Below are 230686 nucleotides of genomic sequence, written 5' to 3'. Positions count from 1 at the left end.
AAAATTTCTGATCGTCCCCCCGGCTCCCGTCCCCCGGCTGGTACCCTGTCGGATTCACCACGACAGCGGACAAGCAGCGATGAACAAGGGATTCGTAACCCTGGGCGAAGTGGCAGCACGCGCGACCCACATCGAATTGGCCTGCACGCGTTGCGAGCGTCGCGGACGCTATCGGCCAGCGAAGCTGGTTGCTTCGCTTGGTGAAGACTTCCCGATGACGGATCTCGGACCGGAGATAACCGATTGCACACGAAGAAATGCCACCTCTGCGCAGGTCCGTTGTGACGTGTACTTTCCCGATCTGCCGAAGATCATGAACGGAGACGCGTCGGCCAGGCCACGGCCAGACGAAACCGACGACGACTGATCTAGCGCGCGGCCCACGGATGCGCGGGATCGTTCGGCATGCCCGAGAGGTCGCAACCGCCCGAGTGACGTTCGATGTCCTCGCGTGTCTTCTCAACATGGCAGGGCTCGCACAGGCTTTGCAGGTTCTGCCATGCGTCCGTGCCGCCCTTGAACAGCGGAACGATGTGATCGACCTCTGTCGCCTCGGTAACGAAGCCCTTCGTGAGGCAGCGCGCGCAGAGCAGATGCAGTCGCAGCTGTCGTGCGCGGATGCGTTGCCACTTGCGGCCGCGCGTGCGCGGAGTAGCAGTCACGGTTCACGTCTGCGGGATCGTCCGCAAGGCATCGAGGGCGATCAGCGTGCGGGCCTGCCGGTCGTCATGACCGACCGGCATCGACGTGCTGCGTGCATGCCCGAGGTTCACGGTACGCGAAACCGCGAGCCAGTCGCCAGCATCGGCGAGCGGGTTCACGCGGTTTGTTGACCACCACCACGCCGACGCGAGTGCAGCCAGCGCAGGTTCTTCAAGCTGGGCCGGTTCTGCTTCCAGATCGATAGACAGCGCCTGCGACGCAGCGCGATAGTTAGCCCTGCCTGTCAACTGGATCAGACCACGGCCACGGAAGCGCCAGCCGTCACCGCTTGCCTCGTTGCCATTGCCGAGCCGGTCTGCGTAGACATGGTTCGCGATGGCCTGCGGCTGGCGTTCAAGCTGCCGCGCAAGGGCATTCGGCGAGCCGCCACGTCGCCCGCTCGTGCTGAAGCGGTCCCATGTGTTCGCGAGCCCCTGCGCCGAGTAGTTCACGTTTTCAACGAGGCGCGTGAAGTTCGCGGACTCGTGGCCGCACTGCGCGAGGAAGGCCGCGAGGCGGTTCGCGGTGTTGATGTCGAAGGCTGTACAGGCATTGCGCACGGGCACATGCCACCGCGCCACATCGACATGCGGCAGGGCGCGTTCAAGTTGCGCTGCGCTCAGGTCCATCGCGTCACGAGCCCATGCGCGCGATCAGCTGCGCGAGTTCCCAGATCGCCATGCCTGCGGCCATCAGGTTGACCTTCGGCACGTTCGTGATCAGTGCAGCTGCGGCCAGCAGCAGGAAGGCCACCACGAGCAGCACAAGCGAGAGCGTCACCATACGACCTCCTGTCGGGTCATGTACCGAGCGACATGCCGACCGCGTGACAGACAACCGTCCCGGCCTGCTGCTGCTGTTCGGTCAGCAGGGTTGAAAGGATGTCGGCGCGGTGCAGCGCGCAGAAGACACGCAGGGCGTGCTGTGCTGTCTCGCCCGCAGGCGGGAAGTTCTCGCAGCCCACCACGAGCACGGGCAGCACGAGCAGCACGATCAGCAACCGTCTAGCCATCACACACCTCCTACCGTTTGCCCGTCTTGGTCATGTCGATAGACGGCCAGCGCCGATGCACTGCGCGCTGGACCTTGATCTGCTCTGCGCGCGTGCCGTGCTGCGCAACACGGGCCAACGCGTTACGTGCGCGCCTTAGCGTGTTGATCGGGTAGCGCCGTCCCGGCAGCGCGAAATTGGCGGGCTTGATCCGCGCCCACTTCTGGCTGTCAGTGTCATGACCTGCCCTCCTATGGCGTGGCTTGGGCCTGACTTCGGTAAACATTTCGGTTTACACTGTACACACTTTTGTGTACTATTTAGGTGAAGGCGAAGCAACCCTGCAACGCCCCTAAACCCTGAAGGAGCCCGAAATGAACGTCGCTGAAGTCGCCCTGCCTGTGGCCCTCGTGCTGCTCTACTTCCTGCCCGGTCTCATCGCCCGTTTCCGCCATCACCGGAACATGAACGCCATCGCGATCACGAACCTGCTGTTCGGCAGGACCGTCCTCGGCTGGGGCATTGCCCTGATCTGGGCCGCGAAGAACGACTGACCACTTACCTGAGGAACCCGAAATGAAAGTTGCCCAACTGCTGGAACTGCTCGAAGGACTGCCCGAGGACGCCGAGGTGCGTATCGCCCAGCAGCCGAACTGGCCCTTCGAGTACGCGATTGCCGATGCCGTACTGATCGGCCCCGATGGTCACCCGCCCGGCTACGAGCCTGACGAGGAACAGGACGAGATACCGGACGAGAACGTCGTGTACCTGGTCGAAGGCCGTCAGCTTGGCTACCTGCCAGGCATCGCGGCCCGCGAGATTGGCTGGCGCTAACCTGAGGACCCCACATGTACGCCTACCTGATTGACCCCTTTTCCCGCACCGTGACACAGGTCGGGCGCATCAAGACGCAGAGCGGCGAGAAGCGGCTCCGCGAGATTTACACGCTGATCGACTGCGAGTGCATAACCGCCGTTGGTCCCGAGAATGCGGAAGGCGATATTTTCTACGTCGATGACGAAGGCCAGTTCCGCGAGGATCAAGCTTGGTTCTTCTGCCGCCTGTTCCCGCATCAGCCGCTTGCCGGTAAAGCCCTCTGGGTCGGCACGACCGACCACGGCAACGACCGCGACCCGCGCAGCACGCTCGACTATGTGCGCGCGCATGTGATCTGGCTGGCCGGCAATGACCGCGGCGAGCTCTACCCCGTCACCGCTGACGGCTTTCCGCTCTAACCTGCCCTTACGAGGACCATCATGAACGACAAACCCACCACGATGACCGCCGAGATTATTTCGGAATCCCGACGACTTGACTTCATGCCTGACATGTTCGGCCCGCGCCACTTCATACCGGGCGAGAGCATGCTGTACGGCTTCGCTAACGGCCTGCTGCCGGACTACGACGGTGGTCTGTGGACCTTCCACCGCGTCAGCAACGGCGCGCGCTTTGCAGCGCCGCCCGAGCGCGAGCGGTGGCGGGTCGTGGTCGCGGGGAACTACACCGACCGCGAGGTTTCGACCGAGGCGGCTGGTATCATCCTGTCGCTGTTCGCGCTGGGCGTGATGGCCGAGCGGGCATCGGCGAGGGATGACGGTGCGGCGACCGACTTCCTCTGTGACCGCTACTACGAGCTACGGGCCTATGCCTGCGAACACCCTGAGTACCGCGCGATCCTCGCGGCGATTGACTGACCGGAAACGACGACCATGCAGACCCGAGAAACCCCTGTCGATGAAACCCTGCCAAGCACGGTGGCGAAGGCCCTGCTGCTCGCCGAGATGAACGCGCAGGGCGTGCGCCCGATCGATCTGGCGGAACGTCTCGGGGCCACGAGGCAGGGCGTGAACCGCCTGCTGGACCTGCGCCACCCAACGAAAATCGACGCGATAGACGAAGCCCTGCGCCTGCTCGGCAAACGACTTGTCCTGACGCTCGCCGACGCCTGAGCTTCTCAGGTTCCGGCCAACAAAAAAGCCCGCTTCTGCGGGCTTTTTTTCGTCTGGGCGTACTTCGGGAGCCTAGTGATTTGACTGCGAAAATACGCCGGTCTGTCCCACGCTGTCAATACCGGCCTTGCCAGATTGCCGGGAAGTGCGGCGGGACCAGCCAGAATCGCGCTGGCGGGCTTCACCGCACTTCGCGCCTGCGCTTCCCTCGGGCACACGCCAGCGGGGCCGCCCTGCGCGATCCTACGGCTTCGGCCCTGCACCGGCTGCCGGTTCCTGCCGGTCTGCGGGGGTACGCAGCCGGTGATCGGGCGGCGTCGCGCCTGCCAGTGCTGCACGCGCCAGCCGCGCGACGTGGCCGAGTACTTCCGCAGGGGGCTGCGGTGCGGGCCGGTTCTCGGCCATTCTCGCGATCATGTCGAGCGCTTCCGTCATGCGCGCAACGTCTGCTTCGAGGCGGTGCGCCTTGTGGTGGGAGTGCAGCATCAGGCGGGTCCGGGTAGCGGGGTTCATGACTGCATCGGCATGGCTTCGCAGACGCCATGCGGAACGAACGTTTCTTCGAGGTGGCGCAGCGCCTGAAGCTCAAGCCCTGAGAATTCACCTTCAAGCCACTGCGCGACACGTCCGAGCGTGGACTTGCTCGAACCTGTCGCCTTGGCAATCGCGCGCAGCGAGTAGCCATCGCGATACTTCTTCGGCACGTAGCGCCGCCAGATCAGCGAGGTCAGCGCCGCATGATTGCTGATCGGCGAGAGCGGCGACAGCCACAGCATCAACCCATCGACACCGACCGCCTTCAGGTTCTCAGTCGGCGCAAAGCGCGCAAGCATCGCGCAGAATTCCGGGCGCGGCAGACGACGCTGCACGGCATCGACAATCATCGAACACTGCGCATGGATCTCGGGCGTGGTCAGCCCGGTGAAGTCCACCGTGAGGGAACGCGTGCCGATCAGCCGCGCCAGCGTCGCGGACTGCTGGTACGTGTGGACAGGCATGCATTCGAGCATGCGGATCAGCGCGCGGCGCAGTGCGGAAGGTTCACGCACCGGCAGCGCGAGGATCAGGAACGACACGTGTAGCGCTGTCGGTGTGTCGGCAAAGATCGTGTTCATGTTCCGCCTCACGCGCCGCGCTGCTTCCATTCGCGGTTCTGGGTCGAGCGTTCGAGCATGCGGTACTTGCCCACGTTCGCACCGTCCATGAACCGCACGCCGATCCTGTACGCATCGACCAGCACGACCTCGGCGAGGACCCAGCAGGACTGCGGCGGGTCCTGATCGATTTCAAGCACGCCGACCAGATCACCTGGCTTCGGTTCGGCAACGATATTCATGACCGGCCCCTCTCGCGCTGCTCGATCCACGCGAGCGCAGCAGCATGCGCTTCGCGCCATGACCGCGACGGATGATCACCGCGTTCGATGCCCTGCCGGTACGCGCGGCCGATCCACGCACGCAGATCATTCGGCAGCGCGTACCAGTGCGCGCGACAGCCCCGCATCGAGCGGCAGACGGGCACATCACAGCCGGGCCACAAACAGCGGTGCATCGCTAGGTCCTGTTTTCGAGTTCGTCCAGCCGCCCGACCAGCTTCGCGACGATCATCGGCAGTTCCTGCACAAGGTCGGTCCCTGCATGGGCGCGCACGATATGCCCGATGCGCTGTAATGCGTCGGTGCGCTCGGCCAGTGCGAGTTCGTCGCGTTCGAAGTGCTGCGCGAGCAGCGCGCGATCATCTGCATCGAGCGGCATATCCACGGCGCGCAGCAATGCGATGAAGCGGGCGGTCCATTCGTTCACGTTGCACCTGTCGCCGTCAATGGCGGGGTTTCGCTATCACCCTTGCCCGGTTCTCCAGCCCCGCGAAGCTCCCCGGCGCAGTCAGTCACGGGGCTATCGGTGCGACTGGCTGACAGGCCGCGCCGGTTATCGCCCTCTGGCGGTGTTTCGAAGGCGTCGTACGGCACTGCATCGAAGTCGAGCATGGCCTGCTGCGCCTGCAACGGTTCAACGCGAATCTCGGCACGCGGGTTCGAGCGGTCAATGCCGTGCATGATGAATTTCTGCCGCACCTGCCGGTCGTTGATGTACACCCCACGGTAGGTGCATTCGCGGACTTCCTTTCCGCTTCTGGTCACGTTGTGAAACTTGGATTGCAGTACATCGAGAATGACCGACTCATCGAGGTCAGGCCGCTCGCTCGCGTAAAAAATCCGCATCGTCACTCGTACCGGGCCGGTGAGTGCCACGCGTGCCGACTTCGGAATCTGCCTTTTCGCCGAGCGTTCGTAGTCGCGTGCCTTTTCGCTCTTGATCGACATGGGCCGGGTTTTCATTCCGCCCCAGGCATCACGCATCTTGCGTGCGACAATCTCGCGCGAGTTGGCCTTACTCGCGGGTTCACCGAGGATCGTGAATTCGATGTTCATCGCTGCGCCCTCACTCGTCGTCGCTGCCGGGTTCACGCTGGTGGCCGTTCACGTGCTGCCCATGCGTACGGTTGTAGCTCTCGATGGCTTCCCGTGCAAAGCCGATCTGATGCACCGTGACGTGCTCGCCGTTCTCGGCACGTTGCAGCAGCCGGAACGCCCAGCGGATGCCGCCGCCTGCCGGTGCGCCATGCTCGCGCAGGAGTGCGCCCGCGACGTTACGGATGCGGGCCAGTTGCTCGCGAGCCTGTTCGGGCGGCGTACGCCGGTCGTCGGTCAGTGCTGCCGCGTTCGGCGTGTACATCGTCGGCTGCGGTCGGCAAAGCTCGAGAAAGCGCGGCAGCGTCGGCGGGTTCTTTTCGTGGAACAGCGCAGCGACGCCACGGCGCAGCGCGTCGTCGTTCTGCCCCGCGAGCCCTTCGCGCCATGCCGCCTTGATTTCGTCGATATCGCCGTCGCGCCACATATCCGCGAAGCGCGAGCCATAGAGCGACGACATACGGCTGAACAGCCGTTCGATGCAATGCTCAGGAATGCTTCGCAGCATGACCGATCTCCCTGGCGGGCACGTCGATAACCTCGCCCGCATCGCGTGACTTGCGCGAGCGGCCCGTCAATCCCTCGACGGTGCGCCTGCGATCCTTCGCGCGTTCATCGAATGCTGACGATGCCGATGGATGTCCGTTCGCGTGATGCGGTTCACGCAGCCAGCGTTCGAGGATCGTGCAGACGTAAGCAACGGGGATCGCTTCAGTCGGGTGCGCGCGGTGCGCTTCGTCGCACGCATCGGTCACGACATCGGGCGTCACGCCTGCATCGGCCAGCGCGACGATGCGCGGGTTCGACGGCTGCGCGCCGGTGATGTTCGCCTTGCGCATGGCGAGCGTGATCGAGGCGGGGCCGGTCGGCGTGTGTGGATTGCGGCCGTGCTCGTCGCGCGCGCGCGCGAATGTACCACTATCCTCACTACTACCACTGGGTTTACTCCTTCCTTTCCCTTCCCTTCCCTTCCCTTCCCCACGTGCATGCACGTGCGTGCATGTAGCGGGTGGCGGCGGCAGCACCGATTTCGCCTCGCGAACGTTGATGGCCTGATGTTTCGTGAAGGCCGGGATCACGCCGTACGACTCACCTGCTGTGTCGTATCGATAAACAAATCCGGCCGCGCTCAGGGCATCGAGCACCGCACCGAATTCGCACGGATCGTTCGGCAGGATGTCCGGTTTGAGTTCTTCAGGCCGCCACTTGAAACGGCCTTCGCGGTCGGCACAACAGAACAGGCCAACATAGGCGATACGAAGCGGCAATCCACTTTCCTGTTCGGCCTGATACAGATGCCAGTGCTTGAACAGTTCGGGCTTGACCGTGCGGATGCGCTGCATTTCCAGCCCCGCTAGATCAGTCTTCACGGTTCATGAAGGGTAACGGCGCGACCCGCATCAGTGCCTGTGCGCGCTGCTCCTGATCGCGCATCTGTTGCAGGCTCATGTCCAACGTGAGACGGACCCGCTCGGTATCACGCAGGAACGTATTGAAGGCGCGTTCATAGTCCGCCAGCGTGCGCGGCTGGTTGCGACGCGGATAGAGTGTGCTCTTACTGTTCATCACGGTTCTCCCTGTCCTGATCACGAAGAACCTGCACCGCCGCGTCCTCGTATGACATACCCGTTGCGGTGTAGGCACGAACCCGGATACGAAAAGCGGAGTTCTTCTCGTGTTTCATTGCCGCCCGATTGATATTGCGAATTTCACGTTCCTCTGCTTTTGCGAGGTCATCGTCGGTCATGGAACTCTGGTGAATGACCGTTCCATCACCGCATTCGAACGTGGTCAAACGCAGGTGCTCGCGCAGGCTTTCTTCCGAAAACAGTCGTAGCTGATCAAGCGTAAGCGCGGCATCGTCCGATGTCCTGGCGATAAACGAGTCCACAATGTCCGTCGCGACAATCGACTTCGCATAGGTCGCGGTGATCTCGTCGCGCCCGAGGAAAACTGCCAGTTCCGCCGCAAGGCTGTCGCGCGGAACACGCTCGCCTCTTGCAGCATCAATCAGTTCGTGAAGTTTCGGAGTACACCGATCGACAAGCTCACGCAGTACCGCCTTTGCCTGATTCGGATGGCGCTTGCTCATGCCTGTTCTCCTCGGGTCAGTTTCGCTTTCAGGTTGACAAGCACCGCAATCCACTGATCGATATCATCGACAAGGTTCGCAGACTTGAACGCTTGTGGCTGATCGCGATAAACCTGCGCCAGCAGATCACCTTGCGCCTTGTCGATCAGACCAATACGGGTAGCGAGTTCGCTGATGGTGGAGACTTTCGAACGGACCAGGTTATCCCGCTTCTCTTTGCGGTCACGCGCTTCGGATTCCGCCGATGCCAGTGACAGGGTCTGCTCGCGTACCAGCTGGGCAAGATCGGGATGTGCGGCATCGAGGGCATTGAAGCGTTCCTCGTTACTCTCGCCCGCCCGCTTGCGCTGCTGGGCTTCTGTATATGCGTCATCGAGACTGAGCTTGCCGTCGATGACCGGCGGGACCATCTCGGGGCAAAATTCTTTGACGAGTCGGGCTTGTGACACGCGGGCGTCCGAAACTTCTTTAGTTTCTAAAGAAGTTGATTTTTTGCCCTGCTGCTTCGCCTTGCGCACAGCGACTAGCATCGCCTTCTGCCCCTTGGTGAGGTCGCGACGTTCGAGATTCGCGTCGGCGATAAAGGCGTCCTGATCTTCGCCATTGAGGATGATCGTGTGTGGCTTCACGCCCGCGATCCTGCATGCGGCGATGCGGTTGCGTCCGTCGATCACGCACAGCGTCGGTGCTCCGCCTTCCTCGATCACGCTCTCGCCGAGTACGACCGGCATGCGCAGCCCGTGGGCCTTGATGCTTTCGGCCATTGCCGCGAGGTCATCATCTGAGCGCATGGGGAACATCGCCGCCCACGGATGCACGGGCAAAGAGAAGACATCGACATCGGTCTGTTCGGGTATGGCATTCATGGTTGATTCCCTGAGTTGTCGGCGTACGTCGAGCACGGTGTCGCGCGATGTACCCAGCCGCTTTGCGATTGCGGTATTCGTTTCGCTCGGATCGGCTTCAATGGCCGCCCGGATCGCTTCGCGGTTCTTCGCGCGGTTCGTCGGGTACGTCTTGCCGTCCGAGCCGGGTACGCGTGCAACGTGACCGGCACTCATTGCGGCTCACCTTCGAGCGCGGCGGGTTCACGCTCGGCATCAGCTTCGCGCGGCGCACCGCGCAGCTGACGGGCTAGTAGCGCCCAGCCCTGCATGTAGTCGGGCCGCAAGGTCATCGGCGTAACGTCCGGGTGATTGGCGGCGGCGCAGATCAATGGCACAAATTCGAGGGGCACCTTGCGGGTCTGGTGTAGCCATGCACTGAGCTTGGCATTGCGGATGCCGATAGCCTGCGCAAGCAGCAGCTGTGAGCCGCACAGTTCAATCGCGCGGATCAGCGCAGACATGCCGGGATAGGCACGTGCAATCGCCAGTGCTTCGACGGGTCGGGTCATGTTGTCGGCCCCCTGCAATGTTGTTCAGGTGTGCTGAAACATAGCCCCGCGAATCACGCGCTTCAAGGCCACCCACGGCGAATTGCCACCTTACAGCCTTTCGATGCTGCGCTGCGTATTGACAAAATCCGGCGCTCACAGCGACGCGGGTTTGCGGGCCAACCGATACAGAAACCGATACAGGAACCGATACAAGAACAGATACAACAACCGATACAAGAACAGATACACAACGCTTACAAAGCAGCCTTTGAAAAAATAATCAAAAAATTCCTGCCTTGCTTCAGTGCGCATTGCCGTCCTATCTTTTCCTTCACGTTTTCGCCGTGACCGTGACCGGGAATCTGCACCGTGACCGCCTTCGATTTTTCGCGCCGCTCGCCATTCAGTTACCGGCGCACGTTGCGCACAGTCCCCCGTTCGTTGCGTCGGCGCTGGGTTTCGATGCGTATGCACTTCAGTGCGCCGCGCGTTGCCATTTCCTCGGCATGGCTGCCGCCATCCATGCAGTGCGACCGGAGATATACCGATGAACATGCGTGAGCATTGGTTAGAACAGCGAAGGAAAGGGGTCGGCGGCTCGGATGCCGCCGCCGCGCTCGGGCAGAGTCCGCATATGACCGCGCTCGAACTCTATTACGACAAGATCGGCGAGCGCGTACCGCGCGACATTGACGCAGACGGGCAGGAGCGCACAGACTTCGGGCGCGCACTTGAAGGCGTAGTCGCCAGCCAGTATGCCAACCGGTACGGCGTCAAGCTGCGTCGTCGCAATGCAATCATCTGGCATCCCAAGTATGCGTACATGATTGCGAACGTGGACCGCACTATCGACGGCATGAAGGCGGGCCTTGAAATCAAGACCGTTGACCAGTTCGCATTCCGGCAGAGCGGGCTGTGGGGAGAACCCGGTAGCGATCAGGTGCCGCCGCATTACCTGCTGCAATGCGTGCATTACATGGCGTGTCTCGGCTATCCGGTCTGGTATCTCGCCGCGCTGGTCGGCGGTCATCGCATGGTGCGCTATGTGATCGAGCGGGATCGCGAACTGGAACAGATGGTGATCGATGGCGAATGCCGGTTCTGGACGCACGTCGAAACACGCGAGCCACCTGAACTCGACTATCAGCACCCGCATGCTATCGATCTGCTGAAACGTCTTTATACCGGCACCGATGGCGGGACCATCAATCTCGATGAAAACGTCTGGTACTGGCACCGCGTGCGCATCGAGGCCGATGAACGCGTCAAGTCCTATCAGGCCGTCAGCGATGGGGCACGTGCGCACATCCTGCACGTCATGGGTGAGGCCGCCATCGGCCGTCTGCCGAACGGCGGGGCCTACAAGCGCAAGACGGTTCACCGCCCTGCGTATCAGGTCGAGGATTGCGACTACACCACGCTGACCTACAGCAAGCCGAAGGCCGACGCCAACCGGAGGAACGACGAATGAGTACCGAGATTCAGGAAGTCCAGACCGAGCGCTTTACGCTCACGCCGGGACTGTTGCAGCAGGTCGATCATCTTGCCGACATGATGGCGAACGGCGGCGTGGCCGTGCCGGACCATCTGCGCGGCAAGAAGGGCACCTGTTTTGCGGTGACGATGCAGGCGCTGCGCTGGGAGATGGACCCGTTCGCCGTGGCGCAGAAAACGCATGTGACCAAGAGCGGGCAGCTTGGATACGAAGGGCAACTGGTCGCGGCAGTCGTGATTGCACGCGCGCCGATCCGCAACCGGCCCAACTACGAATTCATCGGCGACTGGTCGAAGGTACTCGGCAAGTGCGAGGAACGCTCCTCGGATAAGACGGGGGGCAAGTACTACGTGGCGACCTACACGAAGAAGGACGAGGAAGGGCTCGGCGTGATCGTCAGTGCCACCTTCCGCGACGAGACAGAACCGCGCACCGTACAGGTGATGATGTCGCAGGCATACCCCCGTTTCTCGACGCAGTGGGCCAACGACCCGCAGCAGCAGATCTGCCTGCTGGCAATCCGCAAGTGGGCACGCCGCTACACACCTGATGTCCTGCTCGGCGTCTACACGCCTGAGGAACTGGACTTCGAGCCGCCGCGCTCGCGTGACATGGGACCGGCCGAGGAAGTCCCGCGCGGGAACGCCGCGGGCACGTCGCGCACCGACGCAATGAAGGCGAACCTGAAGAAGAACGCACGCGAGGCCGTGCCCACGCTCGATGACGTACTGAAGGATATCGCCGAGGCCGCAACGCCGGATGAACTTGCCGCCGCAGGCGAGCGGGCCATGAGACTGCGGACGGCCCGCGAAAAAGAGATTGCCCGCACGGCATGGGCCGACAAGCTGAACGCCGAAAAGGCCGCTACGCACGCTGCGAAAAAGGGCGAAGGGAAAGACACAGGCGAAGCATCGCGAGCGGCACCACGCGAGGATACGGCAGCGCCCATGACCTTTGCTGAAGTGATGGACGCGCTCGAAAAGGCCGACGCAACCGATGCACTTGACCTTGCGGCCGACCTGATCCGCAACGTACCGGCCGAGGGTCAGCGCGACGAACTCGAAGAATTCTATGTCGCGAAGCGCCAGAAACTCGAAGGGGCATGAAGTGCGCAGTCTTTCCATTGCTGACGCATGGACGGACTTTTCTGCTCACGTGATTCCGCTCGATGCCTCGCCCGGACAGTACTCGGACATGCGCATGGCGTTCTATGCGGGCGCGTGCGCGATTCTCGAGTTCACGGCAGCCATCGCCGAGGAATCCGATATGGATAAGGGCGTGCGTATGCTCGACCGGCTGCATGGCGAGAAGCGCGCCTTCCTCAACGAAATGGAACTGCGTAACCGGAAGGACTAGCGATGATGAACTTTACCGACCATGAGGTCATGCTTGAGCACATCAATACGCGTACGGAAAACCACGGCGATGATGAGGTACCCGTGCCACGCTCGAAGCCTCAGAACAAGCCCTTGAAGGCGACGGCAATGGCAACGGCAGTGATGACGAATAGGGGGACGCGCCATGTCATCGCGTATCAGGAAGGCGCACGCGAAGCCCCTGCCGCCTGTCACCGGCGAAGACGTGCGAGAGATTGATTCGTTCGAACCTGACTACGGTGTGACGTGCGAGGTCTACGGCGAGTCGCCGTGCGTGACGGGCATCAGGGACGGCTGCTTGGTCTACCGGTCGCACATGTGTGGCCCGCATACGTTCGGCACGGCCTACGCGCTCGACCCGGCGTTCTGGTGAGAGAATGCGGGAAGGTTCACGCAGGGACGTGCCGTGAATACATGCGAACTTTGCGGCAAGCCGTTAGCTGATATCTGGTCGAGTGAAGCCCTCGCGTGGGACTGGTTCACTGGCTATCTAACCCGCACGGTCTACTTCTGCCCTGGCTGCAAGTCCAGCCCGCAGTGCATCGAGCTTTTCAGGCGCTCGCGTGAGGAACCACAGGCTCGCGACGGGAAAATGTCAGGAAAGGTGAACGAGCTATGACAGACGTAACCAGCCCGATTGATGATCCGAAGTCGGAAAGCCGCGCCGTGCTCCAACACTCGTGTATCAGCGCCGTTATCTGGGAATGCTATACGATCACGGACACCAACGGCCGTCTCGCTACGCTCGCGGTCGTCGATCAGCAAGGCAACATTCTCGACCTCGGGCCGCAGGTCCAGCAGGAAGTCTGGGATCTGGCAATTCTCGCCTATCGAAAATATTTGGTTGGCGAAGGCTATCTGCGGATTCACTCTACGCCCGAGGGTCTGTTTCAGGACAAGGATTGGTAAAAAAGATCATCGAGGATTTCCGTGGAGAATAGGCCGGCCATGCGCGGCCATCACGATCAATCTCCAAGGGGCAGCTCGGCGCGCTAATTCGGACGTCGCATGTCCATGACTCACTCGGCGAGCCTTCTGATCATTGGGAAGGGCCGCTGAGCATCAACCGATAGCCCTCGCCCTTCCAAAACCATGTCTAGGCGTGTGCGTTAAAAGGCGTGCTGCTTGATACCAGGACGGCTTGAGCAAGAAACTGGATCAGCTCGATGTCGTCAGAAAGCTGCTCCGATTCATGCGTAAATGGAAGAAGAAGATCTATGTTTTCGTCCCTCGAGTCAGCTTTCGTGTGAACAATCTTACAACGAATGTCGTATATTCTGTCAGCAACATCGTTCCTAAGATCTGCAGATTTGTTCGCTAACGGGATCTTGTGGTAAGGGAGTGACTTGGACTTTGTGAGAAAAAAGTTCTTCGTTATCTCATCTTCCTCGAAATACCGACGCAATGCATCCGGGTCAATGCACTCGTTTAGTGTTGCACGAAGCTGCGATCTTTCATCGCCGTATGCCCCGCTTCGACTGACGTAAATCGCCGCGAGCAGTCTTGCAATGTCAGCATCGCGATCAGATCGAAACGTCGGGTCCTTAAGTATCCCTTTTAGTTTGCGTTGCGCCTCTGATCTCGAATAGATCGGAAAGTAAAATTCGACTACTTGATAAAACGCCAAAAACTGTAATAAAGGCATGCTGTCAGCGCTTCGCGCATACCAGTAAAGCGACATCGGCGCACTATCGAACTGCGTTTTAGGGTATTGAAGCTCGACCTGGTCAGTAGTTCGTGGGATGGCTCTTTGCCGCGAACGTATGCGCTTTCTCTCGCGTTCCAGTACTAATGGAGTGTCGGTGAGCAGATCTAACTGAAACAAGACTGCCCCCGCGACCTTGTTCAGCAGTGACAAGGCGTCGTCGTGATTCGACAGATGACAACCAGAAAGCTTCAAGGTCGGTTTGAAACGATTATGTACGCGGCAAAGCTCGAGATAGGCATTCGTAGCCAGGCTAATCTCGATGTGGGGCATACCTGGCCTGTCTGGCGGCACGGTTATCGCCTTGGTGCCTTCTGAGCCAGGCTTCCAATCACCACCAAAGATGCGGCGATATGTGTAAGTCGAAGGTAGAAAATTTTGCACCGCGGGCTTGATCCCTGCCTCGACGGTCCCATCAGCATAGGAGCAAATAGCCTCCAAGCCGGATAGAAAGACGTATTTTTCAAACGGAATCGAAAGCAGACCAGAGATATTATGAGTCGCTACGACGATGGGGCGTTTCCATCGCGCACAATTCATTTCCATCTTCAATCTTGGCGACCCGTTGAACGGTTCGATAGATTCAATTGGGATATTTGCGGTTTTGCACCGTGCTTCTAGTTTGACTTTAGCTTCTGCGAAATCTTCACGCGCCGGATTTGACTGGCCTGGCTCGTCATCAAATTCTGTGTCTACATCGGACATTACAGCTCTCCCCGGAAGTCTCGCCAAAATTAAGGAATTGCCCGCTGAAGACGGGTATTGTAGTTTGCGATTGTCCGCACCGAAGCTTACGGACGACGCAATTCTATCCGCGACAACTGGTTGGGACAACCTGTGTGGCGATACTTTGCGCGCTAGTGCGGATCGCCGCCTCTCTCAAAGCTGCTGATGCAGACAAGGATAGACGCAGGACGGATACTTAACCGCGGAGAAAATAGAGCGACTATCAGCAGCCAAACGCCTCGAAGTGAACGATCCGATCAGCGCCACCGAACGCTTTTTTTGGCGTTCGCAACAGACAGGATTAGTGCTTATTCAATTTCTTCTTTGCCGAAAAAATCGCTCTTTTCTCTATCGCAGTTGTCACAACCGCCCTTGCTGTTTTCAGAAACAACTCACCATTCCCTCCATCCATCCCCTCCCTCTTTAACATTCCGGCAATTTTGTAAGGAACGCTGGACTGGATATCATCGACACGGCGCAACCGGCTCAAGAGAATTTTGAGGTGGTCCCAAAATTCAATTGTGGAGAACATTGCGTCTACCTTCTTTATGTTACCCTCAACCTCATAAAATTCTGGTATAACCCTTTTTCCGCGTATTTTGTGCCACTCAACTAGTTTATCGAAATTCCCATCATTAGGTTCCCAAAACCGTTGATTTTTCTGCCTGACCTGCGAAGGAGATGCGAATGGGCGTGTTTGTATGGGGGGAGATGCTGAAGTCTGTTCCAAACGTGGTTTGGTCGGGCATCGTCGGATCGCTGATTACTGTTATCGGGGTGCTGGCAACGAATGTTGGGTTGTCCCGTCGGCACGCGCAACAGCTGAAACATACGGCCGACGAAAATGCCCTTAAACGTCTGCATGACGCGTCGGAGAGTGCGCTAGACCGAAGAATGAAGCTCAAGCGCGACGTCTATATTCCCGCGATCGAAGCTTTGTATACGGCATCGAGTTCCATAGGAGCGATGGCCGATCCGACTGTTCCTCGATCGGAACTTCAGGCAAAGTTCGTCGACGCTGTTGGATTAATTTCAAAAGTGAATGCCGTCGCCAGCCTGACGACGGTTGCAGCTGCCGGCGCTCTATTGCAACAGGTCATGGCCCTCAATATTGAGCTATCAGCCAAACGCAGCGCTATCGAATTAGCTCACGATCAGCTGCAGGTAAATGGACAGATAGTGACGCGATCTGTTGAAGACCATGCGCGGTGGGTCCAAGTTCAAACGTCGATGTTGTTTGAAGGCCCCCCACAAGCCGAAAAATGGAATTTTGTAGTAAATCAGATCGCCTTTCATCAGCGGCAAATCGATCAGTGGACGGCGAAGCGATCGGCTAGCTCCCGTGAACTTCAGATGGCTCAACTAGATTTTCTGCGGACTATGGCCCTTTCGCAGCCGAAACTGACTGACGTCTCTATCACGGCGAGTATCGCCTTGCGGAGCGAACTAGGTATGTTAGACGATAATCAAGATCAGCTAAGACGCACGTTAGCCGAGAACGGCGAACAGGCACGAAGAGCGCTCGAAGAAGTTATTCGCCGCGTGGAGCACGAATTGAGCATCAGCAAATAGACTCCGTTGTAGCCATCCTGTCATCTACAATTAGAAGCTGCGCATCGCCTACCGGACGCGCGGCTTGCGCGACGGTCCACGCGCTTTGTGCAGGGTCTCCGTGCGATCCTTGCTGGCCCCGATCAGTTCACCGGTCGAGCGGTCAATATCGAGACCTACCACCACGCCGCGCTTCGACGTCAGTTGCAGGTGGATGTGATCGCCCTTCAGGTCAAGCCCCTTCGTGAACAGCTCGATGCGCTCGAAAGTGTCCTGCATCAGTCTCCGTGCCTTCATGCGCGCATCGTCATCGAGTTCGATTACCGCATCAATCAACCCGGCCCACTCGTCCGCCCGCGACGGGTGCGCCTGCGTATTGACAGCCAGCTCGCGCTCCAGATCGCCCACCGCGCGTTCGGCTTCCCTCTTCTGTTTTTCCGTCTCGCGCATAAGCTTGATATAGCTGGCGGGCGCCGCCTCGTCATCTTCGAGTAGCGCGTCGGTAAATCCCTTCAGCTTGACTTCGAGCTTCGTCACGACCTTGCGCTTCACGACGAGTTGCGCCATCAGCGGGCTAACGATGTCGGTGCCTTGCTGAAGGTGCGTGAGCTTCAGCGGGTCGGCGCAATATCGCATGATCGCGCGCTCGACCGCTTCCGCCGAACAGCTTGTCACTACAGCCGTGCAGTGCTTACCTTTTTGCTGAAATTGAGCGCATCGCAGATAGCGCGTATACGTATGCTGCTTACTGGCGTCGCGCTTTTTCCTATTCTGGTGCTGTGAAACAACGACTGAGCCGCAATAACCACATAGCGTGATGCCCCACCCGGTCACGATAGGCGATACGACGCTCTTGCCCTTCCGAAAGCCACGTTTGGCAGCCAGCGCCTGCAATTCATTAAACTCGGATTCCGTGATCAGTGGGGGATAGTATCCGCGCAGAGTGTACGTTTGACCGCACGTGGTAATCACCTTTTCGCCTATCAGCGTACGAGACGTAACCTTTCGATTAATGGCTGTAACCGGATAACGCTCACTCACGGTAAGCCCCTCTTCCGCCAGCCGTTGCGCAGTCTGGATACCACCGTATCCCGCACGATAGAGAGACAGAGCCCGCCTCCACGCCTCGGCCTTCTCCGGTATGAATTCAAATTGGGCAAGCTTGCCGGGATTCTCTAGGTAACGCAACCATGACGGACACGAGCACGGTCCGCCAACCAGTCCGCGAAACGTCCCATTAATCCACTGCTCACACCGCTTGCGGAAAGCGTCCGAGACAAGTTGACTTTTGCGCTCACTTTCTTCGTGCGCGCGGATCATCGAGAGCACGCTGTAGATGAGACTCATCGGGTCGGCGCGCAAACTATCGACGTTATATTCGCGATTGTCCGTCGCGGTCACGACGGTGATTCCGGCATTGACGATGCTGGCCAGCTGCGCCTGAGCATCCAGCGCGCTTGCGCGTGAAAGCCGGTCGAAATTTTCGACGATAAGGACCGAGCCCCACGGGATGCGACCCTGCTCAACGGCTTTGAGGAATGCGCCGAGCGCGCCCTTTTTGACATGCTTCTGGTGATACGCGCTCAGACCTTCGTCGCGCATGGTTAGCGACTCGTCCAGTTCGAGGCCATGCGAGGCCGCCCACTTCGCGGCGTACTCTGCCTGACGCTCGGCGCTGGTCCCTGCCGCCTGCTTTAGCGAACTGAACCGGGTGTAGCTGTAGACCCTACCGGGGGGATGGGAAGGCGCGATTTTGCGCGCGGCTTGACGTGCGGTTGCCATCTGGATTCGACCAACAAAGAGTGGGAATCCTGAGTATATATTCAATAACCGCGAGCTTCGCCGCGGTATACCAAAGCAGCGACCACGTGAATACCGCGCGCCGCCCGAAGCGATCCGCGAGGAAACCGCACGCAATCGTGCCGATAAACAGGCCGCTGAACAGCGCGGCGATGAAACTCGCGACGCCGGTCGAGCCGAACAGGCCGCGCGTGGTCGCGGTCAGCAGACCGCTTTTCACGAGGCCCGGCGCGACATAGCCGGAATACAGCAGATCGTAGAGTTCGAAGAAGAAGCCGAGGCTCAGCAGCACCACGAGCTTCCAGATGGAGCGCGTGGCGGGCAAGCGGTCGAGGCGTGCCGAAATGCTGCCGGCGTCGAGCGCTGCATGGCCCGCCGCCTGAGCGGCGGTGCTGCGGGCGCTGCCGGCCGCGTCGGTGGAATGCGCCGCGTTGCCGCCGCTGCGCGCGACGGACTCCGCGTGATCGGGGGATGCCATGTTGTCTGTCTCCTTCTGTTGCGACTGCTTTTACGGCGGCGCTGATCGCTCGCCGCGGCCAGTCCGATGCCGGCCTTGCGTTTGGTCGCGCGTCGCACGCGCCACGTTGCCCCGGCCGGAGTTCGGCCAGCATTCTAGCCGTGCGCGCGCTGCAATTGTTCGAACGTGGTGATTTTCCCGGCCAGCGCGCTCGCCGCGACCGTGTACGGGCTCGCGAGCCACACGTCGCCCGGCCCCGAACGGCCAGGGAAATTGCGGTTGATCGCGCTGATCGTCACCTCGTCCGGGTTGGCCGATTGTCCCGGTCCGCAGTTCGCACACGAGCCGCAGCCAGGCATCACGAGCGTCACGCCCGCGCGCTCGAACACCGGCAGATAGCCCTGCTCCTCGCAATACGCGCGCACCGCCATCGTGCCGAATTGCAGATACAGACGCGTGCGCTCGGGCACGCGCAAGCCGTGCTCGACGCCCCAGCGCAGCACCTCATGATAGAAATCGAAGTCCTCGCGCTTGCCCGCGGTGCACGAACCGCCGTACGCGATATCGATCGCGACGTCCTGTTCGAGCCGCGGCGCCGCCACGCCGTTGCCGGGATCGCCCGGCCGCGCGAGCATCGGTTCGATCGCGTTCGCATCGATATGAATCGTGTCGCGATAGGTCGCGCCCGCATCGCTTTTCATCCAGCCTTCCAGCACGAAATCGACGCCGCGCCGCTCCTTCAGGAACGCGACCGTACGCTCGTCCGGCTCGACGATGCCGGTGAAACCGCCGAGCTCCGCGACCATGTTGGTCAGCGTCGCGCGTTCGTCGATCGACATCGCGCGGACCGCCGCGCCGCCGTATTCGAACACGAGGCCGATCGCGCCGCCCGAGCGGATCGCTTCCATCCGCAACAGATGCAGCACGACGTCTTTCGCGGTCACGCCATCGCGCAACCGGCCGTCGATCTCGATGCGCAGCGTCTCCGGCACCTTGCAGCGCACGTAGCCCGTGACCCAGCTATTGGCGATTTCGGTCGCGCCCGCACCGAACGCGAGGCAGCCGAGCGCGCCCGAATGCGGCGTATGCGAATCGGTGCCGCACGCAACCTGCCCCGGCAGCGCGTATTGCTCGGCCATCAACGCATGACAGATGCCCTCGGAGCCGGGCACGCCATCGAGCGCGCCGTGCGAGCGCACCGGGTAGTCGCGCGAAAACGATGTATGGCCTTCCATCAGATTCGCGACGCCCAGCAGCAGACCGTCGCGCACGTGCGGGATGCTTTGGGGCGCGAGCACCAGATGGTCCTGGAAAGCGATGATGTGATCGGGCGCATGCAGCGGCGCAGGCTTGCCGAACGCGCGATGCATCAGATGCGCGCACATGCCGGTGAAATAGTCGTGGCCGAAGCGCCAGTCGGCGGCGATGAACACGCCGTCGCCGCGCTGCGCGCTCGCGGTGCCGGGATGCAGATGACGGTCGATGATTTTCTCGACCAGCGTTTTCGGCTCGGCGCCCGGCGCGTCGTTCGGGGCAACGCTCGTGCGCTCTCGCGGCGCGGGCCAGTCCGCGAACTTGCTATACGCGAGCAAGCCGCCGCTGCGGATGATCTGCTGGGTGAGCGCGTCGCGGCCTTTCAGGAACTCGTCGATCGGCACCGCTTCGCCCGCTAGCAGGCGATCGAGCACGGAAAAATCCGTCGTGGTCAGAATGCCGATGTTGTCGCAGTTCTGCTGATAGATGCGCTCGAAGCTCTCTGCAACGATCAGCCGGATGCCCGCCGACAATTCCGCGAGCGGGCTCGATTCTCGCGATGAGCCCTTGCCGTAGCGCTTGCCCGCCACGGTCACGCGAAAGCCGCCGTCCTTCACCGCATTGCGGCCGATCGGCAGACATTCGCCCGCCTTGAAGCCGACGTACGGATACTGGCCGAGGCGCTCGTCGTAGGTGAGCATCACGGTGACCGGCGTGATCTCGTCGGTCGACACGTTGTCGCGCAACAGCCCCGCCGTCTCGCGCGTGAAGTTTTCGCCGGCCAGTTGCGCCTCGACCACGGCCGGGTCTTGCGACAGGTACAGCACGCGGCCGTCCGAACGAATCGTATCGCTCATCACTGCGTTCTCCTTGCGCCCACTATACGGCGCGCAAGGCCGATGCCGAAGTGCCGGTGCGGCAACTCTGCCGTCTCGTTTCGCGAATGCTCGATTTCGGAGCCGCGTCGCGGCGTGCGTGTGACGGACTGTCTAAGGCTGATTGCCGAGGAACGACACCAGCGCGGCCGCGCTCGCGCTCAACTGCTCGCGCGCCTTGAAGATGATGATCAGATGGCGCTCCGCCCACGCATCGGCAAGCGGCAGCAGCCGCACGTCGAGCGTGTTCACGTAGAGCAGGCCGACTGGCTCGGGCACGATCGCGATGCCCAGCCCCGCATGCACCATCCGGCACAGTGCATCGAGACTGCTCACGCGCATCCGCACGTCGAGTTGCCGGCCCGCGCTCGCCGCCTGCTGCGCGAGCAGACGCGTGAGCGCGCTTTCGCTGCGCAGGCCGACGAAGCTGTCGTGCAACAGATCGTCGAAGCTCACCCGTGCCGCGCTGGCGAGCCGATGCCCGCCCGGCACCAGCACCGCGAGCCGGTCCTGCCGGTACGGCACCTGCTCGAACGCCTCGCTTCCCGCGACCGGATTGCAGATGCCGAAGTCCGCGCCGTGTTCGTCGACGATACGCAGCACGTCCGCGCTGTTTTCTTCTTCAAGCTCGATCGATACATCCGGGAACGCGCGGCCGAACGCGGCCACGTCTTCAGGCAGAAACTGCACGATCGACGACAGATTCGCGACCACCCGCACGCGCCCTTTGACGCCCGTCGAAAAGCGCGACAACTCCGCGCTCATCTGCTCGATATTGCCGATGATCGCGAGCGCGTAGCGCAGCACGGTCTCGCCGACCGGCGTCACGGTAATGCCGCGCGACTGCCGCTGAATCACCGGCAGGCCGATCATCGCCTCGATCTCGGCGATGCGCCGGCTCACCGCCGACGACGCGATGAACTCGCGCTCCGCCGCGCGCGCGATATTGCGCTCCTGGCAAACGGCGACGAACAGACGCAGCGAAGTGAGATCGAGTTTCTTGAGCAGGTTTTCCATGGGACGAGGCGGCGGGTCTGACGACAATGGCGGCGGATCGCTGGAATCGTGGCCGTTATCGTCTCACGGCACGCAGGGTTGCGCCATGGTACCGACCGCGGACCTCACAACGCATCATGAAAGATGATGCCGACCGTATGCCGATGCCCCGAACGCAGACGGCTCACGCCATGCCGCAGATTCACGCGATACGGTCCACGCGTGCCCTGCACCGGCCGGCTGTTCACGGTGAACACGACCGCGTCGCCCTTCGCGAGCGGCACGACTTCGGCGCGCGATTGCATGCGCGGACGCTGTTCGGTCATCACGAACTCGCCGCCGGTGAAGTCGCGCCCCGGTTCCGACAGCAGCACCGCGACCTGCAGCGGGAATACGTGTTCGCCGTACAGATCCTGATGCAGGCAGTTGTAATCGCCTTCGCCGTATTGAAGGATCAGTGGCGTCGGCCGCACCTGGCCGGCGTCATGGCAGCGCCGAATGAATTCCGCGTGCTTCGACGGATAGCGCACGTCGATGCCCATCGCCCTGTTCCAGCGGTTCGCGACCGGCACGAGGTGCGGATACAGCGCGCCGCGCAAGCCGTCGACGAGCGGCGGCAGCGGATACGCGAAGTACTTGTATTCGCCGCGGCCGAAGCCGTGGCGCGCCATTACGATGCGGCTGCGATACAGCGCATCGCGTGGATAGAGCGCGCTCAGCGCGTCGCATTCGCGCGGCGTCAACAGTTGCGGCACGGCGGCGCAGCCGTATTGATCCAGATCGTGTTCGATGCGCGGCCAGTCGAGGGCGTCGACGCGTTGGTCGATGGTTTGGGTAGGAGCGATTGCGTTCATCGTCGATGAGTGGGCGGCCGGGCTCATTGCCCGCGCCATGAAAATAGACAGTCGATGAGCTTAGTGTACGAGCGTGGCGGCGGGAAAACACTCCGGGTCTTGCGGTCAAATTCGGCAGCACTGCACGGGCGGACGATTCACGCTACGCTGTCGGTATCGTTGCGGCCGCATTTGCCGGTCGCGTCGCACTTCATTTCGCCAGGGACAACCATGAAACAGCAGCTCACCATCGATTTTGTTTCCGACATCGCCTGCCCGTGGTGCGCGATCGGCCTGTCGTCGCTGCAGCTCGCGCTCGCGCGGCTGCAGGACAAGATCGATGCGCGCATCGTCGTGCATCCGTTCGAACTGAATCCGCAGATGGGACCGGACGGCGAAGACATCGTCGAGTATCTCGGCAAGAAATACGGCCGCACGGCCGCGCAGATCGCCGAAACGCAAGCGATGATCCGCGAACGCGGCGCGAGCGTCGGCTTCGATTTCGGTCCGCGCACCCGCACCTACAACACGTTCGACGCGCACCGCCTGCTCCATTGGGCCGGCCTGAAGGGCCAACAGTTGCCGCTGAAGCTCGCGCTATTGCGCGCGTATCACGCCGACGGCAAGAATCCGAGCAATCATGACGTGCTGGTCGAGGCGGCACAGTCGGTCGGACTGGACGCCAGTGAAGCGCGCGAAGTGCTGACGAGCGACGCGTATGCCAGCGAAGTTCGCGAAGCGGAAAAGAACAATCAGGAAATGGGCATTCAATCGGTGCCATCGATCATTTTCAACCGCCGCTATCTGGTGACGGGCGGCCAGCCGGTCGAGCAATTCGTGCAGGTGATCGAGGAGATTCTGGCAAAAGAGACGGCCTGAGATCCTGCCAATTGCGAACGGAGCCCACATTGCTCGCGCTGACGGTTTTAACAAAAAGAAGCTGGAACGAGGTGCCCCGATGGGGGCTGATAATCGGCGGCGCCGCAATCATGTTTTTCGGGCAGATCGCGCTGGTATTCGCTCAATACGCGCTGTGGGGACCGCCGGCGCCGCATAAAATCCCGCTCGCCGATAAGCCGATCCCGGTCCAGCTGTTCTTTATCGTGATCCTGATGCCGTTGCTTGAGACGATCGTCGGACAATGGCTGCCCATACGGCTCATTAACGGCGTTTTTCGTTTGTCGTGGCGGGTTGCCGCGGTGGGGTCGATTGCGTTGTTCACGCTGATGCACGGTTACGTCGATCGTGCGGTCGTGTCGATTCTGTTGGGCGCGGTGGTACTGGCGGCGGTATTCATCGTCGAAGCGAAGCGTAAGGGACGACCCGTTCTGAGCACCTGGCTCACGCATGCGCTCGCGAATGCTTGCGTGTTGTCGCTTCAACACATTTGAGCAAGGATGGCTCAGGCCCATTGGCCAAGCCATCGCACTCAACTTAAAACCGCTTACAGATAGCTGCAAACGTAGTCGAGCGTTTCGACCACATCGATATCGAAGCGGCTCTTGCCCGGCACCGAAAACGATTCGCCCGCGCCATAGGTCTTCCACTCGTCGCTGCCGTCGAGACGGATACGGCATTTGCCCGCCTGCACTTCCATCAGCTCCGGCGCGTCGGTGCCGAAGTTCAGCGTGCCGGGCAGGATCACGCCGAGCGTCTTGCGCGTGCCGTCGGCGAACAGCACGGTGTGCGACACGCACTTGCCGTCGAAGTACACATTGGCTCGTTTGACAACAGAAACCTGGTCGAATTGCGTTGCAGCCGTCATGGCGGTCTTCCTCTGGGTCATCGTGAATGGATGCGTTGCGGCCCGATGGGCGCGGCAGACGGCGCGCGATCCGCGCAAGCCGCCCGCGCGGCGTTCCGGTCCGGGCGCGAGCCCGCCATCATACAGGCTATTGACGGCGCCAATACGGTAAAGTCTGCCTCAAGCATATCGACACAGAGCCGGGGACGTCCATGCGATATCGCTGGCGAATCTCGAGTACTGCACGGTCATCACCACGACCGCATTAGCCGGAACCCATCTACGGCCAATTCCCGGTACAGGAGGGCATGTGAGTAAAGTCAGCGTGAACAGCATAGTGGGCGCAATTGCCGCGGTAACGATTGCGCTCGGCACTGCGACCTGTGCGAATGCACAGACTAGTGGCGGCATGCCGAACGATGCTTCCGCGCAAAGCCAGTCCATCGCGGCGTCGCCGGCTCGCAACAGACCCGATAGCGAGCTCGCGCGCGACGTGCGGCGCGCCCTCGCACGCACACCGAACCTGCATTCAACGGCGATTCACGTGCAGGCGCGCCGTGGTGTCGTCACGCTGACCGGTTGGGTGCCGCAGCGCGCCCAGGTGCAACGCGCGGGCAGTGTCGCGAGATCGGTGCGCGGAGTCCGGCAGGTGACTAACCATCTGAACGTGCGCACGAGAGGAGCGAGCGGCCATTAGCGCAAAGCGAATAAAAGAAAGTACTCAGCCCGGCACGAATGCGCCGGGATGAGTACTTTCAATCGATGCGCGAGAGTTCGCCGCAATCCCTCAACGCCACATACGGTAGCCATACACCGGCGGCGCGCGATACGCATAAACGCGCGGCTGCGCCCAATAGACCGGCGGATGATAAACCTGATAAGCGACAGGCGCGACCGGTTGAATCACCGTTTCCACGACCTGCGGCATTTCTTCGTATTGCGCTTGCGGATAAACCGGCACGTACTGCACGGGTGGCTGCGGATAGTCCTGACGCACGTACACCGGCTGGTTGTCGTAGACCGGTTGCATCTGCGCGTAGGCCGGCGCCTGCTGGTATTGCATTGGCGGCGGCGCGTATTGCGGCTGCTGGTACATCTGCTGATATTGCTGTTGCGGCGGCGGCGCTTGCGGCATCTGACGCTGCGCGTACTGCACCGGCTGCGGCTTTTGAGGCTGCGGCGGAATGCTCGTGTACTTCGAGTTGTCGCCTTCGGGGACGCCCGGCGGCAGCGGCGGCACGTCGACCCGCGCGACGTCGGTCTTCGCGGGTTGCCGCTGACCGTGATTGTGCGAGTCGATCATTGCCTGGTAATCGGCCTGATCCTGCTTGCCGCGATTGATATAGCCGTTGCGGTATGCGCGGGCCACGTCCGACATCTTCGCGTTCGGATCTTCTTTCATGCCGTCCGCATTGACCTTGTACTCGTTCGGACTAAGCGAGCCGGCCGGCACTTCGTCGCCGGACGCATACGCCGCTTCGGGTCCGTCGGCCCACGCTGGATAACACAGCAGCGTTAGCACCGAAGCGACCGTCGTCACCCCGAGCCCCCAAAGCGCACTTGTTCTCATGATCCACCTCGCGGCCGATTAAGAGTGTATTGAAAGCCGAATTTTTTACTTGCAGGCGTGGCTATTTCTCTGCGCGTGCAATTGTTATTTTCTAGCACATTCCTTTGACGCCGGCATTTTTTTTCTTTGCAAATGAGCGGTGTAGCGCACGACTGACACGGCGGGTCGCAATGCGAGGCAGGAGAAACCCTGAGAGTCAAAGTTGCCGAAATGGACCGCCTGCTACGGCGACTCCGCACGCCGCAGCGAAGCAATTCTTTTTGCCATGAATGACGTGGCACCTACACGGCCTCTTAGCGCGCCGGCCCGCATCGGACACTGTGCGACAACTCGGCTTTCCCTATTGCGCGACATGCCGTTCTCTGCTCGCGCGAAATTCAAACAATATGCATAAAGGACGATCAGCAAATTCAAGTTGAATACCTTCCGAAAGATTCGCGGATTACGATCTACTTTATCGTTGCACGCGGCATTCGCTTTGCTGAGTACGGACATTTCCACTCTGCCCCGGAGGCAGCCCATGAAAGACTCCGTCACGCCACCCGCCGCGGATCGGGTTCCGCTGACCGCCGCGCCTGCATCGAGCGCCGGTGAAGACGGCTCGCGGCTGCATCTGCGCGAGATCGCATCGTTCGCGCATCAGGTGACCGGCGTAGCCGTCGCCGCGGACGGACGCATTTTCGTCAACTTCCCGCGCTGGACAGAAGACGCGCCGATCTCCGTCGGCGTACTCACGCCTGATGGCGACGTTCGTCCTTACCCCGACGATCGCTGGAACGGCTGGCGCAACGCCAGGCGTGACGAGTTGAACCCGCAGGATCGCTGGGTCTGCGTGCAGGCCATGCTGTGCGATTCGCAAAACAACCTGTGGGTACTCGACCCGGGCGCGCCGGCCCAGTCCTTCGTCGTGCCGGGCGCCCCCAAACTGGTCCGCATCGATCTTGCGACCGATAGCGTCGTCGGCTGCATTGCGTTCACGCTCGAGATCGCGCCGCAGGGCAGTTATCTGAATGACCTGCGCATCAGTCCCGACGGCCGGTTCGCCTATATCACGGACTCGGGAACACGCGGCGCGATCGTGGTGGTCGATCTCGGCACCGGTCAAGCGCGCCGCGTGCTCGACGGGCATCCAACGACGCAGATGGACCCGAGCGTCACCGTGCATGCAGGCGGCGCACCATTGCGGCGTCCCGATGGACGCGGCGTCGAATTCTCGGCCGACGGCATCGCGCTGACTCGCGATGGACTGTATCTGTACTGGCAGGCCTTGAAGGGCAAAACGCTTTATCGCGTGCCCACCGAAGCGCTTCGTGATACCGCGCTCTCGGCCGACGAAGTCGGCAACCTCGTCGAGAAAGTGCTCGAACATCACCCCGCCGACGGGCTGCATATCGACCGCGCGGGACGCCTGCTGATCACCGCGGTGGAAGAACACGCGGTGAAGGTATGGGACGGCACGAGCTTGACGACGCTGCTGCACGAGCGCGGCCTGCGCTGGCCGGATACGTTCGCCGAAGGGCCGGACGGCACGATCTACCTGACCGATTCGCGCATTCCCGAGATGAACTGGTTCAAGCCGGGCCATCCGGACGCGCTGCCTTCGAGATTGCTGATCATCGCCGACGCCGCTCCCTCAGCGTAGCCGGACGCCAAACCGGGCACGCGCAATGCTAGTGGAGGAAATGGAGCTGGCGCGTGCCAGCGCGCCTGCCGTGCATTCACGCGCCAACTGGCGCCGGGGGTCGAGGGATGATCGGCGAAACCTCATACGCAACGCACTGCCCGCCTGAACACGGACAGCCGATGGAGAACGTCGCATGACGATCGGCTGCCCCGAATGCGGCGCGCTCGAAGACATCCCGCCGCTCGCCGCAGATACCTACGCGCGTTGCCGCGCCTGCCACTTTCCGCTCGAGCGGCGTAACGGCCGAAGCCAGGCCGCGGCGCTCGCCTGCGCGAGCGCAACCTTCGTGCTGCTGTTTCCGGCCAATCTCGCGCCGCTGATGTACGTGCACATGCTCGGCGTCGAGCACTCGTCAGTGCTGTCGTCGGGCATCGTGCAGATGTGGAACGACGGCTGGTTCATTCTCGCGGTACTGCTCGGCACCTTCGGCATCGTGCTGCCCTTCGTCCGCTTTGGCGGCCTCGTGGCAGTTCTCGTCGCGCTACGGCTCGGCTGGCGTACCAGCGCAATCGGCGCGCTGTTTCGCTGGACCACCTCGCTCGATATCTGGGCCATGCCGGACGTCTATCTGGTCGGCTGCTTCGTCGGCTACGCGCGCGTGACGCAGAATCTGACCGGCACGATCGCCCCGGGCGGCTACTGTTTCATCGCCGCGGCGCTGCTGTCGATGCTCACGCGCGCATCGCTCGACCGCAGAACCGTGTGGCGCGCGATCGCCACGGACAACGAGCTGCCTGAACACGAAGCGCCGCTGTCCTGCACGGTTTGCGATCTGGTCGTGCCGATGTCGCAGGAGGGCCGTCCATGCCCTCGCTGCGGGCTAAGATTGCGCGCTCGCAAGACCGACGCCGTCGTGCGCGCGGCTGCGCTGTCGCTCGCCGCGCTCGTACTGACGATCCCGGCCAACGTCTTTCCGATGACCAGTTCGATGCAACTCGGACAGATCCAGTCAACCAGGGTCATCGACGGCGTCTACGAGCTGTTCCACGTGGGCCTGTGGCCGCTCGGCATCCTGATCATCTGCACGAGCATCGTCATTCCGGTGGCGAAGATCGTCGGCATGGGCTGGTTCATCGTCTCCGTGCGGCGCCGTTCGCGTCGGCATCTGCGGGTCAAGGCGCATCTGTATCGCCTGATCGACGAACTCGGACGATGGTCGTTCGTCGACGTCTTCACGATCGCCGCGTTCGTGCCGCTGATCCAGTTCGACGGCATCGCGTCGGCCAGACCCGCGATCGGCGCCACCGCGTTCGCGCTGGTCGTGTTCCTGACGATGGCCGCTTCGCGCGCATTCGACCCGCGCCTGATGTGGGACGTCCACCCGCGGAGCAAGCGATGAGCGGCACGCGTCCCCGTCGTTCGCAAGCTCAGGTGCGGCGCAGCCCATGGCCCGGCTGGATCTGGGCGGTGCCGATCGCCGCCTTCGCGATGGCCGGATGGCTCGGCGTTCGCGCGCTGACGCATCAGGGCGAGACGGTCACGGTCATCTTCGACAACGCGTACGGCATGAAGCCCGACGATACGATCGTCACGCTGCGCGGCGTGAAGGTCGGCGCGGTCTCGGAGATCACGCTCGCGCCCGATGGCCAGCACGTGCAAGCCGAGCTCAAGATAGATCGCGCCGAGAAAAAGTATCTGCGCAGCGAGACGAAGTTTTTTCTGCGCGGAGCCCACGTGGACCTCAACGACCCAGCGTCGCTCAAAGGCATGTTGTCCGGCCCCGAGATCGTGATGGAGCCCGGACCCGGCAAACCGGCTTCGCGTTTCGACGGAGTCGATCGCCGCCCCGCGCTCGCACCGGGGCACGGCCCGGTCGTCACTTATCTGGTGCGCTTCGACGGTGCGGTCGGCGACCTGAAAAGCGGTGCAGATGTGCAATTGCGCGGTTTCGATGTGGGCACTGTCACCAGCGTGCGGCTGAACTACGACGCACGCACGGGCGCGCTAAGCACCCCGGTGCAGATCGCGCTGAACCCGTCGCAGCTCGGCATCGTCGGCGCGCCGCCGCCGGCCAACGGCGACTGGCGCCCGCTCGTCGACGGCATGCTCGCCCGCCTCGTCGCCACGGGCTTGCGCGCGCGCTTGTCGCAAGATCCGCCGGTCGTCGGCGCGGACAAGATCACCCTCGACTTCGTGCAAGGCGCGCCGGTCGCGACGCTCGCCAGCGAGGGCGACCTGCCCGTCATTCCGAGTGTCGCCGCCGCGAATCTCGACACGACGATGGCCAAGGCCAACGAGGTGATCCAGAAAATCGACGATCTTCCGATCCGGCAAACCGGCGAACAGGTGCGCAGTATCGCCGCGCATATCAACGCGCTCAGTTCCTCGCCGCAAATCAAGGACAGCCTGACGCACATCGACCACTCCGTCGCGCAGATCGATCACACGTTGCAGCAGGTGTCGCCGCAAATCGGTCCGCTCGTCGCGCAACTGCGCGACACGGCGAGCGCGGCCGATCGCACCGTTGCCGCGGCGAACCGTACGTTAGGCGGCGATGCGTCGAGCCAGAGTGATCTGCCTGCCGCGATGCAGGAGCTGACCGACACCGCGCGCTCGATTCGGGCACTGGCCGACTATCTGGACCGCCATCCCGAGGCGCTGATCCATGGCAGGCAGCAGGAGACTCAATGATGACGAGGTCCACGCTTCGCATCGGACGCGCCGGCGAGGCATCGCTCACGACGCGCGTTTGGACGGCGGCGTTTGTCGTCTGCGTCGCGGCGATGACGCTCACCGGATGCGGGCACAGCATACCGACGCGCTATGTGACGTTGAACCCGATGCCCGCCGACGCGCCGCCAGCCACGGCGCCGATGCAACCGATTCAGCTGACCGCCGTGCATATTCCGGCGGTGCTCGATCGGCTGGAAGTCGTCACGCTGGCTTCGCAAAACCGCCTGACGATCGACGACAGCGACCGGTGGGGCGCACCGCTCGCTCAGATGATGCGCAAAACGCTTGCCCAGGACTTGCTCACGCGGCTGCCCGCCGGGTCGTTCGTCGTGCCGGACGCGCCCGCGCCACCCGGCACGCGCAGGCTGGTCGTCACCGTGCTGAACGCGGCGGCCAACGCGAGCGGCACGCTGACCTTGCAGGCGGAATGGACCCTGTTGAACGGGCATTCGGATCAGGTGCCACTGCGGCAGCAGGTGACGCTCGACTCCGCGATGGACGGACACGATGCGTTCGCGCAGGCGGCCGCGTTGAGCCGCATTCTCGCCGACCTGGCCGACCGGATCGCGGCATCGGTCGTCGCGCATTGACCGAAGGGTTCGAGCTCGCCGCTGCGCCGATCACGCGATGCCGCTACCGCCCTTCTTTGCGGAAGGCCGGTCGAAACGCTGCTCGACGACGCGTGTTCCCCATTGCTCCCCTTCCGATTCTTCGCTCAGCCGAAAACCGAATGACTCGTACAGATGACGCGCCGCGTCGAGCCCCTGGAAAGTCCATAGATAGGTTTCGTCAAAGCGCTCGTCGACGAAACGCATCGCATGCGCCAGCAATTGCCGTCCGATCCCGGAGCCGCGCAACGAATCGTCGACGATGAACCAGCGCAAATGCGCGACACCGGTGTCGTTATCCCCATCGATCACGACAGACGCGAGCGTGCGGCCGTTTTCGACGTAAAGCCAAAGCCCTTTCCCTTCGGCCGGCAATGCGCCCGCGAACTCCGCCAGTTCCGTCGCGACCTTCTTCTCGAAGAAGGCGCCGAAACCCCAGTGCTGCGCGTAATAGCGCCCGTGCAGACTCGCGATATCGCCAATGCAGCCGGGTTGGTAGCCTTCCACGATGCCTGCGGACCCCGCTTCCGTTGCAGGAAGCTTGCTGACCTCACCATGCGCAAGAGCGTCCGCATAAAGCGCGAGAGAACGGACCAGCGCCTGCTGGTCGGCGGGAACCATGCGCCGCAGCGCGCCGGACACGCGATCGGTCGCGAACCGGTCGATCTTCTTGCGCAGCTTCTGACCTTCGGCCGTCAGGTACAACTCGGAAGAACGGGCATCGTCGGCGCAGACCGTACGCTCGACCAGTCCGCTCGCTTCGAGCTTTGCGATCTGCCGGCTCGTGTTCGATTTGTCGAGCCGCAGGATGGTCGCCAGATCCTTGGCGCTGATGCCCGGCGACATGCCGATCTCGATCACCGCATGCACAGCCGAGGGCGCCAGATCGCTATCGGCGAGCGTCGTGCGCATGAAACCAAGCTCGCGAACCAGGCGGCGGGAAAACTCCCGCAGTTCGAGAATCGTCGTATCGCGAGGCTTGGCGGGGGCTTCGATCAGATCCATGATGACGCTCGCATATCCGTTGCGCTGCGCAATCAATATAGTTGCGCCCCGCAACTTAAGCAAACGCCAAATTGCAGTCGGGATCGTTGCAACGCGGCATCCAGATGAAAAAGCCGGGTTCGAACGAACCCGGCTTGCTTCTTCGTTGCGCGCCTTCGATGCCTGGCCTTTAAACGGCGTCGGGTACCTGGCGGGTCTTCAGAAACTCTTCGAGCGTCTCACCGCGCATGCTCGCGTACACGCCGAGATTGGTGATCTTCACCACGCGCGCGAACTTCTCGAGCACGAAGAAAGACACCCCATAACGGATCAGACCGATCCAGTCGGTGTTGTCGACCAGTGCGCGCTCTTCCGGCGTCAGGCCGGCCGCATCGTAAGCGGCGGTGCGATTTTCGAGCCACAGCGCCCGCGCCGACGCTTCGCGCATCTGCCAGAAAAAGCGGTTCAGGCGCATCGCCTTCATGCTCTGGCGGATATCGAACGGATACGTGCCGGTCAATTCTTCGACGCCAACCAGTTGCGGATTCATTACGCCACCTCTCCTTCGTAGATCGTCACGGCCATCGCGGTGCTGGTCGCAAGGTAGTAGCTGCGATGCAACTCGCGGACCTTCTGGCCGAGCGCGCCGCGCATCGCGAGCCACATGATCGTCTCGACGCTTTCCGCGCCGCCCAGGCGCACGTAGTCGACGTGCTTCATCCTGGCAAGACGCTCCGGATCGTTGACGATCAGGTCGAGGAACTCCATGTCCCATTCGGTGTTGTTGAAGCCGCTGCGCTCGCCATGCACCTGGTGCGACAGCCCGCCCGTGCCGACCACCACGACCTTAAGATCCTGTTCGAACGATTCGATCGCACGACGCAGCGCCTGGCCGAGCCGGTAGCAGCGATTCGCGGTGGGCAGCGGATACTGCAGCACGTTGACTTCGAGCGGCACCAGTGACAGCGGCCAGCCGCCCTGATGCGGCAGCATCAGCGACAGCGGCGAATTGACGCCGTGATCGAGCGGCCGCTCCTGGAAGACGGTCAGATCGAACTCGTCGGCGACCAGTTGCTCGACGATATGGATCGCCAGATCCGGGTGGCCGGCGATGTCCGGCAGCGGACGCTTGCCCGCGCCTTCATCGGCGAATTCGTGGTTGGGCGACACACCCAGCGCGAAAGTCGGATAGCAATCGAAGAAGAAGCTGTTCGCGTGGTCGTTGTAGAACATCACCATCACGTCGGGCTTCTGCTCGGCCAGCCACTGCGCCACCGGTTCATAACCCTTGAACATCGGCGCCCATGCCGGTTCATTCTGCTTGCCCTTGTCGTACGCCAACCCGATCGTGGGTACATGGGACGTGCCGATACCACCAATGATCCTTGCCATATTCGTTCTCTTCCGTCACTTCGTGCTGCTGCCAATCGGATAGGTCGCCTGGCGTACCGCGCTAGTCACCGCGACCGTCTTGGGATACAAAGATAGAAATTGTGCCTCGATACGTGAAGCACGGGTATACCTCAGGCTGCACTGGGATGATGGGTAAAAACCCGGTATTCTGGCGCCCGGCGAGCCGATGAACCCCGCCGCGACCCACGCCGCGCAGGGGCTCCCTCGGTATCCCAAGCCCGTGTGGCGAGCCTTTCGCGGCCTCCTCGCGCCTCGGCACGCGATAAATAAAACAGATGACCCGGAAAACAACTCGCAACGCACTTTTTCAACGCTTGGAGCGGTGCTGCGCGCGTGGCTATACTGCGGTGCTTCCGACGACCGACGAAACGATGAACGAGACGACCCAGCAAGCGATTGTGCAGACCCTACGCGAGAAGATCCTGTCGGGCGAATTGTCGCCTGGGCAGCGGCTCGTCGAAGCACAGCTCGCGCAATGGCTCGGCGTGTCGCGCACGCCGCTGCGTTATGCGTTGAGCGTGCTGTCGTCCGAAGGCCTGCTCGATCGTTCGGGCTCGCGCGGCTATGTGGTGCGCCGCTTCAGCGTACGTGACGTCCTCGATGCGATCGACGTGCGCGGCGTGCTCGAAGGACTCGCCGCGCGCTCGGTGGCCGAAAACGGCATGAGCGCGGCGCTCGCCGCCGCGCTCGACGAATGCCTGCGCGAAGGCGACGAAATCTTCGAGCAAAAGCACCTGAAGCCAGGAGACGACGTGCGCTACGCACAGATGAACGGCCGCTTTCATGCGCTGATCGTCGAAGCGGCGCAGAACCAGGCGATCACGGCCGCGCTCAGCCTGAACGACAAAGTGCCGTTCGTGTCGCCGTTCACGATCGCGTTCGACGAAGCCGCACGCGAGCGTCAGTTCATGATGCTGATGTACGCGCATCGCCAGCATCACGCGATCGTCGACGCGCTGAAGCAACGCGAAGGCGCGCGCGTCGATGCGTTGATGAAGGAGCACACGCACATCTCGAAGGAGAGTCTGAATCTGTCGCTGCCATCGTTGCATCTGATCGCGGGCGCAGCATGAGCAACGACGCACTTTCCGCCGAAACCAGCCAGGCGGCCGCCAAAGCGCCGCTGTCGGTCAGCAGCAGGGACCTGCTCAATCTCGCGCAATTGCGCGCCTTCCGGCTCGTCGCTGACATGGGTAGCGCAACGCGTGCGGCGGCTGCGCTGTTTCGCGCGCAGTCGGCGGTCACGCGCTCCGTGCAGGAGCTCGAGTCGGCGCTCGGCGTGCCCCTGTTCGATCGCGGTCCTTCGGGCATGCTGCCCACGCCGGTCGGCCGCGCGGTGCTGCATCGCTGCGAGCGGATCTTCGCTGAACTCGAAGAGCTCGCGCAATGGTGCGCCGCGCGACAGACGCGCCGCCGGTCCGTATCGGAGGGCGCATTGCCCGCGTACCTGCTCAACACGCGGCGCCTGCAACTGTTCGCCGCGCTCGCGCGGCATCGGCATATGCCGAGCGCGGCAAAAACCTTCGGAATCAGCCAGCCCGCGGTGAGCGCCGCGATCCGCGTACTCGAAAGCGGCTCGGGACTGAGCCTGTTCCATCGCAGCCCGCGCGGCATCCTGCTGACGGCCGAAGGCGAAACGTTCCTGCTGCACGTACGCCGCGCATTGAACGAACTGCGACACATCCCCGACGATATCGCCGCATTGCACGGCAAGATTCAGGGCTCGGTGACGGTCGGCGCGTTGCCGCTCGGACGCACGCTGATCCTGCCGAAGGCGATCGCGCGAATGACCTCGGAGAATCCGGGCGTGCGCGTGGTCACCGACGAGAGCGCGTACGAGACGCTGGTGGCCGGTCTGCGCGCGGGCGACATCGACTTCATTCTCGGCGCACTGCGCGAGAACGACGCGACGAGCGGCCTGAAAAACGAGCGGCTGATGTCGGAAAACATGGTGGTGCTGGTGCGCCGCGGTCATCCGCTGACTCAAGCGCACAATCTGACCATCATGGGTCTGCGCGACGCGCAATGGATTCTGCCGCGCAGCAACGCGCCGGCGCGTGCGCTGTTCGAAACGCAATTCAAGCGGATGAAGGTAAAGCCGCCTCTGCCGACCGTCGAGACCGCCGACCTCGCGGTGATTCGCGGGCTGCTGCTCGGCACCGACATGGCGGCGGCGTTGTCGGCGCAGCAGCTGCATCACGAGATTCAATCCGGCCAACTGGTGGCGCTCGACGTACCGCTGCACAACACGCGGCGCGAGATCGGCCTGACGATGCGCGCGGCGGGTACGCCGTCGCCGGCCGCGCGCGCTTTGATCGACGCGATCCGGCTGTCGGTCGTCGATGTGACGCGCACGGTCAGTATCGACGCGACCTGAGCGTTTCCATCGATCTCGCAGGCTGTCGGAAAACGCGCGCCAGTCGAACGGCGCCGGCAGCGTGCCGTAGTCCCGCGTCACGCAGCGTCCGCGAAAAGCGTGCCAGTTCCGCGGTGAATCGCATGCGGAAATAGCATAGCGAATGACGCGCAAATGAAGCATCGCCGTATCATCTTCGGCGGCAATTCTCCGACAATAGAAGAGCGCGCACATCACCACGCGAAGCCTCATCGACAGCCGGAGAAAACGTAATGAACAAACGCCAGTTCCTGACCAGCGCCACGGTGTTGGGCGCGGCGGTCGCGCCCGCATTCGGCGCAAAGCGTGAGCATGCCGAATGCGCGCCGTCTCCAGTTCTCCTGACGATCTCCGGTGCGATCAGGAACAGCAATCGCGGCGCGCTCAATCCGGCTTTCGATCAACTGCTGGCGAAGCACCAGGTGAAGTTTTCGCAAGCGTATGGGGTCGATCTGCCGTTGCTCGCGAGCATGAAGTCCGTGACGATCCATCCGACGATCGAATACGATGCGCACCTGCATACGTTCAGCGGCCCGCTGCTGACCGACGTGCTCGCGCATATCGGCGCGCCGGATGCAGGCAGCACGCAAATCGTCATGCACGCGGTCGACGGCTACGCGGTGCAGACGACGCTCGACAAGGTGCGCGAGTATCACTTCATCGTCGCGACGCAAATGGACGGCAAGCCGCTCGCGCTCGGTGGCGTGGGGCCGTTATGGGCGATCTACGACGCGGATCAGATTCCCGAACTCGCGGCCAGGCCGCTGAAGGACCGCTTCGAATTGTCGCCGTGGGGCCTGTATCACATGCAGCTCACCGAGGCGTCATAGCGCGCCGCCGAATCGCTCGACGCACGCCTGCCGCACGCGCTCGACCGAGCTAGCCCAGTCTTCCCCTGGCGCGCGCCGGAACAGACCCAGCGTGTGCGGATACCACGGCGAATCGTCGCGCTCATGCATCCAGCGCCAGTCCACATCTCTTTCGGGCAACATCACCCAGCACGGTTTGCCGAGCGATGCGACCAGATGCGCGATCGACGTATCGACGTATCGACGCAGATCACCAGATCGAGTTGCGCGACGACCGCCGCGCTGTCCGCGAAGTCCGTCACGCGCGCGCCGAGATCGAGCAGCGGCTGCGCGAGCGGCGGGGTGCGCGCTTCGTCCTCGCCCTGCCCCTTCTGCAAGCTCACGAAGTTCAGGCCCGGCACGCTCCACAGCGGCGCGAGCGTGGCGAGCGACGGCAGCGAGCGATTTGCGTCGTTATGATGCTTCGCGTTGCCCTTCCAGACCAGACCGACCCGGTGGCCGGGCGGCAGCGCGTCGAGCGTGGAGCGTGGAGCGTGGAGCGCCAGTGTTCGATAAGCGCGGGTTCCGCGCTCAGTCGCGTGGGGCGCGGAAGCGTATCCAGCGTCGTGCGTAGATGCAGCGGCACGCTCAGCGGACTGGTCCAGCAATCGTAGGTCGCGACGCGCGTGAGCGCTCCGTGGTGGTCGAGCACCGCATCGACGCCATCCACCTTCGCGATCAGCCGATGCAACGCCGGCGCACACGCAAACGCGATATGCGCGGCCCCCAGCGCCTTCAACAGCGGAACATAGCGGCTGAATTGCAGCATGTCGCCGAGGCCGTCTTCCTGCCACAGCAGCACCGAAGTCGCGCAGCACGATGCCGTGGTTGTAGTGCCCCTCGGCGTGGTCGGGGTGAATCGTGGCCGCCTGCCGAAACGCCGCCTCCGCTTCGGCACGATAACCGAGCCCGTAAAGCACGTTGCCGAGTTGATAATGCGCGTTCGCGTCGAGCGGGCGCAGCGCCACCAATCGCTGATATGTCGATTTAGCGGCCGACAGGCGGCCGAGCGAACCGAATAGCGAGCCGGTCTAATCCCCCGCTATACCTGACATTACGAATGAAAGGATCGTGCGGTGATGCTAGAATCGCCCCCGTCTTTTCCTTGACGCTCATGACTCGACGCTCCCGCAACCACCTGACCGCATGGCTTGGCCTCGTCGCCATGTGGCTCGTCGTGTTCGCGCCGCTCATCAGTCAGTTGCTCGAATCGGGCCGCACTCACGAGCCGATTGCCGCGCTGTGTTCGGCGCTTCATCCGAGCGGCGCGAGCGATATCAGCAATGCGAGCGTCGTCGCTCAAGCCAGTTCCGCCACCGTGCATCTAAGCCACGACGATGCATTCGGCGCGTGCGGCTACTGTCATCTGCTCGAACATCACGTCGCGATGCCGACGCTCGCTGCCGCCGAGCCGCCGGCAGCGCTACCGCTGGCCGGCACCGCGCCGCCCACGCTGTCCACCCGCTTCACGCCACTGGGCGCGTTCCCGTCGGGACGTCCGCGCGCGCCACCTGTCGTTTCCTGATCGCTGCCGGTTCTGATCGCGCCTTCGTCGTTCACGTCGACGAAGCCTGCGATTGCCTGTTCAATGCATCGAGGAAACGTTCATGTTCAACTTCGCGCTGCGAAGGCTGTCTTTTTGCGTCCGTCGTGACGCTGTCTGTTCCGCTCATCGCGCGGTTCGTCGTTCCGTTCATTGGCCCGCGCTCGTGCCTGCTTTCGTGCCTGCTTTGGTCGCAACACCCGCGCATGCCGCCGACGCCGATGCGACGTTGCCCGCCGTCAGCGTCAATGCGAGCGCAAGTGCAAGCGCTACACCACGCGCCGTCGACCCGAACCTGCCCGCCACCGTCGAAACCGTCACGCGCGATCAGTTCGCGAACTGGAACGTCGTCAACACCGAGGACGTGCTCAAGTACATGCCGAACCTCGCGGTACGCAAGCGCTTCATCGGCGATATGAATTCGATCATCGCGGTGCGCGGCACCAGCAATACGCAGAGCGCGCGCGGCCTCGTCTATGCGGACGGTTTGCTGCTCAGCAACCTGCTCGGCAATAGCTATTCGTTTCCGCCGCGCTGGTCGATGGTGTATCCCGACCAGATCCAGCAGGTCGACGTAATCTACGGGCCGTTTTCCGCGCTGTACCCCGGCAACTCTTTAGGCGCGACCGTGCTGATCAGCACGCGCATGCCGAAGCAGTTCGACGCCAGCGCCGACGTCAAGGCATTCACGCAGCACTTCAGCCTGTTCGGCGTGAACCAGAGTTTCAACGGCAGCGAAGCGAGCGCGTCGCTCGGCGATCGGATCGGCAAGTTCTCATACCTGCTCGGCGTCAATCATCTCGAGAACACGAGTCAGCCGCTGCAATTCGCGACGCTCGCGCAATCGACCACGCCCGCGAAGGCCGGCGACACGCCCGTCACCGGCGCCCATTTCTACGACAACCAGACCGATACGCCGACGGCCGTGCTCGGCGTGAACGGCGAAGGCATCGAGCACACGGTGCAGGACCAGTTCAAGCTGAAGATGCAGTACGACTTCACGCCGACGCTGCAGGGCGGCTTCACGCTCGGCTACTGGCACCAGACGTACAACAGCGAAACCTCGACCTTCCTGCGCGACCCGGACGGCAACCCGGTCTACAGCGGCAACGTGTCGATCAACGGCTACCACTACACGATTCCGGCGGCCGCGTTTGCACCGAGTCTCGGGCACAGCGAGAACTGGCTCTACGGCGTGTCGCTGAAAACGCGCAACGCGACCGGTTGGAACGGCGAGGCGATCGCGTCGTATTACGACATCGGCAATAGCGTCGCACGGACCGCGAATGCCGGCGGCCCGGGCAATGGGCCCGGCACTGTGCAGTTCGGCGACGGCACCGGCTGGAAGACGCTGGACCTGCGCGGCACCTACACGCCCGCGACGAACCAGCCGGGGCTAGCCAATCACGCACTGAGCTTCGGCTACCACTACGACAACTACTTCGTCGACAACCAGACCTACCACACGCTGGCTTGGCGCGACGGCGACGCGGCCTCGTTCGCCAACGCATTCACCGGCAAGACGCAGACGCAAGCTCTTTACGCGCAGGACGCATGGCGCTTTCTGCCGCGCTGGAAGCTCGTCTACGGCGTGCGCTATGAAGACTGGCAAGCCTACGACGGCGCACAGTCGCTGCCCGGCACGACGATTCCGTACAGCGACGCCAGCCAGCGTCACTTTTCGCCGAAGGCGTCGCTGTCGTTCGATGTCAGCGACGATCTGACTTTGCGCGCGTCGATCGGGCGCGCCTATCGCTTTCCGACCGCGAGCGAACTGTTCCAGGGGCAATTCAATGGCTCTGCGATCGTCAACAACAATCCGCATCTGCAGCCTGAAGACGATCTGTCGACAGAATTGAGCGCCGAATGGGCGCACTGGAATGGCGTGTTCCGCTTGTCGCTGTTTCAGGACGACGTAAAGAACACGATCTTCAGTCAGACCGACACCACCGTGATCCCGAACGTGACGAACTTCCAGAACATCGGCAAGGTTCGCTCGCGCGGCGTCGAAACGAGCTATTCGGGCGAGGACGTATTCGCGCGCGCACTCGATCTGCTCGCGAGCGTCGCGTACACGCAGTCGAAGATCCTCGAGAACGCTCAGAATCCGGCCTCGGTCGGCAAGTACTTTTACCGCATTCCGCTGTGGCGCGCGAATCTCGCCGCGACGTATCACTTCGACGCGCGCGCGGCGCTGACGCTCGCCGCGCGCTACTCGGGCCGTCAGTACAACACGCTGACGAATACCGACACGAACCCCAACGTGTTCGGCGGCACCAGCACCTACACGGTCGCCGACGCGAAGTTCACGTTCAAGCCGACGAAGCTCAGCGAACTCGGCATCGGCGTCGACAACCTGTTCGACGCGCGCTACTTCGTCTACCACCCGTATCCGGGCCGCACGCTCTATGTCGAAGCGAAGCTGCGTCTCTAAGTAACCCATCGCCCCATTGCCCGACGAGGATTTCATGTCCACGACTCCAACCGCCGAACCCGGACGTGCGCAGAACGGTACGACCGCTGCCGCCACCAGCGGCCCCGCACATCCAGGCTATAGAACACTGTGGCGCTGGCATTTTTACGCGGGCCTCTTCGTGATGCCGTTTCTGCTCGTGCTCGCCATCACCGGCACGCTGTATTGCTTCCAGCCACAGATCGAGCCGCTGCTGTATCGGCAGCAGATGGTCGTCGCACCGCAAGCGGTGCCGAGACTGCCCGACAACGTGCTGCTCGCGCGAGCGCGCGCGGCGATGCCGCCCAGTTCGGTCGCGACGACCGCAGCGATCACACGCGATCCGCAACGCAGCGCCGAATTCGTGTTTCGGCTCGCGGACGGCACGCAGCAGAGCGTCTACCTGAATCCGTACAACGGCGAGGTGCTGGGCACACTGAGCGTCGAGCGTCGCGTGATGCAGGTGGATCGCATGATTCATCGCAAGCTGCTGCTCGGCAAGCCCGGCGAGCTACTGATGGAACTGGCCGCATGCTGGACGCTCGTGATGATCGGCACCGGCATCGCGCTATGGTGGCCGCGCGGCAGAACGACCGCGCGCGCTGTGCTGCTGCCGCGGCTCGCGCTGAAGGGACGTCCGCTATGGAAAAGTCTTCACGCGGTGATGGGCATCTGGCTCGCGCTGGGCGCGCTGGCGTTCGTGTTGACCGGTCTGCCGTGGACCGGCTCGTGGGGCAAGCAGTTCAAGGCGTTTGCGACCGCGACGAAGCTGGGCGCGCCGCCGGGTGCGTGGGGCGGGTTGCCATTGCGCTCCAGCGTGCCGGGAGCGCAGCCGGATCACGCCGACCACGCGAGACGTATGAGCGAGCATGCCACGCATACCGACATGGACTCGATGCCCGGCATGGTAATGGATGACCTGCCGTTGCCGCTCACGCCGTGGGCCGCAGGCAACTCCAGCGTGCCCTCTTCCTCGGCCAGCGACGCGGCACAGCCTCTGTCGCTCGGCCATATCGTCGCGCTCGCCGCATCGCTCGGCATCACGGACGGCTACAGCATCGTGCTGCCGAACTCCGCAACCGGCGTCTACACGCTTTCCTGGTTCCCCGCGAATCCGCGAGACGAACGCACGCTATACGTCGATCAATACAGCGGCGCGATCCTGAAGGACATCCGCTACAGCGATTACGGCGCGATCGCGAAGGCCGTGTCGTACGGCACGTCGTTGCATATGGGTCGCTACTTCGGCGTCGCGAATCAGCTACTGTGCGCGGCCATTTCGCTCGGCCTTGCCGCGCTCGCGGTGACCGGCTGCGTGATGTGGTGGAAACGCCGGCCGCAACGCTCGCTCGGCGCGCCGTCGCGCGAGCGCGCCGCACCGCCGATGCGGGGCTGGAAAACCGGCCTGGTGCTGCTCGGCGTCGTGTTCCCGCTGATGGGCGCAACGCTCGTCGCGGTGTGGCTGCTCGACCGGCTGGTTTTCGGCCGCGACTCGCGACCGGAATTGACCGGAGTCGCCTGAGACCACGGCAGCCGCGCTCGCCCCCGCTTGCACTTCACGAGCGTTTGCGCTACATTTTGCTCGTTTATGATCGGTTTGCGCCGAAACGGAGACGAGACCTATGCAGCGAACCCGGGAAGAAGCGATCAACGGGCTACTGCCCGAGCAGCGCGAAGCGCTGATTCTGGAGCGGTTGCGCACGCATGGTCGCGTGCTCGCGTCCGAGCTTGCCGCTGAGCTGCAGATCTCCGAGCACACGGTGCGCCGCCATCTGCGCGATCTCGCGGATCAGGGCTACTGCAAGCGGGTGTATGGCGGTGCGCTGCTGATGTCGCCCGCCGACAAACCCGCGGCGCTCCGGATGCACGAGGCCGTCGATCGCAAGGCACGCCTTGCCGCGGCGGCCGTATCGATCGTTCGTCCGAAGCAGATCGTGCTGCTCGACGCGGGCTCGACGAACGTCGCGATCGCGGCGTCGCTGCCCGACAACGCCGGCCTGACCGTCGTCACGAATTCGCCCGAGGCCTGCGCGCGGCTGCTGAACCGGCCGGGGATCGACGTGATATTGATCGGCGGCCGCATCGCCGGGGGCGCGGCGGGCTCACTCGGCGCGACCGCGCTGCTGCAGGTCCAGCAGATCCGCGCGGACCTGTGTTTTCTCGGCGCCTGCGCGTTCGATCCCGACGAAGGCGTCGCCGCATTCGACGCAGAGGATGCAGAACTAAAACGCGCAATGGTCAAAGCGAGCGGCCAGATCGCCATCGCGCTGACCTCGGAAAAGCTGATCACGGCGGCGCCGTTCGCGGTAGCGCCTGCCTCGTTGGTCGATCATCTGTTCGTCGAAGCGGACGTACCGGGCGCGCGTATCGCGAGCCTCGAGGCCGTCTGCGATAACGTGATGGTGGCACGCCCATGAACTCACTCGTCAGGGAACGCATCGCGACGCTCGCCGTCTTTCTCGCCAACGGTTTCGGCATCGGCGCATGGGCGGTCGAGGTGCCGCGCATCAAGGAAAGCCTCGCGCTCAGCGACACCTCGCTCGGCATTGCGCTGTTCTGCTTCGCGCTCGGCGCCATCGTCGCGATGCCGCTCGCGGGACAACTCGCGCCGCGCGTCGGCAGCGGCCGCGCCACCGCGCTGCTCGGCGCGGCATTCGCGATCGCGCTGCCGTTGCCCGCGATCGCGCCCGGCATGCTGACGTTGGGCGTGGTGCTGTTTGCGCTCGGCGCGTCGAACGGCGCGCTCGACGTGTCGATGAACGGACATGCGAGCGCGATCGAAACACGCTGGCGCGCGCCGATCATGTCGTCGTTTCATGCCGCGTGGAGCGCGGGCGGCCTGCTTGGCGCGGCGAGCGGCGCGATGCTGCAGAAAGGCGGCGTCGGCGTCATGGGCGGGCTGCTCGTTCCCGATCTGTTCATCGCCGCCCTGATCATTTTTGCTGCATGGTTTGCGTTGCGCGATATCGGTCCGCGCGCGGCCGCCGCGTCGAGCGGATTCGCATGGCCCGACAGCGCCGTGATGAAACTGGCGCTGCTGGCGTTCATGTGCATGCTCGTGGAAGGCGCGGTGGCCGACTGGAGCGCGGTGTACCTGCGCTCCACGTTGAACCAGGAAGCGAGCATTGCCGCGATCGGCTACTCCGCGTTCGCGTTTTCGATGGCGGCCTGCCGCATCGCAGGCGATGCGTCGGTGCGACGCTTCGGCTCGAGCAAGGTCGTCGCGCTTGGCGGTCTGATCGCGTTCGCCGGACTCGCGCTTGTGCTGAGCCTGCCGACGGTGCTGACCGCGTGCGTCGGCTTCGCGATGGTCGGCATCGGTCTCGCGAATATCGTTCCGGTGATTTTCAGCGCGGCGGGCCGTTCGAGCGCGACGCCGGCGATCGGTGTGTCGATGGCGGCCACCTTCGGCTATGCGGGCTTTCTGGTCGGGCCGCCGCTGATCGGTTTCGGCGCCGGCGTGCTCGGCTTGCGCGCGGCGTTGGGTGTGCTGGTGATGGCCACGCTAATCGTGTCGCTGCTGGGCGGCAAGGCGGTGCGCGGCGCGCAACCCGCTTAGCCAGCGCTATTTCGTTTTCTTGTCGAGCACGGCAAGCGGCTTGCGAACGGGTAACGCATCGCGCCCCGCATGCTGACCCAATGGCCAGCCGAACGCGCCGAGCAGAGAGCTCGGCTGCGTGCCATCGTCGAGACCGGTGGCGGGCCACTCGTGTTTCGCGGGCACCCAGCGCGTGCCGAACACGTGATCCCACATCGGCAATAGCTGCGCGAAGTTGTGGTTGAGATGCTCGGCGCGAATCGAGTGATGCAAGCGGTGATATTGCGGATTGTTGACCCACGCGACGTAGCGGCCAAGGTCCACGCGCAAGTTCAGATGCGCGAAGTAGTTGCCGAACATGAACACGATCGACGTCGCACCGACGATCCACGGCTCGACCTTGAACAATACGCCGACGAGCGGATAGAGCAGGCAGCCCTTGATGAGCACTTCGATCCAGTGATGCCGCAACGTGATCGTCACGTTGAAATCCACCGCGCTATGGTGCAGCGAATGCAGCTTCCACAGGATGGGCCAGTTGTGCTGCAAGCGATGAAACGCGTATTCGAGGCAATCGATCGTCAGCAGTACGATCACGAACGAAGCGAGCGCGCCCCACCCGCGCGACACCAGCACCACCATGCCGCCGCCGAGCGCATTCACGATCGCGACGCTTGCGGCCGCGGTCAGCGGCTTCGTGGCTTCCACCAACGCCAGATACAGGCCCGCATACGCCATGTTCAGACGCTGCCCCGCGCGCGATTGCAGCAATGCGGCTGGCCAGCGGCGCTCGAGCAACGCGCCGAGTCCCATCATGACCAGCGCGAGCGCGTAGCCTTGCAGCCACAGGCTCGCGTGGTGCAGCAATGCCGGAAACGGGCTCGACGCTAGCATGGCATCCCCTGATGCAGCGGCTGCATACCGTGTAGATGAGCGTTAGTATGATCTTCGCAGTCCGCCGGTCTGCGCGCAAGCGCCCCCTTCGCCCGGGGCCGCCGCGAATTCGGCTGCGCCCGCAAGCACGGAAAAAATGGCGGGGTCATCGCTTCACGCCGTCACGATCGCGAGCGGACGATAGACACTGCCGTATCGTCCGCTCGCGTCGTCGTTGTTTGTCGACATCCGTTTGGTGGTGGCCCCGCCGTACTTCGCGTGTTGCGCCAAGCTCCCCGAGCGCGAATCGCGAAGACGTTTGCTGCCGTCGGCATTTATTCACTGCGTGAAATTCCGGCTGCAACATGTGTAGTTCTTGTGCCGGACTTATTGCAACGGCTATGCCATGCTGGGACGAAGCGTTGCCACGTATGGACGGATGCGTGCCGATGCACTTCGAAGCAGGCCTGATCGCACGCGATGCATCGGAAATGAGACGCTGCGTGAATGCTCCGACGAGTTCGTGCTGGTTCGGACACATCGTTCGACGCGCGCGGGAATACCCGAATGCGGATTGACACGCCGAGGTTTGCGACACGTACCGGGCGGAATCGCCGGCGCGCGATGCGCCGAACGAGTGCCCGGGTCATGCGGACCGACGTGTCGCAAAGTTGAGACGACAAATGGCTTACAGCAGCGCGGTCAATTGCGCGACCCGCAGTTCGAACTGCCGCAATTCATCGGCGGCAAGCGACTTCTTCTGCGGCAGATCGACCTTGAGCGGATCCTGCGGCACATCGTTGACGTGAACCTCGAAGTGCAGATGCGGCCCGGTCGTCCAACCGGTCTTGCCGACATAGCCGATCACCTGATCGCGCATCACACGGCTGCCGGCGCGCAGTCCTTCCGCGAAGTGCGACAGATGCGCGAACGTCGTCGAAAACGATGCGGGGTTCTGAATCACGACCACGTTGCCATAACCGGCCTGACGGCCGATAAAGCGGATCACGCCGCGCGCGGTCGCACGCACGGGTGTGCCGGCCGGCGCAGCAAGGTCGACACCGTCATGACTTTGCCAACGATGCACTACCGGATCGAAGCGGCGCAACGAGAAAGCCGACGACACGCGCGTGAAGTCGAGCGGATAGCGCTCGAACGTAGGCCCCGTGCTGACGCCGTCTTTCGAGTAGTAATGCGGTTGACCTTGCGGATTCTTGTGAAGGAACAGGTCGTGTGCGGTCGAGCCTCGTACGATGCGCACCGCTAACGGTTCATGCGCTGCGTCTTTGCCGTTGTCGCTACTGGTTTCGAATATGGCGCTCACGCGGTCGCCGGCTTGCAGATCGCGCGACAGATCGATCTCGTCGCGAAACGCGCTTGACAGAATCGCTGTGGTGCCCGCATCGATGCCAAGGTTCTGCGCGGCCGACGCGAAGGTGCGCTCGACCGGCGCTTCCCTCACGGTGAATGTAGGGGCTTGCGCAGCCGGCAGCGCCGGTGCGGATGCCGACGCCGATCTCGGCGCGCGGGCAACGGCCGCCGTCGAGTCCTTGCTCAGAAGCGACACATCCAGTTCGTCGTTGCGCCCGGCGCGTTCATGAGTGACGAGATAGGCAGCGCATACCGAGCTCATTGCACATACGACAATGATTTTGCTGGCGCGCCCCGGCAAAAGACGAGCTACAGATAGAGGCATGTTCAGGAACGACTGTCGACCGTCGCATGCGCAAAAGGCACGCACGACGAGGTGGTTTCGTTGAATCAGCGTCTGCTGGCACTGCGTAAGACGCTGCATGAGGCTCGGGGCAGCCTAGGGTCGCTTTCTTAGGCCAGCCTTAAGCTGCCCCCAAATGAGCCTGCGATGCGGCGAGAGAACGAGCCGGAATATTCGGCCCGGTCGTGCGGAGGTCGGCCGGGTCAAGACAACGACGCAAGCATGTTCGACAGACGCCGGACATGGGCCTTGAATGCATCGCTCGTTTCGCGGTTCGTGGTGGGATTCAGATGCGAGCTTTCGGCGAGTTGCGCCTGCTCGTGAAAGTCGTTGGCGATTCTGCGCTTGATGTCGTCAGGCAGCGACCGCACGATGGAGACCAGCAAAGCCTCTTCGGCATGCAGCATGCCGAGAATCGAATGTGTGTCCATACGAGAACCTCCTGAGGAACATCGTCGGTGCCGGCCGGCAGTGGCGCCGGCGCTCCTCATGTTACCCCGTTGATTCCGCGTCGTTGGACGTGCGGGTTACTCGGCGATCGAATAGCGTGACCGACGGGCGCGCGGCTCTCCTACCTGACGCTCGACGCGCGGACTCGCGCCGCGGATGAACAGGACCGCGCAAAACGCGACCATGGCCCAGATGCAAAGAAAGACGGTCAACGCGCTCATGTCAGCTTTCGGAAAGTCGGGACTACGGGTTAGTACGGTTTGCTGCCGCGTTCGCGGTCAATGCAGCGTGGAGCGCTCGGGCGCACCGAACAGCAATTCATCGATCAGGGCGGTGGTGAACGTCAGCTGCGTTTCGAGCGATTGGCGTGCGGCTTGCGCGCCCGCTTCGTCGCTTCGGGCGACGGCCGCGTGTGCCTGGGTGGCGAGACGCAGGATGGCTTCGGAGCCGCGTTGCAATTCGCGCATTGCGATGTCGTCAGGACGCTGCGCCGGTTGATCCCATTCCGAGGTGGTGAGTTCCGGCAGGTCGGCGTCGAACCGGCGGGGTTTGTTGTGACGGGAAGACATCCGGGGCTCCTGACGGAAAAGCGCGATATACGCGACGGGACGAACTCAGTGTGCGCCGGCCCCCGGCGTTTCAATTCGCCGAACAGAAGCCGAATCCGAAGCTAATCCGGGGGCTTCGAGAAAAACGAGGGTTTTACCGAGCAATCAGCGCTGGCGGGCCGCAAATCCCATCGCCGGGGCGTCGGAATTTGCGGTAGCGGTAGGAAAACGTTTAACTTGTGGACGCGGAAAAGACTCGAGCGGCCTTAAGCTGCCGGAACAACGTCGATGCGCAATGCCTCGCCGCCGGCGGCAATCGCCAGCAGGTGATCGACGTTCGGATGGGCGCCCGGACGGTTGCGCGCGTCGGCCGTATGCTCGGCGAACAGCGCGAGGCCGTGTTCGGCCGCCTTCGCGTCGAGCGCGCCGTACGCGCCGCGCAGGTAGTTGTACACCGCGAGCGAGCCCTGCTTGCCCGGTTTGTTCTCGATGCTGGCGACCACGGCACCGCTGCCGTTGACCAGATCGATGCGCGCGATGCCGTCGATTGCCGGCATTCTGGCGAGATTTTCCTTGAAAACGTTGCTCGGTTCGATCATTGAAACCACTCCTTCCGTTCTAAAAATGCATGGCGGGCCGTATCTTATCCGATGGGCGGCGAGCGGGTGAATCGGCGGTCGCGGCCTGGTTTTCCGAGCAAATGTTTCGGGATGTTGACCGGCAATCTCGCAGAGGAAACGGTTGAAGGGTGGCGCCAGCTCGTACGCTGTCGTGGATCCTGAACTACGCTGATCCGGCGCAGCAATGCGTTTGCTCATCCGTGGATGGCTCGGGCCGCGGACCTCGCGAGCCAGGCGAGCGAAGACAAGCGGCCCCTCGATAGTGCGCGCGCGGCATTGAATACCGTTATGCGGCGGCTCAACCAGGCGTCAGTTGAAAGGCGTTGATTGATAAGCCGGCACGCGAGCAGCAATCGAGCACGCCGAAAAAAAGCCCGCTTACGCGGGCAACCCTTCTCTACGCAGCATCGCCACGCGCCAACATCTTCATCCCTTCGTCGCGCCAAACGTCAAGCCCGCGACAAAATGCTTCTGCATCGCAAAGAACATCATCACCGATGGCAGCGCCGCCAGAATCGATCCTGCCGAAACGAGATTCCACGCGGTCGTCCACTGCCCTTTCAGCGCGGCTACACCGACCGTAATCGGCGCGGCGTCATCGCCTTGCGTCAGACACAGGGCCCAGAAATAGTCGTTCCACACGAACGTGAACACGAGGATCGCCAACGCAGCGAGCGCGGGTCGAATCAGCGGCAGCACGATCCTGAAGAACACGGTCCACTCGTTCGCCCCTTCGATACGCGCCGCCTCGACCAGTTCGAACGGCAGCTGCTTGATGAAGTTGCGCAGAAACAGCGCGCAAAAGCCAGTCTGGAACGACACATGAAACAGAATCAGCGCGCTCACGGTATTGAACAGCCCGAGTTGCAACGACAGATCGCGCACCGGGATCATCAACACCTGGATCGGCACGAAGTTGCCCGCGACGAACGTCGCAAACAACGTCGAATTACCGCGAAAGCGATAGATCGCCAACGCAAAGCCCGCCATCGCCGCGAGTGCGATCGAGCCCACGACCGAAGGCACCGTGATCAGCACGCTGTTCCAGAAGTAATGCAGCATCGGCGACGTCGTCAACGCCTCGCGATAGTTGTCGAACATCGCGAAGTGCTTCGGCCATCCCCAGTAGTTGCCCTCGCTCAGTTCTTCGGTCGAACGCACGGACGTGATCAGCACCGCGATCATCGGCAGCAGCCAGATCACGAGTGCAATCGGCAACGTCAGTTTGTATGCGCGGCGCGTGGCCGGCTTCCATTTGTCGATCGGAATCGGAAACATCAGCGGCTCCTTATTGCTCGGCGCGCAGCATCCGCCGCAGGTGATAGACGATGTACACGAGCATGATGCCGAACAGCACCACCGCGATCGCCGCCGAATAGCCGATGCGGTAATACTTGATTGCCTGGTCGTACATGAAATAGGCGAGCACCGTCGAGCTTTCGAACGGACCGCCGCCCGTCATCACCGAAATCAGATCGAAGCTGCGCAGCGCGCCGATGATCGTCACGACGATCGCCATGAACGTGGTGGGCCGCAACTGCGGCAGGATCACGTGCCACAGCATCGACCAGCCCTGCGCGCCTTCCATTCGCGCGGCTTCGATCTGCTCGGCGTTCAACGTGGTCAAGCCGGTCAGATAAAGAATCATGCAGTACGCGGTTTGCGGCCACAGTGCGGCGAACACGATGCCGAACGTCGCGTAGCGCGGATCGCCGAGCACCGGTACGCCGTGGCCGAGCATCATCGCGAGCAGGCCGAAGGTCGGATCGTAGAACCATGAAAAGATCAGTCCGACCACGACGCCCGACAACACGAACGGCGCGAAAAATAGCGACTTGACGATCCGGATGCCGGCCACCGCCTGGTTCAGATACAGCGCGACGGCGAGCCCCATTGGCGGTGCGAGCAGGAACAGCACGAGCCAGATCAGGTTGTTCCTCAGCGCCGTATAGAACGTCGGCGTATGGACCAGCTCGATATAGTTCGCGAGGCCGATGAAGGTCGGCTCGGTCATCCCGTCCCAGTTGAAGAAGCTCAGGCGGATCGTCGAGAGAATCGGCCACACCACGTACACGGCCACCATGAAGCAGGCCGGCGCGAGAAACAGGAACGCGGCGCGCCGCTGCCGCCGCGCGGTCGGCGTCGGGCCGCGCCGGCGCGACGCGACTGGTGCGCCGCCCAGCGCACCGCCCGGTGCCGGCAAGCTCGGCCCACCGGGTTCAACAGAACCGTCGACGCTATGACGGCTGACGGAATGCGACACGATCAATCTCCCGATCCGATCTGATACAACGCGATGCATCGGACAGCGGCCTTGCGGCCGCCGCCGCTCACTTCTTGTAGATACGCTGACGCGTCTGCTCGAGCTGCGCGAGGATGTCGTCGAGTTTCGACGGATCGGAGACGAACTGCTGCATCCCCTTCATCCCTTCGTCGGCCATTTCCTTTGTCATGTCACGATCGTAGAACTGCGCAATACCGCCCTTCGTATTCGACAGGATCTGGAAGCCGATCTTCGAAATCGGATCTTCCGGCTCCGGCGACTTGCTGTTCGCCGACAACGAGCCGAGTCCCTTTGCGAGTTGCGCGCCGATTTCGGGCGTCTCGACGAATGCAAGGAACGTGTGCGCATCGGCCTTGTTCTTCGCTTTCGACGGAATATGCAACGATTCGACTGGTCCATCCTCGGCGGTCGGCACCTTGGAGTCGATGATCGGGAACTGGAAGTACCCCATTTGCGGCTTCACGTTGTCCGGGAAACCCGCCGCAATGAACGTCCCCATCAGCATCATGGCGGCCTTGCCCTGGAACAGGAACGGCTGCACCGAATCGAGATCGTAGGAGAGTGAATTGTTGATGAAGTAGCCGTCGTCGATCAGCTGCTTCCACGTCGTATAGACCTTCTTCACGCGCGGATCGGTGTACGGAATCTCGCCGGCCATCAGCTTCTGATGAAACGCATTGCCGTTCAGACGCAGATCGAGGTAATCGAACCAGCCGGCCAGCGTCCACGCATCGCGGCCCGCCACTGCGATCGGCGTAATGCCGGCAGCCTTCAGCTTTTTCGCGGCGTCGAGAAACTCGTCCCAAGTTTTCGGCTCGCCCTTGATGCCGGCCTTGTCGAACAGGTCCTTGCGATAGAACATCCCCCACGAGTAGTACACGGTCGGCGCGGCATACTGCTTGCCCTTGTACGACGATGCTTCCTTCGTCGACGCATACATGTCGTTCCAGCCGTTCTTCTGCCAGTCGCCGGTCAGATCCTCGAACAGGCCGCGCTGCGCGTAATACGCCATACGCTCGCCGTCGTGCCAGTTGACGATATCGGGCGCGACAGTCGAAAGCCAACCCGGCAACTGGACCTTGTAAGCCTCTTCGTCGATGAACGACACCTTCACGTCGATGCCGGGATGCGCCTTCTTGAACTCGTCGACCACCTGCTGCCACACCGCGCGCTGGCTCGCGCCCTTGAACGCGATGTTCATCGCGAGCGTGCTCGCCTGAGCGGTGCTGACGACCGTGGTCCCCGCGGCAACCGCGGCCAGCGCGAGCGCCACCAGAATCTTGCGTGGTTTCAGTTTCATCCTGACTGTCTCCTTCATTCCATGGTTTTTACGTCGTTGTCGCTTCTGTTTCGAATGACTGCGTGGAATTGCCTGGGCCAGACTTCAATTACGAGCGGTAGACCGCTACCCCTTGCGGCGCCACCTCCCGGGAGCCGATCACGAATGCGTCGTCGGAAATATCGTCGAGCGTGTGGGTTCGATCGCCATAGTTGAACACATAGGTCAGTGCGCCGCGACGGCTGAAGCGCACGCTGTCGCCGAGCGCCTGGGTTTCGAGGCCCGCTTCCTGCGCGATCCGCGCGAACAGGCGCACGGTCAACGCGTCGTCGAACAGGCTCGCGAGGTAGTGGAACGCGCCGCTTCGCACGTACGCGGGATGACCGTCCGCGAAACGCGCGCGCACGTCGAATGAGGATGATGCATCGCTGTCGATGAAATCGCGCCAGTGTCGCGCGAAGCCATCGGCCGTACTGCCCTGCTGGTCCAGCACCACCGCTTCGGTCACGTTCGGCCGCATCGATTCGACGCGCCATACGCGCAGCGGCAACACCGACGTCAATGCGCCCGGCGGCAGATTCGATGGAATCCGCAGGTCGCGCGTCTTCGAGCCGGTGCGTGGGCCGAGCACGACTTGCGCGCCCGAGCGTGCGAGACGTTCGGCGAAATCGTCGGGCACGACCGGCAGCGGCGGCACGACGACGAGGCTATAGCCATCGAACGATGCATCGGCCGGCACGACATCGACGTCGAACCCGAGCGCGCGCAAAGCCGAGTAGTACTCGAACGCGAAGCGCGGATAGTGAAAATCCGCGCCCTGCGGATGAATCTCGAACAGCCACTTCGCTTCGTAGTCGTAGACAAGCGCGACTTTCGAGCGGATCGACGCATTCGCATCGGCAGTCGCGGCGAGCACCGTCTGGATTTCCGACGCCACCTGCGAGGCTTCATTGCCGCCGACGTCGAGCCGGTTATCGGGCGTATTGAGCCCCGCATGCATCTGCTCCTGCGCGAACGGCGCCTGCCGCCAGCGGAAATACGACACGCAGCCCGCGCCGTGCGCGAAAGCTTCCCAGCTCCACAGCCGCACCATGCCCGGCAGCGGCGCCGGATTCCACTGCGCCCAGTTCACCGGTCCCGGCTGCTGCTCCATCACCCACAGCGGCAGCTTCGACATGCCGCGATACACGTCGTGATTGAACGACGCGAAATCCGGATGACCGGTGCGCAACCAGCGCGCCTTGATCTCCGGCGCGAACCACTGCTCTTCGAGCGCGCCGAGCGGATAGCTGTCCCACGTCGCGACGTCGAGATCGGCCGCGACCTTGTAGTGATCGAACTCGGTGAAAAGCTGCATGAAGTTGTGCGCGACCGGCCGCCCCGGCGAATGCGAGCGAATGATCTCGACCTGCATGCGGTTGTAGCGCGCCACTTCGTCGGATGCGAAGCGCCGGTAGTCGAGCCGATGCGAAGGATGCGCCTCGGTCACGGTGCCGACCGGTGCGTCGATTTCCTCGAAGCTGCGGTACTCCATGCTCCAGAACACCGTGCCCCATGCTTCGTTCAACGCCTGGATCGTGCGATAACGCGCCTTCAGCCACTCGCGAAAGCGCGTGACCGCGGCCGGCGAATAGCTGACCACCGTGTAATGACAGCCGAATTCGTTATCGGTCTGCCAGAAAGCGACCGCCGGATGCTTGCCGTAGCGCTCGGCCACCGCCGTGCAGATACGGCGCGACGCGTCGAAATACACGGGTGACGAGAAGTCGTAATGACGCCGCGAGCCAAACGCGCGTGGGCGTCCATCGGCGCCGACCGGCAGGATATCCGGATGACGATCGATCAGCCACTTCGGCGGCGTCGCCGTCGGCGTACACATGACGACCTTCAGGCCAGCCGCGCCGAGCACGTCGACGGCGCGATCGAGCCAGCCCCAATCGTATTCGCCGGGCGCCGGCTCGATCCGGCTCCACGCGAATTCGGCAATTCGCACCTGCTCGATGCCGAGCGCTTTCATCCGGCGCGCGTCGTCTTTCCACATCGACTCGGGCCAGTGCTCCGGGTAATAACAGACTCCTAAACGCATCCCTGTGTCCCCAATGTTCTTCAAGCGTAGTGTTCGACGGATTCGAGCGACGCGGCCGCGAAGCCGTCCTCGGTAAACAGATGAGAGGCGGTACGCGGCACCCGCAGGTTCGCGCGATCGCCCGGAGCGAGGCGCGTGTTGCCCGGCGCCTTGGCGATCAGCACGGCCCCGCCGGGTTGATCGAGGTGCACGTAGCTGTGTTCGCCAAGCTGCTCGACGAGCGATACGGTGCGCGCGAGCACGCCGTCTTGCGACGCGGCCGATGCATCGACGAACTCCAGATGCTCGGGACGCACGCCAAGCGTGACCGGCTGCGCTGACTGCAAGCCCGCGCTGCTGACCGGCACGCGCACGTTCTCGCCGGTGTGATCGAGCGTGACGAGCACGCCTTGCGCATCGAGCGAGGCCACCCTGCCCGGCAGGAAATTCATTCGCGGGGAGCCGATAAAGCCGGCCACGAAGCGGCTTTTCGGGCGGTGATACAACTCGAGCGGCGCGCCGATCTGCGCGATGCTGCCGTAGCGCTCGGTGTCTTTGCCCGAATGCAGCAGCACGATCTTGTCGGCGAGCGTCATCGCTTCGATCTGATCGTGCGTCACGTAGACCACGCTCGCCTTCGCGAACTGCTTATGCAGGCGTGCGATCTCGACGCGCGTTTGTCCGCGCAAGGTTGCATCGAGATTGGACAGCGGTTCGTCGAACAGAAACACGCCGGGCTCGCGCACGATCGCGCGGCCGATCGCGACGCGCTGCCGCTGCCCGCCCGACAGCGCCTTCGGCTTGCGTTCGAGCAGTGCCTCGAGTTGCAGGATGCGCGCAGCTTCACGCACCTTGCGCTCGATTTCATCCTTCGGGGTCTTCGCTAGTTTCAGGCCGAACGCCATGTTCTCGAACACGCTCATGTGCGGAAACAGCGCATAGCTCTGGAACACCATCGCGACGCCGCGTTGCGCGGCCGGCACGTCGTTGACGATCTTCCCGCCGATCGACAGGTCGCCGTCGGTTACATCCTCCAGTCCGGCGATCATGCGCAGCAGCGTGGACTTGCCGCAGCCCGACGGGCCGAGAAACACGCAGAACTCGTTTTCGCCGATGTCCAGATCGACGTTGCGAATCACTGGCGCACCGTCGCCATACGCCTTCTGCACGCCTCGTAACGAAATGCTCGCCATTGCATCGACTCCGTGATTTAATCGGCGCGAAGTCGGAGATTAAGCGCTTAATCAGCGCGACCGAAAAATCGATCGCAAGGCGATCGTTGGGTCTGTCTCCGATATCGTTTTGTACTTGGTTCGAGGGCAGATGTTGCCGCGCCTCGCGGCGCGATGCAAATGCCGGACAGCCATCCCAAATACTGACCTTACCATGCCTACACTCAGCGAAGTCGCGCGTCATGCCGGCGTTACGCCAGCCACGGTGTCCAACGTGCTGCGCAATCGCGGCCGCGTCGGCGAAACGACCCGGCAACGCGTGCTCGATGCAGTCGCGACGCTCGGCTATCGCCCGCATCTTGCCGCCCGCGCGCTTGCCGAAGGCCGCGCGCCGACGCTTGCGCTGATGGTGTCGAGCATCGCGAATCCGTTCTATCCGGAGTTCGCGCTCGCGGTCGAACGCGCCGCGCGCGCGAGCGGCCACTTCGTGATCATCTGCAATACGAACGAGGATCCGCTGACTGGCCGCGCGTATCTCGACCAGATCGCCGGCACCTTGTCCGAAGGTGTGCTCGTGACCAACGCGAACCTCGATTTCGCCGATCTGCACAAGACCGAAGCGCGCGGCACGCCGGTCGTGCTGTGCATGTGGGAGCGGCCCAGCGAGCCGCCCGGGTTGCCGTGCGTCGCGGTCGATTTCCGGCTGGCCGGCAAACTGGCCGCCGAGCACCTGCTCGAACTCGGGCATCGGCGCATTGGTGCGATCGTCGGCAGCAAGGCCTCGGGTATTCACGCGACGCGCTACGAAGGTTTCGTCGACGCATTGCGCGCAGCCGGCGTGACGAAGAACCGCGTGCGGCACGGCCTCGACACGATCCACGGCGGCTACATTGCGGCGCGCGCGCTGCTCGAAGCCGATCCGCAACTAAGCGCGATCTTCGTGACCAACGACCTGCCCGCGCTCGGCGCAATGCACGCGGCGGCGGACCTCGGCCTGCGCGTGCCGCACGATCTGTCGGTGATCGGCATCACCGACATCCAGCTCGCGCGCGAGTCGCGTCCCGCGCTGACGACGGTGGCGGTACCGACGGTCGAGGTCGCAGGACTTGCAGTGGAACTGCTGCGCGAACTGATCGAGACGTCGTACGGACAAGCCGGACGCGCCGTCGGGGATGTGCCGGTGCACGTGCCGATGCGGATTTCGTCCGAGCCCAAACTGGTCGTGCGCGCATCGACGGCCGCGCCCCGCTCGCGTTGATGTGGCAGTAGCCGCCGCGACGCAACGTTGCGGCCGACGAGGTTCGGCCATCAACTCGCGTGACGCGGCACGCGCGCACCGACCGCCAACGCAATGCAGGCCAATACCGCGGACACCGCCGCGAACGCGACGTTCGCCCACAAATGCCCGACCCGGGTCGACAGCAGCGCTATGCCGACCGCCGGCAACGAGTTGCCGGTGTAACAGCACAGCAGATACGCCGATAGCAATTCGGCGCGTTGGTCCGCGGGCGCGATCCGGTTGACCTCCTGCAGACTGCCGCGAAACCCGAGCGCGGCTGCGATGCCACACAACGCCGTCGCCGCGCTCAGCACTACGATCGACGCGGCGACCTGCGCCCACAGCAGCAACGCCAGACTCGGCGGCAACAGCCACAGACCGGCGAACATCGCGGTGCGGGCGGCGAGTTTCGAGGTGACCATTACCGTGATCGTGCTCGCGGCGAACAGTTCGGCGACGAGCGCCCCGCTCAGCGCGGGACTGTGCAGATGCATGCTGTTCGCGATCAGATTGGGCAACAGCGCCGCGAAAAAGCCGAGCAGCGCGAAGGTCGCGAATGCGGTGACGGCAGGCACGACGAATGCCACGCGCAATCGCGCGGGTACGCCGATGCGTGGCGCGAACGACACCTGTGCAAACGTCCGGGCACGCTCCTGCACGGTTTCGCATGCGAGCGCCGCCAACGCCGCGGTGACCAGAAGCGCCAACAGATAAACAACGAACACCGTGTGCAACGGCCAGGGCGCGAATTGCGCGAGCAGTCCGGTCAGCAGCGGCCCGACTCCGAGCCCGGCCAGATTGACCGCCGCGGCAAGACGGCTGGCGGGCGCCTTATCGGCGCCGGCGTGCAATTCCGCGATCCACGCGGTCGCCGTGGCGGCACCCACGCCGATCGCAAGTCCGCTTGCCGCTCGGGCGACGAACAGCCACGTCGCATGCGTGGCGAATAGAAAGCACATCGTGCTCACGATCGCGGCTGCCAGCACCAGCAGAGTGACCGATCGACGGCCGGCCTGGTCGGATACGCGGCCGAATAAAAACAACGCGCCGAGATTGCCGATCACGTAGGTCGCGTACACGAGCGTGATCGTCAGCTCGGATAAGCCGAACCGGCGTTGATAGAGCGGATAAAGCGGCGTGACCATCGTGCTGCCCGCGTACAGAACGCCGATCACGAGCGCGGCGGCGATCAACGATTCGCGGGAGCCGAGTCGTCGCTGCCACCAATGCGAAGGCATGGGTCTCTCCGACAGGTTCACGTCCTGTCGACGCGAGCAAGTGCTGTTCCGCCGCGACCTCGCCTCTCGATTCAGCGAACACCGAAAAAGCGCCTTACGCGCCGCGAAAAGTGTTTAAAGGCCATCGTTCAGGCTTCAAATAGCTTTCAGTCGATCCAGGACTTTCCCGAAGCCCAGACGCGCTACTCCGCACCGCAACACTCGCTCAAAGCCTTACCACGCAAGGCTCACAGCCTGCACGCGGTGCGCCGCGCGGCAATTTTCCGCTTTCGCATCTCCTTGACGATCGGCTGCGCGCCTGCTGTACTAAATCAACCAAAGTGATTTAGGCGATCTCCTTCGGATCACATCGAATCGAAGCGTCATCGCCGAACGTCGAGCCCGCAGCTTTGCAGTTTCGATCTATCAGCAGTCTCACACGTCGTTGCCAATAACCGGAGGAGCGTCTCATGAATCTGAATCCCCACAGGCGTCCTGTCGCCAGGACAATCGTGTCGATGTGCGCCGCCGCAGCAGCGCTATGGTGCGCGAGCGCGAGTCAGGCCGCCGACCAGCCCGTCATCGGCCTGATCACGAAAACCGATACGAACCCGTTCTTCGTCAAGATGCGCCAGGGCGCGGACGCGGCCGCGTCGAAAGACGGCGCCAGACTGATCACGGCCGCCGGCAAGTTCGACGGCGACAACGCGAGCCAGGTCACCGCGATCGAAAACATGATGACGGCCGGCGCGAAAGCGATCCTGATCACGCCGAGCGACACCAAGGCGATCGTGCCGAGCATCAAGAAAGCGCGCGCGGCCGGCGTGATGGTCGTCGCGCTCGATACGCCGACCGACCCGCAGGACGCGACCGACGCCCTCTTCGCGACCGACAACTTCAAGGCAGGCGTGCTGATCGGCAAATATGCGAAGGCCGCGCTGAACGGCAAGCCCGCGAAGATCGCGACGCTCGACCTCGCGCCGGGCGTGTCGGTCGGCGTGCTGCGTCACAATGGCTTCCTCGAAGGCTTCGGCGTCAAGGAAGGCGATGCGTCGATCGTCTGCAGCCAGGACACGCGCGGCGATCAGGCGAAAGGCCAGACCGCGATGGAAAACTGCCTGCAGAAGGCACCCGATATCAACGTGGTCTACACGATCAACGAACCGGCCGCGGCCGGCGCGTATCGCGCGCTGAAGGCAGCGGGCAAGGACAAGGGCGTGATGATCGTGTCGATCGACGGCGGTTGCGAAGGCGTGCGCAACGTGAAGGCCGGCGCGATCGCGGCGACCTCGCAGCAGTATCCGCTGAAGATGGCCTCGCTCGGCGTCACCGCCGGCGTCGATTACGCGAAGACCGGCAAGAAAGTCTCCGGGTATCAGGACACCGGCGTCACGCTGATCACCGATAAACCGATGTCCGGTGTCGATAGCAAGGACACGAAGTTCGGCCTCGAGAACTGCTGGGGCAAGTAACACGCATGCACAGCGGCCCGTTGCGCGTCGTAGCGGGCCGCCATCTGATTCGCCGCGTGACCTTCAGGTCACGCTCATGTACCGAGGACTGCCATCATGTCGACCCCTTCCGCGCCCGCCGGCCGCCCGCGCCCGTCTTTCTCCGAGCACCTGCCGTCGCTGTCCGAAATCGGACCGCTGATCGCGCTGGTGCTGGCCTGCGGGTTCTTTATTTCGCAGAGCAGCCGCTTTCTATCGTTTCAGAACCTGTCGCTGATCCTGCAACAGACGATGGTCGTCGCGGTCATCGCGATCGGCCAGACGCTGATCGTGCTGACCGGTGGCATCGACCTGTCCTGCGGCATGGTGATGGCCTTCGGCTCGATCATCATGACCAAGTTCGCGGTCGTGCTCGGCGTGCCGCCCATTCTCGCCATCCTGTGCGGGATCGGCGCCAGCACATTGTTCGGCTTACTGAACGGTCTGTTGATCACGCGCATCAAGTTGCCGGCGTTCATCGTCACGCTCGGTACGCTGAACATCGCGTTTGCGCTCACGCAGATCTACTCGAACGCGGAAAGCGTGTCGAACCTGCCCGACGCGATCATGTTCTTCGGCAGCACGTTCAGGCTCGGACCGGCGGAAGTCACGTACGGCACCGTGCTGACGCTGCTGATGTATCTGGCCACGTGGTTCGTGCTGCGCGACACGGTGCCCGGCCGGCATCTGTACGCGCTCGGCAACAACGCCGAGGCCGCGCGGCTGATGGGCCTGTCGTCGCAGCGGATTCTGCTGATCGTCTACACGCTCGCCGGCGCGATTTATGGCATCGCCGCGCTGCTGTCGGTAGCGCGCACCGGCGTCGGCGATCCGCAGGCCGGGCAAACCGAGAACCTCGACAGCATCACCGCGGTCGTGCTCGGCGGCACGAGTCTGTTCGGCGGACGCGGGTCGATCGTCGGCACCTTGCTCGGAGCGCTGATCGTCGGCGTGTTCCGTAACGGCCTGACGCTGATCGGCGTGTCCTCGGTCTACCAGGTCTTGATCACCGGCATCCTCGTGATTCTCGCGGTCGCCGCCGATAAACTCTCGCACCGCGGCCGTTGATCCCGCACAGGAGCCTTGTCATGCTGACCTCCACCTCCCCTTCCACGTCCGCTGCGATGCCGGTTCTGCAAGCACGCGGGCTCGTCAAACGTTATGGCAACGTGACCGCGCTCGACGGTTGCGATTTCGAAGTGCTGCCCGGCGAGATCCTCGCGGTGATCGGCGACAACGGCGCCGGCAAATCGTCGCTGATCAAGGCGCTTTCCGGTGCGACGGTGCCCGACGAAGGCGAGATTCTGCTCGACGGCAAACCAGTCAAGTTCCGCAGTCCGCTCGATGCACGCGCGCAAGGCATCGAGACCGTGTACCAGGAACTCGCGGTCGCGCCGGCGATGAGCATCGCCGAAAATCTGTTTCTCGCCCGCGAATTGCTGAAGCCAGGCTGGCGCGGCTCGCTGTTCAAGATGATCGACAAGCGCCGCATGCTCGACGAAGCGACCGCGGCCATGAAAGATCTGCAAATCGGCATCCGCTCGATGCGCCAGGCGGTCGAAACGCTGTCCGGCGGCCAGCGCCAGGGCGTCGCGGTGGCACGCAGCGCGGCGTTCGCGCGCCACGTCGTGATTCTCGACGAGCCCACCGCCGCGCTCGGCGTGAAGGAAGGCAACATGGTGCTGGAACTGATCCGGCGCGTGCGCGATCGTGGTTTGCCGGTGATCCTGATCAGCCACAACATGCCGCACGTGTTCGAGATCGCCGACCGCATCCATATTCAGCGGCTCGGCCGGCGCGCGGCGCTCGTCAATACGAAGGACGTGCACATGTCGGAAGCGGTCGCGATCATGACCGGCGCGAAGGAAGCCGACGTGAAGGCAATCGCGTGACGCGCCGCTCAACCCGCTGAGCCACGAGGCCGATACACGACGATGGATACCTCCAGCCCGCGTTCGCCGGTCAAACGCACGGTCGGCTCGAATCAGGTCGGCATGCGGCAATTCAACGAGCGGATCGTGCTGCAAACGATCCGCTTGCATGGCCCCCTGCCGAAGGCCGAGGTCGGCCGGCTCACGCGTCTTTCGATGCAGACGGTGTCGATGATCGCCGATCGGTTGATCGCCGACGGCCTGCTCGAAAAACAGGCGCGCGTGCGCGGCAAGATCGGCCAGCCGTCGGTGCCGATCGCGTTGTGCGCGGACGGCGCGTACACGATCGGCATCAAGGTCGGACGCCGCAGTCTCGACGTGCTCGCGATGGACTTCGCCGGGCGCATCGTGTGCCGCGACGTGTTCGAGTATGCGTATCCCGACCCGCGAACGCTGTTCCCCGCGCTCGAGAGCAAACTCGCGCGCGTGAACCAGACGCTCGGTGCGAAGGCCGGCAAAGTGGTCGGCGTCGGCGTCGCGGCGCCGTTGTGGCTCGGCGGCTGGCGTGACTTTCTCGGCGCGCCGCCCGGCGCGCTCGAAGCCTGGAACGACATCGATCTGCGCGCACGCATCGCGGCGATAACCGGCCTGCCCGTCGAGTTCGCCAAAGACACCACGGCCGCGTGCGCGGCCGAACTCGTGATGGGCCAGGGCCGCGGCATCCACAACTTCCTGTATCTGTTCGTCGGCACGTTCATCGGCGGCGGACTCGTGATCGACGGCCGTCTGCATGGCGGTCCGCACGACAACGCGGGCGCGGTCGGTTCGATCCCGCTGCGCGAAGGCAGCGCACGCAAACCCGCGCGGCAGTTGCTGCACGCGGCATCGGGCTTCGTGCTCGAACAACTGTTCAGCGACGCGGGCGCGCCGGCCGCCGCGGCGCACGATCATCGCGCACTGTCGCCCGAGTTGTGGCGGCATACCGAGCAATGGCTCGATAGCGCGTGCCCGGCGATCGCAAACGCGCTAACCAACGCGGCCGCGCTGCTCGATCTCGAAGCCGTCGTGATCGACGGCGAGTTCGACCGGCTATTGCTGCGCGAGATCATTCGACGCACCGAGCGCGTGCTCGATCGCTTCGAATGGGAAGGGATGGTGCGGCCGCAATTGCTGGAAGGCGCGATCGGCGCCGACGCCCGCGCGATGGGCGGTGCGATTCTGCCGCTATATGCGCATTTCGCACCGGTCCATGAGCTGTTTCTGAAGCCCGCGGCATCGGAGGCGGGTTTTGATGAGCGGTAAGCGGTTCAGTGCGCGGCAACCTTCGTCGCTGCTGGCGTAGATTCCGCCGGCACCGCCGTCACGGTTTTCTGAACCGGCTTATCGAGCAACGGCTGCAACGCCGGTGCCATCGACTTCAGCAACTGCACCGCCAGCGCACTCGTGAAGTCGTAACGTGCGGCATAGGGCTCGTGCACCCACGCGGTCAGCGTGCCGTAGAAGCGGTCGCCGAGCGCGAACACGAAGGTCGCGCTGCGATTCACCTTGCGCGACTCGATCAAGCGCGCGCCCTTTGCATACACGTTCAAGCGCTGATCGCCGGTGCCGGTCTTGCCATAGACTTCGAGCGTTTCGCCGTTCGGGAACGTCATGCCTTGCGCGAGGCGCCTCGCGGTACCGCCCGTCACGACATCACGCAACAGCATCCGCACCTCGCTCGCGATCTCCGGCGACACCTGCTGCTGCGGCGCGACCACCGCGCGCCTGAAATGCGTTTCGTACGGCGTATCCTTCGCGAAGTCGATTTGCGTCAGCGTTTCGGTCGGCACCTTGTTGCCGCCGTTCGCGATCACGCCGATCAGTTGCGCGAGCGCCGCCGGACGATCGCCCGACGCGCCGATCGCCGCCGCATACGACGGCGTCAGCGACGCGAACGGATAGCCGAGCGCCTGCCACGATTTGCCGATCGCGTCGAACGCGCGCAGTTCGACCATGCGCTTGATGCGGCGATCCTGAGTTGCGTGATAGCGCGTCTTGAAGAGCCACGAGTAAGTGGACAGGCGCACGTCCTGGCTCGCGGTTTCGATCTGCGCGAGCGTCGCATCGGGATGCTTGCGCAGATAATTCAGCGTCCACAGTTCGAGCGGATGCACGCTGGAGATATACCCGCGGTCGTTCAGGTTGAAACGGTTGATGCCGTACTTGTCGTACAGATTCGCGAGGTCTTCGTCGTCGAGCATCGAAGCCGACGGCGTGTTCTTCAGCGCCGCGTACATCATCTTGTTGAACCACGCGTTCGACTGATCCGGCGCGACGCTGCGCAAAGCGGTCGCCACTTTCGGCGGCGATTTGCGCACGCCGAGCAGCAACAGCGTGATCTGCTGATCGGGCGTCTTGCCGTGGTACTTCGTGTAGAAACGCTTCATGTACACGCGGCTTTCCTGATCGGCGAAACGCGTCAGATACATCTTGCGGGTCGCCGTGTCGCCGAGCCATTCCGACGACGGCCCGGTGGTCTGCACCATTTCATAGTGAACGATATCGCGCATCAGACGCACGAACACGAGGTTCACCGAATGCTGGAACGCACGATGCACGGTCAGGATGCGGCTGTTGTCGTCGGACTCGAAGTTCGTGAAGGTCTGCGCGCCACCGCCCGTATAGAACGTTTCGCCGGGGCTCGCCGAGTATTTACGCTCGACGGCGGCGTCGAGCATCGGCCGCAGCGAATGGTCGCGCGCGTGCAGCAGATAGTCGATCGCCCAGCGCGTCAGCCGATCGTTCGGATCGGGCGTGATCGCTTTCAGCTCGACATTGCTCAGCGAGGCGTAGCGGGTGTGCAGATCGGTGACGATCTGCAGATACGTGATGACGGTGCGTAGTTTTGCGGTCGAGCCGAGGTTCAGGCGCGCGCCCGAATTGATGTCGAACGGCTGGTTCACGCTATCGGTCTGCACGCGCACGAGGTTCGCATCGCCGTGCCGCTCGAACAGTGTGAAGCTGTAGGCGATATGCGACGGGTCGTCCGACCCGCGCAGCATTTCGTAGCCGACGAGACCCGCGGCCTTCGCGCCGTCTTTGGTCGCGGCGGCGGCGAGGCGCTCGGCAACGGCCTGTTGCACGTCGTTGTTCAGCGTGCCTGTCGCCTGCACGTCGAGGCGGTCCAGTTCATAGAAACTGCGCACGCCGAGCGCGGCGAGCAGATGCGAGCGCATCGACGTCACGGCCTTGCGCGATACGAACGAGCCGAGATCCGGTGTGGTGCGCGGTGCGCGATGCAGTTCGACGTGCGCCGCGAGCGCCGCGTCGCGCAACTGCGCGGTGATCACGCCGCCACTCGCGAGCAGCCGCAGATAGCTGTCGGTCAGCCGTTCGAGTTCCGGATAGCCGCGCTGCAGGAAAAACGACGGCGCGCGCTGCGCGATCATCAGCGACAGCACTTCGCGAAACGCCAAGCCCTGGTCGGGCAGATTCGCGTCGGTCGACGGCGCCTTCAGCAGACGGTTGGTCTCGCGGAAATCGCGCCCATACCAGGCGGCGAGACCATCGCCGATCCCGTTGATTTCGCCGACGCCGGGCTGCGCGGCGAGCGGCACCGAGTTCAGATAGTGCACGACGATCTGTTCGCGCGCGGGCAGCGTTTGCGGTCCGTTCAGATAGGCGCGCACCGACGCCGACGCGATTTGCCGCAGCTTTTCTGGCGGCGTCGCGGTGCGGCCGCCCGCCGAATGACGGAATTTCTCGATCTGCGTCGCGAGCGTGCTGCCGCCCGGCGTCTGTTGATGACGATTGAAAACGCGTGCGCCCTGGTCGGCGAGCGCGCGGCTGAAGCGCCCCCAGTCGATCGCAGGATTGCGGTTCGGCTGATTCGGATCGAGCAGATAGCGGTCTTCGATGAACAGCAGCGAGTTCACGACGAGCGGCGGAATCGCGTCGAAGCTGTCGTACACGCGGCCCGGAAACTGAGCGCTGTAGAGCGGCACGCCAGTGCCGTCGAACAATTGCAGACCCGCCGTGTCTTTTTCGTCGTAAGGCAGGAACAGGCCGTCATCGGCCAGCGACAGCATGCGTTCTGAATCGCGCGCCTGCGAGCTGATTTCGAAGCCATGCTGCAACAGGCGCTGCTGAATGGCAGGCAACAGCGCGTAGCCGAGGCGCGCGTCGTACGGGCCTTTATCGGCTTGCGGAAAGCGGATGGAATGACTGGGACCGTCGGCGACCGAAAAACCGACGTCGCGGGTCAGCTCGGAAAGGTAGCGCGCCTGCAGCCGCGAGGTCTCGATCTCGATCTGCACGAGCCGCGCAATCAGCGCCATCGCGAGCAGGAAAAACGCTGCGAGGCCCCATTTGAGCCAACGCCAACCCCGCACGGTCACGGTGCTGGTCGCGCGAAGCGGAAACCGAAGCGGTGGCCGATTCATGGCTGCTCTCCCCGAGCGATGGCCAGGATGTCCAGCCTGGCTCAGTTCATATAAACCAGTGTAGCTCGGAACGAGAAACCGTCATCGGCTCAGATTGACGCGACAGTGTCGCGGCTACAACACCCGCTGGCGTCGAATGACAAAACGCGAACCGGCATGAGATATTGAAGGTCTTTCACACGAATACCAAACCGCCTTTTCGGGCGGTTTTGCCGTTCCTGGCGGCCGTCGCCGAAAGAAAGTCGCTTTTTGGCTGGCATTCTTACCGGCAACCACACGGGCGGCTGAGTGATCCGGTTGCGCCGCGGCTAAGTTCGCGTTTTCGTCTGCGCCCGTTGTATCTGCGCGCGCAACAGCGCGATGAACCGTTCCGCCGGCGGCGACAGCACGCCGCCCTTGCGCGTGACGATGCCGAAAGTCTGCGATGGCGATTTGAGCCTGACCGGCACGACGCGCAGCATCTTGTGCCGCACGAACGGCCCGGCAATCGCGCTCGGCAGCAGCGAAACGAGTTCGGCGCTGCTTTGCAGCAGCGCCACTGTCACGAAAGTGGAAGCCGTCGAAATCGGATTGTCGGGCATGTCGAGGCCGGCGAGATCCATCTCGCGTTCAAGCAGCGCATGCAGCGGCATATGTGACGGATACATGACCCAGCGATGCCCGGCGAGATCGCTCAACGTCATCTCGCGACGCGGCAACGGCGCATGCTGATACCCGACCACCACCGCCAACGGCTCGTCGCCGAGCGGGCGATACTGGTACTTCGACGGATCGGCCGCGACCGCCGCGCGGCCGACCACCAGATCGAGCCTGCCGTCGTCGAGCTGCGCGAGCATCCGCGCGCTGGTGTCCTCGACCACTTCGATCGACAGACCCGGTTGCGCCGCATGCAACTGGTTCAGCGCGGGCACTACGCAGTCGGGAATCGCGCCCATGATCGCGCCAAGCGCGAGCCGCCCGCCACGCCCCGAACGTATTTCGGCGACGTCCTGACAGAGCGCGGTGAGGTCCGACGTCACGACCCGCGCATAGCGGATCACGCAATGGCCGAGCTGGTTCGGAATCATGCCGCTTTTCGAGCGCTCGAAAAGCGGCGCGTCGAGCATCGATTCGAGCTCCTGCAGCGCCTTGCTCGCCGCCGATTGCGTCATGGACATTGCGCCGGCCGCCTTGTGCAGCGATTTGTGATCGTCGAGCGCGATCAGCAGATGCAGCTGCTTCATGCGCAGCTTCGACAGCAGGACGTTGAGCGTGTCTTTCATCGGGCAGGTGAGTCGCAAAAGCGATCACGATATGGAAACAATTCAATATACCTGCGAGGCCCGGCGCCGTATAGTCGCCGCAGGAGACATTCATCCAGTTGCGCCGCTCGTTTGCGGGCTCGAGCGCAATCCTTCCATCCCAACACGGACCACATCGCCATGAGCCAAGCGTCACACTCCCCCGCCCTGCGCGGCGTCTTCCCCGTCGTACCGACGATCTTCGACGACGCCGGCCGCCTCGACCTCGAAGGCCAGAAGCGCTGCCTCGATTTCATGATCGATGCCGGCTCGAACGGCCTGTGCATTCTCGCGAACTTCTCCGAGCAGTTCGCGCTGTCCGACGACGAGCGCAGCACACTGATGCATGTCGCGCTCGAACACGTCGCGGGCCGTGTGCCGGTGATCGTCACGACCACGCACTTCAGCTCGTACCAGTGCGCGGAGCGCAGCCGCGCCGCGCAGGCCGCGGGCGCCGCGATGGTGATGGTGATGCCGCCGTATCACGGCGCGACGATCCGCATCGGCGAGCGCGGCATCCACGAGTTCTATCGCACGGTGTCCGATGCGATCCAGATTCCGATCATGATCCAGGATGCGCCGGTCAGCGGCACGCCGCTGTCCGCGCCGTTCCTCGCCCGCATGGCGCGCGAGATCGACAACGTGTCGTACTTCAAGATCGAAACGCCGCAGGCCGCCAACAAGCTGCGCGAGCTGATCGAACTGGGCGGCGACGCGATCGTCGGTCCGTGGGACGGCGAGGAAGCAATCACGCTGATGGCCGATCTCGATGCTGGCGCGACCGGCTCGATGACGGGCGGCGGTTATGCCGATGGCATCCGCCTGATCGTCGATGCCTATGCGGCCGGCGATACCGAGGCCGCCGCCGCGCACTATCAGCAGTGGCTGCCGCTGATCAACTACGAGAACCGCCAGGGCGGCCTCGCATCGTGCAAGGCGCTGATGAAGGAAGGCGGCGTGATCGGTTCGGACGCGGTGCGTCATCCGCTGCCGCAGATGCATCCGGCGACGCGCGAAGGGCTGTTGAAGATCGCGCGCCGGCTCGATCCGCTGGTGTTGCGCTGGGGTCGATAACACGCGTTGAAATGCAGCGGGGCGCCCGCCGACGTGCGGGCTTGCGCGGGCTGGACGGCGACACGCGATTGCCGCTAACCTAGGGCGTGTCCACGCGCTCGCGCCCCATGCAAAGTTTCTACGAAGCCACCGTCACTCGCTCCTCCGCCTATGCGCCGCTCAACGGTCGACGCAGTGCGCACGTCTGCATCATCGGCGGCGGACTCGCGGGACTCTCCACCGCGTTGGGACTCGCCGAGCGCGGCGTCGAAGACGTCGTCGTACTCGAAGCGCAGCAGGTCGGCTACGGCGCATCGGGACGCAATGGCGGCTTCGTGTTCGGCGGCTATAGCCTCGATTGCGCCGACCTGCTGAAGACGCTTGGGCCCGCACGCGCGCGCGAACTCTACGCGCTGACCACCGACGCGGTCGAGCTGATGCGCAAGCGCATTGCGCGCTACCGGATCGATTGCGATGCAACCGATGCCGGCGTGATCCTCGCAAACTGGTTCGACGAACCGGCACGTCTCGAAGCGCAACGGCGTCTGATGCGCGATTCGTTCGGTGTCGACTGGGAACCGATCCCTGCCGACCAACTCGCCGCGCAACTGAAAACGAGCCGCTATCACGGCGGACTGTTCGAGCGCAACGCGTTCCATTTTCATCCGCTCAAATACGTCCTCGGCGTCGCCGCGGCGGCCGCGCAAGCGGGCGTGACGATCCACGAGCGCTCGCCGGTCGTCGGCTTGCGGCGCGACGGCGCGGGCTTCGTCGTCGAGACTCAGCAAGGTGCGCTCGACGCCCGTCATGTCGTGATGGCGGGCGGCGGCTATGCGCGCAACGTGTACGCGCGCGTCGAGCGCGCGGTGCTGCCGATCGCCACCTACGTGATGGCGACCGAGCCGCTCGGCGAACGCTTGCACGATGCGATCGCGACGCGCGCCGCGGTCTACGACACCCGCTTCGCATTCGACTACTACCGGCCGCTGCCCGACACGCGCATCCTGTGGGGCGGCCGCATCTCGGTGCGTGATCGCGAGCCCGAGGCAATCGCGCGTCTGTTGCGGCAGGACTTGCTGAAGGTCTATCCGCAGCTGCGCGACGTACGCATCGAGCATGCGTGGGGCGGACTGATGAGCTACGCGCGGCACAAGATGCCGCAGATCGGCCAGAGCACGGATGGCGTCTGGTACGCGGTCGGTTTCGGCGGACACGGCATGGCGCCGACCACGGTGTCGGGCGAACTGCTGGCGGCGGCGATCTCCGGTGAACGGCCGGTGCCCGATGCATTCGCGAGCTTCGGCCTCACGCGCACGTACGGCGCGCTCGGTCTCGCGGCCGCGCAGCTCACGTACACCGCGATGCAAACACGCGACGCCCTCGCCGCGCGCCGCCGGCCCGCGCGACCGGTCGCGTAAGCGCCACCCGGGCTCCTTCGAAATACCTGCACCGATGCCCGAGACCCGCGCCAGAGGCCCATTTCGCCATGCTAGAATGCGCCGTCACTGCCGCTCGAAACCACAATGAAAAAGGGAAGCAAGGCCGCCGAGCCTGATACCAACGGCATCGTGTCCGGCGCACCACACGCCGACGCGCGACGTACCGACACCAAGCGAGCCGACGCCCGGCGTGTTGAAGGCCGGCGTGCGGACGCCCCACGCAAATACGATCCCGAGCAGACGAAGCGCAACATCCTCGACGTCGCGACCCAGGAGTTCTCCGCGATGGGACTGACGGGCGCGCGCGTCGATGCGATCGCGGAGCGCACGAACACCACCAAGCGCATGCTGTACTACTACTTCGGCAGCAAGGAAGGGTTGTACCAGGCGGTGCTGGAAAAGGTGTATGGAGACATTCGCGCGCTCGAACAGGATCTGCACATCAGCGAACTCGATCCGGTCGAAGGCATGCGCGCGCTGGTCGAATTCACGTTCGACTACCACGACCGGCAACGCGACTTCGTGCGCCTCGTGACCATCGAAAACATTCACGGCGCGAAGTACGTCGAGCAGGTCAAGACGTTCAAAGGACGCAACGTCACCGTGATTCACACGATCGAAGATCTGCTCGCGCGCGGCATCGCGGCCGGCCAGTTCCGCAGCGACATCGATCCGATCGATCTGCATCTGATGATCAGCTCGCTGTGCTTTCATCGCGTGGGCAACCGGCATACGTTCGGCACCGCGTTCGGGCGCGATCCGTCGCATCCTCGATTGCGCGCGCGGCATCGGGCGATGATCGTCGATGCGATCTTGCGGTTCGTGAAGAAGGACGACTGACGCCGGTTGCTTAGCGACCGGCTGAAAAGGAAACGGGATGTGGTGAAAGCCACATCCCGTTTTTTTTGTCGCTTCGACACCCGTCACCTGAAGCGACGTCTCAACAGGAAGCCTTAATCCGCCAGCACGATCCGCTTGATATCGCCGACGATGAAGATATACGACAGCGCGCCGATCAACGCGATGACACCGATGAACACCAGCGCACCGACGAACGAACCGGTCGCCGCGACGATCAGACCCACCACCAGCGGCGTCACGATACCCGCCAGATTCGCGGCGAAGTTGAAGATGCCGCCGGTCACGCCGAGCAGGCCCTCGGGCGCGATATCCGACACCAGCGTCCAGCCGAGCGCGGCCATACCCTGCGCGAAGAACGCCACCGACAGAATCGCGATCACGACGACGTTGCTCTCTACGTAGTTAGCGAGAATGATCGTCGACGCGAGCAGCAGACCGGCGATGATCGGCAGTTTGCGCGCGACGTTCGGCGATTTGCCGCGACGCAGCAGCCAGTCGGAGAACACACCGCCGAACATCACGCCGATCGACGCCGCAATGAACGGCATGATCGCGAAGAAGCCGATCTTCAGCCACGCCATGTGACGCTCGGTGGCGAGATACGTCGGGAACCACGTGAGGAAGAACACCAGCGTCGAATTGCCCGCGAACTGGCCGAGACAGATGCCGGTCAGCTGACGATGCTTGAGCAGCTGGCCAATCGTGCGCCATTGGAAGCCGCTCGTCTTCGATGCGGCCGTATCGGCTGCACCCGCGACATCCTTGTGGCGTTGCGTGAGACCGCCGCCCGCCTCGATATAGTCGAGTTCTTCCTGATTCGCCGACGGATGATCGCGCGGCTCGCGATACATCAGCCACCACACCACGCCAAACGCGATACCGACGCCGCCAACCACGAGGAACAGCGAGCGCCACCCGAACGCGCCCATCAGCATGAACAGGAACGGGCTGAAAAACGCGAGGCCGATATATTCGCCGACCGTGTAGGTGCCGGTCGCCATCGCACGTTCGCTTTGCGGAAACCACGTAGCGACCACGCGGCTATTGGTCGGGAAGCACGGCGCTTCCGAAACGCCAAGGCCGAGACGGAACGCGAACAGGCCGGCGATGCCACCCACGAGCCCTTGCGCGAGCGTGCACAGCGACCAGAACGTCATCGACAGGAAGTACGTGAGCTTGCTGCCGAAGCGGTCGAGAAACAGGCCGCCCGGAATCTGCGAAGCCACGTAGCTCCACGAAAACACAGAGAACAGCAGGCCCATCAGCGCGGCGTTGATGCCGAGCTCCTTCGTCAACTGCGGCGCCGCGATGCCCAGAATGGTGCGGTCGAGATAGTTGATCATCGTGCCGACTGCGAGCAGTCCGAGGATCTGATAACGGGCTCTCGAACGGCGCGCGGGGCTTGCCGTCTTGCTCTGCGCGGGCGATCCCGCGGAACTGGATTGGAACGATTGCGTCATGTCGTACTGGTCTCCTCGATCAGCTTGGATGCCGGTCTCTACGCGGCCGGTTAGCGTTGCAACAGCGATTGAAAATGGGTGTAGACGCGCTCGGCGTCCGGCTCGAGGCCCGTAAAAATGCGCATCGCGTCGACCGCCTGGTAGACCGCCATGCCGCCGCCGCTCAGCGTGCGGCAGCCGAGCGCCTCGGCCGCCTGCAGCAGCGCTGTGCGAATCGGGAAATAGACGATGTCGGCAACCCACAGGTCGCGGTGCAGCAACTCGGCCGGCAGCGGCAGGCCGGGCATTTTGGCCATGCCGGTCGGCGTCGCGTGAATCAGTCCTTGCGCGGCGGCGAGCGATTCTTCGAGCGAGGTGCCCGCGCTGACCTTGGCTTTCGGGAAACGCGCCTGCAATTCGTCGGCGAGCGATTGCGCGCGGGCGGCATCGACGTCGAACAGCGTCAGCGACTGCGCGCCCATGTTCAGCGCCGCGTGCGCGACCGCCGCGCCGGCTCCGCCGGCGCCCAGCTGCACGACGCGCTCCAGCGACACGTCCGGCAGGCCGCGCTGGAACGCGCGCGCGAAGCCGGACCAGTCGGTGTTGTGACCGATACGCTTGCCGTCCTTGAACAGCACGGTGTTGACCGCGCCGAGCGCGCGGGCGTCATCGGACAGTTCATCGAGCAGCGGAATTACCGCCTGCTTGCAGGGATAGGTAATGTTCAGGCCGTTGTAACCCATCCGTTCGGCCGCGGTCAGCAGCTCCGGCAGCGCGGCGGAATCGAGCTTCTGCGCATCGAGATCGATGCGTCGATACACGTAATGCAGACCGAGTTTGCTGCCCTCTTCCTCGTGCATTGCGGGCGTGAGCGAACCGCTGATGCCCGAGCCGATCAGTCCGACCAGAAAGGACTGGGGCGTGGCCCGCAAACTCGCCTGCGCATTGGCCAACGCGGTGATCTGCGCGTCGGTCCGGGGATTTTCCTGTGTGTTCGCTTGAGTGTTCATTTCGCCGCCCTATTCTTAAGAATCGTCGCCATCCGTTCCAGCGCGAGCACATAACCCTGCGTGCCGCAGCCAACGATGATCGCGTCCGCCACCGCCGACACGTACGAGTGATGCCGGAACGCTTCGCGCCTATGCACGTTCGAGATATGCACCTCGATGACGGGCTTTTCGATCGCCGTCAGCGCGTCGGCGATTGCAACCGACGTATGTGTGTACGCGGCCGGATTGATCACGATGCCGTCGACCTTGGTGCGCGCCGCGTGCAGCCAGTCGATCAGTTGATGCTCGGCGTTCGACTGGCAGAAGTCGATCGCGAGGTCGAGGCGCTCGCCCGCGTCGCGGCACAGCTTCGCGACGTCGTCGAGCGTTTCCGAGCCGTAGATGGCCGGCTCGCGCGTGCCCAGCAGATTGAGGTTCGGTCCGTTCAGGACCAGTACGGAGGCAAAGCTCATGACAACGACTCCCACAAAATGAAGCGCGACTCGAACCGCTGCTCTCGCGACGGTTCTTCGACGCATGACGAAGTGTGCGCTCATCGGCCGTCGCCGTCATTCGGGGTTTCTACGAATTTGTACCATCTAGTTAGTTTGTATAGACTGGCGAAACTCCCGGCTAATGTGGGGTATTCTGGTCTGCGTCTTGCTGCAGTGCGTAACGAAATAGCTCATTTGCGCATTGCAGCAAGCCCGGCAGGCCGCGCCCAAAGGCGCGCCGCAGCGGTTTGTCTGCTTGTTTCCCTTTCGTTTGTCCGTCTTTGCAGGAGCCGTTCATGCAACGTTCGATAGCCACCGTGTCGATAAGCGGCACCCTCGTCGAGAAGCTGAGCGCGATCCGCGCGGCAGGCTTCGAAGGTGTCGAAATCTTTGAGAACGACCTGCTGTATTTCGACGGCTCGCCGGCCGACGTGCGCCGCATCGCCGACGACCTCGGCCTGAAGATCATGCTGTTCCAGCCGTTTCGCGATTTCGACGGCGTCAGTCCCGAGCGGCTCGAGCGCAACCTCGATCGCGCGAAGCGCAAGTTCGACGTGATGCACGAGCTGGGCACGGACCGGATCCTCGTGTGCAGCAACGTGTCGCCCGAGACGATCTGCGACGACTCACTGATGATCGACCAGTTGGGCGCGCTGGCGCGCGCGGCCGAAGCGGCCGGCGTAATCGCCGGTTACGAGGCGCTCGCCTGGGGCAAGCACGTGAAGACGTACCGCCACGCGTGGAAACTCGTCGACGCCGTGAACCATCCGAGCCTCGGGCTCGTACTCGACAGCTTTCATACGCTGTCGCTGAACGACACGCTCGACGCGATCGCCGAGATTCCGGGCGAGCGCATCGCGTTCGTGCAGATCGCAGACGCGCCGAAGCTCGCGATGGACGTGCTCGAATGGAGCCGCCACTACCGCTGCTTCCCCGGCCAGGGCGACTTCGATCTCGCGAACTTCACCGCGCAGGTCGTCAAGGCCGGCTATAAGGGCCCGCTCTCGCTGGAAATCTTCAACGACGGCTTTCGCGCCGCCCCCACCACGATCACGGCCGCCGATGGCCATCGCTCGCTGTTGTTCCTCGAAGAGCAAACTCGCGCGCTGCTCGAAGGGCAGCAGCCGCAGAAGACATCGGGCGACCTGTACCGCTCGCCCGCCGCACCCGCGCACGTCGGCTATCAGTTCCTCGAATTCGCGGTCGATCACACCACCCGCGCGCAGCTCGCCGACTGGCTCGGCAAGCTGCGCTTTCGCCAGGCCGGCCAGCATCGTTCGAAGGACGTGACGCTGTATCAGCACGGCGCGGCATCCATCGTGCTGAACGCCGAGCCCGATTCGTTCGCGAACGCGTTTTTCCAGCAGCATGGCTTGTCGCTGTGCGCATCGGCGTTTCGTGTCGACGACGCGAGCCAGGCATTCGAGCGCGCCGCCGGCTTCGGCTACACGCCGTTCTCCGGCCAAATCGGGCCGAATGAGCGCGTGCTGCCGGCCGTGCAGGCACCGGATGGGAGCCTGAACTATTTCGTCGACGAAACGCCGGATCAGCCCACGCTGTTCGAGGCCGATTTCGTGCTGACTGACATCAACGGGCCGACCGAGGTGGGACCGCTCGAGCGCATCGACCACGTGTGCCTGTCGGTGCCGGCGAGTGCGCTCGATACGTGGGTGCTGTTTCTGCGCACCGCGTTCGGCTTCCAGGCCGAGCCGGGCGTGCTCGTGCCCGATCCGTACGGCCTCGTGCGCAGCCGCGCGCTGCGCAGCGCCGACGGCTCGGTGCGGATCGCACTGAATGCATCGGTGGATCGCCATACCGCGGTAGCCGAGGCGCTGCACATGTATCACGGTTCCGGACTGAACCACGTCGCTTTCAGTACCGGCGACATCTTCAGCGCGATCCCCGAGTTCGTCGCCGACGGCGTGCCGATCCTGCGCATTCCGCGCAATTACTACGACGACCTCGCGGCCCGCTACGCGCTGTCCGACACGCTGCTCGAAGCGATGCGCGCGAACAATATCCTGTACGACCGCGACGAACGCGGCGGCGAGTTTTTCCACGCTTATACGGAGCAACTCGACCAGCGCTTCTTCCTCGAAATCGTCGAGCGGCGCGGTGGTTATGACGGCTATGGCGCGGCCAATGCGGCGGTGCGGCTCGCGGCTCAGGCACAGCGCCGCAAGTAGCGGGCAGGCAGACACCCGAGGCGGCGGCTTCGTCATTGAAAAGTTGCCGCGTCGATACGGATTTCGTCTTCTCAGGCACGCGATTTGCGCCCCCAACGGGCAGATTCGCCGTCTCGATATAATGGCGGCTGTTTTGCGGTCCAGCCCGCGCGACGCGTGGACCCTCGGCCGAATCGCCGAATCAACGCCAGGAGAGATATGAAGAAGTTCGCTGCAGTCCTGTCCCTTTCGCTGCTTCTCAACGCTTGCGCGTATTTCCAGAAAGACCCCGATTCCGGCGAACCCGTCACGGACACGACGACGCAGCGTTCGGTCGACGACGTCGTCGCCTGTCTGACGCAGTTGGCCAATCACCACAACGCCGCGTTCAAGTCGACCGGGATCCCGCAAGGCCAGATGCTCGACTTTGGCGACTCGAACATCATCAAGGTACGCAGTGACAATGGCGCGACAACTTACCGTTTCTATGCGGGCAAGCGTCATGTAAGCAACCTGTGGATCGAATCGGCAGCCAAAACCTGCGCGCCATAAGGCTTTATGGCGCAAAAAACCGAAGTTGCGGGCGCCGGAATTTGATCCATTGCAACGTTCATGTCACGGTGTTACAGGACAATGGAGTCTTAAGAATCGTTTAAGACTTCGTCCGCAACATCCCCGGACATGTCCCCGCACGAGGTGCGCTCCATGAACCAGCCCGAACCGAATACCAACGAAACGCCGGCCAAGCGGCCCACTATCCTGCGCCGTCTGTTGAGCCATCACGAACTCGCGACGCTGCTGCTGTTGTTGCACGCACCGATCGATGCATCCGCAAAACCCGAAATTCCGCAGCTTTACGAAGCAGGTCTCGTCGAGACCGTTTCGAACGACGCGGGCAGCTCGCATATCCGCCTCACGTCCGAGGGTAATGCGGTGTTGCGGGGGCTTGGGGTGAAGTAAAGGACGACCATCGTAAAGATTTGAGGCCGCGGCAACGGTCGACGTTGCCGCGGCCTTTTTTCATTCAAGCCTCTCAAGCCTGCCACACCCCATACCCCGCCTCGCGCAACCCGATCGCCAGCTCCACTTCCATATCCTGCGCGCCGCGGTAAGGCATCGGGTTGAACACTTCGTACAGTTCGGGCATCAGACGCAAACCATAGTCGCGCACATATCGGTTGGCTTGAATGCCTGCCTTGTGCCGATCGAAGCGCAAGTCCGGGTCGAGCCCGGTCATGCCGACGTACACGCACGGCTTGTCGAAACGGTAATCGGGATTCGCGCGACGAAAGCGCGCCTCATTCCACACCTGGTCGTCGAGCGCGACGACGTACACGTAATAGTGATGCCCGCGAGCCGCCATCACACGCCCGATGCCGCTCAGCCGCGCAGCGTGCCGTGCAGCAACATCCGGTATTCGGTCGGTGTGACGCCGACGGTCGCCTTGAATTGCCGCGTGAACGCGCTGTGATCGGTGTAGCCGCAACGCGCGGCGACGTCGGTGACCTTGTCATGCGAAACCAGCAGCGCGGTCGCCGCATCGAGCCGCGTTTTCAGCAGCACCTGGCGCGGCGTCAGATGAAACACCTTGTGAAAGTAGCGCTCCAACTGCGCGACCGACATGTCCGCCATCGCCGCAAGCTGCTTCAGGTTCAGCGGCTGCACGTAATTCTCCTGGATCGACTGCACGACGGCGGCGAGCCGGCTGTAGGCCGGGTGGCTGCTTTCGTCGGCTTTCAGATCGCGGGAGATGCCGGCGAGGCCGACCACCTTGCCGCTCGCATCGCGCAACGGCTGTTTGCAGGTCAGGCACCAGCCCGGTTGACGGCCCGGATACAGATGCAATTCGAGCTGATCGAGCATCTGGTTGCCGACGCCGATGATCGCCTTGTCCTGCGCGGTATAGATGCGCCCGAAGCGGCGCGGAAACACGTCTTCCGCGGTCTTGCCGAGCAGCGCCGCCTTTTCCTTGAAGCCGCAACGCGAGGCCAGCGTGCGGTTCACGAGCGCGTAACGCGCGTCCGCGTCCTTCACGAAGAACACGACGTCCGGCATTGCATCGAATACCGGCTCGAGCAACCTGAAATGCGACAGCATGCCGGACAGCGTCGTATCGTCCGGTTCGAGCGGATGAGCCAGCGTGTTCATCGTGCGGTTCCGTTGGTGCGGCCTGGTTGATTGCGTTGGGTTGCGTTCGCGGATCGCTGCGCGGTGCGGCCGGGCAGCCTGCTCGTGCAGTTGATAGCGATCGATTATAGAGCCGCGCGCCGCGCGCCAATATCCGCCGAGGGTAAGCGCGGAGCCGTCATGGCGCCGCTGTCGGCGGCTCAGCGGCGCTCATCAGCGTGCCAATTTGCGCCGGGCTAAATGGCGGACGTGCCGCAGCGGCCGGCCAGCCGAAGTACAGGCTCGCGGCCGCGCCGCAGATGCGCCCCTGGCAAGGGCCCATGCCGCAGCGCGTCTGCAGCTTCGCGTCACGCCAGTCGGCGCAGCGGCGCACCTCGCCGACGCTCACGTCCTCGCAACGGCACAGCAGCGTCGCGTCGGCGGGCGGCGTGCGAGCCGCCTCGCCCAATGCGAACGACGCCGCGACGCGCGCGCCAAAGCCCCGCCAGCGCGCGCGCTGCAGAACGAGCGCCGTCAGCGCGGCGCGCTGGGCCGCCGCCGCGCCGCTCGCCACGAGCCCGGCGATCTCGCCTTCCGCGCAAGCGAGTTCCGCGCCGCCGACGCCTGTGCACTCGCCCGCCGCATAAACGCGCTCGAGCGAGGTGCGCTGCCCAGCGTCGACGACGATTTCACCCGCGTCGTTAATCGCGCAGCCGAGCGCCTGGGCAAGCGTGACGTTGGGCAGCAGTCCGTAGCCGCACGCGAGGCGGTCGCAGTCGAGCGTCTCGTCGCGCTCGCCGCGCCGGATCGTCACCTGCTGCACGCGCTCGGCACCGCGGGCTTCGCGCACGATGCTGCCGGTCCAGTAGCGCAGTCCCGCGAAACCGCGCGTGAGGCTGATCGCCTGACGCAGCTTCGCAGGCTCGCGCAGCAGCGACACGCCGAAACGCGCGACCTCGGCCGCCGATGCCTGTTCGACCACCGCGATCACATGCGCGCCGGCCTCTCGCGCGGTGGCCAGCGCGGCCATCAGCAGCGGGCCGCTGCCGGCGATCACGATGCGTTCGCCGCGCACCGGCATGCCGCCTTTGATCAGCGCCTGCAATGCGCCCGCGCCGGTTACGCCGGGCAAGGTCCAGCCGGGAAACGGCAGAAGACGCTCGCGCGCGCCGGTCGCGAGAATCAGTCTGTCGTAGGTGATCGACACGCCGCCGTGTTCGGCGGATTCGAGCAGCAAAGCTTGCGCGCCGAGCGGCGCGACCACGCGCGTCGATGGCCAGTAAGTGAAGTTTTGCTGCGATTGCAACGCTGCGAGTAACGCATGCAGCGGCGCTTGCGGCGGATAGGTGGGCCCCTGGCGCCAGATCTGGCCGCCGGCGCGCGGGTTGTCATCGATCTGCGCGACCGTCGCGCCTGCCTGCGCCGCCGCTCGCGCGGCATTCAGCCCGGCCGGACCACCGCCGATCACCACGATGTCGAAGTGCTGCGTCATGCGTCTACGGTCCCGTTTCGTGTCTGCACGCGCTGGCCGTCGCGGCACAGCGTCTGGCACGCGAGCACGTACGCGAGTCCGTCGATCGTCACGCGGCACTCCTGACACACGCCCATCCCGCACAACGCGTCGCGCGGCTCGCCTGTGACCGAAAGACGCGAGCCGCGGATACCCGCCATAGCGAGCGCCGCGGCCACGGTCGTACCGGGTTTCACTTCGATGCAGCAACCATCGACCGTCAAACGGATGCTAGCCGCGTCAGTGTCAGTCATGGGACACCTGTTCAGCAAAACGGACCGGCAGATAAGGTTCGAACGGAATCGGCGCGGCGTGGCCCGCGATCTGCGCCGCGAGGAGTTTCGCGGTCGCAAGTGAGGTCGTTACGCCCAGTCCTTCGTGACCGACCGCAAGCCATACGCGGGACGTGGAACCAGCGCCAAATTCGGGTGCAAACTCGCCGGCCGGTCCGATTAGCGGCAGGCCGTCCGGAGACGCGGCACGAAAGCCCGTCCACGCTCGGACGCCGCTGAGCGTCGGCAACGCCGGCAGATATTGCGCTGCACGTTGTAGCATCTGCGCGAGCACGGGCATCTCGACGGCGGGATCGGTCGTTTCGAACTGGCGCGACGAGCCGATCAGCAATTGCCCGGTCGGACGCGGCTGCGCGTTGAACGCGACCGACGTGCCGGTCGCGTGATGTGCGCTCTTGACGTAGCCGAGCTCCAGCAGTTGATGACGGATGAGCCCCGGGTAGCGGTCGGTGATCAGCAGATGGCCTTTCTTCGGCTGCATCGGCAGCGACGGCAGCAATTGCGCCGCGCCGATGCCGTTCGCGACGATCACCTGCGCCGCGCTGATGCGCTCGCCGCTCGCCAGCGTCACACCACCCGCATCGATCGACGTGACCTGCGCACCGAGCCGCACGCCGATGTTCGCCGCGTGCGGCGATCGGGCGAGCAGCCATTCGGCGGCGGTCGGCGCATACACGATGCTGTCGTGCTCGATGCGCAAGCCGCCGGCCATCGATGGCGCGAGCGCCGGTTCGCAGGCGCGCAACCCGGCTGCGTCGATCAGTTGCGCGGCAACGCCTTGGCTCTCAAACGCCGCATGCATTGTGCGCGCGGCTTGCCATTCTTCGTCGTCGGCTGCGACCCACAGTGTGCCGCAGCGCGCGAACGCGTCGCGCGCGCGAAGCTGCGGCGCGAGTTCGAGCCACAGCTCGCGCGAATAACGGCTCAGTGCGAATTCCGCGGGCGAGTCGTTCATCACGACGATATGGCCCATGCCGGCCGCCGTCGCGCCGCCGCCGATGCGCTGCGCGTCGAGCACGTCGACACGCAGGCCGAGCGCGGCCAGTTCCGCCGCGCACGCGGCACCGACGATACCCGCTCCGATGATCAGCGCGTCCCGGCTCATGCGGTCCGGATACCCCACGCAAACGGATCGCGCTCATCGAAACACAGACGCCCCTCGGCCATGATGTGCGCGTGACCGGTGATGGTCGGAATCACGCGGACGCCGTCGTGAACGCCATCGCCCGCGGCGCGATAGCTCGCCTCGAACACGCTGCCGATGATGCTCTCCTGGCGCCACACCGCGCCTTCGGCGAGCTTGCCGTCGGCCGCGAGGCACGCAACCTTCGCGCTGGTGCCGGTGCCACACGGCGAGCGGTCGTACGCATTGCCCGGACACAGCACGAAGCTGCGGCTGTCGAGGCCCTCGCGCGAGCCCGGTCCGAACAGCTCGATATGGTCGATCAGCGCGCCGTTCGCGCCGGTGATGTTCTGTGCGATCAGCGCGTCGCGAATCGCCGAGCTGAAAGCCGTCAGGCTCGCGATGTTCGCGGCTTCGAGCTCGTGCCCATGCTCGGCCACGAGGAAAAACCAGTTGCCGCCCCAGCCGATGTCGCCGGTCAGCACGCCATAGCCAGGCACGTCGACCTGCACGGCCTTGCGGTGGCGATACGCGGGCACGTTGCGCACCGCGACGCCGCCGTCTTCGTTCAGCGTCGCCTCCACCACGCCGACCGGCGTTTCGATCCGGTGCCGTCCCGGCCCGATCCGCCCCATGTGCGCGAGCGACACGACGAGCCCGATCGTGCCGTGACCGCACATGCCGAGATAGCCGACGTTGTTGAAGAAGATCACGCCGGCCGCGCAGCTAGGATCGTCGGGCTCGCAGAGCAGCGCGCCGACCACCACGTCCGAACCCCGTGGTTCGGTGACGATGCCGGCGCGCCAGTCGTCGAAGCGGGTGCGGAAAACGTCGAGCCGTTGCGCGAGCGTGCCGCCGCCCAGATCCGGGCCACCCGACACCACGAGGCGGGTAGGCTCACCGCCGGTGTGCGAGTCGATGATGTTGAGGGTTTTCATGTCGCCCATGGTAGGAATCGCGGGCAGGTGGGTCTTGGTGCGCGTGCGCGCGGATTGAGACGATTTCGGCATACCGGGACGATGTGTGATCCGCCGCGCGCGCGGCGTGCGGAACGTCCCGCTATTCGGTATCGGCGTCGACAAACATCACTCCGAACCCGGCACCGAACGCCGCTGGCCAGCCCGACAGCCTATAACGCGGATTTCAGCATATACCCGGCCGACTGCAAATCTTCATTCGCTGAGCACGTGGTCACCGACCCGCAGCAACCGGTAGCCGCTCCTGTATACAGGCTGCAGCCGGAAACCGTTACGCGGCTCGATCGCGAGCAACAGACGCAGCCGCGACACGTGACTGTCGATGGTCCGCGTGTATTCGCGCAACTCGCGGCCCCACACCGTCGCGAAGATATGGTCGCGCGACATCACGCGATCGATATTGGAAAAGAGCAGCACCGCGATCCGGTACTGCGTGGGCGACAACGGTACCGGCTCGCCATGCAGCGCGACCGCCCGGCGATGCGTGTCAAAGCGATAAGGGCCGATCTCGAAGCACGTCGCGGCGCTGAAGCTCACCGGGTAAGCGCGCCGCAGCAGCGCCGCGACTCGCGCGCGAAACTCGGCGTCCCGCAACGGCAACGCGAGGTATTCGTCGGCGCCGCCAGTGAGCGCGCGCACCATGCTTTCCTCCGACCTGTCGTTCGACACGAACATGATCGGCACATGCTCGCCCGCCACGACGCGCATCGAGCGCAACAGGTCCGCTCCGGCGGGCCGCGTATCCTGCCAGTCGAGCACCAGCAGATCCATGGTGGAGTGCACGAGCGATTTCGACATCGCGCGGCCGTCGTCATACGCGGCGCAGAAATGGCCGGCTCTCACCAGCATTGATTTAATGGACTGACGCATGACCGGGTCACGCTGAAGGACAGCAACGCGCATGGAATGACTCTCGAAAAGGACTCGCGGGCCATTCTCCGGGGCGCACCCCGGTCCCTCCCTTCGGAGCATTCCGAATTTCGGCGCTTTCTTCGCCCAACTGGGCGCTTCCGCGGCACTTCCGCTTTCATCCTGTAAAATTCGCGCCGGCCTCCGTCGTCAGCGCGCCCGCCCTATCCGGACGGCGCGCCCGTGTCCCGTGCTCTACCCAGCGCCTGCCACACTTCTCGCCCGACGACCGCCGTATGTCCACGCGTGACCCGCGTGGCTCCCAATTCAACAAAAGACATGGCAATGCAAGCAACAAATCTGGGTGGAGCACAGGCTGTCACCCCACGCCCGCTTGGGCACAGCGATTACAAGACACTCGGTCTCGCCGCGCTCGGCGGAGCGCTCGAGTTCTACGACTTCATCATCTTCGTTTTCTTCGCGCCCGCGATCGGCCAGCTGTTCTTCCCGGCGGCGATGCCGGACTGGCTGCGCCAGGTACAGACTTTCGGCATTTTCGCGGCCGGTTATCTGGCGCGGCCGCTCGGCGGCATCATCATGGCGCACTTCGGCGACCTGTTCGGCCGCAAGCGCATGTTCACGCTGAGCGTGCTGCTGATGTCGGTGCCGACGCTGCTGATGGGCCTGATGCCCACCTACGCGAGCATCGGCGTGCTCGCGCCGGTGCTGCTGCTGCTGTTCCGCGTGATGCAGGGCGCGGCGGTCGGCGGCGAAGTGCCGGGCGCATGGGTGTTCGTGTCCGAGCATGTGCCCGGGCGGCACGTCGGCTACGCGTGCGGCACGCTGACGGCCGGCCTCACCGCCGGCATTCTGCTCGGCTCGCTGATCGCGTCGGCGGTCAATCGCCATTTCACGCCGGCCGATATTTCCGAGTTTGCGTGGCGTATTCCGTTCCTCATCGGCGGCGTGTTCGGCATGTTCTCGGTCTACCTGCGCCGCTGGCTGCACGAGACGCCGGTGTTCGCCGAGCTGAAGCAGCGCAAGGCGATCGCCGCGGAAGTGCCGCTGAAGGCCGTACTGCGCGATCACGGCCGCGCGGTGATCGTGTCGATGCTGCTCACGTGGATGCTGTCGGCGGCGATCGTCGTCGTGATCCTGATGACGCCGACGCTGCTGCAAAAGCAATTCCACATCGAGCCGGCTACCGCGCTGCTCGCGAACTGTGTCGCGACGCTGTGCCTGACGATCGGCTGCGTGATGGCGGGTTCGATCGCCGGACGGTTTGGCGCGGGTCGCACGATTTTCGTCGGCGGCGTAGCGCTTGCGATTACGTACTACGTGATGTTTCGCCAGTTGACCGTCGACACGTCCCTGCTCGTGCCGCTGTACGCACTCGCCGGGCTGTTCGTCGGCGTGATCGGCGCGATTCCGCTCGTGATGGTCCGCGGATTCCCGCCGGTCGTGCGCTTCTCGGGCATCTCGTTCTCGTACAATGTCGCGTACGCGGTGTTCGGCGGTCTGACGCCGATCGCCGTTTCGCTGATGATGAAGTCGAACCCGCTGGCCGCGCCGCTGTACGTCGCGGCCATCTGCGTGCTGGGCGCACTGACCACGCTGTTCATCAAGGACGCGCCGCAGGGGCGTTAAGCCGACGCCGCATCTCGCTTCGTCGATCCGCATCCAGCGTGTCGACGAAGCGCCCCGCGACGGCGCGGTTTTCGACGCGCCGTCACTCGTACGGGCGACATCCATACTTCACGCCGCGCCGAAACGTGGCACGCTGCATCGGGCATACGATGCAGTCATGAACTCATCCAAATCCTCCTTTTCGCCCACCCTCGGCCGCGTTCTCGCGACCGTCAGCGTCGGCTTCGTGGTCACTCAACTCGACGTGACCATCGTCAATATCGCGCTGCCGCGAATCGGCGCGGATCTGCACGCGAACGTCGCGGGACTGCAATGGGTCGTCGATGCGTACACGCTCGCGTTCGCCGTGCTGATGCTGTCGGCCGGCGCGCTCGGCGACCGCTTCGGCGCGCGGCGCATGTACGCGTGCGGAATCGTGCTGTTCGCGCTGGCGTCGCTGGCCTGCGGACTCGCGCTCGACGCGCCGATGCTGGTCGCCGCGCGCGCGGTGCAAGGCATCGGCGCGGCCGCGATGCTGCCGAATTCGCTCGCGCTGCTCAATCAATCGTTCGGCCACGACCCGAAGCTGCGCGCACGCGCGGTCGGCCTGTGGACCGCGTCCGGCGCGATTTCGATCGCGGCGGGGCCGGTGGCCGGCGGTCTGCTGATCGCCGCGTTCGGCTGGCGCAGCATCTTCCTCGTCAATCTGCCGATCTGCGCGGCCGGCCTGCTCGCGACGCTGCTGTGGATTCCGCGTCCGCAAACCGCGCAGCGCCGCGCGCCCGCCGCCGCTCGCGGCAACACCGGCGCGACGCCGCGCGGCATCGATCTCGGCGGCCAGGGTCTCGCGATCGTCGCGCTGACCGCGTTCGTCGGCGCGGTGATCGAATGGCGGCCGCTCGGGCTCGCGCATCCGCTGGTCGCCGGCGGCTTCGTGCTGGCGCTGCTGGCGGCGGTCGCGTTCGTGTTCGTCGAAGCGCGCGTCGCGAGCCCGATGCTGCCGCTGTCGCTGTTCGGCACGCGCACGTTCAGCGCCGCGGTGCTGTTCGGTATCTGCGTGAACCTGACGTATTACGGCATGGTATTCGTGCTGAGCCTTTACCTGCAGCGCGTGCGTGGCTACACGCCGCTGCAGGCGGGCCTCGCGTTCCTGCCGCTGACGGGCGGCTTCCTGGTCTCGAACGTCGCGAGCGGCTGGGTGATCGGCCGCCTCGGGGTGCGCGTGCCGATGATCCTCGGCGCGATCACGGCCGGTCTCGGCTACGGCCTGCTGCATCTCGTCGATGCCGACACGCCGCTGATCGGCCTGCTGCTGCCGTTTTTGCTGATTCCGTCAGGCATGGGGCTCGCGGTGCCGGCGATGACGACGGCGGTGCTCGCCTCGACCGAAGCGCGGCGCGCGGGCACGGCGTCGGCGGTATTGAACACGGCGCGCCAGGCCGGCGGCGCGGTGGGCGTGGCGGCGTTCGGGGCGCTCGCGGGCGGCGCGGCCGCGACCCAGATCGTGCCGGGGATGCAGGCGGCGACGGCTATTTCGGTGGGATTGCTGGTGCTGGGTCTCGTGCTTGCGTGCTTCGTGCATCCGGAGCCGCACGCGACGGCGTCGTCTGCGCGCGGGGCGAGAGCCGCGAGTAAGTAAGCGGTGTGGGTAACGCAGGCGCCTACAGCGACGCCTCCTGAATCGTGCCGGTATCGATTGCGCGCTCGATCAGGCCTTCGTCGCGCGCCTTGGCGATCGCATCGGCGACCAGTTTCTCCGGGTCCTCGATCTCCGCCTTCAGCGTGCCGATGAATCCGGACGCATCCAGAACCACCAGCGTCTTCGCAGAATCGGCGAGGCTGATGATTACGCGATGCGGCGTCGCCCCTTCGCCGAGACTCGCGCACAGTTGCGTGAGCTTGCCGCCGATCATTTGCTCGAAGTTCTGAATCATCATCTGCTCCCTTGAATGGCGCGGATTGGAACCCTGCTGGTAGCAGGATCCGGGCCGCGCCCTACAGGCCGCCGAGTCCGCTGCGCGGCGCGCGCGCGTTGTCGACGCTCAGACGCCCCGCGCCGGTGACGAACAGCAGCAGGAAACCGCCCGCGATTCCGATGTTCTTCCAGAAATGAATCACCATGTCGTGCTGCAGCGCAGGGTCGGTGATATTCCAGAAGTCGTGGCCGAGCACCGCGGTCGCGACCGTATACACCGCCATGATCAGCGCGAGCGGTCGCACCTTGAAGCCGATCACGAGCAGCAGGCCACCGAGCACCTCGACCGCGGTTGCGATCGGCGCGGCGATCTGCACGAACGGCACGCCCTTCGAATGCAGGTAGCCGACGAAGCCCGCATAGCCCAGCAGCTTCATCACCCCGCTCCACAGGAACAGCACGGAAAGCGCAAGACGGGCGATGAAAATAATGCCGAAATCGACGGGACGCGACATGGGGGACTCCTGTAATGAATAAGCAGCAGACCCGAATAGACGGGCTCAGTTCCCCGCCTCGCCCCTGAGCATATGTGCAATGGCGACGATTTCCAAGCCCGCTCAGGCTGGTGGATAGGTGGCGACCTCGATCAGGTTGCCGTCCGGATCGCGGCAATACACCGAGGTCATCTTGCCGCGCGCGCCGTCGCGCTCCACCGGCCCCGCCTCGATCGCGACGCCTTGCGCGAGCCAGTGCGCCTTGACTTCGTCCGGGCTCGCGGTGGTCACGAAGCACAGGTCGGCCGTGCCCGGCACCACCTCGCGCGACGTGAACCAGACGACGGTATCGGCCGACGCGGGACGCAGATTGATCTTCTGATTGCCGTAGGTCATCGCCACGCGCATGCCGCTGCGCGACATGAACTCGGTGCGTTGCATGCCGAGCATCCGCGCGTACCAGGCCGCGCTCGCTTCGACGTCAGCGACGTTCAGAACGAGATGATCGAGACCGTCTAGCTGGAAGCTCATGGTTTTGTCCCGATGAAGCGGGGAAGGTGGCCGCGACTATGCGCGCGGTGCGTCCGGCGCGAGCAACACGCCCTTCGTGAACACGAAGCAACCGTAGCCGCGCTCTTCGCCGGTCGCGATCACGCAGTATGCGCGGCGCGCACGCTCGTAAAACGCGAATCGCTCGATCGACACGAAGGGCACCTCGCGCCCCTCTCCCTCATTGACCTCGGCTTGCGCTTCGCGCTGCACGGCGGGAATCGTCTGCGGCTCGCCCACCACTTCCATGCGCGACGCGGGATGCTCGATGAAGGTGTCGAGCGGCAGCACCGACAGCACCGCGCGGATCGCGCGCGGCGAACTGACGCCGTCGAGCCGCAGCGGCCTGCCGAGCACGGTATCGCGCGCGACCGCGTCGGCCGGGAAGTTGGCGTCGCAGATCACGAGCTCGTCGCCGTGGCCCATCGAGCGCAGTGCGTGGAGGATATCGGCGTTCAGTAGCGGGTCCAGATTTTTCAGCACGGGGTCTCCTGGTCGTTCGGTTGGGAACATGCCGCGGCGGTGAGGTCGTGCGTGTCACGCGTCATCAGCACGACGATCGATTGTAGCAAGCGCGTCGCGGGTCTTGCGGCGCTGCGCTCGCACCGCATTGCCAGCGCAGCCATCCGACCAGAGCGAGCAGCACGAGCCCCGCGCCGCCGAGCACCGGCTCGCGCCAGCCGAACAGTGCGATGAACATGAACGCCCGCGCGCCGCCGAGCAGCGCAAAACCGGCGATCGCGCTCGATAACGCATCGAACGCGGCCGCGACGCGCAGCAACGCGAGATGGACTTGGGCGGGCCTGGCAGCGGCGGGGTCGTGCATGATCGTCTCCGTGAAAAGCGCCTCAGGCGGCGCCAGGGGTTTCGTCGAGGAAACCGGTGACCGCTTGCAAGCGTCCATGCGCGTCCACCACGCCGAAGTCCGAGCCCTTCACGATCGCCTCGCCAGCGGGCGTCGTCAGCGCCCACGAGAAGCGCAGACGATTCGCGAACCCGTCGACGTCGGTCGTACGGCGAAACGTGTGATGCGGAAAGCGCTCGTGCACCGCGCGGATCATCGCGTCGATGCCATCGTGGCCCGCCCCCGCCAGCAGCGGGTCGCGATAGTCGGCGTCGGCGCTCCACGTGGCCGCGATCAACTCGCGACGACGCGCGCCATCGGTCTCGTTCCAGGTGTCGAAATAACGGTCGATCAGATCGGTATGTGCATTCATCTCAAACTCCTCAATTGGCAGGACTGAGCGCTTCGCGCGTCATACGCATCGCATGCGGCGGGCTCGGAGTGAAGATTGACGGTTCGCGTGCACTGCGTCGATTACGTGGGAGGTAATCAAGCGGATGCAGCGTCGCTGTCACGCAGCGTCTTTCACTGTCCTTCACGCCAAATAGGCCATCCGGCCGAGTCGTCAAGAAACCTTTGCATCGCTAACCTCACGAAGCCTGCCGATGACTTCGCGAGGCGGGCAATGCAATGAACGGGAGGACGGCTTGGACCGCTTTATCGAGACACTTTTTTCGCTTGCACGACCGTATCCTCAAGGATACAATCATCCGCAGTTCGAAACACCGCGCGCGTACACGATCAACTGCACCGAGGAGTTCGATCGTTGGCTTCACGGCCTCACCGACCTCAAGGCCAAGGCGCAAATTCTCGTGCGAATCCGGCGCGCGGAACGCGGACTTTTCGGCGACGCGAAGTTGCTGGAAAACGGCGTGTTCGAGATGCGCATCGATTGCGGCCCGGGTTACCGGGTCTACTACGCGCGCGAGGGGCGCATGATGTATCTGCTGCTGTGCGGGGGTATCAAGTCCACGCAGCAGGCCGATATCAGGCATGCCGGAACAATGTGGGCAACCATCAGAAAGGAACGGTCATGAGCAAAATCAAAACGGCGCGCTTCGACGCATCGAAGTACCTCGACAACGACGAGATGGTCGCGGCCTATCTGAACGCCGCGCTCGACCAGGGCGACTCCGACCTGCTGCTCGCCGCCATTGCGGACATCGCCAAGGCACGCGGCATCACGAAGATCGCCGCGGCAGCGGGCCTGGGCCGCGAAAGCCTGTACAAGACACTCGCGCCCGGCTCCAAGCCACGCATGGACACGGTCCTCAAGCTGGCGGGTGCGATCGGCGTCAAATTCACCGCCGTGCCGCTGCGCATGGCCGCCGCCTGAGCCGGGCGCGGCGCTGGCCAGTGCGTCGCGCGAATTCACGCGTGGCGGCCGGGGCCGGCGCAATCGTTGGTGTGAAGCGACGGTATCGGCCGCACGTCGCGTTGGTTGAAATTGGCGGGGCATTACCTCTCAGGTAATCGATTGCCTGCACGCTTTGACTATCATCGGTGGCATGAACACACTCTCTATCGCACAAACGGCTTCGTCATCCCCGTCGAGAGGCACTCGGGCGGTCGGCGAACTTCTCCGCGAATGGCGGCAACGGCGGCGCATGAGTCAGCTGCTGCTCGCCACGGAGGCCGACATTTCGACGCGCCATCTGAGCTTTGTCGAATCGGGGCGCGCACTACCGAGCCGGGAAATGGTCATGCATCTCGCCGAGCGTCTCGACGTGCCATTGCGCGCGCGCAATGCCCTGCTCGTCGCGGCCGGTTACGCGCCGCTGTTCCGCGAACGTCCGCTCTCCGACCCGCAGCTCTCCGCCGCGCGCGAAGCCGTCGAACTGGTCCTCAAGGGACACGAGCCCTACCCGGCCCTCGCGATCGACCGGCATTGGACCATCGTCGCGACCAACAATGCGCTTGCGCCGTTGTTGAGCGGCGCGAGCCCCGAACTGCTCAAGCCGCCGGTCAACGCGCTGCGCCTGAGCCTGCATCCGCAAGGCATCGCGGCGTCGATCATCAACTGGCATGCATGGCGCGAGCATGTGCTGGCCCGGCTGCAACGGCAGATCGACGTCAGCGGCGACGACACGCTGAGCGCGCTGCGCGACGAACTGGCCGGCTATCCCGCGCCGCCGGGTGCCGACGCCTCGATGCCGGACGATGCCGTCCTCAACCAGATCGCCGTGCCATTGCGGCTGCGCACACCGCTTGGCGTGCTGTCGTTTTTCAGCACTACCACGGTGTTCGGCACGCCGGTGGACGTTACGCTGTCGGAACTCGCTATCGAGGCGTTCTTTCCAGCGGATCAGCAAACCGCGGCGGCGCTGCGCGAGTTTGCCGAACACCAGCGCGGCTAGTCTCTCGCGCACCCCGTCCGCCCGACCCAGCACGAACCAAGTGATATGTCCGTCAACGCCGACACCCTGCTCATCCGCCAACTCGGACCCGCCGACCGGGACGCCTATTTCCAGCTTCGTCTGCGCGGGCTGAAGGCGCATCCCGCTTCGTTCGGACAAAGCTACGATGAAGCGCTCGCGAAAGGCCCCGCGCAGCATGACGCGACGTTGCTGGGCTCGGAGGCGGAAGGCTCGTTCCTGCTTGGCGCGTATGCATCGGCGGATGCTCCGTTGATCGGCGTCGTCGGTCTGCGGCGCAACCAGGCTCACAAGGAACGTCACAAGGCGAACGTGGTCGGCATGTATGTCGCACAGGAAGCGGCTGGTCGTGGGGTCGGGCGTGCGCTGCTCAGCGAGTTGTTGACGCGCGCGGCGCGCGTCGACGGTTTGCGGCAGGTGCAACTGACCGTGGGTAGCCGCAACGACGCGGCGCGCAAACTGTATGAATCGCTCGGCTTTCGCAAATATGGGTGCGAAGTCGGCGCGTTGGACGTCAACGGCGTATTCCACGACGAGGATCTGATGGCGAGATTCCTCGCATAGCGCTCACCTGCGGCCGATTCCGGTGCCTCGGCAAGGTTGTAAATATCAGCGCTCAATGCAGCAACATCTGTCAGGCATCCTGCACGGCTCTGGCTCGTCGCCGTCTTCGTCGGCAACGTAATCTGCACACGTTTGCGACCGCTTTTCGATCTCGGGGCCGAATGCATCCGCCGGTCCGCCTGCCCATCAGCAATCGAGCCGTTACAAATCCCGCCCCAGTTTGCATAGTTGTAACTGGGGGCGCATCAACCCGTTACACCCCTCATCCGTCCCTCACACGCCATGAAAGACGAGTATTTATTACCGTCTTTTCCATCGCTTTCCATTTCCTTTCCAATTCAAAACGAATTTACCGATGGCCTCGCGGCCCGAATGCGCGGCCGGGACAAGCGCGCTAGATTCCCGCGCAGCAAGGGTTTTCATGGATTAGAGGCGACTCTCGGAAGGCTAAAAACCCAGTTGGCATCATTCATTACAACGACGTGAAAAACTTACCGAAAAATGGTGTGGCTTTTTGAGATATTTTTTTGTGAAGGGATTGATTTCTGGTTTTACCCTTCATACAATTCGTCCCGAGCTGTTACGAAATGTAACGTCTTGTATCAAATGTTCGCTGCCTGTAGCAGGTAGCAACATGTAGCCGGAGGCAGCGTTTCCGGCGAGGCAGAAAAGACATAACGGCGCAAAGCCGACATAGAAATTCGGGGCTTCGGAAACAGAGAAAATGGACCGTAGCAGCGAGACGCTGGATTCAATCCGCGAGATCAATTTGTCTTACATCATGCTCGCGCAACGTATGTTGCGCGAGGACAAACCGGTCGGAATGTTCCGGCTGGGACTGTCGTCGGAACTGGCTGATTTGCTTGCCGGGCTGTCGCTCGCGCAAATCGTCAAGCTGGCCTCTTCCGACCAGCTTTTGTGCTTCTTCCGCTTCAACGACCACGCGATGCTGTCGGCGTTGACGCAAACGACGAAGCACGCCGCAGTTGCACCGACCCACACGGCGATTCTGCTTGCGGGCCAGCCCGCCGAGCAATTTGCCTGATCGAGATGACTGCAATGCTCAAGCGAAGCCTGACCGAAGATGCACAGGAAGTATTTCGCGCGATCGCACTGATCGAGCTCGGCGCCCGCATGCAGGTGCTAGAGAGCGAGCTCACGCTGTCGCGCGACCGTATGATCCGCCTGTATCGTGAGGTCAAGGGCGTATCGCCGCCCAAGGGCATGCTGCCGTTTTCGGCGGACTGGTATATGACGTGGCTCGCGAACATTCACGCGTCGCTGTTCTACAACACGTACCTGTTCCTGAAGAACGAAGCGCGCTGCTCGCATCTGGATGCGCTGACCAAGGGATATCGGTTGTATCTCGAGCACTGTCAGCACAGCGAAACCGAGCCGGTGCTCGATCTGACGCGCGCGTGGACGCTCGTGCGTTTCTTCGACGCGGACATCCTGCAGCTGACCAAGTGCTGCCGCTGTACCGGCAAGTTCGTCGCGCATAAGCACGACCTGCAGCACAACGTCGTGTGCGGCGCGTGCCAGCCGCCGTCGCGTGCCGGCAAGACGAAGAAGGCAGCCGCCGCGCGCCGGGAAGCGCTCGGTGCGGCACAGGCCGCGCAGGCCGCCTGACCGCTCGAGGCGCCCGTCGCGAGACGCGGCCAACCCGTTTCAAACCGAAGCTCACGTGGATCCGCGCAGTGATTGAACTGCGCGGATTTTTTTTCGCCTTCGCGCCGGGCCAACCGGCGTTCAAATGAATCTTCGCCGCCGGTCAGCTCAACCGGCCAGCCCCACCGTCTGGACGACGAGCCACAGATTCGCGGCACTGATCACAACAAATAGCGTCCACACGAGCAGGCGCGTCGGCAGCGTGTTGGCGAATTCGCCCATCAGCGAACGGTCGCTCGTCATGCGGATCAGCGGATAAAGTGCGAACGGCAGTTGCAGGCTCAGCACGACCTGACTCGCGACGAGCAGTTGACCGACCGCGCCATTGCCGAGCATTCGCACGCCGATCAGCGCCGGAATCAGCGCGAGCGCTCGCGTGATGAAGCGCCGCTGCCAGCACGGAATCTTCATCTTCAGGAAGCCTTCCATGATGACCTGCCCCGCCACGGTGCCGGTGAACGTCGAGCTTTGTCCCGACGCGAGCAGCGTGATCGCGAACAGGAACGCGGCGAAGCCGGTGCCGACGATTGGCGCTAGCAGCCGGTAGGCGTCCTCGATCTGCGTGACCTGGTTGTGGCCCGTCGCATGAAACGCGGCGGCCGCGAGAATCAGGATCGCCATGTTGATCAGCGCCGCGAGCACGAGCGATGCGATCGTGTCGATACGCGACATGCCGATCGCCGAGCGGATGCTGGCCGAATCGCGCTTCACCGCGCGCGTCTGTACGATGGACGAGTGCAGATACAGGTTGTGCGGCATCACCGTCGCGCCGAGAATGCCGATCGCGAGATACATCGGCTCGCGCGAATTCAACGCCTGCCACGACGGAATCAGCCCTTGCGCGACCGACGGCCAATGCGGCCTGACGAGCGCAAGCTCGATGATGTAGCCGACGCCGATCGTCGCGATCAGGCCGAGCATGATCGCTTCGAGATCGCGAAAATTCTTGCCCTTCAGGCCGAGCACGATCAGCGTGTCGAACGCGGTGAGCAACACGCCGGTGGTCAGCGAGCAGTTGAACAGCAGATGAAACGCAAGCGCGCCGCCGAGCACTTCGGCGAGATCGCAGGCGATGATCGACAGCTCCGCGAGCAGCCAGTGCGCACGCGCGACGCCCGGCGAATAGCGCGTGCTCGACAGTTGCGCGAGGTCGCGCCCGGTCGCGATACCGAGCCGCATGCTCAGGCATTGCAGCGCCATCGCCGCGAGGCTCGACAGCAGCACGACGAATAGCAGACTGTAGCCGAAGCGCGAACCGGCTTCGATCGCGGTGGCCCAGTTGCCCGGGTCCATATAGCCGATCGATATCAGCAGGCCGGGCCCCGCGAATTGCAGAATCTTCTTCCAGAACGGCGCGCCCGCGGAGACGGCGACCGAGCCCTGGACCTCGGACGGACAGAACGGCGCTGTGGCGGTTGTAGGTAGTTTGAACAGCAAGCCGGAAATCTCTCGAGAGGAATCGACGCGACGCCTCGGGCGGGCGTCGCAAACGGCCTCAAGTGTACAGAGAAACCTCCGGCAATGTCCCGCTCAGCGCGTAGCGGCCGACGTCGCGCACGCGGTAGTCGAGCGGATCGTGCAGCGTGTGCACGCGCGCGTTGCGCCAGAAACGATCGAGCGCGAGCGGCGCATGAGTCGCGCGTGCGCCGCAGGCGTCGAAAAGCTTTTCGCCGATGTCGAGCGCCGCCCGATGCGCGACGATCTTCGCTTCCGATGTTGCGAGCGCGACCCGCGCACGGCTCTCGGCATCGAGCGTTGCGCGTTGCTGCCACGCTTCGTCGAGCGCGTTTGCGGCGCGCTCGGCCAGCGCCGCGGCGCTGACCGTCTGGATATGCATTTCGCCGAAGCGCTGGATCAGGTAGGGGTCGTCGGTCGCTTTGGCGACGCCGGACGCGATCCACGGCCGGCCATGTTCGTGCACGTACGCTCGCGCTTCTTCGAGCGCGCCCTGCGCGATCCCGACGAACAGATTGGTCAGCACCTGTTGCGAGATCAGCGTGCGCAGGCTCGCGTGCGGCGTGTCGGGTCGTTCGAGCACCTCTTGCGGCTCGACCCTGACCCGCGCGAACGACACGCTGCCGCTGTCGGTCTGCCGCTGGCCGATCGGGTCCCAGTCATCGTGAACGGTGATGCCTTCGCGCGTGGTCGGCACCGCCGCGAATACGGGTTTGCCGGTCGATGGATCGTGCGCGGACACGGTCATCATCTGCGAGCCGCGCGTACCGGAACAGAAGCCTTTCTCGCCGTCGAGCAGGTAGCCGCCATCGTGCGTCGATGTAGCAACGAGACGCGCATCCAGTGGATTCACCGCATTGCCCCACCACCAGCGATGCTCGACGGTGCCGCGCAGATATTTCTCGCGCTGCCGTGAATTGCCCCACAGGTCGATGCTGACCACCTGCAGACAGGTGAAGCCGACCAGATGCGCGAGCGCGCTATCGACGCGCGCAAGCTCACGCACCACGTCGTAGATCGCGGACCAGCGCGCGCCCGCGCCGCCGAATTCGCGCGGCACGGCGAGCGTCAGCAGGCCCGCGTCGGCGATCCACTGCTTCTGCTGCGCGGCGTGACCGCCTTCGCGATCGCGCTGCGCGGCGCTCGCGCGCAACGCGGCGAGCAGTGTGGTGAGGTCGCGCGCGCAATCCTGATGCTGCTGCTCGCGAAACTGCTCGATGCCGTCATGCACGAAAGTCACTGGCTTGCCCTAGGTTCGTCGTTGGCTGGATCGGACGATGATAGGGAGCCGCGCGCACGTGGTCTACGAAGCGATTTGCACAAGGAAAGCGCGAAAAACGATTTGCATGAAAAACGCCGGGCGGCGCTTGCGCGCGGCCCGGCGTGATTGATGAGCTTGATGAAGCGCTTGCTACAGGTTAGTAATTCAGCGCTTCGCCACTTGCTGTGGCGCCGAAACGGCTGCAGCTTCAGCCGCGGAACCGGAGGCACCGACCGGCACCGGCACCGCCCCCACCGCCGTACTCCCCGCCGTCACATCGCCCCAACCGCCACCGAGCGCGCGAATCAGATTCACGGTTGCAACAGCCTGCGTGCCCGCCAGATGGCTCGCCTGCAATTGCGACTGCAGCACCTGCCGCTCACCATCGATCACGTCGAGATAGCTGACAGCGCCCTCCGTGTACTGCGTGCGCGACAGATGCGCGGCGCGCTGCGATGCCTCGACCGCGTCGTTCTGCTCGCGCATCTGATCGTCGAGCAAACGCAGATCGGCGAGATTGTCTTCGACTTCACGGAACGCCACGAGCACCTGCTGGCGATATTGAGCGACGTCCTCGTCGTACTTCGAACGCGCCTGAGCGAGATTGGCCTTGCGACGGCCGCCGTCGAAGATCGGCATCGTCAGCGCGGTACCTACGGCCGGACCGAGGATGAACGCGCGGCTAGACCACATGAACAGATCGCCGAGCGTCGCGGATTCAAAGCCGAACGCACCGGTGATGTCGAGCTTCGGGAAGAACGCCGACTTCGCGAGCCCGACGCGGGCATTCGCTGCCTGCATCGCGCGTTCGGCCGCTGCGATGTCAGGCCTGCGTTCGAGCAGCGCCGACGGCAAACCGGCCGGCACGCGCACCGTCACCAGCGCGAGCGGTTGTTCCGCGAACGTGAAATCCGCGGGCGGCTTGCCGAGCAGAATCGCGAGGCTATGCTCGGAGGCCGCCCGCTGCCGCGCGACGCCGACCGCATCGGCACGCGCGCTGGCGAGCTCGTTACGCGAACGCGACAGATCCAGCTCGCTGATATCGCCTTCCTTGAAGCGCCGCTGGACGAGCTTCAGCGTCTCCTCGCGCAACGCGACGGTGCGGCGGTACAGCTCCTGGTCCGTGTCGAGCTCGCGCAACTGGAAGTAGTTCTGCGCGACGTCGGCCTGCAACGACAGCTGCACCGAACGGAACAGCGCTTCGCTCTGCTGCTCGTCCGAACGCGCCGCGTTCACGTTCGAGCTGACGCGCCCGAACAGATCCGCTTCATACGATGCGCCGACCTGCGCGCGCCAGATCGTGCCGGTCGTGCCGCCCGCACTGTCCGGCTGGAATTGCGATGCCGCCGACGCGCGTTCGCGCGTCGGGCCGAAGCCCGCGTCGAGCTTCGGGAACCAGTCGGACTTCGCGGCCTGCGTGACCGCGCGTGCCTGCTGCACGCGCGCGGCCGCGGCCTTCAGGTCCTGGTTCGCCGCGGCAGCTTGTTCTTCGAGCGCGTCGAGTTGCGGGTCGCCGAACACCTTCCACCATTCGCCGCGCAGCGCATTGTCGGCGGGTTCGGCCGGCTTCCACGTGCCGTTGTTTTGTGCCGCCCCGGCCGAACCAGGCGCCGCGCCCGACGCCGCCGCAGCCGACGTCTTCACCGCGGGCGCTTCCTTGAACGCCGCCGGCGTATCGACGTCGGGACGCTTGTACGTCGGCTCGACCGAGCAAGCGGCCAGCAGCGCAATCAGCAAACCGCTCGCGGCCGCGCGGCCCCATCCGCGCAAGGATGCAAAGCGAGATTCAAAGCGTTTCATTGTTGTTTTCTCCTCAGGCGTCCGTAACGGGCGCGCCATAGCGCGGCGCATCCTTCTGCGCGACGTGTATCGTCCCGCCCGCGAGCGAACGCAGCACCACATAGAACACCGGCGTCAGCATCAGGCCGAACAGCGTGACGCCGAGCATGCCGAAGAACACCGCGACGCCCATCGCGTGACGCATCTCCGAGCCCGCGCCGCTCGACAGCACCAGCGGCACCACGCCCATGATGAAAGCGATCGACGTCATCAGAATCGGCCGCAGACGCAGACGGCTCGCTTCGATCGCGGCCTGCAGCGGACTGCGTCCATCGTGTTCGAGCTCACGCGCGAACTCGACGATCAGAATCGCGTTCTTCGCCGACAAGCCCACCAGCACCATCAAACCGATCTGCGTGAAGATGTTGTTGTCGCCGCCGGTGAGCCACACGCCGGTCAGCGCGGACAGCACGCTCATCGGCACGATCAGGATCACCGCGAGCGGCAGCGTCAGGCTTTCGTACAACGCCGCGAGCACGAGGAACACGAGCAGCACGCTGATCGGGAACACCCACAGGCCCGCGTTGCCGGCGAGGATCTGCTGATACGTGAGGTCGGTCCATTCGAGCTTCACGCCGCGCGGCAGCACTTCGGCGGCCACGCGCTCGGCCGCGGCCTGCGCCTGTCCCGACGAGAAGCCGGGCGCCGGGCCGCCGTTGATGTCGGCCGCCGTGTAGCCGTTGTAGCGCACCACCATCTCCGGCCCGTAGGTCGGTGTCACCGTGACGAGCGACGACAACGGCACCATCTCGCCCGCCGCGTTGCGCGTCTTCAGTTGCAGGATGTCGTCGGCGCGTTGACGGAACGGCGCATCCGCCTGCACACGCACCTGATACACGCGGCCGAAACGGTTGAAGTCGTTCACGTACAGCGAGCCCAGGTAAATCTGCATCGTGTCGAACACGTCCGTGACCGGCACGCCGAGCTGCTTCGCCTTCACGCGATCGAGATCGACGTTCAGTTGCGGCACGTTGATCTGATAGCTGGAGAATGTCGGCCCAAGTTCGGGCGTTTGCGCCGCGCGCTTCACGAATGCTTCGGCAGCTTTGTTCAGTTCGGCGTAGCCGACCGCGCCGTGATCCTCGAGCTGCATCTTGAAGCCACCGAGCGTGCCGAGCCCGAGCACCGGCGGTGGCGGAAACACCGCGACGAACGAGTCCTTGATCGCGCCGTACTGCTGGTTCAATGCACCGGCAATCGCGCCCGCCGACAGCTTCTTGTCGCCGCGATCCTTGAACGGCTTCAGCGTGACGAACACGATGCCCGCGCTCGAACTATTCGTGAAGCCATTCACCGACAGACCCGGGAACGCCACCGCGCTTTCGACGCCCTGCTGCTTCAGCGCGATCGAACTCATATCGCGGATCACCTTCTCCGTGCGATCGAGCGACGCACCGTTCGGCAACTGCGCGAATGCGATCAGATACTCCTTGTCCTGCGCGGGCACGAAGCCGCCCGGCACGATCCGCGCCATCAATACGGTTGCACCGACGAGGATCGCGTACACCGCGAGCATCGCGCCCTTGCGGCGCAGCACACCGGTCACGCCGCGGCCATAGGCTTCCGAACCACGATGAAAGACCTTGTTGAAACGCTTGAAGAAGCCGCCGAGCACACGGTTCATCACACGCGTCAGCCAGTCCTCCTTCTCGCCGTGGCTGCGCAACAGCAGCGCGGACAACGCCGGCGACAGCGTCAGCGAATTGAACGCCGAGATCACCGTCGAGATCGCGATGGTCATCGCGAACTGCTTGTAGAACTGGCCCGTGAGACCCGTCATGAACGCGAGCGGCACGAACACGGCGACGAGCGTCAGCGCAATCGCGATGATCGGCCCGCTCACTTCGCGCATCGCCTTGTAGGTCGCATCGCGCGCACTGAGCCCGCTTTCGATGTTGCGCTCGACGTTCTCCACCACGACGATCGCATCGTCGACGACGATACCGATCGCGAGCACCATGCCGAACAACGACAACGCGTTGATCGAGAAACCGAACGCCAGCAGCAGCGAGAACGTGCCGACGATCGACACCGGCACCGCGATCAACGGGATGATCGACGCGCGCCACGTCTGCAGGAACACGATCACGACGATCACGACCAGCGCGATCGCTTCGAGCAGCGTGTGGATCACCGCCTCGATACTCGAACGCACGAACTGCGTCGGGTCGTAGACGATCCGGTATTCGACGCCGGCCGGCATGTCTACCGCGAGCTCCTTCATAGCCGCGCGCACCTGCTCCGAAATCGCGAGCGAGTTCGCGCCCGGCGCCTGATTGATCGCGAGCGCAACCGCGGGCTTGTTGTCGAGCAACGAACGCAGGCCGTATTCCGACGCCGCGAGCTCAATCCGCGCGATATCACGCAGATAGGTCACGCCGCCATCGGGCGCGGTCTTCACGATGATGTCGCCGAACTCGCTCTCGGTCTTCAAACGGCCGCGCGCATTCACCGACAACTGCAGTTGCGTGCCGGGCACCGACGGCGATGCACCGATCACACCGGCCGCCACCTGGATGTTCTGCTCGCGAATCGAGTTGACGACTTCAGTTGCGGTGAGACCGCGTTGCGCGACTTTCTGCGGATCGAGCCAGATACGCATCGCGTAGTCGCCCGAGCCCCACAACTGCACTTCGCCGACGCCCTGAATCCGCGCGAGCCGATCCTTCACGTTCAGCAGCGCGTAATTGCGCAGATACGTCATGTCGTAGCGATCGTTCGGCGAGATCAGGTGCACGACCATCGTCAGCGTCGGCGAACTCTTGATCGTCGTCACACCGAGCCGCTGCACATCTTCCGGCAGACGCGGCAGCGCCTGATTGACGCGGTTCTGCACGAGCTGCGTCGCGAGGTCGGGATTGGTGCCGAGCTTGAAGGTGACCGTCAGCGTCAGATTGCCGTCGCTATTCGCCTGCGACTGCATGTACAGCATGTTCTCGACACCATTGATCTGCTCTTCGAGCGGAGCTGCGACCGCCTCCGCGATGACCTTCGGATTCGCGCCCGGATACTGCGCGTGCACCACCACCGAAGGCGGCACGACTTCCGGGTACTCGGAGATGGGCAGCTTGAACAGCGAGATGATGCCCCCAAGCAGGATCAATACCGATAGCACGCCTGCAAAGATCGGGCGATCGATGAAGAATTTGGATATGTTCATTGGAAGCTCTTAACTTTGGAACATGCGCGTTGGAACACGCGGCTCACGAATTGCCCTTCGCGCCGGTGTCCGCCGCCGCCTTGCCGTGCGATTGTGCGAGCGCTGCGCTGTTCGGGTCGTCGTCGGTCGTCATCGGCACCATGTGCGCGCGCACCGCATCGCCGGGGCGCACACGCTGAACGCCGTTGACGACGATGCGGTCGCCCGCCTTCAAACCGTCCTTGACGACACGCAGATTGCCCTGCATCGAACCGGTCGTGATCTCGCGATAAACCACGTGGTTGCCTTGATCGACGACCAGCACGAACTTCTTGTCCTGGTCGGTGCCGACCGCGGCATCGTCGATCAACAGCGCCGGATGCGGGGCGCTGCCGCCCACCTTGACGCGTGCGTAGAGGCCCGGAATCAGCGCACCGTCCGCGTTGTCGAACTTCGCGCGCACGCGGATCGTGCCCGACGACGTATCGAGGCGGTTGTCGACCGACTCGATCGTGCCGCTGCGCGAGTAGCCGGATTCATCGGCGAGACCGAGTTCGACCGGCACCTTGCCGCCGTCCTTCGCGCGGCTCAGGTATTGCAGATAGGTCTGCTCGTCCGCGTCGAACGATGCGTAGATCGGCGACACCGACACGAGCGTGGTCAGCGGCGCCGAGCTGGCGCCGGCCGACACGACGTTGCCGACCGTGATCTCCGCGCGCGACACGCGGCCCGATACCGGCGCGACGATCTTCGTGTAGCCGAGATTGATCCGCGCGGTTTCGAGCGCGGCTTGCGCGGCCTTCAGGTTCGCGCTCGCCTCGCGCGCGGCGTTCTGCTTCTCGTCGTAGTCGCGCTTGGCGATCGCGTTGTCGACGATCAGCCGTTGCGCGCGTTCCCAGTCGCTTTGCGTGTAGCCGGTGCGCGCCTGCGCGGCCGCGAGCTGCGCTTCCGCGCGATCGACTTCGGCCGCGTAGGGACGCGGATCGATGACGAACAGCGTGTCACCCTGCTTCACCAGCGCGCCGTCCTTGAAGTTGACCGACACGATCGTGCCTGGCACCTGCGAACGCACGTCCACTTTCTGAACGGCTTCGAGACGGCCCGAATACGACTGCCAGTCGGTGATGGTCTTCTGCACGACGGTCGCCACGTCGACTTCCGGCACGATGGTCGGCGCGGCCGGCGAACTGGCATCCACACGGATCGCGCCGAACGTGCCCAGCCCGGCAAGAACGACGACCACTAGCGCGGCAAGCGCCACGCGGCGGCGGGAAAGAGGAAGGATAGTCATGTGTAGCTCCCGGTATCGTTGATTGAATTTCTGTTTATCGATGAGCGCGCGCATCGAAGCGCCACTGGAAAAAGCGCACCGCTTCCTGCAAAGCGGGCGGATGATCGGCGAGCGCCGCGTGCGACACGCTCGGGAAGCGCACCACCTGGGTCTGCACGCCCGCGTCGATCAGATTGCTTGCATACTTTTCGGCCTCGACATGCAGCACGTCGTTCTGCGCGGTCGCGATCAGCGTGGCTGGCAACCCGGCGAGCCGCGACGATTCGAGCGGCGCCGCATACGGATGCATGCGCTGCGACGCTTGCGGCAGATACGCGCGATAACACGCGGCGCACTCGCGCGCGGTGATGTCCGAACCGAGCCGCTTCTCGTCGCCAAGCCGCGTCAGGCTCGGGTCGAGCATCGGACCGAACAGCGCCTGCGCGCTGATCTGCACGTCGCCACGATCGCGCGCAATGAACGCCAGACAATTGGCGAGTTGGCCGCCCGCGTCATGGCCCGCCACACCGATCTTTCTGCTATTGCCACCAAACGCTCGCGCCCGCGTCTGCACCCACAGCGCCGCGCGATGCGCATCTTCCGGCGCGGCTGGAAACGGAAACCGCGGCGCGAGCGAATAGCCGACCGACACCACCAGCGCCGGTAAGCGTTCTGCGAAATACCGCGCGGCGAAGTCCGCGCATTCGATCGAACCTTTCGTAAAGCCGCCGCCGTGAAAATAAAGCAATACCGGCAATGCGGTTTTTTTCGTCAGCCGATACAGGCGCAACGTAATGGGCTGAGCGTACCCGTCGATACCCACGTCGGTGACTTCAAGCGTTGCGTCATTGGCCTCAGCGTCAGTGTCTTCGGCGCAAACGCCGATGGAAACGGACGGGTACGGCGATTTGAATGCATCCATGTCGAGCCGCGCAAATGCGCATAGAACTTCAATGGTGCGAATTGTGGGTTCAGCAGACTCGCAAATAAATGCCTATAATCCGGCAACACAATTCGGTGCCTTTGAACAATCCCATTGCGATTGTTTTTGCGGACCATTCCCGCCTGCGCACCCGCCCCTACTGGAGGTTTGCAATGGACCGGCTTCAGGCCATGCAAGTGTTCACACGTGTCGTCGACACCAACAGCTTTACCCGCGCAGCGGAGACGCTCGACCTGCCGCGCGCATCGGTTACTACGATTATTCAGAATCTCGAAGCGTTTCTCGGCACGCGGCTGATGCACCGGACCACCCGCCGTCTTTCGCTCACGCCCGATGGCGCCGCGTACTACGAGCGCTGCGTGCGCATCCTTGCTGACGTCGAAGAGACCGAGGCGAGTTTCCAGAGCGGCAACAAGAAGCCGCACGGCAAGCTGCGCATCGACATGCCGGGCTCGATTGGCCGTCTGCTCGTGATTCCGGCGCTGTGCGAATTCCATACGCGCTATCCGGACATCGATCTGCAACTGGGCCTGACCGACCGGCCCGTCGATCTGCTGCAGGAAGGCGTGGATTGCGTGGTACGCGTCGGCGCGCTGCAGGATTCGTCACTGGTCGCACGCCGCATCGGTCTGTTCGAGGGCGTGACCTGCGCGTCACCCGAGTACATCAAACGCGCGGGCATGCCCACTTCGCTCGAGGATCTCGAGAATCACAAAGCCGTCAACTACTTCTCCAGCCGCACGGGACGAACACTCGATTGGGCGTTCCTCGTGAACGGCAACGAGGTGGAAGTGAAAATGAAGGGGATCGTGTCGGTCAACGACGCCGACGCTTACGTGACCTGCGGACTCGAAGGCTTCGGTCTGATTCAGCCCGCGCTCTTCATGGTGCTGCCGCATCTGCGCTCGGGCCAGCTCGTCGAAGTACTGCCGGAACTGAAACCTTTGCCGATGCCGATTTCGGCAGTCTATCCGCACAGTCGTCATCTGTCGCCGAAAGTCCGCGTTTTCGTAGACTGGATTGCGGAGCTGTTCGATCGGTGCCCGTTGCTGAGCGGACGCGGCAGTCTCGACGCCACCTGCACGAAGCGCACGTTCGAGCAGCGCGAGTCCGCGCCGGCACTCGACACGCCGGTGATGTCAGAATGGGTCGCCTGAAGTACGCTAATTGAAACAGTGAATTCCAGCCGCGGCGCCAATGCCGCGGCAACCGAGCAATCGCACGGCTCCTGCAAGGCTCGCTCGCGATTGTTCCTGAATCGCGACAATTCATTTCGCAAAACCGCGATTTATCCGCGACGCGTCAACGTCTACATTTCACCCTGTCGCAGCGCCATCACGCTGCCAATGAATCGACAGGAGTGAATCATGAAACGCAATCTGTTGGCAGGCCTCGCCCTTTCGCTGCTCGTCAGCGTTCCGGCATTTGCGGAAGGCGGCAGTATCGGCCGTGCAGGAACCTATGACACGCAACCGGCGCCGAGCGCGAGCACGAAGACCCGCGCCGAGGTCAAGGCCGAACTGGTCGCCGCGTATCGCGACGGCTCGCTGCCCTCGCTGAATCGCACCTCGTATCCGAACAAAGGCCTGATCGGCCAGACACAGGCCGCGCGCATCGCGTTGCAGGAAGGGACGAACGGCGAAGTGACGCGGGTCGCGAAGGGCCAGTAACGAGTTAGCAGAAGTTGATTCGGAAACCGGCGCGCCTGCCGCACGAGAAGCGCGCGCCTCTTCATCAAGGAGCACATCATGACACCCTCGGAACTCGATAACTGGGATACCGATACGCCCGTGTGGACGCCGTATCGGCCGGTACAGCGTTGAGTGTTGGCTTTCTGTCGTTCTCGGCACTCGCCGTTATGCGCCCGCGAAGTGGCTTCGCGGGCGCATTTGCATTGAAGCGATCGAAAGCGCAAGCCGTTTTTTGCTGACCTAGGAGCGTTCAATCGGTGCCGTATTTGGGTGAACGTGGCCCGTACAGCAGTCCGTTCGGCGGCCCGGCATGCAGAAGCCGATAGCTCGTCACGCCAGCGATATCGTGGCCCTTGTCCGTCAGCGAATCCGCAATCTGCTTGACTGCAGCCGTGACGAGCATGCCGATCAGGCCACCTCCAGCATAGTTGTTGCCCTCGTTGCTGTTGGCGCTGGCACTACCCTGCCATAGCACGTCACCGCTCTTGAGATCGACCAGCCGGGCGGATGCCGTGACGACTGTCGCACTGTCGACGACGTGGTACACGGTACCGTACTGCGTGATCTTCGAATACAGGGCCGCGTCGGCACCGAAGATTTCGCGCAGCTTCGCAGGCGAGGTCGCTTCGATCTCCGCCGCCATGGTCAGGCCGTTCTGCCTGAACGTTTCATCCATCACCGCCACCGGTATCACGTAGTAGCCAGATTCGGCGAGCGGCATCGTCATCTGCGAGAGCATGCTGTTTGTCGCCTGTACGTCCGCCGTTTCGTTGGTCGGGGGCAGCAACAGGATCGAGTGCGGCCGGCTGTTTTTGAACGCCGTGTAGTCGGCGTGCTTCACAGGTTGCGCGCACGCGGCCAGCAGTGCGACCGTCGACAGGGCAAAGCCGAGCTTGAAGGAAAAGATCTTGAACATGGTGGCTCGCTCAGGGCTGTTTCGGTTTCTTCATCAGGAAGTCCATGTAGGTCGAGGATTCCGGAAACAGTTGCTTCTCGGACTCGAACTCCTGCATGGCCTGGGTGTCGTTGCCGACACTCGCGTACAACATGCCCAGTTGTGCATGGAATCCGGGCGGCGGCGTGTGCCCGTTGCCGCGGATGTCCTGGAGGGATTTTTCGAGCGCCTCGATCTGCTCCTGCGGTGCCTTTTCTCCCTTCAGATAGTCGTACACGGCCGGCTGGTAGCCGGTCCATTGATAAAGCGGCTGGGGACTGTTCGCCGCGCATCCGGAGAGAAGCATGGCTGCCGTCGTTACTGGCAAATAGATTCCCCGCATCATGCGGTTATGTTTCATCGTGAATCGCGTCATCAAGTTGATTGCTGGTGCGGTTGAACGTGGATCGAACGCAATAGACCAGCACGCACTTACTGTGCGGCCTTGAGCGTCCCTGCATCGACCTGCTCGACCAGGTGATTGACGGCCTCCTGGATCGCCAGATCGAGCACCTTGCCGTTCAGTGTGGAGTCGTAGCTGGCCGTGCCGCCGAAACCGATGACTTCACGGTTCGAAAGACTGAATTCACCCGCGCCCTGGCTCGACGCGACGACTTCGGATGTCGTCGTATCGACGACGTTCAGGCTGACCTTTGCATAGGCCACCTGACTCTTGCCGCGGCCGAGGATGCCGAACAGCTGCCGGTCGCCAACTTCTTTGCGACCGAACTCGGTGACATCGCCCGTGACGACGAAGCGCGCACCCTTGATCGACTGGGCCTTTTTGAGGAAGCCCGCTTCCTGGCGGATTTCGTCGAGGTTGTCGCGATCGAGCACATTGAAGCGGCCGCTCTGCTGGAGAGACGTGATCAAGATGGTCTTGGCCTGACCACCGAGACGGTCAACCCCGTCCGAGAAGATGCCGCGCATATAGCTCGAGCGGTTGTCGAACTTGCCGACTGAAATGCCGATGGCTTGGCCCACCGCTGGCTTCTGCGCGCTGGCGACGGGCGGCACCGGTAGTGAGCGCGACGACTCGGTTGCACATCCGCCCAGCGCCACCACGACGGCAACAGCCACGGTTCCCAGCGCATATGTTTTGGATAACTTCATTTTGCTTTTCCTTTTTGTTGAAATGCCGAAAACCCGGATAGCGTCGGCGGGGCGAATATCAGAATTGCGCGGTCACCTGGAAACCCAGGGTGACCCGCGAAGTTGAAAAGCCCGACGGTTTATAGATCGGCGTACCCGCGAAGAGGTCATAGGCGAGCGCACCTAACTTTGCCGATGCGCTGCCGCGCACACCGATCACCGCACTCGCCAGTTGTGTACCGACGAGAAATGCGGCGTTCGGCCCGAACACGTGGCCGTAGTCGATACCTGCGTACACAGATTGACCCGTCGAGCCGATTGGTACCTGAAGCTCATTGCGCCAGAAGAAACCGCGCTCGGCGGCCAGCATCGTTTCGCCGTCGAAGCCGCGCACCGTGTAGCGGCTGCCAATGGTCAGGTCATCGATATAGTTGAGCGTGTTGTTGGTGAACTGGCCGTGAACGCTTGTCACGTAGCGTAGCGGCTGGTTCGCGATCTGGAACGGCGCCGACAGGTTCGCGTCGAGCACAGCCATGCGGAAGCGGTAAGTCGGACCATTCTCGTAGAAGTCTGGTGTCGCCCCAAGTCCGCCCACACCCTGACGGTACGCGAGACTGCCGTCGAACTGCGACGCGCCGAAGTAATGACGGTCAGTTAGCGCCGCCTCGATGAAGGTGTTGTTGCGATGCTGCTGCGGAATATCGGTATCTTCGATGAAGCTCTCGCCAAAGCGCTTCGTCAGCCGGAACTGCACGCCGAGTACGTTGTTCTGGCTGCGCATGAGGACACGCGCCAGTTTGAAATCGACCGTCTGCGAATTGCCGCTCGACACGAAAGTCGTGTTGAGGCCCGCGATCTGCTGGTAGTACGTGTTCGTATAGGCTGACAGCGTGCCGGTCCAGTAACCCCACGGAACGGAATAGAAGCCGTTCCATCCGTGCGAGCCGAGACCTTTGTCGCCAAATTCGAGGTCCTGACTCACGCCGACGTTGAAAATGTCATTCAGCCCGAGCGGGTTGTCGATACCCAGGCTCAGGTTGCCCTGCAGCTTGCCGGTGGCCCGCGTGCCCGAGTTGTCCACCGAAGCGACCACCGTCCACGGCTTGGTCCGATTTACCGTCACGACAACATCGCTTTCGCCAGGTACCTCCGTGGGTTCGATTTTCATGTCCACGTCCTGACTGCTGACGCGCTTCATCTGTTCGAGTCCCTGCTCGAGGTCGCGCAGGTTCAGCAGGTTGCCATCTCGCGTCGGGAATGCCGACTTCCATGTGCCGCGCGTGGCAGGATCGGCAAAGCGAACCTGCCCGATCACACCCGGCACCAGTGCGAACTTCAGCGTCCCGGTTGAAAGATGCTGTTCGGGCAGCAAGACGCGCGTGGTGATGTAGCCACGGCTCAGGATGGCCTGTTGCAGTCCCTTGGTGAGCGTGTCGAGTCCCGCCTTGCCGACGCATTGCCCCCGGTAATGGTCGAGCCATTCGCGGGCGAACGCAAAGCGGTCAAGCGGCAATGCGGATGCGCCTTGCGAGCGCACTGCATCAGACAGCGTTGCAGGAACGTCTAGCACCAACACATCGATGTCGAAGCACGGCGTTTCAGCTGGCAGTTCAGGCCAGCCCGAGGCGCGCTCAGCTGTCGAACGCACTGAAGGCGCATTGACAGTGGCGTTGCGTTCCTGTGCATTGCGTTGCTGCTCGACCTGCTGGTTCTGCTCGGCGTTCGCGCGTGCCGCTGCTGCTTTGTCCGCTGGTGTGGGCATCGGCGTCTGCTGCGCGTGGGCGAGCGTTATCACGGCTGTGAGCGGCAATGCCGCCAGCCTTTTGCGGATTTTCATGCGGTTTTTTTGGATAGGCGACTGAGCTGCCAGTCAGGCGATACTCTATTGTTAAAAAGCGCCCTCTGATGTTTGGACGCAAGCAATATCAAGTTGAGGTGTCGCCTCCACCGTCGCTGAGATGCTTAAACTCCCAAAATAAGACGACGGAACAGCAAGCCAAAGTTAGAAAATAAATAGGAAATAGTTCCTGCAATCCATCTGGATTGCCCGCGAGCACCGCCAAACCTACAGCCACCCCAATATAAATCACCGATAGCACTGCGCACACAACGAAGAAGCGCTTCCATAGTTGCCCACTATCGAGTCTTGGCTTTCCAGAAATTGCTTGTTTCTCGTTATACGTTTCGAAAACAAACAGAGCAACAAACGTTATGGCGACAAGTATCGCCTTTACGAGCGCTGCATTCCAGCTCTCTCCCCGAAGTCGGGCCATTGCCACCAAAACAACCGCTATATGAAGAAAGAACAGCCCTCTCCGGCGGGTCCGTGGCACTGCGCGCCTAAATGCTTCCAGCATCGAACTCTTATCCATTCCTTATCCTTCATCTTGTCGCTGAGACCCCAGCCTCTTCAGCTTGAAGATGTCTCGGATCAACTTGAACGAGATCGCAATAAACAAGGTTACATAAAGAGGCATCCCAGCCAAAGCCGGCCTCCATCCTGCCCCCTGCACAATAGAGACCCCTAAAAAAGCCGCTACAATTCCCGCCAAGGATAGATACGCTTTTATGTACAATCGCAATAGCTTTCGCCATTCATTTTTCATCATTTCGATAACCTATTTTGAATGGCCGTCTGAATAGGACCTGCTGCGCCTTGAATTGCTTGATTCAAAACGCTGCCCAGTGGAGCAGGTAGGGCTGCTTTCGCCCCAGAACCCAGAGCCGAAGAAATTGTAGCTCCTGCTGCAGCGGCATCTGGGTTATTTCCTGTCATTCCGGCAACCCCAAAAGCGCCAACACCGCTCACTGCAGCGTTATAGCCATTCGCACCAATTTTTCCGAACCTTCCTAATCCAGCAATGGCAGCGCCACCTATCGCAAGTGGGGTACTCAGACCACCCACCATTCCAGCTAAATACGAGTTGGTGATGTTTGGTGCGTCGCTACCCGGCACATTCTTAAAGTTATAGTAACTTCCCGCGTAGTCAAATCCCCCCGCAAGAAGCGCCGCAGTTACCGCTTCCGGCCCAAGCGCAATGACCACAGCAGCGGGCACACCGTAAAGCGCACCTGTCTTCATATTGGCGGATGCCGTATCTGCATTGGCACCTTGCGCTTGAATCGCCGCATTCAGCGTTGCGTCACTGCACTGCGCTCCCGCTCCGCACGCCTGCGATACCAGGTCCTTTTTCTGATGGTTCATCTGGTTGTACAACTCGACCGCCGATCCAGTAGCCGCGCCCGCCGTACCGCCCACCAGCGCGCCACCTACACCCGCCGTCACATTCGCAGCGAGGTTGCCCAGCAGATCCGATCCAGTTTCAGATGCTACCCCCTTCGAAATGCCTTCCAGTTGGGGCGCAAATTTCGACGACAGGCCCGCCCCGGCAGCACCACCGATAGCCCCGAACGTGCTGCCGCCGCCGAGGCCACCAATCAGCGCGCCGCCGGCCGCGTGTAACAGCGCGCGATTGTCGCCACCCTCGGCCCATGCTGCGGCTGCGGCTGCGTCACCCGCGTCCTTTGCCGCTTGCTCTTTCGCTTCAGCATATGCGCCAATACCCAGCGCGACTACCTGGCCTGCCGCCTGCGCCGCCGCCATCGTGTCCGCCTGCTGGTTCAGGATGTCGTTCACGTCCGGCGTTTTCGAGACCGTCCCGTTGGTATCCGTCGTGTCGCGGCTGAGGCTCGCCACATCCTGCGTCTGCTTCGCGCCGTCCGTGATATTGATCGCACCCGCGCTCACAGCACTGCGCGTGGTGGCGCTTTCGTCGCCATTCTCGTTCTGCGAGATCATCGGCGTAACGCCGGGTGCGCCACTAACAGAACCCGGACCCGTCGCCTTGCCGGTGTTGCCTACGCCCACGCCCGCGCTGATACCGTTGCTCGACGCGCTGTAGTGCGACTGGTTCTCGATATCGCTGAACGTCAGCGTGCCCGTCGTCAGACTGTTCTTCGACGCATCGGCGTCGCTCGCAATCACCGCACCCTTCAGGTCCGTGTTGCCGTTGACGTTGATGTTGAAACCGCCATCACCCGCCTGGATACCCGCCTGCTCATTCACCTGGGCATAGCTCGAATCCCCGTGGCCATTCTGTGCGCTGAAACTCGCGCTGCCGCCGCCCTGGCTGACGCTGAAGCCGCCGCTGACACTGCTCTGATGCGCGGTGCTCACGGTCGTATCCTGCACGCTTTCAACGTTCAGGTTGCCGCCAACGTTGGCCGTGACCGCACCACCGCTCACATTCGAGCCGATGATGTTTGTATCGCCGCCGCTCACGATCGTGACGCTGTTCGCCCCGCTCACGTGCGAATTGTTCTGCATCGTTGCGTCGCTGTTCGCGTCGCCATGCGCATTTGACATCGACGCCGACACGCCGAAGCCCTGCGTGCCGTAGGACACGCCGACGCTCGCGCTGCTCGACTTGTTCGTGCTGGCGGTGATATCGGTATCGGTCGAATTGAGCAGATTGACCTGATTCCTGGCGGCCAGCACCACGTCATTCGCGCTCACGTTCGAACCGGCAATCGTGATGTTGCCCGAGCCCGCGGTTCCGTCACCCGTTGCAACAAACGTGGTCGTGCCACCTGCCTGGACTGTCGAGCCGGCATGCGTCGTCTGGTCCTCGTTGAACGTATTCCTGCTCTGACTGGAACCGAAACTCAGTTGCGCGCCGATGCTCGGCGCATTCGGACCCTTGGCGCCATCGGCCAGCGCCTTGGCCCCTGACACGGCCATGCCAGCGTTACCGCCCGCCGCGATGGCATGCAGCGCCGTTGCGCGCCCGTCGCTGTTGCCGCTCGCAAGGCTCTGCCCCTGCTGGACAGCGCTGTTGATCGCATCGCCCACGCTGCCGGACAGGCCCAGCGTGAAGCCGCTCTGCTTCATCTCCTGCGTTTCGTCGTGGTGTGACGTATTCGTCGCCGCGTCGATGATGACGTTGGCCGCCATGCCCGTGACGTCCTGGGCGGCCAGCACGGCACTGCCCGTGACATGCAGGTCGTTGCCCGCCGCCATCGTCACGCTGCCGTTCGTGCTGCCGACCAGACTGCCGTTGTTGGTGACGGTGCTGTCGTGCGTGGTGTCCTTCTGCTCGCGCGTGCCGTAGTTGATGCTCGCGCCGCCGCCACTCATCGCGCCGAAGCCCGAAGCCTGCTCCTCGTGAAGCGTGCTGCGCTCGCTCGTATCCTGGGTGGTCGTGATATTGAGGTCGTGGCCCGCCGCGAGCGTCATGTCGTTCGTTGACGCAACGGTGGACCCGTTGATGTTCAGGTCGTGCGCCGCACTGGCCGCCACGGTATCGCCCGATACGGTCGAACCGACCGATAGCACCGTATGCGAGGTGGACGTGTCGGTGATCTTGTTGCTCGACAGCGCATTCGAATGGTTCGTCTGCGACCAGTGATCCGCATCGTGAGTTTCCGTCACCGCGCCGACCGTGATATCGCCAGTCGATTGCAGGATGACACCGCCACGGGTCGCGCCGTTGACACCGCCCGTGCTCACCGATGAGCCGAGAACCGAGAGGTTGCCCGTTCCGCCCTGGCCCGCCGCCAGCGCAACGGTGCCGCCCGCGTTGATGCTGCTGCCCTGGGCGGTTTCGTCGTAGGTCGAATCCTTGTGGTGCGCGAGTTTGCCGCCCATCGACTGGCCGGTATACGTGGCGGTGTCCTTCGCCGCAGTCACCGTCAGGTCGCCACCCGCCACCATCGTCGCATCGCCGCCCGCCTGAACGTGCGCACCGGTCAGCGTCGCATTGTTGCCCGAGACGGTGGTGAGGTTACCGCCGGTCGTGATCGTGCTGCCAACGCTGGTTGTGGTGGTGCTGTGGTAGCCATTCAGGCCGTCAGTGGTTCCCGCATCCTGGGTGGCCGTAAGCGTCGTGGTGCCCACGTTGATATCGCGACCCGCCGCGATGGTCGCATCACCCCCGGTCTGGATCGCTGCGCCGCTCATGGTCACGTCCCGGCCCGCCATGACGGTCGCACTGTCCGATGCCGAAATCGTGCCCACCGACTGGACCGCCATGCCGGTTGCGCTCGAAGTGAAGCCGGCGTTGCCACCCGTTACCGCGGCCTGGGCGGTTGTGCTCTGGTTGACGATATCGCGGCCTGCGCTGACTACCGTATCGACGCCGCCAATGCGACCGCCGATGTTCGTCACATCCTGCACGGCGGCGACCGTCGTCGCGCCGCCGCTTCCGATCACGCCCCGGTTCACGATGTTGTTGCCGATGACCGTGGTCGCCACGTCACCTGCGACGTGGGCGCTGTTCGTCACATCGCCGGTCGCGTTCAGGTTCACGCGGTTACCGGCCACCAGCGCACCGCTGCCCTGAAGATCAACGGTGCTGGACTTCGCGAGATAAACCTGGGGTACCAGTACCGTCTGCTGCGAGCCGTCCGGCAGTGTGACGGTCTGGCTCACCAGCCACACCATGTCGGTGGTCAGCTGCGCCATCTGGGCAGCGGTCAGCCCGACGCCCACCGTGAGGTCAAACGCCTTCGCATACGACACGCCATTGTTCAGCAGCGCCGTGTATTCGTCCAGGTTGCTGGTGTAAGACCTGAGGAACGTGCGCCCGGTCAGTTGCGTGACCTGTTCCATCACCAGTTGCTGCTCATACATGCCGTCACCGAGACGCTTCTCGATCACCTGCGGATTCAGGCCGAGCTGGGCGAGCATGTAGTCGCTTGAAATGAACTTCGAATAGCTCGTCAGGCGCGGATCGGTGACGACGAGATAGGGCGCGCCGGGTGCGCTCTGAAACGTGTACAGCGCGCTGGCCGGAAGCTTCAGACCCGCACCGAGCGTCTGCGGGCGGTTACCCGAGGCGCTGGCACTACCCAGTTGGGTGCCGGTTGCGTCACCGCCGGACACGCCTGCGCCGGTAACAGTCTGCCCGACGCGATCCACCGAGCCGATGGTAATGTCCTGTGCGTCGGTCTGGACGGTCTGGTTGGCCGTCGCGATTGCAGGCAGCGAGGCAACCGTGGTGGACGGCAGCGGCACCGCGTCATCTTTGATATCAGTCTTCGTGTCGTTGCTGTCGCTGATTTTTGCGTGCCAGTAGTAGGTCGAGACATCTGTTTGCGTGCCGGTCTGCTGCAACAGGATGCCCGTATCGTTTACCGAGCCGCCCGTCGCGCGGCGCACGAGGTCCCCGCCTGCGGCCATCGTGGACGAGTCGTTGTTGATCGTGCCGCCGTCCGCGTTGACGCGGATCGAACCCTGCGCCTGGATCGTCGCCGCCGTGCCGGGGTTCAGAAGCTGGTCGGTCACGGTGGTGATGGTGGAGGTGCGGCTCAGTTCAACGTAATCGTGGCTGTCGTCGCCAATCGACGTATTGATCCTGACCTGGTCCGGTGCGATGTTCTTCGCCGGATCGAAGTCCGGATAGAAAGCGATCGTGACCGTACCGTCGCTGTTCTGCGTCAGACTCTGGTAATACTGCACCGCATTATTGGTAATGGTGCGGGTCTGCGGGTCCGCGACACAGTAGGTGGTCGGGCACACCCTGTAGGTATCCGTCAGTGGCGTAGTGAGCGAGAACGTCTGGCTGGTAGCGTCGATGCTGGTCACCTGCGAAGCAGGCAACGTCACGACCAGTGGCTTGGCCAGCTTGCCGATGACCTGCCCACCGATGGCCCCTGTGCCGCTGAAAATCCACTGCTCATAGATCGCGCTGTGGTAGCTGGCGACCTCGTCAACCGGCATGCCCATCGTCCACAGCGTCAGCGTTGGCCCCTCGGTCGTGACAGGCGTCCCGGCTTCAGTCTGAACGCCCGTGCGCTGGTTCGTGAGCGTGTGCGCGGCCACGTCGATATCGCCCGCCGCCTGGATGCTGGCCGCGCTGTTCGTGATGATGCCGGTCTGGTTCGCGAGCAGACCCGTGGAGTCGCGCGCATTGTCGCGCGCCAGTTCCAGGTTCCCGCCGCTGTAGATCAGGGCGCCGTCCGCGTTCGTCAGCGAACTGCCCGCGTAGACTCCAAGGAACGATGCCCCCGCGATAACCGCCTGCGCGCCCTCATTGGTCACGTCGGTGGCGTTGACGATGACGCTGTTCCCAATCACCGCGCCCGTGTTGTTCAGGCTCGCGCTGTTTGTCGTGACCGCATCGCCCTCGATCGTGCCTGCGTTCGCGATGTCGCCGGTGGCATTGACGGTGGTCGCCGCCGAATTCATGTCCGCGCCGGCCGCATTAACGACATTGGCCGCGCTCACCGTCAGCGCGTTGCCTGCTTCCAGTGCAGCGGTGTTCGTGAACGTGCCGCCAACACCGAGTGCCAGGTTGTTGTCCGCATGCAGGGAGGTTGCGGCATTGCTCGCGAAGTCGCCTTCGAGGGCCAGCGTGAGGTCACGGCCCGCCGTCATCCCGCCGTCGCCCGCGAGCGTACCGCTCATGCCGATGTCGCGATTGGCGCGCACCGCGCCGCCTGCGTTCGACATGGACGCCACCCGCAGCGACACGTCCTGCGCGCTCTCGATGGCGCCGCCATCATTGATGAGCGTCGCGGCGGGCTGGTTCAGGTTCAGCGCCGTGCCGCCATAGAGCGTGCCAGCCGTGTTATCGACCGTATCCGTGATGGCAAGCGTGGCGGCGCCGCCCGCCACCAGCTGCCCGCCTGAGCGGTTCACGAGGTTCTGCGCGTTAGCCTGTACATCGCCGTTACCGCCCAGCCCGCCCGCGGTGTTCGTGATCGTGCCGGCAGCGCTGAGAGTGGTCTGTCCGGTTCCCGCGTTCGTGATCGAGCCGGACGTGTTGTCAATGTCCGAACCCGCAACGGCGAGCGTCCCGGCCGCGCCGTTCGCGGCAATCACACCGCCCGCGTTGATGATCCTGCCGCACGCGTCGAGCGTCAGGTCTGCACCGCTCTGTGCCGAGCCGCCCGAGTTGTCGAAATCGCCCTGGGTGGAAACCGTGAGGCCCGCGTCGCCGTAAATCTGCCCGGCGTCGCGGTTGACGATGCCGCTGGCGGCGGCGATGCTCGCGGCCTGCTGCGCGGCGAGCCTGCCACCCGTATTGTCGAGCGAGGCCGCTGCGGTCTGCAGCGCGCCGTTCGTCGCAATCTGGCCGCCAACGTTGGAGAGTGCGCCTGCCGAACTCACGGCCAGCGTGCCTGTACCCGCGTGCGCAACCTTGCCGCTGTCGTTCGTGATCGACTGCGCGCTCACCGTGAGGTGCTGCGCGTTGGAGGCAATCGTGCCGCCCGTGTTATCCAGCGCGCCGCCCACGGTGATTGTCTGGTCAGTGGCACCCGTCTGCTGGATCGTGCCGTCACGGTTGATGAGCGCACCCGTGCTCGATACGCGCAACTGGTCGCCGTCGATCAGGCCCGAGGTGTTGTCGATGGATGCCCCGGACACCGCGATATCCGTCGCAGAGAGTTGCCCCTGCACGTTGGAGAGCGCACCCGTCGCCGTGGCATTGAGCGAACCGCCGGTCGTCACCGTTGCGCCTGATGTGTTCAGGTCGCCGCCCGTTGCCGTCAACGCAATGTCGTCGTTTGCTAGCGTGCTGCTACCGGCGAGATTGAGTGACGCCCCCTGAAGCGATGCGCGGCCACCCGCGAGGTTCTGGCCGGTCGCGGACAGGATACCGGATGCGCTCAGGTTCAGATCGCCGCTTTGACCGGCAATCCCGTCGGCGTTGATCCCGGCACCCAGCGTGCCGGTCGAGGTGAGGTTGCCCGCACTGAGGCTCAGGTTCTGCTGCGCGTAGGTCGAGCCGCTGTTCTGCACATCGCCCGCCGCTGACACCGCAAGATTGCCGCTCGCGGTTGTCTTGCCGGTGAGAACCAGCTTGCCCTGCGTCGTGAGCGTCAGGTCACCCGCCTGGGCGGCGATCGCGCCCGCATTGGACACCCCGACACCGTATTCATTGCTGGCCAGCACGATACGTTGCGCGTACATTCCGCCAAGCTGACTCACGTCGATCGACACACCTGGCGCGGCACCATCGCCTGCAATCGGGGTAGCGGCGAGCGTATCGTGATTGACCTGATTCGCGCCCGTAACGACGTTCAGGTTGTTCGCGTAAATGGCAGCGTTGGCCTGCACCGCGCGCGCGATGAGGTCCACCCGGTCGATATCCGGGTTATTGAGACCCGCGCCTTCGACTGTAATGAGGCCGCCAGTCACGTTTAAGCCGCTCAGGTTGCCGCCCGCATCGAGTATCGGTGTACCGGTGGTGAGAACGCCGCGCGTGGTATTGATGAAGCCGCCGCCGTCAACTATGATGCCCGATCCGTTTGAGATGACGACCTCGGCCTTGCTCCCGGCCACCTCAAGAAAGCCGCGCAGCTGACTGGGCGAATTGCTGTTGACCTGGTTGAGAATGATCCGCGCGGACTGGCCTGGCGAAAGATTCGCGTTACCGTTCACCTGGCCTGCGAGTTGTGTGTTCGTGATAGACGGCGAGTTATTGAGAATGGCGCCGTTTTTCTGTACGTCGAACTGTCCGTATGTATTGACGGATACACCAGCGGAAGACGGACGGTTGATGTCTACCTGTGGCAGACCATTCTGCGTCTGGATGACATTCGGCGCGTGCGCGCCCGATGGCACGATCTGCGCATCCGAGAGAGCGGGAGCGAATCCGGCGAGCACCAGCACCGCGAAGGCCGCGTGACGCATCGCGAACAGCGTGAGGGATGGCAGCGCGACCGCTGCGTCGGCCTCACCGGAACGGGCATTCCCATGTCCGCTTGCAGTCTCCGCAACGGCGACGAGCATACCCCGAAGCTTGCTGAACACAAGCCGATAACAACGGTTATTCATTGCCTATACCTGTGATCCCCGATGAAGCCCTGCGCAATGCAACGCCATCAAAAGGTTATCAAGGAGAGCAAATGAAGACTACGAGACAATTCTGAACTATTCTGAATTTGTCGATATTTAACGATCGCAGTTGTCTACCGCTTTTCCAGTGATTCCAACGCCTCATCAAATCCACGACTTTGTAGGCTTTTCTTGACTGTCGTTCACGGCACTCGCCATTTGCATTGAAGCGATCGAAAGCGGCCGCGGCCCGCGACGACGCGCTTGCCGTCGTTTCCCTATAATCGAAGGTCTTTCCCTCGCAGCGGGTTTGTGCGCTTCACCATAGGAGAGCAACACGATGGATTATGTGAAACTCGGCCGCACCGGCCTCGATGTATCGCGTCTCTGTCTCGGCTGTATGAGTTATGGCGTGCCCTCGCGCGGCACGCATACCTGGACGCTCGACGACGAAGCCGCGCGGCCATTCATCAAGCAGGCACTCGATCACGGCATCAACTTCTTCGATACCGCCAACGTCTACTCGGACGGCACCAGCGAGGAAATCGTCGGCCGTGCGCTGAAGGACTTTGCGAAACGCGATGAGATCGTGCTCGCCACCAAGGTCAATAGCCGCATGCATCCGGGTCCGAACGGCGCGGGGCTATCGCGCAAGGCGATCATGGCGGAGATCGATCACAGCCTGCGGCGGCTCGGTACCGACTATGTCGACCTGTATCAGATTCATCGCTGGGACTACGGTACGCCGATCGAAGAAACGATGGAAGCGCTGCACGACGTCGTGAAGGCCGGCAAGGCGCGCTATATCGGCGCGTCGTCGATGTACGCATGGCAGTTTGCCAAGGCGCTGCAGGTGGCCGAGCGCAATGGCTGGACCCGCTTCGTGACGATGCAGAACTACGTGAATCTGCTGTATCGCGAGGAAGAGCGCGAAATGCTGCCGCTGTGCGAGAGCGAAGGCATCGGCGTGATTCCGTGGAGCCCGCTTGCACGCGGACGCTTGACGCGCGACTGGGACACCGAGAGCGCACGCTCGGAAACCGACGAGTTCGGCCGCACGCTGTACGCGCAGACGCAGGAAGCGGATCGGCGTATCGTCGAGCGGGTCAGCGAGATCGCGAAAGAGCGCGGCGTGCCGCGCGCGCAGGTTGCGCTAGCGTGGGTGCTGCAGAAGAAGCCGATTACCGCGCCGATCGTCGGTGCGACCAAGCTGCATCATCTCGACGATGCGGTCGCGGCGCTGTCGTTGAAGCTCAGCGGCGAAGAGATTCAGCGGCTCGAAGAACTGTATGTGCCGCATGCGGTGGCAGGGTTCAAATAAGCGCTTCGACGCATACAGGAGCCCAATTTGCACAGCCGGAACGGCCTGCGATCGCAGCGCAGGCCGTTTCGCCTCCTCTTCGTCAATTCAATTACGCGGCACGTCAGGTTCGAAGAACACCCAGCGCACCTGAGGAAACGCGGCCTGCAAGTCGGCCTCGATAACATTGATCGCATCGACCATCGCGCGGCCGCTCGCATAGTCGATCATTTCCGCCTGCACCGCCACCACCACGTGACGTCCCCACTGCAGCGTGATCATATTGATGACGCTGCGAATCTCCGGACGCGCGCGCAGATGCGCGTCGATGGCGCTGCGCACTTCCGGGCTCGCCGACTCGCCGACGATCATCGACTTCACTTCACGCGCGACGAGCCACGCGATCGTCATCAGCAAGAGACCGACTCCGACCGAGCCGAGCGCGTCATACACGGGGTTGCCGGTCATCATCGTCAATAGCACCGCGACGAAGGCGATCGCGAGACCGAAGAGCGCGGCGATATCTTCGCCGGCCACGACCAGCAGATCCGATTCGCGCGTCTCGCGAAACCACTGCCACAGGTTTTTATCCGGATACGTCTTGCGAATCTCCTTGATCGCACCCCACAGCGATAGCGCTTCGAGCACCACCGACACACCGAGCACCGCCAACGCGACGAACGCATACTGCAACGGCTCGCGCGCAATCAGCCGATGCACGCCCTCATACACCGAAAACGCGCCGCCGACGAAAAACAGCAGCAACGCAACCAGCAGCGAATAGAAGTTGATTTCGCGGCCGCTGCCCATCGGATGCAAAGGGCTCACCGGCTTGCGCGCCTCGCGCAGCCCGAAAAGCAGCAGCAGTTGATTGCCGCAGTCGGCGGTGGAGTGAATCGCTTCGGCGAACATTGAGCCGGAGCCGGTGAACGACGCCGCGGCGAACTTGCAGACGGCGATGCCGAGGTTGGCGGCGAGTGCGTAGAAAATGGCTTTCGGCGATTCTTCTTTCATCTGCGGGCGGACGTCCGTGAAGGTGCTGGGTATTGTCGGGTATTGCACGACCGAAACGATCGGCAAGCACTCGGTATTATGGACGACAACGACACGCCAGGCCGCAGGAATCGGACCCGACGCGTCGCCGTGCCGGCAGCACCCCAAGCGCCCTTTCCACCATTCGCGCGGCTCACGCCCGCTCGAGCGCGGCCATCTCCCGCACGACCACCAGCAGCACCGAAAGACTCGCGCCACCCGTCGCACGCAAATCGGTCAGCAAGCGCGTATAACGCTCGAGCTGCGCCGCGCGTTTCTCGCGCCACGTTTGCACCAGCGAATCGGGCGTCGACGCATCGGTCGCGCCAGCCAACGCGCTCGTGGTCAGCGCGCGCTTGAGGCGGGCGAGTTCGGCGAGCGCCGATGCGCGCGCGAGCATGTCCCAGTGCGTCGGCGCCGGCAACGAAGCGGCGCGCTCGCTGATCCAGCTGTAGTTCAGCAGCGTGCCGAGCGCGAAGTAGACGCCCGCGACCTGTTCCAGATTGCGCTCGCATGTCGACGCGACTTCGGCGATATCGAGCAGCGCGGCCGACACCTCGCCGCTCGCGATTCGCACCGCGAGATCGCTATCGACACCCGCATCGACGAACGCCCGCTGCCGCTCCGACAATGCTTCGAGATCCGCGGCCGGCAACAGCGCCGGCCATTGCGGCGCGAGACGCTGCGCGGCATCGCGACAGCGCGCGAGCAGGCCGCTCACGTCGCCGTTGGCCGCGCCCGTTTGCAGATGCCGCAGGAACCACAGCGCCGAACGTTCGACGAGCCGCGCGACCTCCGCGAACATGCGCGCCTGCACGTCGTCCGCGACGCGGTTGTCGAGCGCGTCGATGCTGCGCCAGATCTGATCGAGATCGAACACGTCGCGCGCCATGATGCACGCGCGCACGATGTCGCCGGGCTGCGCATCGGTCTCCTCCATCAGCCGATGCACGAACTCGCAGCCGACGCGATTCACGAGCGCATTGGTCAGATGCGTCGCGAGGATTTCACGGCGCAGCGGATGGCGCTGCATCGGCTCGCGGAAACGCTGCCGCAGCGGCTTCGGGAAGTACTCGATCAACATGTCGCTAACGAGCGGGTCCTCCGGCATCGACGATTCGAGCAGCGCGTCATAGAGCCACATCTTGCTGTACGCGAGCAGCACCGCGCGTTCGGGTGTCGTCAGTCCCTGCTTCGCGGCCGCGCGCTCGGCGACGTCTTCGTCGGTGGGCAGAAACTCGATCACGCGATTGAGCCGCCCAGCCTTCTCCAGATAGCGCATCAAACGGGTTTCGGCATCGAGCAGCTCGACGCCGAAGCGGCCCGCGATCGACAAAGCCTGGGTCTGATAGTAGTTGTCCGTCAGCACCAACAGACCGACTTCATCGGTCATTTCCGCAAGCAGCGCATTGCGCTGCTTCTCCGTCATCTCACCATCGGCGACGACGAGACCCAGCAGAATCTTGATGTTGACCTCGTGATCCGAGCAATCGACGCCGGCGGAATTATCGATCGCATCGGTATTGATGCGGCCGCCGTGCTGCGCGAACTCGATGCGGCCGAGTTGCGTCAAGCCGAGATTGCCGCCCTCGGCCACCACCTTGCAGCGCAGGTCGGCACCGTTCACGCGGATCGCATCGTTCGCACGATCGCCCGCCTGCTGGTTGGTCTCGCGGCTCGCCTTCACGTAGGTGCCGATGCCGCCGTTATAAAGCAGATCGACCGGCGCCTGCAGAATCACCCGCATCAGCTCGGCCGGCGACAGCGCCGCCGCGCTGGTGCCGAGCGCCGCCTGCACCGCCGGCGACAGCGGAATCGTCTTCGCGCTGCGCGGGAACACGCCGCCGCCAGCCGAGATCAGCGACGGGTCGTAATCCGCCCAACTGGAGCGGTCGAGCATGAAGAGCCGCGCGCGCTCCGCCATGCTCGCGGCGGGATCGGGATTCGGATCGAGGAAGATATGGCGGTGATCGAACGCGGCGAGCAGCTTGATATGCGGAGACAGCAGCATGCCGTTGCCGAACACGTCGCCCGACATGTCGCCGACACCGACCACCGTGAAGTCCTGGCTCTGCGTGTCGATGCCCATTTCGCGGAAGTGCCGCTTGACCGACTCCCACGCGCCGCGCGCGGTGATGCCCATTTTCTTGTGGTCATAGCCGACCGAGCCGCCCGACGCGAACGCGTCGTCGAGCCAGAAACCGTATTCCTGCGAGATTGCATTCGCGTAATCGGAGAACGTGGCCGTGCCCTTGTCGGCGGCGACGACCAGATACGGGTCGTCGGGGTCGTGCCGCACCACGTCGGGCGGCGGCACGACGTCGGTGCCCGCCAGGTTGTCGGTTACGTCGAGCAAGCCGCGCAGGAAGGTCTGATAGCACGTCACACCTTCGCGCATCCACGCATCGCGCTCGCTCTGCGGCGGCGGATTCTTGACGACGAAGCCGCCCTTCGAGCCCACCGGTACGATCACGACGTTCTTCACCATCTGCGCCTTCATCAGGCCGAGCACTTCCGTGCGGAAATCCTCGCGCCGATCCGACCAGCGCAGGCCGCCGCGCGCGACGCGCCCACCTCGCAGATGCACGCCCTCGACGCGCGGCGAATAGACCCAGATCTCGAACATCGGCTTCGGTTCGGGCAGGCCGGGCACCTGCGCGGGATCGAACTTGAACGACAGGTACGGCTTCGATTGCCCCTGAGCGTCATGGCGGTAGTAGTTGGTGCGCTTGGTCGCCTTGATCACGCCGAGGAACTGCCGCAGGATGCGGTCTTCGTCGAGATTCGGCACCTGGTCGAGTGCGCTGTCGATCGATTCCAGACAGGCGTTGACGCGGGCCTCGCGTACCGCGCCGAGCGCCGGATCGAAGCGCGCGACGAACAGGTCGACGAGCATGCGCGCAATCGCCGGATTGCCGGTCACCGCGCGTTCGATATACGCGTCGCTGAACGTCGATCCGACCTGGCGCAAGTACTTCGCGTACGCGCGCAGGATCGTCACCTCGCGCGCATTGAGCTGCGCGCGCAGCACGAGGCGGTTGAAGTCGTCGCTTTCGATCGTGCCGGTCCACACCTGCTCGAACGCCTGCTCGAACAGATCCTTGACCCGCTCGATGTCAAACTCGGTATCGTCCGCGAGTTCGAGGCCGAAGTCGTGGATCCACGCGGGCATCGCACCCGGCGCCTCGATCAGATAAGGCCGCTCCTCGTCGACGCGCACGCCCAGATGTTCGAGCATCGGCAAGCTGCGCGACAGCGCGATCGGCATGCCCGCGCGATACACCTTGAAGCGGAACGCCCGCGGTCCCGATTCGATCGGCCGGTAGAGGTTCATTGCGAGCCGCTCGCTGCCTTGCACGCGCTCGATCAGTTCGATATCGCGCACCGCCGTACGCGCCGGATAGTCGTCGCGATAGCCGGCCGGAAACGAATCGGCGTAGTGCTGCAGCAAACGGTTGCCCTGCTCTTCGCCGTACGCGTCGAGCAATGCGTCGGCCAGATCGTCCTGCCAGCGCCGCGCGACCTGCACGAGGCGCGCTTCGAGCTCGCGCGTATCGACGCTCGGCATGCCACCGGCTTTGGCATGGACGACGAAATGAATTCGCGCGAGCGTCGACTCCGACAGCAGCGGCGTGAATTCGACGTTCTCACCATTGAATGCGTCGGCGAGCAGGTTCGCGATGCGTTGCCGCAGATCGGTGTTGTACTTGTCGCGCGATACGAACACGAGGCACGACACGAAGCGATCGAAGCGATCGCGCCGCACGAACAGCCGCGTGCGCTGATGCTCCTGCAAACGCAGCACGCCGAGGGTGGTGTCGTATAACTGGTCTTCGTCGGCCTGGAACAATTCGTCGCGCGGATAGGTTTCCAGCACCGTGACCAGCGATTTCGCCAGATGACCTTTCGGCAGGAATGCGGCACGTCTGACGATATTCGCGCATTTGCGCCGCACGATCGGAATCTCAGCGGCCGACACGAAATAAGCGGTCGACGTATACAGGCCGATGAAGCGCCGCTCGCCCGTCACCTTGCCATCGGCGCCGCTCAGCTTGATGCCGACATAGTCGAGATAGCCCGGCCGGTGCACCGTGGCGCGCGAATTGGCCTTGGTGAGGAAGATTGGCGACGAGCCGGAGATGATCTCCGCAGCCGCCGGCGGCAACGGCGTAACTTCCGGCGCGCCGCCCGCCCCCTGTGCATCGCGCAGAATGCCGAGACCGGAGCCCGCCACCGCCCGCAAACCATAGCCGCCATCAAGCTGCACCAGTTCGTAATCGCGCTGGCCGAGGAACGTGAAATGATCGGCGACCATCCATTCGACGAACGCACGCGCTTCGACGCCCTCGGGACCGGTCTCGCGCGCCTTCATATCCTGAATCGTCTGCTTCGCGCGTTCGATGATCTTCGGCCAATCTTCGACCGCCGCGCGCACGTCGCCGAGCACGCGGGCGATATCGTCGCGCAACGCATCGAGTTTTGCGGCATCGCCACAACGATCGACTTCGAAATGGATGCACGAGGTCAGATGCGAGCGCGTATCGCCGGCTTCTTCGGCGCCCTGGCTCACGCGCGCGATGCTGCCGTCCGCCGCGCGCCAGATCCGAAACACCGGATGCACGACCGAATGCAGCGCGAGCCGATGGCGGTTGACCGTCATCGAGACCGAATCGACGAGGAACGGCATGTCGTCGTTGACGATCTCGATCACCGTGTGATCGGAGTGCCAGCCATGCTGTTCGAGGATCGGGTTGTATACGCGCAGCCGTTGCTCGCCCGGCACGAAGCGCTGCGCGGTCTGCCAGTGGGCGAGCGCCGCGCCGTACAGATCGGCGATCGAGCGGCTTTGCAGATCGCCTGCGTCGACGAAATCGTAGTAATGCCGCAGGAAGGGTTCGACGATATTGAAGGTCGGTTCCGGCAACCGCCCCCGCGCAAATTCGACGACATCGTTCAGCAGGTGCGTGACGGCTTCTTCGTTCTTTGCTTGCATGATCGACTCCCCTGGCTGGCGGCAATGGTGAGTATCGCGTGATTCGCAGGCAACGTCTGACTTGGAATTATGCGCCTGCCGTGTGCGATGCGTCCGTTTCGCGAAGTCAGGTAATACCCGCTGACGGGTCGTCGAAGAATCGTCACAGTTGGGTTGGAAAGGGTCGCGTCGCTGCGGCGCGGCAATGCCTTGCGCGGCTCAACGCGCGGACCTGGCCGGTGCGGGTCCCGGCGCCGCCGCATCGCCGTCTTCGGCGCGCCGAGTGAGCCACGCGCGAATCTGCGCGGCGGTCCACGCGGGATCGTCATGCGGCACATCGTGGCCGGCCCACGGATGCTCGCGATGCGGCGCGCCCCACGCCGCCGCGAGCTTCGCCGAACAGACCGGGTTGACGAGCCCATCGGCCGCCGACGACAAAATCAGCAGTGCACCCCCCGGCGCGGCGGGCGCCGCGCTAAAGCGGGCGGCCGCCCACAATTGCCGCAGCGCATTCGCGCGGCTCACCGGTGCGCTGCGGCGGATCGTGGTCCAAGCGGCGAGATCCGCGCCCAAGGTGTCGAGGTTGTTGCACGTGAGGCGATGGATGCCGCTCTCGGCATCGGCCGCATCGCTCCAGTGGGCGGCGACGCCGAGCAGACCCAGCCACGCCGACGGCCGCAGCCGCTCATGCATGCGGCTGAATGGCCGCATGCTCGTATTGATCAGCACCAGCCGTTCGATTTCGCCGGGATGACGCTGCGCCCAGTCGGTCGCGACCATGCCGCCGAGCGACATCGCGATCACGTTGTAGGGGCCCGGCACGCCCGTTTCGCGCGCCGCCTGCCGCACGAAGGCGACGATGCCCGTGACGCTCGCGGGCGCGCGCCGCCGCACGTATTCACCGTTGCCGGGCAGATCGAGCAGCAGCAAACGGACGCCGGTCGCGGTCGTTGCGGTGGAAGTCGCGGTTGTCGTCGGATCGGACAGGCTATCGTCCGGGATCTGGCTCAGGGTTTCGCGCAACGTCGCCGGCAGGCGCCCCCAATGCCGCGTTTCGCGCGTCAGTCCGCGCAGCAGGATCCATGTGCTCATTCGCGATCCGGCCTGTACCAGTGGTCGAGCGCGCTTTGCAGCAACCGCTCGCGCTGGTTGCCTTGCGGCAGCCAGCGCTGCGACGAAAACGCCGCGCGCGCGAGGAAGTCGAACAGGTTCGCGTGCCGCCGCAGCACGCGCGCGGTGCGATGCTCCATGACCGGATTGAACATACCCTGCCGCGAAAACAACTGGCGCGGGTTTTTCTTGATCCACAGCCACGAACCGAGTTCGAGCGTCATCGGCAGGAAGATGTTCGGCACCGGCGTACGGTCGTACGCGTAGTCCCACAGATCGCCGTGCAGCAGATACTGATGGCTTTGCGGCTCGAAGGTGTAGCCGTGATGCGGATGCGCGTGTTCGAACATGCTCTTCAGCATGTACATTTCGGGCAGATGCGGCATCTGCTGGCGGGTTCGCGCGTACGGAAACCAGATGCTGTCGCTCCAGCCGTAGCCGGAATGGCAATCGAGCGCGATGCTCAGCGGCCGCGCGGCGAGTTGCGTTTCCACTACTTGCAGCAGCGCGGCCGCCTCGACTTCCATCGGCTCGCCCGCGCGGCCGCGATACCAGGGCAACCACGCGCCGACACGCTGGCCCCCCGCAAGCAGAGGCACACGAGCGTCGGCGTTTTGCGGTGCGTTGCGCATCAGGTCGACACCGCGCGGATTGGCGCGCGTCGCGGCCCACATGCCGCCGGGATTTGCGATCGGCAAGAAGATCAACCGGATGGACTGCAATTCACGCACCAGCAGTTCGTCCCATTCGAGCCGCGCGAGCAGCGAGCGCATATAGTCGAGCACGAGTTGCGAGCCGATTCGCTCGAGCCCGTGAATGCCGCCGAAAAAGCCAATGGCCGGCGCGAGCGGATCGGATGAACCGATGCTTGCGGTGTAGATGGAAAAGCGCCGGCCGCGTACTTCGGTTTCGCAGATCGCGCGGATTTCGAAGCTCGCCTTGCCCTGGTCGAGGATTGACTTGAGATCTTCATATTCGGCAAAACTGTCCGGAAGGAAGCTCAAAGGAGTCGGCATGACGGCGTGACCGGGGTGTCGGGATTTTTAAGGGCGGCCGGAAAAGACGCACTATAGCCTGGCTGTGTGTCATTAGGCGGGAGCGTCCAGCCGATCGGCAGTTGCGTAGGATCGAGGTGTAGCGCCGCGTCGATGCGTGGGCTGCGCCGCGGTTAAAGACAAGGAGATAAGCAGATGCAAACGCTTGACGCAGCTGACGCACCCCGTGAATTCGTAAACATCGACTCGCGCGTGCCGGGAAACGAAACTCGTTGGACTAACGCACAGTTAGCCAGACTCGGAAGCACGGAATTGACTGGACTTCCCGGAAAGCGCCGACAACGGCAGCGAGTTCTCTGGTCGTCTGCTGGACATGTGGGCGTACCACTACAAGGTACAGATCGACTTCAGCCGTGCAGCCAAACCGACGGATAACACAGCTTCATCCAAACGTTCAACGGCTCATTCCGGGACGAATGCCTGAACCTGCACTGGTTCGAATCTCTGACGGAAGAAACGCCAGACACTAACACATGCTACATGTCCCGAAAACCAAAGCGGTTCACCATCGTAGAATGCTCACATCATCTCCGAGTGACAGTCCTCAGATAGGCAACCCCGTACCGGCTCTGTAAGTGAGCCGGCGTGAGGGGAGATGGTCGGTCGCTTAGTTCTTGTCTTGGACCGAAAATTGAAACGGTATCTCTGACTGCGCAAATTTGAGCCGAAGTTGGTTTAGAGCCGGGACCGGGACAAAGCGCTGATTCTCAAACGTGTAGTACGACACTAACAATCCAACGCGGGATTCTTGTGCATCATCGAACAGGTAACTGTTCTTCGGAAAGGCAAGCTTACCGTCCTTCGTCGCCACTACAGCCAGACATGACGAAAGCAGACTTGGCAGATGCAAGAATGTCGGCTTACGAGCTAGAGGGTTCACCAAAAGGAATATCTGCTGGTGCCGGTCAGCTTCGCCTGAACCACTGCCGTACCCTTCCATACACAGAAGCGGAGGACGATTTCTCGTCCCTCCCGCCAAGAACACCTGAGCGTTGCCCGGATAAATGTCTATTGCATACTCATCCGGAAACGTCGTTGCGCGCGCAAAGCGATAGCTTTTGCCATTGACCGTTATGCGATTCTCTGCAACCTCGATTCGCACAGCCCTTCCGTCCAGAGTGGATCTCAGTTCCGTGTAACTCCCCCGCCCCCCGAGATCTGAATAAAGGTGGAGATGCCCGGCAGGTTGCTTGATCGGGGCACCAAACACCACGTCCGACTGGGCGGAATAGAACGCATCGTAACTGTCGTAAGATCGGACCGCATGCGCATTGCTCGACATGGCGGCCAGAGCCGCCATCAGCATCACGGTGGATTTCATCGGTATGCCTTTGCTCCGGTAGCTTTCAGGTAATCTGGGTTGTGCCGCCAAAATACGGTGCCACCGCGAGCGGCCGTCGAAACCCATACCGAATCGTAGCGGCCGCGTTCGCCGCCGTCGACGATTTGCCCAGTCTTCTTATTACGGACTCTCCAATACTTGATGACTTCGCGCCGCTTCTCTGGCACACCGAAAATATTGTCAGATGGGCAGCCCCATTTGAACCCGTCTAGCACCTTGGGACGGCTCGCGTACCTGGTCTTGAAGTCGAGCCCGTCCCACCAGAATGCACCGTTCGACGGGTCCGGTCCATCGTTGGCCAATGCCTTTTGAGCCCAATCGACAGCCAGCTTCATCCCAGGATTCGGTTCAATTTCACTGTCAGTGGCACGCATCAATTTGTTGAATCTAGCGTTGGAGCCATCCCATGCGTAGGAATAGTTCGGGTCTGCGGCGCGCAACTCGGACACCGTCTTTCCGCCCCATGCGCGACACCGATTTGCCACGGCAAACGCAATTCCTCCGATTTCATGCGGGTCGTTGGCCGTGGATGCCTCCCCGTAAGCGATCGCGGCAAGCAATCGTACCTCCTGGCTGATTGCGCCGCTCATCGCACATCCCCCTCACGCCACGCCACGAAGGTCAGATTCGGATGCCGCTTCAATGAGAACGCGCGCGTTCTCCCGCCTGCCAGCGTTGCGTCGTCGACAAGACATTGACCATCGCTCGATAGCCTATAGGTCATCCCTTCGACGGGAGCGTTGGTCTTCGCGTCAACAAGCTCGAAATATTGCTCGAGTTCCTCAAATTTCGGCGCTGCCTTGCGTCCTCGACAGTTGCACGCCCATGCATAACCCAGAGCTTCGGTCATGGCATAACCGGATTTCATTTTACGAACCTTGTCAAACGGAAAGAACTCGCCGGTTTCAGCGTTCAAGGCCCGTGCCAACGGCATCGGCGGGAAGTTTGAGTAGATCGAATAGGTGATACGGCAAAGGTCGCATTCTTCCTCCACTGTCCAATCCGTCCCACTGCTTTGCTGTTTCAGTTGCTCCATTACTCTCCTCAAGAGTTTTCAGGCGATACCTCGCGAATTAATCATCGAAGCGGAGCACGGTCAACCGCTTTAAATCGGGATAAGCCCGTTTTGACAACTATTTACGACTGTGTCGGATATCTCGATTTCTATTGCATATTCCTGCTGGCGGAGGATGAAAAATAGGCGGCCTGGAAACCCCCGATCAAAGGAGCCGACATGACGGCGCGACCCGTGTATCGGGAACATTAAGGACGACGGCAAACGACACAATGTTGCCTCTCCAAGTGTCAACACGCGCGAGCACGCCCGTCTGCACGCGAATCATGTCATCCGTATGTCACTCTCCGTTCAAATCATTGACTTCAAGCTGACTTAGTTCTGCCATCCTGACGACACATGACACCGCGGAAATTCGACACAGAAACATGTAGTCGTCTAGACGTTGCGATGCCTTCACTCAACCGTCACAGTCGCTTTCTAGAATGAGCCTCACACATGCCGGCAGTGTCCGGATGCATCGAGGGAATACAGATGGAAGCGATCCGGGAAGCTATTCGAATCGAACGTTTGAGCAAAACGTTCGGCAACGGCCGCAAAGCGCTCGACGAAATCGATCTGCGCGTCGCGCCCGGTGAAATGGTCGCGCTGATCGGCGCGTCGGGCTCGGGAAAATCGACGTTGCTGCGGCATATCGCGGGCTTTACCGCGTCGGACGCGCAGCCGTCGCAGATCGAGATTCTCGGCCGGCCGATCCAGCAGAACGGCCGCATCGTGCGTGAAGTGCGCAGCATTCGCCGCGACATCGGCTTCGTGTTCCAGCAGTTCAATCTGGTGAACCGGCTGTCGGTCGAAACCAACGTGCTGATCGGCGCGCTCGCGCGCCTGCCGTGGTGGCGGCGTCTCTCCGGCCGCTTCCCTCGTGCGGAGCGCGCGTTGTCGCTGGCCGCGCTGCACGAGGTCGGCATCGGCGAGCATGCGCGCGAGCGGGCGTCGAACCTGTCGGGCGGTCAGCAGCAACGGGCCGCGCTCGCGCGGGCGCTGGTGCAGCGCGCGCAAATCGTGCTCGCCGACGAGCCGATCGCGTCGCTCGATCCCGAGTCGTCGCGTCGCGTGATGGACATGCTGCAAGCGCTGAACGTCGAGCATCGGATCACGGTATTGGTGTCGCTGCACCAGGTCGACATCGCGATGCAGTACTGCCCGCGCACGGTCGCACTGCGTCGCGGCAAGGTGGTCTACGACGGCCCTTCCAATGCGCTCACGCCGGCGCGGCTAAAGAAACTCTACGGCGACGATGCGCGCGAACTGTTCGACGACGCGGCGCACGACGCCGACGACACTCATGACGCGCCCGACACCCCCGCCGCGCCCGCCGCGCCCGCGCGGCCGGACACCGGCCCCGCCGCCGCGCGCTACGCATTCGCGCTGAACGCCGCGCCGTCGAACTGAACCGCGCACGCCGTCGCGCGCTGTTGTTGCTCTCCATCCACTCAACCGGACCTCAACCGATGAAACTCCTGCGCTCCCTGATCACGCTCGCGGCCGGCGCTGCCGCTTTCACCTGTGTCGCCGCGGCCCACGCCGAGGACATCAACCTCGGCATCATCTCGACCGATTCGTCGGCGGTGCTCAAGCAACGCTGGGAACCGCTGATCGATGACATGAAGAAACAGACCGGACTGGACGTGAAGGCGTTCTTCGCGACCGATTACGCGGGCATCATCGAAGGCATGCGCTTCAACAAGGTGCAGGTCGGCTATTTCGGCAATGCGTCGGCGATCGAAGCGGTCGATCGTTCGAATGGCGAAGTATTTGCGAAAGTCGAGCACGCGGACGGCCAAAGTGGCTACTACTCGCTGCTGATCACCAATGTGAACAGCCGCTTCAAGACGCTCGACGACGTGTTCAAGGACACGAAGAGCGTCACGCTCGGCTTCGGCGATCCGAACTCGACCTCAGGCACGCTGGTGCCGGGCTACTACCTGTTCGCGAAGCATAATGCGCCGGTCAAGACGTCGTTCAAGACCGTGCTGCCGTCGAGCCATGAGGCGAATCTTCTGGCCGTCGTCAACAACAAGATCGACATCGCGACCAACAACAGCGAGATGATGGACACGCTCAAGCAACAGCATCCGGACAAGTTCGCGCAGGTGCGGGTGTTGTGGACCTCGCCGCTGATTCCGTCGGACCCGCTCGTGTGGCGCAAGGATCTGCCTCAAGCGACGAAGGACAAGCTGCGCACATTCTTCCTGAACTACGCGAAGACCGATCCGCACGAAAAAGCGGTGATGGCCGCCATCACCGGATACAGCGGCTTCTCGGCATCGTCGGATCAGCAACTGCTGCCGATCCGCCAGATCGTGCTGTTCCAGCAAAAGCAGAAGATCGAGAACGATACGCATCTGTCCGATAGCGACCGCAAGACGCAATTGGCCGCGCTCGACGCGAAGCTGAGCGCGCTCGGCGCCGCACAGCCGAAGCAATGAACACGGCCGATCTGAGCGTGTCGCCGGCGCGCCCGAGCGAAGCGGCCGCGGCGCAGGCGGCGCAAGCAAAAGTTCGTGCCGGCAAGCGCGGCTGGTGGTCGTTGCTCGGCTGGATCGCGGTGCTCGCGGTGCTCGGCGGCGCTTGGCACGGCGCCGACATGCGTCCGCTCGATCTGCTCAGCGACTCCGCCAACATGGGCGAGTTCGCGGCGGACTTCTTTCCGCCCGACTTCACCGAGTGGCGCACCTACGTGCACGAGATGTACGTGACGCTGGCGGTCGCGATCTGGGGTACCGCGCTTTCGCTCGTCTGCGCGGTGCCTTTTGGCCTGATGTCCTCGCACAATCTCGCGCCGCAATGGGTACTGCAACCGGTGCGCCGCCTGATGGACGCGTGCCGCGCGATCAATGAAATTGTCTTCGCGATGCTGTTCATCGTCGCGGTCGGCCTCGGGCCGTTCGCCGGCGTGCTCGCGCTGTGGGTGCATACCACGGGCGTGCTCGCCAAGCTGTTCGCCGAAGCGGTCGAGGCAATCGATCCGCGCCCAGCCGAAGGCGTGCGCGCAACCGGCGCGACGCGCCTCGACGAAATCGTCTATGCGGTGCTGCCGCAAGTGCTGCCGCTGTGGATTTCGTACGCGCTGTATCGCTTCGAGTCGAACGTGCGCTCGGCGATGGTGGTCGGCATGGTCGGCGCGGGCGGCATCGGCGTCGTGCTGTACGAGGCGATCCGCTCGTTCAACTATGCGCAGACGGCCGCCGTGATGATCATGGTGATCGTCGTCGTGACCGTGATCGATCTCGGCTCGGCGTGGCTGCGTGAGCGGGTGATCTGAGTACGGCGCGCGCGGGACACGGACCGGTCGATTCAAAACGAACAGCACGGGCGAAGCGCGCTGCCGCTTCGCCCGTTTCTTTTTTGCCGCGTCATCTGCACTCGATGCTGCGCGCCGTAAAACGCCGTTTTCCTGCCACAAAGCCCCTGCGCATCGGTCATCCACTCCGCCATTCCCGCGTTCTGCTGGAATAATCACGGGCTCGCGACCGCCCTGCGGCCTTTCCTTGCTCTCTTCGTCCGATCCCGCTGTCGATGGAACCCTTTGTCGTCCTGCTGGTGCTGTTCTCCGCACTGCTTCACGCAACCTGGAACGCGTTCTTGCATGTGTCCGAAGACCGCGTCTGGCTGCTCGGCATGATGGCGATGCCGTATCTCGCGGTCAGCTCGATCGGCGTGCTGGTGCTGCCGCTGCCGGCACCGGCCGCGTGGCCGTATATCGTTGCGTCGGCGGTGCTCGAATGGGGCTATCTGCTCGCGCTGATTCGCGCATATAAAAGCGGCGATTTCGGCCAGATCTATCCGATCGCGCGCGGTCTTTCGCCGATGCTGGTGTTCGTCGGCGCGCTCGTGTTCGCGGGCGAAGTGCTGAAGCCGCTCGCCGCGCTCGGCGTCGCGCTCGTGTCGTGCCGCATCGTCTCGCTCGCGTTTCGGCGGGGCATGCGCTTTTCCGGCGAGAGCGTGCCGTTCGCGCTGCTGACGGGGCTGTTCATCGCGACGTACTCGGTCGTCGACGGCGTCGGCGCGCGCGTCGCGGGCAATGCCCTCAGCTACATCATGTGGGTCTACCTGGTCTGGAACATTCCGCAGTTCCTGCTTGCGTGGCATTGGCGCGGCGGCGCAAAGGGGCTGTTCATCGGCCGCGCGGTGGTGGTGAAGGGCATCGCGTCGGGCGTGATCGCGCTCGGCGCGTATTGCCTGATCATCGAGGCGTACCGCTATCTGCCGATCGCGATGGTTTCCGCGTTGCGCGAGTTGAGTTCGATCTTCGCGGTGTTGATCGGCTGCATCTTCATGCGCGAGAAGCTCACCGCGCGACGCATCGTGGCGTGTGTGCTCGTGACGCTCGGGGCGGTGTTGATACGGATTTGATGAGAACCCGGCGTAATCAACGCGTGTAATTCACCACCGGCACGGAATACGAAGTCGGCGCGAAATTGGTCCGGCCGCTGCGCTGCGACGGACCATTCGACGGCGCACCGTCGCCGCTATTCTGGGCTGCCTGGTTTTGCGCCGCGACCTTTGCTTTAGCCGCCTGGAGATGGGCCGGATAGTCGATCGCATTCGGGTTGGACGGATCGTGCGCCTGTGCGCGCGAGGGCGGCTGATTGGCCTGATTCGACTGCGCAAACGCCGCGAACGGCACGGAAATGACAGCGGCGATAACCGCTGCTTCGATCAGCGACCTGATGGACTTCATGATTTCCAACCTCCAGAGACGGCTTCATCCGATTGCCGCGGAGCCTTGTGCGACCATCGGCTATCGGCCATCCGCAGCAGCGAAGCCAGTTTAGGAGGCGGTCAGGCCACGCAGTAAGCCCTGAACCATGAATTCACTGTTGCCAAAGCGACCACAATTCGAGGCCAACACGTTCCGGCGCGGCGGCATCGCGATGAACTACACTGATGACGCCAAACGACGCGCCACAGCCATCGCATTCGATCGAGGAGATAGACCCTCATGTCGCATCCCGTTGCCCTGCCGTCTTACCGCGACAGCGTGCGCGCCGAATGGGTCGACTACAACGGCCACATGCGCGACGCGTTCTACCTGCTGATCTTCAGTCTCGCGACCGACGAGCTGATCGATCTGATCGGCCTGCACGATGCGGTGCGCAAAGAGCGGCATCGATCGATCTACACGCTCGAAGCGCATGTCAACTATCTGCATGAAATCAAACAAGGCACGCCGGTGCGTGTCGACATGCGCGTGCTCGGCTACGACGCGAAACGTATGCATGTCTACTTCGAAATGTTTGCGCTGGACGCGACGCAAAGCCAACGCAGCGGCCCGGTCGCCGCTGGCGAGCAGATGCTGCTGCACGTCGATACCAGCGGACCGCGTGGCGTCGCTTTCGATCCGGACGTCGAAGCGCGCATCCATGAACTCGCGCAAGCCCATGCGGCATTGCCGCCGGCGCGTTTCGCCGGACGTGTGATCGCATTGCCCTGCGCAACGCAACGGGAAACACTGCCCGAACGGAGTGACCATGCTTGAGCCGGAAATCGCCGCGTTTATCGAACGGGCCAGTGCGCTCTATCCGTCGCATCACGCGGCGATGACGCCGCGCGAGCAGCGCGATCTGTACGACCGCTACGCTGCCACGCTGACGCCACCCCTGCCCAGCGAACTCACCACCCAGGACGCAAGCTTTCGCACCGACGCGGGCCATGCGATCCCGCTTCGGCTCTACCGGCATCGAGCGAAAGCAAGCGAATCCGGGGCGATCCGCGGCACGGTGCTGTATTTTCATGGTGGCGGTTTCGTGCTCGGCTCGCTGAACAGTCATCAGATGGTGACCGCTCGCCTCGCCGCGGACACCGGCCTCGACGTGATCGCGGTCGACTACCGGCTCGCGCCTGAGCATCGCGCGCCGGCCGCGCACGAGGACTGCCTCGAGATCACGCGCGCCGCGTTGAACAACCGCCTGCCGTTCGATCTGCCCGACCACGCCGGATTGCAACTCGCCGGCGATAGCGCCGGCGGCACGCTCGCGGCAAGCGTCGCGCTGCGCTTGCGCGACGACGGCGTGAGCGGAGTGCGCGGCATCGCGCTGGTTTATCCGATGCTCGGCACCGAGCCGCAATCTCCCGCGCGCGACACCGAGGCCGATGCGCCGATGCTGACGCTCGCGGACGTGCACAAGTTTCGCAACGCGTACTGGGGGACCAGCGGGGCAAACAGTGGAGAAAGACGCGAAGAAAACGGCGACCGCACGCCCGGCCCCGCATGGACGATCCCGCTCGCCGCAACCCGCTTCGACGGACTGCCGCCGACGCTGGCATTCGGCGCCGAGCACGACCCGCTACGCGACGACGCGCGCGTGTTCGTCGAGCGGATTCGCGTGGCTGGTGGAGATGCCCGGCTGCTGATCGGCATGGGGCTCGTGCATGGATGCTGGCGCGCGCTCGAAACGAGCCCCGGCGTGCAGGCCATGCACAAGGCCGTATGCGATTTTCTCCGCGGACGCGCACGTCATTAGCGCAGCGACACTAACCGGTGCGCCTAGTGCGCTACCGGGCGGTTCAGCGATTGCGGTCAGCGCGCCACTGCGCGAACGTGACCAGATCGAGGCCGACCTCGCCCGGCTCGATGCGGGTCCAGCCGAAGAACGCGTCGTCCCAGCCGGGAATGCTTTGCGGCGTCAGCGACCGGAACTTCATGCCGGAACGATACGCGAGGTCCGGCCAGAACAACGGCATCACCTCGCGCGTGGCGAGCTGGCGCAGCAGGTCGGACGGACCACCCTCGTCGGCGACGATTTCACCCTGCGAGATCCAGTCGTTCTCCGCCCACGCGACGAATATGCTCGGGTTGCCGGCGGCGTCGAACATCAGGATCACGTTCTGCTCGGGGCGCCAGTAATACTCGACGATGCCCTGCGCGGCCACCACTTCGTCGATCACCTTGCGGGTGCGCGGATCGCAGTAGGTCATGCCGTTTTCGCCGAGCGCGAGCCAGCCCGACTCCCCGCAATGGCGGCTCTTCGCGTCCTTCAGGAAATGGGTGAGGCGGTTGGCCGAATCCGCGTCGGTCTTGCGCAGGTACAGGTCGACGATGCCGGCGTTGAACGCTTTCACCGCGACGGTTTCATCGGCGACGCCGGTGAGCAACACCTTTGCGCAACGCAGATGCGAGATCGACGACAGGAATTCGACGCCCCCGATGCCCGGCATGTCGTAGTCGACGACGACCGCCGCGACTTCCTCGAAGCGCGACGGCCGCGCGACGATATCGCGTTCCGCCGAGGTTTCGACGAAGCGCTCGACGCCCGGCTCGCTCAGACACGCCGATGCCGCCGCGAATTCGAGCGAATTTTCGCGCGCGTGCTGGCGGATATAGTTGAGAGCCGCTTGCGGCCGCGTGAAAAACAGGTTCGTGTAGGTGCCCGGAAAAAACCGGCGAAGCGCGTCGAGGTAGCTGTCGTTGTCGTCGACGAAAACCACCGTGGACGGATAAAAAACGGGAGGTCGAATAAAGTTGTTCATATCTTCACGTGTTTCCCACGCCGCCGCGAACGCCCCCGAGACCGACCGGTCGGTCGGTCGATTCGTAGATCTGGCGTTTCGCAAAGCGACTGCCCAAGGTATGCCGGTCGATGTCTCGCCCGCGGGTCCGCATGATCAATGGGTTCTTGTCGCTACTTCCGGTCGCCGCCTGCCGTCGCCGCGATCGACGCTGTTCGCGCGTCTCGGATGGCGCAGCCGGGCGGGCCTTCCGGCATGTGCACTGCGAGCCAGTCGCTGCAAGTCACATTTACACGCCGGATAATCGAACGGTGGCTGCCGGTCGTCTGCAATGGTTCGTATAGTACAGGCTCCGGGCATTGGCGGCACAACTTAAATCGCTTTCCCGCAGGCACCTATCGCGCAAAAGCGGCGCGACTGATTGATCGAAAAGAAAACCGCGGCACACCGAAAAAATGCCCGCTTCCCTCGTGCCGGCAAACACCTATAACGGCAGGCGTGCGCCGCTCGGTGCCAGGTCCGATCAGACATCTGCCATCATGATGCGCCGCAATATGCGGACGAGAAGCGTCGATGGGGAAATGGTCGTTTATCATCAGTCAATCGCAGTTGTTTAATGGTTGTTGCTTAGATATGACGAATACCGGGAAGATGATGATAGTCGGACTGCTCGTGATCGATGCGGGCGTCGCCGGCTATCTGCTGTACCCTAGGGACGATCAGGTGCCGGCCGTGACCGGTCAGGTGACTCGCAGCGTCACCGGCACGGTGGAATCGCAACCGCAGACGGACGCGGCGCATGCGATTGGCGGCAGTATGAGGCCGGCGCAACCGGTGAGCCCGCCGCAAGCGCCGCGCGCGGACATCGCGAACAACGCCCCGATCACGCCGCAATCGGCGCCCCCGCGGACGGAGTCGGCTGCTCCGGCACCGGCACCGGCTCAGGCGCAAGCTCTGGCACCCGCTCCCGCCCAATCCCTGCCCGCAACCGCGGCCGCCCCCGCGCCGAGCGTCACGCCCGATGCCGGCCAGACCGCCAGCGGCCGCATCGACAACGCAGCGCCGGCTGCGGGCAATCCGGTCGCGGTCGCGCGCGAGCGCTCGAGACAGCAGTCGTACGCACAGCAAAGAGCCCAATCGAGGCCACAGTACGGGCCGCGCATCGACCAGACGACCCAAGGCCGACGGCGCGACGACACGCACCCGAACGGCGCCAACCCCGTCGCCGCGATGCTGACGGATCAGCTGGTCAAGGAATCGGCGAAACCCGACCCCTCGCTGCCGATGCCGTCTGGCGTCACCGTGCCGCTGCCGTCTGACAACGGCCCCGGACCTGGCCCGAGTGTCGGCCGTGGCAGTACGAATCCGGTCGCGTCGGCGATGACCGATAAGCTCGTGCGGGAATCGTCGAAAGTGGGACCAACTCAGGGACCCACTCAGCCCCCGGCTGAGCCGCCGATCCTCAACAAACCCTGAGCGAAGCCGGGCTCACGGCCGCGACGCCACCTCATCGAGATGCGCGAGTAGATCGGCCGGATCGTCGTAGACGCGCAACGCTCCCGCGCGCTCGAGTTCCTCGGTGCCATAGCCGCCCGACAGCACGCCGACGCCGAGCGAGCGGCAGCGGCGCGCGGCGAGCATGTCCCAGATGCTGTCGCCCACCACGACCGTGTGCTCGATCGGCACGCCGAGCCGCTCGGCCGCGGCGAGGAACAGGTCGGGATCGGGCTTCGCGTATTTGACGTCGTCGCGCGTGACGACGACCGCCTTGGCGGGATCGACGCCGAGCGCCGCCAGATTCAGCGACGCGGTTTCCATCCGCCCGCTCGTCGCGACGGCCCACGGCGTGCCGGCTTGCGTCAGCGCGGCGAGCAGTTCGCGGGCGCCCGGCAGCGGGCAGACCTGCGCGCGCATCCGCTGATAGGCGGCCGCATGCCCGTGGCGCAGCCGCTCGGCGCGTTCGACGCTGATTTCGCCGTGGGTCTCACGCAGCAACTGGTCCGTGAACAGCCCACCGCTCATGCCGATCTTGCGATGGATACGCCAGACGGACAGCGGGATACCCTCGCTGTCGAGCGCCTCTTTCCACGCCAGCACGTGCTGATAGACGCTGTCGACGAGCGTGCCGTCGAGGTCGAAAAGAAAGGATGTCTGGATACGCATGCCGGCCTCCGGTGATGATGGGTTCAGTCACTATGCCATGTGTCGATGAAGCGGCCAGGGCGGGCCGCCGCCTTTCCGCAGGTTCGGGTATCTAAAAGAATTGCGCGAATTACCACAGATTCGTGCGTATTTGCCCCGATTTCGCCGCGCCCTCTCCCGGCGCACACCCGAACACGGTAAGCTTCGCCGCCTCGTTGTTTGCACCGTCTACCGTTTTTCGAAAAATCCCGCTTTATTTCCCCGCTGGACGACCCGAGCGCGATTTCCGCGCCCCGCGTCAGGCCCGAGCACGCCGCGTGCTTGTGGCTGATTCGCTAAATCACCCGATAACCGGTTGTCCAGCCATCGGCTCACTGCGCAACGAGCCCAATTAGTCCGAAAACACGTTAGTCAATCAAGGAACCCGCGATGAAAAAAACCCTGGTCGCCGCCGCGCTGTGCGGCGCCTTCACGATATCGGCGCACGCCCAAAGCAGCGTGACACTGTACGGCCTGATGGATGCCGGCATCGTCTATACGAACAATCAGCTCGGCCACAGCAACTGGCAGCTGGCGAGCGGCACCACGCAGAACACGGTATTCGGCCTGAAGGGTTCGGAAGACCTCGGCGCGGGTCTGCACGCGGTTTTCAAGCTCGAGCAGGGCTTCATGATGAACAACGGCGCTCAGGCGTTCGCCGGCAGCGGGTTCGGCTCGCAGGCATGGCTCGGCCTGCAAAGCGATTCGTACGGCACGCTGACGTTCGGCCGCCAGTTCGACGTGATGAACGACGCCGTCGGCCCGCTGACGGCTGGCTATAACACGTGGGGCGGCAGCCTCGCCGGGCATCCGTTCGAAAACGACAATCTCGCCGCGAACTCGGTCGTGATCAACAACTCGGTCAAGTACGCGAGCGCGCTGTACCACGGTCTCACGTTCGGGACGATGTACTCGTTCAGCAACAAGGCCGGCGGCTTCGCGAACAACCGCTCCTACGGCTTCGGCCTTTCGTACGCGCGGGGCCCGTTGAACCTGGCGGCCGGCTACCTGCAGTTCAACCACGCAGGCAACGGCGCCGGCGCCGTGACCACCGCCGACACCAGCGCGAACTTCATCGCCACGCGCCAGCGCGTGTGGTCGCTCGGCGGCAACTACACGTTCGGACCGGCGAGCGTCGGCCTCGTCTGGAGCCATACGCAGATCGACGACGTCGCGGGCGTGTTCTCGTTCGGCACCGGCAGCTATCTCGGCGCGGCCGGCGACGCCACCGGCACGCTCGGCGGCTCGCTGCGCCTCGACAACTACGAGGTCAATGCGAAGTACGCGCTAAGCCCCGCCTGGAGCGTATCGGGCGCGTACACCTACACGCATGGCGCGTATAACGGCTCGTCGCCGGCGTGGAGCACCGCGATGCTGCAGACCGATTACGCGCTCAGCAAGCGCACCGACTTCTACCTCGAAGGCGTGTACCAGAACGCCCACGGCGCACCGGCCGATTCGGTGTTGTCGCACGCGATGATCAACACGCTGTCGCCGTCGTCGACGAATTCGCAGGTCGCGGTCACGGTGGGCATGCGCCACGCGTTTTGATGCTTGCGCGGCGCGGGCGCGGGCGTGGCGCGTGGCGCGTGGCGCGTGGCGATAGTGCGACGCCCTCACGACTGCGCCGCCGCGATCACCTGCGACGCGATCGCATGATGCTGGCCGCGTCGCGAGCGGATCGCGTGAATCTCCTCGATCACGCCGTCCGCGGGGCCGAGCCAGCGCAAGCCCCGCAACAACGTGAGATCGTCGGCGCCGAGCTCCGCCAGCGGAAACACGCCGAGCCCGCGCGCCGCGAACACCGCCATCAACGCGCTGTCCTCGAATTCGCCGACGACGCGCGGCCTGATTCCCTGCGCCTCGAACCAGCGGTCGAGCCGCGCGCGCAGTGCGCCGTGGCGGGTAGGCAACAGCACGGGCAGGTCCGCGAGACAGTGCGGAAAGCCGGCGCGCGCCGACTTGCGCACGATCTGCGCGGGCCCGTACCAGTCGACCGGCGAGCCCGCGACGCGCTGGCTCAGCACGCGCAGGTCCGCGCCGTGCGGCGCCGGCTGACAGGCGAGCACCAGGTCGAGCCGATGCAGCGCGAGCTCCGACAACAGTTGTGCGGGCTCTCCCTCGTGACACAGCAGCCTTAGCGATGGCGTGGCCAGCACCGGCGCAAGCAACGCATGCGCGGAGAGCTTCGAAATCCCATCCGACAAACCGACCGCGAGCCGCACCGAGTCCGCGCCGCTCGTCTCGCGCATCTCGTCGAGCAACGCCTCGCCCAGTTGAAAGATCTGCTCCGCGCGATTGAACGCCTGCTCGCCGGCCTCGGTCATCGCGACGCCACGCCCGGCCGGCTTCAACAGCTGGCGTCCGAGCGCTTTCTCGAGCTCGCGAACCTGCGCGCTGATCGTCTGCACGGCCATGTCGAGTCTGGCGGCCGCGCGCGCGAAGCCGCCTTCCTTCACGACGATCCAGAAGTAGTACAGGTGACGATAGTTGAGCATGCGGATCCGATACTTCGAAAAAAACGAAATGTCGTTCAGGTTATCACTGGTTCATTCGAACCGAGAACAGGCCGATGATGGCGGTTCCGCCGCTCGCGGCGCACTCCCTTGCCCCACATCATGGACTCCCTGTTCGCACTCGTTGCCGATCCCGCCGCCTGGGCCGCGCTGGTCACGCTGATCGTGATGGAAATCGTACTCGGCATCGATAACCTGATCTTTATTTCGATCCTCAGCAACCGCTTGCCGGAAGCGCAACGCGCACGCGCGCAGCGCACCGGGCTGCTGCTCGCGCTGGTGATGCGGCTGATTCTGCTCAGCACCGTCGCGTGGATCGCGAAGCTGACCGCGGTCGCGTTCACGCTGTTCGATCATGGTTTTTCGTGGCGCGATCTGATCCTCGTCGCTGGCGGCCTGTTCCTCGTGTGGAAAGCGACCACCGAAATCCGTCAGCACATGATTCCCGATGACGAGGTCACCGCGAAATCCAGCTCGGCCGTGCAGCTGACGATGGCCGCCGCGATCGGTCAGATCATCCTGCTCGACATCGTGTTTTCGGTCGACAGCATCATCACCGCGGTCGGCATGACCGAGCACCTGCCGATCATGTTCGTCGCGGTGATCGTATCGATCATGGTGATGCTGTTCGCGGCGCAGCCGCTCGCGCGTTTCATCAATCGCAATCCGACCATCGTGATGCTGGCGCTGAGCTTCCTGCTCGTGATCGGCATGACGCTGATCGCCGATGGTTTCGGCTCGCACGTGCCGAAGGCCTATATCTACGCGGCGATGGCGTTCTCCGCGTTCGTGGAGGGGATGAACATGCTCGCGCGGCGCGCGAAGACGAAACGGCTGGCAAGCAACGAGGAGTAATGCCGTGATGAAATGCCCGGCGGCTTGGCGCAAGCAGCTTCCAGCCGCCGTTGACGCGTCAGCGCGCCTTCCTGCGAGCGCCCTTGCCGGTCGTCGCGGCGCGCGGCGCTTCCTTCTCGACCGGCGCGGCGCCGCTCATCTGCTCGAGCAACGACAGCGTATCGACATACGACAGAAACTGCTTCAGATACCCCGGCGACAGCTCGCGCATCAACGACAGCGCGCGATGCACGAGGCTGCTCGAATTGAGCGGCCCCGCGTTGCCGGGCACCTGCGCGAGCGACTGACGCAGCTGCTTTTCGGTGCGGACTTTCGACCAGACTTCGCGGAAGTAGTCGAGCACGGGGAGTTCGGGATAGGCGGCGGCGTGCGGAGCGTCGGCCCGCGCGTGGTGGCGGGCGAGCTGTTCGATCAGCGCCGTGAGCGTGGCGTCGCTGGGCGTGTCGGCTTCAATGGGAGTGGCTTTCAACGCGCTCTCGGCCGCGGCTGCACGCTCGACCTCGGCCGTATATTCGGCCAGTAATGCCGCCAACCGTTGCTCGATCACCCGTCGCGTCTCGCCGCTGTGCCGCGCCGCGCGCCGCGCAAGCGCTTCGAGCAGATGAAAGCGCAGCGGATCGAGCCGATCCGCACCGCTCGCGCGCCATGCATCGAGCGTCGCGCGAGCCGCGTCGATTGCGTCGTCAAGCACCGGACTTCTCCGCTGCCGCCGCGCTCGACGGCCGCGGCACCGGCGCGATTTCGACGCGGCGGTTTTTCGCGCGGCCGGATTCGTCGGCATTCGAACTGACCGGCTGCTCGGAGCCGAACGCCGCCGCAAACACCGACGACGCCGGCAAGCCCTCGTCGATCAGCGCGCGCGTGACCGTCAACGCGCGCTGCGCCGACAGCTCCCAGTTATCGGCGAAGCGTCGATTGCCTTCGCGCAGGCGTTGATCGTCGGTGAAGCCGCTGACCATGAGGATCTGATCGCTCGCGCGCAGATACGCGGACAGCGGACCGGCGAGGCTCTTCAGCAGCGCGCGGCCCTCGGGCTGCAGCTGCGCGGAGTTCAGCGCGAACAGCACATTGCCGCTAATGCCGATGCGGCCATTGACGAGCGTCACGCGCCCCGCCGCGAGCGGTCCCGCGAGCGCCTGCTCGAGCGTCTTGCGGCGCTGGGTTTCGGCCTGGCGCTGCTTGACCTCCTGCTCGAGCTTGTTCGATAGCACGAGCTGCATGCCGATCACGCTCACCAGAATCAGCACGAACGCGCCGACCAGCACCGACATCAGATCGCCGAACGAGGCCCAGACCGGCGCGGCCGTTTCCACGCCGCCGTCGATGTCCTCGCTCATACCGCGTCGGCTCCGGCGGTCGCGCGCTGCGCGGCCAGCAACTGCAGGTCTTCGACGATCTGCTTCTGCGACATTACGCTGAGGTCGACCACGTCACGCGCCTGCGCGACGTAGTAGGCGAGCTGTTCGTCGCTACGGGCAAGCGATTTGTCGAGCGCCGCTTCGATGCGTTCGAGATGCGCGACGAGCTTGTCGTTCGCTTCGCCGAACATGCCGACGGCCGCGCTGAATGCTTCGCCGAGGCTCGCAACTTCCACCGCGCTGCCGGTGACCTGCGCGGCGACCGTGCCGAGCTTGCCGGTCTCGTGTTCGAGGTGCTCGGTGAAGCGATTGCCGACGCGTTCGAGCAGATCCGCCGACGTGGAGACCAAGGCATCGACGGCGGTGCGCTGCTCGGTCGACGCGTGATTGACCGCGTCGAGCAGCGTTTCCAGCGTGGCGAGCAGACGGCTGCGCTCTTCCAGCATCGCGGTGTCGCGGACCATGCTGTCGGAGAGCTTCTGGCGCAGCTCCGCGACGACTTCGGCGGCGGCCTTCGGCGCTTCCGATGCCGCCTGCACGAGGCGCTCGATCTCGGCGATCGTCGCGCTGGCATGCGATTGTGTCTGCGCGGAGATATCGCGTGCGGTTTGCGCGAGCGCGTCGCAGATCTGCTGCTGACGGGTCGCCGTTTGCGAACCCGTTTGCTGCCATTGTTCGCTGAGCTTTGCGGTCATCGCACCGAGCGCTTCGGTCCACGCGGCGAAGCGCTGTTCGTCGCGCGCGGCGAGTTCGGCTTGCAGGTTTGCTGCCGCCTTCGGTACTTCAGCCGCTGCTTGCACCAGTCGATCGATTTCGGCGATCGTCGCGCTGGCATGCGTTTGCGCTTGCGCAGAAATTTCCCGTGCCGTCTGTGCAAGCGCGTCGCAGATCTGCTGTTGATTGCTTGCGGCTTGCGCACCCGTCTGCTGCCATTGTTCGCTGAGCTTTGCAGTCATCGCACCGAGCGCTTCGGTCCATGCGGTGAAGCGCTGTTCGTCGCGCGCGGCGAGTCCGGCTTGCAGGTTTGCTGCCGCCTTCGGTGCTTCGGCCGCTGCTTGCACCAGTCGATCGATTTCGGCGATCGTCGCGCTGGCATGCGATTGTGTCTGCGCAGAAATTTCGCGCGCCGTCTGTGCAAGCGCGTCGCAGATTTGCTGCTGATGGCTGGCGGCTTGCGCACCCGTCTGCTGCCATTGCTCGCCAAGCTTCGCGCCCATCGCGTCGAGCGCCTCCGCCCATGCGCCCAAACGCTGCTCGTCGCGCGCGGTCAGTTCCGTCTGCAAGGTCGCATGCGCGCTACCGACAGCACTCAGCAACGCCGCGGCATGCTGTTCGAACGTCGCGGCGACGCGCGCCAACGCCTGTTCGTTGTTGGCGGCGAGCTTGTCGCCCGCGCTTTGCTGCTTTGCCAACGCGTCGCCCCACGCCTGCGACATGCCGCTGGCCGTCGCTTCGAGCCGCGCGGACACGCCGTCGAGCAACGCGGCCGAGCGCTGTTCGAACGCTTCGGCAACGCGTTCGACAGAAGCGCGCTGTTGCGCGGCCAACTCGTCGCTCGCCTGCCGATGTCCGGCGAGCGCGCTGCTGCAAATCTCGGCGACATTCGCGCTGGTCGCCGCGAAGCCGCTCGACATGCCGTCGAGCTGACGCTGCACGGCCTGGGTCACCGCTTCGTGCAACGCGGCGGTCTCGCGCGACAGGCCGGCCATCGTCGCTTCGACGACCGGCTGCAGGGCTCTGCCCGCGGCCTGCGCGCTGCCGGCCACGCTGTCTTTCAGCGACTGTTCGATCACACCGGCGAGACGCAGATAAGCAGCTTCGGTGCGGCCGTAAAACGCGTCGAGGCTCGCGATCTGCCGCTCGTTCGACGCGGCGCTCTGTTGTTCGAGCGCGCTCATCATCGTCTGCAGACGTTCGACCAGCAGCGGCGTCGCTTCGGCCTGGCGTTGCAGCAGCCGGAAGCTTTCGTCGCGCTGATGGCTCTGCGAGTACACGCGCAAAGTCGTCGCGATCTTCACGTCGAGCTGTTGCGCCGCTTCGAGCCGCTCGCGGCGACACAGCGCCGACAACAGCCCGAGCATCGCCGACGTCGCGACACCCGCGATCGACGTGCCGAACGCGAAGCTCAGCCCCTTGACCGGCGCGGCCAGCGATGCGCGGATCGCCTGCAGGTCGCTTGCGCTCTCCAGCGCGAGGCCGGTGCCGCGCAGCGTCATCACCATGCCGAGCAACGTGCCGAGCATGCCGAGCAACACCAGCAGGCCGACCAGATACGGCGTCAACGCGGGTCCCGGCAACGCGACGCGCTCGCCTTCGACGCGCAGCCGCACGCTATTGCGCAGACTCGGATGGATGGGTTCGAGAAACGCGCCAAGGCTCGGCGGTGGTCCGGACAGCGCGGAGAGCGCGCCCGTCAGCGTGGTAGTCGCCTGACTATAGCGGCGCAATTCAAGCGCGCCCAGCACATAGAACCCGCCGATCAGCAGCGTGACGGCGAACGCGAGCGGATTGGAGACGGCGTAACCAACGGCGATCCAGCACGCCGCGGCGAGCCCCGCGAGAAATACGACGAGATCGATACGATATCTGGACATGGGGTCCCAGTTAGCAGGCGCGAAGAGCCGCGAGCAGCCCTTCGACCGGTTGAAAACGAACATCCAGCTCGGCCAGCAAAACGCTTTGCATGTCCTTGCGGAAGGCGTCGAGCCATGCGTCGGACGCCAGCGGCGCGGCAGCGTTGCTGGCGTCGGTCGCTTCCGCTTCCGCGACCCTCCGGGCCTCCCCCTCTTTCAAGCGCTCGAAGTGCCCGCCGAGCAGGCCGGGCACCGCGCCGAGCAAGGTCCGCTCGCGCTCGCCGAGCGCACGCTCCATCACCGCATCGACGACCGCGAGCCGCGCGAGCGCCGGCGCTTGCGTCGCCAGCAGCGCGCGCAGCCGGCCGCGTAACGTGCCGATCGCCGTTTCCATCGACTGCTGAAGCGCGAGGTAGCGCTGCCGGAACACCGCGTAGTCGGCCTGCGTGTCGACGGCCACGCGCGGCGCCGACATCCGGGCGGACAAAGGTGGCGAGCTACGCCGCCGGGAGCCCGCGAGCACGCTATCGCTGGCGATTGCGCTCACCAGCGAGCGGCGCACACGCGTGCACTCTTCCTCTTCCGCGCGGCCGAACGCGCGCGCGCCACCAGCGACGGCGGGCGGCTTGCCGTCGAGCGCCGATGACAACGCGATAGCGTCGGTCCAGCCGAGCCACTGGCTCAGCCGATCCGCCAGCGATTGGCGCGATTCGGCGACATCGGCCTCGGCGAGACGGGCCAATAAGCGAACGAGCGCGGGCCCGCTGAGGGCGCTGCGCTGAGGGGCTTGCAACATACCACCGGACGCAAAAAAGTCAGCAGTTTACACGCTGAGGCCAACGAGTCCGAAGTCGCTCGCTCGATCGTGCGTCGAAAGACACGGTTTTGCCCGATCGAACCTGGCATTCGCGCATTTTCCCGAGCGCGGTTTTTTGCCAATAGCGAAGCAAGCCTATCCCTGTATAAGATGAAAGCTGGCGCCTCGCCTCGCACCGAACACTGCGGAGCGTCGACAACACACAGAACACACGCAAGGCGGACAGGGAGCATGAAATTCGATACCGTGGTGCTCGGCGCCGGCATTGTCGGGGTATGCGTCGCCGTGCATCTGCAGAAGCGCGGGCGCGCGGTTGCACTGATCGATCGTAAGCAGCCGGGCAACGAGACGTCGTTCGGCAACGCCGGCCTGATCCAGCGCGAAGGCGTCTATCCGTACGCGTTTCCGCGCGGGCTCGGCACGCTGCTGCGCTACGCGCGCAACCAGTCGCCCGACGTGCGCTATCACGCCGACGCGATGCTCCAGGTTGCACCGTTCCTATGGCGCTACTGGCGCAACTCACATCCGGCGACGCACGCGGAAATCGCGAAGTCGTACGCGACATTGATCGAACATTGCGTCAGCGAACATCGCGCGCTCGCCGCTGACGCCGGTGCGAGCGCGCTGCTGCGGCCCATCGGCTGGATCAAGGTGTTTCGCAACACCGCCGCGCGCGATGCCGAAATCACGCTTGCCGAACGGTGGCATCGCGAATACGGCGTCGAGTTCGAAACGCTCGACGCCCCGCGCCTGCAACAGCTCGAACCCGATCTCGACAAGCGCCTGCAAGGCGGGCTGCGCTATCCGCAATCCGATTCGGTCAGCGATCCGAATGCGCTCGTCACCGCGTACGCGCGGTACTTCGAAGCGCTCGGCGGACGGTTCTTCATCGGCGATGCGGATACGCTTCGCGAAGGCTGGCAGGTCGATACGCGGGACGGGCCGATCTCGGCCGCGTCGGCGGTGATCGCACTCGGGCCGTGGTCGGATCGCGCGAGCACGCGGCTCGGGTATCGGCTGCCGCTCGCGGTCAAGCGTGGCTATCACATGCACTATGCAGCGCGTCGGACCGCACACCTCAACCATCCTATTCTCGACGTCGACCACGGCTATGTGCTCGCACCGATGGCGCGCGGCATCCGATTGACCACGGGCGTCGAAATCGCGCGTCCCGAAGCGGCCAAGACGCCAGTGCAGCTCGATGCGGCCGAGCCCATCGCGCGAACGCTGTTTCCGCTCGGCGAACGTCTGGACCCGGAACCGTGGATGGGACGGCGCCCGTGCACGCCGGACATGATGCCGATCATCGGCCCCGCGACGAAACATCAGGGGCTGTGGTTCGCGTTCGGCCATGCGCATCATGGTCTGACGCTCGGGCCGGTGACGGGGCGGCTGATCGCCGAGATGATGACCGGCGAGCAGACGCTGGTCGATCCGCGGCCGTTTCGGGTCGAGCGGTTTTAGCCCGGATGGTCAGAGAGCGGCTCGAGCGAGCGCCTGATCTTGTTACTTCCATGAAGGAAACGACGGACAAGAGTGCCCGCAACGGGCCTCTTGAACGACCGGTTTTTGCCCTCTTCCGCAACTGGGCAAGGACAGCGGTTCTCAAAACCCGCTCCTCGCCATGCCCCGGGAGCCATCCTTTCACAGCCAGGCTTTGCGCGATATAGCCGACAACTACCCGACTTCATCGCTCAATTTCCCTCGATTTCACTCTCAACCTCGCGTTCACCGCACTCTTCCCCAGCCAGCTCCCGCCAAAATATCTATTGAGAACGCTTCTCAATTACGCGGCAATTGAATACAATCCGCTCGAAATCACTTTGTAATAAACATGGAATGCCCGGGTAAGGAAACTGACCCCGCCCTGGCTTCCCGAACTCGACGGGGATAAACATGAAGTTGCGGTCCGACGATCCGAAGCTCGGCAAAATCAGCACGACACTATGCGGCGTACTGGCCGCCGGCCCCGCCCTTGCGCAGGGCACCACGGCCGGCGCGCCGCCCGAGCGCGAGGGCCAGCTCGCGCCGATTTCCGTGCAAGGCCAATCGGACGATGGCTTCAAGACCGATCACTCCGCATCGGTCAAATTCACTGCACCGCTCGTCGATACGCCGAAATCGGTCACGGTGATTCCCGAGGAGCTGATTCGCAGCACCGGCGCGTCGACGCTGACCGAAGCGCTGCGCACCGTGCCCGGCATCACCTTCGGCGCCGGCGAAGGCGGCAACCCGCTCGGCGACCGGCCGTTCATTCGCGGCTACGACGCGCAGGGCAGCACGTTCGTCGACGGCATGCGCGATATCGGCGCGACCACACGCGAAGTGTTCAACATCGAAAGCATCGAAGTGACGAAGGGTTCGGACGGCACGTTCGGCGGACGCGGCGGCGCGGGCGGCAGCATCAACCTGATCACGAAGACGCCGCATCTGGGCACGACCGCCGACGGCAGCGTCGGCCTCGGCACCGACCGCTATCGCCGCTTTACCGCCGACGGCAACTGGCAGATGGCCGACCACGCGGCGTTCCGCCTGAACGTGATGAGCCACAACAACGACGTGGCCGGCCGCGACGCGGTCAACAACGAGCGCTGGGGCATCGCGCCGTCGTTCACGTACGGTCTCGGCACGCCGACCCGCGTGACGGCGAGCTACTACCACCTGAGCACCGACGATCTGCCCGACAGCGGCATTCCGTACTTCTACACAACGACCAACAAGCCGGCGAACGTCAGCACGATCTTCCCGGCGCCGGTGGACCGTCACAACTTTTACGGCCTGATCGACCGCGATTTCCGCAAGACGAGTTCGGATATCGGCACCGTGCGTATCGAACACGACATCAACGGCGACCTGACGATCCGCAATACGACGCGATACACGAAGTCGACCCAGGACTACATCTGGACCCAGCCCGACGACAGCCAGGGCAACGTGGTCAACGGCAAGGTGTGGCGCCGCGCGAACACGCGCGCGAGCAACGTGTACAGCCTCGCGAACCAGACCGAACTGTTCGGCGAGTTCAAGACGGGCTTCCTTAAGCACAGCTTCACGACCGGCATCGAGTTGTCGCGCGAAACCAGCGTCAACGATTCGTACACGGTGGCGGCCGCGACCGGCGCGATCTGCGCAACCAATGGTATTGGCGCGGCGTCGGGCTATAACTGCACGAGTCTCTGGACGCCGAATCCGAACGATCCGTGGGCCGGATCGATCAGGCAAACCAACGACCCGAGCCAGCAGCGCACGACCACCAAATCGATCTACGCGTTCGATACGATCGAATTGACGAAGCGCTGGCAGGCCAACGTCGGCCTGCGCGTCGAGGATTACTCGACCGATCTGCGCACTACCGTCGCCAACGGCGCGGCGCGTGTGTCGCGCGACGACACGCTGTTCAACTACCAGTTCGGCCTCGTGTTCAAGCCGGCATCGAACGGCAGCATCTATGCGTCGATCTCCACGTCGTCGACGCCGGCTGGCGCACTGCTCGGCCAGGGCAGCGAAACGCAGTCGCTGATTCCATCCCGCGGCGTTGGTCCGAACGCGGCGCTGTTGTCGCCGGAAAAGAACCGCAGCGTCGAAGTAGGCAGCAAGTGGAACGTGCTCGACAACAAGCTGTCGCTGACCGGCGCGCTGTTCCAGATCGACACGACCAATGCGCGCGTCACGCTGCCGGACAACACCTACGCGATGGCCGGCAACAAGCGCGTGCAGGGGTTCGAGTTCGGCGTGGCGGGTCAGTTGACCAACAAGTGGCAGGTGTTCGGCGGCTACACGTATCTTAAGAGCGAGTTGCGCAACAACGGCAAGACCACGTCGGATAACGGCCATCAGTTCCCGAACACGCCGAAGAACAGCATCAGCCTGTGGACCAACTACGACGTGCTGCCGAAGTTCACGATCGGCGGCGGCGCGTTCTATATGTCGCAGGTGTATGGCGATACCGCGAATCTGCGGGCGGTGCCGTCGTACTGGCGCTTCGACGGCATGGCCTCGTATCGCGTGAACAAGCACGTCGATCTGCAGCTGAACGTGCAGAACATTTTCAACCGCACGTATTACGACCAGGCGTACGCGTCGCACTACGCGTCGATCGCGCCGGGACGCTCCGCGTTCCTGACGCTCAACGCGCACTACTGATGCCGCGCGCGACGAACGAGGTGTCGGTGCGGGCGCTCGCGAGCGTGTCGCGCGATGAATTCGCCGCGATCCTCGCGGGGCCACCCGAGCGTGCCGCCGCGTGGGTCGCGGCGGCCGCGCGCAACGGCATCGTCGAGGCGCAGGCGGTGTACGGGCAGTACCTGCTCGACGGTCACGGCGTCGAGCGCGACGTCGACGAAGCGTTCGTCTGGTTCCGGCACGCGGCGCGGCGCGATCATCCGATGGCGATGAACATGCTTGGCCGCTGCTACGAACATGGCTGGGGTACGGCCGCGTGCGCGCCGGTCGCCGTGTACTGGTATCGGCTCGCGGCGCAAGCCGGGCTCGATTGGGGCATGTACAACTACGCGTCGGCGTTGGCGCTCGGTCATGGCATCGAATGCGATCGCGCGCAGGCATTGCAGTGGTTCTTGCGTGCGGCTGAACTCGGGCACGCGAAGTCGCTGAACTTCGTCGGCAGCTTTTACGAGGATGGCTGGACCGTCGATGCCGATGCGGATATCGCGCTTGACTACTATCGACGCGCGGCAGACGGTGGCGATTTTCGCGGGCAGTTCAATTACGCGCGGCTGCTCGCCGAGCGTGGCGAAATCGCCGAAGCATTGCAATGGTTGCAACGTGTGCCGCACACCGCGACCGGCGCGTTCGTCGCGAAGATGCGCACATGGCTGGCCGCTTCTTCCGTAAGCGCGTTTCGCGCACTCGAACGCAGCCTTGGCGCAAACGCCAATACGAATGCGAATGCAAGCCCCAACATGAACACGCAAATCAGCGCCACGCCAAATCTGGCGCAGGAGCCGCGCACATGATGCTGCATTTACCCGCCGTACTCAGCAAACAGCAGATCGCGCAATGCCGCGAAATGCTGGACGCGGCGCAATGGATCGACGGCAATGCAACCTCCGGCCAGCAATCGGCGCAAGCCAAGCGCAACCAGCAGCTGCCCGAAGGCTCGCCCGCCGCGCGCGCGATCGGCGATGCGATTCAGGACGCGCTCGGCCGCAACGCGCGCTTCTTTTCCGCCGCATTACCGCTGAAAGTCTTCCCGCCGCTTTTCAATCGCTATACCGGCGGCGACGGTTTCGGCACGCACGTCGACAATGCGATCCGCCAGCTGCGCGGCACGGACTTCCGCATCCGCAGCGACCTGTCGGCGACGCTGTTCCTCGCCGAGCCCGACACCTACGACGGCGGCGAGCTTTGCATCGAGGACACCTACGGCGTGCATCGCGCGAAACTGCCGGCCGGCGACATGGTGCTCTACCCCGCGTCGAGCCTGCATCACGTGAGCCCGGTCACGCGCGGCGTGCGCGTCGCGTCGTTCTTCTGGATCCAGAGCATGGTCCGCGACGACGGCCAGCGCGCGACGCTGTTCCAACTCGACAACGATGTGCGGACGCTCGCGGCCGAACGAGGCTCGAACGACGCGACCGTCGTGAGCCTCACCGGCATCTATCACAATCTGCTGCGTCGCTGGGCCGACGCCTGATCCGCGCCCAGCCACGAACCTTCGATGCAATAAAAAACGCCGCGGGCCAACAGCCCCGCGGCGTTTTTCATCGAGCCGGACAAACGTCGATCAGGCCGTCACGGCAGCCCGGCGCGGCGACAGTGCCGACACCAGGAAACTCACGACGATGTTCGCGACCAGCGCGATCAGGCCGATATACAGCGGGTAGTTCTCGTGGCCGAAATGCAGGCCATACACCGGCTTGAGCCCTTGCGAAATCGCGAGGCCCGTGCCGAGCACGATACCGACGAGCCAGCCGAGGAACAGACCCGGCGTGTTCAGACGGCGCGTGTACAGCGAGAACACGATGGCCGGGAAAATTTGCAGAATCCACACACCGCCGAGCAGTTGCAGATCGATCGCGTACTGCGTCGGCAGGAACACGATGAACAGCAGCGCGCCGAACTTGACGACCAGCGAGACGATCTTCGCATTGGCCGCTTCCGCTTGAGGCGACAGATTCGGCGACACCAGCGGACGCCACAGATTACGCGTGAACAGATTCGCTGCGCCGATCGACATGATCGCGGCCGGCACCAGCGCGCTGATCGCAATCGCGGCGGCCGCGAAACCGACGAACCACGACGGGAACAGCGTACCGAACAGCGTCGGCACCACATCGCTTGCCGACTTCACATTCACGCCCGCGGCGATCGCCATATAGCCGAGCAGCGCGATCAGGCCGAGCAGCACCGTGTAGGCCGGCAGGAAGATCGCGTTCTTGCGAACCGTCTTTGCCGACGACGACGACAGCACCGCCGTCATCGTATGCGGATACATGAACGCGGCGAGCGCCGAGCCGAGCGCGAGCGATGCGAATGCGGTGTACTGGTTCGGCTTCAGCAGGATGCCGGTCGCGCCGCCCTTCGCCTGGAAGTGCGCATCGGCCAGTTCGAACACGTGCCCATAGCCGCCGAGCTTCACCGGAATCAGCCATACCGCCGCGATCACGACGATATAGATCATGATGTCCTTGACGAAGGCGATCATCGCCGGCGCGCGCAGGCCGCTCGCATACGTATAGAGCGCGAGGATCACGAACGCGACGATCAACGGCAATTCGCCGGTGACGCCGAGACCCTTGATCACGACCTGCATGCCGACCAGTTGCAGCGCGATATACGGCATCGTCGCGACGATGCCGGTCAGCGCGATGGCTGCCGGGAACCACTTGCCGCCGTATTCACCGTGCACGTAGTCGGCCGCGGTGATGTGGTTCTTCGCGTGCGCAACCCTCCACAGCTTCGGCATCACCGCGAACACGAACGGATAAACGATGATCGTGTACGGCAGCGCGAAGAAGCCATACGCGCCCACCGAATAGACGAGCGCGGGCACTGCGATCACCGTATAAGCGGTATAGAAATCGCCGCCGACGAGGAACCAGGAAATGATCGTGCCGAACTGCCGGCCGCCGAGGCCCCACTCGTGCAACTGCGTCAGATCGCCACGCTTCCAGCGCGCCGCGAAAAAGCCGATCACCGTGACGAGCACGAAGAACGCGACGAAGACCGTCATCGCAACCGGGTTCACAGGATTCAGATCGCTCATTTGAGACCTCGATACACGATGTAAATCAGCAGCGAGGTCAACGGCACCCACAGAAACTGATACCAGTAGAAGAAAGGAAAGCCCGCGAGCGACGGATGCGTGTCGTTGTAGAACGGCAGCCACAGCAGCGCGATATAGGGGATCAGCAAAATGAGCCAGAGCCATGAACGGCCGGCCGGCGGGGAGGTCTCCACGAACGTCTCCTTGAGTATTATCGACAGCACGCGCGATGGCTCGTGCGGGGAAATCGGGAACGCCGCACACTCGCCCGCCAAGCCTGGCGCAGCGCGGTACGCGACGGGCATGTAGTATTCGCCTTCGCGCGTTTCCTTACAAGCGCGCAACTACGTAAGCCGTCTACGTAATAATACGTAGCCCGTTGACTGGCTTTTTTCAACGATGAAACTCAAAGCAAAGATTGTGCTGCTGGCGATCGTGCCCTTTCTGGCGGCGATCGCCAGCATCGAGACCGGCGTGCGCCGCGAAGCGACGGCGCTCGCGGAGCGGCAGCACGCGACTACCCAGGCCGCCTACATGGCCAGCAAGGAGGTTGAGCTCAAGCACTACGTCGAGCTCGCGACCACCGCGATCGCGCCGCTCTACGAAGCCGGCGGCGAGAACGCGCGCGACGACGCGCTGCTGCGCACGCGCGCGCTCGCGATGCTCGAGAAGATGAATTTCGGCGAGGACGGCTATTTCTTCGTGTACGACCTGCACGGCCGCACGCTGATGCATCCGCGCGAGCCGGATCTGGTGGGCCGGGATCTGTGGTCGTTGCGCGATAGCCACGGCGCGCCGACGATCCAGCAGCTACTCGCCGCGGCCGCGCGCGGCGGCGGCTACGTGCGCTATCTGTGGCATCGGCCGTCGACCGGCAAGGAGGAGTCGAAACTCGGCTACGTGGTGCCGCTCGAACGCTGGGGCTGGATGCTCGGCACCGGCATCTATCTCGACGACGTCGACACCGCGCTCGCGCATATCGACGCCGAGGCCGCGGCGAATATCGCTCGCACGATGAAGTGGATCGACGCGATCGCGGTGGCAGGCCTCGCGGTGATTGCGCTGTGCGCACTCGTGCTGAATGTGACCGAATATCGCAGCGCCGACGCGAAGCTGAAGCGGCTCGCGCAGCAGGTCGTCGAGTCGCAGGAAAACGAGCGTGCACGGCTGTCGCGCGAACTGCACGACGGCATCAGCCAGATGATGGTATCCGTGAAGCTGCTGCTCGAATCGGCGCTCGCACGGCTCGAACGCGGCGACGCGCGCGTGCCCGCCGCCGAGGCCGCATTGTCCACCGGACTCACGCGGCTCGGCGATACGCTGCGCGAAGTCCGGCGCATTTCTCATGCGCTGCGTCCGTCGATGCTCGACGATCTCGGCGTCGCCGCCGCGCTCGAACAACTGACGCGCGAACTCGGCGACGAGTCCGGCATCGCGATCGGCTTCACGCAGATCGCGCACACGCATGCGGCCACGCTGCCCGATACGGTCAACACCGTGCTGTTTCGTATCGCTCAGGAAGCGCTGACGAACATCGTGCGGCACGCGCAGGCGTCGAGCGCGGCGCTTGCGCTCGAAGTGTCGCGCGACGCGGTCACGCTGACGATCTCCGACAACGGCCGCGGTTTCGACGTGGCCGACGCATTCGTCGGCGGACTTGAGGGCATCGGTCTGCGCAACATGCGCGAACGGCTCGAAGCGCTCGGCGGCATGCTGTCGCTGAACTCGCAGCCGGGACACACCGTCGTTACCGCGCGCGTGCCGCTGCCAACGACGCACGCCACGGTGCCGCCCCTGCAGGAACTCTCATCATGAACGACACGACCTCTCCTTCCATCGCGCGTCTACTGCTCGTCGACGATCATCCGCTCGTGCGCGACGGTCTGCGCGCACGTCTCGAAGCAGTGCGCCACTTCGAAGTGGTCGGAGAAGCGGGCGACGCGCAAGCAGCGCTCGCGCTGGCCGAACGCCAGGCGCCGCATCTGGCGCTGATGGATGTCGGCATGAAAAGCGGTATGAACGGCATTGCGCTGGCAGGCCTTTTTCACGAGCGCTTTCCGGCGATTCGCGTACTGATGCTGTCGATGCACGACAACCTCGAATACGTAACTCAGGCAGTGCGCGCGGGCGCGAGCGGCTACGTGCTGAAGGATTCGCCGGCGCTTGAGATCATTCAGGCAATTGGCGCGGTACTCGACGGCAAGACCTTCTTCAGCGCAGAGATCAGTGCCCGACTGATCCAGGCGTCGGCAAAGCAATCGCCGGTCGAACGTTTGACGCCGCGCGAGCGCGACATTCTCGATGCGCTTGCCGAGGGACTGTCGAGCAAGCAGATCGCGCAGCGCAACGATCTGTCGGTGCGAACCGTGGAGACGCATCGGCTGAATCTGAAGCGCAAGCTCGATATCGAAGGACAGGCCGAGTTGATCAAGTTCGCGGTCGAGAATCGGCGCAACAAGCGTTGAGGTTCGCGGGCGCGCGATAATGGGCGGTCCACACCCGGAGCGACCACAGCATGAAACGCGTGTTCGAACTGAGTCTCGCCAGCCTGATGCTATGCGTGGCCGCGGCTCGCGTTTATGGCGAACCGGCGCGGGTCAATCGCGGCCACGATCCATTTCTGCAGATCTCCAAAGCTGTCGCTGATTGCCCGACGCCGCTCGGCCCATTCGAAACCGAAAAGGAATGGCTCGACGATAGCCATTACAGAATCGAACGCGGCAATAGCTGCTGGATCGAAGGCCGTTGCCGTTTGCCGAACGCGTATCTGTACGATGCGGAAATCGCCGACAGCGTGCAACGGCGTCTAGCGAATCTGAACGCCGCGACGCACTGGCGCGAGCAAACGACGCTATGGCTCACGCTGCAACGCCGCTTCATCTACGTCGAAGGTTGCGTCGCGCCGGGTTTCGACAAGAAGACCTTCCTGACCGAACTCGCCAAAACGGCGGATGTCGAGCGCGTGATCGACAACACGATCACCGATCCTCACGCCACGCGGTTGCCGTATCGCACGCAGGCGGACCCGGATAAGCCCGTGCTCAATCCTGGCAATTAGCGCGGCAACTGGCGATGTTTTCGCCCTTTGGCATCAACTGTCTGCTATATCGGCAGACGTCGATAGCAACGCAGAAATCGTTCGTTTGGCCTTTATAGCGTCATTGCTAACATCGGCGGCCCTCCCCTACGGTCCGCAATAACAATGACAACACCTCGATTTCGCCGTACCCGCTATCGCCCTTCATTGCGTCTCGGCATGATCGGCGCCGCCGTCGCGAGCCTCGTCACGCTCGCCTCGTGCGGCGAAGACAACCTGCCGGCCGCGTCCGCCGCGTCGAATGCCACGCCGGTCGTCGCGCAGAAGCGGCCGAACATCCTGTACATCATGGCCGATGACCTCGGCTACTCCGACATTCACGCGTTCGGCGGCGAAATCAACACACCCAATCTCGATGCGCTGGTGCAAAGCGGCCGCATCCTGACGAATCACCACACGGGCACCGTCTGCGCGATCACGCGTTCGATGCTGATCTCGGGCACCGATCACCATCTGGTCGGCGAAGGCACGATGGGCGCGCCGACCGACGAGCGCAAAGGACTGCCGGGATACGAAGGCTATCTGAACGATCGCGCGCTATCGGTTGCGCAGTTGCTGAAGGACGGCGGCTATCACACGTACATGGCCGGCAAGTGGCACATCGGCTCGGGCATCGTCGGCAGCGCGACGGGCAGCGGGCAGACGCCGGACCAATGGGGCTTCGAGCACAGCTACGCGCTGCTCGGCGGCGCCGCGTCCAATCACTTCGCGCACGAACCGGCCGGCTCGAAGAACTACACCGAAGACGGCAAGTACGTGCAGCCGGGCCAGCCCGGACAACCGGGCGGCGCGGGCGGCACCCCAGCCGTGTTCTACTCGACCGACTTCTACACGCAGCGCCTGATCTCCTATATCGATTCGAACAAGGGCGACGGCAAGCCGTTCTTCGCGTACGCGGCCTATACGTCGCCGCACTGGCCGCTGCAGGTGCCCGATCCTTATCTGCACAACTACGTCGGCAAATACGATGCTGGCTATGACGCGATCCGCGATGCGCGTATCGCCCGGCAGAAAGCGCTCGGCATCATTCCGCAGGACTTCGTGCCGTATGGCGGCGCCACGGAGACGCTGGCCGCGAGCCCGGCCACCGCAAACAACGGCACCACGAACGCGAAATACGTGAGCGCCGTGAACAGCGCCGTGCAGGGCTACACCGATTACGGCCCCGGCTATGTGAACAAGAAGTGGGACAGCCTGTCGCCGGCCGAGAAGAAAGCGCAGGCACGCTATATGGAAATCTACGCTGGCATGGTCGAGAACCTCGATCACAACATCGGCGTCTTGATCCAGCATCTGAAGGACATCGGCGAATACGACAACACGTTCATCGTGTTCCAGTCGGATAACGGCGCCGAGGGCTGGCCGATCGATTCCGGCGCGGACCCGACCGCCACCGACACCGCGAACGGGGCCGATCCGACCTACTCGCAACTCGGCACCGACAACGGCAAGCAGAACGCGCAACGTCTGCAATACGGCTTGCGTTGGGCCGAAGTCAGCGCGACGCCGTTCCGCTTGACCAAGGGTTATTCGGGCGAAGGCGGCGTGTCGACACCGTTGATCGTGCATCTGCCGGGCCAGACTTCGCAAAAGCCGACGCTGCGGGATTTCACGCACGTGACGGACAACACCGCGACGTTCCTTGCAGTCGCGCAGATCGCGCCGCCGACCACGCCCGCTCCCGCGCTGATCAATACGCTGACTGGCGTCGATCAGAACAAGGGCAAGGTGGTCTACAACAACCGCTATGTGTATCCGATCACCGGAAAATCGCTGCTGCCGCAGCTCGAAGATCAGAGCGCCGCGCCCGTGCATAGCGCGTCGTTCGGCGACGAGGCCTACGGCCGCGGTTATCTGCGCAGCGCCGACGGCCGCTGGAAAGCCCTGTGGACCGAACCGCCGCTCGGCCCCGTCGACGGTCACTGGCAGCTGTACGACATGAGCGCCGATCGTGGCGAAACGCAGGACGTGTCGGCGCAGAATCCGTCGATCATCGATGGTCTCGTGCAGCAGTGGAACGACTACATGACGAGGGTCGGCGGCGTCGAGCCGTTGCGTCCGCGCGGCTACTACTGAGCAGACGATGGCGTTTTCATTCAAGCTCAAAGGCGGCGTGGCGCTGTATGGCGCATACGCCGCGATCGCGGCGGCCGCATTCGCCGCCGCGCTTGCCGCGCCTTCCATCGGTGCGGCGAGTGCGGCGGTATTCGGCGGCTCGCCGAGCGCATTCGACAGCCTGAACCGCTCGCGTCCGCTCGCCGCGCTCGGTTCCGAGCAGCAATGCGAGCGTTACTCGGGCCTGCCTGCGCGCTGGCGCGACGACCCGCAAGCCGGCATGGTGCATCTGCATGGTGGCGAGTTCGTTCTCGGCAGCAAGCTCGGTTACGAAGACGAGCGCCCGGCCGGCGACGGCAAGACGCACGTGGCCGGTTTCTGGATCGACCAGACCGACGTCACGAATGCGCAGTTCGACGCGTTCGTGCGCGCGACCGGGTACGTCAGCGATGCGGAGCGCCAGGGCGGTGCGGTCGTTTTTCACACGCCGACGCGCGAGGAAATGAACGCGCGCGATCTCGCCTGGTGGAGTTGGGTCAAAGGGGCCGCGTGGAATCATCCGAGCGGCCCCGGCAGCAATCTCGACGGCCGCATGAATCAACCGGTGACGATGGTCACGCAGGCCGATGCGCTCGCGTACGCACACTGGCTCGGCCGCGATCTGCCGAACGAAGCCGAATGGGAATACGCGGGCAAAGCCGGCCACGAAGGCGCGGATCTCGACACCGCGCCGCGCGACGCGCACGGCAAGCCGAGCGCGAACTACTGGCAAGGCGTGTTTCCGGTGCTCAATACCAGCGAGGATGGTCATGCCGGCCTGTCACCGGTCGGCTGCTATGCGGCGAACGACTTCAGGCTTTACGACATGATCGGCAATGCGTGGGAATGGACCAAGGACGTGTACAGCGGTCCGCACCAGTCGCATACGAACGGCGATACCGCGGCCGTGGCGCCACTCAGTCGCCGGCACGATACGCCGATGGTCATCAAGGGCGGCTCGTTCCTGTGCTCGCGCGACTATTGCGTCAGGTATCGCGCGGCGTCGCGCGAGCAGCAGGAAGCCGATTTGCCGGCGTCGCATATCGGCTTTCGCACGGTGTCGAGGGATCAGTCATGAAGCGATATGCGATTGCCGCGCTTGCGCTCGCGGTGTGGACTGCCTCGCTGCCCGAACCCGCGCACGCCGCCGCGCAGACTATCAAAGTCGGCGTAAGTTCGGGCGCACAAGCGGAGATCATGAACGAAGTGCGCCGCGTCGCCGCGACCAAGGGTCTGGCGCTCGACGTCGTGGTGTTCGATCAGCCGTCGCGGATCGACGCGGCGCTCGTCGCGAAACAGATCGACGTCGCGAGCTTCGAAGACGAACCCGCGCTCGACGCGCAGCGCAAACTGCATGGCTACGCGCTGACGAGCGTGGCCACGACCGTCACGTTTCCGGTCGCGCTCTACTCGCGCAAGCTGACGAACCTCGTGCAATTGCAGCGCGGCGCGACGATCGCGATTCCCGACGATCCCGCCGGCACCGCACGCGCGCTGATCCTTCTGCAAAACGAAACGCTGCTGACGTTCCGCGACAGCGCGGGCCTGCACGCGACGCTCGCCGACATCACGAGCAACCGCCTCCACCTGAAGATTCGCCAGGTGCCGCGCGCGCGCCTGTACGACTCGTTGAACAGCGTCGCGTTCGCCGTGATCGACAGCGACACAGCGGCGCGCTCCGGTCTTTTCCCCGCTCGCGACGGCCTCAGTCTCGAAGACGCGCGCTCGCCGTATGCAAACGTGCTGACCGTGCGCGACAGCGATCGCCAGAACCCATGGGTCGCGCAACTGGTCGCCGCCTATCATTCGAACGAGGTCGCGCATTTCATCCTCACGCGTTATCAGGACTCGGTGCGGCGGCCGTGGTGAACACGTTTTCGTTTTCCTGTTCCGCGTGCGGTCGATGCTGCAACAGTCCACCGTCGATGACGCTTGCGGAGTTGTTTCGCCATCCCGACCGGTTTATCGGCTGTATTGCGATTGGACGCGTGGCGCGCAGGCGGCCCGGCGAACGGCTGCGTGTCGGCCGGCATGAAGCCGTGCTCGACGAAGCCGACTGCGCGGCGTTCGAAGCGCTCGCCGATACGCTGCTGTATCGCGCGGGGGACACCTTCAGCATCGTCGCGCAGGGCTTCGACTATCCGTCGCTCGCGCGCTGCCCTGCTCTGGCGGACGACGGACGCTGCGCGATTCATCTGCAAGGCAAGCCGCTGACCTGCGAAGTGGTACCGCTCGACCCGCTCGTGCCGGACAGCCTGCAACATCTGGTGCTGGCCGAACGCGGCGCCAGCGCGATCTATGTCGGCAGCGCATGCATCCAGGAAGGCAAACGCGACGATGCGGCGTTGCTGGTCGACGCGGGCCGCATTGCCGATCCGCAAGCTGAAGATGCGCTCGCGCGGCGGCGCCGCGCGCTCGCACAGGAGCGCGCAATCTGGACGCAAGCCGTATTCGACGCATTGCGGGCCGACCTGTTCGATTCACCCGCCGCGCTCGCACGCATCCCCGCGGGCGGTTTTCTGACGCTCTCGCTCGTGCCGGCACTGCTGAGCGTCGCGGCGGCATCGTCGCGCTGCCGCGAGCTGTGCATCGACTATATCGACAGCCAGTTGACGTTGATCGAAGGCCGCATCGCGCAAGCGCTCACACGACGCCGGCTCGACGATCGTCCGGTCACGCAGCAGTTGCGCGGCTTTGCCAACGCGTATCGACACGCGAAAGCGCGCCTCGTCGATGCGGCCGCCACGGAGCAATACAATGGCACGCAGGCTTTGCGCCCCGACGTCGAAGCGTATCTGAGCGGCGCCGTTCACTGATCCGTCGGCGCGTCGACACTTTCTATTCCGCTATTCAAAGCTGTGTGTCCAGCAGCCGTACGAACTTTTCGACGACCTTCTCGGTAAACGAACGCTGTGTCCAGGCTTCGAATGTGATGCGCTTCGACTTTGCGATGTCGTCGTTGAACGCGGCGGTCTGCTGTCTGGCGAAAGCGCGGTCGTAGATATTCAGGTTTGCTTCATCGTTCAGCTTGAACGAGCGGTTATCGAAGTTCGTCGAGCCGACCGACACCAGGTACTCGTCGACCACCAGCAGCTTGCAATGGAACATGGTCGGCTGGTACTCGTAGATCTCGACGCCCGCTTTCAACAGATCGCCCCAGCACGCCCGCGACGCTTCGCGCACCGTGTGCGTATCGATGCGTTTACCCGGCGTGACGATCTGTACTTTGACGCCGCGTTTCGCGGCTTCGACGATCGCGTTGATGGTGAGCTTGTCGGGCACGAAGTACGCGCTCGCAAGCTGCAAACTGCGCGTGGCGGCAGTGATGGCCATCAGATACATCAGCTGCATGTCGTCGCTGCCGCCCGACGGCGAACTGCTGAACATATGCGCAAAACCCTCGCCCGCTCCTTTCGGCTCGGCGTCGATGTGCGGGAAATACCTCGCACCGTGCAAGACGTTGCCGGTCGCCTTGATCCAGTTATCCATGAACACGGCCTGCATATGGGCGACCGCCGGACCGGTCAAGCGGAAATGCGTATCGCGCCAATGCTTTTCGTCCTGTGCATGGCCAGTCCACTCCGGTGCAATGCCGACCCCGCCCGTAAAACCGATCCGGCCGTCGATCACCAATAGTTTCCGGTGCGTACGATCGTTCATGCGACCGAGTCCGGTCCAATGCGGCTTGTGAAACTTGACCACTTCGGCGCCAGCCTCGCGCAGCAGTTGCAGATAGCGCCGATCCATCTTCGAAGAACCGACCCAGTCGAGCAGTACATGCACGGCGATGCCTGCACGCGCCTTATCGGCAAGCGCACGCGCAATCTGCTCGCCGATCTCGCCGGACCAGTAAATGAACGTTTCAAATGTGATGGTTTCGCGCGCCGACCGAATGCCTTCGAGCATCGACGGAAAGATCTGGTCGCCATTGAGCAGCATCTCGAAGCGATTACCCGGCACCACGGGCGGACCGAGCAATAGGCCCATCGAGCGCAGGAATTGCGGATCGTCGCTCTTATAGAGCCGCTCGATCTTGTGTTCTATTTTCTTTTCGCCGCTCGACAGATTGGCGATCACGAGAACGATCACCAGCGTGACGAACGCGGTAATAGCAATGGTCAGCATGCGTGGCCTCGATGGCAGGCGGCGGGACACGGCATGCGCATCCCTCGTCCGACGGGAAAGTGCCGGACTCCTGCCCGGCTTTCACGATCCTCGCGTCATGCACGGCGCGTGCCCGCAGCGGGACCGCGCCTTGCTTTCCGCCTCCAACGCTTTATCTGACCAAAGCAAATGCCTCACGACTGGCTATTTCGCCCGCGCCGAATACGCCGATGACCGTATAGTCCGAAGCCACGCATTCGAACGTCGATGCCTGAAACGTAATGACGAAATGCCGCCGCGCCGGTGCCTCGGCAGCAATGGTGATTGGCTCCGTCGCCACGGCGGCAATTTCCGCGCACAACGACGAATTGACGATTTCATGCGCCGCGTAGCCAGCTAGACCTTGCGCCGCGAGCGGATGAATGGCTAGATCGTCATCGCCCGGCGGCCCGAGACGATGAAACACGGTGTCGGCGAACAACACCGCGCAAAAAGGATCGTCGTCGGGATCGAATGGCCCGAACCGTTCAAAGTCCGACTCCGCGATCGGATAAGTGAGGATCACACGGCGATCGCTGGCGACGATGAATGGTTCGGCGGCATCGGCTGCCGGATGAGGAACGGAGTCCAGCAGGAAGACCTGATCTTCCTGCCGGGATGCATCGAACGTGCTAACCATCTACTTCACGGCTCCGCGGCTATTACGCGCCTGCTTGCGTCTCGGGCGTTTGCGGAGCCGCCGGCGCGACGGGCGCGGCGGCGCTCTTTGCGGCAGCCTTGCGGGCCGGTGCTTTTCTTGCCATCTTCACAGCGCTTTTACGGCCAGCGGTTTTCTTCACCGCGGCTTTCCGGCTTGCCGGCGTTGCCTTTTTGGCTGCGGTCTTTTTCACGGCCGTCTTGCGCGTTGCTTCTTTCGCCACTGCTTTTTTCGCCGTGGCCTTCTTGCCTACCGCGCTTGCGGTCGCTTTCGCCTGGCCGCTCTTTGCCGCCGTTTTCGCTGTTTTCGGAGCGGCAGCCGCGCTCGCCCCATCGATCAGGAATTTGCTGCGATCCTTAACGGAGGCAAGCCATGCCGGCGCCGGACCGCGTCCGCTCCAGGTCGCGCCGGTTTTCGGATCCAGGTACTTCGGCGGCTGGGCGCCTTTCGGCTGACCTTTGCCGCGCTTCGCGGCGGGAGTAGCCGCGGCTTTGCTTGCGCTCGCAGCGTCGATCAGGAACACCGTGCGGTCTTTCGCGCCGGCGATCCAGCCAGGCGCGCGGCCGTGACCGGTCCAGGTCGCGCCGGTTTTATGGTCGCGGTACTTCGCCGGCGTTGCCGACTTGGCGGCTTTGCTCACGCCTGCAGGTCTTCCCCGGCCCGTACCCGTATTGCCATTCAGACCTCGCGCGGAGCGTCGTGCCTTTGCCTGTGCTTCGATATCGGCAGTCGTTAGACCGTGCTTGAGCATCAACTCGCGAATCTGATCGACCGCGGCCTGTGCTTTTCTGGCAATGAGAACGTCAGCTTGCGCCTGGAGCTTCTTAAGCTTTGCTTGGATTTGCTCTAACGAAGGCATTTGATTGCTCCTTATGTGGTAATCGTCGAACTATGCCATGAATGACCGAAGAAAGGCAGTCTATTGACCTATCCTGAGCTTCAATACATCGATACGAGCGCCGATGCAGCGTTCAAATAACAAAAGCTTTCAGTTTTTCTACCGGGTCATCGAAGCTTTCTTCCCTTTCCTTCCTTCGTGATTCCTCTTTTTTCATTTCGGTTCCATCACTCAGATAGGTGTAAAAACGACGACCTGGCGATCGGCAATGTACCTCACGCTCCGTATAAAGCGGTAGTGTTGACCGTCCGCCGTTATCCGGTTCAGGCCCAGGCGGGTCAGTAGCAGCATTTCATCTGCCTGGAAAGCATCGACGACACCGGAATCCGTTAAATCCTCCAATGCACCGGATGGATTTCCGACATAAACATTGCGCGCCTGCTTGCCGATCCGCATGACGACCACGCTTTTTCCCTCGTCGAGCGCCAATTCGAGAAAGCTCGCGAGCGTACGCAACGACTCCGGTGTGCAAGTCCTGGTCTGATAGATCGCTGCATTCGATGGCGTCATTTGTGTTCCCCGTCATCCGCATCGACGGCAAATAGCGCGCCGTCATGCTTTCTGGCTTTAGTCGCTTCTACTATAGCCCGGCATTTGGATATTCAAAGGAGAGTAGCCCACTTTTTATTTGAAAACGGTCTTTTTTTGGTGAACTGCTATAGCGAACCGATTCAAGCGTGTGCGAAACGCCACTGACGATACGTGCAAAACCGCTGCTCCGGTAACTTACCGTTACCGATCTTGCAGCACCTGTTGCTCCTGCTCTGTCCAGGTCCATTTACACTTCATAACCGTGCCCAGCCTCGGATGCAGAGCCAATAGAGAGTCCTTTGTCAGCCGCCATGCTCGCGGCAGCTATTGAAAAAGACGTTGGGCCACCCTAACTTCGATACACTCAAACACGATGGTACTTACAATGAAAGCTGACCTTATTCGGACCACCCTCGGAGCACTGGCAGTTTCGTTCGCAATGGCAGGCACCGCGAACGCGGCCGGTTGCCTGAAAGGAGCGGTAGTGGGCGGCGTCGCCGGGCACTATGCGGGACATCATGCGGTGGTTGGCGCGGTCGGCGGCTGTATCGTCGGACGGCATGTGGCCAAAAAACACGCCGAAGAACAGCAGGCGGCGGCTCAGGCCGCGCCACATCAGCCAGCCAGAATGCAGTAACTGACGCCCCTCTCCATTCACTCAGGCAATGCGCAATCCGCGCGCGGGCAAGATCTCCTGGGTGGTCACGAAACGATGCTGTTTGACCGCGTCGTGAAAGAGGCGGTAGTCGCTCTTTTCGAACGCGGTCGTCCACTCCGGTCTGTCCCCGGTGTCGTCATCACACAACAAACCGGTGGCCTGGTACTTCCACGAACCCTGTCCTTTGGCGATATAGCCGGGCACGGGTTCTTTCAAACCCGGAATACGGCCGGCACTCACCCATTCGCAAACGGTTCTCAAACGCAGGTTGTCGTCGGGTTCGCGGTTCGTATCGAGCAGTCGGGTCAGTGCGTCTTTGACGTCGTCCGGCATGCCGGGCTGGTTTTCGAAGTCTTCGCGTCCGGCCAGATAAGCTCGCACGACACGACAACTCATATCCGCCGCTTGCACGAAATCCGGCAAATTATGTCGTGAGATGAAGTGATTGCAGCCGTCGATGTAATGCCAGCGTGCCCACGGCTGGTCGGGATAATGCAACGCGGCGCCGTGGCCGACCGGTAACGCGATCGTCAGAACGTCCGTCTCGACGCGCTCGATCAGATGCGCGACCGCCAGTTCGAGGCTCGCGAGCCAACCTTTGCGCGTGCAATCCTGCGCTTCGAGAAGATGTACGCGATTCCACGGACTTTCGATGCCCGCGAATCCCTGGTGCGCCCAGGTATCGACATACGTATGAAGCGTCACGCCGAGCCGGTGCAACGCGGTCTCCGATTCGCGCTGCCTGATAGCGCGCCGCACGACTTCGCGCGCGACTTCACTGTCGGGCCGGCAAACCGCCTTTTCCTCGAGACTGTCACCCACCCCGGCCGGCAGAAAATGGAACGGCGCCCATACGAGCCGATTCTGGTCGTTCTCGGTATTGGCGTAATCGAATAACTTGTGCGCGGTCGCGAATCGCTCGAATGTCTCGCCGCCCCTGAACCGCAGTATTCCGCTCGTCGTTGCGTCGTCGACGTATTGGCAGGCATGCGCGACGGTTTGCGCATCGCCGGCCGTCATGCCGCCGACGCGCGCGGCGATGTAGACCACGCCGTAATGGAAGTCGATATTCATGGCAGGCGCTCCTGGCGCGCATAATCACGGCCGGTCTGTGGCCGGCGATAGGGCGAGACGAATACAGGGAGCTGCGCGTGAGTAGATAGTAGACGAGCGAGCGGCACTCGCCTTGAAATAACATGCGTATTGGGCGTGTTTTTCCACGTTTCGCGCCAGGCTACTATTCGGGCTACTGAAGGAAAACGCCGGCGGCGCCAGCGAAATGCAACCTGCCGGCACAGCAAGCCGCCGGGCCACGAGGCGGAAAACGTAACCCGGCCCGACCGGCGCCGGTCAGGTCAAATGTGTAACGGAAAGACGATTGTTCCAGTGCTGGTTCAGATACTCGAGCGCGAACATCCGGTGACAATGATGTGGTAAATGTTCACTGCAAAGCAGGCAGCCCGATTCAAATAGCGCGATATCCAGATTGCTTTCCACACGGCGGCGCGCGATGAGGTCGAGATATTCCTCGCGAAAGTTCTCCCAGCTCAACTGCTTGCCCTGATAGCGTTTGAGCAGTTCCGGCTCGGGAGCCAACTCCGGAATTTCCACGTACGCCGCATTGCACAACTGCTCGAGAAAGAACGGCAGATCCTGCTTTTTCGCAAAACCCGCCAATTGCGACGTGTTGTTGAGGCGAACGTCGAGCACCGTGCGCACCTGGGCATCCTTCAACAACCCGAAGAACTTCTGGGCGCTCTTGCCGGTAAAACCAATACTGGCCACCTGTACGGTACCTTTGTCACGTTTCATCGTGAGTCCCCTTGGCGGGCCATTCGGCGCCCATAAAAAAGCCTCGCTGCGATTAGCGCAGCGAGGCTCGGTGGCAGTGCATGTTTAGCGCCGCTCGCGCGCTTTACTTGACGATGTCGACCAGTTCGACTTCGAAGGTCAGATCGGTATTCGGCGGAATCGGGCCGACGCCGCGATCGCCATATGCGGTCGCCGCCGGGCACGTGAGTCGCGCCTTGCCGCCGACTTTCATCTTCTGCACGCCTTGCGTCCAGCACGGAATCACGCGATTGAGCGGGAACGTGGCCGGGCCGCCATGCTTGGCCGAGCTATCGAATTCGGTGCCGTTGGGCAGCGTGCCGCGGTAGTTGACTTTTACCACGTCGGTCGCGGACGGTTGCGGGCCCGTGCCTTGCGTCAGATGTTCGACGATGACGCCGGACGGCAGCTTCTCCGTGGTCGGCGCGGCAGCCATCGCGGTCGAGGACAGAACGGCTGCGGCCAGCAAAGCAACGAGTGATTTCAAAGCAAATCTCCAGTGGGGTAGTCCGTTTGATTGTAACGGATCGGGTGTCGGCCGAGGCTCCCAGATACTGCCGGATGCCGTGGGTCGTTGCGCGCCTGTCACGAACCTCGCTGAACCGCCGCGCGAGCCCGCGGTCCACATGAACGTCCGGCGCGAATCGCCGGCACGCGAATCCGCCGCACCGTTGAGAGCGCTTCCGATGACCGAGCCGGCCCATTCCGACCACCCCGCTGACGACCCGACCGCCGCGCCCCCGCCCGCCGACGAGCGCGTTCGCGCGCCAAGGCCGCGCCGGATTCCGCGCAGCCGCGCCCAACAGGCGCGGCTCGATGCGCGCGAACCCGCTTTCGAGCCGCTGCCGTTCCCCTCGTATTCACCCGAGGACGCGCGCCGCCCCTTCGCGGACAAACTCGACGCATGGTTCGCCGCGCGCCGTTGGCAGCCGTTCGAGTTTCAGCGCGAGGTATGGCGCAACATCGCCGCTGGCGCGAGCGGCGTGCTGCACGCAAGCACCGGGGCCGGCAAAACCTGGGCCGTGTGGTTCGGCGCGCTAGCCGCGTTCGCGAGTGCCGCGTCGACACAGCGCAAGCATCCCGAACCGCTGACGGTGCTCTGGATCACACCGATGCGCGCGCTCGCGGCCGACACCGCCCGCGCGTTGCAAAGCTCCGCGGCCGAACTCGCGGTACCCTGGAGCGTCGGTCTGCGCACCGGCGATACGTCGGCCGCCGAACGCGAGCGGCAGAACCGGCGCATGCCGTCCGCGCTCGTCACGACGCCCGAGAGTCTGACGCTGATCCTGACGCGCGCCGATGCGCGCGAAGTACTGTCTCGAGTGCGGCTCGTGATCGTCGATGAGTGGCACGAACTGCTCGGCAATAAACGCGGCACACAGACGCAACTCGCGCTCGCGCGTCTCACGCATTGGCGGCCCGGCTTGCAGGTATGGGGGCTGTCGGCGACGCTCGGCAATCTGTCGTTCGCGACCGAGGTCCTGCTCGCGCCGGTCGCGACGCCGCGCGTCAGTGTGCACGGCGCGCTGTCGAAAGCACTGATCGTCGACACGATCATTCCCGACACGATCGAGCGCTTTCCGTGGGGCGGTCATATGGGCATGCGTCAGGTCGATGCAGTCGCGCGCGCGATCGACGAAGCACGCACGTCGCTCGTCTTCACGAACACGCGCTCGCAATGCGAGGTGTGGTATCAGGCGCTGCTCGATGCGCGCCCCGAATGGGCCGGCGCGATCGCGCTGCATCACGGCTCGCTCGATCAGCAGGTACGCGAGTGGGTCGAACGCGGGTTGAAGAACGGCTTGCTAAAGGTCGTGGTATGTACGTCGAGTCTCGATCTCGGCGTCGATTTTCTGCCGGTGGAGCGCGTGTTCCAGATCGGCTCGCCCAAAGGCGTCGCGCGTTTGATGCAGCGCGCGGGCCGCTCGGGACACGCACCCGGTTTGCCGTCCCGGGTGACGATCGTACCGACGCATGCGCTCGAATTGATCGAAGCGGCGGCCGCGCGTGAAGCCGTCGACAAACGGCAGATCGAAAGCCGCGATACGCCGCAAAAGCCGTTCGACGTGCTGGTGCAGCATCTCGTCACCGTCGCGATCGGCGGCGGCTTCGACGCGCGCGAGCTGTACGATGAACTTCTGCATACCTATGCATATCGCGATCTGACGCAGCAGGAGTTCGACTGGGCGCTGAGTTTCGTCGAAGGCGGCGGCGCGACGCTGCGCGCGTATCCCGACTACCATCGCGTCGCGCGCGATAGCGACGGTCTGTACCGCGTGCCGCGCGCCGATCTCGCACGCCGGCATCGCAACAACATCGGCACGATCGTCTCGAATGGGACGTTGAACGTTGCTTATCTATCGGGCGGCCGCATTGGCGCGATCGAGGAATCGTTCATCTCGCGGCTCAGACCCGGCGATGTATTCACGTTCGGCGGCCGCGCGCTGGAACTGATCCGCGTGCAGGATATGACGGCGTGGGTGCGGCGTGCGAGTTCATCGCGTGGGGCAATGCCGCAATGGGCCGGCAGCCGCATGCCGCTATCGTCCGAACTCGCCGATGCGACACTGACGATGCTCGCGCGCGCCGCCGACGGCATTTACGACGAGCCGGAAATGCGCGCGGTTCGGCCGCTGCTCGAATTGCAGCAGAAGTGGTCGGCGTTGCCCGAGCCGGGCGTGCTGGTCGTCGAGCTGCTGAAATCGCGCGAGGGTCATCACTTCTTCTGCTATCCGTTCGCCGGGCGCACAGCGCATATCGGGCTTGGCGCTCTGCTCGCGTGGCGGGTCGCGCGCGACGAGCCCGGCACGTTTTCGATTTCGATGAACGACTACGGTTTCGAATTGCTGTGCGCGCAGGCGTTCGATTGGGACGCGCACCTGCGCAATGGCCTGCTTTCACCCGACAAACTCGATCACGACATTCTTGCGAGCCTCAATTCGTCCGAACTCTCGTTGCGACGCTTTCGCGAGATTGCGCGGGTGTCGGGCCTCGTGTTTCAGGCGCATCCCGGACAGCAGAAAAGCGCGCGGCAATTGCAGGCCTCGAGCGGGCTTTTCTACGAGATCTTTCGTCAGCACGATCGCGGCAATTTGCTACTGGGCCAGGCCGATACCGAAGTACTGCTACAGGAACTCGACGTGCGGCGCATTCGTATTGCGCTCGAACGAATGAACGCGAGCCGCGTCGTGCTCACGCGGCCCAGGAAGGCGACGCCGTTCGCGTTTCCGTTGATCGTCGGACGCCTGCGCGAAAAAGTCAGCACCGAGAAGCTCGCCGATCGCGTCGAGCGAATGCTGGCCGAACTCGAAAGGGCGGCGCAACGATGACTGTGAACTCACTGGCGATCGACGTCGGCGGACGGCCTCTCGTGCTATCGAGCTTGCGCGCGTGCTTCGATCCGGTGCTGCGCGCGCTTTTTATCGCCGATGCGCATTTCGGCAAGGATGCGGTGTTTCGCGCGCGTGGCATTCCGGTGCCGACTGGTTCGACTGCGGAGAATCTGCTGCGGATCGATCGTCTGATCGCCGAGTTCGAGCCGGCGACGCTGGTGTTTCTCGGCGATCTGCTGCATGCGCGCGAGTCGCTGTCGACACTCACGCTCGATGCTTTGCATGCGTGGCGCGCGCGGCACGCGTCGATGCGCGTGGTGCTGGTCGAAGGCAATCACGATCGGCATGCCGGTGCGTTGCCGCTTACGCTGGGTGTCGAGTCTGTGCGCGAGCCGTGGCATTTCGGGGCGTGGGCGCTGTGTCATCACCCGCATGCGGTCGATCATGCGTATGTGCTCGCGGGCCATGTGCATCCGGTCTATCGGATCGCCACGCGGACCGATTCAGTGCGCGTGCCGTGCTTTCGCTTCGGGATCGATCGGGGGGTGCTGCCGGCGTTCGGGAGCTTTACTGGAGGCGCGCGTGAGACGGGGCGCGTTTTGGGGGAGAGAGTTTTTCTGGTCGTGCAGGAGAGGGTGATCGAGTTGAGGGGTTGAGTGGACGGCGGGGGCCGGCCACTTCGTTGCCTGATTGCGTTTTTGTTTGCGGGTTGGTTTGCTGATTCGCTAGCGTAGTTTTTTGCTGGCTTTTCGCTGCAAACTTCCCGCGGTGCTCGAGCGCGGTCGGTGTGGAGGCCGGGCGGCGCCGGCCTCCTCTCCTGGAGGGAGCCCCGCGAGGTTCGCGGGACCCTTGCCAGTGCCTAGTGGTTGCCGCCGCCGTGGCCGCCGTTGCCGGAGCCACCGCCGCCGTAGCCGCCATTGCCTCCGCGGCCACCGTTGCCGAAGCCGCCATTGCCGAAGCCGCCTCCGTTGCCTTGGCCGCCGCCGTTGCCGCCATGGCCTCCGCGACCTCCGTTGCCGAAACCACCGCCGCCTTGGCCACCACCGGCGCCGCCGTTTCCGCCCCGGCCACCGCCGTTGCCTTCGCCTCCACCGTTGCCGCCATGGCCGCCGTTTCCGGAGCCACCGTTGCCGTAGCCGCCGCCTTCGCCGCCATGGCCACCGTGTCCGAAGCCGCCGTTGCCCTGGCCGCCGCCTTCACCACCATGGCCGCCGTTGCCTCGGCCGCCGCCTTCACCACCATGGCCGCCGTTGCCTTGGCCGCCGCCTTCACCACCATGGCCGCCGTGTCCGAAACCACCGTTGCCGTGGCCGCCGCCTTCGCCGCCATGGCCACCGTTGCCCGAGCCGCCGTTACCCTGGCCGCCGCCTTCACCACCATGGCCGCCGTGTCCCGAGCCGCCGTTGCCCTGGCCGCCGCCTTCACCGCCATGGCCACCGTTGCCCGGGCCGCCGTTACCCTGGCCACCGCCTTCGCCACCATGGCCACCGTGTCCGGAGCCTCCGTTGCCCTGGCCGCCGCCTTCACCACCACGGCCACCGTTGCCCGAGCCGCCACCGCCCTGGCCGCCGCCTTCACCGCCATGGCCACCGTGTCCGGAACCGCCGCTGCCCTGGCCGCCACCTTCGCCGCCATGTCCACCGTTGCCCGCGCCGCCACCGCTATGGCCGCCGTTGGCGGAACCGCCTTTGCCTTCGCCACCGCTGCTACTGTGGCCGCCGTCGCCATGGCCGCTTTCGCCATGACCGCCATCGCCATGGCCGCCGTCGCCATGGCCGCCATCGCCGTGGCCGGCATGCCCATCTCCGCCGTGGGCATGACCGCCGTCGCCGTCACCATCGCCACCGTGGCCGTGGCCATGACCGCCATCGCCGTCACCGTCGCCACCGTGGCCGTGGCCATGACCGCCATCGCCGTCACCGTCGCCACTGTGGGCATGACCATGACCGCCATCGCCGTCACCATCGCCACCGTGGCCATGACCATGACCATGACCGCCATCACCGTCACTATCGCCACCATGGCTGTTGCCATGACCGCTTTCGCCGTCACCATCACCGCCATGGCCGTGGCCATGACCGCCATCGCCATCGCCGTCACCACCGTGGCCATGACCATGACCACCGTCGCCGTCACCATCACCGCCATGGCCGTGGCCATGACCGCCATCGCCATCGCCGTCAGCACCGTGGCCATGTCCGTGACCGCCGTCGCCATCACCATCACCACCATGGCCATGTCCATGACCGCCATCGCCATCGCCGTCACCACCGTGGCCATGTCCATGACCGCCGTCGCCGTCACCATCACCGCCATGGCCGTGGCCATGACCGCCATCGCCATCGCCGTCACCACCGTGGCCATGACCATGACCACCGTCGCCATCACCATCACCGCCATGGCCGTGGCCATGACCGCCATCGCCATCGCCGTCACCACCGTGGCCATGTCCATGACCACCGTCGCCATCACCATCGCCGCCATGGCCGTGGCCATGACCGCCATCGCCATCGCCGTCACCACCGTGGCCATGTCCATGACCGCCGTCGCCATCACCATCACCATCGCCGCCATGGCCGTGCCCATGACCACCATCGCCGTCACCATCGCCGCCATGGCCGTGCCCATGACCACCGTCGCCATCACCATCACCACCGTGGCCATGCCCATGCCCACCACCATCCCCACCGCTATCACCGCCACCGTTGTTGCCGCCATCGCCGCCCGTGCCGCCATTCCCCGAACCATCACCGCCGCTTCCAGCGCCTCCGTTACCGTTGTTGCCGGAACCGCCATTACCGTTGTTGCCGCCGGTATCTCCCGAGCCCACCCCGCCCGTGCCGGAATTAGCCGAACTATTTCCGCCACTGCTGCCCGCGCCCGTCGACGACGTCCCGTTGCCCGCCGAGGAGCCGGTGGACGACGTCGGGCCAAGCCCCGCCGCCGCGATGCCGAGGGCACCCGCCCCGAGCTGCCCGAATCCGTGCGAGGTGCAGCCCGGCCCGCCGCCCGACGGACATCCGCCTTGCACGCCCGCCTCGGCGAGCACCATCACTCCTGGATTGGTTGCAGGCGCGGCGGTGCTCCCCGAATTCGTCTGCGCACCCGCCATCGCCGCATAAAGACTGACCGCGACCGCCAACGCCGCCCGCCGCGTGCCAAGTATCCACGCGTCCCCGTTTTGCTTTTTCATTTCACCCTCCTAATTATTTCCCCTGAGCGACCGGTCCAATTAACGAGTGAATCTCGGCTCGTCAAAAAAATGAAAGTCAAAGCCTTTGCGCAACTTCGCCTAATGCGAATTAAAATGCGCTCGCACTAAATACTTCTCTCACGGAAAATCCCCGGTCCGATTTGGCGTGCTTCGAGAGAATGGGCTGGCCGTGCGCGCACGTGATCGTGAGAGCCGCACAGCGAGGCTTGATGGACGTTGAAGTTATTCGCAGTGCAATCGCGCGACCGTGCGTTAGACCACGCAATGCGATATTGGCGAGACGGCTTGCCAGGCAGGGGGAAACGACGATGCGTCCGTCAAATCCGCTAATCCAGATTCTTCAGACGGGAAGATAAAACTATCACCCGCGATGCAATTTAACCGACAAAAAGAAAATTAACATTCGGTTTTATCGGATGAATTCCGACACCATTTACACGTCATCCGTTTTATTCATGTGGCCATTCGCACATAAGAATGAAAATTGGGAAAGCCGAATGAGAGAAATCCAATAGACAACACCACAAAAATCATCGAAATGCGCGCGCGAAACATTACCCGTTGTTGCATAGCGAGTGTGCGTCGCAAAAAGCGATGTGGCGATGTGCGCTGCCTCGCAGAGTCGCCGAACGTGCGCCTCAGCCACACACCATCGCGACCCACGCGATATCCAAAGTGTCGTGGCACAACCACCAGCGCGTCAGATAACCAACACATTGGCGCGCACGCTTTTTCCGGAGCATTCCCACCATCTTCGGCGCCAGCGTCGCGTATCGTCGGGTTGCGCTGCCCGCAAACGCCCGCCCCCGCAAGCTACTGCGCAGGATCGCCCCCATACGCGGGTAAACCTTTGTTTGACTTCGTCGCGCCGCCCCGTTTACTGCACGCAGCCGAACCTCTCAATCCGCTTTCATTCACCGCCCGCATTTTGTTTGGTCTGCTGAGCAGAGTTCTGCGAGCGCCCTCCCCTCTCCGACGAGGTACAACATGGTTACTATCTCCAGCAGCGCCGTCGACGAATTCAAATCCACACTGCGCGGCCAGCTTCTGCTGCCCGACACGCCGGGCTTCGACACGGCGCGCAGCATCTGGAACGCGATGATCGACCGTACGCCCGCGATGATCTTGCGCTGCGCGGGTGTTGCCGACGTGCGCAGCGGCGTCGCCTTCGCGCGCGACAACGGCCTGCCGCTCGCCATTCGCGGCGGCGGCCACAACATCGGCGGCAGCGCTGTGTGCGACGATGGCCTCATGCTCGACCTGTCCACGATGAAATCGGTGCGTATCGATCCGCAAGCGCGGCGCGCGTATGTCGAACCCGGCGCGACGCTGCATGATTTCGATCACGAAGCGCAGGCATTCGGACTCGCGACACCGCTCGGCATCAACTCGACGACCGGCGTCGCAGGTCTGACGCTCGGCGGCGGCTTCGGCTGGCTGAGCCGCCGCTACGGCATGACGATCGACAACCTCGTCGCGGCCGACATCGTCACCGCCGACGGTGAATTGCGCCACGTGAGCGCCACTTCGCACGACGATCTGTTCTGGGCGATTCGCGGCGGCGGCGGCAATTTCGGCGTCGTTACGCTATTCGAGTTCGCGTTGCATGAGGTCGGCCCGCTCGTGTATGGCGGCCTCGTCGTGTTGCCGCTCGCCGACGCGAAGGAAGCACTGATCAAATACCGCGATGCCGCGCCGGCAATGCCCGACGAGCTGGCCGTCTGGGCGGTCGCGCGGCTCGCGCCGCCGCTGCCGTTCCTGCCGCCCGACGTGCACGGCAAACCCGTGCTGGTGTTCGCGATGTGCTACAACGGCCCGGTCGACAAAGGCCCGGCCGCGGTGGAAGCCGTGCGCGGCTTCGGCAAGCCGCTCGGCGAACATCTTGGTCCGATGCCCTACGAAATCTGGCAACAGGCCTTCGATCCGCTGCTAACGCCAGGGGCGCGCAACTACTGGAAGTCGCACAACCTCGGCACCATCGACGATGGTCTGATCGACGCACTGCTTCGCGCGATCGACACGTTGCCGTCCACGCAATGCGAAATTTTCTTCGGGCTGATCGGTGCGCAAACGCAGCGCGTGGCGGTCGACGCAACCGCTTACCCGGCCCGCAACACGCTATACGGCATGAACGTGCACGGCCGCTGGGACGATGCGCGCGACGACGAGCGCTGCGTCGCATGGGCGCGCGCCTTTTTCGAAGCGGCGCGCCCGTTTGCGCTAGGCAGCGTGTACGTCAACTTCATGACCGAGGAAGAAGGCGGCCGTATCGCGGATGCCTATGGGCCGAACTATGAGCGGCTCGTCGCCGTGAAGAACCGCTACGATCCGCACAACCTGTTCCGCCACAACCAGAACATTCGCCCAACCGTGTAGCGACGACGCGCAACGGCGAGCAGCGCGAAACCGCGAACTGCAAGTGGCCGCGCCGCCCTGGCGCAAGGCGGCGCGGCGCTTGGGCACGCTCCCTGCTAATGTCAGCTGTGACTGCTCGCGATGCGTGCGTCGCGCGTCGCGGCACGCCCGCTCAACGACAATCACCGCGCGCACGGAACCTCTCGTGCGCAAATGAGAACAAAGCAAAGCAAGGCGGGCGATTCGCCGCACTCTTCCATAACGTACAACATGCGTGAGAAACGCAAAGGAAAACAGTCATGCGCAGACGACAATTCATCATGACCGGCAGCGCTGCATTGGCCGTCGCGGGCCTGAGCCTCACCGGTTGCACGACGACTTCGCCGTCCTCGAACGCATCCCCGTCGGCCAATGCCGGCAAGCGCGACACGATCAACGCGGGCGTCGACTCGACGCTTGCGCGCCTCTACGAAAACGTCGACGGTTCGCGCGAGCTCGTTGCGAAAGCGCGCGGCGTGCTGGTGTTTCCGTCGGTGATCTCGGCCGGCTTCTGGGTCGGCGCGCAGTATGGTGAAGGCGCGATGCGCATCGGCGGCCGCACGGTCGGCTACTTCAGCACGGTCGCGGGCTCGTTCGGCTTGCAGATCGGCGCGCAGTCGAAGGCGCTCGTGTTTCTGTTCATGACGCAGGAAGCGCTCGACGAATTCATGCACAGCCAGGGTTGGGCGGTCGGCGCGAATGCGACCGTCGCCGTGCTGAAGGTCGGCGCGAACGGCGCGGTGGATTCCTCGACCGCAACGAGCCCGGTGCAGGCTTTCGTGCTGACCAACGGCGGTTTGATGGCCGGCGTGTCGCTCGAAGGCACGAAGGTGTCCCGGCTGATTATCTGAGTATCTGAGCGGAGCCTCCGCTCTTGCGGATTTGTGGTGCGAGCGCGCCGCGCGACTGCACGACAGATCCGCGCCGCGCGTTCAAGCCATCGCGTTCCGCCCGCTTCGCCAGCGCCATTCATCGCGCTACGGAAAAATCCACGCCTTTCGCAAACCGTCCGTGTTCAGCGGACGTATCCTTCGCGCAGCCGCGCGCGTTGCCAAGCCCGTTCAGCGCAGCGCATGCAGGCCTCAGCATTGCGCTCGCGCGCCACCTCGTAAAACATGATCACCGCTAGTCCCGCTTCCGGTCGGCCCGCCTGGCTGTCCGGCATTCGCAGCAACGCCCGCTCGATCTCGAGACGCTGCGCATCATCCTGCCGTACGCGGTGCTGATTGCGATCGTCGGTCTGCTCGAAACGCTGCTGACCTTCAACCTGACCGACGAAATCACCGAAACGCGCGGTCAGCCGAATCGCGAATGCGTCGCCCTCGGCGCGGCGAATATCGCCTCGGGACTGTTCGGCGGCATGGGCGGTTGCGCGATGATCGGCCAGACCATGATCAACCTGAATTCGGGGGGACGTTCGCGGCTGTCGGGAATCGTCAGCGGCGTGATGATGCTGCTGTACATCCTGTTCCTGTCGCCGCTGATCGAGCGGATTCCGCTCGCGGCGCTGGTCGGCGTGATGTTTGTGGTCGCGCGGCAGACCTTCGCATGGGGCTCGCTGCGCGTGCTCGGCAAGGTGCCGCGCAACGACGCGCTCGTGATCGTCGCGGTCACGGTCATCACCGTATTTGCCGATCTCGCGATCGCGGTGATGTGCGGCATCGTGATCGCCGCGCTCAACTTCGCGTGGCAGCATGCGCGCGAAATTCACGCGCCCGCGGAGGATCGCGCGGGCCATAAGACCTACGTGCCGCGCGGCACACTGTTTTTCGCGTCGACGACGCGCTTTCACGAGCTGTTCGATCCCGCGCGAGACCCGGCGAGCGTGACCGTCGATTGCAGTCACCTGCTGCTCGCCGATCATTCGGCGCTCGCCGCGTTGCAGGGGCTGGCCGAGCGCTATCGCAACGCGGGCAAAGAGTTGCGGATGCAGAACCTGTCGGAGCGCAACCGCCAATTGTTGAGCCGCGCGGGAATCGGCTTCGCGTGACACACGCACCGCGTTGCGAGCGGGCGTGCGGTGAATGCTCGCGCGTGCGTCGGCAACGCGGCCTGGCGCTTTAGCGCTGCTCCGGCAACTTGAACACCGAGATCGCCGCCGACAATTGGCTGGTCTGCGTCTTCAGCACATCGGCGGACGCGCTCGCTTCCTCGACGAGCGCCGCATTCTGCTGCGTCGTCTGATCCATGCTCGCGACAGCGATGTTGACCTGCTCGATGCCCGAGGTCTGCTCGACCGACGCCGCGCTGATCTCGCCCATGATGTCGTTGACACGACGTACCGCCTGCACGACTTCCTGCATCGTGTCGCCCGCGCGCCCGACGTGTTCCGAGCCGCCCGCGATCTGCGCGGCCGATTCCTCGATCAGCGCCTTGATCTCTTTCGCGGCCGCCGCGCTGCGTTGCGCGAGCGTACGCACTTCGCCCGCGACCACCGCGAAACCGCGGCCCTCCTCGCCCGCGCGCGCCGCCTCGACGGCCGCGTTCAACGCGAGGATGTTGGTCTGAAACGCAATCCCTTCGATCACGCCGATGATGTCGCCGATCCGGTGCGACGACTGTGAAATCCCGCGCATCGTGTCGATCACCTGACCGACCACCGCGCCGCCGCGCGCCGCGGTCTCAGACGCGTTGTGCGCGAGCTGGCTCGCCTGCTTCGCGTTGTCGGCGTTCTGACGCACGGTCGCGGTGATCTGCTCCATGCTCGACGCGGTCTCGCCGAGCGCAGCCGCCTGCTGCTCGGTCCGGCGCGACAGATCCGAATTGCCCGCGGCGATCTCGTTGGATACCGACGAAATCAGCGTCGCGCCGCCGCGAATCTGCTCGATCGCCTGCGCGAGACGCTGCTGCATCCGTTTCATCGCCGCGAGCAGGCTGGTACTGTCGCCGGTCTTCGTGTCGACGATCACGTCGAGGTCGCCGTCCGCGATTCGCGACGCGATCTGCACCGCGTATGCCGGTTCGCCGCCAAGCTGACGCACAATGCTGCGCACGATCACGCCGATCACCAGCGACACGAGCGCGCAAAGCACCAGCGCCGCGATCACGTATTGCGCGAGGGTGCGGTAGAACACCGCCTCGATGTCGTCCGTGTACACGCCGGTGACGATGGTCCAGTCCCACGGCTTGTAAAGCCGCATGTAGTTGCTCTTCGGCGCGAGCTGGTTGGTGCCGGGCTTCGGGAACATCAGATGGACGAATGCCTCGCCTTCGCGCTGCGTCTGCTCGGAACCCTCCTTGAACACATGGCGGCCGTCGGGATCGGTAACGGTGCTCATGTCCTTGCCGACGAGGTCGGCGCGCGTGGCATGCATCAGCACGTGCGCGCGGCTGTCTTCGAGCACGAGATAGCCGCCGGCACCGTCGTAGCGCATTGCGCGCAGGTCGTCCATCGCGGCGCGCTGCGCGTCGGCGAGCGGCATCGTGCCGGCCGCGGCGAGCGCGTTGTAGCGATCGAGCACGCTGTACGCGATGCTGACCACGTTTTTCAGCTCGTCCTCGCGATCGGCGATCATCGTGTCGCGCGTCTTGTATGCACCCCACAGGCCGATCGCCAGAATGCCCATGCACATCACCGCGAGCGCGAGCCACAGCCGCACCTTCAGGCGAAACCGTTCCATCTTCCGTATCCCTTGTCGTGGTTCGCGGTTGTCGGCGCGAGCGGACAGCCGCAAACGTTTCATGTCGTTGTCGGGATTAACGGCGCGACGGCGGAAAACTTCAGTGCTACTTCAAGGTTGCGGGCTTCAGTCCGCCGGCAGCGTCAGCGCCGCCACCTCGCAGCGCGGCCATTGCCGCAGCACGTCGGGCGACATCAGCAGCTTGGCCGCGCGCACGCCGGCGCCCATCACGATCTGTGCACGGTCCATCACCGCGGCGTCGACCAGCACGCGCCAGTCGGCCGGCAGACCAAAGGCGGTAATGCCGCCGAACTCCATCCGGCTATGCTCGACCGCGGCCTCGCGCTTCGCGAACGACAGCCGCTGTGCGCCGAGCGCGGCCTTCACCGCGCCGTTGATGTCGAGCCGCCGCGAGCCGAGCGACACCAGCGCCGCGTAGTGCTCGCCACCGTCTTTCTTGTAGCGGATCACGATCGTGTTCGCGCAGTCTTCGAGGCCGAAGCCATAGCGCGCGCTGAATGCTGCGGTGTCGGAGGCGTCGTCGGTAACGGCGAACACCGTGATGCCGTGCGCCGGCAATTGTTCGACGACATGCGCGGGCAGATGCGCGCTCCACTGGTCGCGCTCGATGACGTCCAGTTGCCGTACGAGTTCGTGCGAATGCATGATGAGCGGAAAGGTGACATTAACCCGCTGCATTCTAGCGGTACGGGCGGGCGGCCGCGGAGCGGGCCATCGAAGCAGGCCATGAAAACAGGCCGTGAAGCTCACCGCTTAACTTGTATAGTGACGGGCACGAGGTTTGCGGAAAGCGACAAGGCAAACACCGTGAAAGCGCCGTCACGATTCAGACACGATCATGGACATCGATACCCTTTCTCGCGAGAACCTCCAGCAGGCCGCGCGTCACCAGGCCAATTGGGCGATGGGCGCACTTCGGCAGTTCACAGAGAACCGCTGTCTGGAGATGGCGGCGAGCATCGCGTTCTATGCGGCGTTCTCGCTCGCGCCGACGCTCGTGATGGTGATCGCGGTGGCCGGCTGGTTCTTCGGCCCGGCGGCCGCGCGCGGCGAGCTGTTCGGCCACATCAACGGCCTGATCGGCGACCAGGCCGCGGCCGGCGTGCAGACGATCGTCGAGAACGCGCATCACGCAGGCGCCAAAGGGGGCATCGCGACGATCATTTCGTTCTCGCTGCTGGCGATCGGCGCGTCGGCGACGTTCTCGTCGCTGAACAGCGCGCTCAATATAGTATGGCCCTACACCGGGCCGCGCTCGGCCAGCTGGCTCGCGCTCGTGCGGGTACGGCTGATTTCGTTCGGACTCGTGCTCGGCGTCGCGTTCCTGCTGATCGTGTCGCTGGTGCTCGATACGGTCATCGCCTTTATCGGCGAGTGGCTGTGGGGCGACTCGCCCTATGTCGTGATCGGCAATCTGCTGCAGCTCGGCGTCGGGCTGCTCGTGCTGATGTTCGCATTCGCCGCACTGCTGAAGTTCCTGCCCGACGCTCGGGTGCTGTGGCGCGATGCGCTGGTGGGCGGCGTCGTCGCGGCCGTGCTGTTCACCGGCGGCAGAAAGCTGTTCGCGCTCTATCTCGCGCATGCGGGAATGGCCAGCGCGTTCGGCGCAGCCGGCTCGCTCGCGGTGCTGCTGATGTGGCTGTACTTCTCGGCGCTGGTGCTGCTGCTTGGCGCGGAGTTCTCGGCGGCGCGCGGCAGGCTGCACGATCCGCGCGGCGGCTGGGGCATGCAGGGGGAAGCGCCGCCGGGCAGCCGCGCGAAGCTTGCGTCGGTGTTGGCGGCATCGACCGTCGCGGGGAACGCCGTTTCGTCGGCTCGCACGGCTGTGCGTGTTGCCAGCCAAACGACCGCGCCGCTGCCGCCGTCAGGGATCGAGGCGGCAGCGCCAAAGCGCTCTGCGCATGAAACCGCGGTCGACGTCACGCGCAAGGTGCTCGACGTCGAAGCGCAAGCCACCCGTCTCGCGGCGTCAGCCATCGTCGAAGCGCGCCGCCAGGCGACGGCCGCCGACCGCTACGTGCGACGCAACCCGTGGACCTCGGTGCTGCTCGCGGCCGCCGCGGGACTCACGGCCGCGGCCATGGCGCGCCGTGGCGCCGATAGGCGCTGAAACGCGTTGCGCCGTCAAACCGCTCGACGACGCTTGGACACAACGCGGTTCTTCTGTCCAGCCTGTCTAGTCATTTCGCCGGCTGTTTCTTTTATGTTTTCACTACAAAGCCGAGCGGACGTGTAGACGACTAGATTACATTTAGCATGCAAATCGATGCCGAAAGTGCGTTAAGTCACCCCGTCACTATCAACAAATCAACAATAATGTGCATCAGACCAATAAATGTTGCGCAAATAGAAATAATCGTTGATGGGCTGTAAATACAAGGGTTTGCCTCGATTGTCAGTTTTTGGCGACACTCTTTTTTTTCCGTTTCTACCGGGCGGATGCGCTGAGCTATTCTGCTTTCCGCAACAACGAACAATCATCTGCGTGGAGAAATGGATGAAACGAATCGCACTGTCTACCCTCTCGCTGGCGCTCCTCGGCGTCGCCGGTGTCGCACACGCGCAAAGCAGCGTGACCCTGTATGGCGTGCTGGATGAGTCGATCCAGTACGTGAACAACGCTACGCCGAAGGGCGGCAGCCTCGTTCAACTGTTTGGCGGCAACATCCAAGGTAACCGTTTCGGCCTGAAGGGCACGGAAGACCTCGGCGGCGGCCTGAAGGCAATTTTCCAGTTGGAAAACGGCTTTGACATCAACACCGGCAAGCTGCAGCAAGGTGGCTCGATGTTCGGTCGTCAGGCTTACGTCGGTTTGACGGGCGACGCATGGGGCACGTTCACGGCTGGTCGTCAGTACGACCCGCTGGTCGACATGGTCCAGCCGCTGACGGGCGACAACTACTTCGGTAGCACATTCGCTACGCCGGGCGACGTCGACAACAACGACAACAGCTTCCGCGTCATCAACTCGCTGAAGTACGTGTCGCCGGTCTGGTCGGGCTTCCAGATCGAAGGTCTGTATGCTCTGGGCGGCGTCGCAGGCGCGACGGGTTCGGGCCAGACGTGGTCGGGCGCAGCAACGTATGCAACGGGTCCGTTCAGCATCGCTGCTGGCTACCTGCATGCAAGCAATGCCAATTCGCCTGCGACACGTGCATCCGCAAGCAACGTTGTGACCGGCTGGGCTGGTACGGCAGCACCGGCCGCGACGTTTGACTCCAACTTCCCGGCCAACGCCGGCATCAACTCGGCTTACGCTGCATCGAAGTCGATCGGCATCGCGTCGGTCGCGGTTCAGTACGTGACGGGCCCGTGGACCGGCAACCTGTCGTACAGCAACGCACAATACCGTCCGGACGCAAGCTCGGGCTTCACGACGACCCAGAAGTACGAAGTGGGTCGTGCGTACCTGGGCTACCAGGTCACGCCGGCAGCACTGGTGGGTATTGGCTACGCCTACACGAAGGGTCACGGCGACGCATCCGCAACGTATAACCAAGTGTCGCTGGGCGGCGATTACAACCTCTCGAAGCGCACGGACTTCTACCTGGTCGGCGCATGGCAGCACGCAAGCGGCGAACAGCGTGTACCGGGCACCAGTACCCTTCAATCGGCTACGGCTTCGATCGGTTCGTATGGCAACCAGTCGAGCACCAACAACCAGGTCATGGTCAGCCTCGGTATCCGCCACAAGTTCTAATCGGACTTCGAGTCGGACCTGCTACGCAGCTGACGAGCTGCGTAGCCAGAGACCACAAACCAGCCAGAGGCGATGCCGATGGCTGGTTTTTTTTCGTCCCGAGATTCTGGTGGCGGGTTCGGACGAGCTTGGCGCGCGCCCCGAACCCAATACGGCTAGCGCCGCTGCGCCTTCCCTTTATCGGCTTGCGCGAGAATCTGCGCGGGCGGCACATCGTGCTCATGCTCGACGCCATCGGCGCCGACCGGCGCGCGATATAGCACCAGCGCCCGCTCCGGATGCAGCGACGGCGCATCCAGCGACAGCTGCCAGTCTGGATCGGGAATCTCGGCGAAAACCTGGCGCAAACGCTCGCCCCACGTGCGATGAATCATGTCGAAGTACGCGTTGTCGCGATCGATCGACACGAACCGCGTGACGCGCAGCGCATCCTTCTCGTACACCAGCAGATCGAGCGGCAAGCCCACCGACAGGTTCGAGCGCAGCGTCGAGTCCATCGAGATCAGCGCGGACTTCGCGGCCTCGTCGAGCGGTGTGGACGGCGTCAGCACGCGGTCGATGATCGGCTTGCCGTACTTCGATTCGCCGATCTGGAAGTACGGATTCACCGCCGACGCCTCGATGAAATTGCCCGCCGCGTAGATCATGAAAAGCCGCATGCGGTTGCCCGCGATCTGGCCGCCGAGAATGAAGCTGCAATTGAAGTCGACGCCGAACTTCTGCAGCGCTGCCGCTTCGCGCTCGTGCACGCGGCGCACCGCGCTGCCGACCACGCGCGCGGCGTCGGCCATCGTCGGCACGCTCCATAGCGTCGGCTCGCCGGCATCGGCGGGCTCGGACAGCTCGTGCAGCACCGCCTGGGTGATCGACAGATTGCCGGCACCCAGCAGCACCAGCATGCGTTCGCCGGGTTGCTCGAACACCGACATCTTGCGCGCGGTACTGATGTGATCCACGCCCGCATTGGTACGCGTATCGGACAGGAATACGAGACCGTCGTTGACGGCCATCGCTACGCAGTAAGTCATAACGAATCCGCAGAACGCGAGGGAACGGACCTATTGTAATGCGGCGCACGGGCGCCTTTTATCCGTGTTTACGGCCTTTTTTATGGCCTTTTTCGCAGCCTTTAGCGTTGCAACGCGGCTACTGCGACATCTGCGTGCTGACCGCCACCGCCACGTGAAGCTCCTCTTCGAGCCCGCCGATGCGCCGGCCGCGCACCGGTGCGGCCGCCTCATAGTCGCGCGCCACAGCGAGGCGGCAATAGATCTCGCTGGCAAACCCGGCGTGCGTGACGTCGAGCGATATCCAGCCTTTGCCTTCGAGCCAAACGTCGACCCACGCATGGCTCGCGCCATGCGGCACGTCGCCGGGTTCGATATAACCGCTCACGTAGCGCGCCGGTACGCCGCGCGCGCGGCAGCACGCGAGCATCAGATGCGCATGGTCCTGGCACACGCCGTTGCCGAGCGCGAGCGCCTCGGCGGCCGTGCTCGTGACCTCGGTCACGCCGGGCCGGTATTGCACGCGCTGCACGATCTGCTCGGCAAGCGCAATCAGGCTTGCCGGACTCGCCAGATTCGCCACCGATTCCGCCAGCTCGCGAATCGCGCCATCGGCTTCGGTCAGACGGGTCGCGCAGGTGAAATGCTCGAGCGGAATCGGGCCGGGCGGATCGTGCAGCACCCCGTCGACGAGCGGCATTGTGTCCACCTCGCCCGACACGCGCAGATGAATCTCGTCGTGCGGCTTGTTGATGACGAGCGTATGCAGCACGTTGCCGTAGGCGTCGAGTGTGGCGTCCAGCTTGCCCGGCGCGTCGATGCTCCAGCGCCGCACGGTCTGCCCGGCGCCGCTCGAGGGCGTCAGGCGCAACTGCTGGATCGAATAATGAACCGTCGCTTCGTAGCGGTAAGAGGTGTCGTGGCGGATCGTCAGGTACATGAGAAAACTCCGTCAGGCCACTGGCAGCATCAGATAAGTACGCGCCACCAGATTGCCCAGCTCGAACACGCGAGCGAGGAACTGCGTCAGATAGCCATGCAAACCGGTTTCGAAAATCTGCCGAATGTCGGCATAGAGCAGCTCGGCGCGCAGCTTGCCGGCGAAGCGCTCGCACTGGTTCGAGCCCGACGTGCGCAGCATCGCGAGATTGCTGCACACGCCGTCCAGCGAGGCGAGCAGCGAGCGCGGCATCTGCTGATTGAGGATCATCAGCTCGACGACGCGCGCGGGCGTCACGACGTCGCGATACACCTTGCGATAGATTTCGAGCGCCGACACCGAGCTCAGGATCGAGGTCCAGTAATAGAAGTCCTCCAGCTGGCGCGCGGCGTCGCGCGAGTTCGGCTCGACGTTCGCGAAACGCACATCGAGAATCCGCGCGGTATTGTCGGCTCGCTCGAGATAGGTGCCTAGCTGGGTGAAGAAGAACGCGTCGTCCTGCAGCGCGGTGCCGATCGTCACGCCACGCGACAGATGCGAGCGGAACTTGACCCATTCGAACAACGAGCCCGGATTGCTCGCGGCCTGCCCGCTCGCAAGCCGCTCGTTGAATTCGAGCCACGTGTCGTTGATGGTTTCCCACCACTCGGTCGTCAGCGTGCCGCGCACCGCGCGGGCGTTTTCGCGCGCGGCCTGCAGGCATGAATGAATGCTCGACGGATTGCTCGCGTCGGCGACCATGAAGTCGAGCACGTGCTCGAGCGTCGGTTCGTCGTAACGCTGCGCGAAGGCGCTTTCGAGCTCGGAGATGCGCAGCACCGAGCGCTGCGCGCGAGCCTCCTGTTCGGGCGTCTGCGGCAGCAGTTGCGCCTTCAGGTTGATGTCGAGCATGCGCGCGGTGTTCTCCGCGCGCTCCATATAGCGGGCCATCCAGAAGAGGTGATCGGCGGTTCGGCTAAGCATGACGGCGTTCCATGTCTGTGATCTGAACGCGCGAGGCCTTCGTCGGCGACGAAAGTCCGCGCTGGTTATCCGTTGAGCGACGGCGGCGCACGCGCATTGCGTGCCGCTTGCCGCGCATCAGTCGACCATCCAGGTATCCTTGGTCCCGCCTCCCTGCGATGAATTGACGACGAGCGAGCCCTGCTGCAGCGCGACGCGCGTGAGACCGCCCGCCACCATCGTGGTGCTCTTGCCCGACAGCACGAACGGCCGCAGGTCGATATGGCGCGGCGCGATGCCCGCTTCGACGAAGGTCGGACACGCGGACAGCGCCAGCGTCGGCTGCGCGATATAACCGGCCGGACGCGCGATCAGCCGCTCGCGGAAGGCCTCGACCTCGGCCTTGGTCGCGGCCGGGCCGACCAGCATCCCGTAGCCTCCCGCGCCGTGCACTTCCTTGACCACCAGCTCCGGCAGATGCGCGAGCGTATAGGCGAGGTCCTCGGGCTTGCGGCACTGATAGGTCGGCACGTTGTTCAGAATCGGCTTTTCGCCGAGATAGAACTCGATCATGTCGGGCACGTACGGGTAGATCGATTTGTCGTCGGCGATGCCGGTGCCCATCGCATTGGCGAGCGCGACGCGGCCGGCGCGATACGCGGTCAGCAAACCCGGCACGCCGAGCGCGGAGTCGGCGCGAAACGCGAGCGGATCGAGAAAGTCGTCGTCGACGCGCCGGTAGATCACGTCGACGCGCTTCGGTCCCTGGGTGGTGCGCATGAACACGTAGTTGTCGTCGACGAACAGATCCTTGCCTTCGACGAGCTCGACGCCCATCTGCTGCGCGAGGAACGTATGCTCGAAATACGCGGAGTTGTACATGCCCGGCGTCAGCACGACGACGACCGGATCGTCGACGCCTTCCGGCGCGACCGAGCGCAGCGTATCGAGCAGCAGATCGGGGTAATGCGCGACCGGCGCGATGCGGTTCTGCACGAACAGTTCGGGGAAGAGCCGCATCATCATCTTGCGGTTTTCGAGCATGTACGACACGCCCGACGGCACACGCAGATTGTCTTCGAGTACGTAGAACTCGCCTTCGTCGCCGGCGCGCACCACGTCGACGCCGGCGATATGCGCGTAAACACCGAGCGGCACGTCGACGCCCTGCATCTCCGGACGATACTGCGCGTTGGTATAGACCTGCTCGGCCGGCACGATGCCCGCGCGCACGATGTTGCGATCGTGATAGACGTCGTGGATGAACAGATTGAGAGCCTGCACGCGCTGTCGCAAACCCGCTTCGAGCGTCTGCCATTCGCCGCGCGGAATGATGCGCGGAATCAGATCGAAGGGGATCAGCCGCTCGGTGCCGGACAGGTCGCCGTTCACCGCGAACGTGATGCCGACGCGCCTGAACAGCAGGTCCGCTTCCGCGCGCTTGCGTGCGATCGCTTCGTTGCCCTGGCTATCCAACCATCGCTCGAAGCGCGCGTAATGCGGCCGTACGCCATCGTCGTGATAGCGCATCTCGTCATAGCATCGCATGTCAGCCCCAGTCTTGTTTGTCGAATAAAGGCGAATGCGCTGCGCATTCGGTATTCGACCTTGATCAAGCAAGCGTTATGCCATTGAATATGTCGTGATGATGCGCGTCGACGTGCACGCTAGCGGCGCATCCGCAGGGCGTCGAATTGCGTTGATCGTACTGTCGTGGATCATGATGCGCCAGTCAGGTGCGCGCGCGCCATCAGGGAGCACACTATGAGAGTCGCGCCCGCCGTTTCGCCAATAGGTGCGATGAGCGCTACGCAGCGAGCGCATAAAAAAAGTCCCCGCGGATTCTCATCCACGGGGACTTCGATCACCTGCATGCAGGCGCTTTTTCACGCACTCAAATGTCAGGCATGGTTAAGCACAGCCGCGCCATGCCGACGCATGAGCGTGAGCGCAACGCGCTTAGGCAGCCGCTGCGTCCTTCAGCTTCTTCAGCGCGCGTGCCTTGATGCGCACGCTTGCCGGCTTGGCCGGGAACCAGCGCTCTTCACCCGTGAACGGGTCTTTGCCGAAGCGCTTCTTCTTCGCCGGCACAGCCTGCACGACGATCTTCAGCAGACCCGACAGCGTGAATTCGCCAGCGCCTTTCTTATGCACCGTGCCGAGGATCGTGTCTTCGAGCGCGGCCAGCACAGCCTTGGCGGTCTTCGGTTCCACTGCAGCACGTTCAGCGATGTGAGCTGCCAACGAGGCCTTCGTGAAGGTGTCCTTGATCGGCGTCGGTGCGCCAGACGCCTTCACGGCGACCTTCTTGGCTGCGACGGCTTTCTTCGCAGGGACTTTCTTTGCAGCAACCTTCTTGGTCGGTACCGGGGCAGCAGCCTTCTTGGCCACCTTTTTTGCGGAAGTCGGCATGTTTCTCCTACCTGTTGTGGTCAGTGAATTGCTCGAAGCGCACACCGTATGCGCACGCTTCAACGCCGGATTCTACAAGCGCTAAAGCGATTTGCGCGACTCTTTTATGTATTGCGATGAAGTTTTTTGCGTGGCGCCAACGGTCCAACACGTTTTAGCACCTGTTTTAGCGGCTAAAACGTGTGCCGCGAGGTCTTCAACATGCAGGAGTAACGCTCGTTACAGTTCGTTTCGGCGGCGGTTTCGAGGCGGTCGTGGCGAGGCGGGCTGGTGTTTTCGTCCCTTGAATCAAGGCATTTTCTTCGTTTGACACGTCAAGCAACGCAACCCCGACGCTGCGACGATGCCTACGCCTTGCTTGCGCCGGGTTCCGTTTCAGCGTGCGATGCGCGGCAGGATGCCGGCGAGCTTCGTCAGCGCCGTGTCGATATGCTCGGCCGCGATGCTGCCATAGCCGAACATCAGCCCAGGCTGCGGTGTCACGCGATGGTGAAATGGCGCGAGTCCATAGAGGCCGATCGACGCTTCACGCGCGGCGGCCACGAGCGCCTCTTCGCCGAGCGACGCCAACGGCTCCTTCAGCCGCGCCGCCAGATGGATGCCGGCAGTCGGCACGATCGGTTCGAACCAGCGCGCGAGGTCGCCTTGCAGATGCTCGAGCAGCATCGCGCGGCGCGCCGCATAAGCCTTGTGCATGCGCCGTAGATGACGCGCGAAGTCGCCATTGAGCATGAACGCCGCGAGCGCCGTCTGCGTCAGCGTGCAGCCGTGACAATCGGCGATCTGCCGCGCCTTCAGCAGCGGGCCGTGCAACGACGCCGGCGGCACCAGGTAGCCGATGCGCAGCTCGGGGAAGATCGTCTTCGAAAACGTGCCGACATAGGCGACGAGACCGGCGCGATCGAGGCTCTTCAGCGGCTCCATCGGCCGGCCCTCGAAACGGTACTCGCAGTCGTAGTCGTCCTCGATGATGACCGCGCCGCGCTTTTGCGCCCATTCGAGCAGTTCGACGCGACGCTCGAGGCTCATCGGCATGCCGAGCGGAAACTGATGCGAAGGCGTCACGTAGACGAGCCGCGCCTTGTCCGGCAGCTTGCCGACGATCAGGCCTTCGTTATCGACCGGAACCGGCACCACGCGCGCGCCCGTCACCGTGAAGCAGGCATGCGCGGGTGGGTAGCCGGGGTCTTCGATGGCCGCGATGTCGCCGGGCCGCAACGTGATGCGCGCGATCAGATCGAGCGCGTGCTGCGCGCCCTGCGTGACGATCACGTCGTCCCAGTTGCTCGACACCGCGCGGTTGAAGGCGAGGTAGCGCGAAATTGCGAGCCGCAGCTGCTGCTCACCGGCGGCCTCGCGATAGGTGCCGGGGCTGCGCGCCTGGCCGCGTAGCGCGTGATTCACGCAGCGGCGCCAGACGTCGAAGGGAAACAGCGTCTTGTCGGTCGCGCCGCCGATGAAGTCGAGCGGCGACGGCACCGACGGCCGCGGCAACGGCAGACTGTGGGGCATCTGTTCCCACAGCGGCTGCGCGCGTGCGGCGGCTTTCGCTTGCGCGGCGTCCCGCTCGCGCGACCGAGCCGCCGCGCGCGCCTGCGCGGAGCGCTGGGCGGGCAGCCGTTCGAGCCCGTCGGCGACGAAGGTGCCCGAACCGGCGCACGCGCTCAGGTAGCCTTCGGACAGCAGCCGCTCGAAAACATCGAGCGTGGTCTTGCGCGACACGCCGAGCTGGGTCGCGAGATCGCGTGTGGACGGCAGACGCGTGCCGCCGGCGAGCCGCCCTTCGAGAATGCCCGCGCGCAACTGCCGATAAATCTGTCCGGACAGATCGTGATGGCCTTCGACCGCGATGTGAATGTCCATTCGGGTGGTTACCTCAAATAACGGCGAAATGGTTATTTCGAACGACCAGTGCCGAACGTAAGCTTACCTCCACGGACGCCCATCTGGACGCCCCTCGCACACTCACCAGGACTCTCTGATGCAAGCACGTCTCGACTTCTACAAGGCCAGCCCGAGCGGCACGCGCGCGATGCTCGCGCTCGAGGAAACGATCGGCAAGAGCACGATCGACAAGACGCTCGCCGAACTCGTGCGGATTCGCGCGTCCCAGCTCAACGGCTGTGCGTTCTGCCTCGACATGCACGTGAGCGACGCGCGCAAGCACGGCGAAACCGAACGGCGTCTCGCGACGGTGGCCGCGTGGCGCGAAGCGCCGTTTTTCACCGCGCGCGAACGCGCGGCGCTCGAATGGACAGAGGCGGTGACGCTGATCGCGCAAACGCGCGTACCGGATACGGTATGGGAAGCAGTGAAGCCGCATTTCAGCGAGCAGGAAATCAGCGACCTGACGCTGCTGATCGTTGCGATCAACGGCTGGAACCGGATTGCGGTGTCGTTCAGGAAGATGCCGGAGTAAGCGGCGCGCCCTGGCAGTCGCGAGGCTTTAGAAGATGACGGAAACCGCCACCGCGAGCCAGATCGAGGTCACGCCCGCGAGAAACAGATGCCGCGCGATCCGCACGCGTGAGTCGCTATTCTCCGGCTCGACGGGGCTCGTCGCCATCCACGGCACGAGGCCGAGGCACGCGAAGCCGGCCAACGCGAGCACGAAGACTACGATGTCGGCCTTGTGCCAGGCGGTCGGCTCATACATGCCCCAGTAGCCGAGAAACACGATGCCGATCGAGAACACGGTCGCGGAAGCGGCGCTGAGCGCGGGCACCGATCCAGTGGGAGTCGGCATGCTTGACCTCCGATCGTCAGGTTGCGGCGGCGCTCATGCGCGGCGCGCCGTTCGCCCGGTCCGCGTTCGCGCCGACCGCGGCGAGCCGTCAGGAAGTGCGGGTCTGGCGCGCTTCGTACGTCTTCAGATGACTATAGGCGATGCGCAGCAGCGACAACGCGTGTTCGCCCTTTTGCGCGTCGCCGCCGCGCGTGATCAAGTCGCCGAGAATATGATCCGCCTCGGTGTGCGAGCGGTTTTCGACGTCGCGCAGCATCGACGCGGTCAGCGGCGACGGCGTCAGAAGCACCTGGATGGCGCGCGCGTCGAAGTCCGCGTCCATCGTGAAGCCATTGTGTTCGGCCACCGCGCGGCATTCGCCGAGCAGCTTCTCGATCACGCGCTTGCCGTCAGGCGCGGCCAGAATATCGCCGACCGAACCGCGCATCAAGCAGGTGGTGCCGGCCAGCGTGGCGAGGAATACCCATTTCTCCCACATGCGCAGCAGGATGTTGTCGCTGACCGCGACGTCGAACTTCGCGCCCGACATCGCATCGGCAATCGCCTGGGTGCGCTCCGAGGTGCCGCCCACGAGTTCGCCGAACGTAATCGCCTGCATGTCGTTCAGATGCATGATGTGCTGCTCCGCATTGAGCGTCGCGGCGATCACACACTGGCCGCCGAGCACGCGCTCCTTACCGAAGCGCGCGCTCAGCACCTCGATGTGGCGCATGCCGTTGAGCATCGGCAGGATCAGCGTTTCTTCGCCGACGAATGGCGTGAACGAATCGATCGCGTCGTCGAGACTGTAGGCTTTGCAGCTCAGCAGCACGAGGTCGAACGGCTCGCTGGCGACACCGGCCAGGATCGTCTTCACGTCGCGCAACTGGAGATTGCCCCGTGGGCTGTTGATGACGAGGCCGTCGCGCCGCAGCTTTTCCGCGCGACCGGCGCGTACGAGGAAGGTCACGTCCTGCCCCGCCGCCGCCAGACGTCCGCCGAAATAACCGCCAACCGCGCCTGCCCCTACTACCAGAATTCGCATCTTGAGCCTCTTGAAAGATTTCGGTTTGCCGATCATGCGCGTCGCTGGTGGACGCATCCCGATGTTGCCGCGTGCTTCTTGTGCAGAATGTAGCAAAGATTGGGAATCGGTTCCGGGGAGGCTCGACTGTGGCGCGGACGCTTTCGAAGTCCCGCGCCTTCTGGCTGCAATCGCGCTGACGCGTGCCTTACTGTCCGGACGCGACCGTTTCTCCCTGCTCCCACCCGCCCCCCAGCGACCGGTACAGCGCGATCGCCGAAAGCGCGTGCTCGCGCCGGGCCTGATTCAGCGATTCCGAATCGCGCAGATACGCTTGCTGCGCGTCGAGCACGTCGAGGAAGCTCGACGCGCCGCCCTTATACAACTCGGTCGACAGACGCAGCGCATGATTCGACGCATCGAGCGCACCGGCCAGGCGCTGCACCTGCGCCGCGCCGCTGACGAGATCGCTTCGATTGTCCTCGACCTCCTTGAGCGCCTGCAGCATCGTCTGCTGCAGGCCGAGCTGCGATTCGCGCATGCGGCTCTCGCTCGCGTCGATGTTCGCGGTGATGCGCCCGGCGTTGAAGATCGGGCTCGTTGCATTCAACGCGGCGCTGAACAGATTGTCGGTCAGCGTCGGCAAGCCAAGGTACGACGATGCGAGCAGCCCATTCGTCAGGTTGATCTTGAACTGCGGATAGCGCTGGGCCTTCGATACTCCCACTTCCGCCGCACGCTGTTCGACGAGCGCATAAGCGGTGCGCACGTCGGGCCGATGCAGCAACGCGTCGGACGGCAATACCTGCGGCGCGCTTTGCGCAGGCACCGGAATCTCGCGCGCGCTGGAAAGCAGCAGCGTATCCAGACTTTCCGGCGTACGCCCCGAATACACGGCGATCAGGCTCAGCTGATGCTGGACCGTCGATTGCATGCGCGGAATCTGTGCCTGCAAATCCTGCAACTGATTCTGCGCGCGGGCGACGTCGAGCTGGGTCGACAGTCCGTAATGCAGACGCGCCTGCGTGAGCTTCAGCGCGCGGCTGCGGATTTGCTCGTTGTCGTCGAGGATCTGCAATTGCGCCTGCGCCCAGCGCAGATCGATATATGCTGCCGCCGTGTTCGCCGCGAGCGCGAGCCGCAACTGGTTCAGCGCCCCAACGCTACCCGACACCTGCGCCTGCGACGCGAGCACCGCGAGTCGTTCGCCGCCGAACACGTCCGGGGTCCAGCTCGCGGCGAGGCCGAAGCCGGCCTGGCGCACATAGCCGAGCGGCGGCGGCGTGTTCTGCCGCTCGATCGAAGCGCCCGCGTTCGCATTCAGCTCCGGCAGCAGCGCGGCGCGATTCTGCGTCACCAGATCCTGCGACTGTTTCACGCGCTCGGCCGCGGCTTGCACGTCGAGGTTGCCGGTCAACACCGATTCGATCAGCTGATGCATGACCGGGTCGCCGAATTGCGCCCACCAGGCATCGGTGTTCACGCTATCCTGCGGTGCGTCGACGCTCCAGGCGGCCGGCGCCAGCGTCTGCACCGCATGCGGCAAATCCGCGTGCGTGGCCGGGTGCACCGCGCAGGCCGCGAGCGTCAAAAATGCCGCGCTCGCCACTAATTTCATCGCCATCCGTTTCATGTTGGACTCCTAGTGGGCATCGGGCGGGGGCGCGGTGTTGCCGAACGGCCGCGAAAACAGCACGCTCAGCAAAGCGACCACGAAGCACAGCGCAACCGCCAGAAAGGCGTCGGAAAACGCGAGCACCAGCGCTTCGCGCATCAATGCCTCGTGCAATTCGGCCAGCCCCGCATTCGCAGCATTCAATACGTTGCCGCCGACTGCCGACAAATACTCGGCCTGCTTCTGCAAGATCGATTCGACGACCGGACGGCCCGCGTTCAGATGTTCGTCGAGCCGTTCGTAGTGAAGATTCAGACGGTCGTTCAACATCGTGCTGCTGACCGCGATGCCGATCGCGCCGCCGAGATTACGCATCAGATTGAACAGTCCGCTCGCGGAGCGCAGCCGCGACGGCGGCAACGCGCCGAGCGCCATCGTCACAATCGGCGGAATACAGAACTGCTGGCCGATTCCGCGCAAGGCTTGCGGAATTAGCAGTTGCTGCCAGCCCCATTGGTTCGTCAACGGCACGTACAGATAGCAGCCGATGCCAAACAGCGCGAGGCCGAACACCATCAGCAAGCGCATATCGACGAAGCGCGCGAGCGTCGAGTACGCGCCGAGCGCGAGCAACTGAAAACAGCCGACCGATAGCAACGCGAGGCCGATCTGCAACGAATCGAAGCCGCGCACGCGGGCAAGAAACACCGGCGTCAGAAACACGGTGCAGAAGATCCCGATCCCGGTGATGAACGACAGCAGACTGCCGATACCGAAGTTGCGCAGCGCCAGCGCGCGCAGGTCGACGATCGGTTCCTTCGCGGTGAACGCATGCACGAGGAACAGAAACCCGCAGATCGCCGCGACCCACGCGCACAGCACGATCACGTCGTCGCCGAACCAGTTCTTGCGCGGCCCTTCTTCGAGCACGTATTCGAGGCAGCCGAGAAAACCCGACATCAGCAGGATGCCGACGTAGTCGCCCTTCTTCAGCAGCGACAGATCGACCCTGTCGATATGCACGTACTTCGGCACCAGCAGCGTAACGGCGACGCCCGGTACCAGGTTCAGATAGAACAGCCAGTGCCACGACCATTGCGACGTGATCCAGCCGCCGATCACCGGGCCGATCGTCGGTGCCAGCGACGCGAGCGCGCCGATCGTCGTCGATGCGATCAAACGCTGCTTGCCGGGAAACAGCACGAACGCGGTCGTAAACACGGTCGGGATCATCGCGGCGCCAAGCGCGCCTTGCAGACCGCGAAACAGGATCATCGAGTTGATGTCCCATGCGAGCCCGCACAGCATGCTGGTCACCGTGAAGCCGAACGCGGAAAACGTGAACAGCCACCGTGTCGAGAACACGCGCGTGAGCCACCCCGACATCGGAATCACGATGATCTCCGCGATCAGATACGAGGTCTGCACCCACGACAGTTCGTCCTGACTCGCGGACAGCCCGCCACCGATATCGCGCAGCGACGACGCGACGATCTGGATATCGAGCGTCGCCATGAAAAAGCCCACGCACATCAGCGCGAATGCGAAGACCTTGGTGCGGGTCGGCTGGTCGGCGGGGTTGTCGAGAACGTCGGTCATGATCGGTTCATCCCTGCGCGGCCGGATGGCCCGCATCGACGTGCACTTTCACCGTCGCGGAGAGGCCGGGACGCAACACGCCTTGCATGTCCTTCGGCACGTCGAGGCGCACGCGCACCGGCACGCGCTGCACGATCTTCGTGAAGTTGCCGGTCGCGTTTTCCGCGGGCAATACGCTGAAGGTCGCGCCGGTCGCCGGCGCAAGGCTTTCGACCACGCCATGCAGCGTGGTATTCGACGCGTCGAGCTGGACCTCGACGCTGTCGCCCGCGCGCATCTTGCGCAGCTGGTCTTCCTTGAAGTTCGCGTCGATCCACAGGCCGCTCGCGGGCACGACGGTCAGCAGCGACACGCCGGTGTTGGCGAGCAGCCCGACGCGCGCGGTCCGATTGCCGACATAGCCGTCGATCGGCGAGCGGATCGTCGTGTATTCCACGTTCAACGCGGCGACGCGCTGCGCGGCCTGCGCGGTCGCTATGCGCGCTTTCGCGTCGCCGATCTGCGCGTCGAGCACCGCGATCTGGCGTTGCGCCGCGAGCAGCGCCGCGCCGCTGCGATCGACCGCGGCGCGCGCTTTGGTCAGATCGGCATCGGCTTTCTCGACGACCTGGTTCGACACTGCGTCGTCCTTCACGAGCTCGCGGTAGCGGATCTGGTCGGCCGCGCTGCGCGTCAGCTCGGCGCCCGACGCGCGGACCTCCGCGGCCTGCTCGTTGATCGCCGCGAGTTGCAGCGATTTCTTCGCTTCGAGCTCGGTGACGGCGGCCTGCGCGCTCTCCACTTCCGCGTTGGCCTGCGCGAGACGCGCGTCGTAATCGCGGGCGTCGAGACGCACCAGCACCTGGTTGGCATGCACGAACTCGTTGTCGCGCACCAGCACGTCGGTGACGAAGCCGTTGACTTTTGGCGCCATCACCGTGACGTCGCCGCCGACGTAGGCATCATCGGTCGTCTCGAGGAAGCGGCCGACGAAGAACCAGTACGACGTGGCCAGCGCCAGCACGACGAGAACGGACAGGATCGCGAGCAGCATCCACGGGATACGCCGCGCCGCTCGGGCTGGTTGTACCGCGCTCGGGGGCGCGACGGTCGAGGGAGTTGTGGACATGATGTCGATATGTGCGTATGCACTCTTCAGGTTGAAAAAAACGGCGCGGTGCGCCGGCCTCCGCTACCTTCAGCGTTTATGTCAAAGCGAATCTGTGGTGATCGCAAATAGCTCGCTGCGCAGCGCGGCCGCGCGCTTCTCGCCGAAGCGGTGTTCGAACTCGGCCTGTGCGGCGTACCAGTACGCGCGGGCCGAGGCTAACCGCTGTTCGCCCTCGGGTGTCAGCGAGATCAGCAGCGTGCGTGCATCCGCACCCAGTGCCTCGCTCGACACGAGCCCGTCGCGGCGCAGCGGCTGGATCGTGCGGACCAGCGTGGTGCGCTGCATGCGCATGGCTTCGGCGATCTGCTTCATCGTCATCGGACCGGTGCGCTTCAGACGCCCCAGCAGCGAAAACTGCGTGATGGTCAGGTCGACATTCGACAGATGCCGATCATAGATCTGCGATACGTGACGCGCGGCCTGGCGGATCGCAAAGCAGTCGTCATCTAGGAGCGCTTCCATTCGCTTCCCTTCCTTTTGCTCGTTAGTGCATATGCACATGAAGCGGCATTATAAAACCCGCCGAGGCGGGCTCCGGTGCCGATCTAGTCGGTGATGCTGAACAGCTCCGCGCGCAGCGTCTTCGCGCGGGCGCGACCGAACTTCTTTTCGAACTCGTCCTGCGCGGCGCGCCATGCGACCGAGGCCTGATCGAAGGTAGTCACGCCCTTTTCCGTCAGGCTGAACAGCAGCGTGCGGTTGTCGTGGTCCGCCGCTTCGGCCAGCACGAGACCGTCGCGCTGCAGCGGCTTCATTGCGCGGACCAGGGTGGTGCGCTCCATGACCATCGCGTCCGCGAGCTCCGCCATCGGCAGGTTCGGGGTGCGCGCGAGCTTTGCCAGGATCGTGAACTGCGCAGCCGTCAGCCCGACGCTGCCGAGATGGCGCTCGTAGATCTGCGTGACATGCCGCGCCGCCTGGCGCAGCGCGAAGCAGTTGCATTCATCGTAGGAGACAGGGCGGTTCATGCAATCAAGTCTATGTGTGCATATGCACGATGTCAAGTTTTTCTGCGCACGCACTGGGAGCCCTCACCGCAAATCCGCTCGCAGATCACGCACACCCTTGCCCAGTCGTTGGCGCAATAGCGTGCGTAACGTGGCACCGTCGACATACCCGACCTCGGCCGCGATCGCGTCGATGCCGAGGCCGCTGCCATGCAGCAGCGACTGCGCGTGCTCGACACGCAGATCCTGAAAGTACCCCAACGGCGATTTGCCGAGCACGTCCTGGCAACGACGCTGCAGCGTGCGCGCGCTCGTCGCCAGTGCGGCTGCCGCGTGCTGCAGCGAGAACCCTTCCTTCAGATGATCGCGCGCCCATCGCTCGAAACGCTGAATCAGCGGATCGGCCTGAGCGAGGTGGTTGGGAATGATGTAAGGCGCCTGCGATGAGCGCAGATCCGCGAGCAGATACCGCGACACGAGCGCGGCCAGTTCGGGGCTCGCGCGACGGATCAGCCACAGCGCAAGATCGAGATGCCCCATCGCCGCGCCCGCCGTCACCCCGACCTCCGTTGGCACCAGCATGCGCGACTCGTCGAGCAGCACCGCCGGATAGCGCTGCCGGAACAGTGGACTCAGCCACCAGGTCGTCGTCGCTTCGCGATGATCGAGGAGCCCGGTTTCCGCGACGAGGAACGTGCCGATGCATGACGCGGCAAGCAACGTGCCCTGTGCATGCCACGCGAGCAATTGTTCCCTGGCGTCGCGCACGTCCGGCCGTTCGAGCGCCGGCACCAGTTGCTCCGGGGTGCCGGTGCCGAGCGCGGGAATGACCACCCAGTCCGGTTTTAGGTCGGCGGTGATCGCTTGCACGGGGATCGCGAACCCCTGCCCCGACTGGACCTTCTTGCGCACGCCGACGATCGACAGCTCGAAGTGCGGCCGTCCGCCCATCTTCGCGGCCGCGAACCGGTTGGCGAGCGAGAACGCGTCGAGCATGACGGTGAGGCCGGTATCGAACAGCCCCTGCAGGGCGAGGATCGCGATGCGCATGGCGTAAATGACCCTAAAGTTGTCATTTGCGACGATACAGCTTTTTCCGGACGAGGGCTACAGTGAACTCCGTTGTACATCGCAACGAACGTCGACCAAGGAGGTCACAGATGAAAGTTTTCGCCATCGCATCCGCACAACCGACCCTCACCCCGGACAAGCTCCAGCAGCACTTGCCCCACGAGGTGCCGGCCACTCTGCAGTTCTATCTGGACGGCAAGGTCGAGCAGTTCTGGTTCCGCGACAAGGCCGGACCGATCTTCCTGATGAACGTCGCATCGGTCGATGAGGCCAGGTCGATACTCGACGCGTTGCCGCTCGTGGCCGACGGGCTGATGAAGTATGAGTATTTGCCGGTGGGACCGCTCGCGCCGCTCGGGCGGCTGATTCACAAGGGATGATGTTGCAGGCGGAATAACGGTGCCGCCGGCCTGGCCGGCGGCACGCTAGCAGAAGCATCACTGCCCGACCTTCTCCGATTCAACCACGAGGTCCAGTACATAAGCCACCGACGGTCCGTCGGCGGGCGGGTTCGTGATCGTAAAACGCTTGACGCGCACCACGTTACGGATGCCCGGCGTGTGCGTATAGCCTTCGATATTCTGATTGAACGGCTGCCACGGACCGGGCGTGCCGGTGGCCAGCCCCTGCTCGTCGAAGAAACGTTCGCGCACGAGCAGACATTGCCCGTCCGGCATCAACGGATGGGTGCACGGCACCGACTGCGGCGCCACCTCCAGGAATGCAATTTGACCGGGGCCGCCGTAGCGCGTCTCGGCCGTCGGCACGCCGGTAAAGCTCAGCGTATCGCCGTTATCCGTGACGAGTTGCAGGCGCGGCCCGTTGTCGCGCGCGAGAAGGTTCACGTTGACGCTGCCGCGCACTCGCTGCGAGATCGCATCGTCGAGTGCGGCAAGCGCGGGGTCGTTGCAGGCCATCATCGTGGTGACCATCGGGCCGATCTGCAGATACCCCTTCCTCACCGTGTAACCCGCTCCCATGTTGTTGCAGCTATTGACGACGGTGATCCGATACGGACTGAAGTCCAGTTGCACCGGTTTGTCCGGGCGGGCGAACAGCGCATCGATGCGGTTGCCGTTGCTGTCGATCGCGTTGCTCAGCTGCCAGTGGTAGCGGGCCAGCTGATCGGTGCCGGTCGGCGCCGCCGGGTTCGCCGCGGCCGTGGTCGCCGTGGGAGCCGGCGCTGTCACTTCGGGTGTCTGCGCGCACGCGGCGAGAACGAGCGGCAGCAGGAGCAAGCGGTATTTCACGTCGGCACCTCGGTGAGTTCAGTGGTTGTTCCGGGCGTTGGCCCGCGTCGCCTGGCGAAGGGACGCGAGCATCAGGTCGCATGCCCGAAAGCCGGAAAAGCCAGTGAAGGTCACCACCCGGCCACGTTACGCCGGGTTTGCGCACCTGCGTCGCTCAGGCCGCGAGCAATCGACTCGACGACCGACAGCATAACGCAGGTAGATGGCGGAAATATGCTGTTCCATGTCTGCCTTGGATTCTTCGTTAGGTTACCGAACTGCGGCAGGTGACGCAGGCTACGCCTTGGATATGTCGCGACGCACCGCGGGCGCGGCGTGAAGTCTCCTGAGCCGGGGGCGCAGCATCAGATAGAAGGCGGCAACGTGCGTGATCGCCAGCGTCGGTACATAGATGATCGGGATCGCGTACATGGCGCCCAGTTCTCCTGAATGCGCGGGCAGATCGGCCGCTGTCGCGTGGTAGTAGTCGACAAGCAGATCGGCCATACCGACCAGATTGAAAGCAACCACGAACGACCAGAAAAGCGGCCGTATCCGCGCCGTCAGCAAGGCCAGCATCGCCAGCACGCCCGTGGCGAAATCTCCGTAAGCGGCGAACGCGGCGAAGCTCGCGGACAGTTGCGGACTGACGACGCCGGGTAGCAGGAACGCGAGCCCGAAAAAACGGAAGCTGTGCAAGGTGGCGATCGCGCGTTGCGCGTCGAACGGCGCCATCGACCTGAGCTTCGGCCACACGTAGGTGCGGAAGCACAACAACCAGGCAACGTAGCCCAGAACGAGATGCATCTGAAAGAGAAGCCGCGCTGACATGATGCCTCCTGTCGAATGTTGGATGCGCAGGTGATAGGTGTACCATCGTCTCGCGCGAGCGACTATTCCTCACAATGTTGACAGGCTATGAAGCAGAACTTCACAGTCAGGCAGGGTGCACTCGACGGCGTCGAGGTCTTCCTCAGCGTGGCCGAGCATCGCAGTTTTCGCGGCGCCGCCGCGGCGCTCGGCGTGACGCCGTCGGCGATCAGTCAGGCGGTGCGCGTGCTCGAAGCGCGCATCGGCGCGACGCTTTTCATTCGCACGACGCGCAGCGTCGGCTTGACCGAAGCCGGCGAGCGCTTTCTGGCGCGCGCCAAGCCCGCTTTCGAGGAACTCGTCGCCGCCAGCGAGGTGGCGCGCGGACTCGGCGAGCGGCCGTCCGGCCTGTTGCGTCTTTCGGTGCCACGCGCGGTCGTGCCGATCCTGCTGGAGCCGCTGATCGCGTCGTTCTGCGAGGCCAATCCCGAGGTCGAGGTGGAGATTGCGGCCAGCAAGGAGCTGATCGATCTCGCGGCGGAAGGGTTCGACGCCGGCATCCGGCTGGGCCAGTTCGTTGCCGCCGACATGGTCGCGGTGCCGTTGACGGCGCCATTCCGCTTCGTCGTGGTGGGAAGTCCCGGCTATTTCGCGGCGCGCGGCCACCCCGAGCACATCGACGATCTGCGTACGCATGCCTGCATTCGCTGGCGGCGCTCCAACGGCGCGCTCGCGTCGTGGTCGTTCAACGACGACGGCCAGCCGATCGAAGTCGCCGTTTCCGGTCCTTTCATCGCCAGCGATTTTCTGGGCATGCTGGGTGCGGCGAACGCAGGCATCGGCCTTGCTCAGCTACCCGAGCCGATGGCCGCCGAGGGGTTGCGAACCGGAAAGCTCGTGCGCGTTCTGGAGGCGTATGCGCCGATGATCCCTGGCGTGTTTCTCTACTATCCGAGCCGCCGGCAGATCATGCCGAAGCTGCGTGCGTTCATCGATCATGTGAAGAGCCGCACGGCGAGTACCCAAAATGGGCGCTGATTGCCGGTCTGCAGGAGTACCTGTGGTCTGGCCGCCATTTCTGGCAACCATTTGGCGATTACGGTACGGCCGCGCTAGCGGCGACCGCTTTCAACTCATGAGCCTTGTAATATCGACCGCCCCAGAACGAGTAACTCGTTGAACTGTGTTACCAATTCGAAACATAAAGCAAACGACAGCATATAAGACGGCCCGGGAAATCTGTGCATCCACCCCAGAATCGGCACTGAAATACGTGTTCTAACGGCGTCCCGAGTCATTATCCATGTGATGGTCGCGCCAATCGCCGCCCCCGCGATTATGTCGGTCGGATAGTGCCATCCGAGATAAACGCGAGGCAGACATATGAAGATCGCGGTGTATAAAAGCGCGAGCACACCGGCGCGGCGCGACACCAGAAAGATCCCGGTTGCGACCGAAATCCACAGCATCGCGTGGTCACTTGGGAAGGAGCTCCAGGCTGGCAACACGGCCGCTTCCAGACCACCCGACGGAAAACTCAGGTGTAGCTCAGGATTAAACAGAGGCCGTATTCGGAATGGCAAATAATGGGCAATAAGCCTGAATATCGCGAGCGCAAGAAGGCCGCTCGCGATCGTCGCGACGACCATTTCACGCTCCCAATCACCACGCTGGCTGGGTTTGAACCATATCCACCACAATACTGGTATGAGCACCAAACCCTTGAATGTGTATAGGTCCGCGATGATTCTTATGGCGTGATTCAACATGGCGCAATTCAGCGCCATGTGCGTCAGGAAAGCTTGGATTGCGGTATCGAAAGGGTCCATTCGTCAGGAGTGTCCGCAAAAGCTTTCGAGCAATCGGTGCGGTAGCGAACGTTTGCGTTACTCGCGAACAGCCAGTCCGCTTCTCTTAAGCAATTCTTCAGCATGGTTACCTTACGATCGCGCCGAACCGACAAGACGAACAACCGACGCGCATTCAAGGGATCTGTTGCCATGCAGTTGCTGTTGATGGGAAAGGATGAGTTGATCGCTGGACCGGTCGTCGATACGTTGCGACGTGCGGGCCATACCATCAATTGGATGAGTGTCGTTGGCGAGCCCATGAGTTGGCCGGACTGCATGTACGACCTCATCATGCTCGACCCTGACCTGTCGGGAATCAACCTTATTGACGCGCTGAAGCGTTATCGAGAGTGCGGTGGCGATGCCCTGATCATCATCGTGACGGCACAGAGGGAACTGAAAAGTTGTATTGCCGCACTCGACGCAGGCGCGGACGATTACCTGGTCAAACCATTCGACGTCGATGAACTTGCGGCGCGCGTACGTGCGTTGACGCGTCGCAGAGTGGTACGGACGGTTCCCGTTCTCGCGTACGATGGCCTCATGCTGGATGCAGCCTCTCATCGAGTCACCCTGCATGGAGAACCGCTCACGCTGGCGCCGCGCGGGTTCGCTCTGCTACAGGCGCTGATCGAAGATCCGGCGCGCGTTTTCACTCGCTCGGAACTTGAAGCGAGGATATGCGATCCACGCGAGGAAATCGCCAGCAATGCCATCGAAGTGCAGGTGTGTGGCTTGCGACGAAAAATCGGAGCAGGACGGATCGTGACGGTACGCGGCGCAGGCTATTGTCTGCGAACACCTGACTCGACAGTCCGCTTCGCTGGCTAGCGGACGTTCCTGTTTCAAGCGCGGTTACCCGCTTCGTTGCGAGAAACCATCGTGAGCGCGAGTCCGGCCAGCACGAGAGCCACGCCGACCACGAACGATGGGCCGACCCTGTCGCCGAACATGAATGATGCAGCGGCAATGCCGAAGATCGGCTGGAGGAACTGAACGCTCGCGGCAACCCGCGCCGGAACGATACGCAGCAGGTTGAGCCACATGAACAGGCCGGCAACAGTCACGATCACCCCGAGATATACCGCGGCTGATACACCCTGCGTGGTAACGTGAAATGGAACGTGCCACATCTCCCACGCCGCCCACGGCAGCAGTGCAACGAAACCGAACAGCGTGCTCCAGGCTGCAACCGTCGCAGTGCCATATGCGGTCGTGAGTTCGACGCTCCAGACGTAATAGAACGCAATCGCGAGCGCCGACAGCAGCACGCAAATCGCGCCGCCCGCAGTGGTATCGGACAGCGTCGCTGCGCCGTGCTCGCGGGCGAACGCGACCAACGCGATGCCCGCGAATGCCGCTAGCAGTCCCAGCTTTTGCCAACCCGATACATGCTGTTTGAGGCGCAGCGCCGCAAAGAACACGATAAAAACCGGAATGGTCGCGGAAATGATGGTGCCGACAGACGCCGAGGTGCCCGAGACGCCAAAGGTCTGCGCGACCTGTCCGATGCCGATGCCCAGCACGCCTAGCATGGCGACGCGCGGCCATGCGTGCCGCGGCAACGGATGCCGGCCCACCGCGAAGATGAGCAGTAGCGGCACGGCTACGGCAAAACGCATTGCGGTGAGCGTCAGCGGGGGTAGCGACTCGAGTCCCAGTTTGGTCACCGGTATGGATAGTCCCCACATCACCGCGAGGACCAGCAATGCGCCGAAACTCCGCATCGTGATCGTCTTGGCTGCGTGGTCATTGACGACCACCCCGGAACGGGCATCACTCAGGCTTGGGCTCGACATGGGCGTTGGTGCGAAAAAGACATTGAATGGAGATATTCGCGGCCGCGCGGATCGTTGACAAACGATTTGTCGTCATATAATGCGTGAGCAAAACTCACACATAACGGCCCATCATGTTCGATCGGCTTCCACCGCTGCAAACCCTGCGCGCGTTCGAAGCGACTGCGCGACTACTGAGCATGACGCTGGCCGCCGAGGAACTGCACGTGACCCACGGCGCAGTGAGCCGGCACATCAAGACGCTCGAGAATCATCTCGGTGTTCCGCTGTTCCGCCGCCTCACGCGCCGGATCATCCTGACCGATGCGGGAACCGAGTTTCACTTTGCTGTAGCTCGACTACTGGGCGAGCTGACGAGGGAAGCCGAGAGCCTGCGCGGACACGACAGCCTCGCAAGCATGACGATCAGTACCAGCGTTTCGTTCGCGACCAAGTGGCTGGCGCCGCGCCTTCATCGCTTCAAGGCGATTCATCCGGAACTCGATGTGCATCTCGACGTGATCGATCGCAATGTCGATCTGGACGATGGGCAGGTCGACGCAGCCGTGCGTTACGGCGGGGGTCGCTATCCTCGCGTGCAGTCCGAACGGATTCTCGAAGAAACCGTGACACCGGTTTGTAGCCCCAGCTACCGCGAAGAAGTCGGCGGGTTGACGACTCCGGCTGATCTCACACGCTGCACGCTGCTGCATGAAGACCGGATGTTGGCCAATTGGGAACAGTGGTTCGCCTACGCGGACGTGGACAGGAACCGCAGAGGTCGAGGTCCCGCATACGGTCACGGAAGCATGGCCATCGAGGCAGCCATTCGTGGCGAAGGCGTAGCTCTCGGACGCAGCGCCCTGGTAGGCGATGACATCGTGGCTGGACGCCTCGTCGCGCCGTTTCCCGACATTCGCCTGAAAGTCGAGCGCGGCTATGATCTGGTCTATCGCGTCGGCAATCGCGATCATCCCAAGGTCTGCGCGCTGCGCGACTGGTTAGCAGCCGAAGTGCGGCGATTTCTGGCAGACACGAGATGAATGCTGGCTTCGGCCAGGAGCGGCAGCGTGGGCTATGGCGCCAATCCCGGTGCGTCGTAATCGAGGGGTCGAGCTGCAGCGAGAGTTGGAGGCGGATATGGCAAGCGAGGACCGCAACGAAAAGGCGGAGCCAGCGATGGTGCCGCCAGTCGCAAACCCGGGGATCATACGGCCGCCTTTTGTCTACCTGAGTGCAATCGCCCTTGGCGTGTTGCTGCATTTCGCATGGCCAGTGCAGCTTGTGCCTCATACAGTGAGCGGGCCACTCGGGGCAGCGCAGTGCTGGTCGCTGTCGTGCTGTTTCTCTGGGCCGTGCGCACGCTTCGGGCCGCTGACACCCCCGTGCCGGGAAATCGGCCCACCACCGCTATCGTCAGCAAGGGGCCCTTTCGATGCAGCCACAATCCCATCTACCTGGCTTTTTCGCTGCTCCAGTTAGGCATTGCGTTCTCGGTCAACAGTCTTTGGCTACTGCTCACCCTCGTGCCGGCGGTGGCGCTGATGTCACTCGTGGTCATCCCGCGGGAAGAGCGCTATCTGGAAAGCCGCTTTCCGTCGGAATACCTGGCCTACAAGGCGTCTGTGCGTCGCTGGCTGTGAACGCTTTCTGGAAAAAAGTTTCCAGACTAGCGATAGTTCACGAAGTTAATAATGTCGTTGAGGAACCACGGCAGTATCAGTTGCGTGTCGGAATAGCTGGTGCCGACGGTGAGTCGCGGTGGTCTCGCAGCGGCGTCGGGACCGTGCAGCAGGTAGGCGTTCGTATCGTGCGCCGCCTGAGGACTCGCCGGCGGCGAGGTCGACGTGCAGCCGGCAGCGAAAACGAGAAATGCTGCGAAGCAAAGAGACTTCATGAGCGGGTGAACTCCGGCGACGTTTCCTCCATTATGGCCGAACTCAGTCGAGTACCTGCGACGAGCCGCGCCCGCTTCACAACGCCAGCACCGTCACACCCACTTCCATCCGATGCGCGCCGCCGCCGAGAATCGTCCCGCGCAGCAACGACACATCGCTGTAATCGCGCCCGATCGCGAGCGTCACATGATCGAGATCGGCGAGCACGTCATTGGTCGGATCGAGATCGATCCAGCCGCTGGCCGGACAATGCACCGACACCCACGCGTGCGAAGCATCCGCGCCAATCAGACGCGGATGGCCGGGCGGCGGATCGTTGCGCAGATAGCCGCTGACGTAGCGCGCGGGCAAACCGAGCGAGCGCAGGCAGCCGATCATCACCTGCGCGAAATCCTGGCACACCCCGCTCTTCAGCTCGAATGCGCGTTCGGCCGGCGTATCGAACAGCGTCGCCGACGGCTTGTACGCGAAGTCCTCGTGAATGCGATGCATCAGATCGATCGCGCCGGCGACGAGCGGCCGGCCCGGCGTGAAGCTCGGCAACGCATACGCGCGCAGCGACGGCCGCAGTGCAATATTCGGCGACGCGAAGCAATACTCCGCCTCGGGACGGAACGCGCCTCCCACGCGAAACCGCAGCGCCTCGGCCACCGTCTCCCAGGGCGGGGTCGCCGCGGCGTCGAGGTTGGTCCAGCGCGGCGTCAGCGCGACCGTGGTCTCGCTGACGAGCTGCAGACGCTCGTGCGGTGTATCGAGCGCGAAGTACAGCACGTCGTTGCCGAACGCATCGATGCGGTTATGCCGATACGACGGCTCCGGCTCGATTCGCTCGCTGCGCGAGATCACGTGCTGCCACGGACACGCGAGCGGCCGGATCGTCGCCAGATGCTGCGCGGTTTCGACATACGTCGAGTAATGGTAGGTAGTGCGATGAGAAACGGACAGCACCGTCGATGCGTGCTTCATACCCACACCTGCGAGGCGACCGTGGTCGCGTGACTGAAATAGCGCGCGCTGATCTCATGCGCGGCCGCATTGGCGAAGCCGCCGATCTGATCGCACAGCGCAATCAGCTTGCCATACGAGCCATGTTCGTCGACCTCGCACAGCGATCCGAGCGACGGCAGCATCTCCACCGGCGGCAGCAGCTCCGCGAACGGCCGATGCCGAACGCTGGCCGCCGCGACGGCGATCTCGCCGAGCTTGTTGCGCAGCCGTTCGTACACGCCATAAATGCCGCGCGGATTGTGCGGTTCGATCACCAGCAGATCGAGCAGCGCGGGCACTTCGAAACGCCCCGGGTACAGCGAGCGATACGTGAGCGTGCTGTCGAACATTTGCAGCAGCAGATCGAAGCCGGCCGGCGTCGCGAGCTGGCCGTTCGCGGCGACGCCGCGCATGAACGCGGCCATCGTCGCGACGCGTTCGATATGACGCCCGACGAACAGCAGCCGCCATGCTTCATCGCGCGTCATGCGGTCGCCCTGCGCGCCGCTGATCGCCGATAGCTGCACCGACAGATGTTCGAGCGCGTTCGCGAGCGTCACGCGATCGTAGCGATCGAACGCACTGCCGCTGCTCGCGGCACCCGCGCCGCCGTTGCCCGCGCCCACGGCAGGCAGCAACACCTGCAACGCGTCCTGAAAGTCGTTGCGCGCCGCGAGGATCATGCGCCAATGATCATTCGACAACCGCCCGCGCACCTCGCCGTTCGCGCGCGCCTGGCAGTTGAGGTTCTGGCTGATGCTGACACTGCCCGCGCTCTCGCCGAGATTCGCGACGAGCGCGCGCTCGAAGGTCTGCGGCGAGGCCGGCCCGTGCGGCGACGCCAGGTCGCCAGGCTGCACGAGGCCGCACCATGTCGCGAGTTCGACCAGCGTCGCGAACATCGCGTCGGCGTCGTTGCCTTCGAGCGAGCCGAGAATCAGCCGCAGCAGCCGCACGTTGTTTTCCGCACGCTCCCCATAGCGGCCCGCCCAGAACAGGTTCTCCGCGGCGCGGCTCGATACCGTGCGATGCTTGCGCGTGAGGTCGGCGGGCTGCATCGGCGAAGGCAGCAGCGTGAACGTAGAGCTGGGCTGGCTCGACAGCACCCATGTATCGACGCTGCTGCCGCCATGCTGCATGGATACCGTGGTCTGACGCTCGGCGGCCATGCGCGTGAAGCCGCCCGGCATCACGTGCCAGCCGCCGTTGACGTCGGCGATCGCATAGACGCGCAGCACCGACGGCCGCCCGCCGATCGTGCCCTCCTCGTAGCGCGGCGTGCAGGAAAAGCGCTGCTCCTGCTGGATCGTGAACGCGTCGGGCCACGCGTCGATGCGCTCGCGCCATGCCGCGAGCGGCTGTCCTCCCCCTTCGATGCCGGGCGGCGCATCGCGTCCCGCGAGCGGCCATGTCGGCACGACGAACGCGTCGTCGAGGTGGGCAAACGCATGCTCGCGCGCCGCCTGTTCGCCGCACCACCAGGTCGGCACGCCGGGCAGCAGCAGTTCTTCGCCGAGCAACGCTTCGGCGATACCGGGCATGAAACCGTGCAGCGCCGGCGACTCGGTGAACCCCGAGCCCGGCACGTTGGACACGATCACATTGCCCGCCCTCATCACCTGCAACAGCCCCGGCACGCCGATCGTCGAATCGGCGCGCAGCTCGACCGGGTCGCAGAATGCGTCGTCGAGACGGCGCAGCACGACGTGCACGCGTTCGAGGCCTGCAAGCGTCTTCAGATAGAGCCGGTCGCCGCGCACGGTCAGATCCTTGCCTTCGACCAGCGTGACGCCGAGATAGCGCGCCAGAAACACATGCTCGAAATAGGTCTCGCTGTACGGCCCCGGCGTGAGCAGCGCGATATGCGGTGAAGCGTCGGCGCTTTCCTCGTCGCGCATCGTCGCTTGCGCGGCCTGCACGAGCGTCGCGATCAGTTGCGAATAGAGCGGCGCGAGCCGGCTCACACGCAGCGAGCGGAACGGCTCGGCGAGCAGCGTCGAGACGATCAGGCGGTTTTCGAGCGCGTAGCCGAGACCGGAAGGCGCCTCGGTGCGATGCGCGATCACACTCCACTCGCCGCCCGGCGTGCGCGCGAGATCGAGCGCGACGACCTGCAGATACTGGCCACCGGCCGGCGTGAAGCCCTTCACCGAACGCAGATAGCCCGGATGCCCGAACACCAGCGCGGGCGGCAGTTGCCCATGTTCGAGCAGCGTCTGCGGTCCGTAGATGTCGGCGACGATCGCGTTGAGTAGATGCGCGCGCTGCGCGACGCCGCGCTCGAGCTGCGCCCACTCGGCCTCGCTGATCAGGAACGGCAGCAGGTCGAGCGCCCAGGGCCGCGACTTGCCGTTGTCGGCGTAGACGTTGTAGCTGATGTCGTTGTCGCGGATCTGCCGAGCGATCGACGCATGATGGTCCGCGAGCCGCGCTACGCCGTCCTCGTCGAGCAGCGCGAAAAACTGCCGCCACGGCTCGCGCAGCGCGCCCGACGCGTCGCGCAGCTCGTCCCAATGTCCGTCATGACCCGGCAGCAACCGCAACAGGGACGAAGCGTCCGCCGGCATCGCGGACGCTTCGAAGGGCAAGGTCGATTGAAAGGCCAAGGTCGTGTGGTGTCAGCGATGCGTGTTGTTCAACTGTGGCGCAGATCGAGCGTGAACGGAAACTCGAGGCTGCGTTGCGGTCGGCCCACGGCGAGCGGCCCCGGCGTATGACCCGACGCGAAGAAACGCGCGCGTCGCCGGCTTTCCGCCTCGTAGGCGTTGACCGGGAAGGTCTGATAGTTGCGTCCGCCCGGATGAGCGACATGATACTGACATCCGCCGAGCGAGCGGCCGCTCCAGGTGTCGACGAGGTCGAACGTGAGCGGCGCGTGTACGCCGATCGTCGGATGCAGCGCCGACGCTTGCGACCACGCGCGAAAACGCACGCCGGCCACGTACTCGCTGACACGGCCGGTCGGTTGCAGCGGCACCGGCACGCCGTTGACGCTGAGCACGTGACGATTGCCGTTCAACCCGAGCGCGCGCACTTCGAGCCGCTCGACCGACGAATCAACATAGCGCACCGTGCCGCCGGCGGAGCCCTCCTCGCCCATTACGTGCCACGGTTCGAGCGCGTTGCGGATCGTCAGATCGATGCCGCTCAGCGTCATCTCGCCGACGAGCGGAAAGCGGAATTCGAAATGCGGCGCGAACCATGCGCTATCGAACGCGAAGCCCGCTTCGCCGAGTTCGGCGAGCACGTCGTCGAAATCCATCTTCACGAAGGTGCCGAGCAGGAAGCGGTCGTGCAGCTCGGTGCCCCAGCGGGTGAGCCGCTGCGTGTACGGGATGCGCCAGAACCGCGCAACGAGGGCGCGCAGCAGCAATTGCTGCACCAGACTCATGCGCGCGTGCGGCGGCATCTCGAAGCCGCGCAGTTCCAGCAGACCGAGGCGGCCTGCGGGTCCGTCGGGCGAATACAGCTTGTCGATGCAGAACTCGGCGCGGTGTGTGTTGCCGGTCACGTCGATCAGGATGTTGCGCAGCGCGCGATCGATCATCCACGGCGGCAGGTGGCTGCTGTCGCGGCCGCCGAGCAGATCGACCTGCCGTTGCAACTCGGCGAACGCGATTTCGAGTTCGTAGAGCTGGTCGTTGCGCGCTTCGTCGACGCGCGGTGCCTGGCTCGTCGGTCCGATGAACAACCCCGAAAATAGATACGACAGCGACGGATGGTTGTGCCAGTACGCGATCAGGCTCGCGAGTAGATCGGGCCGGCGCAGGAACGGACTGTCGGCCGGCGTCGCACCGCCAAGCACGAAGTGATTGCCGCCGCCGGTGCCGGTGTGGCGCCCGTCGAGCATGAACTTCTCGCTGCTCAGATAGCTGTGCGCGGCCGACTGATACAGGTACTCGGTGTGATCGACGAGCTCGTCCCAGTTCGCGGCAGGATGAATGTTGACTTCGATCACGCCGGGGTCGGGCGTCACCTGCAGCACTTTCAGACGCGGATCGCGCGGCGGCGGATAGCCTTCGAGCACGATCTGCATCTTCAGCTCCGCGGCCGTCGCTTCGACCGCGGCAAGCAGGTCGAGATAGTCGTCGAGGTCGGTCAGCGGCGGCATGAAGACGTGCAGCAGCGTGCGGCCGCTGCCGAACGCATCGGCTTCGGCTTTCGGGCCGGCCGCCCGCTTCGGGTCGCGCGCCTCGACGCACACCGCGGTGCGCAACGTGTCCTTCGACGATTCGCCACGCGCCGGTGGCGATTCGCCATGACGCGGCGGCGCGTACGCGAGCACGCCGCCTTGCGGCATGCCGCTCAGCAGATCGGCCGCCGACAGCGACAGCGCGGCCGCCTGCCGCGCGCTGGCCTGTTCCTCGGCGATCTGCCGGCTCTCGCGCCCGCCTTCGTACTGCACGCGCAACTGCGCAGCCGTGCGCAACGGCTGCGGCGGCGCGAACGGATCGTGCGCGTGCTGATACGGATAGTCGGTCTTCGACACCCACGGCAGCGAATCGAGCGGCAGCCGGTAGCCCATCGGTGAATCGCCGGGGATCAGATACATGCGTTCGTCGCGGAAGAACCAGCGTCCCGTGATCCACTGCGGCGCGATGCCCGGTGCGCCGCGCTCGCGGCCGATCGGCAGCACGTAGCCGGCCGGACTCGCGAGCCCGGCGTCGAACACGCGCCGCAGCCGCACGCGTTCGAGCTCGTCGTCGAGGCGCGCGTCGAACGGATCGACGTTGACCGGCAGGCGACGCTCGCGCCACAGGTAGTACCAGGTGTCCTCGTAGCCGGGCTGGATGCAGTCCGCGTCGAGCGACAGCTTCGCCGCCAGATGCGCGATGAAGCGTTGCGCGTCGCCGGCCGTGTAGCGGCCCGGCTCGCGTTCATCGGCGAACAGGGCCGGGTTGTGCCAGCATGGCTCGCCGTCGGCGCGCCAGTACAGCGACATCGCCCAGCGCGGCAGTTGCTCGCCCGGATACCACTTGCCCTGGCCGATATGCAGGAAGCCGTTCGCGCCGTAGCGTTCGCGCAGCCGGTCCATCAGCGCGACCGCGTAGCCGCGCTTGGTGGGTCCAAGCGCGTCGGTGTTCCATTCGGCGGCGTCGCGATCACGCACCGACACGAAGGTCGGCTCGCCGCCCATCGTCAGTCGCACATCCATGTCGGCGAGTTCGTAGTCGACCCGCGCGCCCATCTTCAGCACATCGTGCCAAGCGGCTTCGCTGTACGGCTTCGTGACGCGCGGCGACTCCAGCACGCGTTCGATCGACATCGAGTGTCCGAACTCGACCTCGCATTCGTCGACCGCGCCCGAGATCGGCGCCGCGCTGCCCGGCTCCGGCGTGCAGGCAACCGGAATATGGCCTTCGCCCGCGAGCAGCCCCGAGGTCGGATCGAGCCCGATCCAGCCCGCGCCCGGCAGATAGACCTCGCACCACGCGTGCAGGTCAGTGAAGTCGACCTCGGTGCCGCTCGGGCCGTCGATCGATTTGACGTCGGGCGCGAGCTGCAGCAGATAGCCGGACACGAAACGCGCCGCGAAGCCAAGTTGCCGCAGCGTCTCGACGAGCAGCCAGCCCGTATCGCGGCACGAGCCCGATGCGTTGACTAGGGTTTCCTCGGGCGACTGCACGCCCGGCTCCATCCGGATCAGATAGCGGATCTCGCGTTGCAGCCGCTGGTTCAGCGCCACCAGGAAGTTCGCGGTGCCGGCCGGCGTGCGGTCGATGCTCGCGACGAACTCGGCGAAGCGCGGGGTCATCGGCCGCTTCACGCAGTAGGGCGCGAGTTCGGCTGCGAGTTCCGGCGCGTAGTCGAACGGAAACTGCTCGGCCGATGGTTCGAGGAAGAAGTCGAACGGGTTGTAGACGGCCATCTCGGCGACCAGATCGACGCTCACCTTGAACTCGCGCGTCTGCTCGGGAAACACGAGCCGCGCCTGATAGTTGGCGAACGCGTCCTGCTGCCAGTTGATGAAGTGCCTCGCGGGTTCGACGCGCATCGAGTACGACAGGATCGGCGTACGGCAATGCGGCGCGGGCCGCAGCCTCACGACTTGGGGCGACAGCGTAACCAGTCTGTCGTAGCGGTAATGAGTGACGTGATGCAACGCGACGCGTATGGACACTCCGGACTCCTCGACGAAAGGTGCAGCCCGCCAAAAAAGCAAGCTCTATGCCGTTGCTGGACAAACCCCCATGAATCGCTTTGTGTTGCCTGAATTGCGTGTGCGTTTTGCGTATCTGTCGTCTTGCCGTTGCGCTGCGTCGAACCGTGCACCAAAGCGGCGCAGCACCGATGCACGATCATGACCGTACTGTGCGTTAAAGCGGTGACATCTGGCAATCGCGGCATGAAGATTGCGATCGTTCGTCACCGCAACCGACATCGCACTGATCACAAGGCCGGCCCAATGAAAACCTTCCACTGCAATCGCTGCGCGCAACTGCTGTTCTATGAGAATGTCCGCTGCGAGCGCTGCGAGTCGCTGCTCGGCTATCTGCCCGAACTGCGCGAAATCAGCGCGTTCGAAGACGCCGGCGACGGCCGCTGGCGCAGCCTGCATCCGGAGGCCAACGGCGCGCTGTTCCGGCAATGCCACAACTACGCGGTCGAAAACGTCTGCAACTGGATGATCCCCGCCGATTCGCCCGACACGCTGTGCCGCGCCTGTCAGTTGACTCGCACGATTCCGAACCTGAGCGAACCGGAAAACCGGCTCTACTGGTACCGGCTCGAAGTCGCGAAACGGCGTCTGCTGTACACGCTAGGCGAGCTTGGCCTAGATGTGCAATCGCGCGACGCGGACCCCGAGCGCGGTCTCGCCTTCGAATTTCTCGCCGACGGCGGCGATGGCGAGCCGGTGATGACCGGTCACGACAACGGGCTGATCACGCTGAACATCGCCGAGGCCGACGACGCACATCGCGAGAAAGTGCGCACCGCGATGGGCGAGCCGTACCGCACGCTGCTCGGCCACTTCCGCCACGAGACCGGCCACTACTTCTTCAGCCAGCTGATCGAAAACGAGCCGCGCTGGCTCGAACCGTTTCGCAAGCTGTTCGGCGACGAGCAGGCCGACTACGGCGAAGCGCTGAGCGCCTACTATCGCGACGGCGCGCCGGCCGACTGGCAGGCGTCGTACATCAGCGCGTACGCAACGATGCATCCGTGGGAAGACTGGGCGGAGACGTGGGCGCACTATCTGCTGATCGTCGATGTGCTCGATACCTCGACGTCGTACGGACTCGCGCTGCTGCCCGACGATCCGAGCGAGCCGACTCTGACCGACCGCACGCCGGTCGAGGATGCGAGCTTCGGCAATCTGATGAAGCGCTGGTTTCCACTCACGTATGCACTGAATAGCCTGAACCGCAGTCTCGGCATGCCCGACGGCTATCCGTTCACGCTCGCCGCCCCAGTGGTCGACAAGCTGCGCTTCGTGCATCGCGTAATCACGGCGGCGGGCGGCAAGCGCGACCAGCGAGGCGACCGCGAGCACATGAGCGCATGAAAGCGCCCACTGCCGGATCACCCGGCAGCGGGCTTTCATCACACGATCAGCGCTTCAGTACGCCACATAAGGCCCCTTCCCACCCGGCGTCGACTGCTGCTCGATCGCCGCATAGACGTCGCGGCCATAGAAGAACGGCAGCCCCCAATCGAACACCGTCGACGTGACGAACGCCGGTCCCGCGAGCATCGGCAATGCCGAGTCGCCGCTATACGTCTGCGCGATCGACGTCGCATTGCCGATGCTGAACGTCACCGCGCTCGTCGTGCCGTTCACGCCTTCGATCATCGCGCTCAACTGCTGCGTCGAGCTCGGGCAGTAATACGCGCTGTTCGGACTCGCGCAGGCCGGCATCAAGGTGGTCTGGAAGAAGAGTCCCGTCGAGCCGCTGTCCATAATGCTGCGCGTATACGTGGTGCCGTTCTGCACCGTCGTGAACGTGCCGTTCGACGGACTCACGCCGATCACCTGCGCCGCGCCGAGCGCATTGTTGCTCTGCGTGCCGATGCCGAACACGAGCTGCCCCGACACCGATCGCGCGCCGCCCGACACGGTCGGCAGACTGAGCATCGAGCCGTTGTTGTCGGTCGCGAAGTACGGCACCGGATTGGCGACCTGATACGTCTCCGCGAGCGGAATCGACGTGCAGCTCGCGCCGCTGCAACCGTAGTAGGTAGCGGGAATCGCCTGCTGCGCGCAGTTCGCGCCACAGTCGTTCTTGAACACGCCGATGCCGAGAATGCCGTTGGCCTGCAAGGTGGCCGGCGTATTGCGAGGCGCGCCGACGGCCGCGCAATCGCCCGGCAGCGATGCGTAGCCCGGATCGATCACCTGGATCGGCAGCGACGCGGCTTTCTCGCCGGCGATCTGCACATCGGCGAGCTTCACCGCGCCCCACGTATAGCCGTCGAAGAACTGCATGCATTCGGCGACGAGATTGCCCGCGCCGTCCTTCTGCTGCGGCAGGCTCATCGACGCGGGCAGTTGCGACGCGAACACGCGCACGCCCCATGAGCCGGTATCGACGAGCACATGATCGATCGTCTGACAGTTACTCGTGCCGGGCGCGCAGATCGTGATGCTGACGAACGGCATGTTCGGCACGTTGCTGATGCCCGAGTCGACCGTCACGCGCACCGCGTTGGCGGCCAGCACCTGCGGCGACGGCGACGTATTGGTCACGGTCGAGCCCGATGAACCGGGCGAGCCGCCGGACGTGCTCGAATTAGCCGTGGTGCTCGCGCTGCCGCCGCCACCGCCCCCGCCGCCGCACGCGCTCAACAGCAGCGCCAGAACCATGACGGGCGTCGCGCCCAGCCGAGTCATCCACGAAGACCTGGATCGCATGATTCGCTCCGTTATTGAATGACGCTGACGTCGACGCCGGCGGGCACCGCCTGCGGCAGATACGCGTAGCCGGTGAAGGCGCGCAGATGGCCGCTCGAGAACACCACGAGATCGCTGTTCGACACCGCGAGCGGCACGCCGCGACGCGTCGCGCTGGCGGCGACGTAGGCGTCGAACGATGCGCCGAGCATCGCCTTCAGATCGGGCAGCGTCGGGCCATCCCATGCGACGCCGAACACGATGCCGTTGGCCGCCACAAATTCGCGCACCTGGGTGCCGGACGGCAGCGTCAGCGCGTGCACCGAATAGGCGCCCTGCGCGCTGGCCGCATGAGCGACTGCGCGCAGGCGCGTCTGATCGCCGTCGACGGTGCTGGCGTTCTGGCCGAGCGTCGCGTGCGCGGCGAACGGCAACGCGCAGCATGCCCCGAGCACCGCGCAGGCAATGCGGGTAAGAAGCTTCGGATTCAAAAGATTTCCTTCGAGGTGAAAACGCGAAACCAGGGGCGCACACCTGATCGGCCAGGCCGGGTTGCCTTCACGCCGGTCGGGCTGCGTGAATGCGTCTACGGAAAGGCGGGGCGAAACTTTAAGTCAGGGGAATCGCACGCGGCAATCGTTTGCTATGCGATTTGAACTTTTGGAGGTTCCGGGATCGTTCGACTACCTTCGATCCGTGCGGACAAAGTCTTTTGGCGACAATGCTTTGGTTTTCTTCTGATATTTAGAAGCAGCAGGCTGTGGAAATTTCGGCCGTCGCGTGTAAATGCTGTGAATGAGGGCAGCGCTTTTTTATCGATGTAAGCGTCTGCCGAATAACGGGGCAAAAAAATCGCGGAGGGCTTGACGGCCCCCCGCGACATAGCTCGTTCGGAACTCGCGGCGTGCGCTACTTCTTTTGCTGCTGAAGAAGCGACTTCAGTTCCTGTACATTCTCCTCCACGCGTTTCGCGATCACCGCATACGACTCCGCCTGCGTCTGATACGCGGCTTGCGCGAGTTGCTGCATATCGGCGAGCGATTTGTGCAGGCTCTGCTGGATCAGCTCCGCGGTTTTGCTCGACGGCGCGGCGCCGGCCGCGGTGAGTTGCGCAGTCAGCGACTGCAGTTCGCCCAGCGTGCTGCGCAGCATCTCGGCCTGTTTCTGCGCGAGCGACTGCATCCCCTGGAATGCTGTCTGATTCGCCTGAACCAGCGCTTCCATGTCCTTACGGCGTGCTTCCATGATGGCGGGTACGTCGAAGCCGGGGAGCTTGAACTGTTCCAGCATTTTGGTCAGATCGCCAAACGGATTGGCTGCATCGGGTCGGTCCATGCGAAATCCTCCTTGCGGTTGAAGACTCATCGCCTCTGCGCCGCCCGCACCAGGCGCGACGCCGATGCCGGCGGCTGCGTGTGCCGCGCCTGCCGCCACAGCGAGACGCTTTTGGGGGTCGCACGGCACATCGCAGCAATCATGCGCTATCCGGCTGCGTTGCGCCAGCGGCGCTCACCCTGACGCGCATTCGTGGACGCTGACGTGCATCGCGTCGAAGTTCGCGGCGCGCGCTTCGCGCATGCGAGCGCAATCGAGCGATCGGTGCGTTGCCGCCTCTCGCCGATGGGTGGAAGCGCTCCCGCAGCCCCGCTCCGTGCGGCTTTGCGCGACTTCGTTGCCTGTCCCACATTGGCGCTTCACTGGCGCTTTCCATCTTCGGTCAGGTGATTACGATAGGAGCTCCGCAACATCAGGACAGGGTGAAGGAATGCGCTATCCAATGGACATGGCCATTGCCGCCGCCTTGCTCGTGTTCGTGCTGTGCTGCATCGTCAAGCTCGCTTTGAACTGATCGGCGGCTGGATCTCCGCGCCTTCTCTCTTCGCCATCCCCTCCCCGCCGTTTCGTGTCGCGCTTCGCTGCGGCTGCCCGCGCTTCGCGCCTTCATGTCGCCGTGACATCGCTCGAAATAATTGTTGAATGGAGTTCGGCGGCCCGCGCGCCCATACTTCGTTCGCTGCCGGTGCGTGACGAATCACAGACGCATGAGATCGAAAGGCTTCACGTGCGAATCCCTTCGCCGATGATCGACGATCCCACGGTTGCCCGATCATCGGCGCTGGACTCGAACCAACTGGCACCGCGTGCCGACGACAGGATCATCATGTTGACTTCAGTGAACTTCATCAAAAAGAACGCCGCCCGTTTCACCTGCATGGCACTCGTGTGCGGCAGCGCGCTGCTGAGCGGCTGCGCCGGCGCCAGCGTCACGAATCTGAGCGCGACGAGCACGTCCGCGACGGCCGACGCAGGCACACAGTCGACGATGCATCCGGACACGATCTACGTGTACACGTTCGATGCCGATCCGCAGCAGGTCAAGCTCGATCACAGCGGCCTGCTGCAGAAACTGAAGACGCAGATGTCGGGTTCGACGGACGCGCAGAAGCAGGTTGCCGATGCCGCCCAGGTGCGCGAGCAGGTCGCCGACGAGATCGTCCATCAGCTGCAGGCGATGGGTCTGCACGCGGTGCGCACCGACGCGCCGGTGCCCGCCGGCCAGAACGTGCTGCTCGTGCAAGGCAGATTCGAGACGATCGACGCCGGCAATCGCCGCCGCCGTACGCTGATCGGCCTCGGCGCCGGCAAGAGCGAGGTGAGCAGCGCGGTGCAGATCGTCTACCAACCCGCGGGGGGCGCGCCGCGCGTCGTGCAGAGCTTCACGGCCAACGCGGACAGCGGCAAGATGCCGGGCATGGTCGAAACCGCCGGGGTCGGCGCGGCGGCCGGCACCGTCGCGACCGCGGCAGCGGCCGGCGCGGGCCTGCACGGCGTGACTGAAACGAAGCGCGCGGGCGTGTCGGACGATGCCAGGCGCCTCGCCGATGCGGTCGCGAAACAGATCGCGCAGTTCGGCGTCGAAGCCGGCTGGATGCAGACCGCGCGGAAAAGCTGAGCGGTTGAGCGCGGCGGGCTGCGCGCCCGGCTGAAAAGTGCGGCGGCGCGGAGAGATGTCCGCGCCGCCGCGTTTTTTTGTCGACGCGAGCGCCGTCGTTAACCGCGCCACAGCCGTCGCAACAATGCGAGCAGCGTGGCGGGCGCGGTGCCCTTCTGGCAATAGCCGTCGAAATTGTGGCGCTCGCGGCCGGTTTCCCTCACGTGATCTTCGTCCAGCGACGTGAACGCGACGATGCCGAGGCTGTGCGTCGGCAGATAGCGGCGCAGCGCGCTCGCCGTTTCATAGCCGTCGCGCTCCGGCATCATGATGTCGAGTACGACGACGTCGGGAACCCAGTTGCGCACGCAGCGCAGCGCCGCCGTGCAGCCGGTCGCGGCGCGCGCCTCGACGCCCTCGTAGGACAGCCAGGTGGCAAGGGCTTCGGCGGCGCTCTCGTTGTCGTCGACGACGAGCACGCGCGGCACGTCGTGCAATAACTGGACCTCTCGGGCGCTCCATCTCTGGCAGGTAGTCGAATTTCGTGACATGTATGGCGGCCTGCGATTAAACCTTTGGGCGGGTAGCAAACGCTGTACCGTCCTCGCGGAGCCGTCAAACCGCGCATCACGGCGTCATGACGCCATCGGAAATACCCACTTTTGCCATCTGTTCTGTAAATCGTTGCAGTTCTTCAATAGGAACGATTCGCATTTGAACGATAATCCGCCCGGACCTTTCGTTCCTTGCGCGGACCGGACCCAAGGTGCGCCGCGTACGTTCCTGTGGTCGATCAGCACCGACTTCCGATCGTCAGACGCACAGTCGGTCGCAGGTGCCAGGAGACTCGCAGGCATGACAAAAACGCTGCCAGGTTTTCGGGCCTGGCAGCGTTTTAGCATTTACGCGCGAATTGAACGGCGTGGCGCCGCCCCGCGTCACTCGACCGGCGGTTCGCCTTCGGGTTTCTTTTTCGGCCGCTGCGCATCAGCGGCGCGCTGCGGCAGCTTGCTCTTTTCGTTATCGCTGTGCTTGACGGGCTGGGGATGATTGAACTGTTCGTCGACGACTTTCATGGTGTGCCTCCGTGCCAACGCAACACAACACAACTCTCAACTCAACACAAACAACACTCATGAATGTTCGGCGGACCGCTCGGTCTCGCCCGTGCCTGCGACTGCGGCCGGCGCATCGGCTGCCGCGCCCATCGTCACCAGCACGCTGCACGTCACGCGGTCGAGCAACAGCCCGTCGTGCCGGCCGCCCCACCATCGCGCGAGTCCGTGACTGCGACGATGACCGACGACGACCAGATCGGCCTTCAGGTCGTTAGCGAAAAACGGAATCTCATCGAGTGGTTCACCGATCGCGAGATGACCAGTCGCGCGAATTCCGCGCGCGGCGAGTTTCTGCAAGCCCTCGTTGAGCAGCGCTTTGGCGGATTCGTTGATGAAATCGACCGGCACTGCGGACGTGATGTCCGCGCCCTGCATCCACGCCGTATTGTTGAGCACGGAAAGCAGGTGCACTTCCGCGTTCAGATCTTGCGCGAGAGCGGCACCGTCCTTCAACGCGTGTTGTCCTTCGCGTGTTCCGTCGTAGCAGAGAAGAATGCGCTTGAAGCTCGACATGAGAACCTCCTTGCGCCGCGCGGCAAGTCATCAATTAATTATATGTCAGTGGCCACCGAATCCCTGCCCTGGAATAGCGAAATGCGCCGGAACCGTTCGCGCTCGCGTTCCTCGTTGAAGATCGACAGCGAGGGTTTGACGAGATCGTGGCGTGACACGATGCCGATCAGCCGATAAGTGGATGTATCGGCGACGACCGGCACGCGATCGAGCGAACGCGCGGCCAGACGCGCGGCGACGTGCCGGCAGGTCTCTTCCGGCAACGCGATGTCGAGCCGCTCGCTCGCGAAGTTCGCATCGCTCGCGCACAACTCTCCGACCGTCGCCGTCGCGCGACACTCGTCGAGCGCCGCGCTCAGCATCCCCCGATCCGCCATGCCGACGAGCCGCCCCGCCTGCACCACCGGGTACGCGCGATGAATCTGCGTCGAGCCGAAGTACTGTGCGAGCGCGTCGGCGACGCTGAGGCTCGAATCGATCGTCTTTACCGTGCGCGTCATCACTTCATCCACGTGATGACGTTCGAGCGGATCGATGCCGTACTCGCGATAGATGTGGTACCCGCGTCGCGCGATCTTCTCCGTCAGAATCGAGCGGCGCATGAACAGCACCGTGAAGCCGTACGACACCGCGGCGGCGGTCAACAGCGGCAGCAATGCATTCGCGTCGTGCGTCAGTTCGAACGCGAACACGACGGCCATGATCGGCGCGCGCATCATGCCGCCGAGCGCCGCCGCCATGAACACCAGCGGCCAGACCGCGGGGTCGCCGCCCGGCATCGCCGGACCGAGCACCGCGCCGACGCCCGCGCCCATCATCAGCAATGGCGCGAGCACGCCGCCGGACGTGCCCGAGGCCAGCGCGATCACCCAGATCACCGCCTTGACCAGCACGATCGCCAGCACGACCTTCACGGCGAGGTGATGCATCAATAGATCGCCGATCACGTCATAACCGACACCCAGCGTGCGCGGCTGAAAATAGCCGCCGATGCCGACCGCGATGCCGCCGAGCGCGGGCCACCACATCCAGTGAAACGGCAGCCGCGCGAACGCGTCCTCGACCTTGTAGAGCAGCGTCGACAATCCCCACGACAGCGCGCCGCCGATCAGCCCCGCGAGCGCGCACGACGCAAGCCCGAGCGCGCCGAGCGGCAAGGTCTGCAGCGGAAACAGCGGACCGCTGGCCAGAAATAGCGGCCGCGAAAAACCCGCCACCGCGCACGACACCGCAACCGGCAGCAGACTACGCGGCCGCAATTCGAAGAGCAGCAACTCGACCGCGAGCAACACGGCGGCGACCGGTGTGCCGAACACCGCGGTCATGCCGGCGACCGCACCCGCGACCAGCAGCGTTTTGCGCTCGCTGCTCGACAGATGGAAGAACTGCGCGATCAACGACCCGAGCGCGCCGCCCGTCATGATGATCGGCCCTTCGGCGCCGAACGGTCCGCCGCTGCCGATCGCGATCGCCGACGCCAATGGCTTCAGCACGGCGACCTTCGGCGACATTTTGCTCTTGCCGAACAGGATCGCTTCGATCGCTTCGGGAATACCGTGCCCGCGAATCTGCTCCGATCCGAAGCGCGCCATGAGCCCGACGATCAGACCGCCAACCACCGGCACGACGATCACCCACAGCCCTAGCATATGACTGCGCGGCGAGCGGTCCGCGATCGACAGCGTCTGAAAGAAGAACAGGTTGGTGAAAAAGCGGATCAGGTGCAGCAGGAAGTCCGCGGCGAAGGTGCTCAACAAGCCGACCACGGCGGCAATCACCGTGATTCGCAGAAGCCGGGTATCGGTGGCGAAGTCGCCTTTTGACGCGTGGGTCTGCACTGCCGCTCCTCATGGTCGGATCGAGATAGGGAATGGGTGTGCCGTCGTAACAGCATCGCGCGCGCATTAGCCGTACCTGAACGCATGCGCTTGTTCGGCGCGGCGATCAGGAACGCCGCGGGCTATGACTCCGGCCACAGAAAGAAAACATGAGCAGCGTTTGCCGCGGGATCGACTGGCAAACCATGGCTGTGCGACCGAGGGGTCCATGCCTCGTGCGGCGAACCGTTCGGCCATTTCACGAGCACCACCGCTCCACTGGACAACTGGTCGACAACGGTGCCGCCATACACGCCGATCACTTTGCTTCGCACCCCGGTGTCGCGCGACGCGGCACATGGGTCGCGCATCGGCTGCTGGTATCGTCCGGTTTCCTGCGCAGGTGAGAACGCATGGGCAAGCGGGACGGCGCAAACCGAAATAACGAGGATTGCGAAGCGTCGACGCGACGTCAATCGTTTCATCGCGATTCCCTCGACGAACTACAGCCCCCAGATGATGTCCGCGTCCGAGTCGCGCGCCGCACGCATCATGTCCAGAAACGGCCATGCGCGCTGCGACAGCCGGTTGCGCGACTCGCGCTGATTACTCGTTGAACAGTGCAATGCTTCGAGCGTCGTTTCCGCGGCCGCGTCTTCGGTGATGGCGGCTTCGAGACGATCGATCGCGCGGACCAGCTCGTCGTGGCTGATGACGCCCCGCTCGCCGAGCCGCTTGCCGATCAGGCCTAGCAGATATTGCGCGAGATCCCTCAGCATGACGACGTCCGGCGACGCCGTCGATTGAAATGTGATCATCATGATGGCTCCCTTATCGGTCTATCAGGCAACCGGCCAACGAGTGCTGCCAATCGGTCACCATCATTTTATATCACAACGTGATAAACAGGAACGTGCGGCTTGGCGATTTGGGGCCAGGCTGAAGGACGTCGGCCCGCGCTCGACTGTCTGCGATATGCGACAGATTTCGCGTGTCGGGCGGGGGCTGGAGAACTTTTTATATCATATTGAAATATAATCATGACCAGACTGTATTCGCGTTGCCAGGGTTTCCCCGGTAATGTCGGGCCCGGCATCATCGACTACTTTCCGCTCCTATCTTGTCCCGCTCTCCTGCTCTCGGCTGGCTTGCCAGCTTTCTCCCCGCACCGGTCACCGTGAAGTGGCACGAGCGTGCGCGTTCGTGCCTCGGCGCCCTGCTCGGCATCGCGTTCACCGGCGGTCTGATGTATCTGCTGCTCGGCCCCACCGCCAACATTCCGCTGCTGGTCGCGCCGATGGGCGCCTCCGCAGTGCTGCTGTTCGCGGTGCCCGCGAGCCCGCTCGCGCAGCCGTGGTCGATCATCGGCGGCAACCTCGTGTCCGCGACGGTCGGCGTGACCTGCGCGATGCTGATCGGCGATCCGACGCTCGCGGCCGCGCTCGCGGTGGCGCTGTCGATCTCCGGCATGTTCGCGCTGCGCTGCGTGCACCCGCCGTCGGGCGCGGTCGCGTTGACCGCGGTGCTGGGCGGCCCGGTCATTCATGCGCTCGGCTACCGCTTCGTGCTCGAACCGATCGCGATCCAGTCGGCCGCGCTGCTGTTCGCGGCGCTCGTCTATCACGCGGCAACCGGCCATCGCTATCCGCATGCGGGACGCCAGGACCGCGCGACGCCGAACCAGGCCGCCGACGAAGCCGCGCGTGTCGGCTTCACCCGCGACGACGTCAAAGCCGTGCTGCGACGCCGTGACGAAATGCTCGACATCGGCACCGACGACCTCTATTCGCTGCTGCGCGAAACGCAGCTGCAGGCTTTCTCACGCAGCTTCGACGAACTGCGCTGCGAAGACGTGATGTCGCGCCATGTCGTGTCGGTGTCGCCGGGCACGCGCGCCGCCGCCGCATGGGAGCTGTTCAGGCGCCACAACGTGAAGGCGCTGCCGGTCGTCGATGTGAAGCAAAAGCTGCTCGGCATCGTCACGCGCGCCGATTTCGTCGACAGGAAAAAGTTCGGCGCGCTCGGTCCGATCCTGAACTACTTCGACGGCTGGCTGCGCGGCGATGCGCTTCGCACGTCGAACGTCGGCAGCTTGATGACCACCGACGTATGCACCGTCGCCGCCTCCGATCCGATCACGGAACTCGTGCCGATGTTCGCGAACTATGGGCACCACCATGTACCGGTGCTCGATCGCGCGGGGCGCGTGGTCGGCATGATCACGCAGGTGGACCTGATCTCCGGCCTATATCGGCAGACCGCCACCCAAGCCCGCAACGCGGCCTGATTTTCAGTTATAAGAGCAAGGAGACCTGCCGCGCGATGCCGTTGCCACGGCCGCAATCCACCCAAATACATCATGCCGTGATATATTTTCGGCTTTTCTTCTCAACGGCGGATATCTCATGAAAGTACGGACTCGCAAGCTCGTCAAGAGCGATTTCGAGCAGTTGTCGGAGTTTCGCTACCAGATGCGGCGCTTCGAGCGCTTCTCGGAGCAGGCCGCGCAGAACGAGGGCATCACGCCGTTGCAATACCTGTTGTTGCTGCATATCAAGGGCTATCCCGAGCGCGACTGGGCGACCGTCGGCGAACTCGCGGAGCGTCTGCAGGCGCAACATCACGGCGTCGTCGCACTGGTATCGCGCTGCGAGGCACTGAGTCTCGTGCGCCGCCAGGTCAGCGAAACCGATCGTCGCCAGGTTGAAGTACACATCGAAAAAGCGGGAGAACGGGTACTCGAGCGGCTCGCGGAATTGCATCGCGCCGAATTGAGATCGCTCGAAGGCTCCTTTCAGATTCCTCAGATCGACCTCGACTAACCATGAGCATGGATTCCCACAAACGCGACTTCGCGGCAAATGCACGGCTGCCCGGCATTTTCGCGCTCGCCGCGTGCATCGGCCTCGTCAGTACGTTTGCCGCTTTTGTTCTGCTGAACCTGATTCGCCTGTTCACCAACCTGTTTTTCTTCGGCACGCTGTCGTTCGTCGACCGCTCGCCCGCCACCAATACGCTCGGCATCTGGGTGATCGGCGTGCCGGTGATCGGCGGCTTGATCGTCGGACTGATGGCGCGCTTCGGCTCCGAAAAAATTCGCGGCCATGGCATTCCCGAGGCGATCGAAGCGATCCTGTTCGGCAAGAGCAGGATGTCGCCGAAAGTGGCCGTGCTCAAGCCGTTGTCGTCGGGCATCGTGATCGGCAGCGGCGGGCCGTTCGGCGCGGAAGGCCCGATCATCATGACCGGGGGCGCGCTCGGCTCGCTGATCGCGCAATGCGTGAAGGTCACGTCGGCGGAACGTAAGACGCTGCTGGTGGCCGGCGCCGCGGCCGGCATGACCGCGGTGTTCGGCACGCCGCTCGCGGCCGTGCTGCTCGCGGTCGAGCTGCTGCTGTTCGAGTGGCGCCCTCGCAGCTTCCTGCCGGTCGCGGTGGCCTGCGCGGTCGCCGGCTTCGCGCGCGCGATTTTCTTCGGTACAGGTCCGCTGTTTCTGCTGCAGACCGCCGCGCCCGATGGCTGGTCGCTGCTGTCATGCGCGGTCGCGGGCGTGTTGTCGGGCGCGCTGGCGTCCGGCCTGTCCGCCGCGCTCTACAAAGTGGAAGACCTGTTCGGCAAGCTGCCGATCCACTGGATGTGGTGGCCCGCGCTCGGCGGCATCGTCGTCGGCATTGGCGGCTGGCTCGAACCGCGCGCGCTCGGCGTCGGTTACGACGTGATCGGCGATTTGCTGCATCAGCATATCGCGGTGCAGGTCGCGCTTTTGCTGCTGACCGTGAAGGCGGTGATGTGGGTCATCGCGCTCGGCTCGGGCACGTCCGGCGGCGTGCTCGCTCCGCTGCTGATGCTCGGCGCCGGACTCGGCACGGTACTCGCGCACTGGCTGCCGGGCAGCGAGCCGGCGCTGTGGCCGCTCGTCTGCATGGCCGCGACGCTTGGCGCCACGCTCGGCGCGCCGCTGACGGCCATCGTGTTCGCGTTCGGCCTCACGCACGACGCCAACGCGCTGCTGCCTCTGCTGACGGCAACGCTGATCGCGCACGGCTTCTCCACGGTGGTGATGCGGCGCTCGATCATGACCGAGAAAATCGCGCGACGCGGATATCACATCTATCGCGAGTACGGCGTCGATCCGCTCGAGCGCCACTATGTCGACGAAGTGATGACCGCCTCGGTCGAATCGGTCGATGCAGCCACGACGGTCGGCGCAACGCTGCAAACGCTATTCGGCGCGAACCAGCTGCGCCGCGCGTATCCGGTGGTGCGCGACGGCGCCGTGATCGGCGTGGCCGACCGCCTGTCGCTCGAACGCTTCTGCGCCGAGGACCCGGAGCGCAAGCGCGCGATGACGCTCGCCGACGTGTTCGCGCAGCACAACACCGCCTTTGCGTTGTCATCCGAAACCTGCCGGCTCGTGGCGACGCGGCTCGCCGTGCTGGGACTCGAACGCCTGCCGGTGGTCGCCGATGGCAACAGCATGCGTCTGATCGGAATCGTGTCGCGCAGCGATCTGGTCAAGCCGTCGCTCGCTCACTTCGAAGAGGAACACAAACGGGAGCGGTTCCGTCGGATCGGGCCGTCGCTCGGCAAGCGGCGCTTCGCGCCGGTTCGTAAAGCCAGCTGAAAAACCGCGGCAATAGTCGAAGGCCGAGTCCCGTGAGGGCCTCGGCCTTTTTATTCGCGCATGCAGCTATTTGCCCGCGCCGCGCGACTCGACGCAACCCAGCACGAGCGTGTCGCCCGATTTCGCGCCGGGACCCAGCGCCGCGGTGTGGAAGTCCGCGTGGTCGCAATGCCATTCGGCGCGGAAGTCGCGTGGGCATGCCAGCGTCGTGCCGCCTTTGTGCAGGCCGGGCAGCGGGTAGTCGCAAGTTTCCCGTCCGTTGCAATGACGCTCGAGTTCGCGAGTCAGGTTGCCGCGCGGCGCGCCGCAATTCTCGCCATAGGTGCCCGATACGATCGTGATCGCGCGCATGGGCGCGTCAGCGTTGGCGGACACCATGAATACGCCGCTTGCTAACGCTAGCGCGGCAGGAAGGATTCCACAGAGGAAAACCCGTCCGCGCCGTGAAGTTTCCATCGGCTTCTTCACTTTTCACCTCCGTTGCCGCTATAGGCGACGCTGAACAGAAACGCGCCGCCTATAGCCAGGTATAGAGGAAAGAGCCAAACACTGCCACGCAGAAACCGATTCCTGCATGCAGTCGCGGCAAAAGCCGTTATTCGAGCGCCTTGTCGTTCGGCTGCGTGTACAGTTGCTTCAGCGAATCGCTCATCGGAAAGTCGAAGCTGATGTTCTTCGGCGGCACCGGCTTGACGAACCAACGGTCGTACATCGTGTGGATTTCGGGTCCTTTCATCACCTGTTCGAGCGTGTCGTCGACGAGCTTTCTGAACTCGGGATCGTCGCGGCGCAACATGAAGCCATACGCTTCCGACGATTGCGGCGTGCCGGTGATGATCCAGTCCGACGGCTTGGCGGTCAGCGTGCGCGTGCCGGCCAGCAACACGTCATCCATCATGTACGCGACGGCACGGCCGCTTTCGAGCGTGAGGCGCTCCGTCCTGGCGGCTTGACTGCAGACGACCTTCATAGAATAGCTCGCTTACCAGCTGGCCAATATGCTCGTCCATGCGATGCTGTGTGGTCAGCATGCCCTTGTGACTCTTCGGCAATTGTTCGAAGAGATCCTGGAAGACATTGCGTTTGAGGAGATTTTCGACCTCGTTCCCTCGTTCATCGGCCGGCGATAACCGATCGACTCGTCCAGCGCATCGGTTGTGATCGCCCACCATAACGACTCTGCGCGCCACCGCCGCGGGATCAGTAACTCGGCGCCAAACGCCTTTTCGTCGATGATGGCCAGCCTTCTCGTGGACTCGTAGACGACTATTTCGGACATGTAGTGTCCTGATGCTAGTAAATACCTCCGGTTGTTGAGCGAATGCAAACGCAAACGATTGCGGAGCATCTCACCGCTTCTCCGATAGCAGACCTCGCTATCGCGAAGACGTCTTTGCTCATACAATCGGCCCCGATCCACAACGAACTCCTACAAAGCGCACTGATCGATTAGTCGATTACCTTGTGGATTCAAGATTATTTGGCCCATACCGACACTACGTAATAGATCGACTGTGATGTGAATAACTCCTCGCTATCAGCCGATATGTCCGTACGCCAGCGCGGTATCCATATCGGCAGGGATCTTCGAAGGTACTGCCCTCCCAAACGAAAGTTCTTGCCCGCTACGCAACCGTGGAGTCTGCGCGCGCCGACACGGCAGGCAGCAAGGAGGCGCCTCACCGACGGCATCGCATTCTGTGACTTACGGGCCAGATCGTTGTGACAATCGGGCGAAGGCGGCTGTGCCTGAAGCGGTGCCTCGAACACTATCGCGTGACGGGCACCACGCTGGTGGGGGATTGATGCGTGCAACTTCTGTACAAAGGGAATACAAGGGATGACTGACTCTGCTCAATCATGGGGACTGCTCGGCGCTGATGGGTTGGCGTCGGTCCGCCGCGTCCGCACCCTCGATGTGCGGCGCCGCTGTACGACAATTCAATGAGCTGGCGGTGCCGGGCATGGGCAGTATCTGGACCGGCCGGCAGCTGCTGTGGCCGTTGCTCGGTATTGCAGCGGCAGCCATAGCGCGGGAGTCGATGCAAGTGTCGAACATCGAGGCCGCCAACGCGGTTGAGGCGCTCGCCTGCAGGATTGCGCTCGCGTCGAACAATTGGCAGCGCGATCGCCGGGTCCGCGGCACGCAGAAGCTGCGCGGCAACGAGAACCTCACCTTCCAGGCAATGCGCCGGCCGGGATTCTATGTCTCTCAGCCGATGCGCATGTCAGCAGTGCAACCGCTGCTGGCGCTGGGGCTTGTTGAGTCGGAAAGCGAGCGCTTCAACGCATACCGGCTGTCCGAGGCCGGACAGGCCTTCCTCGACACCGCATGTGATCCTTTTCCGGACTGCTGGTACGGCCACGGTGTGATCGTGACGGTCGCGAAGTGGATGACGGGCAGCAACATTGAATTCCGGGCGTGAAATGCATACGCTGCTCAACCGCGGTGAATCGGTCCATCAGTTGCAGCGCGCAATCTATACCGTCAAGATCGCGCCGGAGCGCGGGCGGCGCCGCGACGAAATGATCGCGATTTCTGGCTCCTTGACGCTGCTGACCAACCTGGTCATTGCGTGGAATACACAACGCATCCAGGCAACCCTTGATCGTTGGCGAAGCAAGGGCCAAGGGGTGGACGACGACTGGTTACGGCGGATGGGGCCAGCGCATTTTACGCATGTGAATTTCCGTGGAACGCTGACCTTTCCGATCGATCGCTATCGAGAGATGCTTCTTGATGCGGCGCCATGGCGGCGCATGGCTGGACCGTGAACCGGTTCGGTATGCACACAGACCGCAGGAGTGCAGCGCGTGGTGCGGTTTTGTTGGCCGCCCTCAATCATGCGCGCTCCGGCTAGGCGCGCGGGCGACGAAAGCGCCAGGTTTTACTGAGATGGACCCGGCGCCTCCCACCGGGGGACACTAACGCACTCACCCAGACGTGCGGAGGTTCATCATGGAAATCGACGTTCTCGGCATTGATCTAGCGAAACAGATCTTCCAGCTCCACGGCGCTGATCGTCGCGGTCGTGTTGTGCATCGGTCGAAGGTCTCGCGGAGTTCGTTCTTCGAAGCCGTACGCGCCTTGAACCCGAAGTTGGTTGTCATGGAAGCATGCAGCACTGCCCACCACTGGGGGAGGCGTTTCCAGTCGGTCGGTATCGAAGTCCGGCTGATCAGCCCGCAATATGTTGCGCCGTTCGTCAAGACAAACAAGAACGACCGCAATGATGCGGAGGCGATCGTCGAGGCTGCCAGCCGGCCCACGATGCGCTTCGTGACGATCAAATCTGTCGAGCAGCAGGATATCCAGGCAGCACATCGCATGCGCGCAATTCTGCTGCGTCATCGTACCGCGCTGATCAACCAGATACGTGGCCTGCTCGGCGAACGGGGGCTGGCTA

At 63.7% G+C, this 230686-nt stretch carries 215 protein-coding genes and 7 pseudogenes; 91 read left to right on the top strand and 131 right to left on the bottom strand.

The features are described from left to right. Positions 1-368: 368 nt before the first annotated feature. From VSR82_RS25340 to VSR82_RS25320, 5 genes are read right to left on the bottom strand one after another with little or no spacing between them, the layout of a single operon-like run. Positions 369-662 carry an HNH endonuclease gene (locus VSR82_RS25340; RefSeq protein ID WP_498858169.1) on the bottom strand — a complete coding sequence of 98 codons (294 nt, stop codon included), beginning with the start codon at positions 660-662 and terminating at the stop codon, positions 369-371. A gap of 3 nt (positions 663-665) precedes the next feature. After that, positions 666-1331, bottom strand: a complete 666-nt coding sequence (locus VSR82_RS25335; protein WP_498858168.1) for a glycoside hydrolase family 19 protein — start codon at positions 1329-1331, stop codon at positions 666-668. A gap of 4 nt (positions 1332-1335) precedes the next feature. Further along, positions 1336-1485, bottom strand: coding sequence for a hypothetical protein (locus VSR82_RS25330; RefSeq protein WP_429295371.1), 150 nt, complete (start codon positions 1483-1485; stop codon positions 1336-1338). A gap of 16 nt (positions 1486-1501) precedes the next feature. Beyond that, a complete protein-coding gene (locus VSR82_RS25325; protein WP_498858167.1) occupies positions 1502-1714 on the bottom strand; it encodes a hypothetical protein in 213 nt (70 codons plus the stop codon). A gap of 10 nt (positions 1715-1724) precedes the next feature. Then, a complete protein-coding gene (locus VSR82_RS25320) occupies positions 1725-1979 on the bottom strand; it encodes a hypothetical protein (protein WP_498858166.1) in 255 nt (84 codons plus the stop codon). An 88-nt stretch (positions 1980-2067) separates the two neighbouring features. Here VSR82_RS25320 and VSR82_RS25315 point away from each other — a divergent pair, with 88 nt between their 5' ends. Genes VSR82_RS25315 through VSR82_RS25295 form a run of 5 tightly spaced genes read left to right on the top strand, consistent with a single transcriptional unit; the run spans position 2068 to position 3642 of the window. Then, positions 2068-2247 (top strand): superinfection immunity protein, encoded by a 180-nt coding sequence (locus VSR82_RS25315; protein WP_498858165.1) that lies wholly within the window; start codon positions 2068-2070, stop codon positions 2245-2247. 22 nt (positions 2248-2269) lie between these two features. Further along, positions 2270-2527 (top strand): hypothetical protein, encoded by a 258-nt coding sequence (locus tag VSR82_RS25310; protein ID WP_498858164.1) that lies wholly within the window; start codon positions 2270-2272, stop codon positions 2525-2527. 14 nt (positions 2528-2541) lie between these two features. Next, complete coding sequence (locus VSR82_RS25305) at positions 2542-2928, top strand: DUF3846 domain-containing protein (protein ID WP_498858163.1); 387 nt, start codon at positions 2542-2544, stop codon at positions 2926-2928. 21 nt (positions 2929-2949) lie between these two features. Next, positions 2950-3387: an antirestriction protein gene (locus tag VSR82_RS25300; RefSeq protein ID WP_498858162.1), complete on the top strand. Its 438-nt coding sequence runs from the start codon at positions 2950-2952 to the stop codon at positions 3385-3387. 15 nt (positions 3388-3402) lie between these two features. Next, positions 3403-3642 carry a hypothetical protein gene (locus VSR82_RS25295; protein ID WP_429295364.1) on the top strand — a complete coding sequence of 80 codons (240 nt, stop codon included), beginning with the start codon at positions 3403-3405 and terminating at the stop codon, positions 3640-3642. A gap of 243 nt (positions 3643-3885) precedes the next feature. Here VSR82_RS25295 and VSR82_RS25290 read toward each other — a convergent pair whose 3' ends face one another. The 11 genes from VSR82_RS25290 to VSR82_RS25240 form a co-directional block, all read right to left on the bottom strand. Further along, entirely contained in the window at positions 3886-4128 is a 243-nt protein-coding gene (locus VSR82_RS25290; RefSeq protein ID WP_498858161.1) for a hypothetical protein, read from the bottom strand. 23 nt (positions 4129-4151) lie between these two features. Then, entirely contained in the window at positions 4152-4757 is a 606-nt protein-coding gene (locus VSR82_RS25285) for a hypothetical protein (protein WP_429295362.1), read from the bottom strand. 8 nt (positions 4758-4765) lie between these two features. Beyond that, on the bottom strand, positions 4766-4978 hold the full coding sequence (locus tag VSR82_RS25280) for a hypothetical protein (RefSeq protein WP_498858160.1): 213 nt from the start codon (positions 4976-4978) through the stop codon (positions 4766-4768). A 217-nt stretch (positions 4979-5195) separates the two neighbouring features. Continuing rightward, entirely contained in the window at positions 5196-5444 is a 249-nt protein-coding gene (locus VSR82_RS25275) for a hypothetical protein (protein ID WP_498858159.1), read from the bottom strand. Next, the gene (locus VSR82_RS25270) at positions 5441-6073 is read right to left on the bottom strand and encodes a RusA family crossover junction endodeoxyribonuclease (protein ID WP_498858158.1); all 633 of its coding nucleotides are present in this window, start codon (positions 6071-6073) and stop codon (positions 5441-5443) included. The genes VSR82_RS25275 and VSR82_RS25270 overlap by 4 nt, the downstream gene beginning before the upstream one ends. Positions 6074-6083: 10 nt before the next feature. Continuing rightward, complete coding sequence (locus VSR82_RS25265; RefSeq protein ID WP_498858157.1) at positions 6084-6620, bottom strand: hypothetical protein; 537 nt, start codon at positions 6618-6620, stop codon at positions 6084-6086. Beyond that, a complete protein-coding gene (locus VSR82_RS25260) occupies positions 6601-7482 on the bottom strand; it encodes a hypothetical protein (protein ID WP_498858156.1) in 882 nt (293 codons plus the stop codon). The genes VSR82_RS25265 and VSR82_RS25260 overlap by 20 nt, the downstream gene beginning before the upstream one ends. Beyond that, positions 7472-7678 carry a hypothetical protein gene (locus VSR82_RS25255; protein ID WP_498858155.1) on the bottom strand — a complete coding sequence of 69 codons (207 nt, stop codon included), beginning with the start codon at positions 7676-7678 and terminating at the stop codon, positions 7472-7474. The genes VSR82_RS25260 and VSR82_RS25255 overlap by 11 nt, the downstream gene beginning before the upstream one ends. Continuing rightward, positions 7668-8204, bottom strand: a complete 537-nt coding sequence (locus VSR82_RS25250; RefSeq protein ID WP_498858154.1) for a hypothetical protein — start codon at positions 8202-8204, stop codon at positions 7668-7670. The genes VSR82_RS25255 and VSR82_RS25250 overlap by 11 nt, the downstream gene beginning before the upstream one ends. Next, the gene (locus VSR82_RS25245) at positions 8201-9265 is read right to left on the bottom strand and encodes a ParB/RepB/Spo0J family partition protein (RefSeq protein ID WP_498858153.1); all 1065 of its coding nucleotides are present in this window, start codon (positions 9263-9265) and stop codon (positions 8201-8203) included. The genes VSR82_RS25250 and VSR82_RS25245 overlap by 4 nt, the downstream gene beginning before the upstream one ends. Then, positions 9262-9600 (bottom strand): YdaS family helix-turn-helix protein, encoded by a 339-nt coding sequence (locus VSR82_RS25240; RefSeq protein ID WP_498858152.1) that lies wholly within the window; start codon positions 9598-9600, stop codon positions 9262-9264. Before VSR82_RS25240 ends, VSR82_RS25245 begins: the two co-directional genes overlap by 4 nt. 529 nt (positions 9601-10129) lie before the next feature. On the opposite strand from VSR82_RS25240, the gene VSR82_RS25235 reads away from it, so the two are divergent. From VSR82_RS25235 to VSR82_RS25215, 5 genes are all read left to right on the top strand, one after another. Further along, positions 10130-11053 carry a YqaJ viral recombinase family nuclease gene (locus VSR82_RS25235; protein ID WP_498858151.1) on the top strand — a complete coding sequence of 308 codons (924 nt, stop codon included), beginning with the start codon at positions 10130-10132 and terminating at the stop codon, positions 11051-11053. Beyond that, positions 11050-12183: a RecT family recombinase gene (locus VSR82_RS25230; protein WP_498858150.1), complete on the top strand. Its 1134-nt coding sequence runs from the start codon at positions 11050-11052 to the stop codon at positions 12181-12183. Before VSR82_RS25235 ends, VSR82_RS25230 begins: the two co-directional genes overlap by 4 nt. A gap of 1 nt (position 12184) precedes the next feature. Next, positions 12185-12433, top strand: a complete 249-nt coding sequence (locus VSR82_RS25225; RefSeq protein ID WP_498858149.1) for a hypothetical protein — start codon at positions 12185-12187, stop codon at positions 12431-12433. 165 nt (positions 12434-12598) lie between these two features. Continuing rightward, entirely contained in the window at positions 12599-12826 is a 228-nt protein-coding gene (locus VSR82_RS25220; protein WP_498858148.1) for a hypothetical protein, read from the top strand. A 242-nt stretch (positions 12827-13068) separates the two neighbouring features. Next, positions 13069-13362 (top strand): hypothetical protein, encoded by a 294-nt coding sequence (locus VSR82_RS25215; protein WP_498858147.1) that lies wholly within the window; start codon positions 13069-13071, stop codon positions 13360-13362. Positions 13363-13549: 187 nt separating this feature from the next. Here the strand turns inward: VSR82_RS25215 and VSR82_RS25210 are convergent, their stop codons facing one another. Next, a complete protein-coding gene (locus VSR82_RS25210) occupies positions 13550-14863 on the bottom strand; it encodes a hypothetical protein (protein WP_498858146.1) in 1314 nt (437 codons plus the stop codon). Between the two features lie 322 nt (positions 14864-15185). After that, positions 15186-15416, bottom strand: a complete 231-nt coding sequence (locus VSR82_RS25205; RefSeq protein WP_498858145.1) for a hypothetical protein — start codon at positions 15414-15416, stop codon at positions 15186-15188. A gap of 155 nt (positions 15417-15571) precedes the next feature. On the opposite strand from VSR82_RS25205, the gene VSR82_RS25200 reads away from it, so the two are divergent. After that, positions 15572-16456, top strand: a complete 885-nt coding sequence (locus tag VSR82_RS25200) for a hypothetical protein (protein ID WP_498858144.1) — start codon at positions 15572-15574, stop codon at positions 16454-16456. A gap of 48 nt (positions 16457-16504) precedes the next feature. Here the strand turns inward: VSR82_RS25200 and VSR82_RS25195 are convergent, their stop codons facing one another. From VSR82_RS25195 to VSR82_RS25175, 5 genes and pseudogenes are all read right to left on the bottom strand, one after another. Next, entirely contained in the window at positions 16505-18217 is a 1713-nt protein-coding gene (locus tag VSR82_RS25195) for a recombinase family protein (protein ID WP_498858143.1), read from the bottom strand. Between the two features lie 46 nt (positions 18218-18263). Then, positions 18264-18713, bottom strand: a pseudogene (locus VSR82_RS25190) (MFS transporter); the annotation flags it as partial. 134 nt (positions 18714-18847) lie between these two features. After that, positions 18848-20803 (bottom strand): aconitase family protein, encoded by a 1956-nt coding sequence (locus VSR82_RS25185; protein WP_498858142.1) that lies wholly within the window; start codon positions 20801-20803, stop codon positions 18848-18850. A 132-nt stretch (positions 20804-20935) separates the two neighbouring features. Next, the gene (locus VSR82_RS25180) at positions 20936-21838 is read right to left on the bottom strand and encodes a LysR family transcriptional regulator (protein ID WP_368582394.1); all 903 of its coding nucleotides are present in this window, start codon (positions 21836-21838) and stop codon (positions 20936-20938) included. A 104-nt stretch (positions 21839-21942) separates the two neighbouring features. Next, positions 21943-22671, bottom strand: coding sequence for a 2OG-Fe(II) oxygenase (locus VSR82_RS25175; RefSeq protein ID WP_429455767.1), 729 nt, complete (start codon positions 22669-22671; stop codon positions 21943-21945). Between the two features lie 210 nt (positions 22672-22881). Between VSR82_RS25175 and VSR82_RS25170 the strand changes: the two genes are divergently transcribed. Beyond that, positions 22882-23529, top strand: a complete 648-nt coding sequence (locus VSR82_RS25170; protein ID WP_410849432.1) for a DsbA family oxidoreductase — start codon at positions 22882-22884, stop codon at positions 23527-23529. Between the two features lie 29 nt (positions 23530-23558). Then, entirely contained in the window at positions 23559-24041 is a 483-nt protein-coding gene (locus tag VSR82_RS25165; RefSeq protein ID WP_429455768.1) for a CPBP family glutamic-type intramembrane protease, read from the top strand. A gap of 53 nt (positions 24042-24094) precedes the next feature. Here VSR82_RS25165 and ppnP read toward each other — a convergent pair whose 3' ends face one another. After that, a complete protein-coding gene (gene ppnP / locus VSR82_RS25160) occupies positions 24095-24415 on the bottom strand; it encodes a pyrimidine/purine nucleoside phosphorylase (protein ID WP_008917257.1) in 321 nt (106 codons plus the stop codon). A gap of 289 nt (positions 24416-24704) precedes the next feature. Here ppnP and VSR82_RS25155 point away from each other — a divergent pair, with 289 nt between their 5' ends. Next, positions 24705-25091, top strand: coding sequence for a BON domain-containing protein (locus tag VSR82_RS25155; protein ID WP_429455769.1), 387 nt, complete (start codon positions 24705-24707; stop codon positions 25089-25091). Between the two features lie 90 nt (positions 25092-25181). Here VSR82_RS25155 and VSR82_RS25150 read toward each other — a convergent pair whose 3' ends face one another. Then, a complete protein-coding gene (locus VSR82_RS25150) occupies positions 25182-25964 on the bottom strand; it encodes a hypothetical protein (protein ID WP_429455770.1) in 783 nt (260 codons plus the stop codon). A gap of 520 nt (positions 25965-26484) precedes the next feature. Here VSR82_RS25150 and VSR82_RS25145 point away from each other — a divergent pair. The 4 genes from VSR82_RS25145 (at position 26485) to VSR82_RS25130 (ending at position 30911) form a co-directional block, all read left to right on the top strand. After that, positions 26485-27606, top strand: coding sequence for an L-dopachrome tautomerase-related protein (locus VSR82_RS25145; protein WP_498858141.1), 1122 nt, complete (start codon positions 26485-26487; stop codon positions 27604-27606). Between the two features lie 175 nt (positions 27607-27781). Next, positions 27782-28987, top strand: coding sequence for a paraquat-inducible protein A (locus VSR82_RS25140; protein WP_429455772.1), 1206 nt, complete (start codon positions 27782-27784; stop codon positions 28985-28987). Next, positions 28984-30279 carry an MlaD family protein gene (locus VSR82_RS25135; protein ID WP_429455773.1) on the top strand — a complete coding sequence of 432 codons (1296 nt, stop codon included), beginning with the start codon at positions 28984-28986 and terminating at the stop codon, positions 30277-30279. The genes VSR82_RS25140 and VSR82_RS25135 overlap by 4 nt, the downstream gene beginning before the upstream one ends. Next, the gene (locus tag VSR82_RS25130) at positions 30276-30911 is read left to right on the top strand and encodes a PqiC family protein (protein ID WP_429455774.1); all 636 of its coding nucleotides are present in this window, start codon (positions 30276-30278) and stop codon (positions 30909-30911) included. Before VSR82_RS25135 ends, VSR82_RS25130 begins: the two co-directional genes overlap by 4 nt. A gap of 30 nt (positions 30912-30941) precedes the next feature. Here VSR82_RS25130 and VSR82_RS25125 read toward each other — a convergent pair whose 3' ends face one another. From VSR82_RS25125 to VSR82_RS25115, 3 genes are all read right to left on the bottom strand, one after another. After that, positions 30942-31934 carry a bifunctional helix-turn-helix transcriptional regulator/GNAT family N-acetyltransferase gene (locus VSR82_RS25125; RefSeq protein WP_368582385.1) on the bottom strand — a complete coding sequence of 331 codons (993 nt, stop codon included), beginning with the start codon at positions 31932-31934 and terminating at the stop codon, positions 30942-30944. 169 nt (positions 31935-32103) lie between these two features. Then, on the bottom strand, positions 32104-32463 hold the full coding sequence (locus VSR82_RS25120; protein WP_176106500.1) for a protocatechuate 3,4-dioxygenase: 360 nt from the start codon (positions 32461-32463) through the stop codon (positions 32104-32106). Beyond that, positions 32463-33305, bottom strand: coding sequence for a gallate dioxygenase (locus VSR82_RS25115; protein ID WP_013092128.1), 843 nt, complete (start codon positions 33303-33305; stop codon positions 32463-32465). The genes VSR82_RS25120 and VSR82_RS25115 overlap by 1 nt, the downstream gene beginning before the upstream one ends. A gap of 392 nt (positions 33306-33697) precedes the next feature. Here VSR82_RS25115 and VSR82_RS25110 point away from each other — a divergent pair, with 392 nt between their 5' ends. The 3 genes from VSR82_RS25110 (at position 33698) to VSR82_RS25100 (ending at position 36551) form a co-directional block, all read left to right on the top strand. Further along, positions 33698-34399 carry a GntR family transcriptional regulator gene (locus tag VSR82_RS25110; RefSeq protein ID WP_368582384.1) on the top strand — a complete coding sequence of 234 codons (702 nt, stop codon included), beginning with the start codon at positions 33698-33700 and terminating at the stop codon, positions 34397-34399. Next, a complete protein-coding gene (locus VSR82_RS25105) occupies positions 34396-35703 on the top strand; it encodes a LysR family transcriptional regulator (protein WP_429455776.1) in 1308 nt (435 codons plus the stop codon). Before VSR82_RS25110 ends, VSR82_RS25105 begins: the two co-directional genes overlap by 4 nt. Before the next feature lie 251 nt (positions 35704-35954). After that, entirely contained in the window at positions 35955-36551 is a 597-nt protein-coding gene (locus VSR82_RS25100) for a putative pterin-binding protein (RefSeq protein ID WP_368582382.1), read from the top strand. On the opposite strand, the pseudogene VSR82_RS25095 reads toward VSR82_RS25100, so the two are convergent. Beyond that, positions 36546-37597 (bottom strand): annotated as a pseudogene (locus VSR82_RS25095) (tetratricopeptide repeat protein); the annotation flags it as partial. The gene VSR82_RS25100 and the pseudogene VSR82_RS25095 overlap by 6 nt on opposite strands. Before the next feature lie 86 nt (positions 37598-37683). On the opposite strand from VSR82_RS25095, the gene VSR82_RS25090 reads away from it, so the two are divergent. Next, positions 37684-38094 carry a DUF2946 domain-containing protein gene (locus tag VSR82_RS25090; RefSeq protein WP_410849442.1) on the top strand — a complete coding sequence of 137 codons (411 nt, stop codon included), beginning with the start codon at positions 37684-37686 and terminating at the stop codon, positions 38092-38094. Positions 38095-38125: 31 nt separating this feature from the next. On the opposite strand, the gene VSR82_RS25085 is transcribed toward VSR82_RS25090, so the two are convergent. Next, positions 38126-38266 (bottom strand): hypothetical protein, encoded by a 141-nt coding sequence (locus VSR82_RS25085; protein WP_368582380.1) that lies wholly within the window; start codon positions 38264-38266, stop codon positions 38126-38128. Positions 38267-38278: 12 nt separating this feature from the next. Between VSR82_RS25085 and VSR82_RS25080 the strand changes: the two genes are divergently transcribed. The 4 genes from VSR82_RS25080 (at position 38279) to VSR82_RS25065 (ending at position 44123) form a co-directional block, all read left to right on the top strand. Beyond that, positions 38279-40546 carry a TonB-dependent receptor gene (locus tag VSR82_RS25080; protein ID WP_498858140.1) on the top strand — a complete coding sequence of 756 codons (2268 nt, stop codon included), beginning with the start codon at positions 38279-38281 and terminating at the stop codon, positions 40544-40546. A gap of 34 nt (positions 40547-40580) precedes the next feature. After that, entirely contained in the window at positions 40581-42086 is a 1506-nt protein-coding gene (locus VSR82_RS25075) for a PepSY-associated TM helix domain-containing protein (protein ID WP_429455779.1), read from the top strand. Positions 42087-42186: 100 nt separating this feature from the next. Beyond that, positions 42187-42981, top strand: coding sequence for a DeoR/GlpR family DNA-binding transcription regulator (locus VSR82_RS25070; protein ID WP_429455780.1), 795 nt, complete (start codon positions 42187-42189; stop codon positions 42979-42981). Continuing rightward, positions 42978-44123: an MFS transporter gene (locus tag VSR82_RS25065; protein WP_368582376.1), complete on the top strand. Its 1146-nt coding sequence runs from the start codon at positions 42978-42980 to the stop codon at positions 44121-44123. Before VSR82_RS25070 ends, VSR82_RS25065 begins: the two co-directional genes overlap by 4 nt. Positions 44124-44306: 183 nt before the next feature. Here VSR82_RS25065 and VSR82_RS25060 read toward each other — a convergent pair. The 11 genes and pseudogenes from VSR82_RS25060 to VSR82_RS25010 all read right to left on the bottom strand — a co-directional run. Further along, positions 44307-44744 (bottom strand): annotated as a pseudogene (locus VSR82_RS25060) (sterol desaturase family protein); the annotation flags it as partial. 919 nt (positions 44745-45663) lie between these two features. Next, positions 45664-46608, bottom strand: coding sequence for a peptidoglycan DD-metalloendopeptidase family protein (locus VSR82_RS25055; RefSeq protein ID WP_429455781.1), 945 nt, complete (start codon positions 46606-46608; stop codon positions 45664-45666). Positions 46609-46892: 284 nt separating this feature from the next. Beyond that, positions 46893-47120, bottom strand: coding sequence for a hypothetical protein (locus VSR82_RS25050; protein WP_013092139.1), 228 nt, complete (start codon positions 47118-47120; stop codon positions 46893-46895). A gap of 96 nt (positions 47121-47216) precedes the next feature. Continuing rightward, positions 47217-47360 carry a hypothetical protein gene (locus VSR82_RS25045; RefSeq protein WP_368582373.1) on the bottom strand — a complete coding sequence of 48 codons (144 nt, stop codon included), beginning with the start codon at positions 47358-47360 and terminating at the stop codon, positions 47217-47219. Positions 47361-47417: 57 nt separating this feature from the next. Continuing rightward, on the bottom strand, positions 47418-47708 hold the full coding sequence (locus VSR82_RS25040; protein ID WP_368582372.1) for a hypothetical protein: 291 nt from the start codon (positions 47706-47708) through the stop codon (positions 47418-47420). A 245-nt stretch (positions 47709-47953) separates the two neighbouring features. Further along, on the bottom strand, positions 47954-48286 hold the full coding sequence (locus VSR82_RS25035; RefSeq protein WP_429455782.1) for a DUF2322 family protein: 333 nt from the start codon (positions 48284-48286) through the stop codon (positions 47954-47956). A gap of 447 nt (positions 48287-48733) precedes the next feature. Continuing rightward, entirely contained in the window at positions 48734-49585 is an 852-nt protein-coding gene (locus VSR82_RS25030; RefSeq protein ID WP_429455783.1) for a carbohydrate ABC transporter permease, read from the bottom strand. A gap of 10 nt (positions 49586-49595) precedes the next feature. Next, a complete protein-coding gene (locus VSR82_RS25025) occupies positions 49596-50570 on the bottom strand; it encodes a carbohydrate ABC transporter permease (protein WP_368582369.1) in 975 nt (324 codons plus the stop codon). 67 nt (positions 50571-50637) lie between these two features. Beyond that, positions 50638-51891, bottom strand: a complete 1254-nt coding sequence (locus tag VSR82_RS25020) for an ABC transporter substrate-binding protein (RefSeq protein ID WP_368582368.1) — start codon at positions 51889-51891, stop codon at positions 50638-50640. 88 nt (positions 51892-51979) lie between these two features. Further along, a complete protein-coding gene (locus tag VSR82_RS25015) occupies positions 51980-53956 on the bottom strand; it encodes a beta-galactosidase (RefSeq protein ID WP_429455784.1) in 1977 nt (658 codons plus the stop codon). Between the two features lie 20 nt (positions 53957-53976). Continuing rightward, positions 53977-55128: an ABC transporter ATP-binding protein gene (locus tag VSR82_RS25010; RefSeq protein ID WP_410849451.1), complete on the bottom strand. Its 1152-nt coding sequence runs from the start codon at positions 55126-55128 to the stop codon at positions 53977-53979. A gap of 193 nt (positions 55129-55321) precedes the next feature. Between VSR82_RS25010 and VSR82_RS25005 the strand changes: the two genes are divergently transcribed. Then, on the top strand, positions 55322-56365 hold the full coding sequence (locus tag VSR82_RS25005; RefSeq protein ID WP_498858139.1) for a LacI family DNA-binding transcriptional regulator: 1044 nt from the start codon (positions 55322-55324) through the stop codon (positions 56363-56365). Positions 56366-56415: 50 nt separating this feature from the next. Here the strand turns inward: VSR82_RS25005 and VSR82_RS25000 are convergent, their stop codons facing one another. Continuing rightward, positions 56416-57624 carry an MFS transporter gene (locus tag VSR82_RS25000; RefSeq protein ID WP_429455786.1) on the bottom strand — a complete coding sequence of 403 codons (1209 nt, stop codon included), beginning with the start codon at positions 57622-57624 and terminating at the stop codon, positions 56416-56418. A 449-nt stretch (positions 57625-58073) separates the two neighbouring features. Between VSR82_RS25000 and VSR82_RS24995 the strand changes: the two genes are divergently transcribed. The 4 genes from VSR82_RS24995 (at position 58074) to VSR82_RS24980 (ending at position 62266) form a co-directional block, all read left to right on the top strand. Next, positions 58074-59075 (top strand): sugar ABC transporter substrate-binding protein, encoded by a 1002-nt coding sequence (locus tag VSR82_RS24995; protein ID WP_429455787.1) that lies wholly within the window; start codon positions 58074-58076, stop codon positions 59073-59075. 96 nt (positions 59076-59171) lie between these two features. After that, positions 59172-60161: an ABC transporter permease gene (locus VSR82_RS24990; RefSeq protein WP_368582362.1), complete on the top strand. Its 990-nt coding sequence runs from the start codon at positions 59172-59174 to the stop codon at positions 60159-60161. 20 nt (positions 60162-60181) lie between these two features. Continuing rightward, the gene (locus VSR82_RS24985; protein WP_368582361.1) at positions 60182-60985 is read left to right on the top strand and encodes an ATP-binding cassette domain-containing protein; all 804 of its coding nucleotides are present in this window, start codon (positions 60182-60184) and stop codon (positions 60983-60985) included. A 42-nt stretch (positions 60986-61027) separates the two neighbouring features. After that, positions 61028-62266 carry an ROK family transcriptional regulator gene (locus VSR82_RS24980; protein ID WP_429455788.1) on the top strand — a complete coding sequence of 413 codons (1239 nt, stop codon included), beginning with the start codon at positions 61028-61030 and terminating at the stop codon, positions 62264-62266. Positions 62267-62271: 5 nt separating this feature from the next. On the opposite strand, the gene VSR82_RS24975 is transcribed toward VSR82_RS24980, so the two are convergent. Both VSR82_RS24975 and VSR82_RS24970 read right to left on the bottom strand, forming a co-directional pair. After that, positions 62272-65385, bottom strand: a complete 3114-nt coding sequence (locus VSR82_RS24975) for a transglycosylase domain-containing protein (RefSeq protein WP_498858138.1) — start codon at positions 65383-65385, stop codon at positions 62272-62274. A gap of 308 nt (positions 65386-65693) precedes the next feature. Beyond that, a complete protein-coding gene (locus VSR82_RS24970) occupies positions 65694-66647 on the bottom strand; it encodes a LysR family transcriptional regulator (protein ID WP_498858137.1) in 954 nt (317 codons plus the stop codon). A 159-nt stretch (positions 66648-66806) separates the two neighbouring features. On the opposite strand from VSR82_RS24970, the gene VSR82_RS24965 reads away from it, so the two are divergent. From VSR82_RS24965 to VSR82_RS24955, 3 genes are all read left to right on the top strand, one after another. After that, positions 66807-67739 (top strand): dihydrodipicolinate synthase family protein, encoded by a 933-nt coding sequence (locus tag VSR82_RS24965; protein WP_429455789.1) that lies wholly within the window; start codon positions 66807-66809, stop codon positions 67737-67739. 107 nt (positions 67740-67846) lie between these two features. Further along, positions 67847-69136 carry an NAD(P)/FAD-dependent oxidoreductase gene (locus VSR82_RS24960; protein WP_429455790.1) on the top strand — a complete coding sequence of 430 codons (1290 nt, stop codon included), beginning with the start codon at positions 67847-67849 and terminating at the stop codon, positions 69134-69136. Positions 69137-69241: 105 nt separating this feature from the next. After that, entirely contained in the window at positions 69242-69997 is a 756-nt protein-coding gene (locus VSR82_RS24955) for a TetR/AcrR family transcriptional regulator (RefSeq protein WP_368582355.1), read from the top strand. 113 nt (positions 69998-70110) lie between these two features. On the opposite strand, the gene VSR82_RS24950 is transcribed toward VSR82_RS24955, so the two are convergent. From VSR82_RS24950 to aroQ, 3 genes are read right to left on the bottom strand one after another with little or no spacing between them, the layout of a single operon-like run. After that, entirely contained in the window at positions 70111-71478 is a 1368-nt protein-coding gene (locus VSR82_RS24950) for an MFS transporter (RefSeq protein ID WP_410849459.1), read from the bottom strand. 50 nt (positions 71479-71528) lie between these two features. Then, on the bottom strand, positions 71529-72467 hold the full coding sequence (locus VSR82_RS24945; RefSeq protein ID WP_368582353.1) for a shikimate dehydrogenase: 939 nt from the start codon (positions 72465-72467) through the stop codon (positions 71529-71531). Next, entirely contained in the window at positions 72464-72919 is a 456-nt protein-coding gene (gene aroQ, locus VSR82_RS24940) for a type II 3-dehydroquinate dehydratase (protein ID WP_018434232.1), read from the bottom strand. Before aroQ ends, VSR82_RS24945 begins: the two co-directional genes overlap by 4 nt. 317 nt (positions 72920-73236) lie before the next feature. Between aroQ and VSR82_RS24935 the strand changes: the two genes are divergently transcribed. From VSR82_RS24935 to VSR82_RS24925, 3 genes are all read left to right on the top strand, one after another. Further along, positions 73237-75126 carry a bifunctional sugar phosphate isomerase/epimerase/4-hydroxyphenylpyruvate dioxygenase family protein gene (locus VSR82_RS24935; RefSeq protein WP_429455791.1) on the top strand — a complete coding sequence of 630 codons (1890 nt, stop codon included), beginning with the start codon at positions 73237-73239 and terminating at the stop codon, positions 75124-75126. Positions 75127-75324: 198 nt separating this feature from the next. Beyond that, positions 75325-75657: a hypothetical protein gene (locus VSR82_RS24930; protein WP_176106532.1), complete on the top strand. Its 333-nt coding sequence runs from the start codon at positions 75325-75327 to the stop codon at positions 75655-75657. 153 nt (positions 75658-75810) lie between these two features. Beyond that, complete coding sequence (locus VSR82_RS24925) at positions 75811-76065, top strand: hypothetical protein (protein ID WP_429455792.1); 255 nt, start codon at positions 75811-75813, stop codon at positions 76063-76065. Between the two features lie 73 nt (positions 76066-76138). Here VSR82_RS24925 and VSR82_RS24920 read toward each other — a convergent pair whose 3' ends face one another. The 7 genes from VSR82_RS24920 to VSR82_RS24890 form a co-directional block, all read right to left on the bottom strand. Further along, positions 76139-76468, bottom strand: coding sequence for a hypothetical protein (locus VSR82_RS24920; RefSeq protein WP_429455793.1), 330 nt, complete (start codon positions 76466-76468; stop codon positions 76139-76141). Positions 76469-76485: 17 nt separating this feature from the next. Then, entirely contained in the window at positions 76486-77253 is a 768-nt protein-coding gene (locus VSR82_RS24915; protein WP_152851539.1) for an AraC family transcriptional regulator, read from the bottom strand. A 157-nt stretch (positions 77254-77410) separates the two neighbouring features. Further along, positions 77411-78703, bottom strand: a complete 1293-nt coding sequence (locus tag VSR82_RS24910; protein WP_429455794.1) for an FAD/NAD(P)-dependent oxidoreductase — start codon at positions 78701-78703, stop codon at positions 77411-77413. Next, positions 78700-78975 (bottom strand): (2Fe-2S)-binding protein, encoded by a 276-nt coding sequence (locus VSR82_RS24905; RefSeq protein ID WP_429455795.1) that lies wholly within the window; start codon positions 78973-78975, stop codon positions 78700-78702. Before VSR82_RS24905 ends, VSR82_RS24910 begins: the two co-directional genes overlap by 4 nt. Continuing rightward, on the bottom strand, positions 78968-80119 hold the full coding sequence (locus VSR82_RS24900; RefSeq protein WP_429455796.1) for an NAD(P)/FAD-dependent oxidoreductase: 1152 nt from the start codon (positions 80117-80119) through the stop codon (positions 78968-78970). The genes VSR82_RS24905 and VSR82_RS24900 overlap by 8 nt, the downstream gene beginning before the upstream one ends. Next, a complete protein-coding gene (locus tag VSR82_RS24895) occupies positions 80116-81084 on the bottom strand; it encodes a 4-hydroxyproline epimerase (protein ID WP_429457710.1) in 969 nt (322 codons plus the stop codon). Before VSR82_RS24895 ends, VSR82_RS24900 begins: the two co-directional genes overlap by 4 nt. A gap of 225 nt (positions 81085-81309) precedes the next feature. Continuing rightward, on the bottom strand, positions 81310-82017 hold the full coding sequence (locus VSR82_RS24890; protein WP_410849465.1) for a response regulator transcription factor: 708 nt from the start codon (positions 82015-82017) through the stop codon (positions 81310-81312). 291 nt (positions 82018-82308) lie between these two features. Between VSR82_RS24890 and VSR82_RS24885 the strand changes: the two genes are divergently transcribed. Continuing rightward, positions 82309-83610: an MFS transporter gene (locus VSR82_RS24885; RefSeq protein ID WP_429455797.1), complete on the top strand. Its 1302-nt coding sequence runs from the start codon at positions 82309-82311 to the stop codon at positions 83608-83610. Positions 83611-83767: 157 nt separating this feature from the next. Then, complete coding sequence (locus VSR82_RS24880) at positions 83768-85228, top strand: MFS transporter (RefSeq protein WP_429455798.1); 1461 nt, start codon at positions 83768-83770, stop codon at positions 85226-85228. A gap of 22 nt (positions 85229-85250) precedes the next feature. On the opposite strand, the gene VSR82_RS24875 is transcribed toward VSR82_RS24880, so the two are convergent. The 6 genes from VSR82_RS24875 to VSR82_RS24850 all read right to left on the bottom strand — a co-directional run bounded on the left by VSR82_RS24875 (position 85251) and on the right by VSR82_RS24850 (position 87764). After that, a complete protein-coding gene (locus tag VSR82_RS24875) occupies positions 85251-85523 on the bottom strand; it encodes a hypothetical protein (RefSeq protein ID WP_368582483.1) in 273 nt (90 codons plus the stop codon). A gap of 61 nt (positions 85524-85584) precedes the next feature. Then, a complete protein-coding gene (locus VSR82_RS24870; protein WP_176379340.1) occupies positions 85585-86019 on the bottom strand; it encodes a DoxX family protein in 435 nt (144 codons plus the stop codon). 102 nt (positions 86020-86121) lie between these two features. Further along, on the bottom strand, positions 86122-86529 hold the full coding sequence (locus tag VSR82_RS24865; protein WP_429455799.1) for a VOC family protein: 408 nt from the start codon (positions 86527-86529) through the stop codon (positions 86122-86124). Between the two features lie 36 nt (positions 86530-86565). Then, a complete protein-coding gene (locus VSR82_RS24860; protein WP_368582341.1) occupies positions 86566-87030 on the bottom strand; it encodes an RbsD/FucU family protein in 465 nt (154 codons plus the stop codon). Between the two features lie 64 nt (positions 87031-87094). Then, positions 87095-87373 carry a hypothetical protein gene (locus VSR82_RS24855; protein ID WP_368582340.1) on the bottom strand — a complete coding sequence of 93 codons (279 nt, stop codon included), beginning with the start codon at positions 87371-87373 and terminating at the stop codon, positions 87095-87097. Between the two features lie 22 nt (positions 87374-87395). Beyond that, a complete protein-coding gene (locus tag VSR82_RS24850) occupies positions 87396-87764 on the bottom strand; it encodes a nuclear transport factor 2 family protein (protein ID WP_176379337.1) in 369 nt (122 codons plus the stop codon). A gap of 274 nt (positions 87765-88038) precedes the next feature. Here VSR82_RS24850 and VSR82_RS24845 point away from each other — a divergent pair, with 274 nt between their 5' ends. The 6 genes from VSR82_RS24845 (at position 88039) to flhC (ending at position 91959) form a co-directional block, all read left to right on the top strand. After that, positions 88039-88428: a type II toxin-antitoxin system RelE/ParE family toxin gene (locus VSR82_RS24845; RefSeq protein WP_429455800.1), complete on the top strand. Its 390-nt coding sequence runs from the start codon at positions 88039-88041 to the stop codon at positions 88426-88428. Beyond that, a complete protein-coding gene (locus VSR82_RS24840; protein WP_368582337.1) occupies positions 88425-88727 on the top strand; it encodes an addiction module antidote protein in 303 nt (100 codons plus the stop codon). Before VSR82_RS24845 ends, VSR82_RS24840 begins: the two co-directional genes overlap by 4 nt. Positions 88728-88899: 172 nt before the next feature. After that, positions 88900-89748, top strand: a complete 849-nt coding sequence (locus VSR82_RS24835; RefSeq protein WP_429455801.1) for a helix-turn-helix domain-containing protein — start codon at positions 88900-88902, stop codon at positions 89746-89748. A 45-nt stretch (positions 89749-89793) separates the two neighbouring features. After that, positions 89794-90330 (top strand): GNAT family N-acetyltransferase, encoded by a 537-nt coding sequence (locus VSR82_RS24830; RefSeq protein WP_368582335.1) that lies wholly within the window; start codon positions 89794-89796, stop codon positions 90328-90330. A 724-nt stretch (positions 90331-91054) separates the two neighbouring features. After that, positions 91055-91375, top strand: coding sequence for a flagellar transcriptional regulator FlhD (gene flhD / locus VSR82_RS24825; RefSeq protein ID WP_018434215.1), 321 nt, complete (start codon positions 91055-91057; stop codon positions 91373-91375). Positions 91376-91389: 14 nt separating this feature from the next. Then, positions 91390-91959 carry a flagellar transcriptional regulator FlhC gene (flhC, locus tag VSR82_RS24820; RefSeq protein WP_368582334.1) on the top strand — a complete coding sequence of 190 codons (570 nt, stop codon included), beginning with the start codon at positions 91390-91392 and terminating at the stop codon, positions 91957-91959. A 147-nt stretch (positions 91960-92106) separates the two neighbouring features. On the opposite strand, the gene VSR82_RS24815 is transcribed toward flhC, so the two are convergent. The 6 genes from VSR82_RS24815 to VSR82_RS24790 form a co-directional block, all read right to left on the bottom strand. Then, positions 92107-93435 carry an Nramp family divalent metal transporter gene (locus VSR82_RS24815; protein ID WP_498858136.1) on the bottom strand — a complete coding sequence of 443 codons (1329 nt, stop codon included), beginning with the start codon at positions 93433-93435 and terminating at the stop codon, positions 92107-92109. Positions 93436-93493: 58 nt separating this feature from the next. Further along, positions 93494-94693, bottom strand: coding sequence for an acyl-CoA dehydrogenase family protein (locus tag VSR82_RS24810; RefSeq protein WP_429455803.1), 1200 nt, complete (start codon positions 94691-94693; stop codon positions 93494-93496). Positions 94694-94879: 186 nt separating this feature from the next. Further along, positions 94880-96514 (bottom strand): efflux transporter outer membrane subunit, encoded by a 1635-nt coding sequence (locus VSR82_RS24805; RefSeq protein WP_429455804.1) that lies wholly within the window; start codon positions 96512-96514, stop codon positions 94880-94882. Positions 96515-96527: 13 nt separating this feature from the next. Further along, on the bottom strand, positions 96528-99713 hold the full coding sequence (locus VSR82_RS24800; RefSeq protein ID WP_368582331.1) for an efflux RND transporter permease subunit: 3186 nt from the start codon (positions 99711-99713) through the stop codon (positions 96528-96530). Positions 99714-99756: 43 nt separating this feature from the next. Beyond that, on the bottom strand, positions 99757-100983 hold the full coding sequence (locus tag VSR82_RS24795) for an efflux RND transporter periplasmic adaptor subunit (protein ID WP_410849475.1): 1227 nt from the start codon (positions 100981-100983) through the stop codon (positions 99757-99759). 34 nt (positions 100984-101017) lie between these two features. Continuing rightward, the gene (locus VSR82_RS24790) at positions 101018-101884 is read right to left on the bottom strand and encodes an alpha/beta hydrolase (RefSeq protein ID WP_429455806.1); all 867 of its coding nucleotides are present in this window, start codon (positions 101882-101884) and stop codon (positions 101018-101020) included. A 173-nt stretch (positions 101885-102057) separates the two neighbouring features. Here VSR82_RS24790 and VSR82_RS24785 point away from each other — a divergent pair, with 173 nt between their 5' ends. Further along, positions 102058-103062 carry a LysR family transcriptional regulator gene (locus VSR82_RS24785; RefSeq protein WP_410849476.1) on the top strand — a complete coding sequence of 335 codons (1005 nt, stop codon included), beginning with the start codon at positions 102058-102060 and terminating at the stop codon, positions 103060-103062. A gap of 210 nt (positions 103063-103272) precedes the next feature. After that, entirely contained in the window at positions 103273-103575 is a 303-nt protein-coding gene (locus VSR82_RS24780; protein WP_013092193.1) for a DUF4148 domain-containing protein, read from the top strand. A 271-nt stretch (positions 103576-103846) separates the two neighbouring features. On the opposite strand, the gene VSR82_RS24775 is transcribed toward VSR82_RS24780, so the two are convergent. The 6 genes from VSR82_RS24775 to VSR82_RS24750 all read right to left on the bottom strand — a co-directional run bounded on the left by VSR82_RS24775 (position 103847) and on the right by VSR82_RS24750 (position 116405). After that, positions 103847-104512, bottom strand: coding sequence for a DUF799 domain-containing protein (locus VSR82_RS24775; protein WP_429455807.1), 666 nt, complete (start codon positions 104510-104512; stop codon positions 103847-103849). Between the two features lie 10 nt (positions 104513-104522). Further along, entirely contained in the window at positions 104523-104891 is a 369-nt protein-coding gene (locus VSR82_RS24770; RefSeq protein WP_429455808.1) for a DUF4810 domain-containing protein, read from the bottom strand. Positions 104892-104962: 71 nt separating this feature from the next. Beyond that, entirely contained in the window at positions 104963-105643 is a 681-nt protein-coding gene (locus VSR82_RS24765) for a CsgG/HfaB family protein (protein WP_368582324.1), read from the bottom strand. Positions 105644-105701: 58 nt separating this feature from the next. Then, positions 105702-107459: a ShlB/FhaC/HecB family hemolysin secretion/activation protein gene (locus tag VSR82_RS24760; RefSeq protein ID WP_429455809.1), complete on the bottom strand. Its 1758-nt coding sequence runs from the start codon at positions 107457-107459 to the stop codon at positions 105702-105704. Positions 107460-107547: 88 nt separating this feature from the next. Further along, entirely contained in the window at positions 107548-107994 is a 447-nt protein-coding gene (locus VSR82_RS24755) for a hypothetical protein (protein ID WP_176379325.1), read from the bottom strand. Between the two features lie 233 nt (positions 107995-108227). Beyond that, a complete protein-coding gene (locus VSR82_RS24750; protein ID WP_429455810.1) occupies positions 108228-116405 on the bottom strand; it encodes a hemagglutinin repeat-containing protein in 8178 nt (2725 codons plus the stop codon). A 340-nt stretch (positions 116406-116745) separates the two neighbouring features. Between VSR82_RS24750 and VSR82_RS24745 the strand changes: the two genes are divergently transcribed. Beyond that, the gene (locus VSR82_RS24745) at positions 116746-117726 is read left to right on the top strand and encodes an aldo/keto reductase (RefSeq protein ID WP_152851549.1); all 981 of its coding nucleotides are present in this window, start codon (positions 116746-116748) and stop codon (positions 117724-117726) included. Between the two features lie 87 nt (positions 117727-117813). On the opposite strand, the gene VSR82_RS24740 is transcribed toward VSR82_RS24745, so the two are convergent. The 4 genes from VSR82_RS24740 to VSR82_RS24725 all read right to left on the bottom strand — a co-directional run bounded on the left by VSR82_RS24740 (position 117814) and on the right by VSR82_RS24725 (position 125835). Beyond that, positions 117814-118719 (bottom strand): cation diffusion facilitator family transporter, encoded by a 906-nt coding sequence (locus VSR82_RS24740; RefSeq protein ID WP_368582321.1) that lies wholly within the window; start codon positions 118717-118719, stop codon positions 117814-117816. 172 nt (positions 118720-118891) lie between these two features. Then, positions 118892-123730, bottom strand: a complete 4839-nt coding sequence (locus VSR82_RS24735; protein ID WP_498858135.1) for an NAD-glutamate dehydrogenase — start codon at positions 123728-123730, stop codon at positions 118892-118894. A gap of 198 nt (positions 123731-123928) precedes the next feature. Continuing rightward, positions 123929-124801: an alpha/beta fold hydrolase gene (locus tag VSR82_RS24730; protein WP_429455812.1), complete on the bottom strand. Its 873-nt coding sequence runs from the start codon at positions 124799-124801 to the stop codon at positions 123929-123931. Next, positions 124798-125835, bottom strand: a complete 1038-nt coding sequence (locus tag VSR82_RS24725; RefSeq protein WP_368582318.1) for a M14 family zinc carboxypeptidase — start codon at positions 125833-125835, stop codon at positions 124798-124800. Before VSR82_RS24725 ends, VSR82_RS24730 begins: the two co-directional genes overlap by 4 nt. Positions 125836-126148: 313 nt before the next feature. Here VSR82_RS24725 and VSR82_RS24720 point away from each other — a divergent pair. Next, positions 126149-126327: pseudogene (locus VSR82_RS24720) on the top strand (integrase core domain-containing protein); the annotation flags it as partial. Between the two features lie 154 nt (positions 126328-126481). On the opposite strand, the gene VSR82_RS24715 reads toward VSR82_RS24720, so the two are convergent. Genes VSR82_RS24715 through VSR82_RS24705 form a run of 3 tightly spaced genes read right to left on the bottom strand, consistent with a single transcriptional unit; the run spans position 126482 to position 128252 of the window. Continuing rightward, the gene (locus VSR82_RS24715) at positions 126482-127195 is read right to left on the bottom strand and encodes a hypothetical protein (protein ID WP_429455813.1); all 714 of its coding nucleotides are present in this window, start codon (positions 127193-127195) and stop codon (positions 126482-126484) included. Then, entirely contained in the window at positions 127192-127806 is a 615-nt protein-coding gene (locus VSR82_RS24710) for a hypothetical protein (protein WP_429455814.1), read from the bottom strand. The genes VSR82_RS24715 and VSR82_RS24710 overlap by 4 nt, the downstream gene beginning before the upstream one ends. Further along, positions 127803-128252, bottom strand: coding sequence for a hypothetical protein (locus VSR82_RS24705; RefSeq protein WP_429455815.1), 450 nt, complete (start codon positions 128250-128252; stop codon positions 127803-127805). The genes VSR82_RS24710 and VSR82_RS24705 overlap by 4 nt, the downstream gene beginning before the upstream one ends. A gap of 513 nt (positions 128253-128765) precedes the next feature. On the opposite strand from VSR82_RS24705, the gene phnC reads away from it, so the two are divergent. The 4 genes from phnC (at position 128766) to VSR82_RS24685 (ending at position 132647) form a co-directional block, all read left to right on the top strand. Then, positions 128766-129683, top strand: a complete 918-nt coding sequence (phnC, locus tag VSR82_RS24700; RefSeq protein ID WP_429455816.1) for a phosphonate ABC transporter ATP-binding protein — start codon at positions 128766-128768, stop codon at positions 129681-129683. A 59-nt stretch (positions 129684-129742) separates the two neighbouring features. Beyond that, the gene (gene phnD, locus VSR82_RS24695; RefSeq protein ID WP_410849488.1) at positions 129743-130720 is read left to right on the top strand and encodes a phosphonate ABC transporter substrate-binding protein; all 978 of its coding nucleotides are present in this window, start codon (positions 129743-129745) and stop codon (positions 130718-130720) included. Further along, positions 130717-131556: a phosphonate ABC transporter, permease protein PhnE gene (gene phnE, locus VSR82_RS24690; protein WP_429455817.1), complete on the top strand. Its 840-nt coding sequence runs from the start codon at positions 130717-130719 to the stop codon at positions 131554-131556. The genes phnD and phnE overlap by 4 nt, the downstream gene beginning before the upstream one ends. A 254-nt stretch (positions 131557-131810) precedes the next feature. Continuing rightward, complete coding sequence (locus VSR82_RS24685) at positions 131811-132647, top strand: EamA family transporter (RefSeq protein WP_429455818.1); 837 nt, start codon at positions 131811-131813, stop codon at positions 132645-132647. 16 nt (positions 132648-132663) lie between these two features. Here VSR82_RS24685 and VSR82_RS24680 read toward each other — a convergent pair whose 3' ends face one another. Then, a complete protein-coding gene (locus tag VSR82_RS24680) occupies positions 132664-132975 on the bottom strand; it encodes a hypothetical protein (protein WP_429455819.1) in 312 nt (103 codons plus the stop codon). Positions 132976-133236: 261 nt separating this feature from the next. Between VSR82_RS24680 and VSR82_RS24675 the strand changes: the two genes are divergently transcribed. Together VSR82_RS24675 and VSR82_RS24670 are read left to right on the top strand one after the other, a co-directional pair. Beyond that, on the top strand, positions 133237-133773 hold the full coding sequence (locus VSR82_RS24675; RefSeq protein ID WP_368582309.1) for a thioesterase family protein: 537 nt from the start codon (positions 133237-133239) through the stop codon (positions 133771-133773). Then, positions 133766-134758 (top strand): alpha/beta hydrolase, encoded by a 993-nt coding sequence (locus VSR82_RS24670; RefSeq protein WP_429455821.1) that lies wholly within the window; start codon positions 133766-133768, stop codon positions 134756-134758. The genes VSR82_RS24675 and VSR82_RS24670 overlap by 8 nt, the downstream gene beginning before the upstream one ends. A gap of 43 nt (positions 134759-134801) precedes the next feature. Here the strand turns inward: VSR82_RS24670 and VSR82_RS24665 are convergent, their stop codons facing one another. Continuing rightward, positions 134802-135764 carry a response regulator gene (locus tag VSR82_RS24665; protein ID WP_368582307.1) on the bottom strand — a complete coding sequence of 321 codons (963 nt, stop codon included), beginning with the start codon at positions 135762-135764 and terminating at the stop codon, positions 134802-134804. Positions 135765-136394: 630 nt separating this feature from the next. Here VSR82_RS24665 and VSR82_RS24660 point away from each other — a divergent pair. After that, the gene (locus VSR82_RS24660) at positions 136395-137219 is read left to right on the top strand and encodes a hypothetical protein (RefSeq protein WP_498858134.1); all 825 of its coding nucleotides are present in this window, start codon (positions 136395-136397) and stop codon (positions 137217-137219) included. A gap of 12 nt (positions 137220-137231) precedes the next feature. Here VSR82_RS24660 and VSR82_RS24655 read toward each other — a convergent pair whose 3' ends face one another. After that, entirely contained in the window at positions 137232-137906 is a 675-nt protein-coding gene (locus tag VSR82_RS24655; protein ID WP_429455823.1) for an HAD family hydrolase, read from the bottom strand. Positions 137907-138314: 408 nt separating this feature from the next. On the opposite strand from VSR82_RS24655, the gene VSR82_RS24650 reads away from it, so the two are divergent. Next, positions 138315-139475, top strand: a complete 1161-nt coding sequence (locus tag VSR82_RS24650) for a porin (protein WP_429455824.1) — start codon at positions 138315-138317, stop codon at positions 139473-139475. Positions 139476-139540: 65 nt separating this feature from the next. Here the strand turns inward: VSR82_RS24650 and VSR82_RS24645 are convergent, their stop codons facing one another. Then, positions 139541-140422 carry a LysR family transcriptional regulator gene (locus tag VSR82_RS24645; RefSeq protein WP_429455825.1) on the bottom strand — a complete coding sequence of 294 codons (882 nt, stop codon included), beginning with the start codon at positions 140420-140422 and terminating at the stop codon, positions 139541-139543. A gap of 120 nt (positions 140423-140542) precedes the next feature. Here VSR82_RS24645 and VSR82_RS24640 point away from each other — a divergent pair, with 120 nt between their 5' ends. After that, positions 140543-141295, top strand: a complete 753-nt coding sequence (locus VSR82_RS24640; RefSeq protein ID WP_368582302.1) for a TerC family protein — start codon at positions 140543-140545, stop codon at positions 141293-141295. 58 nt (positions 141296-141353) lie between these two features. On the opposite strand, the gene VSR82_RS24635 is transcribed toward VSR82_RS24640, so the two are convergent. The 4 genes from VSR82_RS24635 to VSR82_RS24620 are packed head-to-tail and all read right to left on the bottom strand — an operon-like array spanning position 141354 to position 146022. Beyond that, entirely contained in the window at positions 141354-141986 is a 633-nt protein-coding gene (locus VSR82_RS24635) for a DUF2894 domain-containing protein (RefSeq protein WP_429455826.1), read from the bottom strand. Beyond that, entirely contained in the window at positions 141979-142632 is a 654-nt protein-coding gene (locus tag VSR82_RS24630) for an OmpA family protein (protein WP_368582300.1), read from the bottom strand. The genes VSR82_RS24635 and VSR82_RS24630 overlap by 8 nt, the downstream gene beginning before the upstream one ends. Continuing rightward, positions 142629-145247, bottom strand: coding sequence for a DUF802 domain-containing protein (locus VSR82_RS24625; protein ID WP_429455827.1), 2619 nt, complete (start codon positions 145245-145247; stop codon positions 142629-142631). Before VSR82_RS24625 ends, VSR82_RS24630 begins: the two co-directional genes overlap by 4 nt. A gap of 10 nt (positions 145248-145257) precedes the next feature. Continuing rightward, entirely contained in the window at positions 145258-146022 is a 765-nt protein-coding gene (locus VSR82_RS24620; RefSeq protein WP_429455828.1) for a DUF3348 domain-containing protein, read from the bottom strand. 252 nt (positions 146023-146274) lie between these two features. Here VSR82_RS24620 and VSR82_RS24615 point away from each other — a divergent pair, with 252 nt between their 5' ends. The 4 genes from VSR82_RS24615 (at position 146275) to VSR82_RS24600 (ending at position 151696) form a co-directional block, all read left to right on the top strand. After that, positions 146275-147507: an NAD(P)/FAD-dependent oxidoreductase gene (locus VSR82_RS24615; protein ID WP_410851352.1), complete on the top strand. Its 1233-nt coding sequence runs from the start codon at positions 146275-146277 to the stop codon at positions 147505-147507. Between the two features lie 432 nt (positions 147508-147939). Beyond that, positions 147940-150186, top strand: a complete 2247-nt coding sequence (locus VSR82_RS24610; RefSeq protein WP_498858133.1) for a TonB-dependent receptor — start codon at positions 147940-147942, stop codon at positions 150184-150186. Then, a complete protein-coding gene (locus VSR82_RS24605; protein ID WP_429455830.1) occupies positions 150186-151016 on the top strand; it encodes a tetratricopeptide repeat protein in 831 nt (276 codons plus the stop codon). Before VSR82_RS24610 ends, VSR82_RS24605 begins: the two co-directional genes overlap by 1 nt. Further along, positions 151013-151696, top strand: a complete 684-nt coding sequence (locus VSR82_RS24600; protein WP_429455831.1) for a Fe2+-dependent dioxygenase — start codon at positions 151013-151015, stop codon at positions 151694-151696. The genes VSR82_RS24605 and VSR82_RS24600 overlap by 4 nt, the downstream gene beginning before the upstream one ends. Positions 151697-151786: 90 nt before the next feature. Here the strand turns inward: VSR82_RS24600 and mctP are convergent, their stop codons facing one another. Together mctP and VSR82_RS24590 are read right to left on the bottom strand one after the other, a co-directional pair. Then, positions 151787-153268 carry a monocarboxylate uptake permease MctP gene (gene mctP, locus VSR82_RS24595; RefSeq protein WP_498858132.1) on the bottom strand — a complete coding sequence of 494 codons (1482 nt, stop codon included), beginning with the start codon at positions 153266-153268 and terminating at the stop codon, positions 151787-151789. After that, positions 153265-153462, bottom strand: coding sequence for a DUF3311 domain-containing protein (locus VSR82_RS24590; protein ID WP_018434172.1), 198 nt, complete (start codon positions 153460-153462; stop codon positions 153265-153267). Before VSR82_RS24590 ends, mctP begins: the two co-directional genes overlap by 4 nt. A gap of 205 nt (positions 153463-153667) precedes the next feature. Here VSR82_RS24590 and VSR82_RS24585 point away from each other — a divergent pair, with 205 nt between their 5' ends. The 7 genes from VSR82_RS24585 to VSR82_RS24555 all read left to right on the top strand — a co-directional run bounded on the left by VSR82_RS24585 (position 153668) and on the right by VSR82_RS24555 (position 161275). Beyond that, positions 153668-155083 (top strand): cache domain-containing protein, encoded by a 1416-nt coding sequence (locus VSR82_RS24585; protein WP_429455832.1) that lies wholly within the window; start codon positions 153668-153670, stop codon positions 155081-155083. Next, on the top strand, positions 155080-155733 hold the full coding sequence (locus VSR82_RS24580; RefSeq protein ID WP_368582292.1) for a response regulator: 654 nt from the start codon (positions 155080-155082) through the stop codon (positions 155731-155733). The genes VSR82_RS24585 and VSR82_RS24580 overlap by 4 nt, the downstream gene beginning before the upstream one ends. 50 nt (positions 155734-155783) lie before the next feature. Further along, positions 155784-156326, top strand: a complete 543-nt coding sequence (locus VSR82_RS24575; protein ID WP_429455833.1) for a hypothetical protein — start codon at positions 155784-155786, stop codon at positions 156324-156326. Between the two features lie 198 nt (positions 156327-156524). Then, entirely contained in the window at positions 156525-158441 is a 1917-nt protein-coding gene (locus VSR82_RS24570) for an arylsulfatase (RefSeq protein WP_429457712.1), read from the top strand. A gap of 7 nt (positions 158442-158448) precedes the next feature. After that, the gene (locus VSR82_RS24565) at positions 158449-159537 is read left to right on the top strand and encodes a formylglycine-generating enzyme family protein (RefSeq protein WP_429455834.1); all 1089 of its coding nucleotides are present in this window, start codon (positions 158449-158451) and stop codon (positions 159535-159537) included. Continuing rightward, complete coding sequence (locus VSR82_RS24560; RefSeq protein WP_429455835.1) at positions 159534-160328, top strand: MetQ/NlpA family lipoprotein; 795 nt, start codon at positions 159534-159536, stop codon at positions 160326-160328. Before VSR82_RS24565 ends, VSR82_RS24560 begins: the two co-directional genes overlap by 4 nt. After that, a complete protein-coding gene (locus tag VSR82_RS24555; protein ID WP_429455836.1) occupies positions 160322-161275 on the top strand; it encodes a hypothetical protein in 954 nt (317 codons plus the stop codon). Before VSR82_RS24560 ends, VSR82_RS24555 begins: the two co-directional genes overlap by 7 nt. 34 nt (positions 161276-161309) lie before the next feature. On the opposite strand, the gene cls is transcribed toward VSR82_RS24555, so the two are convergent. The 4 genes from cls to VSR82_RS24535 all read right to left on the bottom strand — a co-directional run bounded on the left by cls (position 161310) and on the right by VSR82_RS24535 (position 164668). After that, positions 161310-162584: a cardiolipin synthase gene (cls, locus tag VSR82_RS24550; protein ID WP_368582286.1), complete on the bottom strand. Its 1275-nt coding sequence runs from the start codon at positions 162582-162584 to the stop codon at positions 161310-161312. Between the two features lie 151 nt (positions 162585-162735). Beyond that, positions 162736-163242: a hypothetical protein gene (locus tag VSR82_RS24545; RefSeq protein ID WP_429455837.1), complete on the bottom strand. Its 507-nt coding sequence runs from the start codon at positions 163240-163242 to the stop codon at positions 162736-162738. A 22-nt stretch (positions 163243-163264) separates the two neighbouring features. Next, on the bottom strand, positions 163265-164119 hold the full coding sequence (locus VSR82_RS24540; protein WP_429455838.1) for an H-NS family nucleoid-associated regulatory protein: 855 nt from the start codon (positions 164117-164119) through the stop codon (positions 163265-163267). Between the two features lie 210 nt (positions 164120-164329). Next, entirely contained in the window at positions 164330-164668 is a 339-nt protein-coding gene (locus tag VSR82_RS24535; protein ID WP_368582283.1) for a hypothetical protein, read from the bottom strand. Positions 164669-165074: 406 nt separating this feature from the next. Between VSR82_RS24535 and VSR82_RS24530 the strand changes: the two genes are divergently transcribed. Continuing rightward, positions 165075-165326 (top strand): hypothetical protein, encoded by a 252-nt coding sequence (locus tag VSR82_RS24530; RefSeq protein ID WP_368582282.1) that lies wholly within the window; start codon positions 165075-165077, stop codon positions 165324-165326. Between the two features lie 21 nt (positions 165327-165347). On the opposite strand, the gene VSR82_RS24525 is transcribed toward VSR82_RS24530, so the two are convergent. The 3 genes from VSR82_RS24525 to VSR82_RS24515 form a co-directional block, all read right to left on the bottom strand. After that, positions 165348-166421, bottom strand: a complete 1074-nt coding sequence (locus tag VSR82_RS24525) for a DUF6765 family protein (protein WP_429455839.1) — start codon at positions 166419-166421, stop codon at positions 165348-165350. A gap of 276 nt (positions 166422-166697) precedes the next feature. Further along, positions 166698-167159, bottom strand: a complete 462-nt coding sequence (locus VSR82_RS24520; protein ID WP_368582280.1) for a DUF488 domain-containing protein — start codon at positions 167157-167159, stop codon at positions 166698-166700. 103 nt (positions 167160-167262) lie between these two features. Next, entirely contained in the window at positions 167263-167613 is a 351-nt protein-coding gene (locus VSR82_RS24515) for an FKBP-type peptidyl-prolyl cis-trans isomerase (protein ID WP_373685682.1), read from the bottom strand. Between the two features lie 250 nt (positions 167614-167863). On the opposite strand from VSR82_RS24515, the gene VSR82_RS24510 reads away from it, so the two are divergent. The 6 genes and pseudogenes from VSR82_RS24510 to VSR82_RS24485 form a co-directional block, all read left to right on the top strand. Then, complete coding sequence (locus VSR82_RS24510) at positions 167864-170506, top strand: ligase-associated DNA damage response DEXH box helicase (protein WP_429455840.1); 2643 nt, start codon at positions 167864-167866, stop codon at positions 170504-170506. Beyond that, positions 170503-171165, top strand: coding sequence for a ligase-associated DNA damage response endonuclease PdeM (pdeM, locus tag VSR82_RS24505; protein ID WP_429455841.1), 663 nt, complete (start codon positions 170503-170505; stop codon positions 171163-171165). The genes VSR82_RS24510 and pdeM overlap by 4 nt, the downstream gene beginning before the upstream one ends. Positions 171166-171386: 221 nt before the next feature. After that, positions 171387-173831: a hypothetical protein gene (locus tag VSR82_RS24500; protein WP_429455842.1), complete on the top strand. Its 2445-nt coding sequence runs from the start codon at positions 171387-171389 to the stop codon at positions 173829-173831. Between the two features lie 879 nt (positions 173832-174710). Further along, on the top strand, positions 174711-176099 hold the full coding sequence (locus VSR82_RS24495) for an FAD-binding oxidoreductase (protein ID WP_410851367.1): 1389 nt from the start codon (positions 174711-174713) through the stop codon (positions 176097-176099). A gap of 278 nt (positions 176100-176377) precedes the next feature. Beyond that, a complete protein-coding gene (locus VSR82_RS24490; RefSeq protein ID WP_176106616.1) occupies positions 176378-176968 on the top strand; it encodes a BPSL1445 family SYLF domain-containing lipoprotein in 591 nt (196 codons plus the stop codon). Between the two features lie 326 nt (positions 176969-177294). After that, positions 177295-178107, top strand: a pseudogene (locus VSR82_RS24485) (SulP family inorganic anion transporter); the annotation flags it as partial. A 70-nt stretch (positions 178108-178177) separates the two neighbouring features. Here VSR82_RS24485 and VSR82_RS24480 read toward each other — a convergent pair. Both VSR82_RS24480 and VSR82_RS24475 read right to left on the bottom strand, forming a co-directional pair. Continuing rightward, positions 178178-179737: a methyl-accepting chemotaxis protein gene (locus tag VSR82_RS24480; protein WP_429455843.1), complete on the bottom strand. Its 1560-nt coding sequence runs from the start codon at positions 179735-179737 to the stop codon at positions 178178-178180. Between the two features lie 126 nt (positions 179738-179863). Beyond that, entirely contained in the window at positions 179864-180403 is a 540-nt protein-coding gene (locus VSR82_RS24475) for a YbaK/EbsC family protein (RefSeq protein ID WP_429455844.1), read from the bottom strand. Between the two features lie 193 nt (positions 180404-180596). On the opposite strand from VSR82_RS24475, the gene VSR82_RS24470 reads away from it, so the two are divergent. Further along, a complete protein-coding gene (locus VSR82_RS24470; protein ID WP_410851369.1) occupies positions 180597-181868 on the top strand; it encodes a YhjD/YihY/BrkB family envelope integrity protein in 1272 nt (423 codons plus the stop codon). Positions 181869-182255: 387 nt separating this feature from the next. Further along, complete coding sequence (locus VSR82_RS24465) at positions 182256-183458, top strand: porin (RefSeq protein ID WP_429455845.1); 1203 nt, start codon at positions 182256-182258, stop codon at positions 183456-183458. A gap of 155 nt (positions 183459-183613) precedes the next feature. Here VSR82_RS24465 and VSR82_RS24460 read toward each other — a convergent pair whose 3' ends face one another. The 6 genes from VSR82_RS24460 to pdxR form a co-directional block, all read right to left on the bottom strand. Then, positions 183614-184486 (bottom strand): proteasome-type protease, encoded by an 873-nt coding sequence (locus VSR82_RS24460; RefSeq protein ID WP_368582271.1) that lies wholly within the window; start codon positions 184484-184486, stop codon positions 183614-183616. A 118-nt stretch (positions 184487-184604) separates the two neighbouring features. Beyond that, positions 184605-185405, bottom strand: coding sequence for a transglutaminase family protein (locus tag VSR82_RS24455; RefSeq protein ID WP_368582270.1), 801 nt, complete (start codon positions 185403-185405; stop codon positions 184605-184607). Between the two features lie 12 nt (positions 185406-185417). Then, on the bottom strand, positions 185418-186368 hold the full coding sequence (locus VSR82_RS24450) for an alpha-E domain-containing protein (RefSeq protein ID WP_368582269.1): 951 nt from the start codon (positions 186366-186368) through the stop codon (positions 185418-185420). Positions 186369-186485: 117 nt separating this feature from the next. Next, positions 186486-187895 (bottom strand): circularly permuted type 2 ATP-grasp protein, encoded by a 1410-nt coding sequence (locus VSR82_RS24445; RefSeq protein ID WP_429455846.1) that lies wholly within the window; start codon positions 187893-187895, stop codon positions 186486-186488. Positions 187896-188306: 411 nt separating this feature from the next. After that, positions 188307-188759: an HU family DNA-binding protein gene (locus tag VSR82_RS24440; protein ID WP_013092256.1), complete on the bottom strand. Its 453-nt coding sequence runs from the start codon at positions 188757-188759 to the stop codon at positions 188307-188309. 375 nt (positions 188760-189134) lie between these two features. Continuing rightward, on the bottom strand, positions 189135-190622 hold the full coding sequence (gene pdxR, locus VSR82_RS24435) for a MocR-like pyridoxine biosynthesis transcription factor PdxR (protein WP_429455847.1): 1488 nt from the start codon (positions 190620-190622) through the stop codon (positions 189135-189137). A 118-nt stretch (positions 190623-190740) separates the two neighbouring features. On the opposite strand from pdxR, the gene VSR82_RS24430 reads away from it, so the two are divergent. Then, positions 190741-191178, top strand: coding sequence for a carboxymuconolactone decarboxylase family protein (locus tag VSR82_RS24430; RefSeq protein WP_410851371.1), 438 nt, complete (start codon positions 190741-190743; stop codon positions 191176-191178). Between the two features lie 27 nt (positions 191179-191205). Here the strand turns inward: VSR82_RS24430 and VSR82_RS24425 are convergent, their stop codons facing one another. The 8 genes from VSR82_RS24425 to VSR82_RS24390 all read right to left on the bottom strand — a co-directional run bounded on the left by VSR82_RS24425 (position 191206) and on the right by VSR82_RS24390 (position 198869). Then, positions 191206-191505 (bottom strand): hypothetical protein, encoded by a 300-nt coding sequence (locus tag VSR82_RS24425; RefSeq protein ID WP_026228439.1) that lies wholly within the window; start codon positions 191503-191505, stop codon positions 191206-191208. An 88-nt stretch (positions 191506-191593) separates the two neighbouring features. Then, positions 191594-192529, bottom strand: coding sequence for a 2-dehydropantoate 2-reductase (gene panE / locus VSR82_RS24420; RefSeq protein ID WP_368582265.1), 936 nt, complete (start codon positions 192527-192529; stop codon positions 191594-191596). Positions 192530-192716: 187 nt separating this feature from the next. Further along, positions 192717-194141 carry an efflux transporter outer membrane subunit gene (locus VSR82_RS24415; RefSeq protein WP_429455848.1) on the bottom strand — a complete coding sequence of 475 codons (1425 nt, stop codon included), beginning with the start codon at positions 194139-194141 and terminating at the stop codon, positions 192717-192719. Between the two features lie 9 nt (positions 194142-194150). Then, complete coding sequence (locus tag VSR82_RS24410; protein ID WP_410851373.1) at positions 194151-195722, bottom strand: DHA2 family efflux MFS transporter permease subunit; 1572 nt, start codon at positions 195720-195722, stop codon at positions 194151-194153. A gap of 7 nt (positions 195723-195729) precedes the next feature. After that, positions 195730-196830 carry an HlyD family secretion protein gene (locus VSR82_RS24405; protein WP_410851374.1) on the bottom strand — a complete coding sequence of 367 codons (1101 nt, stop codon included), beginning with the start codon at positions 196828-196830 and terminating at the stop codon, positions 195730-195732. Between the two features lie 81 nt (positions 196831-196911). Further along, positions 196912-197334, bottom strand: coding sequence for a MarR family winged helix-turn-helix transcriptional regulator (locus VSR82_RS24400; RefSeq protein WP_429455849.1), 423 nt, complete (start codon positions 197332-197334; stop codon positions 196912-196914). An 83-nt stretch (positions 197335-197417) separates the two neighbouring features. Then, positions 197418-197840, bottom strand: a complete 423-nt coding sequence (locus tag VSR82_RS24395; protein WP_368582260.1) for a MarR family winged helix-turn-helix transcriptional regulator — start codon at positions 197838-197840, stop codon at positions 197418-197420. A gap of 63 nt (positions 197841-197903) precedes the next feature. Further along, positions 197904-198869, bottom strand: a complete 966-nt coding sequence (locus VSR82_RS24390) for a GlxA family transcriptional regulator (protein WP_368582259.1) — start codon at positions 198867-198869, stop codon at positions 197904-197906. Between the two features lie 110 nt (positions 198870-198979). Between VSR82_RS24390 and VSR82_RS24385 the strand changes: the two genes are divergently transcribed. Further along, a complete protein-coding gene (locus VSR82_RS24385) occupies positions 198980-199270 on the top strand; it encodes a hypothetical protein (protein WP_410851376.1) in 291 nt (96 codons plus the stop codon). A 57-nt stretch (positions 199271-199327) separates the two neighbouring features. On the opposite strand, the gene VSR82_RS24380 is transcribed toward VSR82_RS24385, so the two are convergent. Together VSR82_RS24380 and VSR82_RS24375 are read right to left on the bottom strand one after the other, a co-directional pair. Beyond that, positions 199328-200140 carry a DUF4377 domain-containing protein gene (locus VSR82_RS24380; RefSeq protein WP_429455850.1) on the bottom strand — a complete coding sequence of 271 codons (813 nt, stop codon included), beginning with the start codon at positions 200138-200140 and terminating at the stop codon, positions 199328-199330. 276 nt (positions 200141-200416) lie between these two features. Continuing rightward, entirely contained in the window at positions 200417-200950 is a 534-nt protein-coding gene (locus tag VSR82_RS24375; protein ID WP_429455851.1) for a DUF8737 domain-containing protein, read from the bottom strand. Between the two features lie 87 nt (positions 200951-201037). Here VSR82_RS24375 and VSR82_RS24370 point away from each other — a divergent pair, with 87 nt between their 5' ends. Continuing rightward, a complete protein-coding gene (locus VSR82_RS24370) occupies positions 201038-201967 on the top strand; it encodes a LysR family transcriptional regulator (RefSeq protein WP_429455852.1) in 930 nt (309 codons plus the stop codon). Between the two features lie 95 nt (positions 201968-202062). Here the strand turns inward: VSR82_RS24370 and VSR82_RS24365 are convergent, their stop codons facing one another. Continuing rightward, a complete protein-coding gene (locus VSR82_RS24365) occupies positions 202063-202758 on the bottom strand; it encodes a phosphatase PAP2 family protein (RefSeq protein ID WP_429455853.1) in 696 nt (231 codons plus the stop codon). Between the two features lie 171 nt (positions 202759-202929). Between VSR82_RS24365 and VSR82_RS24360 the strand changes: the two genes are divergently transcribed. Further along, positions 202930-203610: a response regulator transcription factor gene (locus VSR82_RS24360; RefSeq protein ID WP_429455854.1), complete on the top strand. Its 681-nt coding sequence runs from the start codon at positions 202930-202932 to the stop codon at positions 203608-203610. 14 nt (positions 203611-203624) lie between these two features. On the opposite strand, the gene VSR82_RS24355 is transcribed toward VSR82_RS24360, so the two are convergent. Beyond that, positions 203625-204578, bottom strand: coding sequence for a DMT family transporter (locus VSR82_RS24355; RefSeq protein ID WP_368582252.1), 954 nt, complete (start codon positions 204576-204578; stop codon positions 203625-203627). A 113-nt stretch (positions 204579-204691) separates the two neighbouring features. On the opposite strand from VSR82_RS24355, the gene gcvA reads away from it, so the two are divergent. After that, positions 204692-205600 (top strand): transcriptional regulator GcvA, encoded by a 909-nt coding sequence (gcvA, locus tag VSR82_RS24350; protein WP_498858131.1) that lies wholly within the window; start codon positions 204692-204694, stop codon positions 205598-205600. A gap of 279 nt (positions 205601-205879) precedes the next feature. Then, the gene (locus VSR82_RS24345) at positions 205880-206200 is read left to right on the top strand and encodes a methyltransferase family protein (protein WP_429455855.1); all 321 of its coding nucleotides are present in this window, start codon (positions 205880-205882) and stop codon (positions 206198-206200) included. A gap of 26 nt (positions 206201-206226) precedes the next feature. Here the strand turns inward: VSR82_RS24345 and VSR82_RS24340 are convergent, their stop codons facing one another. The 4 genes from VSR82_RS24340 to VSR82_RS24325 all read right to left on the bottom strand — a co-directional run bounded on the left by VSR82_RS24340 (position 206227) and on the right by VSR82_RS24325 (position 213563). Beyond that, entirely contained in the window at positions 206227-206454 is a 228-nt protein-coding gene (locus VSR82_RS24340; protein WP_429455856.1) for a hypothetical protein, read from the bottom strand. A 76-nt stretch (positions 206455-206530) separates the two neighbouring features. After that, positions 206531-207421 carry a transglutaminase family protein gene (locus VSR82_RS24335; RefSeq protein ID WP_368582248.1) on the bottom strand — a complete coding sequence of 297 codons (891 nt, stop codon included), beginning with the start codon at positions 207419-207421 and terminating at the stop codon, positions 206531-206533. Continuing rightward, complete coding sequence (locus VSR82_RS24330) at positions 207418-210009, bottom strand: circularly permuted type 2 ATP-grasp protein (RefSeq protein WP_368582247.1); 2592 nt, start codon at positions 210007-210009, stop codon at positions 207418-207420. The genes VSR82_RS24335 and VSR82_RS24330 overlap by 4 nt, the downstream gene beginning before the upstream one ends. Positions 210010-210077: 68 nt before the next feature. After that, entirely contained in the window at positions 210078-213563 is a 3486-nt protein-coding gene (locus VSR82_RS24325) for a transglutaminase family protein (protein ID WP_498858130.1), read from the bottom strand. 285 nt (positions 213564-213848) lie between these two features. On the opposite strand from VSR82_RS24325, the gene VSR82_RS24320 reads away from it, so the two are divergent. After that, complete coding sequence (locus VSR82_RS24320; RefSeq protein ID WP_429455859.1) at positions 213849-214949, top strand: zinc-binding metallopeptidase family protein; 1101 nt, start codon at positions 213849-213851, stop codon at positions 214947-214949. Positions 214950-215003: 54 nt separating this feature from the next. Here the strand turns inward: VSR82_RS24320 and VSR82_RS24315 are convergent, their stop codons facing one another. From VSR82_RS24315 to phaP, 3 genes are all read right to left on the bottom strand, one after another. Continuing rightward, positions 215004-216296 (bottom strand): DUF3443 domain-containing protein, encoded by a 1293-nt coding sequence (locus VSR82_RS24315; protein WP_429455860.1) that lies wholly within the window; start codon positions 216294-216296, stop codon positions 215004-215006. A gap of 11 nt (positions 216297-216307) precedes the next feature. Next, the gene (locus tag VSR82_RS24310; RefSeq protein ID WP_410851385.1) at positions 216308-216766 is read right to left on the bottom strand and encodes a DUF2844 domain-containing protein; all 459 of its coding nucleotides are present in this window, start codon (positions 216764-216766) and stop codon (positions 216308-216310) included. Between the two features lie 418 nt (positions 216767-217184). Continuing rightward, positions 217185-217610, bottom strand: coding sequence for a TIGR01841 family phasin (gene phaP / locus VSR82_RS24305; RefSeq protein WP_368582242.1), 426 nt, complete (start codon positions 217608-217610; stop codon positions 217185-217187). Between the two features lie 826 nt (positions 217611-218436). Between phaP and VSR82_RS24300 the strand changes: the two genes are divergently transcribed. Further along, positions 218437-219228, top strand: a complete 792-nt coding sequence (locus tag VSR82_RS24300) for a DUF4410 domain-containing protein (RefSeq protein ID WP_429455861.1) — start codon at positions 218437-218439, stop codon at positions 219226-219228. A gap of 98 nt (positions 219229-219326) precedes the next feature. Here the strand turns inward: VSR82_RS24300 and VSR82_RS24295 are convergent, their stop codons facing one another. The 5 genes from VSR82_RS24295 to VSR82_RS24275 all read right to left on the bottom strand — a co-directional run bounded on the left by VSR82_RS24295 (position 219327) and on the right by VSR82_RS24275 (position 223476). After that, positions 219327-219758 carry a response regulator gene (locus VSR82_RS24295; protein ID WP_368582240.1) on the bottom strand — a complete coding sequence of 144 codons (432 nt, stop codon included), beginning with the start codon at positions 219756-219758 and terminating at the stop codon, positions 219327-219329. A gap of 387 nt (positions 219759-220145) precedes the next feature. After that, the gene (locus VSR82_RS24290) at positions 220146-220283 is read right to left on the bottom strand and encodes a hypothetical protein (RefSeq protein WP_013092287.1); all 138 of its coding nucleotides are present in this window, start codon (positions 220281-220283) and stop codon (positions 220146-220148) included. 57 nt (positions 220284-220340) lie between these two features. Further along, the gene (locus tag VSR82_RS24285; protein ID WP_368582239.1) at positions 220341-220838 is read right to left on the bottom strand and encodes a universal stress protein; all 498 of its coding nucleotides are present in this window, start codon (positions 220836-220838) and stop codon (positions 220341-220343) included. A 38-nt stretch (positions 220839-220876) separates the two neighbouring features. After that, the gene (locus VSR82_RS24280) at positions 220877-222676 is read right to left on the bottom strand and encodes a chloride channel protein (RefSeq protein WP_429455862.1); all 1800 of its coding nucleotides are present in this window, start codon (positions 222674-222676) and stop codon (positions 220877-220879) included. 482 nt (positions 222677-223158) lie between these two features. After that, a complete protein-coding gene (locus VSR82_RS24275) occupies positions 223159-223476 on the bottom strand; it encodes a DUF1840 domain-containing protein (RefSeq protein WP_368582237.1) in 318 nt (105 codons plus the stop codon). A 299-nt stretch (positions 223477-223775) separates the two neighbouring features. Here VSR82_RS24275 and VSR82_RS24270 point away from each other — a divergent pair, with 299 nt between their 5' ends. From VSR82_RS24270 to VSR82_RS24260, 3 genes are all read left to right on the top strand, one after another. Then, entirely contained in the window at positions 223776-224942 is a 1167-nt protein-coding gene (locus tag VSR82_RS24270; RefSeq protein ID WP_429455864.1) for an HPP family protein, read from the top strand. 118 nt (positions 224943-225060) lie between these two features. Beyond that, positions 225061-225477 carry a MarR family winged helix-turn-helix transcriptional regulator gene (locus VSR82_RS24265; protein ID WP_176106657.1) on the top strand — a complete coding sequence of 139 codons (417 nt, stop codon included), beginning with the start codon at positions 225061-225063 and terminating at the stop codon, positions 225475-225477. 2 nt (positions 225478-225479) lie between these two features. After that, entirely contained in the window at positions 225480-227279 is a 1800-nt protein-coding gene (locus VSR82_RS24260) for a chloride channel protein (protein ID WP_498858129.1), read from the top strand. A 66-nt stretch (positions 227280-227345) separates the two neighbouring features. On the opposite strand, the gene VSR82_RS24255 is transcribed toward VSR82_RS24260, so the two are convergent. The 3 genes and pseudogenes from VSR82_RS24255 to VSR82_RS24245 all read right to left on the bottom strand — a co-directional run bounded on the left by VSR82_RS24255 (position 227346) and on the right by VSR82_RS24245 (position 228310). Next, on the bottom strand, positions 227346-227657 hold the full coding sequence (locus tag VSR82_RS24255) for a hypothetical protein (protein ID WP_368582234.1): 312 nt from the start codon (positions 227655-227657) through the stop codon (positions 227346-227348). Between the two features lie 217 nt (positions 227658-227874). Beyond that, positions 227875-228216: pseudogene (locus VSR82_RS24250) on the bottom strand (glutamate/aspartate ABC transporter substrate-binding protein); the annotation flags it as partial. Further along, complete coding sequence (locus VSR82_RS24245) at positions 228167-228310, bottom strand: AAA domain-containing protein (protein WP_498858200.1); 144 nt, start codon at positions 228308-228310, stop codon at positions 228167-228169. The pseudogene VSR82_RS24250 and the gene VSR82_RS24245, both read right to left, overlap by 50 nt. 1371 nt (positions 228311-229681) lie before the next feature. Between VSR82_RS24245 and VSR82_RS24240 the strand changes: the two are divergent. Both VSR82_RS24240 and VSR82_RS24235 read left to right on the top strand, forming a co-directional pair. Continuing rightward, positions 229682-230054 (top strand): annotated as a pseudogene (locus VSR82_RS24240) (Tn3 family transposase); the annotation flags it as partial. Between the two features lie 184 nt (positions 230055-230238). Then, on the top strand, positions 230239-230686 hold a 448-nt coding region (locus tag VSR82_RS24235; protein WP_498858128.1), incomplete at its 3' end, for an IS110 family RNA-guided transposase.

Source organism: Burkholderia sp. JPY481 (assembly GCF_038900515.1).
Classification (GTDB): Bacteria; Pseudomonadota; Gammaproteobacteria; order Burkholderiales; family Burkholderiaceae; genus Paraburkholderia; species Paraburkholderia youngii.
This window is presented reverse-complemented; position numbering and strand designations above follow the sequence as displayed.

Coding starts and splice junctions, on each gene's coding strand:
- VSR82_RS25170 (WP_410849432.1), top strand. CDS start 22,882: ATGAAACAGCAGCTCACCATCGATTTTGTTTCCGACATCGCCTGCCCG.
- VSR82_RS25185 (WP_498858142.1), bottom strand. CDS start 20,803: ATGAGCGATACGATTCGTTCGGACGGCCGCGTGCTGTACCTGTCGCAA.
- VSR82_RS25115 (WP_013092128.1), bottom strand. CDS start 33,305: ATGGCAAGGATCATTGGTGGTATCGGCACGTCCCATGTACCCACGATC.
- VSR82_RS25250 (WP_498858154.1), bottom strand. CDS start 8,204: ATGAGCAAGCGCCATCCGAATCAGGCAAAGGCGGTACTGCGTGAGCTT.
- VSR82_RS25300 (WP_498858162.1), top strand. CDS start 2,950: ATGAACGACAAACCCACCACGATGACCGCCGAGATTATTTCGGAATCC.
- VSR82_RS24565 (WP_429455834.1), top strand. CDS start 158,449: ATGGCGTTTTCATTCAAGCTCAAAGGCGGCGTGGCGCTGTATGGCGCA.
- VSR82_RS24925 (WP_429455792.1), top strand. CDS start 75,811: ATGAACCAGCCCGAACCGAATACCAACGAAACGCCGGCCAAGCGGCCC.
- VSR82_RS24805 (WP_429455804.1), bottom strand. CDS start 96,514: ATGAAACGCTTTGAATCTCGCTTTGCATCCTTGCGCGGATGGGGCCGC.
- VSR82_RS24675 (WP_368582309.1), top strand. CDS start 133,237: ATGTCGCATCCCGTTGCCCTGCCGTCTTACCGCGACAGCGTGCGCGCC.
- VSR82_RS25135 (WP_429455773.1), top strand. CDS start 28,984: ATGAGCGGCACGCGTCCCCGTCGTTCGCAAGCTCAGGTGCGGCGCAGC.
- VSR82_RS24620 (WP_429455828.1), bottom strand. CDS start 146,022: ATGTTGCAAGCCCCTCAGCGCAGCGCCCTCAGCGGGCCCGCGCTCGTT.
- VSR82_RS24685 (WP_429455818.1), top strand. CDS start 131,811: ATGGAACCCTTTGTCGTCCTGCTGGTGCTGTTCTCCGCACTGCTTCAC.
- VSR82_RS24490 (WP_176106616.1), top strand. CDS start 176,378: ATGCGCAGACGACAATTCATCATGACCGGCAGCGCTGCATTGGCCGTC.
- VSR82_RS24895 (WP_429457710.1), bottom strand. CDS start 81,084: ATGGGCGACATGAAAACCCTCAACATCATCGACTCGCACACCGGCGGT.
- VSR82_RS24455 (WP_368582270.1), bottom strand. CDS start 185,405: ATGTACCTGACGATCCGCCACGACACCTCTTACCGCTACGAAGCGACG.
- VSR82_RS25105 (WP_429455776.1), top strand. CDS start 34,396: ATGAGCAACGACGCACTTTCCGCCGAAACCAGCCAGGCGGCCGCCAAA.
- VSR82_RS24390 (WP_368582259.1), bottom strand. CDS start 198,869: ATGCGCATCGCGATCCTCGCCCTGCAGGGGCTGTTCGATACCGGCCTC.
- phnC (WP_429455816.1), top strand. CDS start 128,766: ATGGAAGCGATCCGGGAAGCTATTCGAATCGAACGTTTGAGCAAAACG.
- VSR82_RS25180 (WP_368582394.1), bottom strand. CDS start 21,838: ATGGAAAACCTGCTCAAGAAACTCGATCTCACTTCGCTGCGTCTGTTC.
- VSR82_RS24530 (WP_368582282.1), top strand. CDS start 165,075: ATGAAAGCTGACCTTATTCGGACCACCCTCGGAGCACTGGCAGTTTCG.
- VSR82_RS25085 (WP_368582380.1), bottom strand. CDS start 38,266: ATGAACGGAACGACGAACCGCGCGATGAGCGGAACAGACAGCGTCACG.
- VSR82_RS24290 (WP_013092287.1), bottom strand. CDS start 220,283: ATGAAAGTCGTCGACGAACAGTTCAATCATCCCCAGCCCGTCAAGCAC.
- VSR82_RS24470 (WP_410851369.1), top strand. CDS start 180,597: ATGGACATCGATACCCTTTCTCGCGAGAACCTCCAGCAGGCCGCGCGT.
- VSR82_RS24650 (WP_429455824.1), top strand. CDS start 138,315: ATGAAAAAAACCCTGGTCGCCGCCGCGCTGTGCGGCGCCTTCACGATA.
- VSR82_RS24975 (WP_498858138.1), bottom strand. CDS start 65,385: ATGAATCGGCCACCGCTTCGGTTTCCGCTTCGCGCGACCAGCACCGTG.
- VSR82_RS24410 (WP_410851373.1), bottom strand. CDS start 195,722: ATGACCGACGTTCTCGACAACCCCGCCGACCAGCCGACCCGCACCAAG.
- VSR82_RS24710 (WP_429455814.1), bottom strand. CDS start 127,806: ATGAGCGGCGCAATCAGCCAGGAGGTACGATTGCTTGCCGCGATCGCT.
- VSR82_RS25005 (WP_498858139.1), top strand. CDS start 55,322: ATGCCTACACTCAGCGAAGTCGCGCGTCATGCCGGCGTTACGCCAGCC.
- VSR82_RS24315 (WP_429455860.1), bottom strand. CDS start 216,296: ATGCGATCCAGGTCTTCGTGGATGACTCGGCTGGGCGCGACGCCCGTC.
- pdxR (WP_429455847.1), bottom strand. CDS start 190,622: ATGGACATTCACATCGCGGTCGAAGGCCATCACGATCTGTCCGGACAG.
- flhD (WP_018434215.1), top strand. CDS start 91,055: ATGGACCGTAGCAGCGAGACGCTGGATTCAATCCGCGAGATCAATTTG.
- VSR82_RS25140 (WP_429455772.1), top strand. CDS start 27,782: ATGACGATCGGCTGCCCCGAATGCGGCGCGCTCGAAGACATCCCGCCG.
- VSR82_RS25055 (WP_429455781.1), bottom strand. CDS start 46,608: ATGAGCTCGGTATGCGCTGCCTATCTCGTCACTCATGAACGCGCCGGG.
- VSR82_RS24655 (WP_429455823.1), bottom strand. CDS start 137,906: ATGCGTATCCAGACATCCTTTCTTTTCGACCTCGACGGCACGCTCGTC.
- VSR82_RS24545 (WP_429455837.1), bottom strand. CDS start 163,242: ATGGTTAGCACGTTCGATGCATCCCGGCAGGAAGATCAGGTCTTCCTG.
- flhC (WP_368582334.1), top strand. CDS start 91,390: ATGCTCAAGCGAAGCCTGACCGAAGATGCACAGGAAGTATTTCGCGCG.
- VSR82_RS24520 (WP_368582280.1), bottom strand. CDS start 167,159: ATGAAACGTGACAAAGGTACCGTACAGGTGGCCAGTATTGGTTTTACC.
- VSR82_RS25045 (WP_368582373.1), bottom strand. CDS start 47,360: ATGAGCGCGTTGACCGTCTTTCTTTGCATCTGGGCCATGGTCGCGTTT.
- VSR82_RS25175 (WP_429455767.1), bottom strand. CDS start 22,671: ATGAACGCAATCGCTCCTACCCAAACCATCGACCAACGCGTCGACGCC.
- VSR82_RS25125 (WP_368582385.1), bottom strand. CDS start 31,934: ATGGATCTGATCGAAGCCCCCGCCAAGCCTCGCGATACGACGATTCTC.
- VSR82_RS24745 (WP_152851549.1), top strand. CDS start 116,746: ATGGATTATGTGAAACTCGGCCGCACCGGCCTCGATGTATCGCGTCTC.
- VSR82_RS25200 (WP_498858144.1), top strand. CDS start 15,572: ATGGGCGTGTTTGTATGGGGGGAGATGCTGAAGTCTGTTCCAAACGTG.
- VSR82_RS25030 (WP_429455783.1), bottom strand. CDS start 49,585: ATGTTTCCGATTCCGATCGACAAATGGAAGCCGGCCACGCGCCGCGCA.
- VSR82_RS25065 (WP_368582376.1), top strand. CDS start 42,978: ATGAACTCACTCGTCAGGGAACGCATCGCGACGCTCGCCGTCTTTCTC.
- phnD (WP_410849488.1), top strand. CDS start 129,743: ATGAAACTCCTGCGCTCCCTGATCACGCTCGCGGCCGGCGCTGCCGCT.
- VSR82_RS24750 (WP_429455810.1), bottom strand. CDS start 116,405: ATGAATAACCGTTGTTATCGGCTTGTGTTCAGCAAGCTTCGGGGTATG.
- VSR82_RS24425 (WP_026228439.1), bottom strand. CDS start 191,505: ATGCCGACTCCCACTGGATCGGTGCCCGCGCTCAGCGCCGCTTCCGCG.
- VSR82_RS24275 (WP_368582237.1), bottom strand. CDS start 223,476: ATGATGATCACATTTCAATCGACGGCGTCGCCGGACGTCGTCATGCTG.
- gcvA (WP_498858131.1), top strand. CDS start 204,692: ATGTTCGATCGGCTTCCACCGCTGCAAACCCTGCGCGCGTTCGAAGCG.
- VSR82_RS25000 (WP_429455786.1), bottom strand. CDS start 57,624: ATGCCTTCGCATTGGTGGCAGCGACGACTCGGCTCCCGCGAATCGTTG.
- VSR82_RS24970 (WP_498858137.1), bottom strand. CDS start 66,647: ATGAAAGACACGCTCAACGTCCTGCTGTCGAAGCTGCGCATGAAGCAG.
- VSR82_RS24320 (WP_429455859.1), top strand. CDS start 213,849: ATGAAAACCTTCCACTGCAATCGCTGCGCGCAACTGCTGTTCTATGAG.
- VSR82_RS24630 (WP_368582300.1), bottom strand. CDS start 142,632: ATGAGCGAGGACATCGACGGCGGCGTGGAAACGGCCGCGCCGGTCTGG.
- VSR82_RS24265 (WP_176106657.1), top strand. CDS start 225,061: ATGAAAGTACGGACTCGCAAGCTCGTCAAGAGCGATTTCGAGCAGTTG.
- VSR82_RS24965 (WP_429455789.1), top strand. CDS start 66,807: ATGAGCCAAGCGTCACACTCCCCCGCCCTGCGCGGCGTCTTCCCCGTC.
- VSR82_RS25235 (WP_498858151.1), top strand. CDS start 10,130: ATGAACATGCGTGAGCATTGGTTAGAACAGCGAAGGAAAGGGGTCGGC.
- VSR82_RS24255 (WP_368582234.1), bottom strand. CDS start 227,657: ATGGTGTCCGCCAACGCTGACGCGCCCATGCGCGCGATCACGATCGTA.
- VSR82_RS24660 (WP_498858134.1), top strand. CDS start 136,395: ATGATGATAGTCGGACTGCTCGTGATCGATGCGGGCGTCGCCGGCTAT.
- VSR82_RS24395 (WP_368582260.1), bottom strand. CDS start 197,840: ATGAACCGCCCTGTCTCCTACGATGAATGCAACTGCTTCGCGCTGCGC.
- VSR82_RS24375 (WP_429455851.1), bottom strand. CDS start 200,950: ATGTCAGCGCGGCTTCTCTTTCAGATGCATCTCGTTCTGGGCTACGTT.
- VSR82_RS24575 (WP_429455833.1), top strand. CDS start 155,784: ATGAAACGCGTGTTCGAACTGAGTCTCGCCAGCCTGATGCTATGCGTG.
- VSR82_RS24990 (WP_368582362.1), top strand. CDS start 59,172: ATGTCGACCCCTTCCGCGCCCGCCGGCCGCCCGCGCCCGTCTTTCTCC.
- VSR82_RS24930 (WP_176106532.1), top strand. CDS start 75,325: ATGAAGAAGTTCGCTGCAGTCCTGTCCCTTTCGCTGCTTCTCAACGCT.
- VSR82_RS24445 (WP_429455846.1), bottom strand. CDS start 187,895: ATGCGATGCTATGACGAGATGCGCTATCACGACGATGGCGTACGGCCG.
- VSR82_RS24800 (WP_368582331.1), bottom strand. CDS start 99,713: ATGAACATATCCAAATTCTTCATCGATCGCCCGATCTTTGCAGGCGTG.
- VSR82_RS24450 (WP_368582269.1), bottom strand. CDS start 186,368: ATGCTTAGCCGAACCGCCGATCACCTCTTCTGGATGGCCCGCTATATG.
- VSR82_RS24850 (WP_176379337.1), bottom strand. CDS start 87,764: ATGAATGCACATACCGATCTGATCGACCGTTATTTCGACACCTGGAAC.
- ppnP (WP_008917257.1), bottom strand. CDS start 24,415: ATGACGGCTGCAACGCAATTCGACCAGGTTTCTGTTGTCAAACGAGCC.
- VSR82_RS25120 (WP_176106500.1), bottom strand. CDS start 32,463: ATGAATCCGCAACTGGTTGGCGTCGAAGAATTGACCGGCACGTATCCG.
- VSR82_RS24865 (WP_429455799.1), bottom strand. CDS start 86,529: ATGAGCTTCCAGCTAGACGGTCTCGATCATCTCGTTCTGAACGTCGCT.
- VSR82_RS24725 (WP_368582318.1), bottom strand. CDS start 125,835: ATGCCGACTCCTTTGAGCTTCCTTCCGGACAGTTTTGCCGAATATGAA.
- VSR82_RS25240 (WP_498858152.1), bottom strand. CDS start 9,600: ATGACCCGACCCGTCGAAGCACTGGCGATTGCACGTGCCTATCCCGGC.
- VSR82_RS24985 (WP_368582361.1), top strand. CDS start 60,182: ATGCTGACCTCCACCTCCCCTTCCACGTCCGCTGCGATGCCGGTTCTG.
- VSR82_RS24560 (WP_429455835.1), top strand. CDS start 159,534: ATGAAGCGATATGCGATTGCCGCGCTTGCGCTCGCGGTGTGGACTGCC.
- VSR82_RS24915 (WP_152851539.1), bottom strand. CDS start 77,253: ATGAACACGCTGGCTCATCCGCTCGAACCGGACGATACGACGCTGTCC.
- VSR82_RS24980 (WP_429455788.1), top strand. CDS start 61,028: ATGGATACCTCCAGCCCGCGTTCGCCGGTCAAACGCACGGTCGGCTCG.
- VSR82_RS24995 (WP_429455787.1), top strand. CDS start 58,074: ATGAATCTGAATCCCCACAGGCGTCCTGTCGCCAGGACAATCGTGTCG.
- VSR82_RS24715 (WP_429455813.1), bottom strand. CDS start 127,195: ATGAAATCCACCGTGATGCTGATGGCGGCTCTGGCCGCCATGTCGAGC.
- VSR82_RS25010 (WP_410849451.1), bottom strand. CDS start 55,128: ATGGCGAGCATTTCGTTACGAGGCGTGCAGAAGGCGTATGGCGACGGT.
- VSR82_RS24960 (WP_429455790.1), top strand. CDS start 67,847: ATGCAAAGTTTCTACGAAGCCACCGTCACTCGCTCCTCCGCCTATGCG.
- VSR82_RS25295 (WP_429295364.1), top strand. CDS start 3,403: ATGCAGACCCGAGAAACCCCTGTCGATGAAACCCTGCCAAGCACGGTG.
- VSR82_RS24645 (WP_429455825.1), bottom strand. CDS start 140,422: ATGCTCAACTATCGTCACCTGTACTACTTCTGGATCGTCGTGAAGGAA.
- VSR82_RS24840 (WP_368582337.1), top strand. CDS start 88,425: ATGAGCAAAATCAAAACGGCGCGCTTCGACGCATCGAAGTACCTCGAC.
- VSR82_RS24935 (WP_429455791.1), top strand. CDS start 73,237: ATGCAACGTTCGATAGCCACCGTGTCGATAAGCGGCACCCTCGTCGAG.
- VSR82_RS25015 (WP_429455784.1), bottom strand. CDS start 53,956: ATGCGTTTAGGAGTCTGTTATTACCCGGAGCACTGGCCCGAGTCGATG.
- VSR82_RS25280 (WP_498858160.1), bottom strand. CDS start 4,978: ATGAATATCGTTGCCGAACCGAAGCCAGGTGATCTGGTCGGCGTGCTT.
- VSR82_RS25335 (WP_498858168.1), bottom strand. CDS start 1,331: ATGGACCTGAGCGCAGCGCAACTTGAACGCGCCCTGCCGCATGTCGAT.
- VSR82_RS25220 (WP_498858148.1), top strand. CDS start 12,599: ATGTCATCGCGTATCAGGAAGGCGCACGCGAAGCCCCTGCCGCCTGTC.
- VSR82_RS24285 (WP_368582239.1), bottom strand. CDS start 220,838: ATGTCGAGCTTCAAGCGCATTCTTCTCTGCTACGACGGAACACGCGAA.
- VSR82_RS25050 (WP_013092139.1), bottom strand. CDS start 47,120: ATGGACACACATTCGATTCTCGGCATGCTGCATGCCGAAGAGGCTTTG.
- VSR82_RS25145 (WP_498858141.1), top strand. CDS start 26,485: ATGAAAGACTCCGTCACGCCACCCGCCGCGGATCGGGTTCCGCTGACC.
- VSR82_RS24945 (WP_368582353.1), bottom strand. CDS start 72,467: ATGAACACTCAAGCGAACACACAGGAAAATCCCCGGACCGACGCGCAG.
- VSR82_RS24680 (WP_429455819.1), bottom strand. CDS start 132,975: ATGAAGTCCATCAGGTCGCTGATCGAAGCAGCGGTTATCGCCGCTGTC.
- VSR82_RS24580 (WP_368582292.1), top strand. CDS start 155,080: ATGAACGACACGACCTCTCCTTCCATCGCGCGTCTACTGCTCGTCGAC.
- VSR82_RS24875 (WP_368582483.1), bottom strand. CDS start 85,523: ATGATTCAGAACTTCGAGCAAATGATCGGCGGCAAGCTCACGCAACTG.
- VSR82_RS24295 (WP_368582240.1), bottom strand. CDS start 219,758: ATGTCACGAAATTCGACTACCTGCCAGAGATGGAGCGCCCGAGAGGTC.
- VSR82_RS24360 (WP_429455854.1), top strand. CDS start 202,930: ATGCAGTTGCTGTTGATGGGAAAGGATGAGTTGATCGCTGGACCGGTC.
- VSR82_RS24605 (WP_429455830.1), top strand. CDS start 150,186: ATGCCGCGCGCGACGAACGAGGTGTCGGTGCGGGCGCTCGCGAGCGTG.
- VSR82_RS24370 (WP_429455852.1), top strand. CDS start 201,038: ATGAAGCAGAACTTCACAGTCAGGCAGGGTGCACTCGACGGCGTCGAG.
- VSR82_RS24510 (WP_429455840.1), top strand. CDS start 167,864: ATGACCGAGCCGGCCCATTCCGACCACCCCGCTGACGACCCGACCGCC.
- VSR82_RS24405 (WP_410851374.1), bottom strand. CDS start 196,830: ATGTCCACAACTCCCTCGACCGTCGCGCCCCCGAGCGCGGTACAACCA.
- VSR82_RS25270 (WP_498858158.1), bottom strand. CDS start 6,073: ATGAACATCGAATTCACGATCCTCGGTGAACCCGCGAGTAAGGCCAAC.
- VSR82_RS25245 (WP_498858153.1), bottom strand. CDS start 9,265: ATGAGTGCCGGTCACGTTGCACGCGTACCCGGCTCGGACGGCAAGACG.
- VSR82_RS25330 (WP_429295371.1), bottom strand. CDS start 1,485: ATGGTGACGCTCTCGCTTGTGCTGCTCGTGGTGGCCTTCCTGCTGCTG.
- pdeM (WP_429455841.1), top strand. CDS start 170,503: ATGACTGTGAACTCACTGGCGATCGACGTCGGCGGACGGCCTCTCGTG.
- VSR82_RS24245 (WP_498858200.1), bottom strand. CDS start 228,310: ATGCTGACCACACAGCATCGCATGGACGAGCATATTGGCCAGCTGGTA.
- VSR82_RS24730 (WP_429455812.1), bottom strand. CDS start 124,801: ATGAGCACATGGATCCTGCTGCGCGGACTGACGCGCGAAACGCGGCAT.
- VSR82_RS24920 (WP_429455793.1), bottom strand. CDS start 76,468: ATGGCGGCTCGCGGGCATCACTATTACGTGTACGTCGTCGCGCTCGAC.
- VSR82_RS24515 (WP_373685682.1), bottom strand. CDS start 167,613: ATGGCTGCCGCGCCGACCACGGAGAAGCTGCCGTCCGGCGTCATCGTC.
- VSR82_RS24465 (WP_429455845.1), top strand. CDS start 182,256: ATGAAACGAATCGCACTGTCTACCCTCTCGCTGGCGCTCCTCGGCGTC.
- VSR82_RS24755 (WP_176379325.1), bottom strand. CDS start 107,994: ATGGATAAGAGTTCGATGCTGGAAGCATTTAGGCGCGCAGTGCCACGG.
- VSR82_RS24665 (WP_368582307.1), bottom strand. CDS start 135,764: ATGAACAACTTTATTCGACCTCCCGTTTTTTATCCGTCCACGGTGGTT.
- VSR82_RS24775 (WP_429455807.1), bottom strand. CDS start 104,512: ATGTTCAAGATCTTTTCCTTCAAGCTCGGCTTTGCCCTGTCGACGGTC.
- VSR82_RS24830 (WP_368582335.1), top strand. CDS start 89,794: ATGTCCGTCAACGCCGACACCCTGCTCATCCGCCAACTCGGACCCGCC.
- VSR82_RS24340 (WP_429455856.1), bottom strand. CDS start 206,454: ATGAAGTCTCTTTGCTTCGCAGCATTTCTCGTTTTCGCTGCCGGCTGC.
- panE (WP_368582265.1), bottom strand. CDS start 192,529: ATGCGAATTCTGGTAGTAGGGGCAGGCGCGGTTGGCGGTTATTTCGGC.
- VSR82_RS24430 (WP_410851371.1), top strand. CDS start 190,741: ATGCAAGCACGTCTCGACTTCTACAAGGCCAGCCCGAGCGGCACGCGC.
- VSR82_RS24585 (WP_429455832.1), top strand. CDS start 153,668: ATGAAACTCAAAGCAAAGATTGTGCTGCTGGCGATCGTGCCCTTTCTG.
- VSR82_RS24790 (WP_429455806.1), bottom strand. CDS start 101,884: ATGGATGCATTCAAATCGCCGTACCCGTCCGTTTCCATCGGCGTTTGC.
- VSR82_RS24795 (WP_410849475.1), bottom strand. CDS start 100,983: ATGACTATCCTTCCTCTTTCCCGCCGCCGCGTGGCGCTTGCCGCGCTA.
- VSR82_RS24525 (WP_429455839.1), bottom strand. CDS start 166,421: ATGAATATCGACTTCCATTACGGCGTGGTCTACATCGCCGCGCGCGTC.
- VSR82_RS24870 (WP_176379340.1), bottom strand. CDS start 86,019: ATGTCGCGTCCCGTCGATTTCGGCATTATTTTCATCGCCCGTCTTGCG.
- VSR82_RS24615 (WP_410851352.1), top strand. CDS start 146,275: ATGAAATTCGATACCGTGGTGCTCGGCGCCGGCATTGTCGGGGTATGC.
- phaP (WP_368582242.1), bottom strand. CDS start 217,610: ATGGACCGACCCGATGCAGCCAATCCGTTTGGCGATCTGACCAAAATG.
- VSR82_RS25195 (WP_498858143.1), bottom strand. CDS start 18,217: ATGGCAACCGCACGTCAAGCCGCGCGCAAAATCGCGCCTTCCCATCCC.
- VSR82_RS25035 (WP_429455782.1), bottom strand. CDS start 48,286: ATGATCGAACCGAGCAACGTTTTCAAGGAAAATCTCGCCAGAATGCCG.
- VSR82_RS24765 (WP_368582324.1), bottom strand. CDS start 105,643: ATGAAGTTATCCAAAACATATGCGCTGGGAACCGTGGCTGTTGCCGTC.
- phnE (WP_429455817.1), top strand. CDS start 130,717: ATGAACACGGCCGATCTGAGCGTGTCGCCGGCGCGCCCGAGCGAAGCG.
- cls (WP_368582286.1), bottom strand. CDS start 162,584: ATGCTGACCATTGCTATTACCGCGTTCGTCACGCTGGTGATCGTTCTC.
- VSR82_RS25315 (WP_498858165.1), top strand. CDS start 2,068: ATGAACGTCGCTGAAGTCGCCCTGCCTGTGGCCCTCGTGCTGCTCTAC.
- VSR82_RS24740 (WP_368582321.1), bottom strand. CDS start 118,719: ATGAAAGAAGAATCGCCGAAAGCCATTTTCTACGCACTCGCCGCCAAC.
- VSR82_RS24890 (WP_410849465.1), bottom strand. CDS start 82,017: ATGCGCGTTGCTGTCCTTCAGCGTGACCCGGTCATGCGTCAGTCCATT.
- VSR82_RS24335 (WP_368582248.1), bottom strand. CDS start 207,421: ATGAAGCACGCATCGACGGTGCTGTCCGTTTCTCATCGCACTACCTAC.
- VSR82_RS25230 (WP_498858150.1), top strand. CDS start 11,050: ATGAGTACCGAGATTCAGGAAGTCCAGACCGAGCGCTTTACGCTCACG.
- VSR82_RS25020 (WP_368582368.1), bottom strand. CDS start 51,891: ATGAAACTGAAACCACGCAAGATTCTGGTGGCGCTCGCGCTGGCCGCG.
- VSR82_RS24540 (WP_429455838.1), bottom strand. CDS start 164,119: ATGCCTTCGTTAGAGCAAATCCAAGCAAAGCTTAAGAAGCTCCAGGCG.
- VSR82_RS24400 (WP_429455849.1), bottom strand. CDS start 197,334: ATGGAAGCGCTCCTAGATGACGACTGCTTTGCGATCCGCCAGGCCGCG.
- VSR82_RS24415 (WP_429455848.1), bottom strand. CDS start 194,141: ATGAAACGGATGGCGATGAAATTAGTGGCGAGCGCGGCATTTTTGACG.
- VSR82_RS24900 (WP_429455796.1), bottom strand. CDS start 80,119: ATGAGCCGGGACGCGCTGATCATCGGAGCGGGTATCGTCGGTGCCGCG.
- VSR82_RS25075 (WP_429455779.1), top strand. CDS start 40,581: ATGTCCACGACTCCAACCGCCGAACCCGGACGTGCGCAGAACGGTACG.
- VSR82_RS25325 (WP_498858167.1), bottom strand. CDS start 1,714: ATGGCTAGACGGTTGCTGATCGTGCTGCTCGTGCTGCCCGTGCTCGTG.
- VSR82_RS25205 (WP_498858145.1), bottom strand. CDS start 15,416: ATGTTCTCCACAATTGAATTTTGGGACCACCTCAAAATTCTCTTGAGC.
- VSR82_RS24905 (WP_429455795.1), bottom strand. CDS start 78,975: ATGACTGACACTGACGCGGCTAGCATCCGTTTGACGGTCGATGGTTGC.
- VSR82_RS25090 (WP_410849442.1), top strand. CDS start 37,684: ATGACTCGACGCTCCCGCAACCACCTGACCGCATGGCTTGGCCTCGTC.
- VSR82_RS24885 (WP_429455797.1), top strand. CDS start 82,309: ATGCAAGCAACAAATCTGGGTGGAGCACAGGCTGTCACCCCACGCCCG.
- VSR82_RS24480 (WP_429455843.1), bottom strand. CDS start 179,737: ATGGAACGGTTTCGCCTGAAGGTGCGGCTGTGGCTCGCGCTCGCGGTG.
- VSR82_RS24670 (WP_429455821.1), top strand. CDS start 133,766: ATGCTTGAGCCGGAAATCGCCGCGTTTATCGAACGGGCCAGTGCGCTC.
- VSR82_RS25210 (WP_498858146.1), bottom strand. CDS start 14,863: ATGTCCGATGTAGACACAGAATTTGATGACGAGCCAGGCCAGTCAAAT.
- aroQ (WP_018434232.1), bottom strand. CDS start 72,919: ATGAGCTTTGCCTCCGTACTGGTCCTGAACGGACCGAACCTCAATCTG.
- VSR82_RS24770 (WP_429455808.1), bottom strand. CDS start 104,891: ATGAAACATAACCGCATGATGCGGGGAATCTATTTGCCAGTAACGACG.
- VSR82_RS24260 (WP_498858129.1), top strand. CDS start 225,480: ATGAGCATGGATTCCCACAAACGCGACTTCGCGGCAAATGCACGGCTG.
- VSR82_RS24640 (WP_368582302.1), top strand. CDS start 140,543: ATGGACTCCCTGTTCGCACTCGTTGCCGATCCCGCCGCCTGGGCCGCG.
- VSR82_RS24955 (WP_368582355.1), top strand. CDS start 69,242: ATGAAAAAGGGAAGCAAGGCCGCCGAGCCTGATACCAACGGCATCGTG.
- VSR82_RS25310 (WP_498858164.1), top strand. CDS start 2,270: ATGAAAGTTGCCCAACTGCTGGAACTGCTCGAAGGACTGCCCGAGGAC.
- VSR82_RS25150 (WP_429455770.1), bottom strand. CDS start 25,964: ATGAGAACAAGTGCGCTTTGGGGGCTCGGGGTGACGACGGTCGCTTCG.
- VSR82_RS24495 (WP_410851367.1), top strand. CDS start 174,711: ATGGTTACTATCTCCAGCAGCGCCGTCGACGAATTCAAATCCACACTG.
- VSR82_RS24785 (WP_410849476.1), top strand. CDS start 102,058: ATGGACCGGCTTCAGGCCATGCAAGTGTTCACACGTGTCGTCGACACC.
- VSR82_RS25285 (WP_429295362.1), bottom strand. CDS start 4,757: ATGAACACGATCTTTGCCGACACACCGACAGCGCTACACGTGTCGTTC.
- VSR82_RS24760 (WP_429455809.1), bottom strand. CDS start 107,459: ATGAAAATCCGCAAAAGGCTGGCGGCATTGCCGCTCACAGCCGTGATA.
- VSR82_RS24610 (WP_498858133.1), top strand. CDS start 147,940: ATGAAGTTGCGGTCCGACGATCCGAAGCTCGGCAAAATCAGCACGACA.
- VSR82_RS24570 (WP_429457712.1), top strand. CDS start 156,525: ATGATCGGCGCCGCCGTCGCGAGCCTCGTCACGCTCGCCTCGTGCGGC.
- VSR82_RS25290 (WP_498858161.1), bottom strand. CDS start 4,128: ATGCTGCACTCCCACCACAAGGCGCACCGCCTCGAAGCAGACGTTGCG.
- VSR82_RS24835 (WP_429455801.1), top strand. CDS start 88,900: ATGAACACACTCTCTATCGCACAAACGGCTTCGTCATCCCCGTCGAGA.
- VSR82_RS24950 (WP_410849459.1), bottom strand. CDS start 71,478: ATGACGCAATCGTTCCAATCCAGTTCCGCGGGATCGCCCGCGCAGAGC.
- VSR82_RS24385 (WP_410851376.1), top strand. CDS start 198,980: ATGAAAGTTTTCGCCATCGCATCCGCACAACCGACCCTCACCCCGGAC.
- VSR82_RS24625 (WP_429455827.1), bottom strand. CDS start 145,247: ATGTCCAGATATCGTATCGATCTCGTCGTATTTCTCGCGGGGCTCGCC.
- VSR82_RS25110 (WP_368582384.1), top strand. CDS start 33,698: ATGAACGAGACGACCCAGCAAGCGATTGTGCAGACCCTACGCGAGAAG.
- VSR82_RS25040 (WP_368582372.1), bottom strand. CDS start 47,708: ATGTCTTCCCGTCACAACAAACCCCGCCGGTTCGACGCCGACCTGCCG.
- VSR82_RS24780 (WP_013092193.1), top strand. CDS start 103,273: ATGAAACGCAATCTGTTGGCAGGCCTCGCCCTTTCGCTGCTCGTCAGC.
- VSR82_RS25255 (WP_498858155.1), bottom strand. CDS start 7,678: ATGAACAGTAAGAGCACACTCTATCCGCGTCGCAACCAGCCGCGCACG.
- VSR82_RS24355 (WP_368582252.1), bottom strand. CDS start 204,578: ATGTCGAGCCCAAGCCTGAGTGATGCCCGTTCCGGGGTGGTCGTCAAT.
- mctP (WP_498858132.1), bottom strand. CDS start 153,268: ATGAGCGATCTGAATCCTGTGAACCCGGTTGCGATGACGGTCTTCGTC.
- VSR82_RS24330 (WP_368582247.1), bottom strand. CDS start 210,009: ATGCCGGCGGACGCTTCGTCCCTGTTGCGGTTGCTGCCGGGTCATGAC.
- VSR82_RS24880 (WP_429455798.1), top strand. CDS start 83,768: ATGAACTCATCCAAATCCTCCTTTTCGCCCACCCTCGGCCGCGTTCTC.
- VSR82_RS25100 (WP_368582382.1), top strand. CDS start 35,955: ATGAACAAACGCCAGTTCCTGACCAGCGCCACGGTGTTGGGCGCGGCG.
- VSR82_RS24440 (WP_013092256.1), bottom strand. CDS start 188,759: ATGCCGACTTCCGCAAAAAAGGTGGCCAAGAAGGCTGCTGCCCCGGTA.
- VSR82_RS24460 (WP_368582271.1), bottom strand. CDS start 184,486: ATGACTTACTGCGTAGCGATGGCCGTCAACGACGGTCTCGTATTCCTG.
- VSR82_RS25130 (WP_429455774.1), top strand. CDS start 30,276: ATGATGACGAGGTCCACGCTTCGCATCGGACGCGCCGGCGAGGCATCG.
- VSR82_RS24300 (WP_429455861.1), top strand. CDS start 218,437: ATGTTGACTTCAGTGAACTTCATCAAAAAGAACGCCGCCCGTTTCACC.
- VSR82_RS25215 (WP_498858147.1), top strand. CDS start 13,069: ATGACAGACGTAACCAGCCCGATTGATGATCCGAAGTCGGAAAGCCGC.
- VSR82_RS24735 (WP_498858135.1), bottom strand. CDS start 123,730: ATGCAAGCAAAGAACGAAGAAGCCGTCACGCACCTGCTGAACGATGTC.
- VSR82_RS24910 (WP_429455794.1), bottom strand. CDS start 78,703: ATGACGCAGCACTTCGACATCGTGGTGATCGGCGGTGGTCCGGCCGGG.
- VSR82_RS24705 (WP_429455815.1), bottom strand. CDS start 128,252: ATGGAGCAACTGAAACAGCAAAGCAGTGGGACGGATTGGACAGTGGAG.
- VSR82_RS24855 (WP_368582340.1), bottom strand. CDS start 87,373: ATGCACGACCCCGCCGCTGCCAGGCCCGCCCAAGTCCATCTCGCGTTG.
- VSR82_RS25070 (WP_429455780.1), top strand. CDS start 42,187: ATGCAGCGAACCCGGGAAGAAGCGATCAACGGGCTACTGCCCGAGCAG.
- VSR82_RS24535 (WP_368582283.1), bottom strand. CDS start 164,668: ATGACGCCATCGAATGCAGCGATCTATCAGACCAGGACTTGCACACCG.
- VSR82_RS24600 (WP_429455831.1), top strand. CDS start 151,013: ATGATGCTGCATTTACCCGCCGTACTCAGCAAACAGCAGATCGCGCAA.
- VSR82_RS24365 (WP_429455853.1), bottom strand. CDS start 202,758: ATGGACCCTTTCGATACCGCAATCCAAGCTTTCCTGACGCACATGGCG.
- VSR82_RS25265 (WP_498858157.1), bottom strand. CDS start 6,620: ATGCTGCGAAGCATTCCTGAGCATTGCATCGAACGGCTGTTCAGCCGT.
- VSR82_RS25305 (WP_498858163.1), top strand. CDS start 2,542: ATGTACGCCTACCTGATTGACCCCTTTTCCCGCACCGTGACACAGGTC.
- VSR82_RS24475 (WP_429455844.1), bottom strand. CDS start 180,403: ATGCATTCGCACGAACTCGTACGGCAACTGGACGTCATCGAGCGCGAC.
- VSR82_RS25320 (WP_498858166.1), bottom strand. CDS start 1,979: ATGTTTACCGAAGTCAGGCCCAAGCCACGCCATAGGAGGGCAGGTCAT.